Source organism: Peribacillus sp. NPDC056705, assembly GCF_043656335.1.
The window spans coordinates 172450-403135 of sequence record NZ_JBHTYI010000002.1; the positions used below are offsets into that span (position 1 = coordinate 172450).

Sequence of the window (230686 nt, forward strand, 5' to 3'; positions counted from 1 at the left end):
AATTCATTTATTTAATGATGAATAAACCGCCAGGCGTATTGTCGGCAACGGAGGACAACTACCAAGAAACGGTCATCGACATCTTGGAGCCGGAAGATTCAGTTTTCGAGCCATTTCCTGTAGGCCGTCTTGATAAGGACACAGAAGGTTTATTGCTGATCACGAATGACGGAAAGCTCGCCCACCAACTGCTGTCCCCAAAGAAACATGTCCCTAAAACATATTTTGCGGTCATTGATGGTGAAGTGACGGAACGGGATATCGAGGCATTCCGCAACGGCGTGACCTTGGATGATGGATACGAAACGAAGCCAGGTGAATTGAACATTTTAAAATCAGGTCTGACATCCGATATCGAGCTGACGATCATGGAAGGGAAGTTCCATCAGGTGAAGCGGATGTTTGAGGCCGTTGGCAAACGTGTCGTCTATCTTAAGCGTCTATCCATGGGAAGTTTACAGCTTGATGAGGAACTGGAGCTTGGTGAATACCGTGAGTTGACGGCAGAGGAGCTTGAACAGTTAAAGGCGGGCCAACCGGCTGAATGATATGTGGAAATAAAAAATGAGGCGGACAAAAAATTGTCCGCCTCAAAGTTTTTTTACATATCGATCTTGTTCGGGTGGTCGTTCTTTTTACGATGACATCTTCACCTTTTTACTTGTTGTCGTCCAAAGGCCTCGGCTTGGGCTTTGAACAAGGTCATTGTATGCTAAGACATTTAAATCGCGCTGCACAGTTCGAGGAGTGATGCCAAATTCTTCTACAAGCTCTTGAGTAGAAACCGTACCGTTATTACTAATGAACATATAAACGGATTTAATACGGGTTAACATGCGATTTGTTGAAGGTTTCAAAAAATCACTCCTTATTCTTTTCATTGTTATTTTGAACAAATGAAAACAACCGATATGTCGGACAGCATTTCAGCTGTCACTATGTACTTGCTATACCCACCCTATAACTCCTCGGAAACATTTAGAAAAAATAAGATGTCATTAGCTTCATTCTACCCCTTTGCAAAAGCAAATTCTAGGGAAAAATACTAATTGACTAAATATTACATTTATTATATCAAATTTTAACAAAATTATTCTTTATACATATACAAAATTAATAAAGAGTTGTTCCATTTGTTCTTGATCTTATTTTGCCAATACAGGACGTTAAATATGCATTTCGAGATTCGATATGTCACACAACACGAACGTTGACTTTTATGGCATGTACAGGTTACTTTACGTAAAATGATTATAAATCGTAATTATTACGCTTTGTGTATGAATAGGTGCTTGATGGCTTGCGGTTACGATGTCATAATGAGGTATCGGGCCGTATAGATTTTTCATACATATCTAAAAGGATTTAAATATAAACCAATTCGAGGTAGAGCCATATGAACGAAAGATTAATGGAGTTTTTATTGCGCGACGAAGTAACCAGACTTTCTGGCGTCAAAAAACAAGTGTATGAATTCATCGTGAACGAAGAAGATTATCTTGCATCGAAGGCGGATACAGTCGATCAATTCATGAGATTGCTTGTAAAGCATTCACCGCCCAGGCTCGCTGCCCGTCATTTCAATATGCCCTACGGGGAAATCATTCGTTTCATGAATGAAATAGAAGATGAATTGAATGAGAGATTGGAGGAAAGATGCAAGAAAGTAAAATGGATGGACTTCACGGAAAAGGATCAACAGGCATTTGTGGAATATCATAGAAAGTTATATCTATTCGTAAATTAATAGGTTCATGAAAATGCCCCGGTATGAAAGGGCATTTTTTATTTGTTCGGAACCGTTAAATGGGAACCCGCTATGAATGGACCATAAGAGCAAGAATGAGGACGATTTGGAGCCGGATTGATTGTTAAAATGAGAACAAATAAATTTTAGGAGCAAATAGTATGACTAACATAAAGGAATTCAATGAATTACACTTTTCGAACGACCTGTTGATATTGGGGAATGCCTGGGATCTATTATCGGCCTTGATTCTCGAGAAATCAGGATTCAAGGCAATTGGAACGACAAGCAGTGGAATTGCCAACTCCCTTGGTCATCCTGATGGCGAAATTGATTGATTTTGAAAGACATTTAGGTATCATTAAGCTTATTGCGGATCATGTGAAAATTCCCGTCACTGCGGATATTGAAGCAGGCTATGGTGAAACCGCAGAAAAGATTGTCGATAATGTGTTAAGGACGGCAGACGTCGGTGTAGCCGGGATCAATATTGAGGATTCGCTCAAAAAACAAAAAGGGCTAAGAGATATATCCGAACACTGCAGCCTACTAGTAAAAATAAGAGAATCGTTGGATAATAATGGGTATGAAGATTTTTACATCAATGCTAGAACAGATACTTATTTTCAAAAAGAAAATCCTCTTCAGGAAACAATAAAGCGGGCAAAAGCGTATGTGGAGAGTGGAGCAAGCGGAATATTCATCCCTGGATTAACGAACCATGATGAAATAAAGGAAATCACTTTGAATATAGGTGCCCCCCTTAATGTATTATCTTTGCCTGGATTAACGAATGGTAGGAGCTTGAAGAATTAGGCGTGAAACGTCTCAGCTTCGGAAATGCCCTATCCGATAAAGTCATTGCATTGTTAGAAAGAGATACAGCACGAATAGTAGAGCTAAATGACACCTCACATTTATATGGGAACTAAAACCTGAAAGGATGCGGAGTATAATGGCTGATGCTATCAATCTTTCCTTTGAAGAAATGTGGGAGAAAATCATTGCCTGCGACCCTAAATATGACGGATTATTCTTTACGGCTGTAAAGACTACAAAAATATACTGCCGCCCTTCATGCAGGTCAAGGAAGCCGAAAAAAATAAATGTGAAATTCTATCATGATATCGATGAAGTCGAAAAGGCTGGCTTCCGTGCTTGTAAAAGATGCCAACCGGAAGTTGATGATTCCCCGCAGATGCGACTTGTCAGAGATGTCATCGCTTTTCTGGTAAATCAGTATAACCAAAAGGTGAAGTTAAAGGATATTGCCAACCATGTCGGTGTAAGTTCCTATTATCTGGAGCGGCTATTCAAAAAGGAAACATTAGAAACTCCCCGTTCCTATTTGGAAAAAATAAGAGTCGATAAAGCGGCATTTCTTCTAACAAGCACAAGTCTAACGAATCTCGAGATTTCCCTTGAAGTAGGATTTCAAAGCCCTTCGAACTTTTATAAGGTATTTCGCCGTTTGAAACATTGTTCTCCCAGTGAATATCGAAACATGTAGGAAAAGGGGAATTGAAAAAAATGGGGTGGGAGGCAGGCATCCGCTTCCTTCTATCTAGGAGGTCTTTATATGGGTAAATTATATAAATTAGATTATGAATCGCCGATTGGAATAATCGAGATATCAGGAACGAATGAGGTCATCTGTTCCATAATGTTCGCTGAAAGGGATATAAAGATAAATATTATGCAAGATCAAACGCCCAAGGTTTTGGTGGAGTGCTTTCGTCAGCTTGATGAGTATTTCAAAGGTGAACGCAGGGAATTTACATTTCCTTATTTACTTGAAGGGACCATCTTCCAAAAAAACGTGTGGAATGCCTTAACAGGAATTCTGTATGCTAACACGGGTTCGTATAAAGACATCGCCGTTACAATCGGTAATGAAAAAGCCATAAGGGCAGTAGGGAGCGCAAATGGCCGGAATAAGTTAAGCATCGTGATTCCTTGTCATAGGATAATAGGTTCAAATGGGAAATTAACCGGTTATGCGGGTGGCTTATGGAGAAAGGAATGGCTCCTTCAGCATGAAAGGAATCTAAAGTAGGATACTTGGCTCAACTTTATGGGAATCGGCAGGACCCAGTCAGAGTCAAAGCCATGAAATTAGCTTGAGTTTCACTCTCCATTGATGGAGGACGCAGTTTTTTTATTTCAAGTTGCAGTTGATTTGAGAAATTCACTCCCTTTCCGCCGACTGTCTGCCAAGCCTCCTCGACGCAAGCGTCTGTGGGGGCTTGGCTAGCCAGTTATTCGGCAGGAGTGTCGCAAATTTCTTCAATCCAGTGAGTTTACCTGCAGATTTTTTCTAAAAAAACATTCCAGTTGATTGGAACGGAAAACGCGAGACTCCTGCGGGAAAAGCGAGTCCAGGGGGAGACCCCACAGGCGCAAAAGCGCCGAGGAGGCTCCCGGACCGCCCGTGGAAAGCGAGTGCCTGGAGTGGAAATCAACGTTGTGATGAAGGTGAAGCTTTGGGCCAATTGGTCCTTGAACATCATTTATTATGGATTTCCCCGTCATTTGTTAAACCGTTCTTCGTTCCAAATGCATTGGGCATTCGCTGAACCCCTTTTGTCTACAAACTGAAAAACGGGAACTATACGACTGTATAGTTCCCGTTTTTTCTTTCTTTTAAGAAAGAATCAATTGTGTGTCGGTCTCTTTAAACGAAGAGATGAAATCATTATGTAAATGATCGTCAGTGATGATGTAATCGATTTTATCCAGTGGCGATATGCCGATGGTCACGTCTTTTCCGAACTTTGTGCTATCAGCGGCAACATATACTTCTTGAGATAAATCAATGATTTTTTTCCGTGTATTCGCTTCTTCTAAATTATAGTCGGATATGCCTTTTTCAATGGTTATGCCACTCGCGCAAATGAATGCTTTTGAAATATTCAACTCACTAAAGTTGAATAAGTAGTCAAATGCAACAATGGACTGTTCATTTCGCCTGACTTTCCCGCCTATGATCAAGATCTCAATATCGCTATGGATGAGCTCGTTTACAACAGGGATCGAACTGGTTATCACCGTCAGTTTCTTTTTCTGTTTTATATATTTAGCGATTTGATAGGTTGTCGAACCACTATCGATATAAATGCAATCCCCATCGTCGATATACTCACTGCATTTTTGGGCGATGGTTTCCTTTTCTTCTAATTGACTGAACATCCGTTCATCTATTGTCGATTCTCCAAACTTCGATTGAACCAGCTTAACGCCGCCATAGATTTTTTCTATTTTTCCTTGCCTTGTAAGAAGGTTCATATCCCTTCTGATGGTTTCTATGGAAACTTGCAGTTCTTCAGTAAGCTCGGCAATCTTCATAACTTTTCTAATCGTTAATAACTCGATAATCTTCTTTTGCCTTTCAAGAGGAAGCATAAGTTTCACCCGCCTTCTTCATATCTTTCTTTCTGATATTCATTTTAAGTGTACTGTGTACCATGAATATATTCAACAAGTAGATGATAAAAATATCACTAGTTGGTCAAGAGTTAGTATGGAGTTGGTAAAGAAGTGTTCAATATTTACAGAGTATTTACAAAAAACTCAAATTCGTTTTACAAACGGCTTTTATACTAAGGGTGTATCAAAGGAGGTGAACGGTTTGCTAAAATTACAAAATATTAGCAAGCAATTCGATGGAAAATCAGTTTTGGATAATATAAATCTTGAAATTAAAACGGGGGAGATCGTTTCACTATTAGGACCAAGTGGAAGCGGCAAAACTACTTTATTACATATAATTTTGGGCTTGACGGGCATCAATCATGGGAAAATCATTTTCAATGATGCCGATTTGAGTAACGTGCCCATGAAAGACAGGGGATTTAATATCGTTTTTCAGGATTACGCTCTTTTCCCTCATTTAAACGCCTATGAAAATATCGTTTATGGATTGAGGAACAGGAAGGGATCCGTTTCCAAGGAAGAGCTTCAGGAATACATCGATTTCCTGGAATTGACACCGCATTTGAAAAAAAGGATCAGCGAATTATCCGGGGGTCAGAAACAAAGGGTTTCGATTGCAAGGACTCTTGTAATGAAACCGAAGATTCTATTACTTGATGAGCCACTGAGTGCTTTGGATGGTGTGATCAAGGAATCGATAAAGGAACGCATCAAATCCATTGCCCGGGAATATAAGCTGACGACAATCTTAGTGACACATGACCCGGAAGAGGCTTTGACGATGTCCGATAAAATTTTGATCATTAATCAAGGGAATATTTCTCAATTTGGATCACCACAAGAGATCATCAATCAGCCAGCCAATGATTTTGTTAAGCAATTCATTCTTAAGCAACTGGAGATCAAGAGAGAAAATATTTATAACTTATTCGGTGAAAAGTATGCCTGATGTAAAACCGGCAATGAGAGTCATATATATACCTATCTTACTGCTATTTGCCGCTTTTCTTTTCTTGCCGCTTGGCACATTGTTCGTCCGTTCTTTTGAATCGGCTGATGGAATCAATCTCTCGAATTATCTAACAGTGCTTTCAAATGCAGAGCTGATGAAGTCATTTGGAAACAGCGTGAAAGTCTCGGGTCTTACAGCCGTCATTACGACCGTTTTAGCCTTTTTCCTGGCCTATTCCATCCATTGCACACAGGTTTATAGGCCATTAAAAAGTGTAATTAAAACAGGGATCCTAATTCCGATGCTGCTGCCGACAATCACATTCGGGTTTGCGATCATCTACTCTTTCGGCAATCAAGGGATCATAACGAAGATTTTTGGAAGGAATCTATTCGATATATACGGATTTAATGGATTATTGATAGGTTATGTGATTTATACATTGCCATCAGCTTTTCTTCTCATTAATAATTCCTTCAAGTATATGGATAAAAAGTTCATCATCGTTTCAAAATTAATGGGTGACGGAACGATAAGAAGTTTCATGAATACGATCATACGGCCATTGGCGGGAACTTTGGGTGGAGCTTTTGTACTTTCCTTCATCTTGAGCTTTACCGATTTTGGGATACCGGCTTCAGTCGGCGGTACTTACTCCGTTGTTGCGACGCAACTGTATCAAGTCATGCTAGGTTCAATCCCTGATTTCAATAATGGTGCAGTGATTGCCATTCTCATGCTCATTCCGGTAGTATTCAGTGTTTTCCTATTAAACTATCTCGAAAAACTGAACTTTCATTATGATAAGTTCAGCGATATCGAATTGACGCAGCACAAAGGCAGGGATATATGTTTTGGGGGTATCTCGCTGCTGGTCTTAATAGGGATGTTTTCAGTATTTGCGGTCATGTTCATTGCACCATTTTTAACTAGTTTCCCTTACGACCTCTCGTTCACCTTAAAGCACTTTATCGACACATTCCAATCGGGCGATTTAACGGCAGTCTATAGGAACTCCTTATTCGTCGCCTTGATGACGGCCGTACTGGGAACGTTCATCGCCTTTAGCTCGGCTGTTTTGAACGTCCGGACGCCCCTTAAGGGGAAATCGTCAATCGATGTCATTTCGATGTTGACGAATACAGTACCGGGAATGGTGTTAGGTTTATCTTATTTGCTGCTGTTCAACGGCAGCAGCTGGAAGGGGACCTTTGCCATCATCATTCTATGTAACATGGTCCATTTCTTTACGACACCCTATTTAATGGCGAAGAACTCTTTATCCAAAATGAACCCTGCCTGGGAAACCACCGGGAATCTATTGGGGGACAGCTGGATCAGGACAATCTATCGAGTCATCCTGCCTAACTCGGCATCCACTGTCATCGAGATGTTCAGCTACTATTTCATCAATAGTATGGTGACGATCAGCGGAATCATCTTTTTGGTCACCGCCCAAACCACATTGGTGGCCAGTAAAATTAAGGAGCTTCAGCATTTTGCCAAATTCAATGAAATATTCATCCTGTCTTTACTTATCTTTTTTACAAATCTACTCGTGAAGCTGCTTTGTGATCATTATCAAAAACGACAATTCAAACATTAATGAGGGGGATATTATGTTTAAAACGATGAAGATAGCCTTACTGTCTCTAGTAGCTTTAGGTTTGGTATTTGTATTGGTGGGCCGTAACAGCGGCAAAGCGGATGAGGAAAAGGTGGTCATTTATACGAATGGTGATGAAGAAGCCACTTCAGCAATGGAGACTTCCCTGAAAGATGCCGGATACGAAGGGAAATATGTCCTTCAATCATTAGGCACATCTGAATTAGGAGGGAAACTGCTGGCAGAAGGCGCTGAAATCGAGGCTGATGTCGTGACGATGAGTTCCTATTTCATCGATAGTGCACAAGAACAGCACTCCATGTTTAAGGACCTGTCATTCAGTACAAAGGCATTGGAACAACACCCATCCTATTATACGCCAATTTTAGCAAATACCGGTTCCGTTTTTGTGAATACGGAAGTTCTCAAACAAAAAGGCCTGCCGATGCCGACCACGATTAAGGACTTAACAAAGCCGGAATATAAAGGGCTCGTTTCAATTCCTAACATCCTGGACTCTTCAACTGGGTGGCTGTTAGTTCAAGCAATTATCAGTCAATACGGTGACGCAGAAGGGAAAAAGGTTCTCCATGACCTAATAGCAAATAGCGGTCCGCATCTTGAAAGCTCAGGTTCAGGTCCAATCAATAAAGTGCAAGCAGGGGAAGTTGCTGCCGGTTTTGGTTTACGCTACCAGGCTGTGATGGCTAAAGAGTCGGGCTTACCGATCATGTTTGTCGATCCGATTGAGGGGAATTTCTCCTACACGGAATCCGTAGCTGTCGTGAATAAAAATAATGAAGCTAAAACCAACTTAGCGATGAAAATGGCAGAAACGATCAGTAAAGATGCAAGAGATGAACTGTTGAAACATTACCCGGTCGCACTTTATGAAGGTGAAAAGGTGACGGAAAAGAACAAACCGGCCCATCCTAAGAAATTCAAGCAGCCACTAACGGTCGAATTATTAAAACAGCATCAAGAGTTCTTTAAATCAGCACAATGATAAATACAGTGAGGAGTGAAGGAAAATGAATACATATAAACTTTTAACGCCTGGACCGCTGACCACTACTAGTACGGTGAAACAGGAAATGCTTATTGACCGCTGTACATGGGAAAATGATTATAAAGAAATCACGCAAAAAATCAGAGCCCAGCTTCTTGAATTGGCATATGCTGCAAACGGGGAATATTCGGCTGTACTTATGCAGGGAAGCGGATCGTTTGTTGTGGAATCTGTGCTGACGACTGCGCTTTCAAAATCCGATAAAGTGCTGATTATAACGAATGGCGCATATGGAAAAAGGATTGTGAAAATGGCCGAGTGCATCGGACTGAATCATGTGGAATATGGCGTTGAGTACAATGAATTTCCAAAGGAGACTGAAATCCGGAACATTTTACTGGATGATAGTGATATCACACATATTGCAATGGTTCATTGTGAAACGACGACAGGGATTTTAAATCCGATAGAAATGGTTTCGAAGATATCAAAGGAACAAGGGAAAACCTTGATCATTGATGCGATGAGCAGCTTTGGCGGAGTGGACATGAATGTACCTGAACTCGGAATTGATTATTTGATCAGCAGTGCAAATAAATGCATTCAAGGAATCCCTGGTTTTGGTTTCGTCATTGCGAAGCTTGATAAATTGTTGGCATGTGAAGGCAATGCCCGCAGTTTGTCCCTGGATTTATATGATCAGTGGAAAGAGATGGACAAGGATGGGAAATGGCGATTCACATCTCCGACACATGTAGTGGCCGCGTTTGCTAAAGCGTTGGAAGAATTAACGGAAGAAGGCGGCATTCCAGCCAGATTCGCCCGCTATAAAAATAATAATGATAGGCTGAGGGAGCTGATGGGTAAATTGGGCATTCATGCGTATATCTCACCTGATAAACAATCGCCCATCATTACAACCTTCCTTTTTCCTGATGAAACCTTTGATTTTGGGGACTTCTACAATTTCATCAAAGAGAGGGGTTACGTAATATACCCCGGAAAGCTGACTGACATAGATACATTCCGAATCGGCAATATTGGTGAAATCCATGAAGAAGATATCGAGGAACTTGGCAGGATCGTAGAAAAATATATGAAAGTGGTGACAGTATGAATAAGGTAGAGGGAATCATTTTGGATTGGGCTGGAACAGCTGTGGATTTTGGATGTTTTGCACCAGTGAATGTTTTTGTGGATATATTTAAGAATGCTGGACTGGACGTGACGATGGAAGAAGCCAGAGCGCCGATGGGCATGCTGAAAATCGACCATATTCGTGCGATGCTGAACATGCCAAGGATATCTTCGTTATGGGAAGAACAATACGGAAGGCCATTCAATGAGGAAGACGTTAAAAAACTATATGCTGAATTCGAACCGGCACTGATGATGTCATTGGCAGATTATACAGATCCCATTCCAGGGGTTATCGAGACAGTGGAAGCGTTAAGAAATCGTGGCCTGAAGATTGGGTCGACAACGGGTTATACGGATACAATGATGGAGGTCGTCGTACCAAATGCTTTGAAGAAAGGGTATCGGCCGGATTTCCATGTCACCCCGGATGCAACCCACTCGATTGGAAGGCCTTTTCCATACATGATATATCGGAATATGGAAGAATTGAAGTTAACCGCATCATGGAAGGTAGTGAAGGTAGGAGATACCGTTTCCGATATGCAAGAGGGAGTCAATGCTGGGGTATGGTCGGTCGGAATCATTGTCGGAAGCTCCGAGATGGGATTGAGTTTGAATGAGTATACTAGTTTACCAGAACGAGATAAACAAAACCTCATCTCTAAAACGGCAAACACCTTTATGCAAAACGGAGCAGACTTCACCATCAAAACGATCGAGGAACTGCCTGAACTCATAGATCGGATCAACCTTCTTATAACAGAAGGGAAAAGGCCACGTTCAAGCTAACAGTCAGTGCCAGAAAAGTGCAGCATCTTTCATCCTAGAGTAGGAAAGATGCTGCACTTTTTCACTTTTGGACTGAGTGTTATCTTGATTCTTTTTATTTCATTTACAAGGTGAGGAAAGACTTACGACATCAATCTTTTCGTTAGATAACCATTCGATAGATTAATCCAATAATGATCTGTAGGTCTTATACCGACAATAGTTGTGTCTAAATCGTTTTTCATCTTTTTTATAAACATCGTAACTTTATTTTAAATCTACACCATTTCTTCGATTTTTAATTCTGGCGGCTGTTTTTTAAGTCCATTTGTCAGTACGAGTAAATAAATGATGCCTATTATTAACCAACTTACTCCAAGTACTTTTGAGTGAGCATCAAGATTCACAAGCAGTAAAATATCAAGAGCAGCTCCTATAATAGGAACAAATAAATATAAGACGGTTCCTTTTACCGAACGTTCTCTATTTCTAATATAATAATGGGCAATTACGGAAATATTAACACAAGTGTACGCAAGAAACGCCCCGAAATTAATAAATGATGCTACAAGATCTAAACTTAAAAATAAAGCAAGCAAAGAGACAAAACTAATGATCAGTATATTATTTACGGGTGTTCTATATCTCGGATGCAGGGTGCCAAAGAACTTTTCAGGAAACTGTCCGTCTCGCCCCATCGTATAGAGGACTCGTGATGCACTTGCCTGGGACGACATGGCACTACCCAATACAGCTAATGCGTAAAGCGCAAGATATATGGAGTACATCGCCTTTCCACCAACAAGTTTAATAATTTCGTAGGCAGCCGAATCAGGATTATTGAATGTGTTATACTCTGGCCATACAAGATACGAGAAATATGAAACACTTGTAAAGATTAAACCACCACCAAGAGTAATTAAAATAACAGCTCGGGGAATTGTTTTCTTAGGGTTCACTGTTTCTTCCGCAAACGCTGTAACTGATTCAAACCCAAGGAAACAAAAGCATAATAATGCTGCCCCAGCTATTGTATAAGAAAAGGGTTCTTTCGAATTATAGAATGGCTCAAGAGATAAAAGAGTTGCCGTGTTTTCTCCCATAAAAATTTCCTTAATAGAAAAACCTATAAAGATAAGGATAAAAAGAAAAGCAAAAATCGTTATGAATGCGTTTACATTTGTGGCAATCTTCAATCCTTTAATATTAATAAAAGTGACTAGAATCAGCATACCTGCAATCCAGATGTAACTTGGAATTGTAGGAAAGGCAGCTGAGAAAAAGATGCCAAATACTAAATAATTCACCATTGGCATAAATAAATAATCCATTAAGATCACCCATCCGACAAGAAATCCAACAGAGGGATTGAGCGATTTTTGCGTATAAACATAGGCAGAACCGGAAGATGGAAACGCAATTGCCATTTTCCCATAACTGTAAGCAGTAAACATCATTACCACTAGAGCAACTATCATTGCCCCTGGAACAGTGCCGTGGGAAATATTGGCCGCAATACCATACGTAGTAAAAGCTGTAGTTAACCCCATAAATGAAAAACCAAATAATACAACTGGAATGAGTGTCAGTGTTCTATCCGTTTTCCTTAAATTTGACATGTAAAATAATCTCCTCTTTTACCTGACTTAACCTTTTGTAAGAAATAGGGTCAATATTACTTCCAAGGCTTCTTTTATACGTGGGTTTCTAGAAATCATAAAAAAGTCAGAAAAGATGCTAGGGTGCCTACTTTGAATGATCCATGAATTTGTTGTCTTATTTCCCCATTCCTCGTAAGGAATTCCTTCTGCAGAATAACAAAGATAATTCCTGCAAAAATCTTCTCGCTGGCATCTTTACTGACTCCTGGAATTTCTTTAGTAGCGACTTGTTCAATAACGTGTATACTGATTTCTAATCAATAGAAATAAAAAGTAGAATATGAGATAACTCTAAGGAGGCTTTTTTATTTTGACAATAGTAACTCTGTTTTTATATCTGTATAAGGCATGTTATGATTGATCCCAACTTCGTGATGAACAATTTCACCGTTCAAAGTGCTGATACAATTTCTTACTATTACATCATTTTCTACAACCTCTTTCAAACCATTATTCGCAATGTTCATAATATATGGACCGGTTGTCATCAACATCATGTTTGTCGAGGTTTGTGGACATAGAGCCGGCATATTCGGGACACAGTAATGTAGGACTTCTTGTTCGTAGTAAACTGGATCCTCTAAAGTCGTATAACGTGAGGTTTCAATTATACCCGTTCCTGCAATATCAATAATAATGGAATTAGGTTTCATCTTACTGACCATCTCTCGTGTAATGAGAGGCGCGGTTACCCCTGGCATCGGATAAATTGTATTAATTAAAACATCACTTTGAATAAGTTCTTCGAACATCATATCTTTATCCCAACACAAAATGTCCACCTGTGGCAACTGATTGTTCAAATAATCAATGCGTTTCATTGATGCTTCCATGATTGTTACGTTCAATCCAAGACCCACAGCAACTTGCGCAGTATTGAGTCCAGCATTGCCACCACCAAGTATGAGTACATTGCTCGACGGTAAACCGGCCAGTTTCCGGAGAAGTATTCCTTTTCCACCATAACCATATTGAGCATATTTGACTGCTTCAAGCATTGCTAATGTTCCTGCAATTTCACTCATTGGTTTAATCGTAGGTCTTGTCCCATCAGGTAAAACGATTAATTCCATTGATAATGAAATTGCTTTTTTATCTAGTAATGCCCGTGTCATTTCATGATTTACATCTTCCGCCAAATGAAACCATGCCATTATCATTTGGTCTTCTTTTAGAAGGCCGTATTCATAGGGTTGAAGTTCCTTCACTTTAACAACAAATTCTGCCTTCTCATAAATTTCGTCAATCGTGTTTACTATTTTTGCTCCAGCCAAAACATATTTCTCGTCACAAAAACCACTAGCTTCCCCTGCCATGCTCTGTATTAGTACTTCATGACCGTAAGCTGTTAATTTTTTTACCCATGTTGGATTTAATCCCACTCTGGTCTCTGCAGTTTTTAATTCTTTAGGAACTCCTACTATCATTGTTCATTCTCCTTTTTAATCGTATTTAATTTATTGAACATTCTAAAATCTTACAGGGTAATGACAACCCTTTCATTAGACACGAGGTTAAATTTATATTAGTTTTTTTTTAACCAAGCACTTTTGGTCATTTTGATCTTTTATGAATAAGCATTGGCGAAAAAGCGGTAATTTTTCCAGTGTTTATCTAATGTTTTGGTCGTTTTAAGTTTTAGTAATCCATCGTTCATGCCCACATATAACTAATGAAAAATGGCGTAAATGGATACCATCATGAAAGATTTGCAGGTTGATTAAGGTATTTCATCAAAGCACGTAACAGAACGCATTACTTGGGGGTAAACAGGGATGGGGATCCATATTTTGTGGGTTTAGACTTTCTAGTATAGTTATAATAAAATGATACAATTAACAATTATTAAATGAGGAGGTACATATGCTTACAGTACAAGATGTTCTTAAGCGCTCACTCTTTTCAAAGACGGAGGTAGTTGCAGGGGCAAACGGGTTGCACCGTCAAGTCAAATGGACACATGTCCTTGAAATTCCGTTTTTTGATGATACCATCTTTCAGGGAGGGGAACTGATACTCTCCACCGGATTTGGGTTTGAATGGAGAGACTCCTCTAATACATCATTTTTGTTAAATCTTATCGAACGCAACGCTTCATGTTTATGTATAGAACTTGGACACTACTTCGAAAAGGTCCCTAATGAAATGATTGAGATGGCAAATGAGTATAACTTTCCGATTATTATTTTCAAAGAATTCATAAATTTCGTCGAAATAGCACAGGATCTACATTCGTATATCATTAATGCTCATCATGAGAAGTTGGTTACATTAGATTCGATTTCAAGAAAGTTCCATTCATTGTCACTCACTACTCATGGGTTATCAAATATTTTAAAGTTGTTGCAACAGAAGACAGAAGCACCAATTATCTATCTTCCAATAGAAGGAACACCTTTTTCGATTCCAGGATTGAAAAATGAATTCATGGAACAGCTACTTCAAACCATTTATGAAGATAAAGAACACTGGCAAGACCGAATTACAAATGATTCGCCCGTTGAATGGAAGGCATTAAACCATACCATTCTTCTCCAACCGATCGGAGCAATGGATCAAATCTGGGCGCACCTTGTTATGGTTTTAGATCGTGAATCGGATGAATTTGATTTCCTAATCCTTGATCGTGCTTCTCTAGCAATCTCGCAAGACTTATTGCGCAAACATTATTTGGATGAAAAACGATTACGTTTAGAATCTACATGGCTAAATGATCTACTTTATAGACGCATCAATAATGAGGAACAAGCAAGGGGATTTATTTCGTTAAAGTCTAAGCGCGCTTCTATACATTATCGAATTGCAATCGTTGATATCGAAGATGTTCTTCATCCGTCTTCATTAATTTTATCGGATGAAGAAAATGAATCTGCTATTTATCATTATTCTTTAAAAATTCGATCTGGGTTCGCAAAATATTCTTTTACACCCTATATCACATCAGTAAGAAATCAGATTATTGTATTAGCTATTGATCTTGGAACTGTCGATTCCTCTAAGGCACGCTTCTTGAAAGTGATCAATGCCTTGCTATATGTTAAAGAAGGTGAATCTAGCCAAATCCGTATAGGCGTTGGGCGACAATACCAGTTACTTTTGGATGCTCATACTGGTTATCGAGAAGCGCAGTTAGCTTTAAATTATCGTACGTTTTCAACAAGTGCCTTTTACGAAGACCTTGGCATCTTTCGGTTGATACAATTAATTCAGCATGATCAAGATACAGCCCATTTTATTGAAGACTATCTCTCTCCTTTAATATCCTATGATAAGGAATATGGAACGGAATTGCTTATGACTTTAGCAAAATACTTTGAGCTTGATCGCTCAAAGAAGCTTACTGCTCAAAAATTACATGTTGTAAGACAAACACTCTATCATCGGCTGGAAAAAATAAAAAAGATTCTTGATCTTGACTTTGATATGCCGGAGAATAGATTAAACGTTGAAATGGCTTTGAAAGCATATCAACTCATACAGCCAGTGGGAGTACCTACGAAGTAGTTATCAGCCGCCAACCACGGGGCGCATAGGTAACAGTGTGTTCCGCAATATCTCTCCGTCTACTTTCATAGAGGAATGAGACGAATAGAAAAAACTCTATATACACCATTTTTAACCTAATTTTACATTCTGGTGGTAATGTTCCATTTATCATTCATACCTTCTAAATGAATGGTAAGTTTTAGTGATTGAAAATAAAAAACTCTGTTGATTTTTAAAATGAACAGAGTTTTTTAATAAATCCATATTGTAAAAAGTGAAAAAAGAGTGTACCATTAAATGAGAATGATAATCAATAACAATTGGTTACCGGGGAGTGGACGTAAATGGAACAGCAAGATTTATTTGATGTAACGGTTATTGGGGGAGGGCCAGCAGGCCTTTACTCCACTTTTTATAGCGGACTTAGAGAAATGAAAGTTAAACTGATTGAATACCAGCCAAGGCTAGGCGGGAAAATTCATGTCTATCCGGAGAAACTGATTTGGGATGTTGGAGGGCTGACACCCACAACTGGGGAAAAATTGATTGAGCAGCTGGTGGAGCAAGGTTTAACATTCAATCCATCAGTCGTCTTGAATGAAAAAGTGGAATCCATCACACGCAATGAAGAAGGTATCTTCGTTTTACATACGGCTTCAGGTCAAAGGCACTTTTCCAAGACGATCATTGTCGCGGTTGGCGGCGGAATCCTGAATCCGCAAAAGTTGGAAATAGACGGGGCAGAAAGGTTTGAAGTCTCCAATTTAAACTATACTGTTAAGTCTTTCAATCGATTCAAGGATAAGACGGTGATCATTTCAGGCGGCGGGAATTCTGCTATAGACTGGGCAAACGAATTGGAGCCCATCGCCAAAAAGGTGTATTTGACATATAGGAAAGATAGTTTAGCGGGTCATGAATCACAAGCAAGGCAATTGATGGAAAGCTCTGCTGTTTGTTTCTTGAATACGACGATTACAAAACTGATCGCCTGCGCTGATCATGAATCAATTGAACATGTTGAACTGACGAATCACGGAACGGGAGAGGTTTCTTACTTGCCGATCGATGAGGTCATCATCAATCATGGTTATGAGCGTGATACATCGCTGCTTCGAAATAGTAAAGTGGATATAGCCATAGCCGACAATTATTATATTGAAGGTACTTCTGCAAGTGAATCCTCGATGGACGGAATATACGCTGCCGGTGATATTCTAAAGCATGAAGGGAAATTGAACCTGATTGCAGGTACTTTTCAAGATGCTGCAAATGCCGTAAACAAAGCAAAGCAATATATCCAGCCTGACGCTCACGGAGTGGGGATGGTTTCTTCCCATAATGAAATCTTTAAAAAGCGCAACAGGGAATTAATCAAGGAAATGATGAAACCCGCTGGGGTACTTTAAAGAGAAAATAAAAGCTCCAGGGCCTCATGGGCCCTGGAGCTTTTCAGCACCTATAGAGATTCTTTAATGACCTTCTTGTAATGGAAGACGGATAGGATCCCGAAGATCGAATACAATGCCGTGTATAATGCCATAACGATGATCATCGGTGTCCAAACTTCGGTCCCGAATAAGAACCATCCTGATTGGACTGCGAAATAACTATGAAGCAGCCCGACGACTAAAGGAATGCCGAAATTGAAAACTTGTTTTGCTTGGATTCCTCTTAACAAGTCACCTCGCGTGAATCCCAGTTTCCTTAAGATGGTGTAATTGGATTTTTCACCTTCACTTTCATCCATTTGCTTGAAATAGAGGATGCAACCGGATGTGATAAGGAAGGTTAATCCCAAGAAGGCGACAATGAACATGATAAGACCCATATTCTTCTTCTGGGTGTTGAACATTTCAAATTGGGAATCATTCACATGTTCTTCTTTAAAACTCATTTTATTGAATAGATCATTCGCTTTTTCAAGTTCAGCTTCATCCTTCACATCAATGCCGATATTCACCGATGAAACCTTTTGGATTTTCGGGTCGACATCCTTTTTCAAACGGTCGAATATCGTTTGGTCTACAATGGCGACGGGCATTCCGCCACTCGTGAAGTAATAGGACAAGAAGGTATCATCTTTCAATCCCATATATGTTTGCGGAATCACTTCGTGTTTGCCCTTCAATTCAATCTTTCCGGAATCCTTCAAGGACATGACCTTCTCCATCATATTACTGTATCCGCTGAAAAGGGTCTCATCTTCGGCGAGGTTGATTCCGTTAACGGATTCATCACTGATGACGGGAAGGGTCATGATGTCCGGATCGAAGTTCACTCCTTCCAGGCTGGTTTCCATTATTTCCTTTACATTGACATCGACTTGAATGACATCGATCACCTTTTCGTCATAACCAATTTTACTGTCTGATAGTGCTTTTTTGAATGCATCTGCATCTTCCGTATCCGTCATCGAAAAATCGGTGGGGATAGAGCTTTGTGCCATTTTCTCCGCTGAGTAGTAGGAGATATAGCTTAATGATAATAACCCGATCGCCAGAGCGGAAACGGTCGTGATGATCGTCAATAATATCGCATTCGATTTCATCCGGAACATGATGGATGAAAGGGACAATACTTCATTGATGTTCAAATAGCCATTTTTCTTTTTACGGACGATGTTAAAGATGAAGCTTACGGATCCTTTATAGAATAGGTAGGTACCGATGATGACGGTTGCCAAAATGAAGACCATGGCCATAAAAAGCTCGGTCATCTCTGTAAAAGCTCCATCGAATAATTTGGATGAGACGACATAGCCGGCAATGATCAGGATGATTCCGAATACCCCGATGATCATTTCAAACATCGAAACCTTTTTCACTTTTCCTTCCGTCATTGAAGTCACTCTAAATAATGAAAGTATGGTCTGCCTTTTAATGAAGGCATAATTCATCAACATGATGAAAAGATAGATGGCGCTAAAAACGAGAATGGTTTGAATAAGCGGCTGAAAAGAAAATGTAAGGGTCGCGATCGCCTGGACACCCATTATTTTAAATAGGATCATGATGATCAATTTTGATGCGGCAAACCCAACAAAGATTCCCAGGAATACGGAACAGAAATACAAGATCAGGTTTTCCAGACTCAGGATACGGAATATCCTGTTCTTGGTCATGCCTATCAATTGAAATAAGCCAATTTCTTTACTGCGTCTTTTTATGAAAATGCTATTGGCATATAAAAGGAATATGGAAACAATTGCAACAAGCAGGATCGATGCAGCCTTGATGGAGGCGGCCCCTTTCACCGTACCCTCCGCTTTATCCAGCGCTGGGTCATATTGCAAGGTGACAAAGGCAAAGTACAGGGAAGCGCTGAAGACCAGGGCAAACACATATAGATAATAGTTCTTCAGATTCTTCTTCAGATTTCGAAAGATGAGTTGATTAATGCTCATTTTGAACCCCTCCCAATACACCTTGTGTTTTCATGATGTCCTTGAAGAAGGTTTGTCTCGATTGTTCACCCTTATTCAATTGTGTATATATTTGTCCATCTTTAATGAAAATGACTCGGCTGCAATAACTGGCCGCCACTGGATCATGAGTTACCATGATGATGGTCGCTTTGCGCTTTTGATTCATTTCACTCAGTTTGTTCAGTAAATCGGAAGCTGATTTGGAGTCAAGCGCCCCAGTCGGTTCATCTGCAAAAATGATGCTTGGATCATGGATGAAGGCCCGTGCTGCAGACGTACGCTGTTTTTGACCGCCGGAAATTTCATTTGGGTATTTATCTTTCACTTCATATATGCCCAGTTCCTTCGCCACGGCATCAAACTTTTGTGCCGCTTCATTAGGGGGTGTTTTTGTAATGGATAAGGGCAGAAGGATATTTTCTTTAACGGTCAGTGTGTCCAATAAGTTATATTCCTGGAAGATGAAGCCTAGATGGTTCTTCCGAAATTCGGCCAGCTGCTTTTCTTTCATCCCTGAAATCACTTTTCCATCGATTGTAATGGTGCCGTTGCTGATTTTATCGATCGAGGAAAGGACATTAAGCAAAGTCGTTTTTCCTGAACCGGATGCACCCATGATACTTACGAATTCACCTTCTTGTATGCTTATATCAAGGCCCTTTAATACTTCTTGTTTATTGAATTTATTACCATAGCTTTTATGGATTTTTTTAGCTTCTAATATATTCATTTGGATACACTCCTTTTTTTCTATATCCTCATTATAAAAGGCCGTGAATTTCTTTTCCTTCGTTTGGACGAACAAAGAATAAAAGCATGTGACACTTTTGTCACATGCTTGTGATATTCACGAAATCATTTCTTTTTGGGAAGGTCAAGATAAAGGTCGTTCCGGTTCCAAGCTCTGATTTCACGTCAATGGAGATGAATAGGGACTCGGCTGCATTCTTTGTTAAATATAAACCCATGCCAGTTGCCGCAGTGTCACGATGATTTGTCGTGGAAGTGAATCCTTTATCAAATATGCGGGATAAATCCTTTGGGTCGATGCCCCGTCCAGAATCCTTCACTTCAAGAAACGTTTGTCCAGCCTGTTCATGGCTATATATCGCGATATCCGAGTTTTCACTGTATTTAATGGAGTTGGTCAGGAGCTGCCTCATGATGAAGGCCAGCCATTTGGCATCGGTAAGCACTTCGGTTACATCCAATTGTATGTCGAAGCCGATCCCTTTTTGAATGCACCATGATTGCAGCGTTTTAATCTCATCAAAGATTATTGTTTCCAAATCGGTTTTCTCTATATACAAATCATTTTTGATGAAAGGCAAGCGCCCTTGGTGGAGCTGCTGATCAAGAAGCAGGTGAATGCGCAGCCACTCATAAGTCAAATGCGATTTCAGCAATTCATCATCCAAGCGGTCAATCATTAAATGCATCGCCGTCAATGGTGTCTTGACTTCATGAATCCAAGTTAATAATTCATCCTTCTCCTGCTCTAAAGTCATTTGACCGATTGATGCGGACTGCTTCAATATTTCGGTTTGGTTCATGATGCTGTTTTCTATGATTTTTTCGAAAGGGCTTTCTGGTTCGGCTATATTCGTAATATCCAGGTTGTCTTCCCGCGCTTCTAAACTTTTATAAAAATAGGTTTCTTTTTTATAGCGGAATATCAAAAACATAATGAATATGAGCAATGATAAAAAAACAATATACAGTATGGGCTTTAACGGTATCGCCGAATCAAGATAAGCGACAAAGATAATGAATAGATGAAGAAGTATGTAGAATATGATCCAGCTGAGCCTTTCCGCGAGATATTTCCTGATCATGCATTTGCCTCTTCTACGGCGATATAACCCTGTCCAACCTTCGTTTCGATGAAATGTCCTAAACCCAGTTCATCCAATCTCTTTCGTAAACGGTTCACATTCACTGTAAGGGTGTTATCGCTTATGAAACGTTTGTCATCCCATAAGCTGTTGATCAATTCTTCGCGGCTTACGATCTTGTTTTTCTGTTCAATGAGCTTTTTCAAGATGAAAATTTCATTTTTCGTCAATTCGATTGTGCCAGTCCCGGCCGATACCGTGTTCTTCTCGTAATCCACAGTTGCGCCGCACCAGGTTTTCAATTCGACCTTTTCGGTATTGTAATTATAGACACGGCGCAGGGTGGCCTGTATCTTTGCGATGAGTACATCGAAATGAAAAGGCTTCTGGATAAAATCATCAGCTCCAAGCTGCATGGACATCACCATGTCGGTAGGATGATCACGTGAAGATAAAAAGATGATGGGAACATTGGAATGGGACCGGATCATTCTGCACCAATGAAACCCATCGAACTTCGGCAACTGTATATCAATGATGACCAAATCAGGTTTTATTTCCGTGAATTCCTGAACCACTTTACTAAAATCGCCGATTCCGTATATATCATAAGACCATTGCGCCAATCTATCTTTAATTTCATTGAATAACGTCGTATCATCTTCTATCAATAGTAGTTTAAACAAGGGGGTCACCGCACTTTCCAGCTTTTTCTTAAAAGTATATAGTAAAAACTCTATAGGTTCTAGAGGAAGGGAGGAACAGGAGCTGTAATAGACTCCGGTTGTGTGTAAACCATTATTATATTAGAATTGACAATAACGAATGGAGGAAGTGAATTTATGTCTGATTTTCCTAATTGCCCTGCATGTGATTCAGAATATACATACGAAGATGGAAGTTTTTTTGTTTGCCCGGAATGCGCCCATGAGTGGGCGGTGGAAGCGGAAACGGAAAATGGTGATCAAAAGAAGATTATCAAGGATGCTAATGGAAATGCCTTGAACGACGGTGATACCGTTACGGTAATCAAGGACCTTAAAGTGAAAGGGAGCTCATCCGTCTTAAAAATGGGCACTAAAGTCAAAAGCATCCGTCTAGTTGATGGAGATCATGATATTGATTGCAAGATTGATGGTTTTGGTGCAATGAAATTAAAATCCCAATTTGTTAAAAAGATATAATTAGTATAAAAAACGGCCTAATCCATTGATTAGGCCGTTCTTTTTTACGTTTAATGATTCCTTCTTAATAAACTTTGTCACCGTTAAAGATAGAGTTCTTAACGACGACATAATCCACATTCCGGATGGATTCCAACTTGGTTCCGCCGGCATATGAAATGGAAGACTGAAGGTCTTGTTCCATTTCCTTCAACGTATCTTCCAAAGATCCTTTGTGCTCGACATACATCTTTTTACCTTCAACGTTTTTCTTCTCACCTTTTTGGAATTCAGAAGCTGAACCAAAGTATTCTTTAAAGGCCTTTCCATCTTTCTCGATCGTTTGCCCTGGAGATTCTTCATGTCCAGCAAATAGTGAACCGATCATGACCATGGAAGCTCCAAATCTAACTGATTTAGCAATATCACCGTTCGTGCGAATGCCGCCGTCAGCTATGATTGGTTTGCTTGCCGCTTTTGCACACCAGCGAAGTGCAGCTAGCTGCCAGCCGCCCGTTCCAAATCCAGTCTTGATTTTAGTGATGCAAACTTTCCCTGGCCCGATGCCAACCTTTGTAGCATCCGCACCGGCATGTTCCAATTCCCGAACCGCTTCAGGAGTTCCCACATTTCCTGCAATGACAAAACTTTCAGGTAAATGTTTTTTAATATGCTGTATCATCTTTATCACGGCATTGGAATGGCCGTGTGCAATATCTATAGTAATGTATTCAGGTACAATGTTGTCAGCCGATAATTGTTCAATGAATCCGTATTCTTCTTCTTTAACGCCTACACTGATGGAAGCGATCAATTCTCGTGAATGCATATCTTTAATGAAAGTCAGTCGTTTTTCTGGCTCAAAACGATGCATTACATAGAAGTAACCGTTTTCAGCTAAGTAAATGGCAATCTGTTCATCAATGATCGTTTGCATATTGGCAGGTACTACAGGTAACTTGAATGTATGTTTACCCAATGTAACGGATGTATCACACTCAGAACGACTATTTACTACACATTTTGCAGGAATTAATTGAATATCTTCATAATCAAACACGTTTTCCATGTTATGCACCTCTATATACGAATATTTTTATCTTTAATTATTAAAATTGTTCGCCCAATAGGTAATGTACATCATTTTTGACAGTAAGTCAAAATTTTTAATGGTTTTATTTTGATTTTTTTTCAGTTTGATGGAAAATCCGCTACAGGGCAGGAAGCTGAAAAAGACGAACGAACATGATTTCTCTTGCCAACATTTTTTTTGTGGGTTTGTAAAATGGGAACGTTGATTTCCCCTCCAGGCACTCGCTTTCCGCGGGCGGTCCGGGAGCCTCCTCGGCGCTCTTTGCGTCTGTGGGGTCTCCCCTGGACTCGCTTTTCCCGCAGGAGTCTCGAACACCCGCTCCAACCAACTTTGTTTTTGTGTACAAACTAGATAATCATTGTTTGCCAACATTTTTTTTTGTGGGTTTGTAAAATGCGAACGTTGATTTCCTCTCCAGGCACTCGCTTTCCGCGGGCGGTCCGCCCTCGGCGCTTTTGCGCCTGTGGGGTCTCCCCTGGACTCGCTTTTCCCGCAGGAGTCTCGCGCCTTCCGTTCCAATCAACTGGAATGTTTTAAAAAAAATCTGCAGGTGCACTCGCTTTTTCTTTATGTTGTCGACCTAATGGGAAGAGTCTCATCCCGAACCTAGATTAAGACAAGGTTATCCTTCATGTTTTTTATAGTAATCCTTAATGAATTGAAGAAATTTGCGACACTCCTGCCGAATAACTGGCTAGCCGAGACTCCGGAGGCGCTTGCGGCGAGGAGGCTTGGCAGACAGTCGGCGGAAAGGGAGCGGATTTCTGAAATCAACTCGGATGTTTTTAAGAAAGAAAAAACTGAAGGCGGTCTCATCCCGAACCTAGATTAAGACAAGGTTATCCTTCATGTTTTTTACAGTAATCCTTAATGAATGGAAGAAATTTGCGACACTCCTGCCGAATAACTGGCTAGCCGAGACCCCGGAGACGCGTGCGGCGAGAAGGCTTGGCAGACAGTCGGCGGAAAGGGAGCGGATTTCTGAAATCAACTCGGATGTTTTATTTTCTGATGCCTTAAATCCTTAAGTATTTTCACCAAACTGTATGGCTTTTGCACTTTTACGTTTTTTTACATCTTCTTAACGGGACCGACATGGCACTAAGTTAAAATGATGATGGGTAACGAATAAGAATGGGGGGATTGGCATGAAGGTTGAATTACATTGTCATACGAACATTTCAGATGGTTCCAGTTCTTTTGAAGAACTATTGGAGGTTGCAAAAAGGGAGAGCATTGGCCATGTAGCGATTACGAATCACGATACAACGATGAGATTGCATGAGATGGTGGAACGGGGAAAGGAAATAGGAATTGAAATCATCCCTGGTATAGAAGTTTCTGGTTATGACTTTGCAAGAGGAAGGCGTGTACATATTTTGGGCTATTTTGTTGAGCCTGGTCATAAGGCACTTGAGGAGCTATGTAATCCACTGATTCATAAGAGGAATGCAGCTTCTGAAAAAATGGTGGAACGGCTGATTCATGCAGGATATCGAATAACTTGGGATCAGGTTTCTAAATTCAAGGGAGGAACCGGCGTTTATAAACAGCATATTATGCTGGCACTAAGGGAATCGGGGTATACGGATTCTATCTATGGAGATTTGTATAAGAAGATCTTCAGTCGCGGCCAAAATGGAGAAGAGCCAGGCATTGCTTTCATTCCTATGGAGTATGTGGATGCCATCCTTGCTGTGAAGGCGATTCGTGCTGCCGGGGGCGTTCCAGTCCTTGCTCATCCTGGACAATACGGGAGCTTCGAAATGATTCCTGATCTTGTAGAAGCAGGGCTTGAAGGGATTGAGGTTCTTCATCCGCATCATGGTCGTGAAGAAGAGGAAAGAGCGATTTCATATGCAGATCAATATAATCTCATTAAGACAGGAGGTTCGGATTTTCATGGGGATTATGGGGAGAAGCCGATTCGGCTTGGCAGTATGAGCCCTGGAAAGGAATGTGTGGATGCTTTGAAATTAAGGAAAAAAAGCATGTCCATTAATGATGTGGTATTGAAAAATATCGATTTATGAAGCCAGGAAATTTTGCTTTGAAAGCGACCTGATCATATGCTGGATGAGCAATTTGAAAGACTGAACGATCCAGGATGCTGTAAGGAAAAGGTCCATAAAAAAATATTCCCTTTCGTTCTGGTATTTGACCAGGACTTTTTTTTTACAAGAAAATCATGGTAGCTTCATATTTTCTCATTACACTGACATTAACAAGGAAAAATAGGTATTGGGCTGATCTAATATTTAAAGGGGGATTTCTGTTGGCGGAAAAAAACTTTTTAGTGGATCATTTAATATCGGAAATTAAGAGTGGGACCTTTCAATTGGATAAAAAGTTACCTTCGGAGCATATACTCGCTGATCAATTTAATGTTCCAAGAATGGTTGTCAGGAAGGCATACGAGCAGCTTCAAGATTTAGGCTTTATCTATTCGAAGCAAGGTAAGGGAAGTTATGTCCAGGAAAGCAAGAAGCAAATTCCGTTAATTCTATCCGGAGATGTCAGTTTCACCGAGAAAATGAAAGAATTCCAGTTTTCCTTTCAAACGGATACTATTTTTTGCGAAGAAATTTCTTATGATCAGAAGATCTTTCAAAGCCTCGAGGCGGAAAGGGATGACGTGGTCTTTAAAATTGGCAGGCTTAGGTTAATGGAAGGTTTCCCGATTGCTCTTCATACATCTTTTGTAGCAAAATCAACATTTCCTGAAATTGAAAAGGACGGTCCTGACATTACCTCTATGTTTCAATATTATCGGCGGCGTGGCTTCGTGGAATTCGGATCCAGCAGGAGCACACTGAACGTGATTTTTCCTACTCTTTTCGAACGGGATATTTTACAGTGTTCAAGTTTAATTCCACTTTTGCAAGTGGAATCGTTATGCCGGGATAAGCGGAGCAATCAAGTCCTTGAGCACACGGTCATAATCTATCGAAGCGATTGTTTCACATATGTTATATAAAAACTTCCATTCGAGATATCGCTCGAATTCACAAGTAAATGCTCTGAATTCACGAGTAAAAGTACGAAACTCACGAGTAAGTGCTTCGAATTCACGAGTAAAAGTACGAAACCCACGAGTAAAGCTCGAATTCACGAGTAATGGTACGAAATTTTGAATAGTGCAGGTCCGGCTTTAACAAATTCCATACAAAGATTTACTCTTTCTTAACGTACGTTCACTTGGCAACAAGATACATTGAAGATGTAGCGGGAAACTAAAACATTGGAGGCCAATGGAATGAGAAGAAGGGAAAGAACCGAGATTTTGATTCAAGGCTCTGAGGACATCGCGAGGGAATTTGCCAAGGAAATAGCAATGAAATATAAAGTTACCGTTATTCAAAAGCCAGAGAGTGCCCTTGTGTTGCTAAAAACAAGGGAAACGGCAAAAAAGAGCTTGTTTTATCTTGGGGAAATGCTGGTGACTGAATGCACGGTCCAAATCCAGGATTCAATCGGGATTGGAATCGTTATGGGGCATCGGGAAGAGCTGGCACATCGTTTAGCTATCATTGATGCTGCTTATCAGGCTGATCTTGGCGAAACGAAATCATGGTCACATGTTTTGGGAAATGAGAAAGAGAATATACAGAAAAATCTTCAAGAGCTGAATCAATCAATCTTAAGAACCAGGGTTAACTTTGAAACAATGGATGTTCAATAAGGGGGGAAAGCAATGAATTTGGATGTAGTTCATGATATACAAACTGTTTATAGAAAGCTTGTAACGGCGACTTCAAGACCTGGAACTTTAGTGGTTTTCGAGAGGGAAGCCAAGACATTGGATGTTCAAATGGAATGCCTATCTTCTACTATCCTGCTTGCACTTACTGTACTTGACCCTGAAGTGACTTTTAAGGTCATTGCCAAAGAGGGGGAGGCTGTGTCAAGAATGATCAATCAGCTTACTTATTCTAAGCCTGTCGATTTGCCGGAAGCGGATTTTATCTTTATTTTACATGATGCCTCCGAAGAGCAAATGAAAGAAGCGATAAATAAAGCAAAGGTAGGAAATCTGTTGAACCCCCATGAATCGGCCATGATCATTCTAGAAGTGCCGGATGTAACGAAAGGGGACTCAATGATCCTTTCTGGACCGGGAATTCAAGAGGAATCATTCATAAGCCTCCCGAATGTCTCCGCCTGGCTTGGTGTAAGGAACGAAAAAAACATAGAATTCCCTTTAGGAATCGATATGTATTTTGTGGATCGACAAGATCGTTTAATAGCTTTGCCGAGAACGACTGAAATTAAAGAAAACGGGGGTGAGATTATATGGGGTATGTTGCAGTAAAGGGCGGAACAAAGGCGATTGAGGAATCCATCAAACGCTTAAAGTATGAGCGGGTCAAAAAAGGGACGGCTATAGAGCTGCATAAGATAGAAGCTGGGATGAGAGGGCTGATTGACCAGGTTATGTCAGAAAGCAGTTTGTATGATCAATCTCTGGCTGCACTTGCCATTAAACAGGCTGAAGGCAATCCGGAAGAAGCTGTTTTCCTCTTGAGGGCCTATCGATCCACTTTGCCGCGAAAACATGTTTCACGTGTGATCAGTTCTGAAAATATGAAAGTGGAACGGCGGATTTCAGCTAGTTTTAAGGATGTACCTGGCGGACAGATTTTAGGTGCCACGACCGATTATACACATCGGTTACTAGATTCGGAGCTGGAAAATGAATCGGATCTAAGCATTCAAGATTGGTTACGGGCTTTTCAAGAAGAAAATCATTCAACAGAATATCAGAACCAGACGGCTGATTTAAACTCTCTGCCTAAAGTTTTGGACTACTTAAGAAGTGAAGGCTTATTAGCAAACTGTGAAAACAATGATTTACAGCCTGGGGATGTTACAAGGAAGAGTCTGGAGTTTCCTTCAATGCGGAGTGAACGCCTGCAAATTTTAACAAGAGGCCAAACCGGTGCAGTGACATCACTTGCTTATGCAGTCATTCGTGGATATGGTGCACTGCACCCGACAGTAGGGGAGCTGCGCGTAGGTCAGCTGCCAGTCCATCTCGATCACCCGCTGCTGGACGAAGGGCAAGGGGAAGATAGCTATTATATTGGGGACTTTACAGCAACGGAGGTAGAGATGCTCATTCCGCTTACGGTAGAGAAAGAACAAGGCAAAAAAGAAATGGAGTTTGAAATTGGCTATGGCATGTGCATGGGACAAAATGAAACAAAAGCAATCGCAATGGGCATCCTGGATAATTGCCTGGAAAAACCAAACAAGGAGTTTCCAAGTCACAACGAGGAATTCGTCCTTTATCATATAGATTCAGTGGAATCAACGGGCTTCATCTCCCATTTGAAGATGCCTCATTATGTTACGTTCCAATCCAAGCTTGATAGCATTCGGAAGTCAAAAGATAAGACCACAGAGCAGGAGGTTGGATTGGATGAATAAAACCTATAATTTTGCATTCTTTGATGAAGGGTCGAAACGGGAAATTAGAAGGGCGACACTGAAGGCCATTGCCATTCCCGGTTATCAAGTCCCATTCGCTTCAAGGGAAATGCCGATTGGGCGTGGTTGGGGCACGGGCGGCCTGCAGTTGACATTGTCATTGATCGGAAAGGATGACGTCCTTAAGGTAATCGACCAAGGCTCGGATGAATCCGTTAATGCCGTTAATATAAAAAAACTCGTATCTGACACCACTGGGGTAAGGACGACGGAAAGCACAAAAGATGCTTCTTTAATCCAGTCCAGGCACAGGGTGCCGGAAGTGCCGTTGCAACGAGACCAGATTTTAGTTCTTCAAGTTCCATTACCGGAACCTTTAAGGAACTTTGAGCCGAGCGAACATGAAACGAAAAAGCTTCATGCTGAGAGAGAGTATAGCGGTGCATGGCTTATGTTATTTGAACAAATCATGAAATACGGAATAATGGCGACGGATGCAGACCATCCGGTGATGGTACACGACAGGTATGTCATGGCACCGAGTCCAATACCAAGATTCGATAATGCCAAGCTGGACGAAAGTGAAGCGCTCATATTGTTAGGTGCAGGCAGGGAGAAAAAGGTATATGCAGTACCTCCTTATACAAATGTATCTTCATTGGCATTTGATGATTATGAATTTGAAATCGAGTCCTTTACAAATCATGCTTGCATTCTCTGCGGGTCCAATGATGTGTTTTTGGATGAACTTGTTGATGAGGAATCGGGGGAAACGTATTTCCAATGCAATGATACAAGCAATTGCCTTGAAATGGTCAATCAAAAACAATCATTGGGAGTGAATTAAATGTCTGTGCTTGAGGTACCCGTATTATCAGTTAAACAAATGAACAAACAGTACGGTAGCGGATGTTCAATTTGTAAACATATGAAATTGGGAAAAGTGGCGAAAAACTATTGTCATGAATGCGGGACGGTATATGCCTGTAGAGATGTGACGTTTGATTTGTATCACGGTGAAGTTCTCGGAATTGTAGGGGAAAGCGGCAGCGGCAAATCCACTTTGATGAAAAGTTTATATTTTGACGATGAAGTAACAGATGGAGAAATGTATGTGGCTGGTTTTGAGGATGGAGAAAAGAATTTATTCATGGAGTCTGCCCAGAAAAAAAGATTCGTTCGAAACCACCTGATGGGGAAGGTTTATCAAAACCCGATTCTAGGGTTGAAAATGGATTTCTCCTCGATAGGCAATATAGCCGAAAAGTTAATTTCAGCTGGGAACAGACATGTTGGCAGAATGGAAACAAGAGGCGCCGAGCTCCTTGAAGCAGTCAATATTCCCATTCATCGAATGAAAGAAGAACCAAGGAATTTCTCAGGCGGAATGCAGCAACGGGTCCAGATAGCCAAAGCATTGTCCAACAATCCCCCCATACTGCTTTTGGACGAGGTCACCACGGGTTTGGATTTATCCGTTCAAGCAAGTGTATTGGATCTAATTAAAAGTCTCCAAAGAGATTTGAATATCAGCATTGTATTGGTATCCCATGATTTGGGCGTAATCCGGATGCTTGCAGACCGTACGCTCGTCATGCTGGAGGGGAAAGTAATCGAGCAAGGTTTAACAGATCAAATACTCGAAGATCCACAGCATCCTTATACCCAACAATTAGTACACTCACTGCTGTAAAAGAATCTAAAGGAAAATGGGGGAAGAGACATTGTTGCTGATTAAAAATGGGAAAATAATAACGGAAGACACGATCCTGATGGACCATGATCTCTTAATTAAGGATGATAGAATTTGCCGGATTGCACCTGTGGGAGAAATAGAAACAAGTCCTGAGATGGAAGTGCTGGACGCTTTGGGTGGATATGTTTCACCTGGTTTCATTGATCTCCATTCGGATTATATTGAACATATGACTGCGCCGCGGCCGACTTCGTTAATGAATTTTCATATGAGCTTAAGAGAAACGGAAAAGGAACTGATCACGCACGGGATCACGACCATGTTTCATTCCCTGTCGCTCTATAAATCCACTGAATACGCATATAAGCCAATTCGGGAGCCTGAGAATGTAAGGAAGCTCATCGACTTAATTGATCAAACACATACGATGAAGCACCTGGTCCGTCATCGGTTTCATGCCCGGTATGAAATCGATAATTTGGAGGATATTGATAGTTTAAAAGAATATGTTTCCGAAAAGAAAGTGCATCTGGTCTCATTCATGGACCATACTCCAGGACAAGGGCAGTATCGGCATCTTGAGATATATCGAAACACTTTAAGGGGATATAACAATTATAGTGATGAAGCCATTGATGTGATGATCCGGACTCATCAAGTGAAAGAAAAGCTGACGATTGAAAGAATGAGGGAAATTACACTTCTAGCAAGGGAAAATAATATAGCCGTTGCCTCACATGATGATGATTCAATAGAGAAGCTTGAATTGGTTCACAGCTTTGGAACGAGTATAAGTGAATTTCCAATCACACTTGAAATTGCCCGTAAGGCGCATGATATGGGGATGTATACCATAGCCGGTGCACCGAATGTGCTTTTGGGAGGTTCTCACAGCGGGAACTTAAGTGCCTCTGAAGCCATTCAGGATGGAAGCATAGACATATTATGCAGTGATTATTACCCTGCGGCCCTGCTGCATTCAATGTTTGAATTGGTCGAAAACCATGGGATGGATCTTGTCGATATGTTTAAGCTAGTTACGATTAATCCCGCAAGGGCAGTCAAGATGGAGGACGAAATTGGATCGATTCACGAAGGGAAAAAGGCTGACATACTTATCATTGAAAAAATTTCGGGTGATTTCCCTGTAATAACAACTGTGATTGTAGACGGAAAAATGATTCAAAAAACGAATTACAGGATCTGAATTTTAGAAAGCGGGTGGCAAAGTGGAGAACATATTGGAGATCAGTGATTTATCCAAGTCATTTATTTTACATAATCAACGCAAGAATATCCATGCGGTCAGCGACATTACGATCACAGTGAAAAAAGGCGAATTCATTGGCATTACAGGCAAGAGCGGCAGCGGAAAATCTACGATCCTAAAATCGATTTATGGTACCTATCGAGTTCAAAAAGGAGACATCCGGTATGAATCTTCCCACTATGGTGCGATTAATCTGGCAAAAGCTACTGAAAGGGAAATGATATACCTGCGTAAGCATGAGATAGGCTATGTATCCCAATTTTTAAATGTCATGCCAAGAACTACAGCAAGGCAGCTCGTTACCGGTGCCATCCTTGAAATGGGACAAACCAAGGAAATGGCCAATATCGAAACGGAAAAAATCCTCGACCACTTCGAAATAGGAAAAGAGCTATGGGACAGTTATCCTGCTACTTTTTCAGGAGGGGAGAAGCTAAGGTTAAATATAGCAAGAGCAATGGTGAAAAGGCCGCGGCTCCTCTTGTTGGATGAACCGACAGCAAGTTTGGATCACGATTCTAAATTGAAGGTGAAAACCCTGCTCGAACAGCTAATGAAAGAAGGAACGACCATGCTTGGTATTTTTCATGACTTGGAGTTCATGAATCGGTTAGTGAATAAAGAATATAGCATACACAATGGATGTTTCACTCAAGCCACTCAAAAAATTTAACGACGAATTCACACAAATTTTACTGAATATTCAGCCGCCTTAACGGCAGGTTAGCATTGTACCGGTATTGTTATATGGGAAGTGTTGAAATAAGACAAGATCTTTTAAATGGGAGGGAAGATTTAACGTGAAAAAATCGATGATGTCCATATTGATGTTAGTTATTTTGCTGGTGTTCACAGGCTGTTCTTCCACCAGTTCAACAGGTGCAAATGAAGATGATACATTAACCGTGGCATGGCTGCCAAATGAATCCGGGGAAGATTTAGGGGAAGCCCGCGATGAAATCGGGAAGATCTTGGAGGAAGCCACAGGAATGAAAGTCGAACATAAGACAACTACGGATTATAACATTGCAATAGAGGCAATTGCTAATGGAAACGCAGATTTAGCATTCCTGGGAGCGCAAGGATATATTGAAGCAAACAACAAAAACGATAGTGTTCAGCCTCTAGTTGTTCCAAGCGGTGAATCAGGTACGTTGGATGATGCAGTCTATAATAGCTGGCTGGCCGTTCAAAATGCAGATGACTATAAAATCAACGGCGAATACAAGATTGACGGAATTCAAGGGAAAAAGTTCTCTTTCGTATCAAATAGCTCTACGTCTGGCTTCAAAGTTCCTTCCACAGGAATCGTTGATTATTTTTCACAGCAAGATAAGTTTAAGGAATTAAAGGCCGAGGATTTATTGGAAGGCGGGAAAGATAAATTCTTCAGTGAAGTGCTTTATGGCGGTTCACACCAAGGATCGGCTGTTAATCTTTTGACAGGGAAAGCGGAAGTGGCAGCTTTTTGTGACACATGTGTCAATAATTATGTAGAGCTGGCTGATGGGGAAGAGAATAAAGCTGGTGCCGTGTATAAGGTTAAGAAGGATGCAGCTGAACCCTTCAACAAAGTTGTAGATAAAACATTCTCACTCATTTCAGTGACTCCGGTTCTGAATGCACCTTTCGTTGTCAACACCGAATTAGTCAGTGAGGAAACACGTAAAAAAATTCTTGAAACGTTGATGTCCGATGAAATGGCAAATAACGAGAAAGTTTTTGTACCGGAAGATTCTAAGTCATCAGGTCTATTTAAACGGGTGAGCGGAAAAGAAAAAATGGTAGAAGTCGAGGATGGCTGGTTCAATCCAATTCGGGAATTATCGAAATAAAGGCAATAAAATGCAGGAGGTTCATACATGAAAACATTATTGGAAGTGAAAAATGTCTCAAAACATTTTGGAAATGGTACAAAGGCGTTATCCAATATTGACTTCACTGTGAAAGAAGGAGAGTTCGTTTCCATCATAGGGCCATCAGGAGCAGGGAAATCAACTCTCCTTCGGTGCATCAATAGGATGATCGATGCTTCTAGCGGAGAAATCATTTTTGATAATGATCATGTATACAAGGTGAATAAAAGGGAGTTAAAGAAAGTACGCAGGAAAATAGGGATGGTTTTTCAACATTACAATCTTGTAAATAGACTAAGTGTGATTGAAAATACCCTGCATGGACGATTAGGCTATAAATCCACACTGGCTGGAATCCTTGGCCTTTATAGTGAAGAGGAGAAACTTCAGGCTGCTAAAGTTCTCCAAATTCTCGGCCTGGAAGATTTGATCTATAAAAGATCCGATCAGTTGAGCGGAGGCCAGAAACAACGGGTTGGCATTGCGCGGGCGCTTATCCAAAATCCTAAATTGCTATTATGCGATGAACCGATTGCCTCCCTTGACCCGAATTCTTCCAAAGTGATCATGGATCATTTAAGGAATATCTGCACTTCCATGGGAATCACAGTCGTAGTCAACCTGCATCAAGTCGATGTTGCCCTGAAATATTCGGATCGAATCATCGGTGTGAATGGCGGGAAGATTGTTTTCAATGGCACAACTCAAAATATTTCCTCAAATGATATCCATCAGATTTATGGATCAGATGAAGGGAAATTGATTTTTGATTTGGGAGGTTCCCATGTCGGCTGATGTTTTTGCAAAAAAGAGAAGGAATTCACTTGCATTGTTTTTGCTTATAGGGACTGCGACGGCTGTTTCCATTATCATTACAGAATTCAGCATCGCAAAAGGGGTTACTTCGGTTCCTAAGGCCATACAATGGTCGTTATCGAATTTTTATCCAACAAAGGATTCCCTTACCAAACTCCCGGACATTTTGATAAAGCTGAAAGAAACGCTTTTAATATCCATTGCTGCAACCACACTCGCAGGAATATTGGCCTTTGTATTTGCGATATTGGGTTCCAATACGACAAGGGTGAATGCTTTTTTCGGAGGGTTCAGCCGCGGGGTAGCCGTTTTATTTAGAAATATTGATGTCTCAATATGGGCGTTAGTTCTGTTATTTTCATTCGGACAGAGTTCCTTGACCGGCTATTTTGCCTTGTTTTTTGGATCTTTCGGTTTTTTAACACGAGCTTTCATTGAAACGATTGATGAAGTGAGCTGCAGTTCCGTAGAAGCTTTGCAGACTACCGGCGCAAGTTATCTAACCGTCATTTCGCAGTCTGTTATCCCTTCAGCCATTCCGCAAATGATCAGCTGGATACTTTTTATGATTGAAACGAATATCAGGAATGCAACATTGGTCGGACTGCTTACAGGGTCGGGTATTGGTTTTACGTTTAATCTTTATTATAAAAACTTGAGTTATGACATTGCCAGTCTTGTCGTCATAACGATCATCATTTCGATATTATGTATTGAATTGATCTCAAATTATGTGAGGAGGGTGATTTTATAATGCAGGCAGAGGGTCCGATCAAACCATTTCCTTCTCCTACTGGCCAGGATATAGATAGAATGCTACTTGAACGACTATCCAAAAAGCCCTTCTCGAAATCCTCGATCGCCATTAGGTTGAGTGTGCTGGTACTAGCAGTTTTGACCATATACGCTTTTGCCAGTTTTGATTATAAGGATGTAAAACTGTGGGACGCGCTATTATTGACCGTCGATAATTTGAAGACCATGTTTTTTGAGCCGCATTTGAAGCACTTTACCTTCACCCAAGCGCTTTATCAGGTGTCGGTTACATTAGGCTTAGCTTTCTTAACGACAATATTTGGTGCAATCATTGCCATGATGTTGGGACTATTAGCGGCTGGAAATATCTCGTCCAAGTCATTATCGATTGTCATAAAGGGATCGGTGGCCCTGATTAGAGCCGTGCCTACCGTGTTATGGGTCCTCATTTTTGCAGTCGCTGCAGGGTTGGGCAGTGTAGCGGCAGTTATAGGGATGACGTTTCACTCCATAAGTTACCTTGTAAAGGCCTACTCCGAATCCTTTGAGGAAATTGATAAAGGTGCTATAGAAGCCCTGCAAGCAAGCGGTGCGAATTGGTGGCAAATCGTGTTCCAAGTCATCATTCCATCATCGATCACATATATCATTTCATGGACTTTCATGCGCTTTGAAATCAATTTTGCAGTGGCGGTCGCAATGGGAGCAGCGGCAGGCGCAGGAGGAATCGGTTTCGATATGTTCATGGCAAGTGGATTTTACTTTGACTTGAGTGAAATTGGAGCAATCACTTATTTTATCCTGATGATTGCAATCTGTCTTGAAATCTTCGCAACACAAATCAAAAGGAAACTAAAAGTATCATCTTGATGCTAGAATAGGGAAATATGGGTGCTGACACAATCTATCAATTTGGTGCAGCCCCCGACAGTCCGTTCGTTTCATAGAATGCATGAAAGGAGACCACAAAATGAAGTGGTCTCAGTTTGTAGACAAATGGTGTTCTATCTGAATTTTTAAAGAAGTTGATTGGAGCGGAAGGTACGAGACTCCTGCTTAGAAAAGCGAGTGCCTGGAGGAAACGGACAAAATTGTAAAAAGCCTTACATTCTTAGAGCGCAAAATGAAGTTTGGTAATCGACTTACATGTTGTCATTGCCTGAAAGGTTATATAAGGGCGGACTTTATTTCTTGTATCTGCTTGATATGCCTTTGTTCATGCAAGGATAATAATTCAATCCATTGATCCAATGAGAGGTCCCCGAACAGGGGATGCTTGGCTTTCTTTCTATTTAACAAGATATCTGAATCCATATCATAAAGAACCTGTAATAATCGATCCCTTGATTCTCCCAGCAAATCCATAAGGCTCGATAATTGAAATGGGGTTGAAGAGGGTGAAACGATGTCAGGGGCTACGAATTTCTTAGTTCTATTAGTTACCAGGTAAATGTTTTTTTGAATGATATTATTAAAATCCCTTTCCCGAATGCCATTTGCTATAGCTTCTGTAAAAACCTGTTCCGTAAGATATAAATGATGGCAAATTTGGGCGATGCCCCATACTTCAGGTACTGGCTTATGGTGAAGCATTTTTTCATCCAACTCCGTAATTTCCTCTATTAACTGTTTTCTTGATTCGAATAGCAAATCATACTCGATAAAATTCATGAGAACTCCCCTTTTGTGATACCCCCATATGAAAGCATCACTGAATTTTTGATATAGGAAAAAACAAAGGGATATCTGACTGCATAAAGAATGCATAAAAACTACGGAAAAAACACCTGATCTAAAGTGGATTCAAGATGATTGAAGGATTGTGACACTATGTTTTGAAGTTTTCTATTTAATAAAGAGTGTTAAAAGATATCTCTTATAGTACATCGAAAATGTTTCATTTGTATTTATAATTTTGAGGAAGAAATACAGATCTGAAGTCAGGTCTGCATTTCCAGGAGAATCATTTTTTCAGGAGCGTTGATACCCTAATGCCTATGCACATTACTTAAGTTTATGCCTGTAATTGACGCATTACTTGGTTAACGGAAACCTTAATGGGATGGATATCTTTTGAATTCCATAATAAAAGTCCTTGATTAAGTGAAATGAAGTAAATGGCCAGTTCCAATGGGTCACCCTCCACAAAAATTCCATCCTGCTGTCCTTTACTGATAATTCGGGCAATCCCTTTCATGGCTGTAGCATATTTTTGGTTCAATTCTTGTTTAATCTCATTAGAGAGCGTGTCAGAATGTTGAGCTTCAATAACAAGAACACGGCGGTCCAAGGCTTCCTCTGGTGAACCGGAAAAAGTAAGCTCGGTGAACCAAACCAGTTGATCCCAAGGTGTGCCCTTTCTATTTTCCGCTTCATGCACTGTTTCAATAAACAAATCCAGTACGTTCATGATGATGGAAACATAAATATTTTCTTTTGACTTGAAGTAATGATAAAAGAGTCCATGACTTAAGTTCACGGATGATGTAATATCGCTGATTTTTGTTGCAGCAAAGCCCTTGCGTGCGAAAATCTTCAGTGCAGCACTACTGATTTCTTCATAGCGTTGATCTCGAATAATCTTAAATTGTTCATCATTTTTTGGAGCCATCGTTGATTCCTCACTTGCTGAATAATATTTCATCATTGTTGCATATAAACTGATTATAAAAAAAGGCCGGTAGGAAATTTTTCAGTTTATAAACACTCTACCATATAAGTTAAAAGTTTATCATAAAAAATGGTGATGGGGATTTTTAACATTCACACTAACTTATTTCGATGGAAAAGGGAGGTTATCCTTGTTCCTTAGCGAATGATTTTTTTGATTGACTAATCAGTCAACTTTTTGATTGACTTGTAAGTCAACGTTATATATTATTGGTTCATGCTAGTGTGCATATTCACAATGCTGATGTAAAAAGCATGATTGAATGATTTATGCATGGAGAAGCTGTTCTTTGCATTTCAAAAAATACATGTATTAAAAGGGGATAGAAAAATGAGTAGACTTCAAGGGAAAACCGCTATCATCACTGGGGCAGCTGGCGGTATTGGTAAAGGTATGGCCATGGCTTTTGTTAAAGAAGGAGCAAAAGTGGCAATCATCGATTTAAATGAAGAACTTGGGAACCAAACGATAAAAGAATTACAAGAATATCAACCAGAATCCATATTCATCCAAGCTAATCTTGCAGAGCATGAGAAATTGGCTTCAATCGTTAAAGAAGTGGCTGATCAATTCGGGAAAATTGATATCTTGGTAAATAATGCACACGCTTCAAGAATGGCTTCCATTGCTGACACAACACAAAAAGAATTGGATTTATCCTTTAATACTGGATTCTATCCAACCTTCTACTTCATGCAAGCTGCATTGCCTTACTTAAAGGAAACACAGGGCAAAATCATTAACTTTGCATCAGGTGCCGGGATTAATGGTGATGTCAATCAAGGTACGTATGCAGCAGCAAAAGAAGCAATCCGTGGAATTACCCGTGTTGCAGCAAATGAATTCGGTCCATTCGGCATCAATGTAAATATCATTGCCCCGATTGCCAAATCACCTGGCATGCTTCAATGGGCAGAAGAACAACCAGAATATTATCAAAACATGCTAGCTAAAATTCCTCTAAGAAGACTTGGTGAGCTTGAAAGTGACATCGGACGTACAGCTGTATTCTTGGCTAGTGAGGATTCTGATTATATTACTGGTCAAACAATCATGGTGGATGGCGGTTCCATTAAATTACGTTAAGTGGATGATAGCTTGGTGTTTATCGGCCAAGAAATCCGTTATTAAACAATAATAGCCATTAATAACCAGTAGTGTTTCGTTCAAATCGATAACGCTACTGGCTTTACTGAGGAGATGTTGATGCAATTCGCGAACTTAGGGGAAACATCAATGAGTAAGAAGAAAAAAATCCATTTTGCTTGGTGGCTATTAGCTGGATTAGCTATTATGGTCGGTATCGCCAAAGGCGGCATTATGACTGCAGGCGGATTGTTTTTGACACCTATGACAGAGGATTTGGGCATTATGGGAAGCTAATCCCCGTACTTCAGTATTTCATCAATCGTCACCATGATTTTCCTGCCGATTGCAGGCAAAATGATGGCGAAATATGATATTAGATTAATATTAGTGTTAGGAGTTATTTTACAAGCAGGATCATTCGCTTCACAGGTAGCTATACATCCGTACTCTATGCGATTGCTATCATGTTAATCATCAATTTAGCCTTGATCATCCTTGCTTTCAAAGGGAAAAATAAACTCGAGAAAGCTGGGCATTGGAATTGATTTTTTCTGAGGCATGAGCCAAGATATTAAAAAGGGCGGGAGAATTATTTCCCGTCCTTTTTCTCTTGAATAAGGAAACAATAAGAAAAGTTGCTAACGCAATGGGGAGCTTATAAAATGAGGATGGACAACATGAACGAGGATGGTGTATGACAATGGCTAAAACAATAGTAGAAAAACTGAATTTACATAAATATGAAAGTGTGGCAGTCTTGAATCTGCCAGCTGGGGCGGATTATTTAGCAGAGCTGCCGGATTACGATACAGAGCTTACTGAAAATGCCTATGATCTTATATTTGCTTTTGTATTGGATATGGATTCTTTAAAAGGAATCGTGGATAAGGTGATCGAGAAAAATCATTTGAGTAAAAATGGCTATATTTATTTGGCTTACCCAAAGAAAGGTAATAAAGAATATGCTACATATATTCATCGTGATGATCTGATGCAAGGCCTTGGTGCGGATGATGATGGTTATGTTGGCACGAGTGGCCTGAAGTTTGCACGTATGGTCGGGTTGGATGATGTCTTTACGGTAGTCGGACTGAAAGAAGATTCGAAAAATAGGAACCGTCCATCTACTAAAGCAAGCCAATCAGTAGATGATTATATCGAAATGATTTCCGAAATTGAGAAAGATTTGCAGGATTCTCCTGATTTGCTTACGTTCTATCAATCACTTACCCCGGGGTATCGCAAGGATTGGGCCCGTTACGTGTATAGTGCAAAACAAGAGGCTACCCAAGTGAAACGGCGCAAGGAAATGAAAACGATTTTAGGAGAAGGTTACAAGAGCAGGGATCTATATCGTAGAAATAAATGAGGGTGGGGAATGTTCTTCCATTCTCTTTTTTTCATGTTCTGTTCATCCTATCAAAAGCATATACTAGACCGAATCCGAACTTAAATCGTAATAATTTTGATTTGCGAGGTGACAGAATATGCTTTTGAAACGATACACGGGAAATTTGCTGTTAGTGATGCTGCTTTTTTCGATGCTTGCATTCTTTTTCCTAGGCGATGTATTCATTCCCGAAGCGCTTGATTTCTCGGGCTACCCGATGCTTCACTCTGTGTTCGTCGTGTTTTTGGGGTTGTTTTTAGAATCGATTCCTTTCCTGTTCCTGGGGGCCATTGCTTCATCGTTCATCCAGTTGTTCATCAGTGAAGAAATCATTCAGCGGATGATACCAAAAAGACCCCTGACAGCCATTTTTGCTGCGATAGGGGCGGCGCTGGTCATTCCGGTTTGCGAATGTGCAATCATCCCGGTCGTCCGGAGATTGATCCAAAAGGGTGTCCCGGTCCATGCAGGTGTGGTCTTGCTCGTAACTGCCCCAATATTGAATGTCATCGTGTTCGGCTCAACTTATTATGCGTTCCAAAATAATCCGGCCATTCTATATGGAAGAATCATTCTTTGTGTCCTGACGGCCATAATTGCAGGTTTATTCATTCATATATTCAGCACGAAAGATGTGGTGAAAGAGGAGAGGCTGGAACTGGTACACGGGCATGAACATGATCTTCAGTCCAGTAAATGGACAAGCTTTTTGGAACATACTTCACAGGAGTTTTTTATGGTCGGCAGATACTTTATCATCGGGGCCTTGTTTGCCAGTGTATTTCAAGTGTTTATGGATCGGTCCGTAATGGCCGGTATTGGTCAGGCGCCAATAAAAGGCACGGCATTGATGATGGGCATTGCATTTTTGCTTTCACTCTGTTCATCAGCCGATGCATTCGTTGCTGCCTCCTTTTCCCATAGCTTTCTGCCAGGCTCCATACTCGGTTTCCTTGTATTTGGTCCCATGCTGGATTTAAAAAATGTCCTGATCATGATGTCCTGTTTTAAACGGAGCTTCGTCGTCATGTATGTCCTGCTTGTTTTCGCAGTCGTCTTCAGCCTATGCCTGATTGCAAGTGGATTGATCAGTAAGGGGGGCTTCTGATGAAACGTTTATTTATCCAGAGACTTGAAGGATTACTGCTGCTTGGACTGGGTCTCATGATCTTTAAATTGTATGTTTCAGGATATTTAACGAAATTGATTGCACCCAAAATGATTCCATATGCATTGACGGCGCTTTTTGCCTTTTTAGTGATCAGCCTTATCCGAATGAAAAAACAAAAACAAGGTGGACATCATTGTGATTGCGGATCGAATGGAGAGTCTTCCTTTTCCGCACTGGTCCTGAATTATAGTTTGTTCTTCATTCCGATTCTTCTGGGCTTCATCTTGACCGATTTTACATTAAGCGGGGAAGTGCTGGCGAAAAGGGGGCTGGCGAAGCAGCAGACACAGATGGTAAATTCATATGATTCAGGGAAACATGCGAATGGGGAGAAAATCTCGGTAACCGATGATAATTATTTTGAAGTACTGGATGATTTACTGAACAACCTCGATACGATCGAGGGGAAGGAAATAGAGATTTCGGGGTTCATATACCGTGAGGATACATTTAAGAAAAAACAAATGGCCATCTCCCGCCTCTCCATGTCCTGCTGTGTGGTCGATGCCACGTTATATGGATATATGGTCAACGGGAATGTGGAAGGAATGAAGACGAATGATTGGTATACGATTACAGGGACATTAAAAAAAGGAAGGTATAAAGGGGAGCCCGTACCTGTGATCGATTTAAAGGAGTCGAAGAAAATAAAGGCACCCGAAGAAGCTTATTTATATGAAAATGTACAAATCATTAAGTAGAATTGGAAAATCCGGCAAAAGATGCTTTTGACAGTCCGGAAAATCGTGCACTGCGGTCGAAAAAACGGAAACGGCGCCATTTGTTCAGGAGCACGTAACATAGTATAATGACCTTACCATGGATAGGGCGTAAGGGGGGATAATCATGTCTTCAGGTAATCGAAATAATCAAATCGGACCGCCGCGTTTCGCTATTGCCATTCACTCTCTGGTTTGGCTCGCACAAAGCGAAAAGCTCCTGACAAGTTCAGCAATCGCCTTAAAGGTGAAGTCACACGCCACTTTTTTAAGAAGGGTGATGGCCCAGCTTGCAGCTGCGGGGATCGTTGAAACAAAGGAAGGACGGGAAGGCGGATATAGCTTGAAGGTGCCTGCGTCTCAGCTTACTTTGGCGGATGTGTATCAAGCGGTAAGGCCGGAATGCCTTGTTTGTATGGAAACGAGCGAATGCGGTGAAGTCGGGAAGCAGCTGGATACGGCATTGGAGGAAATCATGAACGAAGCCGAAAAGGAAACATTGCGCCTGCTAAAGGGCTATACATTGGAAGAATTCATGAAAAAAGTCGACTTCACCAATTTTGAAAATGAGTGTCTGGGGTAATATCCTTGCAAGAGGATACCCAGGATTATATAATGTGCTTAATGCGATTGCACTTAAAACGAGGAGGTAGTTACATGAAGGTGGAAATTTGGTCGGATTATCAATGTCCGTTCTGTTATATAGGAAAGCGTAGATTCGAAGAGGCGTTAAAGCAGTTTGAAAATAATGATCAGGTAGAGGTCTCATTTCGCAGTTTTGAGTTGAATCCAGAGGCTGAGCGGGATATCAATATGACTCAAAATGAAATGTTGGCCAAGAAATACGGCATGTCCCAAGCGCAGGTGGAAGCGAGCAGCCAAAACCTGACGCAACAGGCTAAAGAATTGGGACTCGATTATCATTTGGACAAAGTGGTCTTAACCAATTCGTTCGATGCTCATCGCTTGATGCACTTTGCTGAATCGAAGGGTAAAGAGAAAGAAATGAATGAACGCCTATTTAAAGCTTACTTTACCGAAGGCAAACATATTGGCGATCACGCTACATTGGCTAGTTTGGCTGAAGAGGCCGGCCTTGAAAAGTCCGAGACGGAGACCATGCTGGCAGGAACGGCTTTCACGGCAGAGGTTAGGGGAAATGAGCAAGAAGGAAGCGTGCTTGGTATTACAGGTGTGCCCTTCTTCGTCATTAACCGCAAGTATGGAATCTCCGGCGCCCAGCCAACGGAAGCATTCCTGGATACGCTAAAAAAAGTATGGGCTGAGGAAAATCCGCTTACAATCGTGAATGATCCAGCAACAGGCGACACCTGTACGGACGGTTCTTGTAACGTGCCTGAAAAATAATGCAGATATGAAGAAGGGGACCCAAAACTGGGTCTCCTTCTTTACTTAAAAAGGAAATGTTATGTACGGCAAAGAATATAGTATATAGGATGGATTTTCGAAAAAGTCCGAAATGAAAGGGAGCTAAGATGTGTATATAATGATTGGAATACTAGTCTTCGTGATTGCCTGTGCAGTAACTGCCAAACTAATTTCCTATAAATATTGGACATGTATCTATACGGCATTCGGGAATGAAAATTATTTTAAAGTGGTTGCGAAATTGGAAAGGGAAGGGATACGATTCAAAACGAAAACGCCTATGAATTTAGGCTCTGATAACTTTCAAGATCGTCATGAAAACACTCAATATGATGTTTTTGTAAAAAAGGAACAGGAGAGTATTGCCCAAAGGGCCGTTCACAAAAGTTAATAAAGTGAAAATTTGGCTGTCCTGGTGGCAGTTTTTTTTACTGTGTTCCAAACTCACGAGTAAAAGCCCGGAAATTACGAGTATTTGCTCGAAACTCACGAGTATTTGCCCCAAACTCACGAGTAAAAGCCCTGAACTCACGAGTATTTGCTCGAAACTCACGAGTATTCGACGTATAAGTAGAAAAATGCTGCCAATCTACTTTTTCATTGAATTTATATAGGATAAAAGAAAGAAAAAGCGTTGATTTTGATATCGAATTCGTTTTTTATAGTTTCAAAGACTGAAAATTTGTATAATGGGTGAGATGGATTTAATTGAATGTACATATAGGAGGGGCAAGGATGAGTAAGCTTAATGGCAGGACCGTTGCTTTATTGGGAGCGAGGAAGACGGAAGAACTTAGTAAAATCGTTCAAAATCTTGGGGGAGTCCCGTTCGTTCGCCCGGCACAGGGGACGGTATTCCTGGATGATTCCCATTTGGAAGAAGATGTCGCCCGGTTGCTGGCAGGGGAGTTCGATTGGATCATCCTGACGACGGGAGTGGGGACGGAATTATTATATAAAACGGCAGTGAAGATGGAAGCGGGAGATCGTTTCATTGAAGCTTTACAGTCCATGAAAATTGCAGCCAGGGGCTATAAAACGGTGAATATGCTGAAAAAGCTTGGCCTGCAGCCGTTAATCCGGGATGATGATGGCAGTACGGCAGGGCTTGTTCGCAATCTGGAAGGCCATCTGCCTGAAGGTGTAAAGGTCGCTTTGCAGCTTCACGGCGATCCGGCGCCTCTTTTGATGAACTGGTTGGATGAACAAAAAGTGGAATATAAAGAAATCCTGCCATATGAACATATACCGCCCGAAAAAGAAACGATGCAACAGCTGATCCAAGAAATCCTTGAAGGCAAAATCGATTCGGTTGTGTTCACAAGTGCACCGCAGCCGCGAAATTTAATGAGTTTTGTCCGTGAACAAGGTGTGGAGGATAAGATAACCGACCTGTTTGCATCAGATGTAATTGCTCTTGCGGTCGGAAAGGTAACGGCGCAGGTGATAATCGATGAAGGGATCGAGCGGGTCATATATCCTGAAGATCAGCGGATGGGCAGTGCAATGGTGGAGCTGGTGAAATATTATCAGGGAATAGCAAGCAGATAGGAGGGAATTCGGCATGACCAAGGGCAAGGTCTATTTTGTGGGTGCTGGTCCGGGTGATGTGGGCCTTATTAGCGTAAAAGGTCAAAAAGCGATTGAAAAAGCGGACATCATTTTATATGACAGATTGCTTAATCCAAAGCTGTTGGAGGCTGCCGCCCTCGATTGTGAATTGATATATTGTGGCAAGACACCTTATACGAATGGCATCAGTCAAGGGGAAATCAATGAGCTGCTTGTTTCCAAAGCAATGGCAGGGCACCGGGTCGTCCGCTTGAAAGGCGGGGATCCTTCCGTTTTTGGAAGAGTAGGGGAGGAAGCCGAATCGTTGAAAGATGTGGGAATCCCATTCGAAGTCATTCCAGGGGTTACGTCCAGCATTGCTGCATCCATGTACGCGGGAGTCCCCGTCACGCATCGGGATTATGGACGTTCCTTTGCGATGGTGACGGGCCATGACCAAACGAAGAAGGATATGGATTGGAACGGGCTTGTGAATAGCATCGATACGGTTGCCTTTTATATGGGTGTGGCCAACCTTCCGTATATCCGTGAAAATTTGATCAATCATGGAAAGCCGGGGAATACACCGGCACTCGTCATACAATGGGGCACTTATGGAAGACAGGAAAGTGTTGAAGGGACTTTGGATGATATCGTTGAAAGGGTGAGTGAAAGGTCGCTTGGCAATCCTGCGATCACCTTGGTCGGGGATATCATTTCACTAAGGGGAAAACTGCAATGGTTCGAAAAGAAGCCACTGTTTGGGCAACGGTTTTTAGTGGCCCGGACCGGGACGGCAAAAAGTTCCTTGGCAGAAACTCTGCATGAACTTGGCGGCGAAGTCATCGAGTTTCCTAAATGGAATGCGGCCAAAGTGAAAATAGATGAAAGTCAGCTGCTCTCTTTACTTTTGTATGATCGGATTCTCTTCACTTCTCCCGGAAGTGTCCATGGATTCTTGGATTCACTCATTGAACATGCTATTGATTTCCGCCGGATTTCTTCTAAACTTTATGTGTTATCAAGGAAATCGAAAAAGGCTTTACAGCAACGGGGACTGATGGCCGAGCTCAAATCCGAGATGTCGGAAGCCGGAACCTTATTGGTTGTTGGTGATCGAAACAGAGATCAAAGAGACCTTGCTCATGGGGACGGAGACTATTTTCAATCAGTCGATAAATCCGTCGATGAAAGATTTCTTGAAATCTTTCCGAGAATGCTGGAAGGGATAGCTGTCGGAACGGTACTATTTTCGAATCGGCATTCAGTTGATATGCTGATGCAATATGGGGAAAAGGCAGACGTGGATGTTGAAGGGCTGCTAAATCAAGCCCTCATCGGGGTAATCGGGGAAAGTACCGGCGATAGACTTAAAGACTATGGATTTACATTGGACATGATGCCGAAAGAACCGTCTGTCGAACAATTGGTGGAGTTGATCTTGAATAGGAATGTTTTTTAGGCTCTGATGAAAACAGAGTCTATTTCCTATGGAGGGGATTGGTGATACATACCCGTAGAAATGTTCTAGGGTGATTTCATGTTTAATATGGGCGATATTTTATGGCAATTATTCTTCATTGCCCTGCTGGTTCCGTTATTCGTAATGATTGTGAAGGCGTCCGTTTATTTATAAAACATATGACAAAGGTGATTAACCTGGAAAGTAAAAGAGATGAATATATGATCGATTGAAAAAAGGGAATGGAGTTGGTCAACTTTACCAAATGGACGTTCATAAGATTTTGGGGAGTAAGGAATAAAAGTCTTTTATTTCTTCACAGATTGGGTATTATATATACGTGACTTTTCCAGGGAGGCGAAGTAAATGAAACGGACATGTGAATTCGTATTAAGTATCTTAGGTGTGGGTATCGCTGTGATTTTTTTAATCATGACGATCATAGCGGCCGTTTATCTCAACAGTATCGATATGAAAGAAATGATGGACTACTCTTTAATGACAGATTCAGAGTTTTCCTCGTCTGAGGTAGATATGTCGATCAAGTTGTTCATGGGCATACTATGGGCTGGAATCATATCGCTGTTCATTGCATTGGCGGGCGGTTTGATCTCTATCTTTCTATTAAAAGGCGGCAAAGCGAAGGGAGCCGGAATCTTATTGATCATTACGGGCATTCTGACGGTCTTTCATGTTTGGCCGCTTTTTTTCTTCATCATACCGGGTATCATGTGCCTTGTAAGGAAGCCGAGGGAAACGGTGGAAGTGATCGTATGATCCGGCACTATACATAGTGTAATTTGAAAACAAAGGAGCTGACCCGAAAATGCGGGTCAGCTCCTTTGTGCTGTGAGGATATTTTAGGGGGATATTCCTATTTGTACCTGAAATCATCAGTCTATCATGTTACTATTATTATAGATTTAAATATAAATAGACTGGAGTTCAATCAATGAGGATACCTTTAATGAAGGTTGGGGCACTGACCTGTTTAACGCTCGGTTTGTTCAATGGACAGGCTTTTGCGGAGTCTGGAATAACCAATGCGTGTTCATCATTCGGTAAGATTCAATCCAATGAAAATCCTTCCCATAGGCAAATTAACTGCTTACTGACGAATGCGGCAATAGAGGCCGAAATCCCCCCTGAAGTGGTAAAAGCGGTGGCTACGCAGGAAAACGGGGATTGGAGGCAGTTTAATGAGGACGGTACACCGAATAAATCCGGCGATGGCGGTATCGGTCTAATGCAGCTTACCAATAAAAGTGGGTATGACCAGAAAAAGCTGGAAAATGATATAGTCTACAATATCGAGGCAGGCGTCGAGGTGTTGAATGGCATGTATTCAAGAAGGGATTTGCCCAAGATCAAAGGTGCAGGACGAAGGGTCATCGAAAATTGGTATTTCCCTGTCATGGCATACAACGGGACAAAACCGGTTAACAGTCCTCTTTACCAAGAAAACGGGAAAATAAATCCGAATGCCTATCAAGAGGAAGTTTTTGCCGAGATAGAAAAACAAAGTTATTTGGATGGCACAAAACTGGCCAAATATCCATTCAAAACAACGGACTTTCAATATGATCGGGAAAGCACCGAAAATATCATCTTTAAAAATCTTGAATACACACTGACAGATCAAACGCATGACTCTGTTTATTGGTTCAAGGCCGGAGACAAAGTTTTGACGACATCCAGTGCGAATATCAGGAAAGAAATAAGCACTACGGCAGGAGCGGTGCTTGTGCCACCCAATACAAGCTTGATCATCAAAGGGAATTTTGACTATCACGAATCTAAAGGAAATAAATTTGTCTTTTACCCCGTACAAACGGAAGACAAGGGTATTAAGGGATATGTTTCATCGGCTTACATATCCAATAGGCCATCAGGTGTCGTGCCCATCAAGGATACGAATAAACCTGTGATTTCAGGAGCAACTGGTAAATCGATACCATTCAACTCAACTTTCAATCCCAAAACCAGCGTAAAGGCGAAGGATGATAAAGATGGTGACTTAACGAGTGCCATACGTGTGAAAGGTAAGGTGGATACCAAGAAAGTGGGCACCTATACTTTAACTTATACGGTAGCGGACAAAGCTGGGAATGTTGCCAAGGTCATAAGGAAAATAACCGTTTATGACAAAGTCAAGCCGGTGATTTCCGGTGCCGGGAATAAAACCATCAAACTTAATTCTTCATTCAATCCAAAAACAAACGTGAGTGCCAAGGATAATGCCGATGGCAGCTTGACTAGTAAAATCAAAGTGACGGGTACAGTGAATACGAAGAAAAAGGGGACCTATACATTGAAGTATACGGTCACCGATTCATCGAAAAATGCAGCGACAGTCACAAGAAAGATCACGATAGACGGCACCAAGCCAGTCATCTCGGGAGCCAATAGTAAAACCGTCGGCTATTATTCGACATTCAACCCTAAATCAGGCGTATCCGCGAAAGATAAACTGGATGGCAACATGACTAGTAAAATAAAGGTGACAGGTACGGTAAATACAAAGAAAAAAGGAACGTATACATTAAAGTATACAGTCACTGATTCATCAAAAAATACTGCGACAGTCACAAGAAAGATTACGGTAGACAGCACCAAGCCGGTCATTTCCGGTGCAAAAAGCAAAACCATTGCCTATAACTCGACATTCAATCCTAAATCAGGTGTATCCGCGAAAGATAATCTTGATGGAAGTTTAACAAGTGAGATCAAAATAACAGGGACTGTGAATACGAAGAAAAAAGGCACCTATACATTGACTTACACAGTTACGGATAAATCGAAGAACAAGGCAGAAGTAAAACGGAAAATCACTGTTAAATAGAAGGGGAAAAGTCAATTTCACAATACATTTTTACCGTGAATTCACACATGAATTCACGTTTTTTATTTCCTTGTTTTACTGCATGCCAATTCCGAATATGGAAATAATTATTGTTCAATGCGAATTTAACGGTGAATATCATGTGATTTTTACTGTGAATTACGAAGGGTTTTATTTATTTTAAGTAGGTTCTGTTATTTTTCGGTGTTGTTTTCTTTTATTAAACTATTCGGAAGTAGTTGTAAATTTAATATTTTAAAGTAAGAGCATTTCTTTGTAATGAGAAATGCTTTTTATTTTTGTCAAAATTAAAAGGGTACTTAAATAACAATAATAATATAATAAAAAACAATACTAATTTATTGTAAAACAATAAATTGTGTAGTAAAGTCAAAACTGACAAAAATAAGTGAGGTGCACTTTATGAACCGAGGAACAACACTCTTTTTGAAGGTGGCTGTTATTCTTATTGGAATCCCAATTCTTACTTTGTGCCTATTTTTAGTGCCTAAGATTGGGGATTTTGCTGGAGAATTGTATCCAAAAATGGATTATATGAAATCTCTCGTTTTAATGGATATGTACGCAGCAGTGATTCCTTTTTACTTTGCTCTGTATCAGGCTTTTAAACTTTTAAGCTATATTGATAAGAACCAAGCGTTCTCGGAATTATCGGTAAAAGCTTTAAAGAATATAAAATACTCTGCCATCACAATCAGTACCTTGTATCTGCTAGGTATGCCGCTCTACTATCTCATGGGGAAGAGAGTTGACCCTCCAAGTTTCATACCAATCGGATTGGTCATTATTTTTGCCTCTATGGTTATCGCCGTTTTTGCTGCTGTCCTCCAACGGCTTCTAAAAGAAGCGATTAACATAAAATCAGAAAATGATTTGACGGTCTGAGGTGGAGGATATGGCAATTATTATTAATATTGATGTGATGTTAGCAAAACGAAAAATGAGCGTAACGGAGCTTTCGGAGAGGGTTGGAATTACAATGGCGAATCTTTCCATTCTGAAAAATGGAAAAGCAAAAGCGGTTCGTTTTTCAACATTAGAAGCGATATGTAAGACTTTGGATTGTCAGCCAGGTGAGATTTTGGAGTATAAAAGCGACGAAGACACTCAATAAACATGGCTGTTTTCGCATACTTTGTTGCTATTCACCAAGTAATGCGGTGCGGGGCGGTGTGGTTGATTTCCCCTCCAATGCTCGCTTTCCGCGGGGCGGGCGGTGAGCCTCCTCGGCGTGAACGCCTGTGGGGTCTCACCTGTCCCGCTGCTCCCGCAGGAGTCTAGCACTTCCGCTCCAATCAACCTTAAAGCGTTTTGTTTTAAAAACAACAATCTTTACGAAAAGAGCTATAAAAATAGATAACAAATTTATTTAATTAAAGGTAGTCGATAGAGAATTTAAGGGATAGCCATTAAGCTATCCCTTCTTTGCGTTTATTGATGGTATTTAATCAGAGAATTTCATTGATATTAGTGAGAAAAAATATGATGCGATTTGCAATGTTTTCACCTCAAAAGGGAACCTGTTACGCAATAGGGGGATCCTTTTTTTTGCTGTCTGAATGTGTTTGGCTGAAAGATATGCATATATAATAGTAGAAAGTGTTCAGCGATTGATTCTCCAGGGTGGAGTGGATATTGATAAAAATGTTATAATTGTAAATACATGTAATGCGAAGTGATCTGAAGGGGGATTGTTTATGGGCAAAGAACACGGGCATGTGAACTGGATGGATCAGATTTTTAAGGAATATGAAAGAGACGGCGGGCTGAAGAATAATCCTGGCTTTGGAAAACCGCTTCCGGAGTCGGCGCTATCGGGAAATATATATGACAACTTCTTGACGAAGGCCAAAGATGCCGGCTACCTTCCGCTTTGGATAAAATGGCAAAAAGAAATTCGGGATGAGCTGTCCGGATTGGTTCTATTGAAAAAAATGAATGGAACTGAGTCTGAATTAATGAAACGAATTGATGAAATAAATGAGAAAGTCCGTACATATAATGCGATTTGTCCAGCTAAGATGCAGTGCAGGGAAATGGAGTGGGAAAGCATCGAAATCCAGCACGAAAAATGGAAGTGATTGACAATGTGTAAAATGTGGGTATTTGTATGACGTGATCATTAAAGGTTTATGATATAATGACATGAATAAAAAACAGAGAGAGGGACTTCGATTGGAAAAAAGAAAAGAAGTTTTTTCATGGATAAAAGCGATATTGATTGCAGTCATTCTAGCTTTTTTAATTCGAACGTATATTTTTGCACCGATTGTCGTGGACGGTGAGTCAATGATGCCGACTCTGCAAGACCACGAAAGAATTGTTCTTACCAAGTTTGGAACGAATATCGATAATATAGACCGGTTTGACATTGTCGTTTTTCATGCAACGGTAGATAAAGATTATATAAAAAGGGTAATTGGTCTGCCAGGTGACCATATTGAATATAAAGATGATACGCTTTATATTAATGGGAAAGCTTATGAAGAACCTTACTTGGACAAATATAAGAATCAGATGGCAGGGGTGCCGCTGACTGAATCCTTCAAGCTAGAAGATATTACAGGCAGCATGACAGTGCCGGAAGGCCAGTTGTTCCTTATGGGTGACAATCGCCAAAATAGTTTGGATAGCCGTGAAATAGGCACGATTTCCGTTGATGAAATTGTCGGCAAGGCGAATCTAGTGTATTGGCCAATCAATGAAATAAAGCTTGTGAATTAAGATGGAGCGGACTCAGGTTAGAGTCCGCTTTATTGTTGCCGTTTTTCATATTCTATTGAATAGCATTACGGTATTTCAACAAAAAACGTGTCCATTCTTTTTTTTTTCTCTTTTTTTTTAGGAAAATCAACTCATTTGGGTTAAATTAGGTTATCCTATTAAAAAAGAGTAATCACGTTACCCAGGCCCGTGTAAGAATATGGATTACTTTAAAAAAGGGTGCTGAGATGGAGTACTTTAGATGGATATAATAAAAGACTTAATATCAAACTATGGTTATTTTGCGATATATGGACTGTTGGCCATTGGGATTATTGGTTTGCCGGTACCTGATGAGTTCATGATGACTTTTGTCGGCTATTTGTCATCCATTTCCGTTTTGAATGTCCAAGGAGCATTCCTTGTCAGTTTCCTTGGATCGATAACCGGGATGCTTGTCAGTTATTTCATCGGAAAAAAGGTGGGGAAACCTTTTTTGAGGAAGCATGGTAAGTGGATCAAAATGACCCCCGCGAGGTTGGAGAGGTTGGAGGAATGGTTCAATAAATACGGTCCTTGGACCATCATCATAGCCTATTTCATCCCAGGAGTCCGTCACTTCGCCAGTTACATTTCCGGTATGAATGGGATGGGGAAACGAAAGTACTTCATCTTTGCAGGAGCAGGTGCTTTCAGCTGGTGTTTGGTATTTACGACTTTTGGTTATTTTATTGGTGTGTTAACGTAACTCATTTCAACTTACCAAATTCCTTCATTGAATCAGAAAATCCCGTTTCTGGATCTTTAGAAACGGGATTTTCCATTTCTGCTTATAATTATTGAGCTGAGTATCCGCCGTCGATGACAAGCTCGGCACCAGTTACGTATGAAGCTTCATCGGATGCTAGATAAAGCACGGCATTTGCAATATCCGCCGGCTGACCCAAACGTTGTAATGGAGTTGCTTTGATCATTTGGTTCACTAACTCTTTTGACTCTTCCAATTTTTGAGTCATTGGTGTTTCGATGATACCAGGGAATACGGCATTGACACGGACGCCCATGCGGCCATATTGCGTTGCGGCAGCCTTGGAAATAGCACGAACGGCCCCTTTTGAAGCTGAGTAAGAGTTCAAGCCCATTCCGATTTGAGCAGTGAAGGAAGAAATATTTACAACTGCGCCTTTACCTTCTTTAGCCATGTGAGGAATAACGTGTTTCATTCCAAGGAATGGTCCAAAACCATTGATGCTTAACATTAGCTGCCAATCGGCCAAAGTCGTATCGTTGATGCCTTTTTCTGTTGAGATACCGGCATTGTTTACCAAAATGTCGATTTTGCCAAATTTAGCGATAACTTCATCCGTCACCTTTTTCCAGCTTTCGTCTGAAGATACATCAAGTACAGTTCCATGGACATTATCCAGTTCATTCACAACAGCTACAGCTTTTTCATTGATATCAGCAGCAATGACTTGTGCTCCTTCTTTTGTGAATAGGTCTACCATTTCCCTGCCCATACCAGATGCTCCGCCGGTGATAATGGCTACTTTATTAGTCAATCTTCCCATCATGATCACTCCTAATTAGTTGTTATAACGATGAATATATGTTCAAACATAGTGCAAAAGTTATATTATCAACGAGCAATACTATAACTCCTTCAAGAATCTGTCAAGCATTTTATTTTCCGGCTTGCGAATATCCTTTTTCTTGCTGGAATAGAAAGTACATGTATGCCTGTGGAAAAATGGACTTCCCATAACTGCTGCGGGTTGAAAGCGGTATCAATCTTTCAAGCTTCTAATATTGAAACCGGAAATTATCAATATCTAAATAGTTTTACCCGTTCTATTTGAAATGATTCACAAGTAATCTTGTAGAGGCATCTCATGCATACCGGGGAGCACCATATATTCAATTCTAGTAATTAAAATCGAATACTGCAATCTTTTTGTACTTTAAATACAATTTTTTATAACGTCATTCCATTTTAACTTTTCGGAATTTTCATGTACATAGGAGGTCATCATTATATGAATAACAGAGCGTATCTTTCCTTGGCCATCCCGCTTACGATTTCGACGATGAGTACGCCCTTGCTCGGTGCGGTCGATACGGCTGTGGTTGGAAAGTTGAGTGATCCAGCTTATATTGGCGGGGTGGCTGTCGGAACCATAATTTTTAATACGATGTATTGGCTTTTTGGTTTTCTACGGGTCAGTACATCTGCCTTCGCTGCACAAGCGGAGGGGGCACGGGATGAAAATCAAAGCCTGATGGCCTTGATTCGGCCTTTTTTCATTGCAGCGATCATCGGCCTGCTTTTTATCGTGATTCAAAAACCCATTTTGAATATCTCGTTAGGCGCAATCGGTCCGGAATCGGACGTTTCCGCCTTTGCCGCAGATTATTTCGGCATCCGGATATGGGGTGCGCCTTTTGCATTATTGAACTATGTCATCTTAGGCTGGTTAATCGGGAAATCCAGGATAAAAACATCTTTGTTCATTCAAGTTTTCATGAACGTGATCAATATTGTCTTATGCCTCGTTTTTGTAAATGGCTTTTCATGGTCTGTATCAGGGGTTGCTGCCGCTTCATTGATATCAGAGATTTCCGCTTTTTTGCTGGGCTTGTGGGTGATCAGGAAAGCGGTTAACGTACCGGATTCGTTTTCATTCCGGGAGGGGTTCGATCGGGGTTCCCTGAAAAAAATGATGGTGGTCAACAGGGATTTATTCATCAGGACCATTTGCCTGATCGCGGTTTTCAATCTTTTTACGGCCAAGGGAGCCACTTTCGGGACAGAGACACTGGCGGCCAATGCCGTACTCATTCAAATCCATTACCTGATGGCCTATTGTTTTGATGGCTTCGCGAACGCGTCGAGTCTTCTGGTCGGGAAGGCGATTGGTTCGAGAGATATAAACCTTTATAAAAAAACACTCTCACTATCGGCGCGGTGGGGCTTGTATGCTTCGGTCATACTTGCCGCATCTTACTATCTGTTCAGTGATAAGGTCATTCTCCTTTTCACGGACATTCCCGGCGTCATCGAACTGGCCCATGAATATGGACTTTGGATAGTCCTATTCCCATTCAGTGCCTTTATCGGCCTCATTTTTTATGGGGTGTTTACCGGTGCGACAGAAGCCGTTCCAGTAAGGAACTCAATGCTCCTTGCATTATTGGCTTTTCTACTTGTCCAATTCACAGCGGTCAGCAATCATGGCAATCATGGATTATGGCTTGCATTCCTGGCTTTCAGTTTAGGACGGTCCGTTTTTTTAGCTCTATACATCCCAAGGTTGAACCGAAAAGTAACAAAGCTTATGGATGCCGATAGTCTAATGAAATCATCTTCTTTTTAATAAAAGCTCTTTTCGTAAAGATTGTTGTTTTTAAAACAAAACGATTTAAGGTTGATTGGAGCGGAAGTGCGAGGCTCACCGCCCGCCCCCGCGGAAAGCGAGCGATGGAGGGGAAATCAACCACACCGCATTACTTGGTGAATAGCAACAAAGTATGCGAAAACAGCCTTAATAAAAGAGGGTGTTTTTTTTGAAAATGCAGGGAATTTTATCGGTAGTTTGATGTTGGCGATAATACGGGAATACGAAGAATAGGTAGCAACGCTTGGCGAATCAGGTAGTAAAAGTGATAAAATGAAAAATATATATAAAAGAGGAGTTGTCGTATTTTGAGTGAATTGAATTGGCGAGAAGAAGTTGAAAAACGGAAAATGGACTTATTACTGGATACACAAAACTTATTGAAAATAAAAAGTGTACTGGATGAAGAACATCCGACAGAGGAGGCCCCATTCGGTAAAGGGGTGAAGGAAGCGCTTGATTTCATGCTTCAATTGGGCGAAAAAGACGGTTTTACTGTTAAAAATGTCGATAATGTCGCCGGCCATATCGAAATGGGTGAAGGCGAGGAGTTAATCGGGATATTATGCCATGTCGACGTGGTACCTGAGGGAGATGGCTGGAGTTCGGATCCGTTCGGCGCTGAAATCCGCAATGGCCGCATATATGCTCGCGGGGCAATCGATGATAAAGGGCCGACGATGGCTGCTTATCATGCGATGAAGCTGGTCCGGGAACTGGGAGAACCTTTGAACAAACGTGTGAGGATGATCATTGGAACCGATGAAGAATCGAACTGGCGCTGCGTTGACCGTTACTTTGAAGTGGAGGAAATGCCCTCGATCGGCTTCGCACCAGATGCTGACTTCCCGATCATCAGTGCGGAAAAAGGAATCTGGGATTTCTCGGTTATACACCCTGCCGATGCAGGAAATGGCACGAATTCTGAAGTGAATGTTATGGAATTTTCTTCAGGTCGAAGGACGAATATGGTACCGGATTTTGCTACAGCCATTGTGGAAGCGGCCAACCCTGCTGAATTGGCGGCAAACTATCAGGATTATTTGCAAAAATACTCATTGGGGGGCCAGGCCGTTCCTCAGAAAAATCAAGTGCTGCTTGAAATGAATGGTGTCTCGGCACACGCGATGGAACCGAAAAATGGAAAGAATGCAGGTCTGCATTTAGCTGTATTTTTAGCTGATCTTACTCTTGATCCGCATGCGAAAGCCTACTTCACTTTCATAAAGGACCGTTTGTTTGAAGATTCCCGCGGAAATAATTTAGGTGTGGCTTATTCGGATGAGCAAACAGGAGAATTGACGGTCAATGCCGGCGTTTTCAATTATTCCAAACAAGGCGATAGCTCGATTGGTTTCAGCATGCGTTATCCTGTGACGTTCGAGTGGGAACAGCAAAAGGAGGCATTGGAAGAAAGACTTGCGGCATATAATTTGAAAGTGAAGACCAATTCGCATTCAACTCCACATTATGTGGACAGTGATAGCTTCTTGATTAAGACGTTGCAGGAAGTTTATGAAGCGGAGACAGGTGATGAAGCTGAACTTCTTTCGATTGGCGGCGGCACATACGCGCGTTCATTGAAAGAAGGCGTTGCATTTGGCCCGCTTTTCCCTGGCAGCGAAGACATTGCGCATCAGAAAGATGAATATATTGATATTGAAGATATGCTTAAGGCTACGTCCATTTATGCACGTGCCATTCAAGAATTGGCTAAATAAGAGGCAAAGAGGGAGTAAGACATGGGGAAAATCATTTTTAACGGCGACCTTAAAAGCAGGTCCGAAGTAAAGCTAGATATTGAAGACAGGGGATATCAATTCGGAGATGGCGTCTATGAAGTCATCCGGGTTTATAATGGCGAATTATTTGCGGGGGATATGCATCTGAACCGGCTGATGGACAGTGCGAAGTTGATACAGATGAAGGTTCCCTTCACTGCAGCGGAAATCAAAGTCCGCATGGAAGAGCTGATTGCTGAAGATCAACTGAGGGACGGTATCGTCTATATGCAGCTGACAAGGGGCGTATCTCCGCGTACACACTCATTTCCGACTGTTGAGGTGGAACCGGTCTTTGTTGCCTATACCAAGGAAATGCCTTATACAGGGAAAATCAAGCCAGGGGTCAAGGCTGTTACCACCGACGATATTCGCTGGATGCGCTGTAATATCAAGAGTTTAAATCTACTGGGTAATATAATGGCTAAACAGCAAGCGGTAGAAGCCGGTTGTGATGAAGCCATCCAGCATCGTGATGGTACGGTGACGGAGGGAAGTTCGTCAAATGTCTCAATCGTGGTGGATGGACTGCTTAAAACGCATCCGGCCACAAACTTGATCCTGAATGGAATTACCCGTCAGGTGATGCTGAAACTTTGCGCTGATCATGGGATTCCATATGTCGAGGAAGCCTTCACCGTCGAGGACATGATGGGAGCCGACGAAGTCCTTTATACAAGCACAAGCGTTGAAGTGACACCAATTATTAATATCGATGGCCAATCGATTGCAGCCGGGGAACCCGGTCCGATAACCAAAAGACTGCAGAAACTGTTTTCCGGGGAAATCGAGAAGCAATGCGGTTCCGTTAAATAAATAAAAACCCCTTTGCCACTAGTGGCAAGGGGGTTTTTACTCTATGTAGCCGGAAGCAGATGGCCATCACCGAATCTCCGTTTACGTTAATTAAATCTTTATGCAATCCTCCCTTTTGACATTTTCAGAAACCAGGAATATACTTGCTAATAACCTAAAAAGTTTACCTGTCGCAACAATTTGAGTTGCGTGTAAAAAGGAGTTGACATAGATATGTCCGATGTGTTGCATCAATCTTCTTCGAGAGGAATAAAAAATCTGCTTCCTTATCTAGGGCCTGCCTTTATAGCGGCTGTGGCCTATATTGATCCAGGGAATTATGCGACCAATATTACAGCCGGATCAAAATATGGCTATACGTTATTATGGGTGATCTTCGCATCCAATTTAATGGCTGTGCTAATCCAATCACTATCAGCTAAATTGGGAATAGCCACTGGAAAGAACCTTCCAGAGCTATGCAGGGAAAAGTTTTCGAAAAAAACATCTTTCTTATTATGGATTCAGGCCGAAGCCGTTATAATGGCAACCGACCTAGCGGAATTCATAGGAGCTGCACTAGGGATTTATTTGCTATTTGACTTACCGCTTATCACATCTGCAATAATTGCAGCAATTGGTTCCTTTGCCATTCTGGAATTCCAGCGCAGAGGCTATCGAACTTTCGAAGCTCTGATCACGGTCATGATATTTGTCGTTGTGATAGCATTTGGCGCTCAAGTATTTTATGCAAAACCTGACACTTCTGCCGTTGTTTTAGGACTCTTCACTCCAAAGTTCGAGGGAGTGGATAGTATTTTGCTATCGGCCGGTATGCTTGGAGCCACCGTTATGCCACATGCGATCTACCTTCATTCTTCTTTGACTCAAAGAAGAATAGTCGGAAAAAACGATTTGGAAAGAAAAAGGATTTATCGTTTTGAGCTAATTGACATTGTCATCGCCATGTTGATTGCAGGCGCGATCAATGCCGCTATGGTCATAGTTTCAGCTGCCCTATTCCATAAGAATGGAATACTTGTAGAGGACTTGGATGTTGCTTATCAACAATTCGGTGCGATACTTGGACCATCAGTCGCGATGCTCTTTGGAATAGGATTATTATTTGCCGGTTTATCCAGCTCATCCGTTGGGGTAATGACAGGTGATGTAGTCATGCAAGGATTCATTAAAAGGCATATACCGATTTATTTAAGAAGGGTCATTACCACCGTTCCGCCCCTGCTCATAATTTTATGGGGAGTGAACCCATCCAAAGCACTTGTGATGAGCCAAATTGTACTTTCGTTTGGCATCGCGTTTGCCTTAGTGCCATTGATCATGTTTACAAGCAATGAAAAAATCATGGGCCGCCTGGTCAACCATAAAATCACCTCGAGCGTCGCTTGGCTTATAGCTGTACTAATCATTGGACTGAACTTGTTCCTGCTTTACGAAACACTGTTCAGCTAAAAGAAGAAATGACAGGGAAGGACCAATTTTTTGGTCCTTTTTTGTTTTTTTTCTGTATTTTTCGTTTTATGCGACCTTTCGTTCATAGTATGTTAGATTGGGGATTTTCCTGATGGAGGGAATATTCAATAGGATGCCCAGGAAAAGGTATATGAATGGGAATTATGGTAAAATTAAAGGGAAAACAGGAAGGAATGTATGTGACCATGAATACTCATTTTTTCTTTGCTTTAGTATTGCCTGATGATATTAAGGCTTATTTAAATGCTGTTACGGAACAACTTAAGCAAGACTTTCCATTTAAGAAATGGCTGCATCCAGCCGATTATCATATTACGATGGCATTTTTGGGCAATGCTCCTGATACATTGAAAAAGGATGCTTTGAGGCGTGTGGAAAACGAGCTTGCCAACGAGGCCTCATTCGGCATGGAACTCGGCGATATCGGCGGTTTTGGCAAGAGTGAGAGCCCAAGGATTCTATGGGCAGGCGTCATGCAGCAAGAACGGCTTTTTGCCATTCAAAGGAAAGTCTATAATTCTTGTATCGAAGCGGGTTTTGAACTTGATAAAAAGCCGTTTAAGCCTCATATTACGCTGGCAAGAAAATTCGAGGGGGATAGTCCCTTTTCGTTGGAGAGCGTTCGCCAGATAGCGAATTTGGAGGATAAGCATTTTGAAGCAGTTCAGGTTGCATTATATCAAACACATCTTGGAGCTTCCCCTTCATATGAAAAGATTTTCACGATAAACCTTCAAAAATAGAGAGAAATGGGTGGTGGTCGAATGGCACAGCTCATAAAGATGCAGGATTATATTTCCCGGTATGAGCAGGATATTTATCATTATCCAACACAATTTGCACGGTTGAAAAAACAGCAATGGGATAAATTGAAGGCTGCTTATAATGCGGGCGAGCTGGATCGGTTGTATAGCGAGCATACTGAAAGTGAAACACAGGTCAAATTCGATCCGCCTCAGGAAGAGTCAAAGGGCATGATTAAAAAGGTGAAAGGCATATTCCACCGGACAGGTAAACAGGAGGCAGAGGCAGAAGAACTGCTAATACCGAACCAGATTGAAGATCCTAATGTTTTTTCATTAAGGTTTCCGTTCCGACCGGCTAGCCTGGATGAATTAAAGCAAAATTTTTTAAATCAATTGCTCCGTTTTCAAATGAAATGGGGGAGTTCGACGCTTCGTGAAAAGTCATTTGTGGACCAATCATTCTTTTTGGATGAAAGGCTCCGCTTTTTTCTGCAGCGTTTTCCGGATACGTTTCTTGTATTATATAAACCTATCTTTCTATTGAAAAATGCGCCTGTTGAAGTCGAAGTCATTTTATTGACCCCTGTTGATGCTTGGTGCATCACTTTTCTGGAAGCGGAAGAAGACGCTGCTTTCATCGGCTCGAGTGAACGGTTCTGGGTCCGAAGGCATCATAAGCATCCAGATAAAAAAGTGCTTAACCCATTGTTGGGTGCAAATCGGATGACGAACATCGTCTCCCAGTTATTTGAGCTATATGAAGTGAACATGCCGATTAAAAAGGTGGTTTTATCCCGGAATGGATATGTCGATTATCCCGAAGCACCCTATGATATTACGTTGTTGGATAAACGGACCTTCCCGGAATGGTTTGAAAGGATGCGGGCTATATCGTCCCCTCTTAAGGCACAGCAGTTAAAAGGGGCACAGGCATTGCTTGAATATTGCCAAACTACATCCAGCCTGCGACCTGAATGGGAAGCCGATTATAGCCAAACAGAAGGAAATGAGCATGCCGCGCCTTAATGAAACGGTATATTTCATTGTCAATCCAGTGGCTGGAAATGAAGAGAGTTTGAAGATTTGGAATACAGCCGAGGGAATATTGAAATCAAAAGCTGTTCCCCATGAGGTGTTCTTTACACGTGAAAAGGGGCATGCGCTAAGATTGACGAAGGAAATTCTATCAGGGACGAATCAGGATACTCGGGTGATTGCTGTCGGGGGGGATGGCACGATTAATGAAATGATAAATGGCGCCATTGATTTCCCTCACGCTATCATCGGCTCCATTGCGGCTGGATCCGGCAATGATTATGTAAGGGGCATTCAAAAAACGGAGAGTGTGGAAGAAGCTCTTTCTTTATTTCAGGGTAATGCCTTCCGTGCCATTGATATTGGGCGGTTCGAGACGAATGGCAAGGCGGGTTATTTCGTGAACAGCCTGGGAATGGGCATTGATGCAGAAATTTCCGATGAAGCAGATCGTTCCGCTCTTAAAAAATGGTTTAATTTTGTCAGGGCGGGTAAATTAATTTATCTGTTCATTTTTATAAAAAAGATATTTACTTATAAGCCCAGCTGCATGGAATTGATCATTGATGGGGACCGGCATCTTTTGAAAAAGGTTTGGTTCATTGTTATTGCGAACCAGCCCTACTTTGGCGGTGGGATGAAAATTTCACCGATGTCGAAGCTGGATGATGACAGGTTGAACGTGATTGCGGTCCATGATATTACTTTGTTGAAATTATTGACCGTCTTCATCACCGTTTTTTGGGGCGGTCACCTAAACATGAAAAATGTTGATTCTTTTTCCGGTAAAATAATAAAAATGAAGAATCAAGGGTCAGTAAAAATCCAGTCTGATGGGGAAATTGTTGGTACGCATGAAGTAGCTGCAGTGGTTCTGAAAGAGAAAATCCGCGTCATGTTCAAGGATGATAACCCATACAAAAATATGAAATGATTTATTTGTTTTTGTTTTATGCGTATAATCGTTTTATAGTACTTGACGAAGAAACCGTTTTTCAACTAAAATTTAATTTATGGCTATTGTTTAATTGCTCAATAGCTATTTTTTTATTTCTCTAAAATGAGGATGTTTTTAATTGCGGGTATCATCCCGATGCAAGTATATATGCAGCTTCGCCAACAGGCGGATTTTTTATAAAACATGGACTCAAAGTAGTGGTAATACATACACTAGGTGAACGTACCCACATTTGTATGATTAAGCGAGGAAATCGAAGGTGAACCAGTTGGAACATTTATTAGGTCAGGAGTGGGATATATCCCCTGCCGGAGGAGCTACGGGGGAAGCCTTTATTGCCGAGAAAGAGGGGCAGAAGCTCTTCCTTAAACGAAATTCATCGCCATTTTTAGCTGTTCTTTCGGCTGAGGGCATTGTTCCAAAGTTAATGTGGACAAAACGCCTGGAAAATGGGGATGTAATTACGGCCCAGCATTGGATGGAAGGCAGGGAGCTATCTCAGCAGGAAATGAACAATATAAGAGTCGCAAAGCTGCTTCAAAAAATTCATCAATCCGATCCTTTGTTAAGCATGCTCAAAAGGCTTGGGAAATCCCCTTTACGACCTGAAAGTATACTTACAGACATAGAAACCGGGTTATCTTCGGATGTTACGGATATTCCGATTATCAAGCAGGCCATCCATTTTTTACAGAATAATCTCCTGTTGATTGAATGCGACGAAAAAGTCGTCTGTCATTGTGATGTGAACCATAATAATTGGCTCATGACCGAAACCGACGGATTGTTCCTGATTGATTGGGATGGAGCGGTCATTGGCGATCCGGCCATTGACCTCGGCATACTCCTGTATTCTTATGTCCCAAGGGAAGAATGGAATCAATGGCTTGCCCGTTATGGCAAGAAGCTTGACGCAGGCCTGGAGATGAGGATGAAATGGCACACGGTTTCACAACTTGTGCTTTCCATCCAATGGCATCATCGAAGAAAGCGTTACGAGGAAAGAAATGAATTACTGCAAAAGCTGGAAGCATTATTGATGGGTGGCTGATCAGAATTGATCGATATCATCCACCCACTGGGACAGGTCGTTCTGGTGGGTTGAAATATGTGCATCTAAATCGGCGGTACCGATGCCTGTTTGACTGTATTTGTAAATCTCCGTCAGTATCGGTTTCACATTGCTGTCAATTTCCATATTGATCATTAGGGATTTGACGAGCCTTTCAACCTGTTCACATTCAGAAACGGATCCGCAGCAGTCTGTTTGATGGTTGGTCAATATATCTTTTAATAGTGACATTTGATGTTCATGGGAAAGCGGCATATAATACCTCTCCTTTCTTAAATATGGTTCAAGGGATTTCCAGGTGGTTCTCGCCTGCCCTTCACTTATTTATGGTGTGTTTTGCTGAAAGTTTTATACATGAAAACTACAGAGACTGTCGCCTGGATGGCCGGCAGTTTTTTTTATTTGTTCAGTGTGTGTTTCCTGAAAAAATCAACTTGCAGGAATCCATGCACTCGTGTTATGGTTTGAACGATTATATTATAAATAGGGGTGTCATCATGCGTTTAAGAAATAAACCTTGGGCTGAAGACCGTTTGAATGATTTTCCACAATATGTAATTCATCAGCCAGTGAGCCATAAAGGTAAATGGCATGAAGTTTTCGGTAACGATAATCCGTTATATATTGAGGTGGGTACGGGAAAAGGCCGTTTCATCACAGAAATGGCAAAAGCCCATCCTGATGTGAATTTCATTGGAATTGAAGTATATGGAAGCGTCATTGTAGCTGCTTTGGATTTGCTGATTGAAGCGGATGTTCCAAATTTAAAGCTGTTGAATGTTGACGCAGCAAACTTAGGGGACTATTTTGCAAAAGGAGACGTGGACCGCGTCTACTTGAATTTCTCTGATCCATGGCCGAAATCACGTCATGCAAAACGTCGGTTAACATATAAGACCTTCCTTGAAGTATATGAAGGCATCCTTCCAGACAAAGGCGAGATCCACTTCAAGACGGATAACCAAGGGTTATTCGAATCTTCCTTGAAAAGTATTTCCGAGTACGGCATGCTTTTGAAATATGTAAGCCTTGATCTTCACAATAGCAGTTTTGAAGGCAACATCATGACTGAATATGAAGAAAAGTTCTCGAGTAAAGGCAACCGGATATACAGATTGGAAGCAATGTTCCAATAATCATCATCAGAAACCAACCAGGTGCACAGCATCTGGTTTTTTTTTGTTCATGCGGTGTATTCCGTTCAGGAGGATGACTTGATTGTTATCGATTTCAATATATGGAGGTGGGTGTTAAAATAAAGGGAGAGGAGGGGTAAAATGGAAACGATGCAAATAGGGGAAATTAAATTAACATGGTTGAATGGCGGTGTGACTCACTTGGATGGCGGTGCGATGTTTGGTGTTGTACCGAAACCGCTTTGGGCCAAGAAGTATCCTGTTAACGAAAATAACCAAATCGAGTTACGCACGGATCCGATTTTGGTGCAGGCCAATGGATTGAACATGCTTATAGATTCCGGTATCGGCAATGGAAAGCTGAATGACAAGCAGAAGCGGAATTTTGGGGTGACGGAGGAATCCAATCTTGTCGAAGATCTTGGCAGACTTGGGATTCAGCCAAATGATATCGATTACATTTTAATGACCCATCTACATTTCGACCATGCCTGCGGTTTGACGAAACGTGAAGGTGAAACTTGGGTGCCTGTTTTCGAGCGGGCAGAAATCATTACGACCCAAACTGAATGGGTGGAAATGAAAAACCCGAATATTCGTTCAAAAAGTACATATTGGGCAGAAAACTGGGAGGCTGTCGCTTCTCTTGTACGTCCTTTTGAAGGTGAGCAGGAAATTACGGACGGCATTAAAATGATCCATACCGGTGGGCATAGTGATGGTCATGCGATCATCATCATTGAGGATGGTGGGGATAGACTGATTCACATGGCAGATATCATGCCGACGCACGCGCATGCGAATGTCCTCTGGGTCCTCGCTTATGACGATTATCCCATGACTTCCATTGAAGCAAAGGAAAAGTGGATGAAATCCGGACTGGAAAATGGGTCCTGGTATAGCTTTTACCATGATGCCCAGTACTGTGCCATCAAATGGGATGTAACGGGTAAGGAAATAATAGCCGAATTGAAAAGGAAGCGATAAGGGGGAAAGCAAAAGGAGGACGTCATTTTGACGGCCCTCCTGTTGTTGTTTCAATCATTTTGCGCATTAAGCTCCAATATCGTTCCTGTTGAGGCATCTGCAACAAATTCGAATTGCTCGCGTTTACCCTCTGTGTTTCTGGTGATCCCGCCTTTGTACACTTCATAATCCAAATCATTTTTTGTATAGCTCTCCGGCTTCATCAAAATCCACGAGCCATATATATTTCCATCCTTTTTGACCGTTTCCTTCACTTGGGCCAAGACTTTATCGGGAGAAGGTTTACTTGATTGATCCAATAGCTGTTTTGTCGCATAGCCAGCAGCAAACCCGGCTGCAGTACCTAATAAAAACGTTTTCCAATTCATTGATTTCTCCTCCATTGCATTTATTAAAATCGCTTCTTCCAGTATACAGAAGAACGCTTTATTTGACTAATAATTTGAAATTTTACCCATTAACTGATAAATTAGAACTTTCTAGTGTATCACGATGCTAAGTTCTGTAAAATAGTAAGAAACAATACATAAGTTAGGGGTAGAAAAATGAATCATGAGACTTTGGAGCTTTTTAAAACATTGACGGAATTACCGGGAGCCTCGGGAAATGAACATGCAGTTCGGAGTTTCATGAAGAGGGAGCTGGAAAAGTATTCGGATGAAATCGTCCAGGATCGCCTTGGCGGAATATTTGGCGTAAAAAGAGGCGATGAGGATGGGCCGACTGTACTAGTTGCCGGACACATGGATGAAGTGGGATTCATGGTCACCTCCGTAACAGAAAACGGGATGATCCGCTTTCAGACTTTGGGAGGCTGGTGGAGTCAAGTGCTATTGGCCCAAAGAGTCGAGATCATAACCGATAACGGTCCGGTCATTGGTGTCATCGGTTCGATTCCGCCCCATTTGCTTGATGAATCGCAACGCTCAAAACCAATGGATATCAAAAATATGCTGATTGATATCGGTGCGGATGATAAGGAAGATGCGAAGAGAATCGGTATAAAGCCAGGGCAGCAGATTGTACCGATTTGTCCATTCACTCCCATGGCCAATGAGAAGAAAATCCTCGCAAAAGCGTGGGATAATCGTTACGGCTGCGGACTTGCGATAGAATTGTTAAAGGATTTAAAAGGTGAAACGTTACCGAATATCTTATATTCCGGGGCAACCGTCCAGGAGGAAGTTGGATTAAGGGGTGCGCAAACTGCAGCACATATGATCAAACCGGATCTTTTCTTCGCTTTGGATGCAAGTCCGGCGAATGATATGTCCGGCAGTAAGAATGAATTTGGCCAGCTAGGAAAAGGGGCACTGCTCCGCATTTTCGATCGTTCGATGGTCACTCATCGCGGCATGAGGGAATTCATCCTTGATACGGCCGAGTCGAATGAGATTCCATATCAATATTTCGTATCCCAAGGCGGCACGGATGCAGGGCAAGTCCATATTGCAAACGAAGGCATTCCAAGCGGGGTGATTGGCATTTGTTCCCGCTATATTCATACACATGCATCCATGATTCATATTGATGATTATGCCGCTGCACGTGAACTGATTGGGAAATTGGTTCGTTCCTGTGATAAAACGACATTCGAGACCTTGATTAATAACGGTTGATGGTGGAAGCTGAAATGGAAAGGGATGCTGTCATGTATCCTTTTCCATCAGCTTTTTTTACATAGAAGGAAGGTAATTATATTGAAAATAGCAGTAGGCAGTAAGAATCCGGCGAAAGTAAGTGCCGTGCTTGGTGTATATGAAGATGCAGAAATCATTTCGCTTCAAGTGGAGAGCGGGGTCCCGGAACAGCCTTTTTCAGACGAGGAAACGATGGAGGGGGCAATGACACGTGCCCGGAACTGCTTGATTCACAGTGATGCCGAAATGGGCATCGGGCTTGAAGGCGGTGTCGTGAAAATGGGACAGGCCCTGTTTTTGTGTAATTGGGGTGCAATGGCAACAAGGGACGGTGAGGTCTTTGTAGCTGCCGGAGCGAGAATCCCAATTCCGGGAATTGTTGCTGAGAAGCTGCTGGACGGTGAAGAGCTGGGCCCGGTGATGGACGCCTTCACAAGGCAAGAGAATATTAGCAAAAAGGAAGGAGCGATCGGCGTATTTACAAATGAGCGAATCACCAGGGGGGACATGTTCCTTCATATCATGAGGATGCTTGCCGGTCAACACGAGTATAAGCTGAAAAAGAAAAAACAGGATTTTTGAATCCCAGTCATGGAAAAGCGGGTTTCGAATGATGGAAACGAATACTGCCAAAACAGAGCAGGAACGGACAGGATTTTATTGAGCGGCCTTGCTAGTATAGTAACAAGGGGGGAACGAAATGGGGTGGGTTGAATCAATCCAAAAGGCCATCGAATATATCGAGGAGCACTTATTGGAGGACCTGACGATCGAGAGCATTTCCAGGCAGGCGAATGCCTCAGCTTTTCATTTTCAACGGACTTTCACCATCTTAACGGATATAACCATTGGTGACTATATCCGTCGTCGAAGACTGACCTTAGCGGCCCAGGAGATTTCATCAACAAATGGCAAGGTCATTGATTTAGCCTACAAGTATGGCTATGACACCCCCGAGGCATTCTCGAAAGCTTTTCGAAGGCAGCATGGGGTATCTCCAAGCGAAGCCCGAAAGTATATGGGGAAACTGAAATTCTATGAACGCCTGGTGATACAGGTGATTCTGAAAGGGGCAAAACCGATGAAATACAATATCCTTGAAAGGGATTCCTTTCAATTGATTGGAATCAAGCAGGAGTTTTCTTTGGTTAATGAAGAGAATTTAATCGGGATTCCAAAGTTGTGGGAGAAAGTGAATGCGGATGGAACAGGTGATAGGTTAGCTAAGCTGAACAATGGCCAAATAGATGGCTTGATTGGTGTATGTGTCGATAAGCGGACTGTGGAAAAAAATGAAACGATGGATTATTGGATAGGAGCAGAGTATGCCGGGAAAGTGCCTGAAGAGTTTTCAACCCTTACGATACCGGCTTCCAAGTGGGTTGCATTCGAAGTTCACGGACCTATGCCTGATGCCATCCAACAAGCTTGGAAACGAATTTTTTCCGAATGGTTCCCTACCAGCGGTTATGAACATGCCGGAACTCCAGAATTGGAAGTATACGCGAATGACGACGCTTCAAACCCTGACTATTACTCTGAAATTTGGATTCCCATAAAAAAGGGATAAGTTAAAAAATTCTTTTCGCTTGCAGGGGAGGCCCTGCAAGCTTTTTTCATTTCTTTATAATGATCAAACATTCATACTTGAGCTGAGCAGTTAAGGGGCAGGGAGTTTTTACAGCCCTTCTTCAAAAATATAAGAAAGCACTTTCATCGCTTGATTAACGGATTCTACCGTGACACTCGCCTTTTCCGATAATTCCTTTAAGGCATGATGATGGGATTCCGGACGAATCAAAATAAGCGGTTTACCCAGGGAAATGGCGGTGCTTGCGTCCATGGCGGTATTCCACTGTTTATATTTCTCGCCAAATAGAGCGACAACAAGATCAGCTTTTTTCATCAAAAGAGCTGTCCGCAAATTATTGATTTGGGAAGCTGCCGCATCCTTCAGGATGGGATTCGGCTGTTCCCCGAGGATATCTTCACCGATATTATCGGAGCGATCATGATTTTCCATCGGGCCTACAAATTCTAAAGGGAGCTTCAGTGCAGCGGCCTTCTCTCTCAGCTCACTTCTCCAATTCGAATGGATCTCCCCAGCAAGATACACGGTTAACTTCATTGTTTTCCTCCTCGGTATTAAAATTGCTTTCATTGTACCATGTTTTTTAGAAAATGGATGAATCCCATAAATAAGGATAATATTATCCATAAGGTAGTAAAAGAGACGGCTGGAGGAATGACGATGGCTTTATCGAATAAGAATATTCTTGTTTTCCTGTTGATAAGCAGTTTGATCGCGGGCTGCTCAGGTATTGAGAGACAAACCGAAAAGGCAATGAAGGCTGCTGAAGTGGCTTTTCGTGACGATGAAAAACAGCCCAATCAAGAGGCGGGGCTAATTCAGGTTTATCTGCCAAAGGATTTTAAAGTAGTGGAAGAACATGATAATAATTTGATTTTACAAAAAGATGATAAGATTTATATATTATTTGTCAATCCAAATGAAAAAGAAGACAGCTCCGTGTTATATTTGGCGATAAAAGAACAAGATGATCAAAATGTAATGCTGCATTCTTTCCAAACCGATGATAAATTCGGCTTTATTTCGGTCAAAGAGATACCGAAAGAAAAGTATGAGCTTGCAGTGGGGATCGGCGGGGTGAAGCTGACAACCGAAACGGATAAAGACCAATTAAAAACCGATGCAAAACAGATGATGGAAATCGTTTCATCCGTGCCCCAGAAATAAGCTTTATCACGGCCGTTCAACCGATCCGTATTAATGGTTGATTTCTGGAGAGTCTGGTATGATGGGATTATAAAAACTATGGTGTCATTTAGAGCAGGAGGAATATTCAAATGGAAAATTTACAAACCGTTGAGCAATATGATGCATTGAAAAATGAAGGCAAACATATCTTTCTTTTTTCAGCGACATGGTGCGGGGATTGCCGTGTAATCGAACCGATCATGCCGGAGATTGAAACGAAATTTCCTGACTTTACATTCATTCATGTGGACCGTGATGAATTCATCGATGTGTGTGCGGCGAATGATGTATTCGGCATACCAAGTTTCATCGCGTATGATAATGGTGTAGAGCTAGGCAGATTCGTGAGCAAGGATCGCAAAACGCAAGAACAAATTGAGGAATTCATTCAATCACTATAATTAATTTCCCCTTCTCGCTGGGGATTTTTCAATGAAGAGGAGGGTCAGTCATGAAAATGGACAGCACGAAGCTGAAAAATATCCTGAAAGAACGTTTAAAAGATGAAAATCGCACATTCAAATTCGATAGCAAGCAAGATACGTTACGGGTGGAAAATGTGAAGACCGGGAAGGGGATCACCATCGAGTTGCCTCCTGTACTTGCTAACTATGAAAACGTACAGGAAAAGGCCATCGATGAAATTATCTATTACGTGGAAGAGGCCCTGAATGTGATGGGGGGAGAACACAGCATGGAAGGCAAGGAGAAATTCATTTTCCCAGTCATCCGCTCGACCTCCTTTCCAATGGAATCGGAAGCAGGAAATCCATTTTTATTCGATGAGCATACGGCTGAAACCCGGATTTTTTATGCCCTTGATTTAGGGAAAACCTACCGTCTTATAGATGAAAAGATGATTCAACGGGAAAATTGGCAGGGTGACAGGATCCGTGAAATTGCCCTTTTCAATGCCCGTTCCCTCTCCACTGAAATGAAGTCGGATATCGTTGCAGGTAATGCATTTTATTTTTTGAACACGAATGATGGGTATGATGCCAGCAGGATCCTGAATGAATCATGGCTTCGGGAAATGAAGGACAAGGTCGAGGGAACCATGGCTGTTGCCATTCCCCATCAGGATGTCATCATCATTGCCGATGTGAAGAATGATACGGGCTATGATATTCTTGCTCAAATGGCGATGAGCTTCTTTGCCAGCGGGCATGTTCCGATAACGGCTCTATCATTTCTTTACGAAGAAAATGAGTTGGAGCCCATCTTCATTATGGGTAAAAACAAAAAGCGTGAACAATGATATATTAAACTTTAAAAGGACCGTGTCAGCATCTGACATCGGTCCTTTTAAAGTTTAATAGAGTTTATGACTCTTAGAGTTGATATTTATTTTTTTATCGGTGATAATTAAATTGTAATATTTTGAAAATACAGAATAAAACGATAGAACGAGCGTATGAACGTTGTGGGAGAGTGCAAAGCATTGAGCCGCCGAGGGAGCAAGTTCCGAAAATATCGCTTGGAGCAAATCTCTCAGGTAAATGGAACCGCAGCTGGACGCAACTCTGGACAGCGCGCAGGAAGTGTGCCGCCAACTGGGAAATCTCCACGACCAAAATGGAGTTGAATTCTCAGGTGAAAGGACAGAGAAGGGAGCGGCAGGTTTGCGCAACCCTTCTCTGTCCTTTTTTAATTGGCTTTATGCATACAAAAGGTTTGCAGCGAACACGGAACTTACTAATATGCCAATCAACTTAAAATAATGGGGGAGAATAATCGTGAATGTGAAAAGCAAATTAATGAACATGCTGGAAGCCCGTAAAGAGGAAATGGTTCAAATCCGCCGTCATTTACACGAGAATCCGGAGCTATCCTTCAAAGAAGAGAAAACGGCAAAATATATCATTGATTTTTATAACGGGAAAGATGTATCGATTCAAACGAATGCAGGAAATGGATTAGGGATCATCGTGACGATCGAAGGCGGGAAACCAGGGAAAACGATAGGTCTCCGTGCCGATTTCGATGCACTGCCGATTACAGAAGAAGCGGAGGTTCCGTTCCGTTCAAAAAATGAAGGTGTCATGCATGCCTGCGGACACGATGGGCATACCGCTTATTTATTGGTACTGGCAGACTGCATCATTGAGCTGAAGGATTCCCTATCAGGTACGATCAAAATAATTCATCAACATGCAGAAGAAACACCTCCTGGTGGAGCAAAGAGCATCATGGAATCAGGGGTTTTGGATGAACTGGACGCTGTCTTCGGAATCCATTTATTCCCTTCGCATCCAGCAGGGGTCGTCGGGTATCGCAGCGGCTATTCGATGGCTGGACGGACCTATTTCAAATTAGCCATAAAGGGTGTAGGCGGCCATGGTTCCTCCCCGCATATGGCTAATGATACCATTGTGGCAGGCGCCCATTTCGTGACAGCCGTACAAACCGTAATCAGCCGCCGCTTGAACCCTTTTGATATGGGCGTAGTCACAATCGGCTCCTTCGATGGAAAGGGAAGCTTTAATGTCATTAAAGATCGTATAGAAATTGAAGGGGATGTCCGTTATATGACGGCAGAGACCCAGCAGCTGATCGATAAGGAAATCCACCGGATCGTTAAAGGGATAGAAACGGAATTTGATGTTCAGTGCGAGCTTACATATGTGCCCGATTATCCTCCGTTATATAATGACCCTGAACTGACTGGATTCGTGAAAAATAGCCTGGAAAGCATGAATGACAAAGATATTAAGAATGTTGTGGAATTTCCGGTTTTCTCAGGTTCGGAAGATTTTTCGTATTATGCAGAAAAGATTCCTGGCTGCTTCTTTTACATTGGCTGTAAACCGAAAGGGGTGGAGAAGGCCTATTTCAATCACCATCCTAAATTCGATATTGATGAAGAGGCCCTTTTGATCGCCTCCAAATCAGTGGCGCAGGTTGTATGCAGTTTTTATGAATGGAAATAGTCTTCTTTGATCTTTGTTTGCAAAAAAAAAACGCAGAAACCCACAAAACACCGTTCGGTATTAACGAACGGTGTTTTATGGGTTGCGGCATGTATTTGAATGCCGCCGGCGGTTTCATGAAGGATGTTGCAATGAATTGGCCAGTCTGCTTCCAAGGCTGCATGAAAACTTAATCTCTTTGTAAACGCGATTTAACAGCGGTGTTTTATTTAAATAGTAGACTAGGGGCTAATGTTAATTCGCAATTGATAGGTTTAAACTCATTCCAGAAGGGGTTTAATAGGGTAGGAGTTCTGCGAACTACGTTAAGTTAGCAGGAATGCGATAAAAAATATAGATGCCAATCCCAATTCAGCTTAAATTTTCTCGATATTTTTAAAATAACTGGTAGAATTAGTTACATAACTACAGATGTAGAAAGAGTGATAGTTTTGAAATGGCTAAATAAGATGAAAAAATGGTTCCAAGCAGAGGAAATTATTGAAATCGAAGAAATTATTATAGATGAGCCGCTTGATGAAGAGACATTAAAGAAAATGGATTTTTCAAAGCTTTCGAAGTCAAAGAAAGAAGAAATAAAAGATTATAATCAAAAAGTGGAAAAAATGTCCCAGACGCCAGACCCGGATACGAAAATCCTGTTTCAATATCCAAAAGGACAGTTCAAGTTTCCGCTCATTCCAGACCGGGAGCAGAATAAAAGAAAGCCTAGGGAAAGGAACAGGGAAGAAAATGAACCCAAACAGGGGAAAAATGTGACCAAAGAAACAACGAAAAGGCCTGTAAGGGATAGTGAACCAAAACGGAGAAGCTTCGACAGGGAGGAAACCTCAAAAATAGTCCCGTCAAATACTCCATTCCGCCCAACGGAAATCCCTTCACCCATTTATGGGTTCCGTCGTCCGGAAAAAAAAATAGTCCCACCTGAAGAAATTGTCGAATATGAATTAGAAAGCAAAATGCCCATCCTAAAAAAAGAAAGAGCCGATATCGAGATTCCGGTATCGATCCCTGAAATTCCAAAAGAAGTGTCACATGAGGAAATGACGATAGAGCCATCCGTTCTTATACCGGAAAATGCGGAAGAAAAAAGGGAAGATTCGGAGATACCCGCTTTCTTTCGCAGGAATTCCATAGAGTCACTGCCCGAAGAAGCAGTAAGCGAGCCTGACATAATTGAGCCTGCGGTGGAAAAAGAGGCTATTGAACAGGACCAGGTCGATTTTGGACGCGAAGTCGCTGTATCCATCATCGAACAGGCCGACGACACACCGCCTGAAGCTATATCGGTTCCGGAGGAGGTTGCTGCACAATCAAATCAACCATCCGTCAGTCAAGGGACACTGCCTGAAGATTCATCAGAGGCAACACCTGAGGGGCAGCCAAAACGTCCGAAAAAACATATCCCATTCAATGTGATGATGCTTAAGCAAGACCGGAAAAAAAACAGCTTCATGGATAAGATGATGCCGGAAAAAAAAAGCCTTAATTCGGAAAGGGCAGTAGCTTCACCTGATAAGCTACCAATGAATGATGCTGCTGAAATGGAGGCAGGACAAGCGAAACCATCCGCCATTCCTGAACGGAAACAGGAGGAGGGCAGAGTTATGCCGAAAGAGGGGACTCCGATCATTAAACCAACCTTTTTGGACACGAAGGCTGGTTCGGAAACCGTCGCCGAGCCTGAAAATACAGTTGAATCCAATATGGGTTCCGGTTCGGTCTCTAGGCCGCTCTTGGAGCAGGAATCCCTTTCTGGAAATGGGTATCAAGAAGCAGTTTATACAGAGGCGGCAGCAGAAAGTGGCCAGGGCGATACCCCGGCAGTTTATGGCTCCGTGGAAGCGGAGGATAATCCATATTATGTGTTTCCGAATATCGAATTGCTGACACCTCCCACTTATGCTGTGCATGATGATGAGTGGCTCGAGGAACAGACTTTATTACTTGATGAGACATTGAAAAATTTCAATGTCCGTGCAAAGGTCGTCAATGTCACTCAAGGACCGGCAGTAACTCGTTTCGAGGTGCATCCGGAACCGGGAGTGAAGGTGAATAAGGTGACGAACCTGATGGATGACATTAAATTAAGCCTTGCTGCTCAGGATATGCGGATGGAAGCGCCCATTCCCGGTAAACATACAATAGGCATCGAGATTCCGAACAGGAAAAGCAAACCGGTATTTTTGCGTGAGGTTTTGGAAAGTACTGAGTTTCAAGAGCATGAATCACCGCTTGCTGTCGCTTTAGGACTCGATATATCAGGTCAGCCGATCATCACGGATTTGAGAAAGATGCCGCATGGATTGATAGCCGGGCAAACGGGATCGGGGAAAAGTGTCTGTATCAACACGATGCTGGTCAGCTTGCTGTATAAAGCGACGCCGCAGGAGTTGAAATTACTCTTGATTGATCCGAAAATGGTCGAGCTCGCCCCTTATAACCGGATCCCGCATTTGGTCAGTCCAGTCATAACCGATGTAAAAGCCGCTACGGCTGCGTTGAAATGGGCTGTAGAAGAGATGGAACGGCGTTATGAATTGTTTGTACATGCTGGTGTGCGTGATATCACCCGCTTTAATGACCAAGCGGAAAAAGCCGGTCAATATTCAAGCAAGCTGCCTTATATCCTGGTGATCATCGATGAGCTTGCGGATCTAATGATGATGTCCCCGGCTGATGTAGAGGAAGCGATTTGCCGGATTGCGCAAAAGGCCCGTGCCTGCGGCATTCATTTGATTGTAGCCACTCAAAGACCTTCAGTCGATGTCATAACGGGATTGATCAAGGCAAATATCCCGACAAGGATCGCTTTTTCAGTTTCTTCACAAGTCGACTCCCGTACAATCATCGATAGCGGCGGTGCAGAAAAATTATTGGGAAGAGGAGATATGTTATTCGCCGAAAACGGCTCATCGAAAACGGTGCGCCTGCAAGGGACTTTTGTGAGTGATGAAGAAATCGATCAAGTCGTCAACCATGTAAAACTTGAACAGCAGCCGAAGTACCTGTTTGAACAGGAAGACTTGCTGAACAGGGCCGAGGTCACGGAAGAAGCGGATGAACTGTTTTTCGAGGCATGTGAATTTGTCGTGAGCCAGCAGGCTGCATCTGCATCGAGTGTCCAAAGGCGCTTCCGTGTCGGCTATAACCGTGCAGCGCGTCTAATAGAAATGATGGAGCAACGGGGTGTCGTTTCCGAATCCAGGGGCTCAAGGCCCAGGGATGTATTGATTACGGAAGAAGAACTGGAATTTTTACATGTTAATTAAGAGAACCTAATAAAAGGAAATTGAATATAATGTGAAAGGGTGAAAACCCTTTTTTATCACCTAAATTGAGGGAAAAACCAATGATTTGATAAATTGGCATCTGCCTGACATGGATGAATGAATAAAAAAGTGATATAATAGTTTTTTGTTGATGAATGATTAAAAATAAGAGCTTGAAAAACCTATTAAGAAATTGCGTTACTAACAAGTCTCGTAATGGAAAAAACAAATAAAAGATGACGTCATATACTGTCATACAGGTAGACGATTGGTGGAGGTTCGCTTTATGACTGCTTACCATTTTGTGGGAATTAAAGGATCGGGTATGAGTGCTCTTGCACAAATACTGCATGATATGAATATTGAAGTGCAGGGTTCCGATTACGAAAAAGAATTTTTTACACAATTGGCATTAGAAAAAGCCGGGATTAAAATCCTTCCTTTTAACGAGGAAAATATTCAACCTGGAATGACAATCATTGCAGGAAATGCGTTTCCGGATAGTCATCCGGAAATCGTGAAGGCAAAAGAACTTGATTTGCCGATTATCCGTTATCACCGCTTCCTAGGTGATTTCATGAAAAATTTCATTAGCGTGGCCGTTACGGGAGCGCATGGTAAAACATCGACGACCGGCTTGCTTGCCCATGTAATGGGGGGCGCTAAACCGACATCCTTCTTAATTGGGGATGGAACGGGTAAAGGAATCGTGAATTCTGATTACTTCGTATTCGAAGCATGTGAATATCGCCGTCATTTCCTTTCCTATTATCCGGATTATGCAATCATGACGAATATCGATTTTGATCATCCTGATTATTACGCCAATGTCGAAGACGTGTTCGAGGCTTTCCAAACGATGGCCCTTCAAGTCAACAAAGGCATCATTGCGTGCGGGGATGATGAGCATTTACCACATATTCAGGCGAAAGTACCGGTTATTTTTTACGGATTTGCAGAAGGAAATGATTTTCAAGCGAAAAATGTTTCCGTCACTCCGGATGGCACGACTTTTGATGTGCATGTAAGGAACAATTACTATGATACATTCACTATTCCTACTTTTGGAAAGCATAATGTATTGAATGCACTTGGTGTCATTGCACTTTGTAAATATGAAAACTTGGATACGGAAGCTGTGAAAGCCCATTTGCGGACTTTTGGCGGAGTTAAACGCCGGTTCTCCGAAAAGGAAATCGGAAGTCAGATCATCATTGATGATTATGCACACCATCCGACCGAGATCTCTGCAACTGTCGACTCGGCTCGTCAGAAATATCCAGAGCGTGAAGTTGTTGCAGTATTCCAGCCACATACTTTCTCGAGAACGCAGGCATTCCTGGATGAATTCGCCGACAGCTTGAATTTGGCCGACAAAGTATACTTATGTGAAATTTTTGGATCTGCTCGTGAACATCAAGGGAAGTTATCGATTGAAGATCTTCAAGATAAGATTCCCGGTGCCGAGCTGATTACGGAGAACACAACATCAAAATTGCAACATCATGAAAACAGTGTCGTGTTATTCATGGGTGCGGGGGACATTCAAAAGTTCCAGGCAGCCTACGAGCATTCACTGCAGGTAAAATAAAAAAAACGACCATCCGTTAGTAGCGGGTCGGTCGTTTTTTTATTGGTTTTTATGTTATTTCAAATTTTCAGGATTTAAATTTTCCAATTCCGGTAAAACGAAGCGGCCGTCCTTACGTATCAAGACGTCATCAAAATGGATTTCCCCGCCGCCATATTCAGGCCGCTGGATATTGACCAGGTCCCAGTGAATGTCTGAATGGTTTCCGTTAAAGGCATCATCATAGCATTGCCCGGGAGTGAAATGAAAACTTCCATCAATTTTTTCATCAAAGAGGATATCTTGCATCGGGTGTAGAATATATGGATTTACACCAATTGCAAATTCACCGACATATCGTGCGCCTTCATCAGTATCAAAAATTTTGTTGATGCGTTCCGTATCATTCGCAACCGCTTCAACGATTTTTCCATCCTTGAATGTCAACTTCACGTTTTCAAAAGTAAAACCCTGATAAGGGGACGGAGTATTATACGAAATCACTCCATTGATGGAATCTTTAACCGGGGCCGTATATACTTCACCGTCAGGAATGTTCAGCTCACCCGCACATTTGATGGCTTTGATGTCTTTGATGGAGAAGGTTAAGTCCGTACCGGGCCCAGTTAAGCGGACCTTATCCGTTTTATCCATCAATTCAACAAGATTGTCCATTGCTCCGCTCATTTTGCCATAGTCGAGGTTGCAGACTTCGAAATAAAAGTCTTCAAATGCTTCTGTACTCATTTTGGCTAATTGGGCCATTGAATTTGTCGGGTAGCGAAGTACGACCCATTTTGTGTTTGGCACGCGGATATTTCTATGTACTTTACCGACTGTCTGTCCATGAATCGCCATCTTCTCTGAAGGGACATCGGATTGTTCATTGATATTATCCCCGGCACGAAGCCCGATATAAGCATCCATCTGTTTCATTACGTTTGCTTCAAACTCACCCATCAACTTGTACTGTTCTTCTTTGGCACCCATCAGCAAGGCACGATCCACTTGGTGATCCTTTAAAAGGACGAATGGGTAACCACCTGCTGCATAGGCTTCATTCACAAGTGCGTTAACAAGTTCACGCTGCAATCCGAAGTTTTCGATCAAGATTCTTTCACCTTTTTGAAGCTTCACGGAATAATTGATTAAGTTTTTGGCCAATGTACCAATTCTGGGATCTTTCATAAAAAATACCTCCATTGTTTAAATTCGACTTATCTTTTCTATCATACCCGATTTCCTGCCATAAGTGTCACCTATGAATTTCACGGAGGAACTGGATGCAGACAACAATATTTCCAGATTAGGGTTTGATAGGGTATATTGAAAAAATAAATAAGTTTATAATAATAGGGAAGGGGTAATTAATATCTAACAGCTATTAAATAAGTCGATTTTTATTTCGGAGGTGTTCCAATGGAGATTATTTTGTACGTAAGTGCTGCAGTTGCAGCGATAGCTTTTTTGGTACTTGTTATTTTTCTAACAAAGGTACTGACATCACTTCAAACTACCCTGGACAGTGTGGCCCGGACGCTGACAGGACTAGAGAGCCAAATGCAGGGCATAACGCTCGAAACTACTCAGTTATTACATAAAACGAATACGTTGGCTGAAGATTTGCAGCAAAAGTCGGAAAACCTGAACACGGTGGTGGATGCAGTGAAGGATGTAGGCACATCCATCTCTAGCTTTAATTCTTCCATCCAAAAGGTTTCCCATAAAGTGCAGGCTGAGATTGATAATAATCAAGAACGAATCTCACAAATTGTACAATGGAGCAATGTAGCCATGGAGATCAGGGACAAGTGGAAGGCCAGAAGCAAACAGGCTGCCCCGACCCCTACTGAAAGGGCGGAGTTAGAAAGGGAAGCGCTTGAAACAGATGACCTGCCTAAAAAAAGGTTTTTACGTTCTAGATCTTAAGATCTAGTTAAATAAAAAAATGAACTGAAAATTGAAAGGGGAATGTATTATGACTCAAAAAGAATTTCCGACAAAAGATTATCAGAAATCATATGAGGACGAACGCGACTCGATCAATTCTAAGGACTTTATGATTGGCGCCTTGATTGGCGGCATGATCGGAGCGGCCACAGCTTTATTCATGGCTCCGAAAACAGGCAAGGAATTAAGGAATGATTTCAATGAACAAGCTAGAAACATTTCAGAGAAAACAGAAAGATTAAGACAAACGGCGATGGAAAAAGGGACAGTCCTTGCTGATACTGCAAAAGAAAAAACGAGCTCTGTCACGGAAATCGTTTCCAATAAATCCTCAAATATCGTCAATAAAGTGAAAAGCCTAAAAACGGGAAAAGAAAACGGGGACGCGGCTGATGATACGACGAATTCCAGCAATAAGGATATAGATGTAACCGGAACTTCCGATGCTCCTATCGTATCCGTCGAAACGAACTTTGCTAACGGAAATGACTCGGAAAATAATCCTGCAGATCCTACAAGCGGAAACAAGAATGCTGCAAAATTAAAACTTGATGAAGCGAAAAAGGCATTTGATGAAACAGAGAATAATCTAAAGAAATAAATTCCTTGGATTCCTTCAAAGGGGATGAAAAGGCATAAAGGGACGAAGAATAAGGCGGTGAAGTGCTTTGATGGCTTCATCGCCTTTTTGATGGTAAGATTTATATGGACAAGGAAAGGAGATCGTTTTATGGTCATGAGTAAAATCGAAACAGAAGAACAATTCAATGAGCTTCTAAAAGAGGATACATTCCTGCTTTTCAAGCATAGTGTAACATGCCCGGTCAGTGCTGAAGCATTTGAACAATATCAGAGGTACATCTTGGAGAACGAACAACTTAAAACGGCCTATTTAGCCGTTCAGGAAGCTCGTCCACTATCTAACTATGTGGCAGAAACATTTGATGTCAAACATCAATCACCTCAGGCCATCCTTTTTAAAGGTGGAAAACCTGCCTGGAATGAATCTCATTGGCGGATTACATATGATTCATTGAGCAAGGCCATTACTGAATGAATGAATGAATGAATGAAGGCCGGATCCCTTTAGTAAGGGGTCCGGCCTTTTATTATTCCATTTGGTGGCCATGGGAATTTTAAACGGTCTCCAGGGGAACCCTTTTCTTTAAAGGCCCTTCCTGTTCAAGTGGAAGACGATTTGATCATGTCCAATTTCTCTTTAAGGTAAAATATCGATTAAATTATAGCTTTCTTGTTCTATTTCCAATATAATTCCTACAATGGATTGTTCCAATATTCAGTCTAATTCGTTTTTCCTGCATGTAACACCTGATTTTATGCATTCATAACTTTAATGCTTAAAAGCGTTTAATTATTAAAGAAAAATATAGTGACATTTATGGACACTTCATTTATAATTGATTTAATCATACATGAAATATTCTAAATTTTTCATTGATAATACAATCGGGTGGACATTCGAGGATCCAGATGGGATTTTTTTAGTTGGAGTCCGCTGAACCGATTTCTATTTTAAAAAACGAAGGGATGGATATGTAATGAGCAACAAAGAGCTTGATGGACTTCGTAATCAACTGGATGATGTGAACCTTCAGTTATTACATCTTATTAATCAACGTGCTGAACTTGTACAGGAAATTGGTCGCGTTAAAGAAAAACAAGGTGTAAACCGTTACGATCCGGTCCGTGAAAGAACAATGCTGGATCTTATCGAAGCCAATAATCAAGGACCGCTTGATCTTGGTTCGATTAAACATATTTTCAAAGAAATCTTTAAATTAGGCTTGGAGCTTCAAAAAGATGATCAGAAGAAAACGCTTCTTGTATCAAGAAAACAAAAGGCTGAAGACACGATCATCGACATTAAAGGTGAATTGGTAGGTAACGGAATCCCTAGCTTCGTTTTCGGACCATGTGCCGTTGAATCTTATGAACAAACAGCTGCGGTGGCGGAAGTCATTAAAGCTAAAGGCCTGAAATTGATGCGCGGCGGTGCATTTAAGCCACGTACATCTCCATATGACTTCCAAGGGCTTGGTTTGGAAGGTTTACAAATACTTAAACGTGTTGCTGATGAATACGGCTTGGCTGTTATCAGTGAAATCGTGAGTGCCAACGATATTGAAGCGGCGATCGATCATATCGATGTCATCCAAATCGGTGCGCGCAACATGCAAAACTTCGACTTGCTTAAAGCTGCAGGTGCTGTAAATAAACCAGTTCTTTTAAAGCGTGGACTGGCGGCAACGATCGAAGAGTTCATTCATGCAGCGGAATACATCATGTCGCAGGGCAATGGCAACATCATCCTTTGTGAACGCGGTATCCGTACTTACGAAAAAGCAACAAGAAATACACTTGATATCTCGGCTGTACCGATTTTAAAACAAGAAACTCATTTACCGGTCATGGTTGATGTGACGCATTCAACTGGACGTCGCGATCTTCTCCTTCCTACGGCTAAAGCGGCTCTTGCAATCGGTGCTGACGGTGTTATGGCTGAAGTGCATCCAGATCCTTCCGTTGCTTTATCTGATTCTGCACAGCAAATGGACTTCAAACAATTTGATGAATTCTACGATGAAATTAAACGTTTGAACTGGGTAACAGTATAAACCAAGAAAGTCTTTAAATGATCTACTTACGGCCCTTACCAACTTGGCAAGGGCTTTTTTTAATGGTAAAATACTAGTTTTTACAGAAAAAGCTTCGAAATAAGCACTATTGGATTGCAGGAAAGATTCTACTATCGTATGATAAATAACAAGAATGAGAACTGTTCGGAAGATTGAGTCATACATAAAGTGATATCTATGTGAATTTTATACTTAAATAGGGTATTGAATATTTGACTGAGAAGAGAGTAGGACTGCATTTTTGTTAGGCAGGTCGTTCCTAAAATAATCTTCCTTATAGAGAAAAACGCATAAAAGATCTTTTTCCGAAATAATTCGGGTCTTTTATGGGGAAAATGAAAGAAATGGAGGAATGGATGAATGAATAATATAACCATTTATGATGTGGCGCGTGAGGCGAATGTTTCCATGGCCACCGTTTCCCGCGTAGTTAACGGGAATCCAAATGTAAAGCCTGCAACAAGGAAGAAAGTTTCCGATGTGATTGAGAAGTTAGGGTATCGCCCCAATGCAGTGGCAAGGGGACTTGCCTCAAAGAAAACGACTACAGTCGGGGTTATCATCCCGGATATCTCGAGCATCTTTTTTGCCGAATTGGCACGGGGCATAGAAGATATAGCCACAATGTATAAATACAATATCATTCTTAGCAGTTCTGATGAGAATATAGATAAGGAATTCCATTTGCTGAATACGATGCTTGGAAAACAAGTGGATGGTATCGTGTTCATGGGCGGCAACATCTCTGATGAGCATGTTAAAGAGTTTAAGAATTCACCGGTTCCAATCGTTCTGGCAGGTTCGGTGGATGAAAGCGGGCAAGTTCCATCGGTTAATATTGATTATGAGGCGGCGGCATTTGACGCAGTGACATTCTTTGCTAATAAAGGCCACAAGCATATCGCTTTTGTAAGCGGAAACCCTTCCGCGCTGATTAATGAAATGAAATTGACTGGTTATAAACGAGGATTGAAAGAAGCGGGACTTTCATTTGATGAAAGTTATATTGTTGAAGGTGATTATACATATGATTCAGGAATTGAATCTTTTGAAAAGTACCTGGAAGTTGAAGACAGACCGACGGCATTCATCGCCGGTGCTGATGAAATGGCTCTTGGAATTGTCCATGCCGCACAGGACAAAGGGTATAATGTACCGGAAGACTTTGAAGTGATCAGCTTCGATAACACAAGATTGACATTGATGGTGCGTCCGCAAATCACCACGATCGTTCAACCTTTATATGACATTGGTGCAGTTGCGATGAGGCTCCTTACAAAGTTGATGAATAAAGAACAAGTGGAGGAAGGTCTTGAAAAAGTGATCCTCCCGCACCGGATTGAAAACCGACAATCAACGAAATAAACTTGTTTGGAGAGTGTCCCGGAGGGCACTCTCTTTTTATTTCCCAACCCGAACAAAAAAGATCGTTTTTCAACGATCTTTTAACTTTGTTCATTGCTTTTCGACGTTTGCTTGGAAGACCTGATGGGATAAAGGGCCTTTTCAAGCGTCAGGGCATTCTTCTCGGTAATTTCAGGCTTCCTGGGAATCGGTTCGTAAATATCCTCCATGTCATCCCATTCATCCGGCAGCGTGACAGGAGACTCAGGCTGCCAGCAATCGAGCCATTCCTTTGATAGGGGACCAGATAGATCATTGTTCGTCATTTCAAGCCAGACCCTCGCCCAAGCCCTCGGGACGACGCGCCATATATCATATCCGCCGCCGCCTACTGCAATCCACCGTCCTTCGCAAAACTTATGGGCCATTTCGTGGGCCAACTTTGGTATTTCCCTATAAATCTTCATGGTGGCAGATAAATGGGTGAGCGGATCGTAATAATGGGAATCCGCCCCGTTTTGCGTTAATATGACATCCGGTTTGAAGAATTCAATGACCTCCTTAAAGGAAGCCCTATAACATTCGAGCCAGGATTCATCTTCAGTGAACGCATCGACCGGGATGTTGAATGAATAGCCGTAGCCTTTTCCCTGACCCCGCTCGTTAATATTGCCGGTGCCGGGAAATAAGTAGCGCCCCGTTTCATGAATGGATAGGGTGCATACATCGGGATCATCATAAAATGACCATTGGACTCCGTCACCATGATGTGCATCGGTATCGACATACAAGACACGTGCCCCATATTTTTTTTGCAGGTATTTAATCGCGACCGAACTATCATTGTAAATGCAAAAGCCTGAGGCCTTCCCCCGGAAACCGTGATGCAGGCCCCCGCCAAGATTAAGTGCGTGCTGGGACTGACCGGTCATGACGGCATCCACAGCCGTCAAGGTACCGCCTACAAGCAAGGCACTCGCTTCGTGCATTTTGGGGAAGATAGGGGTATCCTCTGTTCCCAGTCCATAATTTACTGCCTTTTCAGGGGGGAGCATTCCCTGGCCCGCCAGTTTGACAGCGTTTACATAATGGTGATCATGGATCAGTTCCAATTCTTCAACGGTAGCCATTCTGGGCTTGATAATTTGATCATCATTGATGGCATGGTGTTTTTTTAATAAATCAAGCGTGAGTTTAAGCCGCTTTTGATTGAATGGATGTTCATCGTTGAATTTGTAGGTAAGCAGTTCATCCGAATAGACGAAAAGGGAGGTGTCATTCATGTGAAATCCCCGGTAGGCTAGGCCATAAAACGGTATAGCCTTCTTTCTTCAAATCCTCCACCACCATAAATGGATTCATCGTCTGTACACGAATTACAAGAATTTTATAATCGCTTCCATTTTTTTCAGGATAAACAAGGGTGCTCAGGATATTCGAATTGCGCCTTTTGAAAATATGGGCAATATCATGAAGGGAACCTGCCTTATCCGGGATTCTGATTTCAATTTGGGAACCGGGCTGATTGACTCCAGTCAACTCAACGTATGAATGAAGTAAATCGGAACCGGTTATGATGCCCACTAACTTCCTTCCCGTTACGATTGGTAGGCAGCTGATATTGTTATCACAGAAAACAGCCCCGATTTCTTCCACGAAATCCAGCGGGTGCCCCGTGATTATTTCCGTTTTCATGATGCTTGATAATGGTTTTTGTAAATCATTTTTGTATTCTGCGGTACGGAATATAGAAGGTGCAGCATCCCGAATATCTCGGTCGCTGACTAATCCCACAAGATGATAGCTGTCATCGACAATGGGTATATGGCGAATCCGCTTCTCCTTGATGATCATGACAGCGCTATGGATTGTATCTGTTGGAGTGAGGGTGATAATATCCTCATTCATTATTGTTTCTACAATCATTTTCCTTCCTCCTCTTATTCGCCTCTTTAATACATAAACCGATTCATAAAACGCAATTGGTCGAACTTCTGGATGGATTCAGGCGGGACTCTTTTGCCGATACGGGCCATCAGGCAGTTGGCCGGGTGGGAACTGATTTCAGGATCATCTGTTGCAAAGTAGACCAAGCCACCCGCACTCATCATTTTTTCCATGACTTTGCGATAATCCCAAATATTCAGGCCTGTCCCTTTCAAATCCCAATGCCAATAGTATTCAGTGGTGATGATGATGAAGTCTTCAACCGAATCGTCTTCCATGGAAAGGCGGATCAGGTTCTTCCCGACGGAGGCACCCCGGTATTTAGGGATGACCTCGATTGCGCCAAGCTCAATCAGATCCTCCATCTTAATTTCCGACCAGCGCTCCAAGGGATCGGGATATAAGTAAGTTACATACCCCACGATCGTTTCATTTTCACGGGCGATGAAGATCCTGCCCTCAGGCAAGTCTGCAATCTCTATTAACGCTTTATGCTGCGAAGCAGGCGGGCGAAAGGCGACCAAATCTTCGTGAAACCCATAACAGGACATCTTTTCGCCATTCAACGGACCTTCGATGATGAGCGTCCCGCTCGATGTCTGCAGTTCTTTAGTATAAAAGGTCTTATTATATTCCATTCTTTCACCACCCTTGTTATGTAGTAATCTTACACTCTGGCATTCCGGAGTAAAAGAAGCGTTGCTTTTAAAAACTGGCCGAATGGAAAGCTTAAATAAATTATACATAAAAACAAGGGGCATAATTTAGAAAGTTCAACACATATATGAATCTTTTGTTACAAGTGCTTCCTCTTTCCCAGCCATCAACATGAATTCACCTTAACTCTACCATACTTGTCATTCTCAAAATTCAGCAAGCAGGATTTTCCCTAATATGGAAGCTCTTAATATTTTAAAAATTGAGAAAATTGTCTTTTTATACTATAATAAAAATATAGAGCCGAATGAAGGGGGAGTTTGTCGTATGAATGTGAAAGCGTTGCCAGTAGTGGAAGGTAATTTTAATTTAAAGAATTATGATGAAAAATACAAGAAGTTTGACTGGTCTGAGACGGAAAAGGAATTCTCCTGGTCTGAAACCGGTAAAGTGAATCTTGCATATGAAGCCATTGACCGCCATGCCGAAACATACAAAAAGAATAAGATAGCCCTTTATTACAAAGACGATAAAAGAAATGAAAAGTATACATTCAAGGAAATGAAAGATTATACGAATCAAGCGGCCAATGTGTTCAAGAACATTGCAAATGTGGAAAAAGGTGATCGAGTTTTCATCTTCATGCCTCGCTCCCCGGAGCTTTATTTTGCATTGTTGGGTGCGATTAAAACGGGAGCGGTCGTTGGGCCGTTGTTCGAAGCATTCATGGAAGGCGCAATAAGGGATCGCCTTGAAGATAGTGAGGCAAGTGTGATTGTGACGACACCTGAACTATTGCCGCGCGTCCCAGTGGATGAGCTACCCCATTTAAAGCATATTTTCTTGGTGGGGGAAAATATAAAAGAAGAAGGAAAGTACCATCACTTCAATAAAAAATTAAAAGAAGCCGACAAAGATTTCGATATTGAATGGGTGGATCGGAATGACGGTCTGATTCTTCACTATACCTCCGGTTCCACAGGCAGACCAAAAGGAGTGCTTCATGTCCATAATGCGATGATCCAGCATTATCAAACGGCAAGGTGGGTCCTTGATTTGCAGGATGAGGATGTGTATTGGTGCACAGCGGACCCTGGATGGGTGACAGGGACGTCTTACGGGATTTTTGGACCTTGGCTGACAGGAACCTCGAATGTCATTGTAGGCGGGCGGTTCAAGCCTGAATCCTGGTACAAGACCTTGGAGGACTTTGGTGTCACGGTATGGTATAGTGCCCCGACGGCCTTCAGGATGCTGATGGGCGCAGGTGACGAAATCGTTAAGCGGTTCGATTTAAGCACTCTCCGCCATATCTTAAGTGTCGGTGAACCGTTGAATCCGGAAGTGGTGCGTTGGGGAATGAAGGTATTCAATCATCGTATCCATGATACATGGTGGATGACGGAGACCGGGGCTCAGGTAATCTGCAATTATCCTTGCCTGGAAATCAAACCGGGTTCGATGGGCAAACCGATTCCTGGTGTGAAGGCGGCGATAGTGGATGATCAAGGCAACGAGCTTCCGCCGCATAGAATGGGGAACCTTGCCATCAAGAAAGGTTGGCCATCGATGATGAAGACCGTCTGGAAGAATGAAGCGAAATATGAATCTTACTTTATGCCAGGTGATTGGTATGTTTCGGGAGATTCCGCATATATGGATGAAGATGGTTATTTCTGGTTTCAAGGCCGTGTTGATGATGTCATCATGACGGCAGGGGAGAGAGTCGGACCTTTCGAAGTGGAAAGCAAGTTGGTCGAGCATCCTGCCGTAGCTGAAGCGGGGGTCATCGGTAAGCCGGATCCGGTTCGGGGGGAAATTATCAAAGCGTTTATCGCCCTTCGTGACGGATACGATGCAAACGATGAGTTGATTGAGGAAATTCGTACATTTGTAAAGCGTGGTCTAGCAGCACATGCGGCACCTCGTGAAATTGAATTCAGGGATAAACTTCCTAAAACAAGAAGCGGTAAAATCATGCGCCGTGTCCTGAAAGCTTGGGAACTTGATTTGCCAACTGGTGATTTATCATCGATGGAGGATTGAGAAACTGAGCCGTGCTGATTATTGAAAAGGAAAAGGCATCCATTGTCCCTTTCATGGATGCCTTTTTGGGAGATTATAAGGAAACAGGCTGTCGGGTTCGCCCGACAGCCTGTTTTAGTTCAAGAAAGAGTGTCATTCTTCCTCTTCTTCAGCTTTATCCGTTTCCTTCTCTTTATCATTGACTGTCTCTTGATCTTTGTCGGTCTCTTGAATTTCTTTATCTGTATTTTCCTTGTTTTGATCTTTGTCTTGAGCTGGCTCTTTAACTTTATTCGTTTCTTTTTCTGGTTCTTTATCTTTCTCTTTCTCTTTCTCTTTATCCGAACCGTTCTTTTCTTTTGAGTCCGGTTTTTTATCTTCGTTAGCTACTTTATCTTTTCCGCGATCATCTTTATTTTTTGCGGAATCTTCTTTTGAACGTGTCTTTTTAGCGCCGCTTTCAACACGTTGAGAAGGGGCTGATTCTTTACCGACTATGTCTACGGCCGTTACGTAATAGGAACCGCCTGAGCCGACTTTGTAAACAAGACTCCCGCCAGCATTGATGCTCGCCACTTTTTTGCCGTCTTTATAGACACGATAACCGACGACATCTCCTTCATGATGCAAGCCCCATGTAATCTTATCGTTACTGATCGTTATGGATAGGGGATCTGGTGCTTTGCCATTATCATTCAATTTCGCTTTCGCCCCGACGACATTTCCTGATTTTTCGCCTCCAGGAATCACGGATCCCGGGTCATCGACATATTCCAAACCGATATCTGCATAGGAATCGGGATTCAACATGAACCCGCCGCTTGTGAATTCGCCAGGCGTTTGCGGAAGGGCTGCGTAGCGTTTGCTGCCGACTGATACATATTGTCCATCTATGAAACTATCATCCGCCCTGGATGGAGCATATTTGGCGATGAATAAATCTGATTTTACAAGACCTGCCTTTTGGCATGCACTTGAAGGCAGCAGTCCTGAAACGCCACAGAAGGAACGGCTGACAATTCCGCCCGGCATTTCAAATCGCTTATCGGGGTCGATGAGTTTAGGATCGACCTTGTATGCGGCATTGATCAGATCTGCCCAATAATACATATTACGTTTATTATATTCCAGGCCATTATAGGTCCCTTGCAAGGATTTCGGTGTGTCATATCCAAGCCATGTACCGAATGAAACATTTGGATTGGTAGCGACGAACCAAGCGTCCCAATAGTTTTGGGAAGTTCCGGTCTTACCTGCCCAATCACTTGAGAAAGCGAGTCGGTTCCTGACCGAAGCTGCCGTCCCGCTGTTTACGACATCACGCATCATATCAAGCGTCAGGTATGCGGCTTGCGGAGAAAATACTTCCACTGGCTTCACTTTATGTTCATAAATGACCTTGCCATCTTTCGATACGATTTTATCGATCATATAAGCATCGATGAACTCCCCTGAATTGGCAAATGTGCCAAACGCATTGACGTTTTCTTCAACGGTTACACCTTTGTCCATGGCACCTAATGACATGGCAAGATTGGAGTAATCCCCTTTCGTCACGGTGGAGAATCCCATTTTCTCCAAATAGGAAGCAGGGCTCAGGTTGATTATTTTCTTGTAAAAGAGCGCTGCCGGGATGTTATAGGAATTCTTCAGTGCCTCCCGGGCTGTCGTTACTCCCGTATAGCTTCCGCCGCCATAGTTTCCTGGACGCCACATTTTTCCTGCTGGGATGGAAATGGGTACGTTTGCCGATACGCTTCCAGGTGAGATTTTTCCTAACTCGATCCCTGGGCCATATACGAGCAGCGGCTTCATCGTTGATCCGTTTGATCGCAGTGATGCGGTAGCATGGTTCGTCTGTTCCCGTTTGAAATCACGGCCACCTACGAAACTGATGATTTTTCCTGTTTTATTTTCGATTAGAATGGCCCCGGCTTCAACGGGCTCACTCACCGTTTTCATTTCTTTCGTATCAGGATCGACGACTTGTGCCGTTTTATCGTATCCGTAATTCGGATAGTTTTTCGTTACTTCCTGCATTTTATCATATATCTTTTTATTGACCGTCGTATAGATCTGATAGCCGTTTTGACGCAGCTTACGATCGGCAAGTGCAACATATTGATCTTTTAAATCATCATTCTTTAAATCTTTCTCTTCATATCCATCTTCTTTTGCCAGACTGACAGAAAGGATTTCGATGGAGCGTTTTTCGATTTCATAGGTGAGCCATGGATATTTCTCGGATGGCATCTCCGTTTTGCCGATAAAGTCTTTTGTTATGTCGTATGCGACTGCTTGATCATACTCTTCTTTTTTTATGTATCCGTTACTATACATCCGCTTTAAAACGGTTTTCATCCGGTTTATGCCGGGCTCTTGATTTTCTTTCAGTGTACCTTTCTGGGTATATGGTGTATATCCGAAAGGGCTTTGCGGCAATCCAGCGATAAACGCTGATTGGGGCAGTGTGAGATCTTTGGCCTCCACGCCAAAAATACCTTCAGCGGCGGACTCGACTCCAGCAATGTTACGGCCAGAAGAGTTTCGTCCCAAAGTGGAGACGTTTAAGTAGGTTTCCAAAATCTCTTCTTTTTCAAAGAACTTTTCGACCCGGAGCGCAAGCAGGATTTCTTTTGCTTTCCGTTCAAATGAAACCTCGTTGGTCAGGACCTGGTTTTTAATGAGCTGCTGTGTTAATGTACTTCCTCCCGATTGGACGTTTGCATTCGTAAATTCCTGGTAAATGGCACGCAGGATAGCTTTTGGGACAACCCCGTCATGCTCATAAAAATACTCATCTTCTGTAGCGATGACTGCATTTTTAAGATACTCGGAAACTTTATCGATGGACACTTCTTCACGCTCAAGGTCACTCTTAAGCTTGCCCAAGTATACTTCATCTGCAAAGTATACCTCAGAGGTCTCTTCATAATTGTAAATGTCTTTTTTCAAATCTTCTTTTGAGCGTACTGGCTCATCATTGACGAGGGCAGCGAAATAGCCGGCTCCGACGCCGCCGGCGAATGAGAATCCTAGGATCCCGACAATAATGAGGATCAGCGTTAAATTCCAAATGACTTGGTATGTAACCCGCGCGTTCTTTTGTGTTTTTTCATTTTGAAAAAAACGGGTCAGCTGCTTCCAGACAGTTTGAAATCTATCTTTTTGATTATTATTCATCGTATCATACCCCCTGAAATCACATATATTATAGCATATAACAGGTAGGGGAAAGGGCATCTTTCTTATTTTTCTATAATCTGTAAGGGTGATGTTGACAAGGATTCTTATGTATGATAAAAGTTTATTAACAACAATAAAATGATGAAATGATCGCGATGATAGGACCCAGTAGTCAGACTATCCCTGTTTCAGAGAGCCGGTGGTTAGTGGAAATCGGTACAAATGGTATGATGAATTACTTCCTGGAGCATTTGCTGTGAAATGATTAGTAGCAGGAAACGGTTGACGACCGTTATTCGTCTTGAGCGGAGGGCATATTATGTCCTCAAGTTGGGTGGTACCGCGAATTCATTCGTCCCTTCATATTTATGAAGGGGCGTTTTTGTGTGTTTTTTGCGGTTTTTTTCTAAGATGAAGGAGGAATATTTAATGGAATTGCTTAAAGACCTCGAGTGGAGAGGGATTATTTATCAACAAACGGATGAAGAAGGTTTTAAGGACCTTTTAGAAAAAGAAAAGATTTCTTTATACTGTGGTGTCGATCCAACTGCGGATAGTATGCACATCGGACATTTATTGCCATTCTTGACATTGCGCCGTTTCCAGCAGCACGGTCATCGTCCACTTGTGCTAGTAGGCGGTGCGACTGGACTTATCGGTGATCCAAGCGGTAAAAAAGAGGAACGCCAGCTGCAAACACTGGAAAAAGTGCTTTATAATGCAGACTGCATAAAAGGGCAGCTATCCCACATCTTTGAATTCGACGGTGATAATGGTGCGGTCATGGTCAATAACTATGACTGGATAGGTAAAATCGATATGGTTACATTCTTGCGTGATTACGGGAAATACATCGGCATTAACTACATGCTGGCAAAAGATACGGTTGCTTCCCGCTTGGATACGGGGATTTCCTTTACTGAATTTGCGTACACGATCTTACAAGGAATTGATTTCGGTCATTTATACAGCAATTTCAACTGTAAATTGCAAATTGGCGGCAGTGATCAATGGGGCAACATTACGACCGGTCTTGAAATGATCAGGAAATCCAATGATGAGAATGCTAAAGCATTCGGTATGACGATTCCGCTCGTAACGAAAGCGGATGGAACGAAATTCGGTAAAACGGAAGGCGGAGCGATTTGGCTTGACCCGGAAAAGACGACTCCGTATGAATTTTACCAATTCTGGATCAATACAGCCGATGCTGATGTTGTGAAATACCTGAAATTCTTCACATTCCTATCTCGTGAGGCGATTGAAGAGTTAGAGCAATCCGTACAGACCGAACCGCATTTGCGTAAAGCGCAAAAAGCATTAGGGGAAGAAATGACCCGTTTGATTCATGGTCAGGAAGCTCTAGACCAAGCAATCAAAATCTCTGCCGCCCTATTCAGCGGTGAGGTGAAGAATTTAAGTGCAGCGGAAATCAAATTGGGCTTTAAAGATGTCCCTAGCTTCGAACGTGAAAGCAAAGAAGATATCGGTTTGGTCGATTTAATCGTAGAAGCGAAAATTTCGCCATCCAAGCGTCAAGCCCGTGAGGATATTCAGAATGGGGCAATCTCCATAAATGGGGAGAAAGTGACTGATCTGCAATATGTAGTGACGGAAGCTGCCAAGATTGAAGGGGAGTTCATCCTCGTTCGTCGCGGCAAGAAGAAATACACATTAGTGAAATGATAATTCAAAGCCCGGCTGAATCCCAGCCGGGCTTTGTCATGCAAAGGTGTTTAGGTGCAAAAAAAAGCCCATCCAAGGATGGGCTTTTTTGAAGTTATTAACGAGAGTAGAACTCAACGATAAGAGCTTCGTTAATTTCAGCAGGCAATTCAGAACGTTCTGGTAAACGAGTGAAAGTACCTTCTAATTTCTCAGCATCGAAAGTAAGGAAATCAGGAACGAAGTTAGTTGCTTCAACTGATTCTTTGATGATTGAGAAGTTGCGTGATTTTTCACGAACTGCGATTGTTTGTCCAAGAGACACTTTGTAAGATGGAATGTCTACGCGGCCTCCGTCTACAGTGATGTGACCGTGGTTAACAAGTTGACGTGCTTGACGACGTGTACGAGCTAAACCAAGACGGTAAACTAGGTTGTCAAGACGTGATTCAAGAAGAATCATGAAGTTTTCACCATGAACACCTTTAAGTTTGCCAGCGCGGTCGAACATTGAACGGAATTGACGTTCAGTGATTCCGTACATGTGACGAAGTTTTTGTTTCTCTTGCAGTTGCATTCCGTATTCAGAAATTTTTCTGCGTTGGTTAGGACCATGTTGTCCTGGAGCATAAGGGCGTTTTTCTAATTCTTTACCAGTACCTGTTAGGGAAATTCCTAAACGACGGGATAGTTTCCAGCTTGGGCCAGTATAACGAGCCATAGGATGACTCCTCCTTTAAATGTTTTTATTTTGGTAAAATAAAAACCGTGTGAATGTACGATCATGACCATTTTGTTTTCATGTACCTTCGCCCTAGCAGCAGAGAGTTACGAGATACACCTCTGTATTGAGGAACAAAATGAGAACATAAAGGCTGTCACATAGGCTGCAATATTTTACACAAGGAGTATTGTATAATATTCTGCTCAATGAGTCAAGGACAGTTGTGATTAATTAAGGAATGGATAAAGAGAATCACAGGAGGAAAGACAATATATTAATAAAATGCAATTTATAGAAAGGTCTTTTCCATTGTAAGTGCAATGAGGTAATGAATCCAAAAATTATAGATGGTTTGAGACATTTCTTGGGTGCCTATGCCATGGGCGTGGTTCAATCCTGTTCCTTTGCTGAAAATGTCAAAAGGGTCGCTGATTTCAGGACGGAACGGGTACATGTACAAGTAATGTAAAAGGGAGCAGGCAAGGTTTGCCGCTCCCTTTTACATTATAGATGATTGGAAAGGATTTCAGCGAACTTCTCCAGTCCTTGCTGATCCATTTCGTCAAAACGGTCCGTTATCGGGCTGTCGATATCGAGGACACCGAGCAATTTGCCATCCTTCATGAGCGGTATGACAATTTCAGATCTTGATGCCGCATCGCAGGCGATATGTCCAGGGAATTGATGGACATCCTCTACGCGCGAGGTTGTTTCAGTTGCAGCTGAAGTCCCGCATACGCCCTTGCCCATTGGAATGCGGACACAGGCTGGAAGACCTTGAAAGGGTCCTAGAATTAATTGGCCCTCTTCATATAAATAAAAACCTACCCAGTTAATCTCATCGAGAAACAGATTAAGTAAAGCTGCCGCATTGCTTAAATTTGCTATCCGGTTCGTTTCATCTTCGATTAAGGCAAGTAGTTGTTTTTGGACCAGTTCATAGTTTTTTTCTTTTTTTCCTTGATACATTTCGACATTAAACAAAAGCGTTCACCTGTCTTCCGCATATTTTTACAGCACTATCTAATCATGATGCTTTATTGTTGGGAAATTGTCGAGAAATTACTAAAGGATTCAGGCTCTTCCGTGAAGAAGTAGTCCACAAGACTTGTCTCAAAGAAAGCGAGGGATTGCCTGAATGAATCGCCAGACGCCAACGAAACAAGCCATTGTGGAAGCTGCATTGCATTTATTTCATTTAAAAGGCTATCATGCTACATCAATACGGGATATTGCAAATAAAGCGAAAGTGAACGCTGCAAATATTGCCTACTATTTCAAGAATAAACAGGGGTTGCTGGAATTCTGTTTCATTTCCTATTTAGAAGAGTATATTCTGGTCCTTGAGAAGAACATGACATTGCTCGAACTTAAAGGCCCGCAACATTGCTTGATGAATCTTGTAAAGGATATTCTCGCTTTCCAAAGGGAAAACTTCCTTGCTGCACGGTTCATATATGGGGAATCTTCACTAGATTCCAATTTAAACCGCGAAATTCATTCGACGTATTTTACTAAGGAAAAGTCTTATTTTCAATATATTTTGGAACAAGGAATCAAGAGCAGGAGTTTCCAGCAAGTATCCGTTCCCATGTATATGCTGCAGTTGAAGGGTTTATTGACGGCCCCTGTCCTGCATACCCATTATGCGATGGAGGTGCTTCACGTCTTCCCGCAGGAAGCCTATTACACGAATATTTATGCCAATGAAGTCGGACGTTTTCTGCAAGATACCCTTTTCAATGCCGGAGACTTCCAGCCACTGTTAGCCGGCCGGCCTGAAGTGTATACATGAGTTATCCTTTATACCCTGCAATCAGTGCCTGATGGCCCTGACCCAAATCTTTAGCCTGATGGGCATCGGAACCGTAAATAAGCGGAATGCCGAGATCTATTGCACGTTTTGCAAATCGTTCAGGGGGATAGGGCTCACCGCATAGCGGCTTTACAAGCCCGGCTCCATTATAATCCAGTTCATACTTTTGATCCTTGATCATATCGAGAACCTTGTAAACCCGCTCGTCAAAATTTGATGCCGGCGGATATCGATGCTGGAATTTATGGACAAGTGTAATGTGCCCGATCCGTTTTGGTTTATATATGCCTAAATCAGCTTCTATTGATTTTTCCAATGTATCGTAATATTTGGTATAAACCGATTCCACTGAACCTAGTTCATTGGCAATCTCACTAAACCCATCATCGCTGAAATCGATGCAATGCCAACGGTTTTGATGCTTGATGAAGTGGACGGAAAGTATACTATCATCAAGGAATTCTCCGATTTCGTCGAGGAATGCTTTTGTTTCATTTTCATACCCCTCTATAAAGTCAACCTCCAGGCCTGTTTTGATCAGGATCTTGTCTTTATAGCGTTCTTTTAGTACGCGGAGCTCTTGAAAGTAATCCAGGAGCAGGGCAGCGTCCATGCCGCTGTCTTTTTCAGGCGTAGGATCTTGAAAATTTCTTGGCAATGGAGCATGTTCCGTAAATGTGATTTCCTTTAATCCTAGCTCGATTCCCCGCGTAATATATTCATCGAATTTATCCGTAGAGCCGTGTGGGCAAAACGGAGTGTGCACATGACCGTCAGCTTTCATGGTTCTTCCCTCCCAAAAAACAGGTATTTGTAGCAATTTTCTACAAAAAAATCATTTTTCTCGTCAAAAATTATTGCTAACATGGTATCATAAAAGCATTAAATTTAACATTTTTAAAATTGATATATAAACGAGCAAGACTGTAAGGACTAGAACAGGGGGCTTACCATGGATTACATAATTGGGGTAATTGTATTAATTTTGATTTTCATCATTTGGGGTTATTTTTTCAAAAAGAGATATTTTAAAGAAATCGATCGACTGGAATCCTGGAAAATAAGCATCACGCACCGCCCCGTGCTGGAAGAGCTTTCTAAAGTCAAACAATTGAACATGACAGGTGAAACAGAGGAAATGTTCGAAAACTGGCGAATTGAATGGGACGCCATCATTACGGATCATATGCCCGAAGTCGAAGAGCTTTTATTCGATGCCGAGGAATTCGTCGATAAATACCGTTTCAGCCGATCAAAAGAGGTACAGCGCAAAATTACAGTCAAGCTGAATGAAATCGAGGAAATGATCAAAAAGATCTTATATGAACTGAATGAACTCGTAGGCAGTGAGGAAAAGAATCGATTGGAAATTGAGGATATCAAAGAATCCTACCGTCAATTGAAGAAATCCCTGCTTGCGCACAGGCATAATTATGGGAAAGCGGCTGATAAGCTGGAAAATTCCTTGGATGAAGTATTGCAAATCCTCCAGAAGTATGAAGAAGAGACCGTGAACGGCAATTATTTGAATGCGAGGGAGCTTGTTCTATCCATTAAGGAAAAATTGGCGGTTCTGTCAGTTAAAATGGAAATGCTCCCAAAATTATTGGTGGATAGCCAATCAGAGCTGCATTCCCAGCTTCAGGAATTGAAGGATGGTTATGAGGAGATGTCAGGACAAGGGTATCTGTTGAGCCATATCCAATTCGAGCAGGAAATATCACGGCTTGAGGAAGAACTGGAACTATATAAAACACAATTGGACAATGCAGAAACGGAAGCAGTGGAAAAAGGCATTAAAGAAATGCGCGAAAGCATCGAGGTTCTTTATGACCTTTTGGAAAAAGAAGTACTTTCAAAACAGTATATCTTGAAAAATGATGAAGTTCTTAGAAAAACGTTAAGTGACCTTGAATATGAAAACGATAAACTTAAAGTTGAAACCATACATGTTCAACACACCTATCATTTGACGGAAAATGAGCTTGATGCACAACGGAAAATGGAAAAGCAGATTGCCCAGATTTCGAAACGCCATCAATTGCTTGTCTTGAAAATGGAGGATAATGTGATGGCAAGCTCCCTTATCAGCGAAGAGATGCAGGGACTGGCGGAACAGTTGAAGGAATTACAGGAAAATCAGAAAGACTTTACCCTTAAATTACAGGCTTTACGAAAAGATGAAATGGATGCCAGGGATGCATTGGCCGAATTGAAGCGCAAAATGGTCGATACTGGACGTTTAATTGCAAAAAGCAATATTCCAGGTCTTCCAGAAGAGTATAAAGTGGTGCTTCAGGACGCCAAAGAAAGCATGGACGACGTTCAGGGGAAACTTGAAGAAAAGCCGCTTGACATGGCCGCTGTATATATTTACTTGGAAAAGGCGGTTCAACAGGTGAATAGGGTCCACGAAAAAGCCAATGAATTGATCGAACATATGTATTTGGCCGAAAAGGTGATCCAATTCGGAAATCGCTATCGCAGCAGTCACGATATGGTAGCCGAGAGCCTTAGGGAGGCCGAGGCCAAATTCCGAAGCTACGAATATCAAGCCGCATTGGAAACGGCAGCCACGGCCATAGAAAAGGTCGACCCAGGCAGTTTACGAAAAATCGGGGCGAACATAGAAGAAGTCCTTTCCTAAAAAACCCGCCATGGCGGGTTTTTTCTTTTACAGGAACCTGAAATAGACTAGGCAGGAAGGTAAATCGTTCTGCGGGACTAAAAAGAAGCAGGTCCCCTATCATTTCAGTGGACCAGTGTTTTACATTCTCTTTCAAATTCAATTATGTTAATATTAGAAGTTGCAACAGCAACATTGAAACTTATATTCAGTAGAGTGACCATCATAGATACAATAACATGGAAGGTGAACCCATGATTTATTTTGATAATAGTGCAACAACAAAACCATATCCCGAAGTAATCGAATCATTCATGAAGGTTACTTCGGACTATTTCGGGAACCCCTCTTCGCTTCATGGACTTGGGGTGCAATCCGAAAAACTGCTTTCTGCTGCAAGAAAGCAGGTCGCTGATTTACTAAGGGTGAAGAGTTCGGAAATATATTTCACTTCCGGGGGGACGGAAGGAAATAATCTTGCCATCAAAGGGGCCGCCCAATCTCAGGGAAATCGCGGCAAACACATAATCACGACAGCGGTTGAACATCCTTCTGTAGAAGATGCATGCCAATCATTGACGAAAATGGGCTATGAGATCACGTATCTTCCCGTTAACGAATGTGGGCAAATTGATGTAACGGATCTTAAGGAAGCATTGAGGGAAGATACCATTTTGGTTTCCGTCATGCATGTTAATAATGAAGTTGGCTCGATACAGCCGATTGCTGAAATTGGCAAATTGTTAAAACAATACCCAAACGTGCTCTTTCATGTCGATAATGTACAGGGAACAGGCAAAGTTTCGTTATCATTGCGCGAAGCCAATGTGGATTTATGTACAATTTCCGGCCATAAGGTTCACGGCTTGAAGGGGACGGGCATCCTTTATGTTCGTGAAGGCGTTCGGGTCGATCCGCTTTTCCATGGCGGCAATCAAGAAACGAAAATCAGGAGCGGCACCGAAAATGTTGCAGGAATCGTCGCCCTATCGAAGGCTTTGCGTATTAGTATGAACAATCAATTGCTGTATCATGATAAGCTGCAGCAAATCAAAGCATATTTATATAAAGGTTTGATGGAAATGGACGGGGTAATGGTTAACAGTCCTGAAGAGGGTGCACCCCATATTGTGAATTTTTCCGTTCCGGGGCTTAAATCCGAGGTATTGCTGCATGCACTTGAATCGGAAGGAATATATGTTTCGACGACCAGTGCCTGTTCTTCGAAAAAAAGGACGGTAAGCAAAACGGTGGATGCGATGTTCCATAATTCAGCCCGTTCCGAAAGCGTCATCCGGATCAGTACTACCTTTGGCAATGAAATGGAAGAAGCAAAGCAAGTTCTGGCGGCGATACAGAAAATAGTCGCTAATTTAGAAAAAATAATGAGGGTTGCAAAATGAAATTTGATCATATAATTATCCGTTATGGAGAAATCTCCACGAAAAAAAGAAACCGCAAAGGCTTTGTAGACAAAATGAAGGCACATATCCGCTGGAGTTTAAAAGATATAGAAGGTGTAGTGCTCACTGCCAACCGGGAGCGGATGTACGTTCTCCTGAACGGTGCGGACCATAAGCCTGTCATTGAACGGTTGAAAGGCATTTTTGGAATTCAGTCATTAAGCCCTGCAATAAAAATAGAGCGTGATCTGGAAGTGATGAAAACGGCAGCATTGTATTATCTTAATCATACTCTTGAAGACGTCAACACGTTCAAAATCACGACAAAACGCGCGGATAAGGATTTTCCATATAATACCGATGAAATTAACAGGGCAATCGGCGGGCATTTACTTCGAAATACAGAAGATTTAAAAGTGGATGTAAAGAACCCTGATTTGAACCTGCTAGTGGAAGTGAGACGCGAAGCCGTGTATTTGACAGGTGAAATCATCCAGGGGGCAGGCGGTCTTCCATTCGGTTCAAGCGGGAAGGCGATGCTGATGCTTTCAGGCGGGATTGATAGCCCTGTTGCGGGATTCCTTTCTATGAAACGGGGTTTGGACGTGGAAGCGATCCATTTCTACAGCCCGCCGTTCACAAGCGAACGTTCACGCCAAAAGGTCATTGATTTGGCAGGCAAGCTTGCAGAAATTAATGGAAGCATGAAAGTGCATATCGTTCCATTTACGGAAATCCAATTATTGATTCAAAAACAAATCCCGGAAAACTACTCAATGACTACAACCCGGCGTTTAATGATGCGGGTCGCCGATCGAATCCGTGAAAAGGCAGAAGCCATGGCACTGATTACCGGTGAAAGCCTTGGACAGGTTGCGAGCCAGACGATGAGCAGCATGTTTGCCATCAATGAGGTGACGAATACACCGATCCTGCGACCGCTGATTACCATGGATAAGACAGAAATCATCAAAATTGCGAGAGAGCTCGATACTTTTGAAATATCCAATCTGCCGTACGAGGATTGCTGTACGGTCTTTACGCCGGCAAGCCCAAAAACGAAACCGAAACGTGAAAAAGTCAATTACTATGAAAGCTTCGTCGACTTTGAATCCTTGATTGAAAAAGCGGTCTCCGAAACAGAAATATTAACGGTTAAACCTGGTCAGACTTTCGATAAGGAAGAAGCGATGGAAGACCTATTTTAATATCCTGTAATTACCAATAAAATTGTGCGGATGAAGCCATGTGTTTTAACACACTCTATAATCACAAGGAGGTGAAAAACACATGGCAAACAACAACAGCTCAAACGAATTATTGGTACCTGGAGTGGAACAAGCTCTACAGCAAATGAAATATGAAATCGCTACAGAATTCGGCGTACAACTTGGTGCCGACACAACATCTCGCGCTAACGGTTCAGTTGGTGGAGAAATCACAAAACGCCTTGTTCAAATGGCTGAACAACAATTAGGCGGAGGATTCAACAGATAATTTAATAAATATGGCTACAGAGAGCGGGTTCTAACACCCGCTCTCTTTATTTTTGTTGGTGTGGCGGCCGAATAAAGTGCGGACCATTATTTTAAACAATACTTCATGATTTTTTACTGTTTTATATAAGCTGTTTTCGCATACTTTGTTCTATTTACCAAGTAAAGCGGTATGGTTGACTTCCCCTTCAGATGCTCGCTTTCCGCGGGGCGGGCGGTGAGCCTCCTCGGCGTAAACGCCTGTGGGGTCTCACCTGTCCCGCTGCTCCCGCAGGAGTCTCGCACTTCCGCTCCATCAACCTTAAATTGTTTTGTTTTAAAACAACAATCTTTACGAAAAACAGACAGTCGGTGGATTTCTGAAATCAGCTAGAACGGTTTTTTTAGTGAAAACTGGATGTTCATCGAATTTGACTACAGTCTACAGAGGGCGGGTTCTAACACCCGCTCTATTTATTTAATTGTAAAAATAAATAGAAATATTAGAGAAGTATCTTGTATAATGAGTAGGTACTAAGAGTTCATAATTGGAGGGGAAGAATATGAAGCGTGAAGACTTATTGGCTCCGGAACATTACAACTTAGTTAGTGAAATGGAACGTTTTGCAAAAGATCCAGAAAAAGTTGCCGTCCTCTGGGAGAACGAAAACGGGGATAAAAAACAACTTACATATGAGAACTTATTAAAAAGTGCAAATAAAATCGGAAATGCCTTCAAGAAAAAAGGACTGGGTAAAGGTGATACGGTCCTTATCATAATCCCTCGTTTGGTGGAAGCCTATCAAGTGTATTTAGCCGCATTGAAAATTGGCATGATTGTCATACCTTGTTCCGAAATGCTTCGTGCGAAGGACTTGCAGTATCGAGTCAACCATGGTGATGTCAAAGGAATCATCAGTTACCATGAATATACTCATGAAATGAATGAAATAGAAGGGGCGGAAAGCCTCCTCAAATTTTCAATCGGAAAACGAATCGAAAATTGGCTGGATTTGAATGAGCTTGCCGATGAGGAATCGGATCAGCTGCCCATGGCCGACACGAAGAGTGAGGATATGGCGTTCTTATCGTATACTTCCGGAACGACAGGAAATCCAAAAGGGGTCGTCCATACACATGGATGGGCTTATGCCCATTTGAAAACGTCTGCAGCAAACTGGCTTGGCATCAGCGAAACGGATGTGGTTTGGGCAACGGCAGGCCCAGGGTGGCAAAAGTGGATCTGGAGTCCTTTCCTGGCGGTACTAGGAACGGGAGCGGCCGGTCTTGCCTATCATGGAAAGTTCGAGGCGAAAAAATATCTTCAGCTGCTTCAGGACTATAAAGTGAATGCATTATGCTGCACACCGACCGAGTATCGATTGATGGCAAAGGCGGATAACCTTGATGACTATGATTTATCCCATCTTCATAGTGCTGTATCAGCGGGAGAGCCTTTAAATCAAAAAGTGTTCGAGGTCTTTAAAAACCATTTCCATATTGAAGTGCGTGATGGTTATGGACAGACTGAAAATACCCTATTGGTAGGGGTAACGAAAGGCATGGATATTAAATTGGGCTCCATGGGGAAACCGACTCCGGGCAACCATGTGGAAATCATTGATGATTCAGGCAAACCTTGTTCTCCTGGCGTAGTGGGGGATATTGCCGTACATGTAGATACACCTGCTCTATTTAAAGAATATTTTAAAGATCCGGAGCGGACATCACAGCAGTTCCGCGGGGACTATTATATTACCGGCGACCAAGCGAAAAAGGATGAAGATGGTTATTTCTGGTTTGAGGGTCGTTCTGATGATATCATCATCAGCTCGGGATATACGATTGGACCGTTTGAAGTGGAAGATGCACTCGTGAAGCATCCATTTGTTAAAGAGTGTGCTGTTATAGCAAGCCCTGATGAAATAAGGGGAAATGTGGTCAAGGCATATGTAGTCTTGATGGAGGATATCGATCCGAACAGCCAAGGGTTGATCCAGACGCTCCAAACGCACGTGAAGGAATTGACTGCCCCATATAAATATCCAAGGAAAATCGAATTTTTAGAAGAGCTGCCCAAAACGACATCAGGTAAAATCAAACGGGTTGATTTACGGAAAAGGGAAGAAGCACTCCTTAACAATTGATTGAAAGCATTACCGTCAGCCGTAACGGCTGGCGTTTTTTTATTACAGGTACTTGGATAAAAGCATAAATATGGGAATCCGTGATATGAGATGGTACACTTACTGCATATCTGCACAGTAACAATCATTTAATAAGGAGTGTAAAGCCGGAATGGGAACGTTATGGTTCAATGGGTCGATTTATACGATGATTAAAGAAAACGATCGAGTGGAGGCTGTCTTCACTGAAAAGGGGGTAATTGTTGATACCGGCAGCCAGGACTATTTGAAAAATGAATATGCCGGCAATATTTCCAGGGAAATCGACTTAAATGGACAAACGATGCTGCCGGGGTTAGTGGATAGTCACCTTCATTTGGTCGGGCATGGTGAAAGGCTGCTTCGTTTAGACCTCTCTTTGATGGATAGCAGGGAGGCCATCTTGAAATCCTTGAAGGAAAAATGCTCAAAAACCCCGGCTGGAAAGTGGATTGTTGCCGAAGGATGGAATGAAAATGAATGGCCGAGTCCTGAATTGATATTACGGGATGAGCTTGACGAGATATCGACAGAACATCCCATCGTATTGAAAAGGATTTGCCGTCATGCCTTGGTGGTCAATTCCCGCGCCCTATTGGAAGCGGATATTAAAGAAGATATAAAAGAACCTTCAGGCGGGGTGGTCTGCCGTTATCCTGACGGGCGTTTAAATGGTTTATTTAAAGAAAGTCAAGCGCAGAACTTTATTTTAGACAGCCTTCCCGGGATTGATCAAGAGTATATCGAAAACGCGCTCATAGAGGCCATAGAAGACGCATATAAGCTAGGTTTGACTGGGGGGCATACCGAGGACCTTTATTATTACAATGGCTTCATGCCGACATATCAGGCGTTTAAATCGGTTATCGAGGACCGGGAAATGGCCTTTCGCGCCAATTTGCTCGTCCATCACGAAGCGTTTGAAGACATGCTGGCAGCAGGAGGCGGCTATCAGAAAGGTACGCGATATATCAAATTTGACAGCATGAAGATATTTACCGACGGCTCCTTGGGCGGACGCACAGCTCTGTTGAGCGAGCCTTATGTAGATCAAAAGGATACGAATGGAGTCGCGATATTCACTGAAAACGAGCTTCAGGAATGGGTGAAAAAAGCAAGGGATGCCGGAATGCCGATTGCTGTACATGCGATTGGCGATCTCGCTTTTGAATACGTCCTGAATGCAGTAGAGGCCCTCCCGCCGAAAATGGGGCAGAGGGACCGGCTCATCCATGCTCAGATTGTCCGGCCGGAGCTGTTGGAGCGGGCGGCAAAGCTGCCGGTAATTTTTGATATCCAGCCGGGTTTCGTCCCGTCCGATTTTCCGTGGGTGGAAGAAAAGGTTCCAGCCGATCTACTGGAATCCTCCTATGCCTGGAAAACCTATTTGAAGTTGGGCATCATTTGTGCGGGAGGGTCGGATGCACCCATTGAACCATTAAATCCAATTTTGGGCATTCATGCTGCTGTCACAAGGATGAAAATCAACAGCGAGGACCCGACCGTATATGGCTTGGGCGAAAGGCTTTCCGTGTACGAGGCCTTCTCACTGTATACAAAAGGGAGCGCTGCAGCAATCGGCAAGGAAAAGCACCGAGGTGTGATCAAAGAAGGGTACGATGCCGATTTTACCGTATTTAATCTGGATGTTTTTGCTGTGGCGCCGGATGATCTCCTACAAGCAGAGGCGGTCATGACGGTCATCGATGACAAAATCATGTATGATAAAAAATAACAGTTGCAAAAAAAGAAAATTATTAGATGGAATTAGATAAAGGAATGTAAATGGAAAGAAGGCTTGTTATGAAAGTGGATGAACAAAAAGAAGGGGCAATCTATGCAGCCCTTTCTTACATGATGTGGGGAGTCGTGCCGATTTACTGGAAGTTCCTTCAGGGAGTCGGTGCAACAGAAATTTTAGCTCAGAGGGTATTATGGTCTTTCGTGTTCATGCTGGTTTTATTGATGTTCATGAAAAAATGGCAAGCGTTTCTTGATTATGTCAAAAACATAATGGGAAATCCCAAACTCTTTACGGCATTACTAACGGCGTCACTGCTTGTTACAGCTAATTGGGGAGTGTTCATCTGGGCCGTTAACTCAGGACGGATCCTCGACACGAGCCTTGGATATTATATCAATCCGCTAGTGAGTGTACTATTGGGAGTGATAGTCTTAAAAGAAAAACTGAGCCGGGCCCAAATCATTTCATTCCTGCTTGCAGGAATCGGAGTCTTGATCCTTGGCATTCATTTCGGCACCATCCCGTGGATCTCTCTTGTTTTGGCCATGACGTTCGGATTATACGGTCTGGCAAAAAAAATGATCAAGGCCGAATCGGCGATCGGGCTGACACTTGAAACGATGATGGTAACGCCTCTTGCCCTGGGTTACCTGATATACTTGATGAACCAATCCGAAATGCAATTCTTTACAGAGGGAAGCACAAGCTTGCTGTTGGTGGGCGGCGGGATTGTCACGGCATTGCCTCTTTTATATTTTGCGAAAGGGGCTGAGAAGATCCCGTTATCGATGCTTGGGATTTTTCAGTATATCGCTCCGACCTTATCTTTATTGATCGGGGTATTCGTCTATCATGAAAGTTTTACCAAAGCACATCTTTTAGCCTTTTTGTTCATATGGTCAGCCTTGGCTGTTTATACATTATCCATAACGAAATGGGGTCAGGCAAGTGCCCGCAGGTTCAAAGGCAAGGGGAATATTGGTGCGTGAATAACAAAAAATGCTGGGAGATTTCTCTCCCAGCATTTTTTTATGCCGGTATAGGGGAAAATGCCCGGGTCATGAAAGGTAAAAACTAGAACCTATTTCTGATACAATACAATTGGAAAGGCTGACAGGACTGTGATCGGACTTTGCACGTGGGATATTTTGTTGGAATTGACTATAGAAGGAACTATCCAGGAAAATGATATGATTTGTCAGGAATGCTGATATGGTGGCGAACGGCTTTCTATTGCTATTTAATTCATCGATGATTCCCTGTGAACTGGTAATCCCGATCCCGTGGCCATAAAAGAGGTCTTTTCCTAATAATATGGCATTTTCACCTTGCCATTCAGGAGTTGCCTCGTCGTGATCAGGGTTTTTGAAGTAAACGCAATCACCTGGTGAATAATCCCTTCCTTTATGAATAATGAGTTCCATATTTTGTGGAGGGTCCCAGTCATATAAAACTAGGTTTGAAAAAAGGTCGTCGAAATTCCTAGGGCCGATCAAATCCAAAATGCCCTTTAAAAAAGTGATGACTATTGCAGTCCCGCATTCAAAAGCATAAAGCCTTCCATTTATGAAAATGTCAACGAGTGCAGCATGAGGGAGAACCCCTGGCTGAAGGGTAAAGGTGCCATCCTTTGAAAGGTGCCAATATTGTTTATTGGATTCCGATTCCTCAAGTGTGGAAAATTCTGCATCACTTTTATCCAACGCAATAGCTGCCGCAATGACCCGGTTCCTCAGTTGTATCTCGAAATTAAACATTCTAAAGTTCCGATATTCAAAAACGTTGGAATCCTCCGCCAGCAATTGGACAATTTCAAGTGATTTAGCAGATGCTACTCCTGGTTGGATTTGACTGACATCTAACCGTTTGTGATTAATCTTTATCATGATCATATCCACCTTTTACTTATGAAATGAACGGTTTATAAAACCGGTAAACAAAAATGTTTACATATAATTCTCATTATATGAATGCAAGCTCTAAATTGACTATTTGGAACGTGACAGCCGAGAATGATTGGAATGAAAAGAGGCGGGATTTTTTTGCTTTCATTCCAAAAGATGTTTTGCTAGAATTCCTAGAGTGCAGGAATACCCTTCCGATTAGCGGGAAGAAGCAAATTACTATTCCTTTTTCCCCATGAATTGATATAATGAAAGAGAAAAGTTCATATGTGCGAGAAATGTAGGGGGGCCAGTACTGCTGGCTGAGATTGCATCCTTTAGATGCTGACTCTTTGAACCTGATCTGGATGATGCCAGCGGAGGGAACATATTATTACTGACTTTCTGTTTTGTATGTTAACGTCCGAATCCATCTTCGGGCGTTTTTTGCTTTTCCATCCAGTATTTGAATAAACCCTGGAGCCCCATTATGGTTCCGGCATATGGATCTTATATGATGTGTAGGAGGATAATGACTTGAATAAATTCTTGCCACTGTTAACTTCGTTGTTCCTTTTGGCTGGATGCGGTGCAGGCGGAACTAATGAAAAAGAAGAAGCATCTAAAAATGAAGGAAATGAAAAATTAAAAAAAGTATCGGTCGTGCTCGATTGGACACCGAATACAAATCATACTGGATTGTATGTAGCCAAGGAAAAAGGTTATTTTAAAGAACAAGGTCTTGATGTGGAAATCATCATGCCAGGTGAAGCCGGAGCTGATAAGCTTGTCGCTTCAGGGAAATCTGAATTTGGCGTGAGTTACCAGGAGGGCATAACGCAGGCCCGCGTGCAGGGCGTGCCAATTGTTTCGGTAGCTGCCGTCATCCAGCATAATACCTCGGGATTCGCTTCACCTGAGGCAAAGAACATTAAAACTCCCAAGGATTTTGAAGGGAAAACGTATGGTGGATGGGGGTCTCCGGTTGAGAAGGCCATCATTGATTCACTCATGAAAAAAGAAAATGCCGATGTAAATAAAGTGGATATAGTCAATACAGGAGACACGGATTTTTTCACTTCTGTTAAAAGGGATATAGATTTTGCCTGGATTTATTATGGATGGACAGGCGTTGAGGCTGAATTGCGTAATGAAAAGCTTAATATGGTTTACTTAACCGAATACTCTGATAAGCTTGATTACTATACGCCTGTATTGACTACGAATGAAAAGATGATAAAAGAAGATCCGGAGACTGTTAAAGCATTCGTACATGCAGCTTCGAAAGGGTACCAGTTTGCCATCAAGAATCCAGACGATGCAGCGGACATATTAATCAAATCTGCACCGGATCTTGATGCAAAACTAGTGAAGAAAAGCCAGGAGTGGCTTGCAGACAAGTATCAGGATGATGCTCCGCGATGGGGTGAGCAAAAGCTTGCAATTTGGAAGAATTACAGTGATTGGATGACTGAAAATAAGCTTCTTGAAGGTGATTTCGATCCTGAAAAGGCATTTACCAATGAATTTTTACCAAAATAGGAGGAAATACAATGGCCAACTCATTAATTAGCATACAGATCATTCCTAAAGGGGAAAATGTCATCCCCATGGTCGATGAAGCAATCAAGATCATTGAAGAATCAGGTGTCAAGTATGAGGTTCACCCGCTTGAAACGACAATGGAGGGTGAGCTTTCCGAACTTTTTGCCGTGATAGAAAAAATGAATGTAAGAATGATTGAAATAGGTTCGCCGAATGTCATTTCCCAAGTGAAAATATTATATCAGCCAAGCGGGATTACGATGGATACGTTAACGGAGAAATATCGGGCATGAACGGAAGGGGAATTTGGAAGAAGGGGGCTCCCTTCTTTCTTTTATTATTGTTGCTGATAGTATGGGAGTCAGTGACAGTTTTATTGAAAGTCGAAGAATGGCTGTTACCGGCTCCATCGGCCATTTTCATTGAAGGAATTGAGTCGTCCCGCACTCTTTACGGACACCTTATATCCACAACCGAGCTTGCGTTGTCGGGTTTTTTTATTGGAAGCTGCATCGGCTTATTGATTGCGGCAATCTTACACCTATTTCCAGGTGTGAAGGATGCGGTTTATCCTCTGCTCATACTATCACAAAATATACCCATCATCGTTTTGGCGCCGCTCTTGGTGATCTGGTTTGGCTTTGGCATGCTGCCTAAGTTAATAGTGATATCGCTTGTATGTTTTTTTCCGGTTGCGGTTGCATCATTGGACGGTTTTCGCCAGACACCATACGAACTTAAGCATTACTTCAAGATGATGGGAGCGGGAAAAAACCAGTTATTTTGGAAGCTGGAACTTCCTCACTCAATCCCGTTCATTTTCTCCGGCCTGAAAATTTCGGCGACCTATAGTGTAATGGGGGCGGTTATTTCGGAATGGCTCGGGGCAAAATCGGGGATTGGTGTTTATATGACTCTCGCTTCCTCAGCGTTCAGGACAGATCGAGTGTTTGTTGCCATTTTCATCATCATGGGCATGAGCCTGATCTTTTTTGGAATCATCACTTTCCTGGAGAAATACGTAGTTTCTTGGAAGAGAAAGGAGGGGAAAAGGGATGAATCTGGAAATTAAAGACGTCTCCTATTCTTTCGATGGTAAACAGAATATATTGGAGAATATGAACTTCCATGTGGATGATGGGGAATTTGTCACGATCCTTGGGCCATCAGGCAGCGGTAAAAGTACATTGTTCCACTTGATTGGCGGCATTTTGAAGCCAGATCAGGGAATCATTTCACTGGGTGGCAAAAAGATAAATGGCTTAAAGGGCCATATCAGCTATATGCCTCAGCAGCCTTCCCTTTTACCTTGGAGGACGGTAGTGGAAAATGTTTTGCTTGGAAGTGAACTCGCTGGGGTCAGAGATAAAGAAAAGGCAAAATCCCTTTTGATGAAAGCCGGATTGGAAGAGTACGAGAAAGCATATCCGCATGAATTATCTGGAGGCATGAAGCAAAGGGCCGCATTCATCCGGAGTATCTTAAGTCCACAGGACTTGATGTGCCTCGACGAACCCTTTTCTGCCTTGGATGAACTGACAAGATTGCAAATGCAAAAATGGCTATTGTCGGTTTGGGAAGAAAATCGGAGGTCGGTGCTATTTGTTACACATAGCATAGATGAAGCGGTTTTCCTTTCAGATAGAATCTATGTGTTATCAGCAAAACCGGCTGCTGTCATCAAAGAAGTGGAAATTCCATTTCCAAGGCCAAGAAGTGAAGAACAGCTTCTTAGTGATGAGTTTTTTCATTTGAAGAGAGACTTATATGCAGCACTGAAGCCAACTATTTCTACTTAAGGGAGGCGATTGAACTTGAGGATCATCGACAGTCATATCCATTTGGACCGGTATGACGTTGTTAAGCGGAAGCAGATTCTGACTGACATGGAAAAGGTTCATATGGAATCCTTGCTGACTGTTTCCATGAATTTGGTTTCTTCGATTAACAATTATCAGCTCTCACTGAAGGATTCACGAATAAAGCCTGCCTTTGGTTTTCATCCAGAGCAGCCGCTCCCAGGTGATGAAGAAGTGAACGAACTTTTGAACTGGATGCGGGAACATCATCAAGATATGGTTGCCATAGGTGAGGTTGGGCTGCCCTATTATTTAAGGCAGGAAAATCCCGATATTGATAAGTCAGCGTATATAGCGATACTGGAGAGGTTCCTGACCTTAGCTAAAGAGGTTGAAAAGCCGGTTATCCTTCATGCCGTACATGACGATGCACCCATCGTTTGCGACCTTTTGGATAAGCATCAAATCACAAAGGCACACTTTCATTGGTTTAAAGGCGATATCCGGACAGTCGAAAGAATGGCCGAAAAGGGCTATCGCATTTCGATTACACCTGATGTTTGTTATGAGAGGGAAATACAGGAATTGGTTTCGGAATACCCACTTAAGCTGATGATGATTGAAACGGATGGACCATGGCCGTTTGAAGGGGTTTTTAATGGGAAATGGACCCATCCCGGCATGATGCATGACAGTGTGCGCCAGATTGCTTCGATTAAAGGATTGCCGATTGAGGATGTCTATGAAATCCTTTATCAAAATACGAAAGATTTTTATCATATTTAAAGGTACCGGTTACCATACCCGGTACCTTTTTTAGTTCATAGAAAGGTCCTTTTAACCTTTTCCCAAAAGGAATTGTCTTTTAATTTAACAGTCTTGATGACTTTACCGCTTAACCGGACCTTTACTTTTTCGACATGATTGATGCTTAGTGCTTCATTGTCCATTCCGATGATCGGATAGCTTGGTCCGTTTTCTTCAAGGTGGACGGTCAACGTCTTATCACCGCTTAAAATAAATGAGGAACCTAGGGTCCGATATGTATTATTATTGACGGAAGCAAGCTCGCTCACTTGAAAGCAAGGGAGGAGGGGATCGACAACGGATCCATTGACCGATTTATTATAGGCGGTGCTTCCAGTCGGAGTCGCAATGATGATTCCGTCCCCGCGAAAAGTTTCAAAATGGAGTAGATCGATGAAGATATCCATGATGAACGTTTTGGTGATGGAAGACCGGATACTGAGTTCATTAAGGGCATAAAAGGAGGGTTGATCGTCCAACTGGATAGCGATGGTTGGGTATTTACGGACCTCGATTTGCTCTTTTGTCATGGCATCGATCATTTTATCACTGTCTTCCAAATGGAAATCGCAATACATATTCAAGTTACCTGTGGTGGAAATGCCCGCATATAAACAGTCATCCCTGAAACCGGTTTTCCGGGCTGCCTGCAGGAATGTGCCGTCATCACCGATGCTTACGATGATGTTTGCTTTCGTGAAATCCTGGATGACTTCATACGAATGTTGCTTTGCCAAGTCTGACAAGTATTTTACCTTGCTAATCATCTCTGCATTCGGTGCATGGAAAAAATAAATATTCCTTCGAGTGTTCATCATGTTCCCCCCTAGTATGTATGGTGATGAAAGGGCTTTCTTTATCCTGTTTACGATAAATGCAATTTGTACAAAATGGACCAATGCATTTCCAATTTGAGGATTCTTTGCTACAATTTTATATGTCTTAGTTTATCATGGAATGAAACATTTTCGTCATTAGTTCGTATGGTAAGAAGGATACATATATTTAAGGGGGAAAACAGATGAATGGAAAGCGTTGGGCGGCACTTGGAATCGCAGCCGTTTTATTTTTTGTCTCAATTGCTGTTGGGGCGGCTACGACTCTATTTACAGCGGATACGGAAAATATCATTGATGAATTATTTGCTTCCGAAAGTGCATTTTACGAGGAAGTCATAGAAGGTGATGATTACTCAAATGTAATTGCCGTATTTGATGTAGAGGGCACGATTCAAGATACAGGAGAAGCCTCATTACTTAGTTCAGCAACATATAATCATCGTGCCTTCATGGATAAGCTGAAGATGGCAGAGGAAAATGATGATATCAAAGGAATCATCCTTCGGGTAAATTCTCCAGGCGGCGGTGTCGTCGAAAGTGCAGAGATCTATGACAAGATCCTAGATATCAAGAAAGTGAAAAAACCTGTTTATGTTTCCATGGGATCAATGGCGGCTTCAGGCGGATATTATATTTCTGCACCAGCCGATAAGATTTATGCTAGCCCGGAAACGATGACGGGTTCACTAGGAGTCATCATGCATGGGTATAACTACGAGAAGCTGGCCAAGAAGTATGGTGTCGAGTTCGAAACCATCAAAAGCGGACCACACAAAGATATTATGAGTCCAACCCGGGAAATGACTGGGGAAGAACGAGAAATACTGCAGAATATGATTAATAATTCTTATGATCAATTTGTAAAAGTCATTGCAGACGGACGCGGAATGACAGAGAAGGAAGTAAGGAAAATTGCCGATGGACGCATTTATGATGGGCGTCAGGCTAAAGAAAACCATCTAATCGATGATTTCGGTCATTTGGATGATGTAATTGCCGCAATGAAAACGGATATCGGTAAAAAGGATGCTCAAGTTATCCGTTATACAGATGAGGCAGGTTTCGGTTCATTATTCAGTATGGGTGCGCAAAAAATGTTGGGAAATGATGTGGAAACGGCAGTCTTGACAAAAATCCTTTCCTCTTCAAATTCTCCACGCTTAATGTATTTGTATGCGGAATAGGGGGGCTGAAGGATGACGGAACGAAATGAAAACAATGAACAAATCGCTTCATCCAATCTTATGGCAGATCAAGAGGTTCCCGTTCAGCAGGAATTTACACCAGCCAGTAAGACCGTGGATGATGATGGAGTCAAGAAAGTGCATTTTGCTGGTTTTTGGATGAGGTTTTGGGCCTATTTAGCAGATTTATTGGTTATCGGAAGTTTGAACCGGATTTTGATTCATCCGATCTTCAAGTTTTATGAAGGGACAGATGATCTCTGGTTTTCCGCAGAGGGCTTCTTAACGGGGGTCGTATTCTTCTTATATTTTGTTTTAATGACCAAATTCTTGAACCAGACCCTTGGCAAGATGATTTTTGGACTGAAAGTCGTTGCATTGAAAGAAGAGAAAAAAACCATTTCATGGGGGACGGTATTGTTCAGGGAGCTGATTGGACGCTATATTTCAAAAGTCACTTGGATTGGCTATCTCTTGGCAGGCCTTTTACCGAAGAAGCAGGCTTTGCATGATGTCTTTGCAGACACGGGCGTTGTGTTGATCAGAAGATGATTCTTCCATTCATAAATCTGCAAGAGCGGAATTTTCGCTTTTGCAGGTTTATTTTTTTTGCATATGCCGATAATGATAGGCTGAAGGGGTGTGGGTGCATGAAGTGGCTATTGTTGATTATAGGTATCCTCATTTTGGTGCTGCTGATTGTTGTTTTCACTAAAGTAAGAGTGTACATCGACTACATACGTATCCAAACGAATGACCAAATACATATTAAATTATCAGCCTGGTATGGGCTTTTTCACTATACATTCAAGGTTCCGGTCATCAAAATGGAAGATGACTCTGCAGCTATAGTAGTAAAGGAAGAGCAAGAAATGAACGGAAAAACCAAAAAGGAAGAAAAGAAAAAAATCACAGCCGAAGATTTGCGTGACGGATTCGCAGACAGTCTGGAAATGCTTCAGCATATAATCGGATTTCATGGGATCGTCCGTCAATTCACAGGGAAAGTCCAAGTCAAAGAATTCACCTGGCATAGTATGGTCGGTACTAAAAACGCTGCACACACCGGTGTTTTAACTGGAGCATGCTGGGCACTTAAAGGTTCGATCATCGGGTTGCTGACAACCTATTTCAACTTCCGGATCATGCCCTCCTATTCCATTACACCCGACTTTCAGAGATGGCAGGCAAACACGAAGATTTCCTGCATATTACAATTTAGAATCGGGCAGGCTATGGTGACTGGAATAAAACTGCTTCGTTATTGGAAAGGCGGAAAGCCGCATTTCAAATCCAGGAAATTAGCGAAGCTAGCAGGTGATTCCAATAAACAATCGTTCTAGAGTGGAGGAATTTAAATGTCAGATCATCCGATCCAAGGTTTAATGAAAGAAGCTATGGAAAATCTGAAAGAAATGGTTGATGTGAATACGATCATCGGGGATCCGGTGGAGACTCCGGATGGAAGTGTCATTTTAACCGTATCCAAAGTGGGATTTGGTTTTGCAGCCGGTGGCAGCGAATTTATGATGGATGGGAACCATCAAGGACAGCAAGGTGATTCCAAGCAGCCTTTTGGCGGCGGTAGCGGCGGTGGGGTTTCCATAACACCGATTGCCTTTTTGATTGTCGGTTCCCATGGGGTGAAAATGATTCATCTGGATGAAGGGACGCATCTTCTCGAAAAAATGATGGATTTAGCTCCCCAAGTCGTCGATAAAATTCAGTCCATGCTATCCAAGAAAGACAGTAATCAAAAGCAAGGCAGTAATCAAGGCGGCAGTCAACCAGCTGTAAAGAGGTACCAAGAACCTAAACAGGATATAGATTTCTAACTGTGACTCGGCACCCGCCGAGTTTTCTTTTTGCTGCAGTCTGCCAATACACCATAAAAGGCTTGGATGTCGGACATGTGCAAGCACGACTCACATTTCCCAATTCAATTTATTGCAAAATTCCGGTAAAACAAATATGATTATGCTTGTACATATAGCAGAAAAAGGAGGAATTATTAATGGCTTCAGTTACATTTAAAAACAACCCGATCACTTTAGTGGGACAAGAACTAAAAGTTGGGGACAAAGCACCTGATTTTACAGTATTGGCAAATGACTTATCACCGGTTACATTAAGCGACTCCAAAGGTTCTGTCCGCATTATCAGTGTGGTTCCATCCGTGGATACAGGTGTATGTGATGCACAGACACGTAAATTCAATGAAGAAGCGGCGAAATTGGATAATGTGAAAGTACTGACGATCAGTAACGATCTTCCTTTCGCCCAAAAACGCTGGTGTGCGGCAAGCGGCTTGGACAATGTTCAAGTTCTTTCCGATCACCGTGACCTTTCGTTCGGTGAAGCATATGGTGTCGTCATGCAGGAACTTCGTCTATTGGCCCGCTCTGTATTCGTAGTGAACAGCTCTGATGAAATCACGTATGTAGAATATGTGAGTGAAGGTACGAACCATCCAAATTACGAAGGTGCAATCGAAGCGGCTAAAGCGGCAAAATAAGATGCAATCCTAAGAAACCGGGCGCTAAGTGCCCGGTTTTTTGATTTGGCTTTATTTAACGGATGTTATTTTATATGCTTAGTTTAGTTATGGCTCCAAACTCGGACCATTCAGTGGTAAAACAATTTTGCCAGACCACTCTTGACCATTAGGTGTTCCCACTTTTATGTCAATTTCATTAGGCCACGACGGCATTTGTCTTTGATGAGTTCCTGGAAACCCCGCTTGTTGCCCTGCTCGGTATCCATCCCGATACCCTTGTCGATACCCTTGTCGATATCCTTGTCTGAACGCTTCTTGAAACCCTTGTTGCCCTTGTTGTTGCCTGTTAATTTCATCTTCTGACTGTGTATCATGTTGCTGATTTATCGGATTAACCTGCCCATGATAGTATTGATATTGATTATCCATAATAATCACCACCTCATGTATGTTATTCTGTTTGGGCATTCAGTGAGCTTTTCCAAAATAAAAAATACAGGGCAACAACCCTGTATTTCATTTACTTTTTAATTACTCGTGGTTGAAATTTTGAAAAAGGAGTGCGCGCAGTACGTTAAACAAACGAAGGATGATTAGCAGGACGTACGGCTTGTATCTCTTACTTCTTACCTTTAAAATAGGGACAGAAGCAAACAGGAGGAATTAATAAGTGAAGTCTACCCCAGTTGAACAATTATTTAATGAATTTGATGAAACAGCCCAAATACTGCAAAGCGAACTATCATGTACGTATCTGGATGCCCTGGGTGAAACGGGCGAGAATTTCTTCCAAGGGAAAGTCCTTCAGGAGGAAATCAGTGAAGTATCGAAGAAAAGGTTAGTGAAGCATTATGCAGATTTTTCACCGGAGAAATATGAGAAGGAAGCAATCCGTAAAGCATATCAGCTTGCTATTTTAAAAGGCATGCAGCAGAGCGTTCAGCCGAATCATCATATGACTCCTGATGCAGTCGGCATGTTCGTCAGCTATTTAGTAGGTAAATTCACCAAGGATCAAAAAGAGATAGTCATGCTCGATCCTGCCATTGGAACGGGGAATTTACTATTTGCGATCTTGAATCAACTTACTGATAAAAACATCGCTTCATATGGTGTCGAAATTGATGAAACCTTGATCAGGCTTGCATATGCAGGTGCCAACCTGCAAGAACACCCGCTGGAATTTTTCAACCAGGACAGCTTGGAGCCGCTTTTCATCGATCCTTCAGATGTTGTGGTCAGTGATTTGCCGATAGGTTATTACCCGAATGATGTGCGCGCAGCTGAGTATGAATTGAAGGCCGATAAGGGACATTCGTATGCACATCATTTGTTTATTGAACAAGGTGTTAAACACGCGAAGGATGGCGGACATCTATTCTTCATTGTCCCGAATAACCTGTTCGTCTCGGAGGAAGCTCCGAAACTCAATGATTTCCTGAAGAAACATACACATATCCAAGGGATGGTGCAACTGCCGCTTTCCATGTTTAAGAGTGAAGCGGCTGCGAAAAGCATCCTGATTCTCCAAAAGAAAAAAGAGGGTATCGAAGCACCGAAGAAGGCATTGCTCGTACAACTTCCGAAGTTGTCGGATTTCGAAGCGACCAGGTCCGTCATGCAACAGATGGACGATTGGTTTAAAGAAGAAAAATAGTCAATGAAAGCTGATGCCGCAGGCATTGGCTTTCTTTTTTTCTTGAAAGAGTGATTATTTGCAATTTTTCATTATTGTTTGGTTGGATTCGCTTGCCATGATAAGATTGTACAATACACTGCACGTTTCGTTGCGATGAATATTGAAAGCAACTAGCTTAGAGTAAAGGAGCAGGATGGATGTCAAAAATCATGGCTATTAATGCGGGCAGCTCATCATTGAAGTTTCAGCTTTTTGAGATGCCTTGTGAAAATGTAATTACAAAAGGTCTTGTAGAAAGAATCGGCTTGAAAAATTCCGCATTTACCTTAAGCGTCGTAGGCGAAAAGGTTACTGAAACGATGGATATACCCAATCATGAAATAGCTGTAGGGCTTTTATTGAAAAAGCTGATTGACCATCGCATCATTGACTCCTTTGAAGAGATAGATGGCGTAGGGCATCGGGTGGTGCATGGCGGTGAGATATTCACGGAATCGGTCTTGATTACGGAGGACGTAATAGAGGAAATCGAAAAGCTTTCCGAGTTGGCACCCCTTCATAATCCCGCTAATATCACCGGAATCAAAGCCTTCAGGCGAATACTGGACGATGTGCCAGCGGTTGCGGTATTCGACACTGCCTTCCATCAAACGATGGCGGCAGGTTCCTATTTGTACAGCTTACCTCTAGAATATTATGAAAAGTACGGAATAAGGAAGTATGGATTTCATGGCACTTCACATAAATATGTATCGCAGCGGGCTGCCGAAATGATTGGCCGCCCAATTGAACAGCTTCGGTTGATATCGTGCCATTTGGGGAATGGTGCAAGCATTACGGCCGTAAAGGGCGGCAAATCAATTGATACATCAATGGGATTTACGCCATTGGCCGGTGTTACTATGGGAACGCGTTCAGGGAACATCGACCCTGCACTGATTCCTTATATCATGGAAAAGACGGGAAAGACAGCAGATGAAGTGCTGGATGTCCTGAATAAGAAAAGCGGCATTCTGGCCCTTTCCGGATTTTCCAGCGACCTGCGCGATATTCAAGTTGAAGCCGACAAAGGCAATGAGCGGGCTGAACTCGCACTTAAAGTTTTCGCAGACCGGATTCACAAGTACATAGGCTCCTATTCAGCAAAAATGGGAGGTGTGGACGGCATCATTTTTACAGCGGGCATTGGTGAAAACAGTCAAACCATCAGGGGGCGGATCTTGGAGGGGCTTGAATTCATGGGGGTATATTGGGATAAAGACCTCAATCGCATCTCGGGTAAGGAAGCGTTCATCAATGCACCCTATTCCCCTGTGAAAGTCATGGTCATCCCAACTAATGAAGAAATCATGATTGTCAGGGATACGATGAAAATAGCTTTGAGCGAAACTTGGAAAGCATGACTTCCTGTTTTATGATGATCCCCTTATCTCTCTGGTAAGGGGGCTTTCCCATGAAATCTCAACCTCAAAATCCTCCTTCGCTTGGTTTTATGCCCATGCAATCCAAACCCTTGAACGCTGGATCGCCATCATCTATTCTCTAAAAAAGCATCCCTCTATGTTATACTTAAGGGAGAATCCACCAATTCTGTACATAGGAGGCTTGATGCATGGAATTCACGAACCGGGAAATGAAACTTTTGGATGAAATTAGTGAATGGCAGGAAAAACTTTATCAATATGAGCCAACGGATCTGGCTGCATTGTATGATAAATGGTTGGAGCAGGGGTTTGCCCTGCTTCCGGAAAACGTCCAACAACAGTTTTTTGACAAGCTTGATACTTGGCTTTTTCATTTGCATGCCATGGTTCAGAGCTCACAAGTTCAAATAGATGCAAGAGAGCGGATTTTAGCATCTGCGCGCGTGTTTAATGAAGAAATCGAAACGCTGAGCGATTTGAAACACTTACCGATCGATCAGATGAATTACATAGCCAATCAGCATATCGCTAAGCATCGCTTATATTCATTTGCACAAGGCGGGATGAGCGGATCTGGAGGCCTGCTTCTGCTAGGGAGCGATATTCCGGCCATGACGGTCATCAATGTCAGGACCGTACAGCTGATTGCGATGTCTTATGGTGTTGAGGTGAATACACCGTTTGAAATGATGCTGGCCCTTAAGGTATTCAATGCAGGAGCGATGCCAAAAAGGCTCCAAGGAATAGCTTGGGAAGAATTGATCCGCGAGGTCCAGACTGCAGAAGATGATTATTTTTATTTAGGAATCGAAGAACTGACAAACCCCACCTGGATGGAACAGCCGCTGAAGCAGCTGTTGAAAGCATTGGCCATTACTGTTTTCCGAAAAAAACTGGTTCGGGGCATACCGTTCATCAGCATGGCCATAGGGGCTGGGTCCAATTATCAAATGACCCGGAATGTCAGTGAATTTGCCCAAAAGTTCTATCAATACCGTTATTTACTGGAGAAGAAGGCTGATGAAGAATGAGTGTCAAGAATCATAAAAAAGCCATCACGGAGGCAGTTCGCTGCATGGTGATGACCGTCAGCGATACGCGAAATGAAGAAACGGATAAAAGCGGAGCACTGATGATGGAATTGCTGAAGTCGAATGGGCATGAAGTGACGGATTATGTAATCGTTAAAGATGAACGGAAAGCGATTCAGGATGCGGTCACTTTAGGTAGCCGAAGCAGCACGGTCGATGTCATATTAACAAATGGAGGCACTGGCATCGCCAATAGGGATGTGACGATCGAGGCGGTCAAAGAGTTGATGACCAAGGAAATTCCCGGTTTTGGCGAGATTTTTCGAATGCTCAGCTATCAAGAGGATATCGGTTCTGCCGCCATCCTATCCAGGGCGATCGCCGGAGTCGTGAACAACAAAGCGGTTTTTTCCACCCCAGGCTCTTCAGGGGCGGTTAGGCTCGCAATGAATAAATTGATTCTCCCGGAATTGGGACATGTCGTTGGTGAACTTCGCAAGGATTTATAAGAGGGATGCAAAAAAAAGCCACAGTTTAAAACTGTGGCTTTTTTTTGCATGGAAATGGCCTTAATTATGCATCTTTTCAGTCACGCCTTGATTGGCACGATACCATAGCCATAAATCATTGATGATGGAAGCAAGTTCCGCAATTTCGGAATTGAGCTGGCATGATTTGGCGAAATTACTCTCATCGGAGAGCCGAAACTGCTTTCGGTTAATGGTGGATTCCAGTTCCTTGATGCGGTCCGGGATGCTTCCCCGGATATTCTCCCAATGTACGAGTATTTGCTGTTGCTCGCCTTTTGTATATTCATCCCACTCCAGATTCAAATCGGGAATGGAGATGCCAAGCCGTTCATCATAGATAAATAGTTCTTTCATATGCCCTCCGCTTTTCGATTTATCATACTCCTAGTTTACTATATTCTCGCGGAAGCATCCAATGTGTAAATTCCCTGAAAATATTAGCGGATTATTTAGCGAAATCTTTAAAATACCCCTTGTATTCCTTTAATAAAGATGATAAAGTACTATCATAGATTGAATAAAAATAACAAACGATGAATTTTTATTCACACGAAAGGACGATGGAAATGAAAAATCAAAAAGTTGTTTTAGCATATTCCGGAGGTTTGGATACTTCCGTTGCAATTAAATGGTTACAAGATCAAGGGTACGAAGTTGTGGCATGCTGCTTGGATGTCGGTGAAGGGAAAGATTTGGATTTCATTAAAGAAAAAGCGATCACTGTCGGTGCTGTAAGTTCTTATGTCATTGATGCGAAGGATGAATTCGCTGATGAATTCGCATTGACGGCTCTTCAGGCACATACTTTGTATGAAGGGAAATATCCATTGGTATCTGCATTATCACGTCCGCTGATCGCGAAGAAATTAGTGGAAGTGGCTGAAGCGGAAAACGCGGTAGCCGTTGCGCACGGTTGTACGGGAAAAGGAAATGACCAAGTGCGTTTCGAAGTATCCATCTCCGCCTTGAACCCTAATTTGCAAGTTCTTGCACCTGTTCGTGACTGGAAATGGTCTCGTGAAGAGGAGATTGAATATGCAGCGAAAAATGGCATTCCCGTTCCGATTGGCATGGCGAGTCCATTCTCGATTGACCAAAACCTTTGGGGAAGAAGTAACGAATGCGGAATCCTCGAAGATCCATGGGCAGCTCCGCCGGAAGAGGCATATGATCTGACTGCAAGCCTTGAATGTACGCCAGATACTGCTGATATCATTGAAATTGGTTTTGAACAAGGTGTGCCGGTTACATTGAATGATAAAAACTATAAACTGGCTGACCTGATCGTCGAGTTGAATCAAATTGCCGGCAAGCACGGGGTTGGACGTATCGATCACGTTGAAAATAGATTAGTAGGAATCAAATCGCGTGAAGTCTATGAAGCTCCTGGTGCGATGACATTGATAGCTGCACACAAAGAACTTGAAGATATCACACTTGTAAAAGAATTGGCTCACTTCAAACCGGTGATCGAGAAGAAAATGACTGAATTGATTTATGAAGGACTTTGGTTCTCTCCGCTTCAAAAAGCTTTGGCTGCATTCCTGAAAGAAACACAAGTGAATGTAACGGGTACGGTCCGTGTGAAACTATTCAAAGGCCATGCGATTGTTGAAGGAAGAAAATCCGAGTACTCCCTATATGACGAAAAATTGGCTACTTATACAAAAGCGGACGAATTCGATCATGATGCAGCAGTTGGATTCATCAAGTTATGGGGACTTCCAACGAAAGTGAACAGCATGGTCAATAACAAGAAGGTGACAGTGTGAGCAGCAAGCTTTGGGGAGGAAGGTTCACGAAATCTGCCGAAGAATGGGTAGATGAATTCGGGGCTTCCATTTCCTTTGACCAGGAACTTGTCCTTGAAGATATTCAAGGCAGTTTAGCTCATGTAACCATGTTAAAGAAATGCAGCATTTTACCTGAAGAAGATGCGGATCAAATCATTGCGGGTCTGAAAAGTTTACAGGAAAAAGCTGAGAAGGGTGAATTGACTTTTAAGGTTGAGATGGAAGATATCCATCTTAACCTGGAAAGTATGCTAATAAGCGAAATCGGTCCAGTTGGCGGAAAGCTTCATACAGGAAGAAGCCGTAATGACCAAGTTGCAACCGACCTTCATCTGTATATGCGGAACCAAACGAAAGTGATTCTGGAACTCATCAATGATTTGCAAATGGCGATTTTGGGACAAGCTAAGAAAAATGTGGAAACACTAATTCCAGGTTATACACATTTGCAGCGTGCGCAGCCCATTTCATTTGCCCACCACTTAATGGCTTATTTTTGGATGCTTGAGCGTGATAAGCAACGCTTCACCGAGAGTTTCAAAAGGATCAATATTTCTCCATTGGGAGCCGGGGCATTAGCTGGGACGACCTTCCCGATTGACCGTGCCCTCAGTGCGGAGCTATTGGGGTTTGAGGGAATTTACGAAAACAGCCTTGATGCGGTGAGTGATCGTGATTTTGCCATTGAATTCATGAGCAACAGTGCAACAATGATGATGCATTTATCCCGTTTCAGCGAAGAAATCATTCTCTGGTCAAGCCAGGAATTCCAATTCATTGAATTGGATGATGCGTTTTCCACGGGAAGCAGCATCATGCCGCAAAAGAAAAACCCTGATATGGCGGAATTGATCCGTGGTAAAACAGGACGGGTTTATGGGAACCTAACGGGTTTATTGACTGTTTTGAAAGGACTGCCGCTTGCTTATAACAAAGATATGCAAGAAGATAAAGAAGGCGTTTTTGATACGGTTAAGACCATTGTTGGTTCACTTAAAATATTTGCCGGCATGATTTCAACGATGAAAGTGAAAACGGACGTAATGGAAAAAGCAACAAAAAATGACTTCTCGAATGCGACGGAATTAGCTGATTACCTAGCTTCAAAGGGTATGCCTTTCCGTAAAGCGCACGAAGTGGTCGGGAAGCTTGTATTGTTCTGTGTCCAGAATGGCTGCTATTTAGTGGACCTAAGCATGGAACAATTCCAGGAAGCTTCCGAGTTGTTTGAACAGGATATTTATGATGCATTAAATCCTTATGAAGCAGTTAAACGCCGTAACAGTGCGGGCGGTACAGGTTTTGCCCAAGTTTTGCTGGCGATTGAAAAAGCGGAAAAACTAGTAAGTGAATAACAGGAAAAAGCTCGTTCACCTATTTGGCGAACGAGCTTTTTATATCATTTCTTTATCAATTCGTACGCACGACCATTACATCACAGTTGGAATGGCGAACGATGCCTTCCGACACACTGCCGATAAGGAAACGTTCGACTGCGTTAAGGCCCGTTGCACCGCATACAATTAAATCGATCTTATGCTTTTTCGCTAAATCCCTTGGAATTTGAACTTTAGGAGAACCATATGCAACCACTGTTTGGACCTTTGCAATCCCGGAGGCAATGGCATCCGTTTTATACTTGTCCAATAGCTCGTTGGCAAAGGTTTCAGAGTGATCACGGATAGTCATATCATAAGCTTCGACAGTAGGGAAATTCCTTGTATCCACGATATGTGTCAGCACAAGGGTAGCGTCACTGAGTTTTGCTAAATAGATTGCCTTTTTTAGGGCCCACTCTGCTTCTTCCGAACCGTCCACTGCTACAAGAATATTTTTATAATCTATACTATTCAAGTGAATCTCCTCCTTCTATTATATTCCTATTATACTATGGTTTACCTAATGGATCTGATTTCAATTGTAACAAATTAGCGAATGTTTTAGCCAATTATCTGGAAATCAAATAAGGGAAAATGATTCTAACCTTATTATGTGATGTGAAAAATATAATGAAAGATATCAAAGCATGCAAAAGTACGTTTAAATATTATGCATAGTTTAATATTGGGGCCACATAATAAAAGGAAAATAAAAATTAGGTTTATAATCATTTCAAGCCTTGTCTTTTCTCTTCTATTATAGTGTGGTTTTGTCACGGGTAAGTTGAATGATTCGGATCGATTAGTTGAAATGAATTTTGAATAATAGATACCCCCGTCTTAAATGAAGGCGGGGGTATCCGGGTTTCGATCTATTTAAATGGTTAAAACATCTTCACTTTATGATTTGCAGGCTCTTTGGGAATTTGGTCAAAACTTCACAGCCGGTATCGGTGATCAGTAAATCATCTTCAATCCTGACGCCGGCAACATTTGGAACATATATGCCAGGTTCGATGGTATAAACCATTCCGGATTGAAGTTCGAGGGAATTCGTTTCAGTCAAGGATGGGTACTCATGGACGCTGATCCCTAGTCCGTGGCCGAGCCTGTGCGGGAAGAATTCACCGTATCCTTTATTCCTAATGATGTTTCTGGCAGTCAAGTCTATTTCGGAACAGGATACACCAGGTTTACTGGCTGCAACGGCAGCTTCTTGTGCTCTAAGTACAGTTTCATATATTTCTGCCTGTTTATCATTGATATCCCCGTAAGCAACCGTTCTAGTGATGTCAGAGCAGTACCCTTCATGAACGACGCCCAGGTCAAATAGGACAAGGTCGCCGCGCTGAACCTTCGTATTCCCGGGTGTGCCATGTGGGGAAGCGCCATTTTTACCAGTCAGGACCATCGTGGAAAAAGACATTTGGCTGACTCCGGCCTTTTTCAATTCATATTCTATCGCTGCAAGGATTTCCATTTCCGTTTTACCCTCTTGAATTTCGCTGACGCCCACTTCGATCGCAAAGTCGGCAAGGCGGCATGCTTCACGGATTTTGACCATTTCATCTTCCGATTTGATCATTCGCATCCTTTGAAGTTTCTCTTCTGCGGAAACGAGCTTTGGTGCTCCGAAATATTGTTGGACCTTTTCATAACGTTCTACATTCATATGCTCTTTTTCAATGGCCATTGTATGAATGGTTAACCCGCGATCCTTCACTGCTTGCTTAACTTTTTCCCAAGGATTTTCAATATCGGTGTAACCGATGATATCTCCAGCCCATCCAGCCTGTTTAGCATCCGGGACTTCCATCTGCGGGCAGACAAGGAATGGGTCGGCATTTGCAAAAATGGCAAGTGCTAGCAGTCTTTCATGAGGATCACTATAAAAACCGCTCAAATAGAAGATGCTCTCTGTTGATGTAAGTATAGCGGCTTCAGCCTCATTGGCCTGTAGCCAATTGTGTAGTTCTGTCAAACGTTCATTCATGACGATACCTCCATTAATAAGATATAATTACCTTAGCAATATTTAAAAGTATAGTAAATGGGAAAGGCCTAAGAAAGCTACTTGAAAAAATTAGTGGGTATGGGAAGGGAGCATCAAAAATGAAAGTATCTTTTCATGGACATGCAGTTGTAAAAGTCGAAACGAATGGTAAAACCATTTTAATCGATCCATTCATTACTGGAAACGAATTGACCGATTTGAAGGTTGAAGATGTGAAACCGGATGTGATTATCTTAACACATGGCCATAATGACCATGTCGGTGATACGGTTGAATTGGCCAAAAGGCATGATGCACTTGTCATCGGCATTGCAGAGATTGCGGACTACCTGGGTGCTCAAGGGGTTAGGACCCACGGGATGAGCATCGGCGGAGCTTTCGAGTTCGATTTTGGAAAAGTGAAACTGACGCCAGCCTTCCATGGAACGGGATTCAATAACGGAGAGGGGCAAATCATTTATTTAGGGATGCCTGCTGGCGTATTGCTTATGATAGAAGGGAAAACGATCTATCATGCAGGGGATACAGCGGTATATTCCGATATGAAACTGATCGGGGAGCGTCATCCGATTGACTTGGCATTCTTGCCAATCGGCGACAATTACACCATGGGCCCTGAAGATGCGGCACTTGCTGCGAAATTCCTTCAAGCCAAACAAGTCGTGCCGATTCATTACAACACTTTCCCTGTAATCAAACAGGATCCTGGTAAATTCATCGACTTGCTTGAAGAGGGAAATGGACTGATCATGGAAGCCGGGGATGAAATAGAACTTTAATAGGAGCGGGAGCCTGCATGGGCTTCCGTTTTTTTATGTGTAACGTGTGGGGATGGAAGGCCGGATTGACTGTTCTCCGTGCAGCATTGCCCTTTACGCAGATGGTTCTTGCAATGGAAAATAAAGTCTCGTTCTGCAGCCGAGTCTTTTTTCCTTTTACAGGCATAAAATGAATAGATGAAAAAAAGGGGGGATTGGATGAAACAGAGATTATTGCTGTGTTTGCTCTTATGCGGTGTAATGCTGTATTATGCCGTGCCGCGTTTGTCGTTGGAAAGTGGCGGTCTGGAGAGTCTGTTTGCAGGATCCTGGCTGTTGTTTGCATTGTTGGCGGTAGCTGGAAACTTGACGGGCATACTATATTCTCCTAAGAAACAAAAGGTAAAACGCAAGCTGGAATACAAAAGGTTGCGTCAATACTAGTAGTTGTTTGATAAACTAGGCTCTTTGACCTTATAATGGAGATTAGGAATACCGTGAAAAGGGTGAAGCGCTTGGCTACAAAGCATGAACAAATATTAAAACATATCGATGGGCTCCCTGTTGGCGAAAAGATTTCCGTCCGTCAAATTGCGAAAGCATTGAATGTTAGTGAAGGTACGGCATACCGGGCAATTAAAGAGGCGGAGAATCAGGGCTACGTGAGCTCGATTGAGCGGGTAGGCACGATCCGCATTGAGAAAAAGAAAAAAGAGAATATTGAAAAGCTCACTTTCGCAGAAGTAGTCAATATTGTTGACGGACAAGTTCTTGGTGGAAAAACGGGACTTCATAAGACATTAAATAAATTTGTCATCGGGGCGATGAAGCTGGATGCCATGATGAGATATACAGGGGCAGGAAACCTGCTGATCGTCGGGAACCGTACACAGGCCCACGAGCACGCGTTAAAAGCAGGTGCAGCAGTGCTGATCACCGGGGGATTCGATACGGAAGAGCCCGTTAAAAGGTTAGCTGATGAATTGGAGATGCCAGTCATCTCAACGAGTTACGATACGTTTACCGTCGCAACGATGATCAATCGGGCGATCTATGACCAATTGATCAAAAAGGAAATCTTGCTGGTTGAGGATATTTTGACACCAGTACAGGAAACGACCTTTTTGACTGTGGGTGACCGGGTTCAGACTTGGCATGAATTGAATCAGGAATCCGGGCATAGCCGTTTCCCTGTTGTCGATGACAATATGAAGGTTCAAGGAATGGTCACATCAAAAGATATCATCGGACAGGAAGAACTGACGCTCATTGATAAGGTGATGACGAAAAACCCGATGACCGTAGGCGATAAAATGAGTGTGGCATCTTCTGCACATATGATGGTTTGGGAAGGGATTGAATTGATCCCGGTCGTGAATGACAGTCATATCCTAAAAGGAATCGTGAGCAGGCAGGATGTGCTGAAGGCACTGCAAATGAGTCAAAGGCAGCCACAGGTCGGCGAAACGATCGACGATACGATCACAAGCCAGCTTGTGATGACTTCGAATCGTGGCAAGGGCGAGGAAGTGTATAACTATGGCGTCACTCCGCAGATGACCAATTACCTTGGGACCATTTCAAGCGGTGTGTTTACGACATTGGTCACCGACTCAGCAAACCGTGCACTTCGAAGCTATAAGCGCGGTGATTTAGTCGTGGAAAACATGACGATCTACTTCATCAAGCCAGTCCAGATCGACAGTACGCTTGAAATCCACCCCCGTGTCCTTGATGTAGGACGTAAATTCGGAAAAGTGGATGTCGAGGTGTTTAACCAAGGCAAACTTGTCGGCAAGGCGATGTTGACTTGCCAATTGCTGGACAGATCATGAAAAATAAAAAGGATAATCGAAATTCGATTATCCTTTTTGATTTGCAGCTTCTTCGATTGCATGCGGCAAATAAAATTTATACATTTTATAGCCGCCCCAAACACTGAATAGGCCTACGAAGATGAAAATGGCAGCAATGATATAAGTGATGGTCGTGTGGAACAGAAAAAGCTGATTGATTCCGAATAGTGCGACAAACGCACCAAGGGCGATGGAAGACTTCCCTGAAATCCACTTTTTCTCCATCGGCATCCTGGTTCGGACCGATTTGATTTTATAAAACAGATAGACCCCTAGTGAAAGAACGATCAAGGTGACAAGAATAGGCATCGTTTGAAATTCCCCCAATTTAACATATGTACCTTTTTATTGTAGCGGGAAATGAAAGAGAATGCCACCGTAAACAAGATGAGTCTTCCTATTTCTCCAATTTTTTGATTAAATGAAATATATCATCTTTATAAGGCTCGATAATACATATGTAAAGGGGAGATCTATATGAAAGCTGAAATATTAGCAGATATAAAGCGTTATGATACTATCATTCTCCATCGTCATGTCCGTCCAGATCCGGACGCTTATGGTTCACAGGGGGGATTGGCGGAAATCCTGAAAGCAACTTTCCCCGAAAAGCGAATTTTTACGGTCGGGAAAGAAGAACCGTCAATGAATTATTTAAGAAGGCTCGATGTGATTCCGGATGAAACATATCAAGGTGCTCTGGTCATCGTTTGTGACACCGCAAATACGGACCGGATTTGTGATGCAAGGTACACGACGGGGGATAAACTGATTAAGATCGATCATCATCCTAATGAAGATCCATATGGGGATATGCGCTGGGTCGATACATCGGCAAGTTCAACAAGTGAAATGATTTATGAATTTTACCAGTTCGGTAAAGAACAGGGCTTGAAGATGAGTGATGAAGCGGCACGCCTTCTATATGCAGGCATTGTTGGCGATACCGGCCGCTTCCTATTCCAGAATACGACTGAAAAGACATTTGCCTATGCCAGTGAATTGATTAACTATTCGTTCTCCCGCCCTCAGTTATATCAGGAGATGTATGACGTCGAGGAAAGCATAGTCCGGTTGAATGGCTATGTGCTGCAGCATTTTGAAATCCTCCCATATGGCACAGGGAAAATGATCATCACAAAAGATATACTTGAACGGTTCCAGGCTTCTACATCTGAGGCATCTCAGCTCGTTTCCTCGCTCGGTTCGATTAAAAGTGTTAAGTCATGGGTCTTTTTCATTGAAGAGGATAGAGAAATCAGAGTCCGTTTCCGTTCTAAAGGACCGATCATCAATACGATTGCCCGTAAATATAACGGAGGAGGCCACCCGCTTGCAGCAGGGGCTTCGATTCATTCTTGGGATGAAGTGGATAATATCCTTGCCGACATGGAAGAGTTGAATAAATCGGAATGAAAAAACTTAAAGACCAAATCGGATATGATTTGGTCTTTAAATATAGTGGCATGATTAAGAAGTAGTCCTTTTTAGTTTGATTTCAATATTCATTTTCGTATAGAACATGATTTCAACGACTTCAAGTCGATAGCGCTTTTTATTGATGGTCACGATCTTATTTTCTATGGACTTCTTCAAAAGCCCCTTTCCGTCATAGACACTGGCGACATCTTTGGCAAGAAGAGAGGAAAGGTCGTCCTCGATCACATCCTCGGCTTCTGCAATACTCAGCCGATCCAGACTGTATTTTTCATTCGTAATGGTTACTTCCACTTCCTGAATCGTCAATATCTCCTCGTTTTTCTGGTTCAATTTTTTATAATCCTGCTCCCAAATTGCGATTTTTCCGTTTAAATCCGTGATAAGTTCACTTTGTTCGTGAAGGGTCCGGATCTGCTTCTCCTGCTGGACACCATGCATATAAAAGAAAATCACCCAACTGATCAATCCGCCAAGTGCAGCTCCGGCAAAGAAGCGCTGCCAGGTGGGAGACCGGTGATAGGGGGGAATCCTCATGATGAAATATGCTCCTGCGTGAACCAGTTTATGATCAGTGCTCCTGTCTGTGCTCCGCCAAGTGCAGATAGAATCAATAGGACCTGCTTGACTATATCCTTCGTTTCCCCGTGGAAAATACCGCGTTCGAAATTATAGACCATATCAAAAGTACCGCCGATTGCAGCGACAATCGCCCAAATACGGAGGCTGTCCGACAGCCGGAATACAGTCGTCATCGGGGCTTGTCCAGTAAAAAAAGCTGCGAGGCCCCCGATTATCGAGCCGCCAAGCAATACGCCAAGCGATATGAAAAAGCTGTTGATGAAGGCTGGAACAAAGGCTTCATTCATATATCATCATCCTTTTTTTCTTGATATTCTTCTATTCATTTATATGGGAAGTTCAGAGGTAATATGATAGTCGTCGGAAATCATGAAGTTAAATTGCCCTGGTAATGAGAACATATTTTCTTTTTTTGAAATAAACACTATAATGAAAAGAAACATGCCTTACAAAGGTGGGAGAAAAAACGTGTATACTCATCTCCATATTCAGAGCGGATACAGCCTGCTGACAAGTACGGTGAAGATCACTGAACTTGTGGCCAAAGCGAAAGCGGATGGCTGTACAAGTCTTGCCTTAACCGATCGAAATGTTATGTACGGTTCGGTCTATTTTTATAAAGAATGCAAGAGACAGGGCGTAAAGCCGATCATCGGCATACTTGCGGATGTCCTTGATGAACGGGATTCGCCACATGGACTTCTTTTATTGGCAAAAAGTCTACAAGGATATCAAAACCTGCTTAAAATAAGCAGTGCCATAAAAACGAAATCCCCGTCAGGTATTCCAATGAATTGGCTTAAAGCCTATTCCCGGGGCCTGATAGCAATCACTCCGGGTGCGGAGGGGCAAATAGAAACGCTATTGAGAGAAGAAAATCCACAGGAGGCCAAACAGGCAGCGGAACGATTTCTGCGAATTTTTGGTCATGATAACTTTTATGTATCCATACAGAGACTTTCGATCGGGAATGAGGAAAAAGGCAACGATGCCATAAGTCAGTTGGCGAGAGATTTAGAGATAAAGATTGTCGCGACGAATCCAGTCTATTATTTGAACGAAAGCGATGCACTCGCTCAAGAAGTCCTATTGGCAATTGGAAATGGCGACAAGCTGGCGGATGAGACGCATACGGTACTTGAATCCGATCAATTTTATTTGAAAAGCCGGGCCCAGATGGCAGAACTATTCCATGACAGACCGGATGCACTCGAAAATACACTGCATATTGCCGCGCAATGCAATCTGGAAATTCCATTTCACCGTTCACTGCTTCCTAAGTACCCTACTGAAGATGGTGTCACAGCAGAGGAAATGCTCGAGGCCATCTGTTTCCAAGGGCTGAAGAAAAGATTGCCGGAGCCATCCATTCAATATGAAGAGCGTCTGCGATATGAATTGGATATCATCACCAAGATGAAATTCAGCGATTACTTTTTGATCGTCTGGGACTTCATGAAATTCGCCAAGGACCATCAAATCCTGACAGGTCCTGGAAGGGGGTCGGCCGCCGGATCGATGGTCGCTTATGTGCTGTCGATAACGGATGTCGATCCAATCGAACATTCCTTGCTGTTCGAGCGTTTCCTGAATCCGGAACGTGTCTCGATGCCGGATATCGACATTGACTTCCCGGATAACCGCCGTGAAGAAGTGATAGCCTATGTCGCGAAGAAGTACGGGGAACTTCATGTAGCACAAATCATTACATTCGGAACATTGGCTGCCAAGGCTGCATTAAGGGATACAGGCCGTGTTTTCGGCTTGAATTCAAAGGAACAGGAAGCGGTATCGAAAATGATTCCAGGACGCCTGGGCATAACGCTTCCCGAGGCTTACAAGGAATCTAAAAGGCTCAGGGAATTCGTTAATGAGAGTGACCTGAATCAAAAACTTTTTCAAACCGCTTTATTGCTTGAAGGGCTGCCTCGCCATGCTTCGACACATGCTGCCGGCGTCGTCATCAGCGATCAGGCACTGACCGAGCATATTCCGATCCAGGGGGGGCATGAAGGCATCCATCTGACTCAATACCCAATGGACCTTCTCGAAGAACTGGGACTTCTTAAAATGGATTTTCTTGGACTCCGCAATTTAACGCTCATCGATAATATTTTAAATAACATTAAAAAGGGATCGGGGAAAAAGCTCGACTTGTCCCATATCCCAATGGATGACCCCGACACGCTAGCCCTTTTAGGGAGAGGCGAAACAACCGGAGTGTTTCAATTTGAATCGGATGGCATCCGAAAGGTTTTGATCAAGCTGAAACCGAATCGATTCGAGGATATCGTCGCGGTCAATGCCCTATATCGTCCAGGTCCGATGGAAAATATACCGCTGTTCATCGAGCGAAAACATGGACTGGCTCCGATTGATTACCTGCACGAGGATTTGAAGGATATCCTCGAGCCTACATACGGGGTCATCGTTTATCAAGAACAAATCATGCAAATCGCCTCCCGCTTAGCCGGGTTTTCATTAGGGGAGGCTGACCTGCTCCGTCGTGCCGTTTCGAAGAAGAAGAAGGATGTTCTGGATCAACAGCGGCAGCATTTCGTGAACGGCTCATTGAAACAAGGATACTCGGAAAAAACGGCAGATGAAATTTATTCCTTGATTGTCCGCTTCGCTAACTATGGATTCAACCGAAGCCATGCGGTGGCGTATAGTTTCATCGCTTATCAGCTGGGTTATTTGAAAACCCACTATCCGGAATATTTCATGGCAGCACTCCTGACATCGGTCGTCGGGAATGATGAAAAGATTTCGCAATATATCCGTGAAGCCAAAAAGAAAGGGATAATGGTTCTGACTCCATCGATTAACCGGAGCGGTTACCCGTTTTTACCGGAAAAGGAAGGGATCCGTTATAGCCTTGGAGCCATAAAGGGGATTGGCGGTACGGTCCTAAAAGAAATCTTTGCTGCAAGGAGGCAAAAGAAGTTCGCTGATTTATTCGATTTCTGTTTGCGCGTTTCGGGGAAAATCGTAAATAGAAAAGTATTGGAGGCGCTTGTGCATTCAGGTGCATTTGATGAATTCGGTGAAGACCGGGCAACATTGTTGGCGAGCCTGGACGTAGCGATCAATCATATGGAATTGGTTAATCCGGATGATGACCTATTCGATATGTTTTCGGATGGCGAGTTTTCACTCAAACCGAAATACAACCGAGTCGAGCCTATCCCTATCGAGCACAAACTCTCCTTGGAAAAAAGCGCATTGGGGCTTTATCTATCGAATCATCCGGTGACAAGCTACAGAGAACTTTTTCAGCACTTCGGCTGTTTGACCATAGATGAAGCCACCAATAAAAAGGAATCAAAAGTCTTGCTTGGCGCATACATCACGTCGGTTAAAACCATAAGGACAAAAAAGGGCGATGTGATGGCTTTCTTGAGCGTTAGTGATGAAGAAGGGGATATTGAAGCGGTCGTTTTTCCAAATGTTTATAAAAATCACTCTGCCGACTTGAATCACGGACAACTCGTCATGCTGCAAGGAACATTGGAAGAGCGGGATGGAAAAACACAGCTCCTGATCAGGAACGTATACCCGCTTGAAAAAGTGAAGCAGATGAAAGAGGAAAAAAACGGAACGATATTCCTGAAAATCGAGGCTGGCAAGCAAACGAAGGATACCCTGCAAAAAATAAAAAAAATTTTAATGCAGCATAGCGGTGAAACGAAGGTCATGCTTTTTTACGAGAGGGAAAACCGCTATGTACAGCTATCTTATTGGGATTGGGTCAATCCTACAGATAGACTGATGCAGGCATTATTTGACTTGGTGGGAAAAGGAAATGTGGTTTACAAGAAAGAATAACTGTTTTACAACTTTAATAGTTATGTTATATTGAAAACAGGCCGCTGTGGTCTGACCACTAGATTTCAGCATATAAGATATGGGATACCCAATTTGGTTTAGGAGTGAAACTATGACATTGAGAGAAGAAGCATTACATATGCACCGCTTGAATCAAGGAAAATTAGAAACAGTTTCGAAAGTACCGGTAAGGAATGCAGTAGATTTAAGCCTGGCTTATTCTCCTGGTGTCGCAGAACCGTGTAAAGATATTTACGATAAACCGGATACCGTTTATGACTATACAATGAAGGGGAATACTGTTGCTGTTATTTCCGATGGAACGGCTGTATTGGGACTTGGAAACATCGGTCCGGAAGCTGCCATGCCGGTTATGGAAGGTAAAGCCGTTCTATTTAAAAGTTTCGCTGGAGTGGACGCTTTCCCAATCTGTTTAAAAACGACGGATGTGGACAAAATTGTAGAGACCGTTAAGTTACTCGAACCGACATTCGGTGGAGTGAACTTAGAGGACATAGCCGCACCGAATTGTTTTGAAATTGAAGAACGACTAAAGAAAGAAATGAATATTCCTGTTTTTCATGATGATCAGCACGGTACAGCCATTGTTACTGTTGCCGGTCTTGTGAACGCGTTACGACTAGTGAATAAATCAATGTCAGAAATTAAAGTGGTAGCGAATGGGGCAGGCGCTGCGGGCATTGCCATCATTAAATTGCTTTATAGCTATGGGGTTCGTGACATCATCATGTGTGATACGAAGGGTGCCATTTATGAGGGCCGTTCGACAGGGATGAATGATACGAAAGAACAAGTGGCGAAAGTGACCAATCGAAATAGGGTTTCAGGACCTTTGGAAACTGTAATTCAAAACGCTGATGTATTTATAGGTGTTTCTGCTGCAGGTGCATTGACAAAAGAAATGGTTTCTTCGATGAACCGGGATGCGATCATTTTCGCGATGGCCAATCCAGATCCGGAAATCATGCCTGAAGAAGCAAAAGCGGCAGGTGCCAAGGTTGTTGGAACAGGCCGTTCGGATTTCCCGAATCAGGTCAATAACGTCCTTGCATTCCCAGGGATTTTCCGTGGTGCCCTAGATGCACGTGCGACTCATATCAATGAAAAAATGAAGGTTGCTGCAGTACAAGCCATTGCCGGTTTAATACAGGAACATGAGATAAACGAAGACTACGTCATACCTGCTCCATTTGATGAGAGGGTAGCACCTGCCGTCGCTGCTGCTGTAGCCAAGGCAGCAATGGAAACGGGAGTAGCTAGGATTAATGTAGATCCAGAGGAAATTAAAGAAAAAACAAAGAAATTAGCGATCATTGGAAAAAGTGAGGAATAATTAATTTGTCAGGTCGTACTTCTTCATCCAAAATTTATCTCGATGTCGTTGAGAGCCTACGTACCATGATTGAAGCGGACAGCCTCTTGCCAGGAGATAAAATCCCATCAGAACGGGAGTTATCGGATCGTTTTAATGTTGGCCGTTCCTCTGTCCGTGAAGCATTGCGTGCCTTAGAACTATTAGGGTTAATAGAAACAAGGCGCGGTGAAGGGACGTTTATCAGGGATTTCCAGGAGCATAAGCTAGTCGAGCTTCTGGGAACCTTTTTTTTGCAAGATAAAAAAGTACAAGAAGATTTGTCTGAGACGAAAAGGCTGATTGAAATTGACTGTTTGCGGATCGTCGCTTTTTTCGCTACGGCTGATGAAATCAAAAGATTAATGGTCTGGGTCAAAGCGGATGAGTTTCATGATGATGATTTCTTTTTAAGAATTGCCATTTTGAATCGCAATCGATTGCTGGAAAGAATTTGGCGCATTGTCAACAGCTATGCCAGAACATCAGAGATGGTACAGGGTAATGTGAAAAAAGAAGATTATCTGGCACTTCTTACATATTTGCTCGAACGTGATGAAGAAAAAGCCATCGAAACGTATCTTATTAGAATTAGAAATATGTCGAAGGACGAGTGACACCTTTTTACACAATACTAATTTTATTTCTGATATAGTTTGTACCAAGTATCATAAAATAGATAATTGGTGGTAAAGGGAGGATTAAGCTTGCTTAAAGAGCTATTTGCGAAGTCTAAGAAGAAATATGCAACGGTTCCTTTAGATCGTGAGAAACAAGATGTACCGGAAGGAATCATGACAAAGTGCACCGGCTGTAAAAAAATCATGTATACAAAAGAATTGGTGAAAAACAAGAAAGTCTGTCTGCATTGCGGGTACCATCATCCGATGTCTTCCCATGAGCGCATCGAATTTTTATTCGACGCAGGCACTTTTAATGAATTTGATAAAGAAATGATTTCGGTTAACCCGCTTGAATTTCCAGATTACTTAGAGAAGCTGGAAAAAGATAGAAAGAAAGCCAAGATTAATGAGGCGGTTGTCACGGGAGTGGGAAGCATCAATGGGTACCAAGTTTCCACGGCCATCATGGATTCAAATTTCCGGATGGGAAGCATGGGATCCGTTGTTGGGGAAAAAATCACCCGTGCCATTGAACGTGCAGGTGAATTGAAGATTCCGTTCATCATATTTACGGCATCAGGCGGCGCTCGGATGCAGGAGGGTGTTTTAAGCTTGATGCAGATGGCGAAGACCAGTGCGGCACTGAAGATATTCAGCAATGAAGGCGGACTGATCATATCAATGATGACCCATCCTACCACAGGCGGGGTTTCGGCAAGTTTCGCGTCACTTGGCGATATTAATCTAGCCGAGCCAGGAGCCCTTATTGGATTTGCGGGACGAAGAATCATTGAACAGACGATCCATGAAGAGCTTCCTGAAGATTTCCAAACGGCTGAATTCTTGATGAAGCACGGCCAATTGGATGCGGTCGTCAAACGTACGGAAATGAAGGAAACCTTGACGACGATCCTTAAAATCCATGCCCCGGGCGGTGAATGGTTATGATTTACGAATTAGAATTCGAGCGTCCAATTACGGACCTCAGAAATAAAATTAAAGAACTAAAAGCCATTTCGAAGGACGCTGATGTAGACCTGACAGCCGAAATCGAAACATTGGAAAAGCGTCTAGAGAAGCTGGAAGTGGAAATATATAACCATCTTAAACCGTGGGATCGCGTTCAGATCGCCCGCCATCCAGCCCGTCCGACGACGCTTGATTACATTCCGCTATTATTTAATGACTTCATCGAGTTTCATGGTGATCGTTATTATGGGGATGATGAAGCGATTGTAGCTGGAATTGCAGAATTTGATGGACGTGCCGTGACTGTCATCGGTCATCAGCGAGGTAAAGATACGAAGGAAAACATCCGTCGTAACTTTGGCATGCCTCACCCTGAAGGCTATCGAAAAGCTTTACGTCTGATGAAACAGGCGGAAAAATTCAACCGCCCGATTATTTGTTTCATTGATACGAAGGGAGCTTTCCCTGGTAAAGCTGCTGAAGAGCGCGGGCAAAGTGAAGCCATTGCGAAAAACCTTTTCGAAATGGCGGGGCTGAAGGTGCCTGTCATCAGTATTGTCATCGGTGAAGGCGGTAGCGGCGGTGCATTGGCACTTGGCGTCGGGGACCGAATTTTCATGCTTGAGAACTCAACATATTCGGTGATTTCCCCTGAAGGGGCTGCAGCCTTGCTGTGGAAGGATGCCTCTCAGGCTAAGAGGGCTGCGGAATCGATGAAAATCACTGCTCCCGATTTAAACCGCTTAGGAGTCATCGATGAGATCATTCCTGAAGTGAGGGGCGGCGCCCATCGGGATTCAAATTTACAGGCAGAAGCCATCAAGGATATCCTGAAACGTTCATTCAATGAACTTCTGCCATTAAATAGTGATGATCTTATCAACCAGCGTTATATGAAATTCAAGAAAATCGGTGAATATGAATTTGCAAAACAGCCTGAGGGAGAGCCTAAGGAAGTTGAACAGCATTCATAAACACATTTACAAAAGGGAAAACGTGCTGCCTGGGGCAACACGTTTTTTCATCCTTTCATGGGTATATATGTATTCATTACAGAAACGTGTAAAGAATATGGTTTGTGTGTAGAATGTAAACTTTTGCGCCATTTTACTTCAATTTCTGATGAGAATCGGTTAGGCTTATAACATCAAGTGAGCATAAGTGTAACAGTTACTGCTTATTGAAGCTTGAAAAAGGGTACAATGATATAACGAGGCTAAAAATTGATTAGTGCTGTAGAGAGGTGACATTTATGAAGAGAATAGGTGTATTGACAAGTGGAGGAGATTCTCCTGGCATGAATGCGGCAGTCCGAGCGGTTGTCCGAAAAGCAATTTTTCATGAAATTGAGGTCTTCGGAATTTATCATGGCTATCAGGGACTGATAAATGGAAATATAAAGAAGCTTGAACTTGGGTCGGTCGGGGATATCATTCATCGAGGCGGCACGATGTTACATACGGCTCGCTGTCCGGAATTTAAGACGGAGGAAGGCCAGCTAAAAGCGATTGAACAATTGAATAAACTTGGTATCGAGGGCATTGTCATCATTGGCGGCGATGGTTCATACCGCGGAGCGAAAGCTTTAACGGAAAGGGGCTTCCCATGTATCGGGGTTCCTGGAACGATTGATAATGACATACCGGGTACGGACTTCACGATTGGTTTCGATACGGCCCTTAATACAGTCATCGATGCTATCGATAAAATTCGGGATACGGCCACTTCACATGAAAGGACTTATGTCGTAGAAGTGATGGGAAGAGATGCCGGCGATATTGCGCTTTGGGCTGGATTGGCTGGCGGAGCCGAAACGATTCTTTGTCCTGAATATGAATATGATATAGAAGATCTGATTGGGAAGCTGAACCGCGGACATGACCGTGGGAAAAAGCATAGTATCATCATTGTAGCTGAAGGTGTTGGAAGTGCCGTTGATATCTCTAGGAAAATTGAGGAAAAGGCTGGGTTTGAAACCCGTGTAACAGTCTTGGGCCATGTTCAGCGCGGAGGATCTCCTTCGGCAAATGACCGTGTATTGGCAAGCAGGCTTGGAGCAAAAGCAGTTGAACTGCTTCTTGAAGGAAAAGGAGGCAGGGCTGTCGGGATAGAACAAAATCAACTCGTTGATTATGATATCATCGAAGCTCTTGCTAAACCGCATACTATTGATAAGAAAATGTATGAATTATCTGCTGAGCTATCCATTTAATCATTATGGGTCGGTAGGAATGTTTAAAGAAGACATAATACACTGCGCCCCTGTCAGTGGACAGGCGGCAGTTTTCCTTAAAGGAGGATGAAAACATGCGTAAAACCAAGATTGTTTGTACGATTGGCCCCGCAAGTGAAAGTATAGAAAAGCTGGTTCAATTAATAGAGGCGGGGATGAATGTAGCACGGCTTAACTTTTCTCATGGAAATCATGAAGAACATGCCGCTAGAATACGCAATATTAGAGAAGCGAGCGAAAAGGCGGGTAAACAGGTTGCCATACTGTTGGATACAAAAGGACCTGAAATAAGGACAAATAATATGGAAAATGACTCCATGGAGCTTGTAGCCGGCAATGAAATCATTATTTCCATGAATGAAGTCCTGGGAACACCTGAAAAATTCTCCATTACCTATGAAGGGCTTCTGCATGATGTCCACCCAGGATCTAAAATCCTTTTGGATGATGGATTGATTGGGCTTGAAGTGTTGAAGATAGATAAGGTAAGAAAAGAAATCCATACCAAAATATTGAATAGCGGTACACTTAAGAACAAAAAAGGCGTGAATGTTCCTGGAGTTTCGGTTAACCTGCCTGGCATAACGGAGAAAGATGAACAGGATATCCTTTTTGGGATCGAACAGGGTATTGACTTCATTGCTGCCTCATTTGTACGCAGGGCTTCCGATGTGCTTGAAGTAAGTGAATTATTGCAGCAAAATGGAGCGGAACATATTCAAATCATCCCTAAGATCGAAAATCAAGAGGGCGTGGACCGTCTTGATGAAATCTTGGAAGTTTCAGATGGCTTGATGGTAGCGCGGGGAGATTTAGGAGTGGAAATTCCCGCAGAAGAAGTGCCATTAGTCCAAAAACAGATGATCAAAAAATGTAATAATGCTGGGAAACCAGTCATAACGGCTACACAAATGCTCGATTCGATGCAGCGTAATCCAAGGCCGACCCGTGCAGAAGCAAGTGACGTCGCCAATGCCATATTTGATGGAACGGATGCAATCATGCTTTCTGGCGAAACAGCTGCTGGGACTTATCCTGTGGAAGCGGTGCAAACGATGCATAACATTGCTTCACGTGCTGAAACTGCCCTTGATTATCGGGATATATTATCAATCAGAAGCAAAGTGAACCGCCATAATGTTACTGATGCTATTGGTCAATCCGTTGCCCACACCGCGCTTAATCTTAATGCAGGGGCAATCATCACCCCTACAGAAAGCGGTCATACGGCAAGGATGATTTCCAAATACCGCCCTAAAGCACCGATCATTGCGGTTACATCCAATGATCATGTTTCAAGACGGCTTGCATTGGCTTGGGGAGTCTATCCGCAGATTGGTCCAAAAGCGACAACTACCGATGAAATGCTTCAAACCGCAATAGATGAAAGCTTGCATTCCGGCTTAGTTTCCCACGGGGATTTAGTCGTCATTACAGCCGGTGTGCCTGTAGGTGAAACAGGTACGACTAACTTGATGAAAATTCATGTGTTAGGAGAGGTCCTTTTGAAGGCTCAAGGAATCGGCAGGAAATCAGCGAAAGGTGAAGTGGTTGTAGCTAAGAATGCCAAGGAAGCTTTGGAAAAAGTGACGGAAGGCTCTGTATTGGTTACGATCGGTTCGGACCGTGAAATGATGCCGGCGATAGAAAAGTGTGCGGCATTGATTACGGAAGAAGGCGGTTTGACAAGCCATGCAGCTGTTGTAGGAGTTACATTGGGCATACCGGTCATCGTTGGGGCAGAGGACGCGACCAAGGTTTTCAAGGATGGTCAAAGAATAACAGTCGATGCAGGTCGCGGAGTCATTTACGATGGGCATGCCAACGTTTTGTAAAACGAAATTTTGGCTGATTCCGTGCAAATGAGGTAAGATGGATGTACCGCACCAGAAATGGGCTGTGCAGGAGGAATGTAGATGAAATACTTTTTAATGTTTATCATTGCGATGCCGGTCGTTGAAATTATTGTCCTTTTGCTGTCAGGCAATCTGATTGGTTTTTGGCCAACGCTGTTCCTGATTGTAGCCACAGGTTTGATCGGGGTCTATTTGGCTAAACGGCAAGGGATGGAAACATGGAAAAAGGCACAGGAACAGATTCGTTACGGAATGATGCCAGGAAATGAAATCATTGATGGAATCTGTATCTTTATCGGAGCTGCATTCTTGCTGTCCCCTGGGCTCATCTCGGATATCATGGGATTGATCCTTGTGTTTCCGCCAACCCGGAAACTCCTCAAACCGATTGTTATCCGGTTTATCATGAACAGGATGAATAAAGGGAAAGTTACCATCATTCAGCATAAATAATATAAGGCTGTCTAAGGGCTAAAGCTTTTAGGCAGCCTTTTTTGGTCTGGAAAAAAGGTCGAAAAAAGCATCCAAGTTTTTATAGGATGCTTTTTTTGATTAACAATGAAATGAGAGTTACATGGTTAATCGGATTTTGCCTGTTTCACTATTAAATGATGAATTCCACGAGATTGAAAAAGTGTATAATAACAGGAATTTTAAAGATTAACCCTTTGGAAACATTGGTAAATTAGGCTTTTCCATGCTTAAAAATCTTTTTTTAGATTTTTTCGAAAAAACTGGTGACAAATTTATACAACGTGTTATATAATACAAACAGGAAATAAAACAACTGTATTATAACATAGGTGATTTGGAAAGGATGTGGAGAGGCAACATGATTACGGAAGCAAAAGGCTTACAAATTACAGGCAACATTAAGCCAGGATATGAACAAATACTTACAACGGAAGCTCTTCAATTCATTGAAAGAATTGAACGGCATTTCAGTGGAAGAAGGAAAGAACTTCTAGAACGGCGGAAAAGCGTTCAGGAAGAACTGAATCAAGGCAAGGTTCCTGATTTCCTTGAAGAAACGAAGCATATTCGCGAAAGTGATTGGACGATTGCGCCCCTCCCGAATGATTTGCAGGACCGCAGGGTTGAAATCACTGGACCTGTTGAACGTAAAATGATCATCAATGCCATGAACTCAGGTGCCAATGTATTCATGGCGGACTTTGAAGATGCCAATTCACCCACTTGGGAGAATTGCATTGATGGCCAATTGAATTTGCGGGATGCAATTCGCGGAACCATTTCATTTAAAAATCCAAATGGCAAAGTGTATGAATTAAATGAAAGAACAGCTGTCCTGAAGGTAAGGCCACGCGGCTGGCATTTGGAGGAAAAACATGTCCTATTGGATGGACAGCCTATATCAGCCAGCATTTTTGATTTCGGACTGTACTTTTACCACAACGCAAAAGCATTGGTCGAAAAACAAAGCGGTCCATACTTTTACTTACCAAAAATGGAAAGCCATCTAGAAGCAAGATTATGGAATGACATATTCGTATATGCGCAGAACGATTTGAGAGTTCCGCAAGGAACCATCAAGGCAACGGTCTTGATAGAAACGATTCTTGCTGCATTCGAAATGGACGAAATTCTGTACGAGCTGAAAGAACATTCAGCAGGCCTGAACTGTGGCCGCTGGGATTATATCTTTAGTTTCCTGAAGAAATTCCGTCACTCGGATGATGTCATCTTCCCAGACCGGCAGCAGGTCACGATGACCGTCCCGAACATGAGGGCGTATTCCTTACTGGCAATCAAAACATGCCACACTCGTAATGCTCCTGCAATCGGCGGGATGGCGGCGCAAATTCCTGTGAAAAATGACCCGGTTAAGAACGATGAGGCTTTTGCGAAAGTCAAGGCGGATAAAGAACGCGAAGCAAGAGACGGTCATGATGGAACATGGGTTGCCCATCCAGGTATGGTAAGCACGGCAAAAGAGGTTTTTGACCTGCTCGTCCCAAAACCGAATCAAATTTACCGAAAACGGGAAGATGTCCATGTAACAGCTCAAGAGTTGCTGGCTGTACCGGAAGGAACGATCACAGAGGCAGGATTAAGGACGAATATTAACGTAGGCATCCAATATATCGCCTCCTGGTTAAGCGGCAGAGGTGCGGCACCCATCAATAACTTAATGGAAGATGCTGCCACCGCCGAAATTTCAAGGGCTCAAGTTTGGCAATGGATCCGTCATCCAAAAGGCATTCTCGAAGATGGCAGGAAAATAACCGAGGAATTATTCCATCAAATCAAAGAAGAAGAATTGGCGGTCATTAAATCCGAAGTAGGGGAAGAAACTTTCAAATCAGGAAAGTTTGAAGAGTCTACTAAACTATTTGAACAATTGATTGAAGCGGATGACTTTGCAGATTTCTTAACGAATGCGGCATACGAAAAATTATCTTAATATTCAAAATATAAATGATGAATTAGGAGGAAATAATGATGATGAATGAGAGAGCGCAAAAATTACAACAAAGCTGGGAAAATGACTCACGGTGGACTGGTGTTAAACGTCCTTATACGGCCGAAGAAGTTATTAAACTAAGAGGTTCCATCGATATTGAACAAACATTGGCACGCCGTGGTTCTGAAAAACTATGGAATCTATTGAATACGGAGGATTTCATCAATGCATTAGGGGCGTTGACTGGTAACCAAGCCATGCAGCAGGTGAAAGCTGGTTTAAAAGCAATTTACTTAAGCGGTTGGCAAGTGGCGGCAGATGCTAACATCGCAGGGCAAATGTACCCTGACCAAAGTTTATATCCAGCCAACTCCGTGCCGCAAGTAGTTAAACGCATTAATCAGACGCTTCAGCGTGCAGACCAAATCAGCTTTGCTGAAGGAAAAGATGATATCGATTGGTTCGCTCCAATCGTGGCGGATGCTGAAGCGGGCTTTGGCGGTTCCCTGAACGTCTTCGAATTAATGAAAGGCATGATCGAAGCTGGAGCGGCAGGCGTTCATTTTGAAGACCAGCTTTCTTCCGAGAAAAAATGCGGTCACCTAGGCGGTAAAGTGCTTCTTCCAACCCAAACGGCAGTACGTAATTTAGTTTCCGCCCGATTGGCAGCCGACGTAATGGGTACACCGACTATCTTGATTGCCCGTACCGATGCTGATGCTGCAGATTTGATCACCGATGATATCGATCCGGTCGATGCACCATTCATCACTGGCGAAAGGACTCCAGAAGGATTCTATCGCACGAATGCAGGTCTTGACCAAGCAATTGCAAGAGGCCTGGCTTATGCGCCGTATGCCGACCTTATCTGGTGTGAGACTTCTGAACCTAATCTAGCGGATGCTCGCCGCTTTGCCGAAGCGATCCATGCAGAGTTCCCGGGCAAACTGCTAGCCTACAATTGTTCCCCATCATTTAACTGGAAAGCGAAATTAAGTGATGAAGAGATTGCAAATTATCAGGTGGAATTGGGTAAATTGGGTTATAAATTCCAATTCGTTACACTTGCTGGCTTCCACTCATTGAATCATAGCATGTTCAACCTTGCTCTTGGTTATAAAGACCGCGGCATGGCTGCATACTCAGAACTTCAACAAGCGGAGTTCGCTAGTGAGCCAGACGGCTATACGGCAACACGCCATCAGCGTGAAGTGGGAACTGGTTACTTTGATGAAGTGGCACAAGTCGTTTCTGGTGGAACATCATCCACAACAGCGCTTGCAGGTTCTACTGAAACAGAACAATTCGAGACGTCAAAATAATTTAGCTTAAAACCAAAAATCCGCCTTGTACCCAAGGCGGATTTTTAAATGGAAATGGTGAATGCTAATAGATGTCTGGAGTATCTTAAGTCGTTTTCTTCGTATCGCCGATAATGAAGATCCATATGGCCTTGAAGACATTGGCACGCTGGAGTGTATTGAATATGACAAGTACGACAGGTCCTGCGATCAGACCCAGGAAACCGATCAATTTGAAGCCGATGAACAAGGCGATGAGAGTGGCAAGCGGATCCAAACCAATACTGGAAGAAAGTACTTTTGGCTCTATTAACTGACGCTGGACAACGACGATTATGTAAAGAACGGACAAACCGATTGCAAGACTTGTATTCCCGGCAATGAATTCAAAGATGATCCAAGGAATGAAAACCGTACCTGTACCTAAATAGGGGATGATGTCGACCAGTCCGCATATCAGGGCAATGGTAATCGAATAATTCACCCCCAAAATGAGAAAACCGATTAAAATCGTGACAGTCGTCAATGAAACAAGTGTGAATTGTGCACGGATAAATCCGAACAAAGCTCGTTTTAAGTCCCTGAATAAACGCTTGGCACCTGCAAAAATCTTATCAGGCAATACCTTTCCAGTCATGCGGTTAAAGGTATCCCAATCTTTGCTGATGAAGAAAGTGCCCAGCAGGGTAAAAAGGAGTGCCGTTGCTGTAGTTGGAAACCATCCGATGATTGTGGGGATGTTCTTCAAGAAAGCTTGAATGAAGCCGCTTACTCCGGTAGTGATGGATTCACCGATATTTTGGATATTCTTGAGGACTGTGTCCTGCTGATCGGTATCCAAATTATTGAACATGGCTGCTATTTGATTATAAAAAGGGATGACGGTGGACGCGATGTATGTTTCTATATAATCCACGATGGTTTCAATATGTTTCGGGATGACACCAGCCAGGTAATTGGTCCCTGAAATGATCTCGGTGACAAGTAATGTGATGAGACCCGCAAATAAAAGGAAAATGAGTAAAAGGGAAACGAATACAGCCAACCCCCGTGGCAGCCTTCCTTTCCTTTCGAAAAAAGTGACCAGGGGATTCATCAAGAAAGCGATTATCATGGCAATGATGAATGGATATGTATATTTAGATAAATAAAACAAGGCAATTCCGCCTAAAATTATCCCGCCGATGACCAGTAAAGAGCGAATGAAACGATACATATATACCGGATTCAAGTCATATCCTCCTTCAATCATAAAGTTTGTATTATAATTGTAACGATGATGGAAAAGAAAGGAAAGATTCTTTCATCTTTCGGCTTAAATTTTTTCCGCAGATGCATCGTTCCATAAATCATTTTTCTCCCAGGAAATACGGGAGTTTGTTATGTTAAAATAACAAAAACAGAAGGAAGAAGGTGAAGGGAGAATGATCAACGGTCCTGTCGTATTTTTAATTCTGCTTGCTGCAATCGGTTGGTTTGGGAAAAACACCTCACTGATCATGGCTGCGGGTTTTCTTTTAAGCATGAAACTGATCGGCCTTGACGCTAAAGTGTTTCCATACCTGGAAGCGAAAGGAATCAACCTGGGCGTTACGATCATTACGATTTCGGTACTCATACCCATAGCAAACGGGGCGATAGGTTTCAAGGAACTCGGAGAAGCAATAAAATCTCCTTATGCCTGGATTGCGCTTGCATCTGGAATAGCGGTTGCGCTCATAGCGAAAAATGGGATTACGCTTTTATCACATGATCCGCACATTACCACGGCTCTTGTTTTTGGGACGATTCTTGCAGTCGCATTATTCAAAGGTGTGGCTGTCGGTCCATTAATCGGGGCGGGAATTGCTTATTTATGCATGCAGATCTTCAATTTTTTTAAATGAAGCGAGTGGCAGAGGGGAGAAAAAACCCGTCAGTCGTGGAGATGGAAATTTTCTATTTAATGTTTCGTTTATTCTGCTTTGAGGCGAATTTTCAAAAAAACGTTTTGGATCGCATAAAAAAAAGCAAGAGAATATGTAGCTAATTTTTCTAATAAAATAATAATTTTTTCACATTTTAAGTGCTTTTCATTCCCAAAAAAGTGTTTATTGTTTATAATAATGTTGTAACTGCTCTGATTTATTAAAATTGGGATTCAGAATATCTTTGATATTTTTGAGGAATCTTAAAAAAAGATGTAGTTATTGAGCAAGCGCTCACTAGGAATAGCTACAAGCATTATTTTTAGAAATTCGTTTAAAGGATTATCGTACATTTTACTATTGTTGGGGTCATATTCTGTGAACGCTTCCAATACAAGATGTATGTCTTCTGCTAAAAAATAGATGGTTGTTTACAATAGCTAATTTCTTGGAAGCGCTATATTTATACGCTAATAGCAAGGGCATAGGGGAATATTTAGGAAAAGGAGAGATTTAGTATGACAGCAACAAAAGGTCTTGAAGGTGTGGTAGCAACAACTTCATCAGTAAGCTCCATCATCGATGACACATTAACGTATGTAGGTTATGACATCGATGATTTAGCTTCTAACGCAACATTCGAGGAAGTAATCTATCTTTTATGGCACGGAGCTCTTCCGAACAAAAGCCAATTAGAAGAATTAACTCAACAACTTGCTGAAAATGCTGAAATTCCAGCTGAAGTGGTTAATCACTTCAAAACATACCCAATCGATAAAGTACATCCAATGGGAGCTCTTCGCACTGCAGTATCTCTTCTGGGTCTTTATGATGAAGAAGCAGATGTAATGAGTGAAGATGCTAACTATCGTAAAGCAATCCGCATCCAAGCAAAAATCCCTACATTGGTAACAACTTTCGCTCGCATCCGTCAAGGGAAAGAAGCTGTTGCTCCACGTACGGATTTAAGCTTTGCTGCTAACTTCTTATATATGTTAAGCGGTAACGAACCAACGGCAATCGAAGAAGAAGCATTCAACAAAGCATTGGTTCTTCATGCTGACCATGAATTAAACGCTTCTACATTCACTGCACGCGTTTGTGTGGCTACATTATCTGATATCTATTCTGGCGTAACTTCTGCCATCGGCGCTTTAAAAGGCCCTCTTCACGGCGGAGCTAACGAACAAGTCATGAAAATGCTTACAGAAATTGGTTCAGTTGAAAACGTTGAGCCATATATCAACGAAAAATTAGCCAATAAAGAAAAAATCATGGGCTTTGGCCATCGTGTATACCGTAAAGGTGATCCCCGTGCCAAGCACCTTAAAGAAATGTCACGAAAACTGACTGAACTTACTGGACAACCGCAATATTATGATATGTCCATCAAAATTCATGAAATCGTAACCGGTCAAAAAAATCTTCCGCCGAACGTGGATTTCTATTCTGCTTCCGTATACCACAGTTTAGGTATCGAGCATGACTTATTTACACCAATCTTTGCTGTAAGCCGTGCTTCAGGCTGGATCGCTCACATCCTTGAGCAATATTCAAACAACCGCCTTATCCGTCCGCGTGCAGAGTATGTTGGACCAGGTATGCAAAAATACGTACCGATTGAAAAACGCTAATTAAAAGTTTTTTCGAAAAATCATTTTTTATTTCATCGAATTTGTAGTAAATTAATAGATGTGAGTAAAAAAGGTTAGTGGTTCTGCCCCATTAAATGGCAGTCCATCTAACCTTTGAATTTGAATCGGAGGTAAGAGACATGACACAAAGCCAAAAAATCACAGTTACTAACGGTGCTCTTAACGTACCAAACAATCCAATCGTTCCTTATATTGAGGGAGACGGAATCGGTCCTGATATCTGGGCTGCAGCATCCCGCGTTTTAGACGCAGCAGTTGAAAAAGCTTACAATGGCGAAAAGAAAATCGAATGGAAAGAAGTTTTAGCTGGACAAAAAGCATTTGACCAAACGGGCGAATGGCTTCCGCAAGAAACTCTTGATGTCATTAACGAATATCTAATCGCTATTAAAGGACCTCTTACAACTCCAATCGGTGGCGGTATCCGCTCATTGAACGTTGCATTGCGTCAAGTATTGGACTTATTCGTATGTCTTCGTCCAGTACGTTACTTTGAAGGTGTACCTTCACCAGTTAAACGTCCAGAAGACACTGACATGGTCATCTTCCGTGAAAACACTGAAGATATCTATGCTGGTATCGAATATGCAAAAGGTTCTGACGAAGCTAAAAAATTAATCGAATTCCTGCAAAATGAATTCGGTGTTCAAAATATTCGTTTCCCTGAAACTTCAGGTATCGGAATTAAACCGATTTCCGAAGAAGGTACGAAACGTCTTGTTCGCTCTGCACTTAACTATGCGATCAAAGAAGGCCGTAAGTCATTAACGCTTGTTCATAAAGGTAACATCATGAAATTCACTGAAGGTGCATTCAAAACTTGGGGTTATGAAGTTGCAGAACAAGAATTCGCCGATAAAGTGTTCACATGGAACCAATATGACAAAATTAAAGAAGCTGAAGGCACTGAAGCTGCTAACAAAGCACAATCTGCTGCTGAAGCTGAAGGCAAAATCATCGTTAAAGATTCAATTGCTGATATCTTCTTACAACAAATCCTGACTCGTCCTAAAGAGTTTGATGTTGTTGCAACAATGAACTTGAACGGAGATTACATTTCTGATGCATTAGCTGCACAAGTTGGCGGAATCGGTATCGCTCCAGGAGCAAACATCAACTACGAAACTGGACATGCCATCTTCGAAGCAACTCACGGAACGGCTCCTAAATATGCTGGTCTTGATAAAGTTAACCCATCTTCAGTTCTTCTTTCAGGCGTTCTTTTACTTGAGCACCTTGGCTGGAACGAAGCTGCAGACAGCATCACTAAATCAGTGGAACAAACAATCGCTTCTAAAGTTGTTACATACGACTTTGCCCGCCTAATGGAAGGTGCAACGGAAGTTAAATGTTCTGAGTTCGCAGACGAGCTTATCAAAAACCTTAAATAATTCATTACATGCTTTCTGGAAAAGTGCCTGAATGGGCTCTTTTCCAGGAAGCTTATATTTCATGAGGATGTTAAAAGTATTCCAAAAGTATTCATAATATTTTAAGGAGGAAATAACATGTCTAAACGTAAAAAAATCACAGTTGTAGGTGCTGGATTCACTGGTGCTACAGCAGCATTCTTAGCCGCTCAAAAAGAACTTGGCGATATCGTTTTAGTTGATATCCCGCAAGCTGAAAACCCTACTAAAGGTAAAGCCCTTGATATGGCGGAAGCAGGACCTGTCCTAGGTTTCGATGCTAACATCATCGGTACATCCGACTATGCAGAAACAGCGGATTCCGACGTAGTGATCATCACTGCCGGAATTGCCCGTAAACCCGGCATGAGCCGTGACGACTTAGTTCAAACTAATCAAAAAGTTATGATATCAGTAACAAAAGAAGTCGTTAAATATTCCCCTAACACAACCATCATCGTTTTGACTAACCCTGTAGATGCAATGACTTACACTGTTTACAAAGAATCAGGTTTCCCTAAAGAACGCGTTATCGGACAATCAGGTGTCCTTGATACAGCTCGTTTCCGTACTTTCGTAGCTCAGGAATTAAACTTATCGGTTAAAGATGTAACTGGCTTCGTACTTGGTGGACACGGAGATGATATGGTTCCATTGGTACGTTACTCTTATGCAGGAGGGATTCCTTTGGAAACATTGATCCCCCAAGATCGTTTAGAAGCAATCGTGGCTCGTACCCGCACTGGCGGCGGAGAAATCGTCAACCTTCTTGGAAACGGAAGCGCCTATTATGCACCGGCAGCATCTTTAGTGGAAATGGCTGAAGCGATCCTTAAAGACCAACGTCGCGTTCTTCCGTCCATCGCTTATCTTGAAGGTGAATATGGATTTGAAGGTATCTACCTTGGAGTGCCGACTGTTCTGGGTGCAAAGGGCATTGAACAAATCATCGAACTGGAATTGACTGAAGACGAAAAAGCGTCACTTTCAAAATCAGTTGAATCAGTTAAAGCAGTAATGCAAGTCCTTCAATAAGTGAACAAGATCAGACTGTTCGGATATAGGAAGAAAAGGCCATGGTCTTTTTCCGATTCCGGACAGTTTTTTTCGCTTCAAAAGTCCTGGGAACTTATGAACTCCCTGCTGAAGACAAGGAATAACTTACTTACCGTTTTTTTTATGTGTAAATTTCATATAATATTCTTTATAATGGAATTGGATGAGTAGACCAAGAAATTGGTCTTTTGGGTAATACATAATTCAGGAGGATCTAATGTCAAAGAAAATTCTCGTAGTGGATGATGAACAATCAATAGTTACCTTACTTCAGTACAATTTAGAACAAGCAGGCTATTCGGTGATCACAGCTTTGGATGGAGAACAAGGGCTGGAGGCTGCCGTGGATATACGCCCCGATTTAGTGGTATTGGATTTGATGCTGCCTAAAATGGACGGGCTTGAAGTATGTAAGCAGCTTCGCCAGCAAAAAATCAATATACCGATCTTGATGCTGACAGCTAAGGACGATGAATTTGACAAGGTGCTGGGACTTGAACTAGGGGCGGATGATTATTTGACCAAGCCATTCAGTCCTAGGGAGGTAGTGGCCCGGATTAAAGCCATTTTAAGAAGATCCCAGTTACAAGCTAACGGCATGGATTCAAGTCAGGATCTGGAAGATGGCCTCTTGAAATTAGGGGAATTGAAAGTGTTTCCGGAACGATACGAAGCATTCTTTGATGAACAGCAATTAGAATTGACTCCAAAGGAATTTGAATTACTTTTATATCTGGCGAAGAATAAAGGAAGAGTGCTGACCAGGGATCAACTGCTGAGTGCAGTATGGAATTATGATTTCGCGGGAGACTCACGAATCGTCGATGTCCATATTAGCCATCTTCGAGAAAAAATAGAAAAAGATACAAAAAAACCTTTATATATTAAAACGATAAGGGGCTTGGGGTATAAGCTTGAGGAGCCTAAAAAAGAATGACGACCTATCGTAAAAAGCTCTTATTTACCCTCATCACACTGGTGATGGTCGTCCTGATGGCCGTGGGCTTTTTATTGGGACACTTGTTCAAAAGCTATTATATTAAAACGTTCAATGACCGTATAAAGAACGAAACATTTTTCATTTCTACATATATTCAGGAGCATGGCGGGATTGACTCCTTTTTGGAAAAAGGGAAGACGGCAGAACTGACACCCCTTTTAGATTCGAATTTAACCATTCTATCCACGAATGGGGAAATATTATACGATTCGACAACATCCAATGAAATATTTAAAGGCCATGCCAATGTCCTTCGTAAAATAACTTTGGAAAAAGGGCTTAAGCAAGGGGAAGGGTATGAAGTGGTCGAAGGCGAATCGGACCTCCATTATTATTGGAAGACGATTGAAAAGGATGGAAAGATTGAAGGCTTTGTCGTACATAGCAATGAAATAGAGGCCATCAATCAAGTGAATAAACAAATGTGGCAAATATTGATCATTTGTTTAGGGGTTGCCTTGATCATCATTCTCATGCTTGCGAGCAAAATCACTTCATATTATACGCGTCCGATCGAGGAGGCGACGATGGCGGCCATTGAACTGGCAAAAGGGAATTATGGAACCAGGACATTCGGGCGGCATTCGGATGAAACGGGAATGCTGACAACTTCCTTGAACATATTGGCGAGGAATCTTCAGGAAACAGAGATAGCGAGGGAAATGAATCAGGATCGTTTGGAAACACTTGTTGAAAACATCGGTAGTGGTGTCTTGCTGATAGACAGTAAAGGGTATACTACATTAATCAACCGGGAATTCAAGAAAAGTTTTCGTGTGAACTCCGCTACGTTTTTGTTTCAGGAATATTATTCGGTCATTAAAGATCAGGAAGTCATAGCCATCATCGAAGAAATCTTTCGAACGGAAAAGACGATTAAACGACAGGTGAAAATACCACTTGCCATAGAACGTAAGCATTTTGAGATTTATGGGGCTCCCATTATCGGGAATCACGATGAATGGAAGGGGATCCTCCTCATTTTCCATGATATCACCGAATTGAAAAGGCTCGAGCAGATGCGGAAGGATTTCGTGGCTAATGTGTCCCATGAATTGAGAACCCCGATCACTTCTATAAAAGGCTTTTCTGAAACATTGTTGGATGGCGCCTTAAAGGACGAAAAGACCTTAAAACACTTTTTAACGATTATCCTGAAAGAAAGTGATCGGCTGCAGGAACTCATTCAGGAGCTTCTGAATTTATCCAAAATGGAGCAACAGGAGTTCGTTTTAAACGCAGGGGTCGTGGATATTACGAAAGTGCTTGGTGAAATACAAGAGATGCTTATAGGCAAGCTGAAAGAAAAAGATGTATCCCTTGAAATTAAAACATCACCGGAGCCGGTATTAGTTGAAGGGGAATCTGACAGGATCAAGCAGGTTTTCATCAATTTGATTACGAACGCATTGACCTATACACCAAATGGGGGCAGGGTCACCGTTGATATCATTGAAAATGAGCAGACGGTCGATATAGCAGTGCAAGACAGCGGGATCGGCATCGAAGAAAAAGAACTGCCGAGGATCTTTGAACGATTTTACCGGATCGATAAGGCGAGGAGTCGCGATTCAGGAGGAACGGGCATTGGACTGGCAATCGTCAAGCATATAATAGAAGTCCATAAAGGTAAAATCAATGTGGAAAGCACACCTGGAACCGGGACGACTTTTACAGTCACATTAAATAAAAGCTTAAAAGGAATGTAGCGGGTTTCTTATTTACATGTCCTTTACAATTCCTTAAAACGGACTTCATAATGCAGGGGTACAATGGTTATAACCCCTCATCCAAGGAGTTAAACATTGACAGAGACATAGTCTCTGTCTTTTATTTTTGGCTATATTTCCCGGGAACGATTCCTCTATCCTATTTTCCTGGAAATATATTTGATTTTTATGAAACTTTAGGCCCTTCCTTGCGTAAATAAGATATAACTGCAAAGAAGGGGTGATACATATCGTTAGCTTAAAAAGGATATATACGATCACAGGACTTGTCTTTCTTATTTTAATTTTAGGTGTAGTTGCGATATCGACCTGGTACACGGTTGATGAATCCGATCAAGCTGTCATCATGACGTTTGGTAAAGTGGAGCAAACGATAACGGAACCAGGACTTCACTTTAAACTGCCTTGGCCCATTCAATCCGTCGAGAAATTATCCAAAGAAACATTCAGTCTTAAATTTGGATATAAGGAAGAGGATGGAGAGGTGAAGGATTACCCGAGCGAGACCAAAATGATTACGGGTGATGAAAATATTGTGCTGGCCGACCTGGTGGTCCAGTGGAAAATCACCGACCCTCCAAAATATCTATACAATGCAGAGGATCCAGAAAAAATATTATACGATACGACTTCAGCTGCATTACGGAGCATTATCGGCAGCACGAAAATCGATGATGCCCTTACATCCGGTAAAGCGCAAATCGAAGCGGATGTACGCGATTTATTATCACAGCTAATGGAGAAATATGATGTCGGGATTTCCATATCTGCGGTTAAACTCCAGGACGTGGAGTTACCGAATGAAGAAGTGCGGAAAGCATTTACCAATGTAACGGATGCCCGGGAAACGGCGAATACGAAAATCAACGAAGCGGATAAATATGAAAATAAACGTATGAATGAAGCGGAAGGGGAAAAAGATGCCCTCATTTCACAGGCTAATGGGGATAAAGCTGCCCGTACCGAAGCTGCCCGCGGGGATGTAGCGGTCTTTGAAAAATTACTTAGTGAGTATAAGGGCAATAAGGGGATTACGAAGGACCGCCTTATTATTGAAACCCTTGAGGAAGTAATGCCGAATGCAGAGATTTATATTATGAATGATGATGGAAACACCATGAAGTACTTGCCGCTTCGCTCGCTTGAAAAGGAGGAAACGAAAAAAACTCCTGCCTCCGATGAAGCCGCTATACCTGAAGAAGAAACGAACAAAGCGAATGCATCGGAAGAAAAAGCGACAGGGGAAGGGGGCACTAAACAATGAGCGGAAAAATAATAGATTTCTCTGAGTTGAAAAAAGGGGATTTTCATTGGAGGGGCTATGTGAGAATCGGCATTTTCCTGATTATTTTCATCGCGTTGCTGCTAATCATCCTCACCAATGTCTATATCGTCAAAGAGGGCGAATACAAAGTCGTCCGCCAATTCGGTGAGGTGGTAAGGATCGATAAGACACCGGGATTGAAGGCGAAGGTGCCATTCATACAGAGTATCATGACCTTGCCGAAGTATCAGATGACTTCTGATGTTTCCGAAGCGGAAATCAATACGAAAGATAAAAAGCGGATGCTGATCGATAACTATGCAGTTTGGAGAATAGAAGATCCGAAGAAATTGATTACAAATGCAAGGACACTAGAGAATGCCGAAACGAAAATGGAAGAGTTCATCTATTCGGCAGTTCGTTCTGAGCTTGGCCAGCTGAATTATGACGAGATCATCAATGATGAGAAGTCATCAAGGGGAAGTTTAAACGACCGCATAACCGAAAAAGTCAACGATCTGCTGCAAAAGGACAGTTATGGAATCAGCTTGACGGATGTCCGGATAAAGCGGACTGACTTGCCCTCCGAAAACGAAGCATCCGTCTTCAAGAGGATGATTTCCGAGCGGGAATCGAAAGCGCAAGAATACTTATCCAAAGGTGATGCGAAGAAAAACCGTATCATTGCGGATACTGATCGGAAAGTGAAAGAATTGCTCTCCACTGCAGAGGCTGATGCAGAAGTGATCAGGGCTGAAGGTGAAGGGGAAGCAGCGAAAATCTATAATAAGTCGTTTTCCAAAGACCCCGAATTCTATAAACTATACCGGACTCTTGAATCCTACAAAAAAACGATTGGTGATCAAACGGTCATCGTTCTGCCATCGGATTCCCCTTATGCCAGCCTGTTAATGGGAAATACTAAATAACCTTGATGCCGTCATTTTTCTTTCCGCTTCTACTCATGGTAGAATAGAGAAAGAAAATGAACGGCTTTTTTCGTTTTAATATAGAAGCTACAACTACATAAACCTGTATGACTGGAGGAAGACGGATTTGGATAAAAAGTTAGTACTTATAGATGGAAACAGCATTGCATACCGTGCGTTTTTTGCGCTTCCGCTCTTGAATAATGATAAGGGGGTCCATACGAATTCCGTGTACGGATTCACCATGATGCTCAATCGCATTCTTGAAGAAGAAAAGCCAACGCACATACTTGTGGCATTCGATGCGGGTAAAACGACATTCAGACATGCATCATTTAAAGAATATAAGGGCGGGCGCCAAAAAACGCCTCCGGAACTATCGGAGCAATTCCCTTTCATTCGCGAACTGCTTGATTGTTTTCAAATAAAAAGGTATGAACTGGAGAACTACGAAGCCGATGATATTATCGGTACGCTGTCTTTACAAGCGGAAAAAGATGGTTTTGAAGTGAAGGTCATTTCAGGTGATAAGGATTTAACACAATTATCCTCCCCTAGTACGACGGTTTCCATCACGAAAAAGGGGATTACTGAAATTGAGGAATACACTCCAAAGCATATACATGAAAAATACGGCCTATCCCCTTTGCAAATCATTGATTTAAAAGGGTTGATGGGCGATGCTTCCGACAATATTCCCGGTATTCCGGGTGTAGGTGAAAAGACTGCCCTTAAATTATTGCATCAATTCGAAACGGTTGAAAACCTTCTGCAGTCGATTGATGAGGTAAGCGGACAAAAATTGAAAGAGAAAATAGAAGAACATAGAGACCTGGCCCTATTGAGCAAAGAGCTGGCTACGATAACGAGGGAAGCGCCGCTTGAAGTTTCCGTAAACGAGACCGAGTACACTGGCATGGATCAGGATCGAGTCATCTCATTCTATAAGGAGCTTGGGTTTTCGACTTTGCTCGATAAATTGGATGTAACGGAAAGTGCACCGCTTGAACAGGAGAAGATAGAAGTGCACACGTCCGAAATGACAGAAGCAATGTTTGCGGATGAAAGTGCCTTATATGTTGAGATTTTAGAAGATAATTATCATCATGCCGAAATTAGGGGAATCGCCATCAGTAATGAACAAGGTAATTTTTACTTCAATGGGGATGATGCTCTGAGTTCCGGGGCATTTAAATCCTGGGCGGAGGATGAAACAAAAAAGAAAACGGTTTTCGATGCGAAGCGTACGGTTGTGGCACTGCGTCATCGGGGAGTCCAAATAAAAGGCATCGATTTTGATGTATTTTTGGCATCCTATATCCTGAATCCCGCAGAGTCAGTGGACGAAGTGGCTGAAATCACGAAAACTCAAGGTACGACCCGTCTTGAAACAGATGATGTTTTTTATGGAAAAGGTGCAAAACGCAAAATACCTGAGGAAGCGGAATTGAGGGAGCATATCGCCAGAAAATCGAAGGCGATCCTTTCTCTGAAAGAACCGATGATCGATAAGCTGCAAGAGTTCGAGCAATTTCACCTGTTTACGGAACTGGAGCTGCCACTGTCGATCATTCTGGCCAATATGGAATGGCAGGGAATCAAGGTGGATATAGGCAGATTGAAAAACATGGGACAGGAGTTAGCCGTTCGCTTAAGAAACATCGAAGCCCGAATTTTTGATTTGGCTGGAGAGGCGTTCAATATCAATTCACCTAAACAGCTCGGGGCCATCCTGTTTGAAAAGTTGGAGCTTCCAGTCATGAAGAAAACCAAAACTGGTTATTCGACTTCAGCCGATGTGCTGGAAAAACTGGAGAGCAAGCATGATATCGTTAAGGAGATATTGCTATATCGCCAGCTTGGTAAGTTGCAATCAACTTATATTGAAGGGTTGCTTAAAGTGGTCAATGGCAAAACGGACAAGGTGCACACCCGGTTCAACCAAGCATTGACCCAGACCGGCCGGTTAAGTTCTACAGATCCCAATCTGCAGAATATCCCGATCAGACTGGAAGAAGGCAGGAAAATCAGGCAGGCCTTCATTCCTTCCGAAAAGGATTGGATCATTTTTGCTGCCGATTACTCACAGATCGAGTTACGCGTCCTGGCGCATATCGCCAATGACAGCGGATTGGTGGAAGCATTCCAGGCCGGGATGGACATCCATACAAGGACAGCCATGGATGTATTCCACGTACCGGCAGACCAAGTCACGGCGAACATGAGGCGCCATGCCAAAGCGGTCAACTTCGGAATCGTTTATGGTATAAGTGACTACGGGCTATCGCAAAGTCTCGGCATCACGAGAAAAGAAGCGGGAGAGTTCATCGAGAAGTATTTAAGAAGCTTTCCTGGTGTTCAGGAATATATGGAAGAAAGCATACATGAGGCCCGTCAAAAAGGATATAGCACGACTCTGATGCAAAGAAGGCGCTATATACCTGAGATAACAAGCAGGAATTTCAACATCAGGAGCTTTGCCGAACGGACAGCGATGAATACGCCGATTCAAGGCAGTGCCGCGGATATCATCAAGCTAGCCATGATAAACATGAGTAAGCGCCTGAAACGGGAAGGTCTTAAAACGAGAATGCTTCTGCAGGTGCATGATGAATTGATTTTTGAAACGCCTCCCGAGGAACTCGAAATCCTTAAAGTGATCGTTCCGGAGGAAATGGAAAATGCCATTGAACTGAACGTGCCCCTTAAAGTGGATTATGCTTTTGGGCCAACATGGTTTGATGCCAAATAATAAAAGATAGGTGATTGCAATGCCAGAACTTCCAGAAGTGGAAACAGTCAGAAGAACGTTAGAGCAGCTCGTGCTCGGAAAAGAAATCAAGGAAGTGTCAGTCTTCTGGCCAAAGATCATAAAAGCGCCTGAACCTGTCGAACAGTTTCAGGATGCTTTAAGGGGACAGACGATTACGGGAATAGGTCGTCGGGGCAAGTTCCTCATTTTCACCTTGGATGATTATTCATTGGTTTCGCATTTAAGAATGGAAGGGAAATACGGCGTGCATCCAAAAGAAGAGCCGTATGATAAGCATACCCATGTGATCTTCACTTTCACGGATGGCAGTGAACTCAGGTACAGGGATGTCCGGAAATTCGGAACGATGCATCTATTTGCCAAAGGGGAAGAACTCGAGCGGCTGCCACTGTTGCATTTAGGGCCTGAACCGTTGTCTGAAGATTTTACTGTCGAGGGGCTAAGTGGCAAGTTGGCAAGAACCAACAGGAAAATCAAGCCCGTTCTCCTTGATCAAACGGTTGTCGTCGGGATTGGGAATATATATGTAGACGAGTCGTTATTCCGTTCCGGTATCCATCCGGAGAGAATCGCTTCTTCACTCTCGTTGCAGGAAATCAAAACGTTGCATGCAGAAATCATCGCGACGTTAGGTGAAGCTGTGGAAAAAGGCGGGAGTACGATTCGATCATACATTAATTCCCAAGGGCAAATCGGCATGTTTCAGTTGGAACTTAATGTTTATGGACGAAAAGGCGAGAACTGCAAAACATGCGGCACGCCACTTGAAAAACTGGTCGTTGCAGGACGCGGCACACATATTTGCCCGTCATGCCAGCCGTTAAAATAGGTAATGTTTTTTCAAACACATCGGATGGGCTCCATCCATATACTAGGGTAGCAACGAGTAGGGAAGGAGTATTATTCCGATGTGGCTACAAATTATTTTTCTCGCTTTTGCAGTTAGTATTGACGGATTTGGCGTAGGTATGACATTCGGTATGCGGAAGATGAAAATCCCCTTAAGGTCAATAGCGGTCATCTCGTTTTGTTCTGCCTTGAGTTTAGGTATTGCGATGGTCATCGGACAATTCATCAGTCAGCTCATATCGGTCGGGGCGGCTGAAAAAACGGGTGGCATCATCCTCATTTTCCTTGGTGCCTGGATGGTATACCAGTATTTTAAGCCTGAAAAAGATTTGAAAGATGATAGATATCATGAAAAGATCATCTTTAATTTTGAAATTAAATCACTTGGGGTAGTCATTAATATTTTACAAAAACCATTGAATGCCGATTTTGATAAATCAGGTACGATTACGGGTGTTGAAGCGCTTGTTCTGGGATTTGCACTTTCGCTGGATGCGTTCGGGGCCGGAGTTGGCGCGGCTATGATCGGCATTTCACCGATTATCCTTGCAGGGTGCATCGCTGTTATGAGTTCAATTTTCATTTGGAGCGGGCTTCAAAGCGGGAAATTGCTTTCAAATAATAAAGTTGTCCAGCGATTGACCTTTCTACCAGGTGTACTGTTGATTATCATCGGTATATTCAAGTTATGATACATGGTTAAAAGGGGGAGCTTATGGGACAAATCATTGGAATCACGGGGGGCATCGCCAGTGGGAAAAGCACCGTCAGCCTTTATTTACAGGAACTCGGATTCACGATTGTCGATGCAGATCTGGCTTCCCGTGCCGTCGTTGAGCCGGGTGAAGAAGCCTATCATCAAGTTGTGAAGGCATTTGGTGAAGATATCTTATTGCCGGATGGGAATATAGATCGCGTAAAGCTCGGGTCGATCATATTTAATGATCAGGAAAAGAGATTGCTATTGAATGGCATCGTGCATCCAGCCGTCAGGAAATGGATGCGCCTCAAAACGGAAGAGGCACTATCATCAGGGGAAGAAACGGTGTTCATGGATATTCCGCTCCTATTCGAAAGTAAGCTGACATTCATGGTGGAAAAGACGCTTTTGATCTATGTGGATGAGCAAGTTCAATTGCAGCGATTAATGAACAGGAATGGTCTTTCGGAGACGGAGGCACTAGCCAGGATCAATTCGCAAATGCCTTTGGCCGATAAAAAGGCTTTAGCGGATGCCATTGTCGACAATAATGGGGACATTAATGAAACCAAGAGGCAAGTGAAGTCCATACTTCGCGATTGGCATGTCATATAATTATGATAAAAAAGAAGAAACCACCCGGTTTCTTCTTTTTGTGTTGAAAAAATAAACACAATCCGCATTTTTATTAGCACAATTCCTTTGAATTATGTTATACTAATTACATGTGGAAGGTAATAAGTATAACACTAATATTTTCTGGAGGGTCCGAACAATGAATTCAAGAATAGCGATTAACGGGTTTGGGAGAATTGGAAGAATGGTTTTCCGAAAGGCCATATTAGATGAGGGTTTGGACATTGTTGCCATTAATGCAAGCTATCCAGCTGAAACTTTAGCACACTTACTAAAATATGATACGATACATGGTAAATTCGACGGTATCATTATAGCGGAAGATGATTCACTAGTAGTGAATGGCCGCCGGGTAAAATTAATAAATAACCGCGATCCAAAGCTATTGCCTTGGAAAGAGTTGGACATAGATATTGTAATTGAAGCTACGGGCAAATTCAATGATCGTTCTAAAGCGGCTCTTCATTTAGATGCAGGAGCAAAAAGAGTTATTTTATCAGCGCCGGGTAAAAATGAAGACGTTACCATTGTAATGGGTGTAAATGAGGAAGTGCTGGAAATTGACAAGCATTTCGTCATATCCAATGCTTCTTGTACAACCAACTGTCTTGGACCGGTTGCAAAAGTGCTTGATGAAAAATTCGGCATAAACAACGGTTTAATGACGACGATACATTCTTATACAAATGATCAAAATAATATCGATAACCCGCATAAAGACTTAAGACGTGCCCGTGCCGCTGCGGAAAGCATGATTCCTACGACTACAGGAGCTGCAAAAGCCATCTCGCTAGTGTTGCCGCAATTAAAAGGCAAGCTTCATGGAATGGCGATTCGCGTACCGACACCTAACGTATCTCTAGTCGATCTTGTTGTGGATTTAAACCGTGATGTCACGATTGATGAAGTGAACCAAGCCTTCATCGATGCTTCAGAAAATGAACTCAAAGGAATTATGGAATTCACGATGGAACCTTTAGTTTCCAGTGATTTCAAAACGAATCCTCACTCTGCAATCATCGATGGTTTGACGACAATGATGATTGGGGACAGGAAAGTGAAAGTCCTTGCATGGTATGATAATGAGTGGGGTTACTCCAACCGGGTAGTGGACCTTGTGAAATTGGTGGGATCCGAGTTGAAAAAAACTTCCCAAGTCGAACTATCAGTAAAATAAAGAAAAGAAATCGAGCCTGCTAAAATTTTTTAGCGGGCTATTTTTAATGCAGTGACCCATCAATTCCTGGCTATTTTAAGGCGCTGAATAAATCCGGAAAACAGAATTTCCCTTACATTGGAACCTTCGCTATAGCCCTATTGCATATAAAGTTATCTTTCCAAAATTTTAATTTGGAGTTGCAAAAAAAATTCAAACAATATATACTATGAATCGTGAACTTCTTCAAAAGCGGTTTGCATGATGGCTACTTAAAGGGTTAGGACCTCTTTGGACTAACTTTCCCCCGTGGTAGTTATCAGAACTTATTTTTAAATCATGGTAAGGGGGAAGCTTAATATGGAAACAGCTTACACTATGGAAACAATGGGCAGACATGTCATTTCTGAACTTTGGGGTTGTGACTTTGAAAAACTGAACAATATCGATTTAATTGAAAAGATTTTTGTTGATGCTGCTTTGAAATCAGGTGCAGAGGTACGAGAAGTTGCCTTTCACAAATTTGCTCCACAAGGAGTCAGCGGGGTTGTCATCATTTCTGAATCACACTTAACGATTCACAGTTTTCCAGAACACGGCTATGCGAGCATCGATGTCTATACATGCGGTAACTTGGATCCGAATATTGCGGCAGATTATATTGCAGAAGCTTTGAATGCGCAAACACGTGAAAACATAGAATTACCACGTGGTTTAGGTCCTGTACAAATGAAAAAAGCCAATATAAGTGCCCTATAAAAAACACGTATACACAGAGATGCCATGGGTGCATCTCTTTTTTAATGCAATGAATCGGCAGCCTGCTTCACATTATAGCTATGGATTGCCTTATAGCACAAGACCTTGACAAAGGTGCTCCAAGGGCGGAACAAAAGTGCCTGCTGCTGGAAGTTACACTTTTTACTTGTACTGGCCGTTCCTTTTAATATAAGATTAAGATAGAGAAGTAAATCCTTGGGGAACATTTAGATAGGGGAGTCCTACATAAAATACGGAGCTGATAATGATGAAATGCCCATCATGTCAATATAACGGAACAAGAGTGCTCGATTCCAGGCCAGTCGATGAAAGTAAATCGATTCGACGACGCCGTGAATGCGAGGCATGTGGTTTTCGATTCACGACATTTGAAAAGGTGGAGGAAACACCGCTTATTGTAGTGAAAAAGGGCGGGACACGGGAAGAGTTCAGTCGTGATAAAATCCTGCGTGGCTTAATCAGGGCTTGCGAAAAACGCCCGGTTCCCTTGAAGGAACTAGAGCAAATTACCAGTTATGTAGAAAAAGAACTGCGCAACCAGGGCATATCGGAAGTGAAAAGCGACAATGTCGGCGAAATGGTAATGGACAAGCTGGCGGAAGTCGATGAGGTTGCCTATGTAAGGTTCGCATCCGTCTATCGACAATTTAAAGATATCAATGTCTTTATCGATGAATTGAAAGATTTAATAAATAAAGAAAGAAAGTAGAGCTGAAGATTCACTTTGGCTCTTTTTTCACTACATCTTTTGAAAGGTTTGAATGGAGATGTCAATGCATTGGCAAGAATTGCTCCCAGCGGATTCATATTTGGTCTCATCTGCGGGGCTGCTTCATGATTATGATCGGAAAATACTTACCCGACTATATCAACCTCTTATTGGACCTATTTGCATTAGCCTATATATGACGTTATGGAGTGAGCTGGAGGAAAACAGGCTATGGTCGGAAATCTCCTCACATTATCAATTAATGAATACCATCGGCCTTAAGTTAGGTGATATTTACGAAGCACGCCTTTTACTTGAAGGAATTGGTCTGTTGAATGTATATAAGAAATCGAAAAATGAAACGAAGGAATTCATCTATGAGTTAAACCCGCCGCTTTCGCCCCAGCAGTTTTTCACGGATGGAATGCTGAATATTTACTTATACAAAAAAATCGGCAAAGCGCAATTCAACCGGTTAAAGAGATTCTTTTGTGATGATCATATCTTAACCGATCAATATGAAGGTGTGACTAAATCTTTTGCGGAAGTATTCTCATCAGATCATCTGGACTCTTTATATGTAACCGATGAAGCGAAAAACGAATGGAAACCGATGCCTGAGCAGCAATTCATCGATCGGACGGAAGGCGTCGAGCCATCGGGGTTTGACGACTTATTTGATTTTGACCTTTTATTTGCCGGGATGAAATCCTCGATCGTACCGAAAAAGGCCTTTACTCCGAAAATAAAAAGTACGATTGCCAAACTTGCTTTTTTATATGGCATTGATCCGCTGGAAATGCAAAAACTAGTAATGGATGCCGTTTCATTGGATGATGAGATCGATGAGGAAGTGCTCAGAAAGGCGGCAAGGGACTGGTATCAGATCGAACGGCAGGCAGATATGCCTTCCCTAGTCAATCGGGTGCAGCCGATTCGTGAACGGACACAAAAAGAAGAACCGAAAACACAGGAACAAGAGTTAATCCGTCATTTGGAGACGATTTCCCCGAGGGAGCGGCTGATGCAATTGTCTGGCGGTGCAGAGCCATCAAGCGGTGATCTGAAAGTGGTTGAGGGAGTGATGATCAATCAAAAGCTGAATCCGGGTGTCGTCAATGTCTTGATTGAATACGTCATGCTCAAAACGGATATGAAGTTCACGAAGGGCTATGTGGAAAAGCTGGCAGGCCATTGGGCACGACTGAAGGTCTCTACGGTCGTGGAGGCGATGGAACTGGCTAAAAATGAACATAGGAAATATCAGGACTGGGCTCAAGGAAGCAGGAATGCTGCGAAGGGCGGCCGGAAAAAGGCGATACGGGAAGAAGTGGTTCCGGAGTGGCTTGAGAAGAAAGAAGAAGCACAGCAGGAGCAGAATGCAGATCACCCTGAATTGAATGCCCAGAAACGCGAGCTTCAGGAGAAATGGAAGCAGTGGAAAGCAGGAGGTGAAATGAACGATGGAAAAGATTAATAGATCCCTTAATAAATTGGCCAATACAAACCAATTTCAACAGCGTTATGAAAAGCTGAAGCAGGAGATTTTTGAAGACGAACAAGTGCGGTTATTTTTGAATGCCAACAGTTCGACGGTCACGAAGGAAATGATTGATAAAAATTTGGGGAAGCTTTATGAGTTCACTTCACAAAGCAATAAATGTGATAAATGTCCAAGCTTGAATGGCTGCATCAATATGATGCAAGGGTATTATCCCAAATTGGTGGTTCAAGGGAAGGCCCTGAACCTGAATTATGAAATCTGCCCGCGGAAATTGGCAGAGGATGAAAAGCGGAAACGGGAAAAATTGATCCGCAGCCTGTATGTACCGAAGGATATTTTAAAGGCGACCATTGAGGACTTTACCCAAACGGATAATGAAAACAAACGCTTGGGTGTTTTAAGTAAGGCGATGTCGTTCATTATGGAATATGAGCCAGGTAAAATGCAAAAAGGCTTATATATATATGGGAAATTCGGTGTTGGGAAAACGTACTTATTAGGTGCGATTGCCAATGAACTTGCAGAAAGGCAAATTTCCTCCCTTATTGTCTATGTCCCTGACTACTTGCGGGAACTTAAGGGATCGATAGGTGATAATACGGTCAATGAAAAAATTGAGATGGTGAAAACGGCCCCTGTCCTCATGCTGGATGATATTGGGGCGGAGTCCATGACGAGCTGGGGACGCGATGAGGTTTTTGGTCCGATTTTGCAATTTAGGATGCTGGAAAACCTGCCGACGTTTTTCACTTCGAATTTTGACCTGAATGGCCTGGAGAACCACCTAACCTTTTCACAGCGCGGTGAGAAGGAAGAAGTGAAGGCGGCCAGGATAATGGAAAGAATTCAATATTTAGCGGAGCCGGTCAAGCTGGATGGCGTGAATCGGAGAAGGTGAAGGAAAGTGGTCTCTTAATGGAGGTCACTTTTTTCTTTTACAAGGCTCATCCTACTTCTAAACACGTCCCCATCCCCATATACATGAACAAAGAGGCAAGGGGGAAGGGGGGATGTCGTAGTGCAAATTTCGTTTCAAAACGATTCAGAGGCAATGAAATTACTGAATTTCGTTTCTGTCCATCCACTGGGGGCAGAATTTCAAGCATACATTCGATTTCTTCCGCAACAAGGCATGCATATGGATATGACGAAGTCTTCAGGTGATAAATGGCTAATTCTGCTTCGTGATGCATTTCATTCTTTTTTATTGGAAGAAAAGACGATTCCTGTTCTGGAGCAAATAATAGTCGGTAAATTTTTTTATAGGGAACGGGAAGAAATTGAAGCCATCATTGAAATTGCATCATCGATCATCGAGGCGGAAAGAGCCAGGGATCAAGATGGAGCATTCAGTACGGAGAAACGATCGATTGAGGAAGGACTTCAAAGCATCTTGGCTGGAAAGGTATCTTTTTCATTCGATTCTTTTACGACCTTCCGTTTAAAATCATTTCAGCACACTTTGGAAAAGTATGTCGTTAAGGCGATTGATGAATACAAGCTGGAGCAGGACTATCAAAATTTCATTGCCACGCTCCGTGATTGCCTGCATGGACAGGAGTCGAAATTAAGAAAGCTCCACCTGGTCAACCGGGATGGTTTTCATTTCTATGATCAGAAATTCAGCAAGCTCGACCGTCCAAAAATCAATAGTATGATCGACAGGAGGCTTCTTGCCAAAAGTTCACTTTTTCTCGATACGGTGATACTTGCCCCGCTTTTATCGATTGCTCCTGAAAACTTGTGCATCTATACCGATGATAAGGAAGAAGGGCTGATCCAGACCATTTCAAGGATTTTCGAAGAACGGGCGACCATCTTGCCACTTTCGTCATTTTCGATGCATTTGAATGATCTTTCGTGGAAAAAAGAAAATTAACCTTGATTTTCACCGTATAACAAATTATAATTTCCTACATACTATTAAAAAACTAAAAGTTATGATGAGGACAAGGGTATTCTAGTCGCCGATTATCAGAGAGGGGAGCCAACAGGCTGTAAGCTTCCTATTCGCATGGAACACTTACCACCTTTAAACTTCGGCTCGGAAAGCAGGCATTCTGCGAATATGAGCTGACGGGAAGCTGCCGTTACCAAGTTACAAGTGCCATTTTGCCGTGAAAAGCAAGCTGGAACGAGGGTGGAACCGCGGGTTGATGATATTTATTACTAAGCTCGTCCCTGTTTTATACAGGGGCGGGCTTTTTTGTGTTGTAATGGAATCAAAAACCTGTAATTTGTCCGAACAATAAGAAGGAGTGAAACTGAATGTCAGAATTACTGAAAATATCTTTTCCTGACGGAGCGGTTAAGGAGTTTGCCAAAGGCACAACAACTGAAGACATCGCTGCATCCATCAGTCCTGGTTTAAGGAAAAAATCCATTGCCGGAAAATTCAATGGTGAATTATATGATTTGAAACGTCCGATTGAACAAGATGGTACAATCGAAATCGTCACACAGGACGCAGCGGATGCTCTTGAAGTATTGCGTCACAGTACAGCACACTTGATGGCACAAGCGATCAAACGTTTGTACAAAAACGCTAAATTCGGAGTGGGTCCAGTCATCGAGGGCGGCTTTTACTATGATATGGATCTAGAGGAATCATTGACTCCTGAAGACCTTCCATTGATTGAAAAAGAAATGAAGAAAATCGTCAACGAAAACTTGGAGATTTCCCGCATCGAAGTGAGTCGTGATGAAGCGATTTCCCGTTTTAAAGAAATCGGCGACGAATATAAGTTGGAGTTGATCGATGCGATTCCTGCCGATCAGCAGGTAACGCTTTATGAGCAGGGTGAATTCTTTGACCTTTGTCGTGGAATTCATGTTCCATCAACGGGGAAAATCAAAGAGTTCAAGCTATTGAGCATCGCTGGAGCATACTGGAGAGGCGATAGCAAAAATAAAATGCTTCAACGTATTTACGGTACGGCTTTCTATAAAAAAGAAGATTTGGCCGAACACCTGCGTTTCCTTGAAGAAGCCAAAGAACGTGACCATCGTAAAATCGGCAAAGAATTGAACTTGTTCATGAGCTCACAAAAAGTGGGACAAGGGTTGCCGATGTGGTTGCCAAAAGGTGCGACCATCCGTCGGACGATCGAAAGATACATCGTGGACAAGGAAGAACGTTTGGGCTATGACCATGTCTACACACCTGTAATGGGAAGCGTGGACCTTTATAAAACATCTGGACACTGGGATCATTACCAGGACGGCATGTTCCCTGCCATGGAGATGGAAAACGAACAGCTTGTCCTGCGTCCGATGAACTGTCCGCATCACATGATGGTCTATAAAAACAGTATCCACAGCTATCGCGAACTGCCAATTCGGATTGCCGAGCTAGGCTTGATGCACCGCTATGAAATGTCAGGTGCCCTTTCAGGCCTTCAGCGTGTACGTGGAATGACATTGAATGATGCGCACATTTTCGTCCGTCCCGACCAAATCAAAGAAGAGTTCAAGCGCGTTGTGAACCTGGTTCTGGAAGTATATAAAGATTTCGATATCAAGGATTATTCATTCAGACTGTCTTATCGCGATCCTCAGGATACAGAAAAATACTTCGATGATGATGACATGTGGGAAAAAGCACAAGGCATGTTAAAAGTCGCCATGGATGAACTTGGCCTGGATTACTTTGAAGCGGAAGGTGAAGCGGCATTCTATGGTCCTAAGCTTGATGTTCAGGTACGTACTGCCTTAGGGAAAGATGAAACGCTTTCCACTGTTCAGCTTGATTTCTTGCTTCCTGAACGTTTTGATCTTAATTACGTCGGTGAGGACGGCAAGCAGCACCGTCCGGTCGTTATCCACCGTGGCGTCGTTTCCACAATGGAACGTTTTGTCGCTTACTTGATCGAAGAATATAAGGGGGCATTCCCGACTTGGCTTGCACCTATCCAAGCACAAGTGATCCCGGTCTCACCTGAGGTGCACTTGGATTATGCGAAAGAAGTACAGGAGAAACTTAAAGCGCAAGGCATTCGTGTCGACCTGGATACACGTGACGAGAAAATCGGTTATAAAATCCGTGAAGCGCAAATGCAAAAAATCCCGTACATGCTTGTTGTTGGTGACAATGAAGTCAAAGAAGGCAGTGTGAATGTACGTAAATACGGTGAACAAAAATCCGAAACGATCGCTTTTGAAGATTTCGTTTCAGCGATTAAGGCGGAAGTGAGCCGTTAAAAGCACAAAGAGGGGCACATATAGTTGTGTCCCTCTTTATAATTATGGCATGATAAAATGATACCATCATGTGAAAATATGTACAGCAATGAAAAGGAGGGTCAGCATGAAAAAGAAATTTTCTTATCTATTCGGACCGACATTCCTTGTCATCATCATCTTATTGTTATTGGATGATTATCGACAATATGCCATTGTCCCGGTCCTGCTTTTTTGGATAGTCCTATTTTCCTGGGACACCATCGAGAAAAAGAAAAAGGCGAAAGAAAACTCCTAGCATTTGCTGGCTTCGATCAGTATGGACTGTAACCAAAGGGGGTTGGGGATAAATGGAGATAAGAAAGGCTTCAAGGAAAGACGCGGGTAACTTGGCTGCTTTGTTCAATCATGTTGAAGATTCCGGGTATATGCTGTTCAACCCTGGGGAAAGAAAAGCGACGGGGGAACAAATGGAAAAGCAAATGGAGCAAATCGAAAAAAATCCCCTTTCCGTTTTCCTCGTTGCTGGAAGCGGCCATGAGTTGATGGGTTACCTAATCTTATTGGGCAATCAAATGGGCCGAACGAGGCACTCAGCCAAAATCGTCATCGGCATCAATGAACAGGACAGAGGAAAAGGCATCGGTACGAAGCTATTTCAGAAAATGGAGGAGCATGCACGGACAAAAGAAATACGGCGCTTGGAATTGTCCGTGATCGCAAACAATGCCCCTGCGCTTTCCTTATATCGAAAGATGGGTTTTGAAAAGGAAGGAATAAAGCGGGAATCACTTTTTTTTGATGGAAAGTATCATGATGAATATTTTTTGTCCAAATTACTTTAAAAAACGTATTGTCAAATAACTGAATGTCTGATAATATTAATTTTGTTGTGAAAAACGAATAAATTAGCATTTGACAAGTCATCAGTGTTTATGATATATTTCTAAAGTGAATTGAATACGTGTTTGAGGAAAAGAAGAAGCACCCGCTTCTCACCTGGTTGACGCAAACAATGCAGTTAACAGGTCATGATTTGATTATTTGGATCTTTCTGAATGAGTCTATCAGTGTGGGTGCAGCATGCATCCACACTTTTTTATTATGATTATATCCTGTAAGCGAGTTGTGAGCGTGACCGAATTGATTCAAATATTCGTATTCGCCAATATCTTTGGAGGTGGCTAACTATTAGTAAAGACGCGATGGTAAACGAGGGCATCCGAGCCCGTGAAGTTCGTCTTATTGACCAAAACGGAGAACAACTTGGAATTAAAACGAAATTCGAAGCATTGGAAATTGCCGCTCGTGTAAATCTTGATCTAGTTTTAGTTGCTGCAAATGCAAAGCCTCCGGTAGCCCGGATCATGGACTACGGAAAACACCGCTTCGAGCAGCAAAAGAAAGACAAGGAAGCACGTAAAAATCAAAAAGTCATCAGTCTGAAAGAGGTTCGTTTGAGCCCGACGATTGAAGAACATGATTTCAATACGAAGCTTCGCAACGGTATTAAATTCCTTGAAAAAGGCGATAAAGTAAAAGCTTCTATCCGATTCAAAGGACGTGCCATTACGCATAAGGAAATTGGTCAACGTGTACTCGTTCGTTTTTCTGAAGCATGTAAAGAAGTGGCTACAATCGAGCAGCACCCAAAAATGGACGGACGCAGCATGTTCATTATCTTAGCACCGAAAAACGAAAAGTAATTGTAAAGTAATTTGTAATGAGGAGGAATACCTTATGCCTAAAATGAAAACTCACCGCGGATCTGCTAAACGTTTCAAAAAGACTGGATCCGGCAAACTTAAGCGTTCTAACGCTTACACAAGCCATTTATTTGCTAACAAATCTACTAAGCAAAAGCGTAAGCTTCGCAAAGCTAGCCTTGTAAGCAAAGGTGACTTCAAACGTATTCGTCATATGCTAGACAACATTAAATAAGTTCGATTTATCGAGTTAAATAGGAGGGAAATAACATGCCACGTGTAAAAGGCGGTACTGTTACTCGCAAACGTCGTAAAAAGGTAATAAAATTAGCTAAAGGTTACTATGGCGCGAAACATATTCTTTTCAAAGTAGCTAACCAACAAGTAATGAAGTCAGGAAACTATGCTTTCCGTGACCGTCGTCAAAAGAAACGTGATTTCCGCAAACTTTGGATCACTCGTATCAACGCTGCAGCACGCATCAACGGTCTTTCTTACAGCCGTTTAATGCATGGTCTAAAGCTTGCTGGTATCGAAGTGAACCGCAAAATGCTTGCTGATCTTGCTGTTGCTGACGAACAAGCATTTGCTCAATTAGCAACTGCTGCTAAACAACAATTAGACAAATAAGTCTGACTGATACAGCCACTCTCTTTTCAAGAGGGTGGCTTTTTACATATTTAAAGGAGGAAATGGGAATGCAGGGAGTATGGTTCATTGCTGCTTATATGATCATCACGAACATCATCGGATTTGCCTTAATGGGAATCGACAAAAGGAAAGCGCGTAATGGGGAGTACCGGATCAGCGAAAGGACACTTTGGTTTTGGGCGGTCATAGGCGGAGGGACCGGGGCCTATTTGGGGATGAAGCAATTCCGCCATAAGACGAAGCATGCCGCTTTTAAGTGGGGCCTGCCCATACTGATGATTCTTCAGATGGCCTTATTGATCAAGATATTCATTCAATTGTAATATGTAGCCCGTATATTGTATATGCTTGTAGAAGCAGCAAAGAGTAGCTGGAGGGAGAGCATGAATGATAAACTGACACTTGTGATGAGCTACGTTCAATCTGGAAGCGTGTTTGCACCGTTGATTTTTATCACTTTTCATTTATTAAGGCAATTTTTATTCATTCCCGTCATTGTGGTTTGCATGTCTGGCGGAGTATTATTCGGGGCAGCCTTTGGAACCATCTATTCGGTAATCGGTTTGACGTTGTCCAGTATGGCCTTTTATTTCGTGATAGGCAAATTTCCGAAAACAAAGGATAGGCTGCTGCGGCTTAAGAATAAGCTGTTTGGAAATAGAAAGCTGAATAGTCGGCAAATTGCAGTACTGAGGCTAATCCCGTTCATACACTTTTACTTACTGTCGCTTTGCTTATTGGAATCCAATAAAGGGCTGAAAAATTATTTTTATCTGTCCTTCATGACCAATCTCCCTGTAGCATTCGTATACACGGTTTTTGGCCACTATATTGCAGATTTCAGTCCAACGCTGATCGTCATCATTTTATTATCCTTAACCTTATTGATATATTTATTGAGGGAGAAGCAAACGGTCGTCCCTTGGAAGGAATTTTTTCGTTCAGATGATTAAAGTAGAGCCTTGAGTCCATTTTTCTCAAGGCTCTTCATTACGTTTGGTTTTTTTCATTCCTGCAAAAATTCCTTAACCGGGCTCTTCCAATCAATAACGGCATCCGGATATTGTTTTTTTATGGCTGCCTCGATTTTCAAGAAATCATTTCGCTTCAAGCCTTTCAGTCCTGCCACTTTTTTAGGCCATATGAAGATGGAGATGACCTCGAAGGAGCGATCCGTCGTCCCTAAATACTTTTCCCCTTCAAACATCACCCCGTTGTACGTCAATAAAAAATTCTTTCGTATATTGGCTGTATCGTCGAGCAGAAAGAACTTTTTCTGTTCATGTGCCAGTTCTAATTTTCTTTTCGGATTAAATAGGTATTTGATGACTGTATATATTAAGAAAATGATGAGGGCCAAAAGAATGAACCGCATGATCAATACCATGGAGCTGCCTCCTTAAACAGAGTGATACCCTTCATTTACGTATGGGTTTTTAATAAGTTTCATTTATTTGATATAATTTAGGGGAAGTCGATAGAAAGAAGTGATGAAATTGAACATAGGTAAATTAATGGAAATGCAGGCAGCTTTGGATGAGCATATACAATCAAAGCATGATTTGGGTGCTGAAGATTTAGTGGAACGGAAGATACTTGCTCTTTTGGTGGAGCTTGGAGAGCTTGCCAATGAAACAAGATGTTTTAAATTCTGGAGTCTTAAAGGCCCTTCTGATAAAGAAACGATTTTGGCTGAATACGTGGATGGCATTCATTTCATTTTGTCTCTAGGAATCGAACGGGGGTTTGTACCGGAAGTTCCATCCGCCTTCAAGGTGGATCAGGAGGATTTGACGGTTCAATTTACAGCTATTTACGGCTACATCAGTGAATTTCGCACACAGTTGACAGAGTCATCTTTCCAAAAGGTTTTTGCTGCGTATTTACATTTAGGGGAGTTGCTTGGATTTTCAGCAGTGGATGTGGAAAAAGCATATGTAAGCAAAAATGAAGTGAATTACGAGAGGCAAAAGCAAGGCTACTGATTGTTTATGCAATCGGTTTTCTGTATAATTATTCTTGTAATGTAAGTTATAGGGAGGTATAGGAATGGCTAAATTGGATGAAACGTTAAGGATGCTTGCTGACTTAACGGATGCTAAAGGCATCGCAGGAAATGAAAGTGAAGTAAGAAAAGTGATGGCCGAATACATAACACCATTTGCGGATGAAATATCGACAGATGGCCTGGGAAGTTTGATTGCCAAGAAAACGGGTGATGAAAACGGACCGAAAATCATCGTTACCGGGCATATGGACGAGGTCGGTTTCATGATCACCCAAATTGATGATAAAGGATTTTTGCGTTTTCAGCCGGTAGGGGGCTGGTGGTCACAAGTAATGCTGGCCCAGCGCGTGACGATCGTAACAAGTAAAGGTGATCTAACTGGAATTATCGGTTCCAAGCCGCCGCACATCCTGTCAGCGGAGGCGCGGAAGAAGCCGGTTGATATTAAGGATATGTTTATTGATATCGGTGCATCCAGCAAAGAAGAGGTTAGGGAATGGGGCGTCAAGCCAGGGGATATGGTCGTGCCATATTTTGAATTCACGGTCATGAATAATGAAAAGATGCTGCTCGCCAAAGCCTGGGACAATCGAATTGGCTGTGCAATCGCCATTGATGTGCTTAAACAGCTGAAAGACAGCACCCATCCTAATGTAGTTTATGGAATCGGCGCTGTGCAAGAAGAGGTCGGCCTGCGTGGCTCCAAAACATCCACATTCAAAATTCAGCCGGATATCGGTTTTGCCGTCGATGTCGGCATTGCTGGGGATACACCGGGGGTTTCCGAAAAAGAAGCGATGAGTAAGATGGGGGAAGGCCCGCAAATCGTCATCTATGATTCATCGATGGTGGCACATAAGGGATTACGTGATTTCGTCACCGACACGGCTGATGAAATGAATATTCCTTATCAATATGAATCGATTCCTGGCGGCGGGACGGATGCCGGCTCCATCCATTTAACGGCAAATGGAGTTCCTGCACTGGCTATCACGATTGCCACACGCTACATTCATTCACACGCAGCAATGCTTCACCGGGATGATTATGAGAATGCAGTTAAGCTCATTGTCGAAGTGATCAAACGCCTCGATCGTGAAGCGGTTGATCGGATCATTTACGAGTAATATAGAAAGTTAAAAATGGAGAGGCCTAATCAGGTCCTCTCCATTTTCTTTTCTTTATTTCTATTTATCTTCGACGATTATATAGACCGCTTTGATGGGACCATGGACGCCGACGACAAGGTCCATTTCGATATCAGCCGAATTGCTCGGCCCCGTTATGAAGTTGATGCAGGAAGGAACGACTTCGCCGCGGGTAACTTTTGAACGGATGGCCGCTGCAGCCTGTGTCATTCGTGGAACGATGGTGCTTTTTGGAATGATGGAAACATGGCAGGAAGGAAGGAAACTGATGGACCGGCCATGGTCCTTGTCGCTGAACAGGACGACGGTAGCTGATTCTGCTAGTGTCATCTCACTGAATGTGATTCCGATGTTAGCACTTTCCGCTTTTTCGATATTTTCTTTCCCGGCTTGGTGATCCCATATATGGACATCTTTTTCCTGTAAGATACCCTCCAATCCATAGTCGGAAAATCGATCGTCCTTAGGGATGATCAAGGATCCGTTTCCAAGTTCCTCGATCACCTGTTTTAAACAATGCATCACTTGCTTGGAGTCGGTAACGTGAAACTGAGTATGCACCCGTTTACATTGCTCCTTCAATTCCGCGACAAGGTCATTTGGTGTCGCATGTTTCAAAACTTCTTTTTGGGGTGCGTGCTTCCATTCCGGAACGGAGATGCCTTCCGTAATCGGAGCCCTTCCAAGGTTTTTGGCTATATTGTTTAAAAATGTCCCTTCATTATGGATGGTTCCAATCATGATGATTTCCCTCCTTTTTCCCGATTTTTGAACCAGTCCCGAAAGCTCTCTTTCCCTGGAGCAGGGAACTCGCGGCTTTCTGTCCAAGTTTTGAGTGGTCCCGGACCTTTCGAGATGATATCCCCCGTTTTAAAAGGAGACATCGCGGATGGGGCCATTTTGGAGCCGAACTTATAAAGCATAGGCGAGGCTGCACCGATTCCGAAGGCTTTCATGGCCATCTTTTCTGAAAATGGCGCCATTTTTTCCTTTTCAACGATGACCTCACGATGCTTCCTCAGTAAGTCATGGAGAGGAATCTTAACCGGGCAGGCATCTGTACAGGCTGCGCAAAGAGTGGAGGCATATGGCAGCTCCTTGAAATCATCATATCCCCCGAGTAAGGGTGATAGCACAGCACCGATTGGTCCCGGATATATTGAACCATATGAATGACCGCCGACCTGGCGGTAAACCGGGCAGACATTTATACAGGCAGCACATCGGATGCATTGAAGAACGGATTGAAACTCAGTTCCTAAAATTGAGGAGCGTCCATTGTCTACGATCACAAGGTGAAATTCCTCGGGTCCGTCTACATCGCCTTCATCACGCGGCCCGGTAAGTGCGGTGATGTAGCTGGTCAACCTTTGGCCGACAGCGCTTCTTGTCAATAAGCTGACAAGGATTTCGAATTCATCGAATGTAGGCACAAGCCGTTCCATTCCCATCACGGTGATTTGCGTTTTCGGTAGGGCAGTGACCAAATCGGCATTTCCTTCATTCGTCACCAAACCGATCGAGCCCGTTTCCGCAATGGCAAAATTACAGCCGGTAATGCCCACATCGGCGCTTAAGAAATCTTTCCGCAGAATGCCCCGCACATGGGCGGTAAGCTCTTCCGGTTTTTCGGTTTGCGTATATGCAAGCTTTTCTTTAAAAACATCCCTAATCTGCTCCTTATTTTTATGGAGAGCAGGTGCGACGATATGGGAAGGTGGGTCATGATCATCCACTTGTAAAATATATTCACCAAGGTCCGTTTCAACGACATCGAGTCCAACTGCTTCAAGAGTTGCATTCAAATTGATCTCTTCCGTGACCATCGATTTGGATTTCACGACCTTTTTGGCGTTCTTTTTTACAATGACATCCTTAATGTAGCCGCTTGCTTCTTCAGCGGTTTCAGCGAAAAAGACATGACCGCCCCTTTTCGAAACGTTTTCTGCAAGCTGGTGCAAATAGAAATCAAGGTTGCTAAGCACATGCTGCCGGATTTCTTCACCAAGGGAACGCCAATCCTCCCAGCTTCCCAATTCATCAACGGCAGTCAGTCGCCGTCCGTGTAATCGTTCTTGGGCACTCGATACGGCCAATCGCATAAAATCATTATGTATTCCTTCATCCACCCGGTCTTTAAACTTGGCAGAGCTGGTTTTCATAGCCATTAGTTTTTCCCTCCTCGCTTTTTTTAAATACTATTCAGGACTTCCGCAATATGAAGCACTTTCACCGGTTGCCCCTTCCTTTGGATCCGTCCGCCGATATTCATCAAACATCCGGCATCCCCGCCAATTAAGAAATCTGCTTCGGTAGCTTCAATATTGCAGACTTTCTCCTCGACCATTTGTCCGGAAATGTCCCCCATCTTAACCGAAAAGGTCCCCCCGAACCCGCAGCAGTTTTGGGCATCTGGAAGTGGTGTCATTTCCAGCCCCCTGACATGGCTTAACAAAATGGCAGGTGCTTCCTTCACCTTAAGCAGCCGTGTCATATGGCATGAAGTATGATAAGTGGCCTTTCCCTTAAAGGTCGCCCCGACATCGGTCACTTTTAGGACATCCACGATGAATTGGGTCAATTCATATGTTTTGGCCGCTAATGATTCAGCACTCTTTTCCCATTCGGCATCGCCTTTGAATAGGACCGGATATTCTTTGAACATCGCTGCGCAGGAACCGGAAGGGGTTACGATGTATTCAGCATCCGCGAACGTTTTAATCATCTTTTTCATGGCTTCCTTCGATTCCTTCGTATACCCGCTATTATATGCGGGCTGTCCGCAGCATATCTGGGACTCCGGGAAATCGATTTCACAGCCTAATCTCTCGAGTAGCTCCACTGTCGCTTTGCCGACATTGGATTGAAACAAATCCACTAAACATGTTGCAAAGAGAGTAACTTTCAATATGAACTCCTCCTTTTTCAAATAGGTTAACAGGTCATCTGATGACTAGAAAATGGAAAAAGGAAATGGTTTAAGAGAATATACCAATTTCCAAGATTTTTTAAATGGAGTAATCGTTTTCAAAATAATATATCAATTTAATCCTTTTTTGTATAGGGCATTTTTGAAATTTAAAGGAAAATCAACTATGCGTTTGCTGATTTTTTTGGATGACCCGATCCAATGATTCTTCGACGCTTTGAAGGTGAAACAGCATGGCACTGCGGGCTTCGTCTTCATCCTGTGCCACGATTGCATCATGGATCCTGGCATGCTGCTGGTAAAGCCGCTTAATTGTCATCTCTTCGGAATAAAGCGCTATCCGGCGGATATCACGCATCTTTTCCGTCATTAATTCTGAAACGTGGTTCATCAATGTAATCAGCAGCTCATTTTGTGATGCGTTTGCCACAGCAACATGGAAGGCGATATCTGCTTTATCACTGAGTTCTTCATCGTCGGATACCTTTTCCATATTAAAAAGACTTTCCTTGAGTTCGATCAGGTTCTCTTCCGTTCTCATCTTCGCTGCCACTTCTGCCGTACCGGACTCAAGTATTTTCCGGACTTCCAGTAAATGCTTGATATTGTCTTGATCCATCAAAAGGGCGGCAGACAAGGGATGGTTCATGATGGTGGGGTCGAAGGTTTTGACGAAAGTTCCTTCACCTTGTTTTATTTCAATAAGACCCATTGAACTCAATGCACTTAATGCTTCGCGGATGGCAGGGCGCCCGACTTGGAAATTTTCCGCAAGCTGCTGAATGGAATCCAATTGCTCACCTGGTTTCAGGCTGCCTGACCGAATCATTTCATAAAGTTCATCGCTGACTTCTTCATAAATTTTTTTCGGCTTTATTTTTTTATATACCAAGTAGTAGCACCTCTATTTTCTATGAGTTTCTCTGGTTAATATTATATAACACAAATGTTCTTTGACACTTCCAGAAGGTTAAAAAAATCAACAAAAAATAAAAAAAATCTTGATTTTATATTTTTAATCATTTAATTTTAATGAGTACTCATCAAGTCATCTGATGACTTAGAATTTTCAAATATGTAAGGGGTTTCAATTAGCGGTCGAATTCTGAATTTTTTAAAAAATTATAGAAAATGGAGTCGAAATGAATGACATGGACACAAAACTTTACGCCTATCACCGATAATTTAGTTTTATCATCTCTTGCCGCACTCATTCCAATTATTTACTTTTTCTGGGCGCTTACCATCAAACGTATGAAAGGTTACATGGCAGGTATAACCACGTTGCTTGTAGCTCTTGCAGTGGCTGTATTGATATATGGAATGCCTGCAGGAAAAGCAGTGATGTCCGCTTCACAAGGAGCCGTATATGGGCTGCTGCCAATCGGATGGATAATCATCACTTCCGTATTTTTGTACAAAATGACTGTTAAAAGCGGACAATTCAATATCATTCGTTCTTCGGTGCTTTCGCTTACGGAAGACCGCCGCCTCCAGGCATTATTGGTGGCATTTTCTTTCGGGGCCTTTTTAGAAGGTGCCGCGGGATTTGGGGCACCGGTTGCCATTTCTGCCGCGCTTTTGGTCGGTCTTGGATTTAACCCGCTATATGCAGCCGGGATTTGTTTGATCGCGAATACCGCTCCGGTAGCATTCGGGGCGGTTGGCATACCGATCATCGCCATGGAAGGCCCAACTGGCATAGCCGCCATGGAGATTTCAAAAATGGTCGGCCGCCAATTGCCATTCCTTTCGGCTTTCATTCCGCTATATCTCATTTTAATAATGACTGGGTGGAAAAGGTCGCTTGAAGTCTTGCCGGCAATATTGGTTTCCGGATTTTCCTTTGCCATCACACAGTACTTAAGTTCAAATTTTCTTGGGCCGGAATTACCGGACATCCTTTCCGCGTTAGTGTCACTATTTGCATTGGCGATTTTCCTGAAATTCTGGAAACCTAAAACGATCTTTCGTTTTGCATCCGAGGAAACGGCAGCAGCTGTCGAACCTTTATCTACAGCAGAAGCGGAAATAAAATACACGAAATGGCAGATTTTCCATGCTTGGTCACCATTCCTTCTGTTAACGCTTTTCATAACAATCTGGGGGATGAACCCAATTAAGCCGGCGCTCTCCGGACATTATGAAGGCAACAATGCGTTGCTTGGCGGAATCAATGAAATCGGGAAACTATTAACCTTCCAAATCGAAGTCCCAGGTCTGCATAATGCGATAATCGGAAGCGATGGATTGCCGATTGCGGCTTTCTATAAAATAGAACTGCTCGGAGCGGCCGGGACTGCGATATTACTGGCTGCCATCGTAACGAAGTTCATCGCACACATGTCTGCAAAAGACGTTTATAGCACCTTTGTTGAGGCGATGAAAGAGTTGGCAAAACCAATCTTGATGATTTCGGCCGTGGTGGCTTTTGCCTATGTAACGAATGCTTCAGGCATGTCGACCACATTAGGGATGACCCTTGCAAAATCGGGTGATTTATTTCCGTTCTTCGCACCGGTTCTCGGCTGGCTGGGTGTGTTCATTACCGGCTCGGATACATCAGCCAACCTCTTATTTGGCAGTCTGCAAAAAGTGACCGCACTTAAAGTGGGGATGGAGCCGGTCTTGGCACTTGGGGCCAACTCTTCCGGAGGGGTCACCGGAAAGATGATTTCCCCCCAATCGATAGCGATTGCATGTGCTGCCGTTGGATTGGCGGGCAGGGAATCGGAATTATTGAGATTCACGCTCAAACATAGTTTGTTTTTATTGCTGCTTGTTTGTGTAATTACCTTCTTGCAAAATGGCGTCCTTTCCTGGATGATTCCATAAGTAGAATGAGGCTCCCCTTTCATAGGGGAGCCTCGAAATATTTTCAAGGCCAATCAAAAAAGGAGGACATATCATGCAATTGACAGCTGTGGCAGGGAAATTGGTTCATGAGGTTCGGAAACTGATCGATGAGGAAATCATCATTATTGATCATGCTGGAACGATTATCGCCAGCACCGATAATAGCCGTATTGGAGCTTATCATGAAGGAGCTATCCACGCTTTCAAAAATCGTGAGAAATTGATCATCAATAAACAGGATGAACGAAGTTGGAAAGGAGTGAAGGCAGGTATAAATCTACCTATTTTCTTCAACCAGGAAGCAGTTTGTGTGATTGGCATTACAGGCGATCCCAAACATGTTTCCCCCTATGCGGAACTTTTAAAAAAGATGACGGAGATGTTCATTCAGGAAAGCTATCATATCGAACAAGCAGAATCCCAATCACGTCTGATGGAATTCTTTGTATTTGAATGGCATCACCTGCAGACGTTCAATGAGCTTTTCCTTCAGAAGGCCAAGTTGCTTGGGGTCGATGTTCATGCAGACCGGATCATCACCCTTGGTGAATTTAAGACTGAGGAAATCATTGAACCTCATGTGTGGAGAACGCTTCAGATATACATAGGACAGCAGCACCCCAATGACATTGCAGTCCGATGGGGGAGGAATCAATTCATCATTCTTTCTATAGCCGATTTCATCGGTTCAAAAATCCAGCAATTAAAGAAATTAAGTAAACTCCAAAAAAAGCTGGAAGAGAGCTCGGGTTATAAAGTGTGTGCAGGAGTTAGTTCGCGTGCATCTGGATCCGCTTTCAGGTCAGCGTTTTTTAAAGCGGAACGTTCTTTGAAAATCGCGCTTCCTTCATCGGGGATCATATTTGACGAGGACTTGAAGCTTGAGGTCCTGCTTGATGAAGTTACCGCTGAAACAAGACAGGAATATTTATCCCGGACGATTCAGGAGTTGCTTCCTAATGAGGAGCTGCTTAAAACCCTTTCCATGTATTTTGCATGTGATTTATCCTTAAAGGAGACCGCCAGAGTCCTGCATATCCATATCAATACCCTCCATTACAGGCTCAAGCGCATAGAAGATTTGACCCGCCTGAATCCCAGGAAGCTAGACAATTTAGTCACTATGTATCTAGCATTAAGTATATTGGATAAACATACAAATTAATTCTATGGAAACCTCTAAATTCTATATGTTCATACATAGATGATTGAGTGTTTTCTTTCTTATACTTACATCATATAAAAAACTCGAATTTCGTATGTTTATATGAGGAGGATGTGTACATGTTAACAAAACAGGTTAAGCAGCTACTTCTTGCCATCGTCGGTCAGGAGAATTTCGATGACTCGAAAGTGGAATGTCTAGTCTATTCATATGATGCAACACCAGGGTTCCAAGCAATGCCTGATGCTGTCATTAAACCGGGCTGCACAGCTGAAGTCGCGGCCATCGTCAAAGTTTGCAAAGAATACCATGTTCCGATCGTTCCACGTGGGTCTGGGACGAATTTAAGCGGAGGCACTTGCCCGACAGAGGGGGGACTTGTCCTTTTATTCAATCGAATGAATTCATTACTTGAAATAGATGAGGAGAACTTGACGGCGACCGTACAGCCTGGGCTTATCACATTGGACTTGATTTCAGCAGTTGAAGAGAAGGGGTTGTTTTATCCGCCGGATCCCAGTTCGATGAAAATCTCCACTATTGGCGGAAACATTAATGAGAACTCTGGTGGACTGCGAGGATTAAAGTACGGAGTCACCCGTGATTATGTCATCGGGCTAGAACTGGTCCTTCCGAATGGGGACATCATTCGAACAGGGGGCAAGCTTGCCAAAGATGTAGCCGGATATGATTTAACCAAACTTTTTGTCGGGTCAGAAGGGACCTTGGGCATCGTTACGGAAGCGATCTTAAAGCTGATCCCAATGCCTGAAACGACAAAGACGATGCTTGCCTTATATCAAGATCTCGATGCCGCAGCCCAGTCAGTGGCCAAAATCATTTCAAATAAAATCATTCCTGTTACATTGGAATTTCTGGATCGGCCGACGTTGATCGTGGTTGAGGACTTCGCGAAAATCGGTTTGCCCACCAATGTGGAAGCCGTCCTGCTGATTGAACAAGATGGTCCGAGTGAAGTGGTGGAACGCGATATGAAAAGGATGGCCGATATCTGTCTGCAGGAACAGGCGGTTTCCGTGGAAATTGCCGAAACGGAATCTGACGCTGCCGCCTTGAAAACCGCAAGACGGACAGCCCTCTCTGCACTGGCACGCCTCAAGCCGACGACCATTTTGGAAGATGCCACCGTTCCACGGTCGGAAATTGCCAAAATGGTTAAAGCGATTAATGAGATCGCTGTCAAGCATAACGTGGACATTTGCACTTTCGGCCATGCTGGGGATGGGAACCTGCATCCAACGTGCATTACCGACGCTCGTGATCATGAGGAAATGGAGAGAGTGGAGCTCGCTTTTGCCGACATTTTTGCTGCGGCTATCGACCTTGGCGGGACGATTACCGGTGAACATGGTGTAGGGGCGATGAAGGCCCCTTATCTTGAATGGAAGCTGAAGAAAGAAGGGATTGATGCCATGAGAGCGATTAAACAAGCTTTCGATCCCAATAACATCATGAATCCCGGCAAAGTATTTGCCAAGGAAACCAGGAAAAGGGTGGTGGTTTCTTCATGACGACAGTTCAGGAAAGGGAAACCATCGCCATGCAATTCGCTGAAAAAATGAACGAAGATGAATTGTTGAATTGTATGCGCTGCGGCTTTTGCTTACCCCACTGCCCGACATACATGGAATCGGGGCAGAAGGAATCCCATTCACCAAGAGGCCGGATTGCACTTATGAAAGCCGTGGCGGATGGTGTGATTGAGCCTGATGAGGATGTAGAACGTTCATTGAGCCTTTGCCTCGGCTGCAGGGCTTGTGAACCTGTGTGTCCTTCAGGTGTGAAATATGGGCATCTTCTTGAAGAAGCAAGGGATATCATCCATCAGAATAAAAAGCATAGTTACCCTGTGAAAACGATCCGTAATGCCGTTTTTAGTGGATTATTCCCGCATCAGGAGCGAATGCAGGCCATGACGAGTTTGCTTGGCTTCTATCAGAGATCAGGTCTGCAATACATGGCCCGAAAAACGGGAGTGCTCAACATGCTTCCAAATAATTTGGCAACCATGGAAAAGGTGCTGCCGAAAGTCCCGAAAAAATCAGAAATGAAAAATAGGCCAACCGGGCTGCCTGCAATCGGAACGCCGCTCAAAAAGGTGGCTTTTTTTTCCGGCTGCTTGATGGATACGATGTTTTTGGAAACGAACAAGGCCACACTAAAGCTTCTTCAGCTGGCCGGATGTGAAATCGTGATTCCGAAATCCCAGGCATGTTGCGGGGCGCTGCATGGGCACAGTGGTGAAAAAGCAGGTGCAAAGCAACTGGCCAAGCGCAATATAGAAGCTTTTGAAGCGGAGGAAGTTGATTATATCATTACGAATGCCGGCGGCTGTGGAGCTTTTCTCATAGATTATGACCATTTGCTCCAAGGTGAACCGGAATGGCATGACCGTACAATCGCATTTAAAAATAAGTTGAAAGATATAAGTCAGATTCTTGTTGATTTGCGTTTTCAGGAAAAAGTTCGCTTGAAACTGCCGGCTCAATCGGTAACTTTTCAGGATTCCTGTCATTTACGGAATGTGATGAACACCTCCCTGGCCCCGCGAATTCTCCTTCAATCGATAGAAGGGATTGATTTCAGGGAAATGAAGGATGCCGATCGATGCTGTGGCTCCGCTGGGATTTATAATATTGTTGAATCAGAGATGTCCATGAATATTCTCGACTCCAAAATGGAACACACGAAATTGACACAGGCCGATATCGTTGTCACGGCAAACCCGGGCTGTCTATTACAAATGCAATTGGGGATTGAGAGGGAAAACTTGGGGGAATGTACGAAAGCGGTGCATATTGCAGACCTGCTAATAAAGGCTGTGGCTTTATAATAGAAGAAAAACGAAATGACATTATTTGGTTAAACATTACATTTTTATAAATGGGGTAACCCTTGAAAAGGCTGGATTTCAATTGAAAAAGCGTTCTGTGCTGAGAACGAATTGTAATGATATAACAAAAATGAAATATTGATTCCTCGTTTACTTAGGTTCATAGCGGGTAGAGTTTATACATAGCATCCACTAAACGAAACAACAAAACCTAAGGAGGAATGTAAAATGAATAAAACAGTATATGGAGTATATGAATCAAATGCAGAAGTTATCCAGGCAATAAATGCACTTAAGGCAAAGGGGTTTGAAGGCGACGATATCACGGTCGTCGCAGATAAGGAAGAAACATTGGATTTCACGAACACTCAACGCGAAACGGATGTTCATACAATGACGAATGTTCCTAACGACGAATCATTTATGGACAAGGTGGCCCGCTTCTTCATGCCGGATGATACGGCAGACCTTTCAACAAGATTGGCGAATGCAGGCCTCTCGAATAGTGAAGCGGCTGAACATGTTTTTGATGTGGAAAATGGAAAAGTCCTGGTTCTGGTAGAAGAAGGTGAAGGCCATCTTGGAACGGCAAGAGATAAATTCACGACCGGAAATATGGATACTGCCGCTACACGGCTTGATACGAACTCCACCAACCAACTATATAATGGCACTGAAAAAACAGATGCATTAAATAAAGAAGATGTTTATGGAGTCAACGGACAAGGCCGTGAATTGCCAGAGGATGAAAGGACGCTTAAACTTCGGGAAGAACAGCTGAACATTGATAAAGAAAGAGTACAGACAGGTGAAGTCGTCATTAACAAAGAAGTCAATGAACAGCATAAAACGATTAATGTTCCTGTTGAACACGAAGAAGTGACAGTCGAGCATAGATCTGTTTCAGGACGTGAATCGGATCTGGAAACCGGAAACATTGATGATGGGGAAACATTACGGATTCCAGTTGTTGAAGAAAAATTGGAAGTTTCCAAAAAACCAGTCGTCACAGATGAAATTGTCATCAAGAAACATGCTGTACAAGAAACGGAACAAGTTCAGGATACTCTTAAAAAGGAAGATATCCAGCTTGATAGTACAGATGATTCGATCATAAATGAGAAACAGGCAGCTGAACGTCGAACCGACCGCTTCTAAGAGTGAAGGGAAAGTGGCCTGCAGTTTTTATAACTGCAGGCCACTTTTGGGTTTTAAAGACTCTAGGCAAGGCAAACCTTTTTGTTTAATTGGCACCCATCAGGGTATAAATACACATAAGAAGAAATTTCGGAATAATAGGAGGAGGAAGATGCATGGGGAAAACATTATATGGTGTTTTTAATACGGAAAGAGAAATAATCCAAGCTATTCAATCCCTCAAGGAAAAGGGGGTTCGTGAAGGAGAAATAACGGTAATGGCTGATAGGAAAGAAGATTTGGATTTCGTCAATCAAAAGCGTGATCCGGATGTGGACGTCGTTACTAACTCTAATGAGGATTCCTTCATTGATAAGATGAAACACTTTTTCCTTAATGAGGGTTCTGAAGATATAAGGAACCGGCTAGGTGAGTTAGGGCTTGCCGATAGTGAAGCCACCGCTTATATAAATGAAGTGGAGGCAGGAAAATTCCTGATTCTTTTAGATGAAATGGAAACCGTATCAGCAAGTGAGAGCATAGCTTCCAATCGCATGGAGGATACGGACGAACCTTTAGAGAATCCGCTTAAAACAGGGGTGGTGAACAATCCGGATCCGAACCTTTTTCCTGAAACAACAGCGAATGCCTATCAAACAGGGGAAGTGGAAGCACAGCCAGGAAGAAGCGAAGAACTTCATGGGAATTCTGCGAACATCTTTGAAAATGAAGAGCTGGATACAAAGCGAGCTCAACAAAGGGAAATCCGGGGGAACTCCACAGAAAAATTCAAGAAGAAAAAAACAGGGAATCATGAAGGGCAACTTGCAAGCGCCCCATATCCAAACCCGTTTTCTGCCGATACTGATAATGCCCTTGATGCTCAAGGATCACTGGATCGGACCATGAGCCCGAATGCCAGCAGGCAGCAAGAGGAAGTCTTGCAGGATGAATACATCAAAAATCGAATCAATACCGACAATCTGTAATACGCAAAATAACTGCCTGCACAAGGCTGTTCAGACTGTAGACAAACTAGATGAAAATCGAGTTTGTCTGCAGTTTCTTTATGGCCTGTAAAATTGGGATGTTGATTTTCAGGCACTCGCTTTCCGCCTGGGGGTCTCCCTTTGATAGAAACCACACATGATGAGTTGAAGATATTGCTTTGGTTCAGTTGGTTCGTTTGATGAAGGATATATTTTCCCAACCCTTTTATCTGCAAACTGAACCAGGCTGTTTTTTTTAAAAAAACCTTTAGGCAAAGGGTTACTCAGGAATTCTCAATGGACTATTTGCTTGTTTATTGTTAAAGCTGCAAGGTATAATGACAAAGGTATTTTATTTTAAGTAGAGTAACAAGGAGGGGGAGAAACATGGAAAAAAACGTATATGGTGTTTTTGACTCTAATCCGGAACTACTTGCTGCAATTCAAGACTTAAAAGCTAAAGGCGTATCTGGCAACCAAATGACAGTAGCAGCTAATATAAAAAATCATGTGCAGCTTGGAAATGAACATACGGATATCCTGATCATCGCCAATCAGGATAAGGAGGATACTCTTTTTTTAAGAATCTTCCACTACTTCACAGATGAAGGATCTGGAGATTTACGCAGCTTTTTCACGAAATACGGCTACTCTTATGATGAGACAAAAACGATGCTTGAAGAAGTGAGGGCAAAAAAATTCATTCTGATGCTTGATGAAGAAGTCTCCATGGAAGAACTGGAGGCTTGCGAAGCGAAATCAAAAAAATAACAGCCTCTGAAGGCTGTTATTTTTTTAATCCTGATTCGAGGGCAGTGATCATTTCCTGTTTTTCCTGCTCAGATGAATTTTGCCAGATGACCTCGAATAATACTCCCAATCCAGGAAGCATTTTTTCCTCGCCATTTTGTATGGCATCGACAATCGTGTCTTCCAGCTGCTCTTGCGAATTTCCTGATACATTTTGGATGATCGCATTACGTAAGTTTAAATTCATGATTATTCCTCCTCTATCACATAATGACTGACATACATAGCATTTCACAAACTCACATGCAATATGTATGTGAATTGCGTTATAATAGGAAAATCAGTGTGAAGTTAAAGGAGCGTTTACCCTTGAAATATATTGAATCCGTAAAAAACCCGCAAGTTAAGCAATGGAAAAAACTTTTGACGAAAAAAGAACGAGATAAAACAGGTAAATATTTAGTCGAGGGTTTTCACCTAGTTGAAGAAGCCTTAAAAGAAGAAATCGTCTTGGAAGTGATCATCAATGAAGAAACTGAAATGCCTGCCCATTTTAAGGTGGAAGGCACAGAACTCATTTATGTGAAAAATGATATTATGAAGGCGATTTGTGATACCGAAGCTCCTCAGGGAATTGCTGCGGTTTGTGAACAGAAATCAACGAGCATGGCGTCCATCAATCCGGATAAATTATTGTTGATCGATGCAGTACAAGATCCGGGGAATATTGGAACGATGATCAGGACAGCGGATGCAGCTGGAATCGATGCGGTCATACTTGGCGAAGGGTGTGCTGACTTGTATAATCCAAAAGTGGTCCGTTCGACGCAAGGGAGCCTCTTCCATATGCCTGTCATTAAAGGGAACCTTTCCGAAATCATCGATGAGCTGAAGGAAAGCGGCATACCGGTATATGGCACGGCATTAGAAGGCGCATCGCCATTTGAAGAAGTGGAAAAGTCTTCCCGATTTGCCCTGCTCGTCGGTAATGAAGGCCAAGGAGTATCGAAGGAATTACTGGAGAAAACGACTAAAAACCTTTATATTCCCATCTACGGAAAAAGCGAATCATTGAATGTGGGAATCGCTGCGGGGATTTTAATGTACTATTTACGAAAATCGATTTGAAACGGCCGAAGAATTATAATATAATAAAACAGAATTTTATAATGAAAACAACGATGACAAAGAGTAGTAGCTTAAGTTAACCATATCCAGGGAAAAAATGCCTTGACTGAAAGCATTTTTATGGCACTGCTTAAGGGAATTCACCTTTCGAGTTGGCATTGGGAAGACATGATGTCTGAAAAATGTTCCGGTGAAGAGCCGTTATTTTTTAATGAAGTGAGTGCAGAAGTTTTTTTGTTCGTGCACTAATAAGGGTGGTACCGCGATACATAAACCTCGTCCCTTTAGGGATTGGGGTTTTTTTGTGTTCATTTTTACAAAAGGAAAATAAAGGAGGAAGACATGATGCAGGAACGTTTACTAGAACTGCAGGAAGAAGCGTTGCAAAAAGTTGCCGCCGCTTCCGAATTAAAAGAACTGAATGAAGTCCGAGTTGCTTATTTAGGGAAAAAAGGGCCAATCACTGAGGTATTGCGCGGCATGGGTAAATTATCTGCCGAAGAACGGCCGAAAATCGGGGCACTGGCCAATGATGTAAGGGAAGCGATCGCAACAAAGATCGAGGAGAAACAAAAAGCACTTGAAACTGCGGCAGTCAATGCAAAGCTGGCAACTGAAACGATTGACGTCACACTTCCTGGACGTCCGGTTAACAAGGGGAATCTACATCCATTAACACGTGTCGTGGAAGAAATCGAAGACTTATTCATCGGTATGGGCTATACCGTTGCGGAAGGTCCTGAAGTCGAAAGCGACTACTACAACTTCGAGGCACTTAACTTGCCGAAAAGCCATCCGGCACGTGATATGCAGGATTCCTTCTACATAACGGACGAAATCCTGATGCGTACGCACACTTCACCTGTTCAAGCCAGAACGATGGAAAAACATAAAGGTCAAGGACCTGTTAAAATCATTTGCCCAGGAAAAGTATATCGCCGTGATAACGATGATGCTACACACTCCCATCAATTCCAGCAAATTGAGGGCTTGGTCATCGATGAGAACATCAGCATGAGCGACCTGAAAGGAACGCTGGACGTATTTGCGAAAAAAGTATTCGGGCAAGACCGTGAGATTCGTCTTCGTCCAAGTTTCTTCCCATTTACGGAGCCTTCCGTCGAAGTGGATATTTCTTGTAAAATCTGTGGTGGTAAAGGCTGCAGCGTATGTAAACAAACAGGCTGGATCGAAGTGCTTGGCGGCGGGATCGTTCATCCGAACGTCCTTGAAATGGCTGGCTTCGATTCCAAGAAATACTCTGGATTCGCATTTGGAATCGGCGTGGAACGGATTGCCATGTTGAAGTACGGTGTGGATGATATCCGTCATTTCTATACGAATGATGTTCGATTCTTAAAACAATTCAACCATCATGAAGCATAAATTTTTATTTTAAAAAGGAGGACCTACCATGTTTGTGTCATATAAATGGTTACAAGATTATGTTGACCTTTCAGGCATCAATGCGACGGAGCTAGCTGACAAAATCACGAAAAGCGGCATTGAGGTTGAAGGGGTGGAAAAGAAAAGTGAAGGGCTAAAAGGGGTCGTCATCGGGCATGTCATTGAACGTGAACAGCATCCAAATGCGGATAAATTGAATAAATGCCAAGTTGATATCGGGGCCGAAAATCCTGTTCAGATCATCTGTGGAGCACCGAATGTCGATAAAGGCCAAAAAGTCGCAGTCGCTACTGTTGGCGCAGTCCTTCCAGGTAATTTCAAAATTAAGAAAGCGAAACTTCGTGGAGAGGAATCGCACGGGATGATCTGCTCGCTTCAGGAATTGGGCTTCGAATCCAAGCTCGTTTCCAAGGATTATGCTACAGGTATCTTCGTCTTCCCTAATGATGTGGAAGTGGGGAAAGATGCATTGGAGGAACTTGGTTTAAGTGATGAAGTGCTGGAACTTGGGCTGACTCCGAACCGTTCCGATGCATTGAGCATGCTTGGTGTTGCATACGAAGTGGCAGCCATTCTAGGCCGGGAAGTGAAATGGCCGGTTGTCGAGAAAGAAGAGGCAGCTGAAAAAGCTACTGATTATATCAGTGTCAAAGTTGAAGCGAAAGAAGATAACCCGATATACATCGCTAAAATCATCAAGGATGTCAAGGTCGGACCTTCACCGCTTTGGATGCAGACTAGGTTGATGTCTGCAGGTATCCGACCTCATAATAATGTGGTGGATATCACGAACTACATTTTACTTGAATACGGCCAACCGCTCCATGCCTTTGATTATGACCGCTTTGGTTCAAAGGAAATCGTCATCCGCAGAGCGAAGGATGCTGAAAAAATCGTAACATTGGATGAAGCGGAACGCACTTTGACACCTGACCATTTAGTGATCACAAATGGCAGCGAGCCTGTAGCGATAGCTGGTGTGATGGGCGGAGCGGATTCCGAAGTGAAAAATGATACGACGAACATCATCATTGAAAGTGCATATTTTGCAGGTACAGTGGTTCGTAAAGCTTCAAAGGACCATGGATTACGCAGTGAAGCTAGTGCCCGCTTTGAAAAAGGTGTCGACCCGGCCCGTGTACGTGAAGCTGGAGAACGTGCTGCACAATTGATTGCACAATATGCAGGCGGAACAGTCCTACAAGGAGCAGCAGAAGTTGATGAATTGACAATGGAACCTGCGGTCATTAGCATCACTCTTGATAAAATCAACACACTTCTTGGAACAAGCATGACCGCATCAGTTGTGGAATCAATCTTCAAGCGTCTGCAATTTGGCGTGGAACTTGACAATGAAACATTCACAATCACCGTTCCGACGCGCCGTGGCGATATTACGATTGAAGCTGATTTAGTCGAAGAGGCTGCACGTCTATATGGATATGATAATATTCCCGCTACACTGCCGATCGGTGCTGCTGTCCCAGGCCAATTGACTGATTATCAAATTAAACGGCGGAAAGCACGCCGTACACTTGAAGGCGCAGGCCTTTATCAAGCAGTAACCTATTCACTGACAAGCCAGGAAAAAGCGTCCCAATTCGCCTTGGAAGCAAGAGAATCCATTCGATTAGCAATGCCAATGAGTGAAGAAAGAAGCCAGCTGCGTTTAAGCATCGTGCCTCAATTGCTTGAAATCGTGAAATATAACAATGCCCGCCAAATCGATTCACTGGCACTGTATGAAATCGGTTCGGTATTCTTTAAGCGTGACGAACAAGAACTGCCTGAAGAAAAAGAACATATTGCTGGAGCGATCACCGGCCTATGGGAGTCACATCTATGGCAAGGTGAAAAGAAACCAGTGGATTTCTTTGTAGCCAAAGGCGTGATCGAAGCATTATTCGACACACTTGGATTAGCTGATCAAATCAGTTATCGCCAAGCGGAAATTAACGACATGCATCCAGGACGGACAGCGGAAGTACTATTGAATGGTGAAGTGATTGGCTTTATCGGCCAAGTGCACCCAACTGTCCAAAAAGACTTGGATATTAAAGAAACATACATTTTCGAACTTTCCTTAAAAGCGTTGGCCGAAGCCGAAGTCGCTCCGATTGCGTACCAAACCATTCCGCGCTATCCATCAACCACGCGCGATATCGCGCTCGTTGTGGATCAAGCTACGAAAGCCGGGGACATTCAGGATATTATTGAAGAAGCCGGTGGCAAACTGCTGAAAGAAGTAAGCATCTTCGACTTATACGAAGGTGAAAGAATGGAGGAAGGCAAGAAGTCCATTGCCTACTCACTGAAATACTTCGACCCGGAACGTACTCTAACGGACGAGGACATTACAAAAGCACATGATAAAGTTCTTGAAGCCGTTAAACAAAAAGCTGGCGCAGAACTAAGAGGATAAACCAAAAAGACAGCTCCCTGAAACATGGGGAGCTGTCTATTTTGATTTTACGAGTAAAAGGGGCAAACTCACGAGTAAACAGCGAGAACTCACGAGTAAAAGGCGCAAACTCACGAGTAAACAGCGTAAACTCACGAGTAAATGGCGCAAACTCACGAGTAAAAGGCACAAACTCACGAGTAAAAGGCGCAAACTCACGAGTAAACAGCGCAAACTCACGAGTAAAAGGCACAAACTCACGAGTAAATGGCGCAAACACGAGTAAAAGGCGGCTGTTCCGGAAGGTCAGCCGCTTTCTTCTATTTATGATATTTCTGTTGAAATAGTCGCTTCGCTTTTTCTGTGTTGGCGAAGTGGGTTTTCGTGAATTCGTGTAATGAATCGATTCCTTTTTCATGAATCAATCTTGCGGCTGCTTCATCGACTGCAAATCCGGCACCTTTAGGGATTTTGAATCCGGCTTTTTCACTCAGCAAGTCAAAGCGTTTGACGAATGCATATCGGGCAATGATGGATGCGGCTGCTACTCCAAGATGAATGCCTTCCGCTTTTGTGCATAGATAGGTGGCATTAGCCTGGAATAGTTCTTGGCCTTTGAGGTAATTGAAAAATACCTCTGGTTGAGCGAATTGATCAATAAGGACCGCTTCCGCTTGTTCCGGCTGGATTTTTTGCATGAGATGCTTGATTGCTTGGTTATGGAGGAGTGCTTTCATTTTACCTTGTGACATTCCCTTGGCCTGCAGCGCATTATATTTTGGGTTGTCGCATGTGAGCAGGCTGAAGGGCACTACATCCTTAATCTGTTTGGCAATTTCGATGATCTGTGGATCTTTCAGATTTTTGGAATCCTGGACACCAAGCTCCTTCAATAGTGAGAGTTGCTCCTTTTTTGCATATACGGCTACGACGGTGATCGGGCCGAAATAGTCTCCTGTTCCGACCTCATCGGAACCGATCACTGACATGGTTCCGATATTTGCAGGCGGCGAATATCGATGGGCCTTGACCGATGCAGAGGATGCCGTTTTTTTCTTTGGAGCCGCAGCAGTGGTGCCCTTTTGCCATTTTCCCGCTTCTAGTTCGGCATTCTTACCTTGAAAAAGGACCTTACCGGATTTATAGGCCGTAACCGTACATAGCGGCGGTTTTGCGGAAAAGATGCTCCCCGGGGGCAGCTTGGCGGCCAAGGATGAAGAATAATGGGCCTTCATCGCTTTGATTTGTTCAGGACTGATAAGTAAAACAACATGGGACATAATGGGTTAGCTCCTAACTTCATTTTGTTTATTAGGTGATCTTCTTCCTAAATCCGCTTTCGTTTGACAAATTATTGAAATTTTTATGCGAGAAATGACGATGTACTCTCTTTCGTGACGAAAAACTTCATGATATGATAGAATTAGGATTGTTTAGATTGGGGGCATCATTTTGTCAGACGATAAACGAAATAAAACAACAGTTGATATATACGGACAACCATATACAATCGTCGGCACAGAAAGCGCAAGTCATATGCGCCTGGTCGCTTCGATGGTTGACGAAAAAATGAGAGAGATCAGGATGAAAAATCCATACTTGGATACAAGCAAGCTAGCGGTGCTAACGGCCGTGAATACGATCCACGAATATATTAAATTAAAAGATGAATTAGACCAGCTTCAACTGGAATTAAAGAGAGAGAAGGACTGAGTACATGCTTGATTTAGCAATTCTGGCCATTCTTTTAATCGGTTTATTAATCGGTTTAAAGCGTGGCTTCATTTTACAAGCGGTTCATATGACAGGGTTCATTGTAGCCTTCATCGTCGCTTATGTATTTTACGGAGATCTTGCTCCCAATTTGAAATTGTGGATCCCGTTCCCAACGATGGGTGATTCCTCGGCCCTTAATATGTTTTTCGATACAGTCGGGCTTGATACGGCATATTACAATGCAATTGCCTTTGCAATCATTTTCTTTGCTGCCAAGATCCTTTGGCAAATGATAGGATCCATGCTCAATTTCATCACCCACCTACCGATATTAAAGCAGCTGAATCGCTGGGGTGGAGGGATATTGGGTTTTCTCGAAGTCTATCTTATCATGTTTATTATATTATATATAGCTGCCATGCTGCCAATAGATTCCATCCAGAAACCATTAACTGGCTCATTTCTGGCAGAATCGATCGTGAAACATACGCCGTTCCTTTCCGAGCAAGTGAAGGAACTTTGGTTTCAGGGTGTAAAACAATCTTAATGTCAGTATAAGAGGGCCTGTCTCCCTTTCTCAAAGTCCTGGATTCCCATACTTTGAACGGGGGAGGCCCCTTTTTATGTGGCAGGATGTAACTCCCCCCTATTTGATTCGAAAGTTAAGAACCTGACTGCTTGTACTTTACCTCCAAGAAAGGTATCTTTAAGAAAGTGAACAATGGACACCCTACTAATTTTTTGGGCGGTGGATTAAATGACAATTAATAAAAAAGATATCATTAAACTATTAGAAAAGATTGCAATATATATGGAACTAAAAGGAGAGAACCCGTTCAAGGTTTCAGCTTTCCGGAAGGCAGCGGGCGCCTTGGAAACGGATGACCGGAGCCTTTCGGCCATCGAGGACTTTACCGCTTTAAATGGAATCGGGAAAGGAACGGCCTCCGTCATCGAAGAGTATATGAATGAGGGGAAATCGACCGTACTTGAAGAGCTGCAGGAGCAGGTGCCAAAAGGATTGATTCTGCTTCTGCAGCTTCAAGGTCTGGGCGGGAAGAAAATTGCCAAGCTTCATAAAGAGCTGCATGTCAATGATGTGAATGATCTTAAAATCGCCTGTGAAGAAGGCAGGGTCGCGGCGCTTGCCGGTTTCGGCAAAAAGACGGAAGAGAAGATCCTGTCTGCAATTGCCGAAGCGGGTTCAAGGCCCGACCGGCTGCCCCTTGCCTTCATGAGGCCGATTGCGGATGATATTGAAACGGCCCTTGCTAACATGGAATACATCATCCGTTCTTCCAGGGCCGGCAGCATCCGGCGTATGAGGGAAACCATCAAGGACCTCGATTTCATCATCTCGACAGATCATCCCGAAGAAGTTAAGGATCAACTGCTTGCATTAACGGGAATAAAGCAGGTGATTGCAGCAGGTGATACAAAAGTATCGGTCGTGCTTGATTATGAATATGATATTTCTGTCGATTTCCGAATCGTGAAGGATCAGGAATTCATCACGACACTCCATCATTTTACAGGTTCGAAGGATCACAATGTGCGGATGCGCCAGCTTGCTAAAGATCGCGGCGAGAAAATCAGCGAATATGGGGTGGAAGTGGCTGAAACCGGTGATATATTGACGTTTGAAACGGAAGAACAATTTTATAACCATTTTGGTCTTCCTTTCATTCCGCCAGAACTGCGTGAAGACGGAACGGAAGTGGAGCATTATGATGCTAATGAACCTCTCATATCTTTAGAATCCATAAAAGGTGACCTGCATATGCATACCACATGGAGTGATGGTGCCCATACGATTGAAGAAATGATAGAAGCATGCCGTGCAAAAGGGTACCGGTATATGGCCATCACTGATCATTCGCAATATCTGAAAGTGGCGAACGGCTTGACCGCGGAACGATTGCGTGAACAAAAACGTATCATCCATGAGCTAAATGAAAAATACGCTGACTTTACCGTTCTTTCAGGGATTGAAATGGATATACTTCCTGATGGGACCCTTGATTATGACGATGAGCTGCTTGCAGAGATTGATTTGGTGATCGCATCGATTCACTCTAGCTTTTCACAGCCTCGGGAAACGATCATGGAGCGCTTAAAAACGGCTTTGAATAATCCGCATGTAGATATCATTGCCCATCCAACGGGAAGGATCATCGGCAGACGAACCGGATATGATGTTGATATAGAGATGCTGATCGAACTGGCCCGTGAAACGAATACTGCCTTGGAATTGAATGCGAACCCGAACCGATTGGATTTGGCACCTCCCCATCTGCGCAAGGCACAGGAAGCAGGCGTTCCGATCGTGATCAATACGGATGCCCACAGCATCGACATGCTTGAACATATGCCTGTTGGGGTTTCATCAGCCAAAAAAGGCTGGATTAAAGAATCAACGGTTCTTAATGCAAGGGATACGGACGGATTATTGGCGTTTTTAAAGAGAAATGATTAACTATTTGCCCATAAATAAGGAGGAGCTTTAACTCCATGCATAATAAAGCTTTAAAGACATTGGAATTTCATAAAATAAAAGAACAATTAATTTCACACGCATCCTCATCCATAGGAAAAGAGAAGGCAGAGCAATTGATGCCTTCCACGGATTTTGAAGAGGTGTCGAGATGGCAGGAAGAAACGGATGAGTCAGCCAAAATCGTCCGGTTGAAAGGTAACTTGCCATTGGGCGGGATTTTTGATATCCGTCCGCATGCAAAAAGGGCACAGATTGGCGGAATGCTCTCACCGATGGAATTGATGGAACTTGCGAGTACGATTCGTGCCGGCAGGATCCTTAGCCGTTTCTTTGAAGAACTTGCAGAGCAGGAAATTGATGTTCCGCTTTTGGCTGAATATATTGATTCCCTTCATCCATTGATAGATTTGCAGCAGGAAATTACGTATGCAATAAGCGAACATGGCGAAGTGATGGATTCTGCCAGCGACAAGCTTCGCACCCTAAGAAACCAAATTCGGACGAACGAAAGCCGCGTCAGGGAAAAACTAGAAAGCATGATCCGTTCTTCCAATGCATCAACAATGTTATCCGATGCCATCATCACCATCCGGAATGACCGATTCGTCATCCCGGTAAAACAGGAATACCGGAGTGTGTATGGCGGGATCATCCATGATCAATCCTCATCAGGGCAGACGTTGTTCATTGAACCGCAAGCAATCGTTCAGCTGAATAATGTCCTGCAGGAAACCCGAGTGAAGGAAACGCAGGAAATAGAACGGATATTGGTCGAACTATCGGAAAAAGTCGGTGCTTACACTCCTGAATTGCTTCATAATGTCAAAGTGCTTGCCCAAATCGATTTCCTTGTCGCCAAGGCTAAGTATGCAAAAGCGATAAAAGGATCCAAGCCGATTCTGAATGATGAGGGGCGCGTGAAATTATTCAAAGCGAAACACCCGCTCATTCCGAGTGATGTTGTCGTGGCCAATGATATTTTTCTTGGTGATGAATTTACGACAATCGTCATCACCGGTCCGAATACAGGTGGTAAGACGGTTACCCTGAAAACGATTGGCCTCTGTACGTTAATGGCCCAGTCCGGTCTGCAAATCCCTGCGCTGGATGGTTCCGAAACGGCTGTGTTTTCCTCCGTTTATGCCGATATTGGCGATGAGCAGTCGATTGAACAAAGCTTAAGTACATTCTCCTCGCATATGGTCAATATTGTCGATATCCTTAAGCATGTCGATTATGACAGCCTTGTTTTATTCGATGAGCTTGGAGCGGGAACTGATCCACAGGAAGGTGCTGCTTTGGCCATTTCCATTTTGGATGAAGTGTATAAACGCGGAGCACGTGTGATCGCAACGACACATTACCCGGAATTAAAAGCGTATGGATATGATCGGGAAGGCGTCATTAATGCAAGCGTCGAATTTAATGTGGAAACCTTGAGTCCCACCTATAAACTTTTGATCGGTGTACCAGGTAGGAGTAATGCGTTTGAAATTTCCAAACGGCTTGGTTTGGAAGAAAGCGTGATAAGCAGCGCCCGCAGCCATATTGGTGAGGATACGAATAAAGTTGAGAATATGATAGCGTCCCTTGAAGACAGCCGTAAAAAGGCCGAAGAAGAAGAACAGGAAGCCAAGAATCACCTGGAACAAGCGGAAATTCTTCATAAAGACCTTCAAAGGCAAATTGGTGAATACCATGAAGAACGGGATGCGATGGTTGAAAAGGCAGCAAAAGAGGCAGCGGCAATCGTTGAAAATGCACAAAAGGAAGCGGAAGCGATTATTGCCGACTTACGTAAACTGCGACTTGAAAAGCATGCCGATGTTAAAGAGCATGAACTGATCGATGCCAAAAAGCGGCTTGAAGAAGCAGCGCCAAAAGTGAAAAAAACATCAAATAAAGCTGCAAGGCCGCTGGATAAAAGCTTGAAACCTGGAGATGAAGTAAAGGTCGTAAGCTTCGGTCAAAAAGGTCACTTGATCGAGAAGGTCTCAAATAATGAATGGCAGGTTCAGATCGGCATCATGAAAATGAAGGTGAAGGAGTCTGACCTGGAATTCATCAAGACCACAAAAGTAAAAGAAACAAAGCCCCTCACCACGATCAAAGGCCGCGATTATCACGTTAGCGTCGAACTTGACCTCCGTGGAGAACGCTTTGAAAATGCAATATCAAGAGTGGAAAAGTACATTGATGATGCTCTTTTGGCCGGTTATTCGAGTGTCTCCATCATTCATGGTAAAGGAACGGGTGCTCTTCGGTCCGGGGTCCAGGAATACTTGAAAAATCACCGCTCTGTCAAAAGGATTCGCTTCGGCGAAGCCGGTGAAGGCGGAACAGGTGTTACGGTGGTGGAATTTAAATAAAGGAAAGCGGTCACTCCGGCCATTCAGTCAAGCCGGGTGGCTAGTTACCATTCGGGAGTTGGACCATGGTGAACATGTGGGAAAATGAATATGTATATATAGCTGCTCGTTACAGTGTCGTTATTCTGTGCATGATTGTTTTTTTAGCCATTTTTGAACTTGTCACAAAGTACAAGAACTGGGAGGAAATCAAACAAGGAAACCTTTCCGTCGCGTTGGCAACAGGTGGTAAAATATTTGGGATCGCTTATGTATTCCAACAGTCCATTCTCCATCAGAATTCGCTTATTACCATGATTGGCTGGGGCGTATACGGATTTGTCCTGCTATTGATCGGTTATTTCATTTTTGAATTTATGACTCCTGGATTTAAAATAGATGAAGAGATACAAAAAGATAATCGGGCAGTTGGATTCCTATCGATGATCATATCAATCGCATTATCTTTTGTCATCGGCGCAGGGATTTCTTAATGCCCTTCATGAGAGGGAGTAAGCTGTGGAGAAACTAGCAAAAGTCCTAATTGTTTGTTGCGGAATCTTTTTTCTGTTTGGAATCATTTATATGACATTCTTCAACTGAAGCGGCCATTATGCCGCTTCTTTTATTTGAGTTCAATTAAAAAGAGTGGGTGGTGGCATGTATAATAATAATGGTCAAATAGACTTTTCTAAAATAGGAGGAGGATTATGGATCAGCCCAAATTGATACAAAAGATAGAAGAATTATCGCTGAATGCTTTACCGGCCATGCAAACCCAAATCTATGACGGATGGGTTATCCGATTTGCGGATGGATATATGAAACGGGCGAATTCTATCGCCCCCATCTATTTATCGTATGAAAATGTGAAAAAGAAAGTATTGAATTGTGAACAATTATATTTTGCTAGGAATGGTAAGGCGATATACAAAATGACTCCACAGTCAAAGCCCCACAACTTGGATAGTGTATTGGAGGAGTCTGGGTATGTCCTGGAGGGAACAACGAGTGTCCAAGTATTGAATTTGGCAGAAACAGAATCACTGAATGAAATCAATGTCATAAAGTATGATCATTTACATGATCACTGGTTTCATGATTTCTGCCTACTAAGTAAAATGAATGATCATGATCAACCCATTCTGAAAAAGATGTTAGGGAATATCATCCAAAAAAAATGCTTTATGTTGTTGACTGATGAGGGTGGAACCGTGACAGCATGTGGACTGGGCGTTTTGGAAGACGAATACATAGGCCTGTACAATATCATAACCCATGAAAATTTTCGAAACCAAGGCATTGGTGCCATCCTCATGCGTAATTTATTGCATTGGGGTAAAGAAAATGGAGCAAAAAATGCTTATCTTCAGGTGATAAAAACAAACGCGCCCGCTCTAAGCTTGTACGGAAAGTTAGGGTTTGAAGAAAAATATAAGTATTGGTATAGAATTAAAACTAAGGAGTAGAACCACTCCTTTTTTTGTTCACCTTTTTAAGTGTTGCATCCAATATTCCCTGTGGTCGGTATAGGACATATTTCTCATCATGGGGTCTTTGTACACTGAAATTCTGCAATTGTAAGAAAATCCCGATTGTATTATAATGAAAAGAGTATTGAGAATATTCAGAAGGAGGGGGCAAATGAGCAATAAGCCATGGCAAGCTATTTATCCGGAACAGATACCCGCTGCTTTGTCTTACGAAGATAAACCTCTTTATTCTTTTTTAAAGGAATCAGCCGAAGAATTCCCCGATAAAGTATCGATTCATTTCCAGGGAAAAGAATTAACTTTCCGGGAAGTGCATGAATCTGCTTTAAAGTTTGCAGCCTATTTAAAAAGTATCGGTCTTCAAAAAGGTGAACGCGTTGCCGTCATGCTTCCTAACTGCCCGCAGGGTGTCATAGGCTTTTTTGGGATATTGATGGCCGGCGGAGTCGTGGTTCAAACGAATCCAACCTATACTGAACGTGAATTAGAATATCAAATGAAAGATTCCGGAGCGAAAATAATTTTGGCGATGGATATTTTATTTCCCCGTGTTGCAGCAGTGGCATCAAGAACGGATATAGAACATATAATTGTAACCGCTATCAAGGAATATTTACCTTTTCCGAAAAATCTCATCTATCCTTTTATTCAAAAAAAGCAATACGGCATTGTCATCAATGTGGAGCATGAAGGGAATCATCATTTATTTTCCGAAATCATGAAACGAAAGATGACCGAAGAAGTCACTGTGCCGATCGATGTGGATAATGACCTTGCCCTTTTGCAATATACTGGTGGGACAACAGGCTTTCCCAAAGGGGTCATGCTTACCCATAAGAATATGCTTGCGAATACGAAAATGTGCAATGCATGGCTTTATAAAAATAAGCGCGGTGAGGAAAGGATCCTTGCGATTCTGCCTTTCTTCCATGTGTACGGTATGACTACAGTCTTGGTTCTTTCCGTCATGGAAGGAAACACCATGATCATCATGCCAAAGTTCGATGTCTTAGCGACGCTTAAAACCATCCAAAAACAGAAACCGACCATGTTTCCAGGAGCGCCCACGATGTATATCGGCCTCTTGAACCATCCGGATATCGCTAAATATGACCTTTCTTCCATCAATGCCTGTATAAGCGGTTCTGCATCATTGCCCATAGAGGTTCAAGAACAGTTTGAGAAAATTACCGGCGGGAAACTTGTTGAAGGCTATGGACTTTCCGAAACCTCACCGGTGACCCATGCTAATTTCATCTGGGATCAGCCGCGTGTAAAAGGAAGCATTGGGCTGCCGTGGCCAGATACTGACTCTGTGATTCTGTCCCTGGAAACCTTTGAAGAGCTTCCCCCGAATGAGATAGGCGAAATTGCCATAAAAGGACCACAGGTAATGAAAGGATATTGGAACCGTCCGGATGAAACGGAAAACACCTTTAGAAATGGCTGGCTGCTTACAGGAGATCTGGGCTACATGGATGAGCAGGGGTTCTTTTATGTGGTCGAGAGGAAAAAGGATACAATCATTGCAGGCGGTTTCAATATATATCCACGAGAGGTGGAGGAGGTGCTATACGAGCATGAGGCCATACAGGAAGTGGTTGTGGCAGGTATCCCTGACCCCTATCGCGGTGAGACCGTTAAGGCCTATGTCGTACTGAAAAAAAATGCCATTGCCACTGAAGAGGAATTGAATGAATTTGCCAGAAAGAACCTGGCTTCCTATAAGGTGCCGCGCAGCTATGAATTCAGGGATGAACTTCCTAAAACGACGATTGGAAAGATCCTGAGAAGAGTCCTTGTTGAGGAAGAAAAGAAAAAAATATCCGAGGAAAGAAAAGAAGCTTAAACTAGCACCCCTTTTAACGGAGCAGCGGAAGAAAGCTCCGTGTTTTGCAGAACGGCTGGACAACCTATGGATGGGGGCTGTACAATGAACTGAAGTGAATGTCAGGACCCCTAGAAGTTTTTGCTTGACAGTAAAGGGTCGTCATTTTATGATAGAAATATGAATGATGATTCATTCATTTTCTGAAAGGGGACATCCAGTGAAAAGCAACAGACCAAAGTATAATCAAATTATTGAAGCGGCCGTTATCGTCATTGCCCAAAACGGTTACTATCAAGCCCAAGTATCCAAAATCGCCAAGCAGGCAGGCGTAGCGGATGGCACCATATATTTATATTTTAAAAATAAAGAAGATATCCTGATATCATTATTCCATGAAAAGATGGGCTCATTCGTGGAACAGATCGAAGAAGAAATAACAGGGAAGACCACTGCTTCGGATAAACTGAGTGTGCTCATCCAAAAACATTTTAGAAACCTTTCAGAAGACGTGAATTTAGCAATTGTCACTCAGTTGGAATTGAGACAGTCGAATAAAGAATTGCGCCTTAGAATTAATGATGTGTTAAGAGGGTATTTAAATTTAATCGATCAGATCATTATTGAAGGAAAAGAGAACGGCGAATTCCTGCCTGATTTAAATAATTTACTTGCCAGGCAGATGATTTTTGGAACGATTGACGAAACGGTGACGACTTGGGTCATGAATGAGCAAAAGTACTCTCTTCCTGACCTTGCACCAGACGTTCACCGCCTGCTAATTGGCGGCTGTGGCCTGAAAAGTTAACGATTTAAATAGAGGATGGCTAGCCATCCTCGAAAGAATCGATTAATTCTGCTCCCCTTTATCGGGAAGTGGTACATATTGAATTTTCAAAAAAGTTCGACTAGCATGCCTGGAGGGATTGATATGGAATATCTTAAGCTTTCTGTCGAAGATCATGTGGCTTTTATAACGATTGATCATGCACCTGCAAATGCGCTTTCTTCTGCTATCATCGGAGAGCTTTCACAGGCCTTCGATCAAATTGAGAAAGACGAGGCCGTACGGGTTGTCCTTCTTCATGGTGAAGGAAGATTTTTTTCTGCAGGAGCAGACATTAAAGAGTTTACGGAAGTGGAGAACGGGAAAGCTTTCGAGAAGCTGACCAAGAATGGTCAATCTGTATTTGAGAAAATCGAATCTTTTCCAAAACCGGTCATTGCAGCCATCCATGGAGCGGCGCTTGGCGGAGGATTGGAGCTGGCAATGGCCTGTCACATCCGATTGGTCACTGAAAGGGCTAAACTTGGTTTGCCTGAGCTGCAGTTGGGCTTAATCCCTGGATTTGCCGGGACCCAACGTCTTCCTCGTTATGTAGGCATGGCAAAGGCTGCTGAAATGCTTTTTACAAGTGAACCGATATCGGGTACGCAAGCTGTGCAATGCGGATTGGCGAATCATGCCTTCACGGATGAAGAACTGATTCCAAAAGCAAAGGAACTAGCCAATAAAATTGCCAAGAAAAGCCCGCTGGCTTTAAAGTCGGCCATTGAGTTATTAAATTATTCTAAGCATGATTCCTATCATAAAGGTGTGGAAAGGGAAGCTGCCCTCTTTGGCCAGGCTTTCGATACCGCTGATGCACAAGAAGGAATCAGCGCTTTCATTGAAAAAAGGGAAGCTGTATTCAAAGGGAAATGATGATTTTGGTATAAATAACTATTTTTATATATTATGCAGGATTTTGATGAAATCTGTAGAAAATACTATATATCAATAAAATTCATAATCTTCAAAACTCAAATCATTCGGGAGGTATTATCGTGAACATTTATGTACTGCTGAAAAGAACATTTGATACAGAAGAAAAAATTACACTATCCAATGGGAAAATTAATGAGGATGGAGCAGAATTCATCATTAATCCATACGATGAGTATGCGGTTGAAGAAGCAATCCAGGTACGTGATGCACAAGGCGGAGAAGTAACGGTTATTTCTGTCGGAACCGAAGAGGCTGAAAAGCAATTACGTACAGCGCTGGCAATGGGTGCTGACAAAGCCGTATTGATAAATATAGAAGACGACATAGAAAATGGCGACCAATTCACGACTGCCAAAATTATAGGTGAATACTTAAAAGGTAAAAATGCCGATTTAATCATTGCAGGAAACGTAGCAATCGATGGAGGTTCTGGTCAAGTGGGGCCACGCGTTGCCGAAATTTTAGAAATTCCTTATATTACAACCATTACTAAACTGGACATAGCAAATGGAAATGTAAGCGTTATCCGTGATGTCGAAGGGGATTCTGAAACGATCGAAGCATCCCTTCCATTGTTGGTGACAGCTCAACAAGGGCTTAATGAGCCGCGTTACCCTTCATTGCCAGGAATCATGAAAGCGAAGAAAAAACCTCTTGAAGAATTGGAATTGGATGACCTGGACTTGGAAGAAGAAGATGTTGAGGCAAAAACAAAAACGATTGAAATTTACCTTCCTGCTAAAAAAGAAGCTGGAAAAGTATTGGACGGAGAAATCAGTGATCAAGTTAGCAAACTTGTTCAATTATTACGCAGTGAAGCAAAAGTAATTTGATCTTAAACGGTACTTTTCAAAACAACACACACGACAAAAAAGAAAAATAGAGCACAGGAGGTTTTTATAAATGGCTAGAAAGTTTCTTGTATTGGGCGAAGTTCGTGACGGTTCACTAAGAAATGTATCATTTGAAGCTATCGGTGCGGCTAAACTTGCTGCAGATGGCGGGGAAATCGTAGGTGTTTTAGTTGGTGACAGTGTTCAAAACTTCGGGAATGAATTGATCCAGTATGGCGCGGACCGGGTTGTGGCAGTGGAAAATGACCAATTGAAACAATATACTTCAGATGGATATGCACAAAGCTTGCTTGCCGTCATTGAGCAGGAAAAGCCAGAAGGAATTTTCTTTGGACATACGGCCCTAGGAAAAGACCTTGCACCTAAATTGGCTGGAAAGCTTGAATCAGGTTTGATCTCGGACGTTACATTTATTGAAGAAGAAGGCGGAAATATCGTTTTCACCCGCCCGATATATTCTGGTAAAGCATTTGAAAAGAAAATTGTTACGGATGGCGTGATATTCGCGACAATCCGTCCGAACAATATCGAACCATTAGCTAAAGATGAGTCCCGCTCTGGTGATGTTTCTACATTAAGTGTGGACATTAAGGATTTACGTACAATCATTAAAGATGTTGTCAGAAAAGCTAGTGAAGGGGTCGACCTTTCAGAAGCGAAAGTAATCATCGCAGGTGGACGGGGCGTGAAAAGTGAAGATGGTTTTGAACCGTTAAAGGAACTTGCACAAGTTCTTGGCGGAGCGGTAGGAGCTTCACGCGGAGCATGTGATGCGGACTATTGCGATTACTCTTTGCAAATCGGGCAAACGGGTAAAGTCGTAACACCTGACCTTTATATCGCCTGCGGAATTTCCGGTGCGATCCAGCATTTAGCGGGGATGTCCAACTCCAAGGTTATCGTTGCCATCAATAAAGATCCGGAAGCTAACATATTCAATGTAGCTGATTACGGAATTGTCGGAGACCTTTTCGAAGTCGTTCCATTACTTACGGAAGAATTCAAAAAACTAAAAGTTAACGCTTAAAATAATACAAATTAGGGGGCAAGACATTTGGCATAAGCCGACACATGTCTTGCCCCTTTATTTGGGCTAAGAGGCAAGGACTTCGGCCTGCATATTTATTCTTTTTTTGGACATCCTACCACTGAAGCAAAATATTAGCATCGATTCGAGCAACAATGGTATACTGTCTTTAGTTATTTGAGTAAATTTGAGGAGGAAATATATATGGCTATTGTAAATGCAACTGACCAAACTTTCACAACAGATACTAGCGAAGGTGTTGTTCTTGTAGATTTTTGGGCTCCATGGTGCGGACCTTGTAAAATGATCGCTCCAGTTCTTCAAGAACTTGATACTGAAATTGGCGATACAGCAAAAATCGTAAAAGTGGATGTAGATGAAAACCAAGAAACAGCAGGAAAATTCGGTGTAATGAGCATCCCGACATTAATCGTCCTTAAAGACGGTGAAGTGGTTGATAAGGTTGTTGGTTTCCAACCTAAAGAAGCACTTGCTGAACTTATTGCAAAACACGCGTAATAGTAAGTTAGCTAAAAAAAGCTTCAAGTCTGCGGACTTGAAGCTTTTTTCGCTATCTTGATATATAATGATTGTAAAAATGGGAGAACAGGAGGCTGAATCATGAATCAACAAATAAAGAATAAACTTGCCCTTCTTCCCGATCAACCTGGTTGTTATTTAATGAAGGATCGTCAGGGAACGATCATATATGTAGGCAAAGCGAAGGTGTTGAAAAATCGTGTCCGATCTTATTTTACGGGATCTCATGATGGAAAAACATTTCGGCTCGTGAATGAGATTGAGGATTTCGAATACATCGTCACCTCTTCCAATATCGAGGCTCTTATTTTAGAGCTGAACTTAATCAAAAAACATGACCCAAAATATAATGTCATGCTAAAGGATGATAAGACGTATCCTTTCATCAAGCTGACTGCGGAACGCCACCCGCGTCTAATCATTACGCGAAAAGTCAAAAAAGACAAAGGGAAATATTTCGGTCCTTATCCGAATGCATTTGCAGCTAACGAAACGAAAAAATTGCTCGACCGCATCTATCCCCTAAGAAAATGCAATACTTTACCAGATCGCGTTTGTCTCTATTATCATCTTGGCCAGTGCCTGGCCCCATGTGTATATGAAGTAGAGGAACAGGAATATAAAAAAATGGTGGATGATATCAACCGGTTCTTGAACGGCGGTCATACTGAAATAAAAAAAGAACTGACTGAAAAAATGCTAGTGGCATCTGAAGAGCTCGATTTCGAGAGGGCCAAGGAGTTCCGTGACAAGATTGCCCACATTGATATTACGATGGAGAAGCAAAAAATGATGACGACCGATTTCGTCGACAGGGATGTATTTGGCTTTGCCTATGATAAAGGGTGGATGTGTGTTCAGGTATTTTTTGTCCGGCAGGGTAAATTAATAGAAAGGGATGTTTCACTTTTTCCGGTCTATGATGAACCCGAACAGGAACTACTTACATTCCTGGGACAGTTTTACGAGATTACGAACCATTTTAAACCAAAGGAAATCTTGCTCCCTGAATCAGTGGATGCCGAAATGGCCGAAGGGCTGCTTGGGGTCAAAACGATTCACCCCAAAAGGGGGGCGAAAAAAGACATGCTTAAATTGGCGAATAAAAATGCCTCCATCGCCCTTCAGGAAAAATTCTCTTTGATTGAAAGGGATGAAGAAAGAACGATCAATGCGGTGGAAAACCTCGGGAACCAACTGGGCATCTACACCCCGCATCGAATTGAAGCTTTCGATAACTCCAATATCCAGGGAAGTGACCCTGTTTCCGCTTTAGTCGTGTTCATTGATGGGAAGCCGGAAAAAAGAGAGTACCGAAAATATAAAATCAAAACAGTCCAGGGACCTGATGATTATGAATCGATGCGTGAAGTGATCAGAAGAAGGTATTCACGAGTATTGAAAGAAGGGCTGCCGCTACCGGACTTGATCATCATTGATGGCGGAAAGGGACATGTCGAAGCCGTACGGGATATTCTGGAGAATGAATTGGGCCTTGAGATTCCGCTTTCAGGTCTCATTAAGGATGAAAAGCATAGGACATCGCAATTGATGATCGGAAATCCTCTTGAAATCGTACCTCTTGATTCTCGGAGCCAGGAATTTTACCTATTGCAAAGAATTCAGGATGAAGTGCATCGGTTCGCGATTACTTTTCATCGCCAGCTACGCGGGAAAAATGCGGTTCACTCCCAGCTTGATGATATTCCAGGAGTCGGGGAAAAACGAAGGAAGCAATTATTAAGGCATTTTGGATCATTGAAGAAGATCAAAGAGGCAACAGTCGAGGAAATCATGGAAGCTGGAATGCCAAAAGGGGTAGCCGAGGGAATCGTTAGAAAATTACAAGAATAATCTTGCTACCGATAAATCACTATGCTATGATTAAAAGGAATTTTTAACTAGACAACTTAAAAGTGCTGATAGAGGTGCGGAATTCAAGAGTAAAGACCTGGAGAAGTATGAGCTTCCATGAAAGGTTTTGAAAGGGGATGACGCCGAAGGAAGACAAGACTCATACCTTGTTTTCCTGGTCCGACATTTAATAAATGGCGGATTGTCAGGGTTTATACCCTGGAGAGCTATCTCACTGTGTTTACAGTATTGGATATGTGATCACAGCAATGAGATATTTCTCATTGCTTTTTTTATTGCCTAAAAAGTAGAGAGGGTGCATGAGGATGGCATTAATCGTTCAAAAATTCGGCGGAACATCCGTCGGTAGCGTAGAAAAAATCAAAAATGTTGCCAATCGGGTAATCGAGGAAGCGGAGAATGGAAATGAGGTAGTCGTCGTTGTTTCAGCCATGGGGAAAACAACGGACCAATTGGTTTCCATGGCCCGTGATATTTCCGGAACCCCGAGCAAAAGGGAAATGGATATGCTATTGACCACTGGGGAACAGGTAACGATTTCCCTGTTAACGATGGCATTGATTGAAGAAGGGCATGAAGCCATTTCGTATACTGGCTGGCAGGCTGGCATGCAAACGGAATCCGTTCATGGGAATGCCCGGATTTTAAACATTGATGCTTCAAGGATCCAAGCTCAGCTTCAACAGAAGAAAATAGTGGTCGTGGCCGGTTTCCAGGGGAACGATGTAAATGGGGAAATCACTACATTGGGGCGAGGCGGTTCAGATACGACGGCGGTTGCCATCGCTGCAGCTCTGAATGCGGATAGATGCGATATTTATACGGATGTAACAGGTGTTTTCACAACGGATCCACGCTACATAAAAGGCGCGCGAAAACTCCAATCCATTTCTTACGATGAAATGCTGGAACTTGCCAACCTAGGGGCGGGCGTCCTCCATCCAAGGGCTGTCGAATATGCAAAAAATTATCAAATTCCGCTTGAAGTCCGTTCAAGCATGGAGAGAGAATCAGGAACGATCATTGAGGAGGAAGCAACTATGGAAGAAAACTTAATTGTACGCGGCATTGCTTTTGAAGACAGTATTACGAGGGTCACAATTTATGGTTTGCCCCAATCACTTGGGGCATTATCCACAATCTTCACGACACTTGCGAAAAACCGGATCAATGTGGACATCATCATTCAAAGCATGACAGCCGAGGATACGACCAATCTATCTTTTTCCACAAAAAGTGGAGATACGGAAGCGGCCTTGATCGTGCTGGAAAATAATAAAGAACGATTGGGATTCGACCGGGTCGAAACGGAGAGCGGGTTGGCCAAAGTGTCCATCGTCGGTTCTGGTATGGTATCCAACCCCGGTGTGGCTGCCGAGATGTTTGAAGTGATGGCCAATACAGGCATCCAGGTGAAAATGGTCAGCACATCGGAAATTAAAGTTTCGACTGTCGTCAATGAAAAGGAAATGGTGAAGGCGGTTGAATCCCTTCATGAAGCATTTAAACTTGGTCAGCATGCAAATGTGCTAGCTTAAGTGCAGGAGTCCAATAAAAAACAGACTTCCGGTAAAAAGGGTAAGTCTGTTTTAAGGGCTAATTAGATTGGATCTCTGGGATCCCATTGGATGGTGAATATCACTTTTTTTGCGCGGCGTTTGATTTCTTCCGTTGATTCGCTGAGGAATTTTTTTTGCAGTGAAAACTGCTCGGCAAGGAAACCGGCTTCAAGCTGGAAGTGACAATCAGGGTGTAAGTCCAAGCGGCGGCTGATTATTTCACCCGTCAGGGATAATTCCATCTCGTGTTTCGTATACTTCATGATTTCAAGATTGCCCCATCCGGCGCTTTGGAAAAATTCAATAACTTCCTGATCGCCATTCAACGGGAATTTTCTTGCTAATTGTTTACCTGCCCAATAGAGGATTTGATTAGAGTCTTTTCCGAGAACATCGTTCAATAGAACTTCTCTGATTAATTCGTACCCGAAAGCTGGAACTTTGAATTCCTCAGCTTGAATTTCTTCAGTTTGAATCTCTTCTTCTATCGCAGCAGCAATATTTTTTTTCATAATTTATCGCCTCTTTCTGTAAATCTATTATAAACGTATTTCTTTTGCAAATTATACTGTTTTTTATTTATTTAAATAGCAAATGGAAAAAAATGAGAAATTATAGCGGGATATTAATAGATTAATTTGTAATTTCTCCAAAATATATACTTGATAGATTAAAAATTGACAATTTAATCCAATAAAATCTATTCTGAAAAAGAGATTTCTTGTATCCGTTTTCTTGACGCACATTGAAGTCAGGAGTAAAATGGACATGTCACATAATTGTAAAGGAAGTATAGAGGAGTTTTTTTGACTCTATACTATATTTTCACGCGGAGATAAAAGGTAGCCACCAGATTATCTTTGCATGATTTTTCACAAATTAAGGGGGGGCACTTAGTGGCAAAGAATCGTGAGTTTGGGAATCGCAGGCTTCATTCACTTCTAGGAGTAATTCCAATTGGTCTATTCCTAATTTTTCATTTATCGGTAAACTTTATGGCAACAAAAGGAGAAGAGACTTTTAATGGGGCAGTTCATTTGATTGAATTTACGCCCGTAAAGCTTTTGGTTGAATGGGTCGTCATCTATCTACCAATCCTTTTCCATGCTGTATACGGAATTTATATTGCCTTTACAGCAAAAAACAATTTGGGGAGATTTAGCTTCTTCCGTAACTGGATGTTCATGCTGCAACGCTTGACTGGAATCATAACTTTGATCTTCCTTGTTTGGCACATTTGGGAAACTAGAGTCCAAGCAGCTCTAGGGGCAACAGTTGATTTCGATATGATGGCGGAAATTTTCTCTAATCCATTCATGATCGGGTTCTATATTGTCGGTATTATCTCAGCAATTTTCCACTTTGCTAATGGATTATGGTCATTTGCAGTGAGCTGGGGTCTGACAGTTTCACCAAGATCGCAAAGAATCATGACATACTTTACATTGATCGTTTTCGTTCTTCTTTCTTATATCGGAGTTAGTGCAATTTTCGCTTTCGTATAAGAAGATAGAGTTCATTTATAAGTATTAGGAAAAACATAGCTTGGCTAATGGAAATAAGGGAGTGACAGAATTGGGTAAAGGTAAAATAGTTATCGTTGGTGGAGGTCTAGCTGGATTAATGGCTACGATCAAAGCAGCAGAGCTGGGACAACAGGTTGATTTATTTTCTTTAGTGCCTGTTAAACGCTCTCACTCAGTTTGTGCCCAAGGCGGAATTAACGGGGCAGTAAATACAAAAGGTGAAGGGGATTCTCCATACATCCACTTCGACGATACAGTTTATGGCGGAGATTTCTTGGCTAACCAACCGCCGGTTAAAGCGATGTGCGAAGCAGCACCATCGATCATCCACATGTTTGACCGTATGGGTGTAATGTTCAACCGTACTCCGGAAGGTCTTCTTGATTTCCGTCGTTTCGGTGGTACTCAACATAGCCGTACAGCATTCGCTGGTGCAACAACTGGTCAGCAATTACTTTACGCATTGGACGAGCAGGTTCGCCGTTATGAAGTTGAAGGCCTTGTAACGAAATATGAAGGCTGGGAATTCCTTGGAGCTGTTATCGATGATGAGCAAACAGCACGCGGTATCGTAGCTCAAAACCTGACTTCAATGGAAATCAAATCATTCCCTGGCGACGCAGTCATCATGGCGAGCGGCGGCCCTGGAATCATTTTCGGTAAATCAACTAACTCAATGATCAATACAGGATCAGCAGCATCCATCGTTTATCAACAAGGTGTAAATTATGCAAATGGTGAGTTCATTCAAATTCACCCGACAGCAATCCCTGGAGATGATAAGCTTCGTCTAATGAGTGAATCCGCTCGTGGTGAAGGTGGACGTATCTGGACATATAAAGACGGAAAACCTTGGTATTTCCTTGAAGAAAAATATCCTGCTTATGGTAACCTTGTACCTCGTGATATCGCTACACGTGAAATCTTCGACGTATGTATGAACATGAAGCTTGGTATTAACGGAGAAAACATGGTTTACCTGGATCTTTCTCATAAAGACCCTAAAGAACTTGATATCAAACTTGGCGGAATCATTGAAATTTACGAGAAATTCATGGGTGAAGATCCTCGTAAAGTTCCAATGAAAATTTTCCCTGCCGTTCACTATTCTATGGGCGGACTTTGGGTGGATTATGACCAAATGACTAACATCAAAGGTTTATTCGCTGCAGGTGAGTGTGATTACTCACAACATGGCGGTAACCGTCTTGGTGCGAACTCACTTCTTTCTGCAATCTACGGTGGTTCAGTCGCTGGACCGAATGCCGTTAAATATATTGAAGGCCTTGATAAAACTTCAGAATCCATTCCTTCTTCATTGTATGAAGGGTACGAAAAACAAGAACAGGAGAAATGGAATGAAGTCATGTCTCTTGATGGTAATGAAAACGCGTATATTCTACACAAAGAACTTGGTGAGTGGATGACACAGCATGTTACTGTAGTTCGTTACAATGACAAGCTGAAAGAAACGGATAACAAGATTCTTGAGCTGATGGAACGTTACAAGAAAATTAACATCAACGACACGGCAAAATGGAGCAACCAAGGAGCTGCCTTCACTAGACAGCTTCAAAACATGATGCAATTAGCTCGTGTAATCACAATTGGTGCTTTAAACCGTGACGAAAGCCGCGGAGCTCATTACAAACCTGATTTCCCAGAACGTAATGATGATAAATTCATGAAAACTACAATGGCGACATTCAAAGGCTTAAATCAAGCACCTGAATTCCATTACGAAGATATTGATGTATCACTTATCGCACCGCGTAAACGTGACTACACAACGAAACACTAAAGAGGGGGAGCAAAAAAATGGTTGAAACTAAATCTGAGACTAAAACAGTCCGTTTTATAATCACTCGTCAAGATACACCGGATTCAGCTCCTTATGATGAGGAATTCGAATTAGCGTACCGCCCGAATATGAACGTAATTTCCGCTCTAATGGAAATTCGTCGTAATCCAGTAACTGTACAAGGCAAGCACACTACAGCAATCGCATGGGACATGAACTGTCTTGAAGAGGTATGTGGTGCTTGTTCAATGGTTATCAATGGTAAACCAAGACAATCATGTACAGCTCTTATCGATCAATTGGAGCAGCCAGTTCGTCTAGCTCCAATGCGTACATTCCCTGTTGTTCGTGACCTGCAAGTCGATCGCAGCCGTATGTTCGACTCATTGAAAAAGGTAAAAGCATGGATTCCTATCGATGGAACTTACAATCTTGGACCAGGACCTCGTATGCCAGAAAAGAAACGCCAATGGGCTTACGAATTATCTAAATGTATGACTTGCGGTGTTTGTTTGGAAGCTTGTCCGAACGTAAACAGCAATTCAGACTTCATTGGGCCACAACCATTATCCCAAGTTCGTTTATTCAATGCACATCCAACAGGTGCAATGAACAAAGCTGAACGTTTAAATACGATCATGGGTGATGGAGGGCTTGCAAACTGCGGTAACTCGCAAAACTGTGTGCAGTCTTGTCCGAAAGGCATTCCATTGACGACTTCAATTGCCGCGTTGAACCGTGATACTACGATCCAACAATTCCGTAACTTCTTCGGCAGTGATGAAGTTTAATAAGTAACATGAAAGAACCTGTATCTTATGATATGGGTTCTTTTTTTTATTGTTTTACGCACGTTGACTTGGTTGGGAATCGATTGCAAAATATAAACGATCGATAACTGGAATTAAAGTGTAATTGCGGCCCAAGCCAACGGTGAAGGATTTGATTAATGAAGTGAGCTTGATAAAATTAACCTGCTTCAATAGAAAATCCTTTTCATTATCGTTGTTTTCTTATAAAATGAGTGAATAGTCATTCAATTCAGAAAGGGTGTGCACAAGTTGGGCAGAATATCATATATCGATAATATAACGGAGTGGATCAATGATTTTTCTTTTAAACATGAGATTAAGGTCCGCTTTTCGGAAACTGATATGTTTGGGCACTTGAATAACACGATTCCTTTTACTTATTTTGAGGAAGCTCGGATTGAGTATTTCAACAGTATGGGGTTCATGAAGGATTGGGCCTCGGCTGAATGCGGTGAGATGCCGGTTGTTGCAAATTTACAGTGTGATTACCTGAAGCAGGTGTTTTTCAATGATCAGTTGACAATCCATGTGAAAGCTGACCATATCGGAAATTCTTCAGTGGACTTACATTATATGGGGGCCAAACAAGATGGCTCAATTTGTTTAACGGGCAGGGGGACGATTGTGCAAGTCTCAAAGGACACCGGAAAGCCCGTACCTTGGACGGAAGAGATGAAACGATCGATGTGGCATACAGAGCTGAACAATCCTAAAAATATTTCCATTTAGACAAGTAAAAGAGTCACTCCATTGCCCTAGCCGACATACTATATCTTGACTAAATAGACACCCACTCCGGGTTTTATGCTGGTGAAGGCAAGGAGGGTAACATTACTTGAAGGAGAACGAATTCACTCATAAGCCACTACTCACCAAAAGAGAAAAAGAAGTATTTGAGTTACTAGTACAAGACAAAACAACAAAAGAAATCGCAGGTGAATTGTTTATTAGCGAAAAAACAGTTCGAAACCATATTTCGAATGCGATGCAGAAGCTTGGAGTTAAAGGACGTTCGCAGGCAGTCATAGAACTCCTTCGTATGGGAGAACTTAAGCTTTAATGTGTTAACTCTTAATACGTAAGCCTTAAAAATAATTTCTCTCCCGTTTATTGGCAGCATATAAGGAAGGGCAAAGCAACCTGGTTGTTTTGACTTCTTTGGATGCTGCTTATTTTTATGTATGGGGTTTCATAATGCTTCCAGGCAATCAATCTTGAAAATCATTTCACTTTCATCCAAAATGGTAGTATGATAAGTTTCATGAAGTGGGGAGCTGTGTATATGGATGAAGAGAAGCAGGCGGCATATGTAGCCGATATCGAGAGGGAATTGCGCTATGTATCGACGTGGCTTAAACAAAGGGGAAGAGAAATTCTCCATGATTATAAAATTACCATTCCTCAATTCGTGGCTTTGCAATGGCTTTTTGAATCAGGCGATATGACGATTGGCGAATTGTCCACGAAGATGTTTCTCGCCTTCAGCACAACGACGGATCTGATTGACCGCATGGAGAAACATCAGCTTGTTCAGCGTGTCAGGGATGAAAAGGACCGGCGTGTGGTTCGAATTCACCTTCTTGAAGAAGGTGAACGGATTATCGAAGAAGTAATTAATAAACGGCAGCAGTACTTGAGTGGCGTGTTAGTCAATTTTAACGAATCTGACATCAGGTCCCTCAAAGGGATTCTAGCAAAACTACATCTAGAAATGAAAGAAAAATGAGGCGAGTTTTTTGAAACAACCGATAGGCATCATTGATTCAGGGGTAGGCGGCTTGACAGTAGCTAAAGAAGTCATGCGTCAGCTTCCAAATGAAAATATAATTTACTTAGGTGATACAGCAAGATGCCCTTATGGGCCGAGGACTAAAAAAGATGTCCAGACCTTCACATGGCAGATGACGAGGTTCTTGATGAAGAAGGATATAAAAATGCTGATCATCGCTTGCAATACGGCGACTGCAGCTGTATTGGACGAGATCAGGGCAATACTTCCGATTCCTGTGTTGGGTGTCATTCATCCAGGGGCAAGGGCGGCATTGAAAGTTTCTGAGTCCTTGAATATTGGCGTAATTGGTACGGAAGGCACGGTAAAAAGCAAAGCTTATGACGACGCGCTTGCTTCCATCAATTCCGATGTGAAAGTAGATAGTTTAGCATGCCCGAAATTTGTCCCGATCGTGGAAAGCGGGGAGTTTCAAGGGGGTATCGTCAATAGGGTCGTGGCACAAACCTTGAACCCGTTAAAGAAAACGAAGATAGACACATTGATCCTTGGCTGTACCCATTATCCACTGCTGGGGCCTGTAATCTCTTCCTATATGGGGGACGAAGTGCAAGTCATTTCCTCTGGTGAAGAGACGGCCCGTGAGGCAAGTGTCATTTTGGATTACTATAAATTAATCAATAAAAGCAAGCTCCGTCCAGTTCATCGCTTTTACACGACTGGTTCAAGAGATATGTTTGGTTCCATCGCGTCGAGCTGGCTCGGTATTCATGTCAATGACATCGAAACAATTAAAATTGATCACTTATAAGACTTCCATTTGGAAGTCTTTTTTTTCGGAAGGGGCAAAAATATATTGTTATGTAAATAGCTGCAAGCCAGGATGGATATATCGCTAGAGAAGATGAAGCCTAGATGGGCTTTAATTTAAGGGATAGAAAGGGAAAGGGGATTCGGGTGTTCCAATCAGGATTTCCTGAAATCCCAATGAAGCTGACAAAAATGCAGCAGTACGGGCAAGTTGCCCAGCTCCATTTCAGAGAGAAAAATAATTGGTCTATTTTCCCCCAGGGCTCGTATAAATAGGAGTACAAACTGTCCTAGGAGTGATTTTATGTCCAATAAATCAAAAGTAACAATGGTTGTGACCATTCTGGCATCTTCTTTTTGGCTCTCGGGCTGCGGATTATTTGGCGGTGAAGAGAAAAAGGAAATTGATCCACCAAAGGATGTTACATTAGTCGAGGATGAATCTTCATTGAAAGAAAAAGAAACGAATGGTGAGGAAAAGCCAGCGGCTGATGGAGAAGAAGGCGCTGTTGAATCGAAAACGGTGAAGACGGAGTTATATTTAATTGATAAAAGCGGGTATGTGGTTCCACAGACATTGGAACTTCCTAAATCGGAGGCTGTAGCTAAACAGGCCCTTGATTACCTTGTCAGTAACGGGCCAGTCACGGATAAACTTCCAAATGGGTTCAGGGCCGTCATTCCTGCCGATACCCAAATAAGCGTGAACATTAAAGACGGAGTGGCTGTGGCGGACTTTTCGCCGGAGTTCAAAAACTATCAGAAAGAGGATGAACTTAAAATCCTTCAAGCCATTACATGGACCCTGACACAATTCGACTCGGTCGATAAAATCCAAATGAGAATCAATGGGGAAGATATTTCCGAAATGCCGGTCAATGGCACACCGATAGATGAAAATATCTCAAGGTCGTCAGGAATCAATATCGATACGAGTGACGTAGTCGACATTTCCAATACAAAAGCACTGACCGTTTATTATGTAGGCGGTGACGAGGAGTACACTTATTATGTTCCGGTGACGCGCAGGATCAGTGAAACGGTGTCTGATAATGTAACAGCCGTCATTAAGGAATTAACGAAGAGTCCTTCGGGTTCCAGCCTGCAAACAGGGTTCATGAGTGATGTAGCTTTACTTGACGAGCCTAAAGTGGCAGAAGGTAAGGTCAGCCTCAACTTTAATGAAAATATCCTTGGAAGCTTTAAAGAGAAAAAGGTATCACAAGAAGTCCTTGATGCCTTGGTTCTTTCTTTAACGGAACAGAAAGGAATTGAAAGCGTTGAAGTACAAGTGCAGGGCAGCGCTGATGTTCTTAATGAAGAAGGAAAGAAATTATCCGAACCGGTGGTACGTCCAGAGAAAGTCAACACTGGCAGTTTTTAAAGAACGGAATAATATTAGAAATAGCGCAATGAGGCAGCCTGAAGCTGTCTCTTATTTTTTTGCCTCCAGAATTGAATTACCACCCTTTTAGAGCCCCTGTCGTATAAAACTTAATTATTGCTTTAGATGAGAACTAATACCCCTGTCAGGCAATTTCCCGTATCGTGAGAAAGTTTTTACATAAATAAATTTTTAAAAGGGGAAATTACTTTTAATAATGCGATAAATGGGGGGATATTCTGGATCTAAAGGTAATTCAGGCTGTACACATGTATGTTTTAATCATTATGAATACAGGATTCACGGTACATGTACTGCTCCTTCCCAATATCTTGACCGCATCTCAACGCGATGCTTGGCATAAGGAGTGTTGTTCCCTGTATCGTTTGGACCCTATTTATTTTTTATATTTATAAAAAACTAGATAAAGAAGATATAAACGCTTTTCTAAAAAATGGTCTACACCTTTAAGTGTTAAAAAATCATGGACCCCACTGCAAAAATCATCGTGTTGGAACAGGAAAAGAAACCTTTATATGATTTAGAAGTTAGAGCAGTATAGATAACAATGATATGGAAAAAATCGAAAAAAGGTAGAAATAAAAGTTAAGGAAGATATTTTGAAGACATTGGAGACAGGGGGGAATCAATACAGACCTTTTTAACATCAGTGAAAAGGCATACAGATACCATGTGAATAAGTGGGATAATAAAATTATTAATTCCTTTGATAAGACTTCAATAAATAACATAAAAGTTAATATCCATAATAGTGAAAATTACAAACGTTAGATTACAAGTTTCGGCTTATTGCAGATGAGGGAGTTGTGTTAGACTTAAGTTATCTGGATGATGCAGCGGCCTTTTTTATCGTGAAAGGGAGCGCTGAATTCTTCCGTTTGGCACTGGAGAAGAAGTGGCTTTTACATATAACGAGTTACAGCGGATTCTTTCTTAGCCGCCAAAAGCTTCATGCCGATAAAATAAAAAAGGGTGAAATGAAAAATGAAGACAGTAATCATTGCAACGAAAAATAAAGGGAAAGCCAATGAGTTCGAAAGCTTATTCTCTGCAAAAGGATATGAAGTCAAAACACTTCTCGATGTACCGGGTGCTCCGGATGTTGAGGAAACTGGCACGACTTTTGAAGAAAACGCGATCCTGAAGGCAGAGGCCATTGCCCATCAGCTGGGCCACTTTGTCATTGCTGATGACTCCGGATTGATTGTAGATGCATTGGAGGGCCGTCCTGGCGTATATTCTGCGCGCTATGCTGGAGAGTCCAAGAGTGATGTAGCAAACACGGAAAAAGTCCTCCGGGAGCTGAAAGGCGTACCAAAAGAGGATAGAACGGCGAGATTTTATTGCGCATTGGCACTTGCGTCACCCAACCAGGAAACGATTACGGTATCAGGAACGATGGAAGGCTTGATTACAGAACATCCTTCTGGAACAAATGGATTCGGTTATGATCCAATCTTTTTTGTTGAGGAACAGGGCAAAACAAACGCCGAATTGACAAAAGGGGAAAAAAACAAAATCAGCCACCGTGCCAACGCATTGAGGGCTCTAGATGAAAAACTTGATCTATTTCTAAAAAGGGAAGAAGGAATATGACGATGAAAGTGCTAATAATGAGTGACAGTCATGGCTTAACTCATGAAATCAGCATGATTGCCGACCGTCATAAACAAGAGGTTGCTGCCATGATCCATTGCGGTGATTCAGAGTTGGATAGAAATGACCCTCACATGTCGGAATTCTTAGCCGTTCGTGGGAATTGTGACTATGATTCAACATATCCGAATGATATTGTGGAGAGTATCGCAGGCAAACGTTTCTTCCTTACGCATGGACACCTCTATAATATAAAAATGACCTTGATGAACCTTTCATATAAAAGTGAAGAGACAGGGGCGGATATTATTTGCTTTGGCCATTCCCATGCTGCAGGCTCAGAATTGATTGACGGCAAGCTCTTCATCAACCCGGGAAGCATTAGGCAGCCGCGAGGACGAAAAGAGAAAACCTATGCCATTTTGGATATCGGAAATGACCAACTTGAAATCATCTTTTATGACCTTGAAGGAAAAATCGTTGAGGGACTAAGAAATGCTTATCAAATGGAATGACTTCATGTATAATGAACAGGAAGCGTTTTTCCCCGCTTCCTGGTTCATAAAAAAAGAAAAAACTTTTTTTGAAAAACCGTTGACTTTCTTTTGATATCCTAATATAATAAGAAGTGTCCTAAGGGAACAGTTAAGGTATTACATAAGTTTTACCGCAACTCATATCATAAACGTCTCAGTAGCTCAGCTGGATAGAGCAACGCCCTTCTAAGGCGTCGGTCGGGAGTTCGAATCTCTCCTGGGACACTAACTAAAAAAGCCAAAACCTTCCAAGGTTTTGGCTTTTTTTACTTTTTTGGCTGTATAAAATAACGAGGGTAATTTCGATTCGCATCCTTTTATAATGTTCGTATAACGATAAGAAGTTTTTTATTTCATATTTATCGCAGGTGGATGATCCTTTTATGTCGAATTTGTTATAAATAAGGAGATGTTTAAATGAATAAAGATAGATTATTCAAGTTCATTCAAACTTCCACTCGGGGCAATTTTTTCTCAGTCGAAATAACCGAAGATGGAACTGAAGTGGTCCAATTAGCCAAGGAGTTAGAAAAAGAAGGAAGAATCAAGTTGAGGGAATGCACACGTAAAGAACAAGGTGTTTATCTGGAAGGAATACTTAAGTTTGTGCCTAGCTAATACTTAATGAGCTCTGACGAAGGACAAATACTATGCTCCATAGAAAAAGGCATCCATGATCGGGTGCCTTTTTTCTATTTCCAATCAATGTATTTTTTTATGATTTCACGGTTGCTGGAATTATAAAAAAATCAGGAAAAACATTGACAAAAAGCAAACAAATTAATATTATGTTTATTATATTATAAACTTTATAGGGAAGTGTTTGTTTTATGAAGGACGCTGAAATATTTTGGAGCGCGACTCAGGATGAGCTTAAACAAGGGTATATAGAAGGTGAGAATAAATATATTTGTTTGCTGTGCGGAAATGCAATTGAAAAGGGGATCGTATACCCGGAAGATGGAGTTCTTTATGAAGCGAAGAGGTATATGGGAATTCATATTGAACATGCACACCGCTCCGTTTTCGATTACTTGATTGATCTCGATAAAAAACTTACAGGTCTCACGGACCATCAAAATCGCCTTCTTCGCCTTTTTTACCAAGGGAAGAATGATGCTGAGGTTCAGGAGGAAATGGGGATTGGGAGTCCTTCCACCATTCGGAACCATCGCTTTGTGTTGAAGGAGAAAGAGCGTCAGGCTAAGTTGTTTTTAGCCCTGATGGAACTTTTGAAAGATAAAGATGAACATGCGCCGGCATTTATCCCGCTTCATCAAAAAGCAAGGATGGTCGATGATCGTTATAACGTTACCGAGGATGAAAAGGTGACTGTACTGAAAAAATACTTCCCTAAAGGCAGTCAGGATGCATTAAAGTCTTTCCCGCCAAAGGAAAAACAAAGGCTGATCATTCTCCAAGAAATTATTATGAACCGTTTTGAAAAAGAGCGGAAATACGAAGAAAAAGAAATCAATCAAATATTGGGTGCCGTTTATCCTGATCATGTTCTATTGAGAAGATATTTAATAGAATATGGATTCTTGGATAGAAAGCCTGATGGAAGCCAATATTGGCTGAAGAAATGATGACTGGAGGCATGAAATATGGATCGTAAAAAAGAATTGAAGCAATTATATAAAGAAACGAAAGTAGAAGCAGGTGTATACCAAATAAGAAATAAGGTAAATAATAAAGTCTTTATCGGAAGCACCAGGAATTTAAAGACGTTGAAGGGGAAACAATTTGAATTGGAAGTCGGAACAAACACGAATAAAGTGCTGCAAGGTGAGTGGAACGAATATGGGAAAGAGGCTTTTTCTTTTGAGGTACTGCAGGTAATGAAACCGAAAGAAACAGGTTTTTTTGATGCTAAACGGGAATTGAAAAAACTTGAAGAAGAGTGGCTTGAAAAAATACAGCCATACGAAGAACGGGGATACAATAGAATGAAATCAAACTGACTTGTATGCAGCCTTTAGAGATTCTGAATGATTCCCGGCTCCTGTGATTGGTGTCCTTTTACACGAATTATTAAACTTGCACAAAGGAACTTCGGGTCTGGGTGGGAAGAAAAAAATAAAAGAATACATGGATAAGGATAATAAAAACGGCTGAATTTGGGCGTGTTCAAACAGGGAGTCATTTATGGCTCCTTTTTTGCGTGAAGATATTAAGGGATCTACTTGTTGTTAGTTTTTAAATGGTTTAAGCTAGTAATGAGGGAACTTTTTAAAATAAGGGGAAACCCGTGGGGGACCTTCACTAAATAATTAATTTTAGGAGTTGCGAATGAAAAAAATAGGATGGACGATAACGGGGATAGGGACAATCGTTGCGCTGGGGGCCTTTCTTTATCCTTTGAATGTTATTGATAAAACACTATGTATATATTTATTACTTGGCGGTGCAGGGCTAATGTTTGTCGGGTCTATGATCAGGGCTTTTCGGCTGCTGAAAAGGTGATTGATTTTTAAGGTTGAATAAAATTGTGCGATTAAGGTGATGACATGGAGAAAGACCAATTGAAATATGCGCAGCAGCATCTGGCTAATGAGCGCACCTTCTTAGCGTGGATAAGAACGGTGATTGCGATAGTGGGGGTTGGTTTTCTTGCGACAAGCCTGCATTTTACGATCGGTGTGCATCGGGATGCCCGGATTGATCTGATCAGTATCGTGCTGGGGATGTTTGCATGTGCATTGGGCTTTGTGATTACAGTTCTGGCGACATTCGGATATCTTCAGAAGAAGCGGCAAATCAATGAAGGAACGTTCCGGCCTTCAAGTGCGCATGTAATTCTAATCGCTGTTTTTATGGTCATATTGTTATCGATGATCATTTTATATTTTGTGTTCATAAAATTTTAAAAACTGCCCTAACCTAAATAGGGCAGTTTTTTTAGTACATCTATTATATGCTTATTCTTACATCACCACGGGAAGATTTATACCATTAAGTAAATGCTATCAAAAAACGAAAGCTTGAAAAACACTGTATTTCAATTTGGGTTTGAAAATAATAAAAACCTTTTAAAAGAATTTCATTCAGTATTTTACACGTCAGCCATGGGAAAGCTTAGTTTTCACCGGAAGGGAATATCAGCTGCAAGGAAAAGGTCGATCAAGTAATGTCTTTTGCCTTCCTTGAAAAAATATGAACAGCCATCATCAGTTTGTGAATAAACTTAACATGGTCAACGCTAGCTTTAAAGCTTTTGGAGGAACTTTACTTTATTCAATTTCGATTACGTTTTAATATTTGTTTAATTTCCGTTTTGTGAGATATGATAAAGAGGAACTATAAGGAGGTCATCAAGATGGTGGATATCAAAAAAGGTGAAAGTTCTTTTTTTGTCGAAGAATCTGGTGAGAAACTAGCGGAAATCACATTCTTTAAATCAGGTGATGATGAAATCACGGTGGATCATACTGTTGTTTCTGACAAGCTTCGCGGGCAAAAGGTAGGAAATGCCCTAGTTGAAAAGGTAATAGGGTTCGCACGGGAGGAAAAACTGAAAATTGTTCCGGTATGTTCTTTCGTTCAAAAACAATTTGAAAAAAATGCAGAATACGAGGATGTATTGGCTAAATGAACTAGAGGGCTGACCAGGGGATGAGTAATATCACCTGTGTTCAGCCCTCTGTCATTTTTTTAGATGATCTTCACCCCCGCTATTTGGGAAAATCATTACCGGTGACTGGCATCATGTGGGTAGTGCGAGGATATTTCGGTGGGGAAGTTAAATTTAGTGGGATGGTTGATATTTTAAAAATTAAAAATTGAAAAAACTTTTTTTGTAGAATGTGGTCATGATAGGTATGTAAGCGTATACAACAAATCTTTCAATTTGGAATTATCAAAAAATTTCAAAAAACCTGTTGACTACTACCTTAAATACACGTAAGATAATCACAAATACAAGACATCAAACATAAGCGTTTTGAAAAATGTGAATAATGCGAAAAGCATTGAAGAGGATAAGTAGTCTTTTAAAAAGGCAGTCACAGAGAGCCGGGTAGCTGAGAGCCGGTATTGTCCCGAAAGATGAACTCACCTTGGAGTTTCAGCTTGAACGTCAGACTAGTAGGGCTGAACGGGTGCGTACCAGTACCCGTTACCAAAACAGAGAATAGTGTAGGCTATTCAAAGTGCGCATGGATGTTCATGCGAAAAAGGGTGGTACCGTGGAGTGGCTCATCAAGCCTTTTCACCCCTTTAACTTGCCGAGTGCAAGTACATTTGGGGTGAAAAGGCTTTTTTGTATGCTTAAAAAGCTGAAAATTCTGAATCTTAGGAAAACGTTTAGTGGAAAAGTGAAGGAGGTTTTTACGAAATGACACAAAAGTCAGTTGTTGCTGATCGGAAGAGTGGAAAGACACATTATAGTGGAGCCGAATTTCTGCTGGATGCATTGGAAAAGGAAAATGTTGAAGTCATCTTTGGTTATCCGGGTGGATCTGTATTGCCGATTTATGACAAGCTTTACAGTTCAGAACTTTTTCATATTTTGACAAGGCACGAACAAGGTGCGATTCATGCAGCGGAAGGATACGCCAGGATTACCGGCAAGCCGGGGGTGGTCATAGTCACATCCGGTCCAGGGGCAACGAACATTGTCACCGGTTTGGCCGATGCGATGATTGACTCTTTACCGCTTGTGGTAATTTCGGGTCAGGTTGCTACCAGTGTAATTGGTTCGGATGCTTTCCAGGAAGCTGATGTACTGGGGATTACTACCCCGATCACAAAACATAACTATCAGGTGAGGAAGCCGGAAGACCTTCCGCGCATTATAAAAGAAGCTTTTTATATCGCTTCAAGCGGCCGCCCCGGTCCAGTATTAATCGATATACCTAAGGATATGGCCATTATACAAGGTGAATCGACTGATAAGGAGCCAGAAATGGATCTCCCTGGCTATCAGCCGACGACCAAGCCTAATTACTTACAGATCAGAAAGCTTGTTGAAGCCGTAAGCGGAGCGAAAAGACCGGTCATTCTTGCAGGGGCAGGAGTCCTGCATGCAAAGGCCTCCCATCTATTAAAGGAATATGTCGAGCAGCAAGGCATTCCCGTCGTCCATACTTTATTGGGTCTTGGAGGCTTTCCGGCGGAACATCCTCTCTTTATCGGAATGGGTGGTATGCATGGCTGCTATGCAGCAAACATGGCGTTATCGAAATGTGACCTATTAATCAATATCGGTGCCAGGTTCGATGATCGATTGACTGGGAATCTGGCGAAATTCGCACAGCATGCAACAGTGGCCCATATCGATATTGATCCAGCGGAAATCGGTAAAAATGTGCAGACAAAAATTCCGGTCGTCGGAAGTGCCAAGGAAGCACTGGCGGAGCTGATTGCGCAAAATGGAAAGAAACCGGAAATTGATGTATGGACAACGCAGCTGACGGCATGGAATGAAGAGTTTCCATTGCGTTATACACATGAAGAAGGCGTACTGAAACCTCAGCGTGTCATCCAGATGCTTCATGAAAAAACGAATGGGGAGGCCATTGTTACGACGGATGTTGGACAGCATCAAATGTGGGCAGCACAATACTATCCGTTTAACAAACCGAATTCATGGGTCACTTCCGGTGGATTGGGGACGATGGGCTTTGGCTTACCTTCGGCTCTTGGAGCTCAATTGGCGAATCCGAAAGCGACGGTGCTTTCCATTTCGGGGGATGGTGGATTCCAGATGTGCCTGCAGGAACTTTCGGTCATTGCCGAAATGAATTTGCCGATCAAGATCATCATCGTCAACAACGGGGCACTCGGGATGGTAAGACAGTGGCAGGAACTCTTTCATGATAACCGATTCTCACACAGTATTTTTCAATCGCATCCGGATTTCGTGAAATTGGCCGATGCTTATGGTATACCAGGATACAAAGTGACGACGGAGGAAGAGGCTAGCAACTGTCTGGATGCAGCGTTAAAGACTGATGGTCCAGTGTTGATTGATTTCCGTGTAAAACAAAACGAAAATGTCTTCCCGATGGTAGCACAAGGAAAAGGGCTTGATGAAATGGAAGGAGTTTAATCAATGAAGGGAATTCTTAGCCTAACCGTGAACAACCGGCCAGGTGTCCTGAATCGGATTACGAACCTGTTCACGAAAAGAAATTATAACATTGAAAGCATGACTGTCGGACCCTCCGAACAGAATGGCATTTCAAGGATGACCTTCGTGGTCGATGTTGATGATGAAGCTGTCATTGAACAGATCACCAAGCAATTGAATAAGCAGGTCGATGTTTTGAAAGTATTTGATATTACGAATCAATCGATTGTGGCGAGGGAACTGGCACTCATTAAAATATTGGTGACCACACAAACCCGAGCCGAGATTTATTCAGTCATCGAACCCTTCCGAGCGTCAGTTATAGATGTCAGTAAAGATAGCCTGACAGTTCAAATCACTGGGGAATCGGATAAAATCGAAGCCTTCATTGAACTGATCAAGCCATATGGCATCAAGGAATTGGCAAGGACAGGGACAGCCGCCATCCCGCGTGGAATGCAAATTGCACACGCTAAGAGTGCAACAATCGTATAAACCAAAACAAAAAAACAAAACAAAAACAATGATGAAAAGGGAGATGTAATTATTATGGCAAAAGTATATTATAACGCAGAAGCAAACGAGAATTTTTTCAACAATAAAAAGGTAGCGGTAATCGGATATGGTTCACAAGGACATGCACACGCACAAAACCTACGTGACAGCGGTGTAGATGTAATCATCGGAATCAGGAAAGGTAAATCATTCGATAAAGCGGTGGAAGACGGCTTTAATGTTTACACAGTGAAAGAAGCAGCTGAACAGGCAGACGTAATCATGAACCTATTACCGGATGAAACTCAGCCGAAAGTATACCAAGAAGAAATCAAACCGGTATTGCGTGCAGGGCAAGCGTTAATGTTCGCACACGGATTCAACGTCCATTTCAATCAAATCGTTCCCCCGGCAGACGTGGATGTATTATTAGTCGCTCCAAAAGGTCCGGGACATCTTGTTCGCCGTACATATGAACAAGGTGCAGGGGTGCCGGCATTATTCGCCATCTATCAAAATGTAACGGGTGAAGCAAGGGAATTGGCGCTTGCGTACGCTCGGGGAATCGGTTCATTAAGAGCTGGCGGTTTGGAAACCACTTTCCAGGAAGAAACGGAAACGGATCTATTTGGAGAGCAGGCAGTACTTTGCGGCGGATTGACTGCCCTTGTGAAAGCTGGATTCGAAACCTTGACAGAAGCTGGATATCAACCGGAAGTAGCATATTTCGAGTGTTTACATGAACTTAAATTAATCATCGACCTTATGTATGAAGGAGGAATGGAAAACATGCGCTATTCCATTTCTGACACAGCTCAATGGGGAGATTTCGTTTCTGGACCACGCGTTGTGACGGAAACTACGAAAGAGTCAATGAAAGCGATCTTGAAAGACATCCAAGATGGTGAGTTCGCTAAGGGATGGATCTTGGAGAACCAAGCGAATCGTCCAGTCTTCAATGCGATCAATAATCGTGAAAACCAACATCAAATCGAAGTGGTTGGCCGTGAGTTAAGAAAAATGATGCCATTCGTGAAACCTCAACAACAAGAGAAAGAAGTGGTTGCCGTTGCGAAAAATTAATATATTTGAAACTACACTTCGAGATGGGGAGCAATCAGCCGGTGTAAATTTGAATTTTACCGAAAAACTTGAAATTGCTTATCAGCTTGAAAGATTGGGTGTTGATATTATCGAAGCCGGTTTTCCGGCAGCATCCAAAGGGGATTTCAACTCAGTACAGGAAATCGCGCGCAAAATCAAAAACAGCTCTGTCACAGGGCTGGCGCGTGCTGTAAAGGGTGATATTGATGCAGCTTGGGATTCATTAAGGGGCGGCGCAGAACCAAGATTGCATACGTTCATCGCCACTTCGCCCATTCATCGTGAATATAAGTTGAAAATGTCGAAGCAGCAAGTGATTGAAAAGGCGGTAGAAATGGTTAAGTACGGGGCAGCGCGTTTTCCGATCGTGCAATGGTCTGCAGAAGATGCAAGCCGTACAGAACTTGACTATTTGGCTGAAATCGTTGAAGAGGTCATTCAAGCTGGTGCCAAGGTCATTAACATCCCGGATACTGTAGGGTATGCAGCTCCAATCGAATACGGAAACATTTTCAGGTACCTTCGTGAACATGTTCCTTCTATTGATAAAGTTAGTTTATCCGCACACTGCCACGACGATCTTGGAATGGCGACAGCCAATTCGTTGGCTGCCATCGAAGGAGGGGCTACGCAAGTCGAAGGGACAATCAACGGAATCGGAGAACGTGCCGGAAATGTGGCCCTTGAAGAAGTGGCGATGGCACTCTACATCCGTAAAGATTTCTATCAAGCGGGAACGGATCTTGTACTGAATGAAATTAAAAGGACCAGTGACTTGGTCAGCCGCCTTACGGGAATGCAAGTTCCAGCTAATAAAGCCATTATTGGTGCCAATGCATACGCGCATGAATCTGGCATTCACCAGGATGGCGTGTTAAAAGAAAAAACGACGTACGAAATCATATCACCTGAACTCGTCGGTGTTTCGTCCAATTCACTCGTTTTAGGAAAGCATTCAGGACGCCATGCTTTCAAAGAAAGATTACAAGAGTTGAATTTTACGGTAACGGATGAGGAAATGAACTCGTTATTCGTCCAATTCAAGGAATTGGCCGATAATAAAAAGACGATGACGGATGAAGATATCGTTGCACTGGTGCTTGAAGAGAAAGCGACGGATATCAGTTTTTATGACATGGTTGCCTTACAGATTTCCCACGGTACCCATCAGACGGCGACTGCGACGGTCACGCTGAAAAAAGGCGATAATGAAGAGATTCAGGAAGCGGCTACAGGTGCGGGAAGTGTAGAAGCCCTATATAACACGCTTGAAAGATGTTTGGGCAGCGAGATCAGCTTGCTGGACTATCGAATTCAATCGGTTGGCGGCGGAATGGATGCCCTTGCCCAGGTTTTTGTGAAAATTGATTATAACGGAGTGGAAACAAGCGGCCGCGGTCTTGATCAGGACGTCTTGGAAGCATCCGCCAAAGCATATTTGAATGCTGTGAACCGTGTGATCATCATGAAGGAACTAGAAGAAAAAGCAGTATTACTATAGGAAGGGGAGATTTCGATGAAAAGGAATATTGCGGTGCTTCAAGGAGATGGCATCGGGAAAGAAGTAACAAGAGGCGCTGTAGAAATCCTCGAAGCCGTTGCCCAAAGATATGGACACGATTTTGAATTTCAATATGGTGAGATTGGCGGCGGGGCCATCGATAACACAGGTTCACCCCTGCCGGATGAAACAGTGGAGATTTGTAAAAACAGCGATGCGGTATTATTAGGGGCCGTTGGAGGGCCTAAGTGGGATGACCAGCCTGCGCACCTAAGACCGGAACGAGGTTTGCTGAAAATCCGAAAAGATTTGAATCTTTATGCCAACATCCGTCCAATCAGCTATTATTCCAGCTTGTCGGGATCTTCTCCTCTTAAAAAGGAATTCATTGAAGATGTGGATTTCGTGATTGTCAGGGAACTAACTGGCGGCCTTTATTTCGGAAAGCCAAGTGAGCGCGTTGAAAAAGAGGGGAAAGAGGCAGTCGTCGATACCCTTTTCTATCAGAAAAGCGAAATGAAGCGCATCATTGAACTTGCTTTTGCATTAGCATCGGATCGCAAGAAAAAAGTAACATCCGTGGATAAAGCGAATGTTCTTGAATCCAGCAGGATGTGGCGTGAGACGGCTGAAGAAATTGCCAAGGACTATCCGGATGTAACCCTTGAACATATGCTTGTTGATAATGCAGCCATGCAATTGATCAAAAACCCGAAACAATTTGATATTATCGTGACGGAGAATATGTTCGGCGATATTTTAAGCGATGAAGCTTCGGTATTGACTGGCTCGCTTGGAATGCTTCCTTCCGCCTCCATTTCAACAAAAGGGCCAAATCTATATGAACCGATTCATGGCTCTGCCCCGGATATCGCGGGAAAAAATCTGGCCAATCCGATTGGGACGATTTTATCGGCGGCTTCCATGCTGCGTCTATCCTTTGGTTTGGAAGATGAAGCGAAAGCCGTTGAGCAGGCGGTGGAAAGGGTCCTTGAATATGGCTTGAGAACAGGCGATATCGCAAATGGCCAACCGAATATTACGTCCACTTCAGAAATGATTGCAGAAATTAAAGCAAATCTTTTAGACCAGGAAGCCATTTCCAACATCATGGGAGCTTACGCATAAACTTCTTTCACGGCCTAACATTAGGCCGTGTTTTTTAAAAAAAATACAAGATTGATCGAGGTGGGATAGTGATGGGAAAGTCGATTATAGAGAAAATATGGAATCGCCATATTGTAAATGAAGAGGAGAATAAACCGGATCTAATTTATATTGACCTTCAATATATTCATGAAGTGACCTCCCCGCAAGCATTTGAAGGTTTGAGATTAAAAGGACGCTCAGTCAGGAGACCAGACCGCACTTTCGCGACAATGGATCATAATGTGCCAACCGTTAATCGCTATTTCATCGAGGATGATATTGCAAGGAAACAATTAGAGGCGCTTGAGCAAAACTGTAAGGAGTTCGGTATCCGTCTTGCTGATTTAGACAGCCCGGATCAAGGTATCGTTCACGTTATCGGGCCGGAATTAGGCCTTACACAGCCAGGGATGACGATTGTCTGCGGTGACAGTCATACTTCCACACATGGTGCGTTTGGCTCGATTGCGTTTGGAATCGGTACGAGTGAGGTCGAGCATGTTTTGGCCACACAAACCCTATGGCAAACAAAACCCAAAACATTAAAGCT

The 230686-nt window shown here is 42.5% G+C and carries 227 protein-coding genes, 1 tRNA gene, 1 pseudogene, 3 riboswitches and 4 other annotated features (2 of these 236 running past the window's edge); of the genes and pseudogenes, 187 read left to right on the plus strand and 42 right to left on the minus strand.

Annotation, left to right across the window (positions count from 1 at the left end; genetic code table 11):
- On the plus strand, positions 1 to 548 hold the 3' portion of the coding sequence (locus ACFRAK_RS03255) for a pseudouridine synthase (RefSeq protein ID WP_387706047.1). It extends 175 nt beyond the left edge of the window; the window shows 548 of its 723 coding nt (coding positions 176–723); its start codon lies beyond the left edge, outside the window; its stop codon occupies positions 546 to 548.
- An 87-nt stretch (positions 549 to 635) separates the two neighbouring features.
- On the opposite strand, the gene ACFRAK_RS03260 is transcribed toward ACFRAK_RS03255, so the two are convergent.
- Complete coding sequence (locus tag ACFRAK_RS03260; protein ID WP_034309346.1) at positions 636 to 857, minus strand: DeoR family transcriptional regulator; 222 nt, start codon at positions 855 to 857, stop codon at positions 636 to 638.
- 539 nt (positions 858 to 1396) lie between these two features.
- Here ACFRAK_RS03260 and ACFRAK_RS03265 point away from each other — a divergent pair.
- The 4 genes and pseudogenes from ACFRAK_RS03265 to ACFRAK_RS03280 all read left to right on the plus strand — a co-directional run bounded on the left by ACFRAK_RS03265 (position 1397) and on the right by ACFRAK_RS03280 (position 3803).
- The gene (locus tag ACFRAK_RS03265) at positions 1397 to 1747 is read left to right on the plus strand and encodes a hypothetical protein (protein ID WP_192206148.1); all 351 of its coding nucleotides are present in this window, start codon (positions 1397 to 1399) and stop codon (positions 1745 to 1747) included.
- 161 nt (positions 1748 to 1908) lie between these two features.
- Positions 1909 to 2679, plus strand: a pseudogene (locus ACFRAK_RS03270) (isocitrate lyase/PEP mutase family protein).
- 23 nt (positions 2680 to 2702) lie between these two features.
- Positions 2703 to 3257, plus strand: coding sequence for a bifunctional transcriptional activator/DNA repair enzyme AdaA (locus tag ACFRAK_RS03275; protein ID WP_394571291.1), 555 nt, complete (start codon positions 2703 to 2705; stop codon positions 3255 to 3257).
- A gap of 69 nt (positions 3258 to 3326) precedes the next feature.
- A complete protein-coding gene (locus ACFRAK_RS03280) occupies positions 3327 to 3803 on the plus strand; it encodes a methylated-DNA--[protein]-cysteine S-methyltransferase (RefSeq protein WP_387602157.1) in 477 nt (158 codons plus the stop codon).
- A 587-nt stretch (positions 3804 to 4390) separates the two neighbouring features.
- Here ACFRAK_RS03280 and ACFRAK_RS03285 read toward each other — a convergent pair.
- On the minus strand, positions 4391 to 5149 hold the full coding sequence (locus tag ACFRAK_RS03285; protein ID WP_387602620.1) for a DeoR/GlpR family DNA-binding transcription regulator: 759 nt from the start codon (positions 5147 to 5149) through the stop codon (positions 4391 to 4393).
- Positions 5150 to 5375: 226 nt separating this feature from the next.
- Between ACFRAK_RS03285 and ACFRAK_RS03290 the strand changes: the two genes are divergently transcribed.
- Genes ACFRAK_RS03290 through phnX form a run of 5 tightly spaced genes read left to right on the plus strand, consistent with a single transcriptional unit; the run spans position 5376 to position 10675 of the window.
- Positions 5376 to 6128 carry an ABC transporter ATP-binding protein gene (locus tag ACFRAK_RS03290; RefSeq protein WP_387602160.1) on the plus strand — a complete coding sequence of 251 codons (753 nt, stop codon included), beginning with the start codon at positions 5376 to 5378 and terminating at the stop codon, positions 6126 to 6128.
- Positions 6121 to 7737 (plus strand): ABC transporter permease subunit, encoded by a 1617-nt coding sequence (locus ACFRAK_RS03295; protein WP_394571292.1) that lies wholly within the window; start codon positions 6121 to 6123, stop codon positions 7735 to 7737. The genes ACFRAK_RS03290 and ACFRAK_RS03295 overlap by 8 nt, the downstream gene beginning before the upstream one ends.
- A gap of 13 nt (positions 7738 to 7750) precedes the next feature.
- Positions 7751 to 8743, plus strand: coding sequence for an extracellular solute-binding protein (locus ACFRAK_RS03300; RefSeq protein ID WP_394571293.1), 993 nt, complete (start codon positions 7751 to 7753; stop codon positions 8741 to 8743).
- A 25-nt stretch (positions 8744 to 8768) separates the two neighbouring features.
- Positions 8769 to 9863: a 2-aminoethylphosphonate--pyruvate transaminase gene (gene phnW, locus ACFRAK_RS03305; protein WP_394571294.1), complete on the plus strand. Its 1095-nt coding sequence runs from the start codon at positions 8769 to 8771 to the stop codon at positions 9861 to 9863.
- The gene (phnX, locus tag ACFRAK_RS03310; protein ID WP_387602172.1) at positions 9860 to 10675 is read left to right on the plus strand and encodes a phosphonoacetaldehyde hydrolase; all 816 of its coding nucleotides are present in this window, start codon (positions 9860 to 9862) and stop codon (positions 10673 to 10675) included. Before phnW ends, phnX begins: the two co-directional genes overlap by 4 nt.
- Before the next feature lie 257 nt (positions 10676 to 10932).
- Here the strand turns inward: phnX and ACFRAK_RS03315 are convergent, their stop codons facing one another.
- Entirely contained in the window at positions 10933 to 12273 is a 1341-nt protein-coding gene (locus ACFRAK_RS03315; protein WP_387602175.1) for an APC family permease, read from the minus strand.
- Between the two features lie 347 nt (positions 12274 to 12620).
- Positions 12621 to 13742: an alanine dehydrogenase gene (locus tag ACFRAK_RS03320; RefSeq protein ID WP_394571295.1), complete on the minus strand. Its 1122-nt coding sequence runs from the start codon at positions 13740 to 13742 to the stop codon at positions 12621 to 12623.
- A gap of 436 nt (positions 13743 to 14178) precedes the next feature.
- Between ACFRAK_RS03320 and ACFRAK_RS03325 the strand changes: the two genes are divergently transcribed.
- Together ACFRAK_RS03325 and ACFRAK_RS03330 are read left to right on the plus strand one after the other, a co-directional pair.
- Positions 14179 to 15819: a PucR family transcriptional regulator gene (locus ACFRAK_RS03325; RefSeq protein ID WP_387706067.1), complete on the plus strand. Its 1641-nt coding sequence runs from the start codon at positions 14179 to 14181 to the stop codon at positions 15817 to 15819.
- Between the two features lie 326 nt (positions 15820 to 16145).
- On the plus strand, positions 16146 to 17210 hold the full coding sequence (locus ACFRAK_RS03330; protein WP_394571296.1) for an NAD(P)/FAD-dependent oxidoreductase: 1065 nt from the start codon (positions 16146 to 16148) through the stop codon (positions 17208 to 17210).
- 50 nt (positions 17211 to 17260) lie between these two features.
- Here ACFRAK_RS03330 and ACFRAK_RS03335 read toward each other — a convergent pair whose 3' ends face one another.
- The 4 genes from ACFRAK_RS03335 to ACFRAK_RS03350 all read right to left on the minus strand — a co-directional run bounded on the left by ACFRAK_RS03335 (position 17261) and on the right by ACFRAK_RS03350 (position 21749).
- A complete protein-coding gene (locus ACFRAK_RS03335; RefSeq protein WP_387602185.1) occupies positions 17261 to 19207 on the minus strand; it encodes an FtsX-like permease family protein in 1947 nt (648 codons plus the stop codon).
- Complete coding sequence (locus ACFRAK_RS03340; protein ID WP_260285496.1) at positions 19197 to 19958, minus strand: ABC transporter ATP-binding protein; 762 nt, start codon at positions 19956 to 19958, stop codon at positions 19197 to 19199. The genes ACFRAK_RS03335 and ACFRAK_RS03340 overlap by 11 nt, the downstream gene beginning before the upstream one ends.
- A 100-nt stretch (positions 19959 to 20058) precedes the next feature.
- Positions 20059 to 21063 (minus strand): sensor histidine kinase, encoded by a 1005-nt coding sequence (locus tag ACFRAK_RS03345; RefSeq protein WP_394571297.1) that lies wholly within the window; start codon positions 21061 to 21063, stop codon positions 20059 to 20061.
- Entirely contained in the window at positions 21060 to 21749 is a 690-nt protein-coding gene (locus ACFRAK_RS03350; protein ID WP_260285494.1) for a response regulator transcription factor, read from the minus strand. Before ACFRAK_RS03350 ends, ACFRAK_RS03345 begins: the two co-directional genes overlap by 4 nt.
- 156 nt (positions 21750 to 21905) lie before the next feature.
- On the opposite strand from ACFRAK_RS03350, the gene ACFRAK_RS03355 reads away from it, so the two are divergent.
- Positions 21906 to 22247 carry a zinc ribbon domain-containing protein YjdM gene (locus tag ACFRAK_RS03355; protein WP_394571298.1) on the plus strand — a complete coding sequence of 114 codons (342 nt, stop codon included), beginning with the start codon at positions 21906 to 21908 and terminating at the stop codon, positions 22245 to 22247.
- A 64-nt stretch (positions 22248 to 22311) separates the two neighbouring features.
- Here the strand turns inward: ACFRAK_RS03355 and guaC are convergent, their stop codons facing one another.
- On the minus strand, positions 22312 to 23295 hold the full coding sequence (gene guaC, locus ACFRAK_RS03360) for a GMP reductase (protein ID WP_394571299.1): 984 nt from the start codon (positions 23293 to 23295) through the stop codon (positions 22312 to 22314).
- A gap of 655 nt (positions 23296 to 23950) precedes the next feature.
- Here guaC and ACFRAK_RS03365 point away from each other — a divergent pair.
- The 15 genes from ACFRAK_RS03365 (at position 23951) to ACFRAK_RS03435 (ending at position 36013) form a co-directional block, all read left to right on the plus strand.
- Complete coding sequence (locus tag ACFRAK_RS03365; protein ID WP_394571300.1) at positions 23951 to 24151, plus strand: hypothetical protein; 201 nt, start codon at positions 23951 to 23953, stop codon at positions 24149 to 24151.
- 16 nt (positions 24152 to 24167) lie between these two features.
- Positions 24168 to 24347 (plus strand): hypothetical protein, encoded by a 180-nt coding sequence (locus ACFRAK_RS03370; RefSeq protein ID WP_394571301.1) that lies wholly within the window; start codon positions 24168 to 24170, stop codon positions 24345 to 24347.
- Between the two features lie 120 nt (positions 24348 to 24467).
- Positions 24468 to 25352, plus strand: coding sequence for a PHP domain-containing protein (locus ACFRAK_RS03375; protein ID WP_387706520.1), 885 nt, complete (start codon positions 24468 to 24470; stop codon positions 25350 to 25352).
- 242 nt (positions 25353 to 25594) lie between these two features.
- Positions 25595 to 26296 carry a GntR family transcriptional regulator gene (locus ACFRAK_RS03380; RefSeq protein WP_394571302.1) on the plus strand — a complete coding sequence of 234 codons (702 nt, stop codon included), beginning with the start codon at positions 25595 to 25597 and terminating at the stop codon, positions 26294 to 26296.
- A 279-nt stretch (positions 26297 to 26575) separates the two neighbouring features.
- Positions 26576 to 27001: a phosphonate C-P lyase system protein PhnG gene (gene phnG / locus ACFRAK_RS03385; RefSeq protein WP_394571303.1), complete on the plus strand. Its 426-nt coding sequence runs from the start codon at positions 26576 to 26578 to the stop codon at positions 26999 to 27001.
- Positions 27002 to 27013: 12 nt separating this feature from the next.
- Positions 27014 to 27631 (plus strand): phosphonate C-P lyase system protein PhnH, encoded by a 618-nt coding sequence (gene phnH / locus ACFRAK_RS03390; RefSeq protein WP_387602205.1) that lies wholly within the window; start codon positions 27014 to 27016, stop codon positions 27629 to 27631.
- Positions 27613 to 28749: a carbon-phosphorus lyase complex subunit PhnI gene (locus ACFRAK_RS03395; protein WP_387602208.1), complete on the plus strand. Its 1137-nt coding sequence runs from the start codon at positions 27613 to 27615 to the stop codon at positions 28747 to 28749. Before phnH ends, ACFRAK_RS03395 begins: the two co-directional genes overlap by 19 nt.
- Positions 28742 to 29596 (plus strand): alpha-D-ribose 1-methylphosphonate 5-phosphate C-P-lyase PhnJ, encoded by an 855-nt coding sequence (locus ACFRAK_RS03400; protein ID WP_387706526.1) that lies wholly within the window; start codon positions 28742 to 28744, stop codon positions 29594 to 29596. The genes ACFRAK_RS03395 and ACFRAK_RS03400 overlap by 8 nt, the downstream gene beginning before the upstream one ends.
- Positions 29597 to 30442 carry an ATP-binding cassette domain-containing protein gene (locus tag ACFRAK_RS03405; RefSeq protein ID WP_394571304.1) on the plus strand — a complete coding sequence of 282 codons (846 nt, stop codon included), beginning with the start codon at positions 29597 to 29599 and terminating at the stop codon, positions 30440 to 30442.
- Between the two features lie 31 nt (positions 30443 to 30473).
- On the plus strand, positions 30474 to 31652 hold the full coding sequence (gene phnM, locus ACFRAK_RS03410) for a phosphonate metabolism protein PhnM (protein WP_394571305.1): 1179 nt from the start codon (positions 30474 to 30476) through the stop codon (positions 31650 to 31652).
- 22 nt (positions 31653 to 31674) lie between these two features.
- A complete protein-coding gene (locus ACFRAK_RS03415) occupies positions 31675 to 32388 on the plus strand; it encodes a phosphonate C-P lyase system protein PhnL (protein WP_394571306.1) in 714 nt (237 codons plus the stop codon).
- A gap of 127 nt (positions 32389 to 32515) precedes the next feature.
- Positions 32516 to 33550, plus strand: a complete 1035-nt coding sequence (gene phnD, locus ACFRAK_RS03420; protein WP_394571307.1) for a phosphate/phosphite/phosphonate ABC transporter substrate-binding protein — start codon at positions 32516 to 32518, stop codon at positions 33548 to 33550.
- A 27-nt stretch (positions 33551 to 33577) separates the two neighbouring features.
- On the plus strand, positions 33578 to 34366 hold the full coding sequence (phnC, locus tag ACFRAK_RS03425) for a phosphonate ABC transporter ATP-binding protein (protein WP_349727796.1): 789 nt from the start codon (positions 33578 to 33580) through the stop codon (positions 34364 to 34366).
- A complete protein-coding gene (locus ACFRAK_RS03430) occupies positions 34356 to 35141 on the plus strand; it encodes a PhnE/PtxC family ABC transporter permease (RefSeq protein WP_387706530.1) in 786 nt (261 codons plus the stop codon). Before phnC ends, ACFRAK_RS03430 begins: the two co-directional genes overlap by 11 nt.
- A gap of 59 nt (positions 35142 to 35200) precedes the next feature.
- Complete coding sequence (locus ACFRAK_RS03435; RefSeq protein WP_394571366.1) at positions 35201 to 36013, plus strand: PhnE/PtxC family ABC transporter permease; 813 nt, start codon at positions 35201 to 35203, stop codon at positions 36011 to 36013.
- 297 nt (positions 36014 to 36310) lie between these two features.
- Here the strand turns inward: ACFRAK_RS03435 and ACFRAK_RS03440 are convergent, their stop codons facing one another.
- Both ACFRAK_RS03440 and ACFRAK_RS03445 read right to left on the minus strand, forming a co-directional pair.
- Positions 36311 to 36814, minus strand: coding sequence for a DinB family protein (locus tag ACFRAK_RS03440; RefSeq protein ID WP_387706532.1), 504 nt, complete (start codon positions 36812 to 36814; stop codon positions 36311 to 36313).
- 343 nt (positions 36815 to 37157) lie between these two features.
- A complete protein-coding gene (locus ACFRAK_RS03445) occupies positions 37158 to 37754 on the minus strand; it encodes a TetR/AcrR family transcriptional regulator (protein ID WP_394571308.1) in 597 nt (198 codons plus the stop codon).
- Positions 37755 to 38144: 390 nt separating this feature from the next.
- On the opposite strand from ACFRAK_RS03445, the gene ACFRAK_RS03450 reads away from it, so the two are divergent.
- From ACFRAK_RS03450 to ACFRAK_RS03530, 17 genes are all read left to right on the plus strand, one after another.
- On the plus strand, positions 38145 to 38900 hold the full coding sequence (locus ACFRAK_RS03450) for an SDR family NAD(P)-dependent oxidoreductase (RefSeq protein WP_387706536.1): 756 nt from the start codon (positions 38145 to 38147) through the stop codon (positions 38898 to 38900).
- Between the two features lie 150 nt (positions 38901 to 39050).
- Complete coding sequence (locus tag ACFRAK_RS03455; protein WP_394571309.1) at positions 39051 to 39197, plus strand: hypothetical protein; 147 nt, start codon at positions 39051 to 39053, stop codon at positions 39195 to 39197.
- A gap of 406 nt (positions 39198 to 39603) precedes the next feature.
- Positions 39604 to 40272 carry a YdeI/OmpD-associated family protein gene (locus ACFRAK_RS03460; RefSeq protein WP_387602241.1) on the plus strand — a complete coding sequence of 223 codons (669 nt, stop codon included), beginning with the start codon at positions 39604 to 39606 and terminating at the stop codon, positions 40270 to 40272.
- A gap of 118 nt (positions 40273 to 40390) precedes the next feature.
- Positions 40391 to 41401, plus strand: coding sequence for a permease (locus tag ACFRAK_RS03465; RefSeq protein WP_387602244.1), 1011 nt, complete (start codon positions 40391 to 40393; stop codon positions 41399 to 41401).
- The gene (locus tag ACFRAK_RS03470; RefSeq protein WP_394571310.1) at positions 41401 to 42165 is read left to right on the plus strand and encodes a TIGR03943 family putative permease subunit; all 765 of its coding nucleotides are present in this window, start codon (positions 41401 to 41403) and stop codon (positions 42163 to 42165) included. Before ACFRAK_RS03465 ends, ACFRAK_RS03470 begins: the two co-directional genes overlap by 1 nt.
- Before the next feature lie 145 nt (positions 42166 to 42310).
- The gene (locus ACFRAK_RS03475; RefSeq protein WP_063232644.1) at positions 42311 to 42766 is read left to right on the plus strand and encodes an RrF2 family transcriptional regulator; all 456 of its coding nucleotides are present in this window, start codon (positions 42311 to 42313) and stop codon (positions 42764 to 42766) included.
- A gap of 74 nt (positions 42767 to 42840) precedes the next feature.
- Positions 42841 to 43551, plus strand: coding sequence for a DsbA family oxidoreductase (locus tag ACFRAK_RS03480; protein ID WP_394571311.1), 711 nt, complete (start codon positions 42841 to 42843; stop codon positions 43549 to 43551).
- 130 nt (positions 43552 to 43681) lie between these two features.
- Positions 43682 to 43963, plus strand: a complete 282-nt coding sequence (locus tag ACFRAK_RS03485; protein WP_394571312.1) for a hypothetical protein — start codon at positions 43682 to 43684, stop codon at positions 43961 to 43963.
- Between the two features lie 344 nt (positions 43964 to 44307).
- Complete coding sequence (locus ACFRAK_RS03490; RefSeq protein WP_394571313.1) at positions 44308 to 45123, plus strand: uroporphyrinogen-III synthase; 816 nt, start codon at positions 44308 to 44310, stop codon at positions 45121 to 45123.
- 13 nt (positions 45124 to 45136) lie between these two features.
- Positions 45137 to 46585, plus strand: a complete 1449-nt coding sequence (gene cobA / locus ACFRAK_RS03495) for a uroporphyrinogen-III C-methyltransferase (RefSeq protein WP_394571314.1) — start codon at positions 45137 to 45139, stop codon at positions 46583 to 46585.
- A gap of 366 nt (positions 46586 to 46951) precedes the next feature.
- A complete protein-coding gene (locus ACFRAK_RS03500) occupies positions 46952 to 47362 on the plus strand; it encodes a DUF4064 domain-containing protein (protein WP_394571315.1) in 411 nt (136 codons plus the stop codon).
- Between the two features lie 175 nt (positions 47363 to 47537).
- Positions 47538 to 49427, plus strand: a complete 1890-nt coding sequence (locus ACFRAK_RS03505) for an immunoglobulin-like domain-containing protein (protein WP_394571316.1) — start codon at positions 47538 to 47540, stop codon at positions 49425 to 49427.
- A 423-nt stretch (positions 49428 to 49850) separates the two neighbouring features.
- Positions 49851 to 50333, plus strand: coding sequence for a DUF2975 domain-containing protein (locus ACFRAK_RS03510; protein WP_394571317.1), 483 nt, complete (start codon positions 49851 to 49853; stop codon positions 50331 to 50333).
- A 10-nt stretch (positions 50334 to 50343) separates the two neighbouring features.
- A complete protein-coding gene (locus ACFRAK_RS03515; RefSeq protein ID WP_283915419.1) occupies positions 50344 to 50562 on the plus strand; it encodes a helix-turn-helix domain-containing protein in 219 nt (72 codons plus the stop codon).
- A 583-nt stretch (positions 50563 to 51145) separates the two neighbouring features.
- Entirely contained in the window at positions 51146 to 51529 is a 384-nt protein-coding gene (locus tag ACFRAK_RS03520; protein WP_394571318.1) for a DnaJ family domain-containing protein, read from the plus strand.
- 94 nt (positions 51530 to 51623) lie between these two features.
- Positions 51624 to 52172, plus strand: coding sequence for a signal peptidase I (lepB, locus tag ACFRAK_RS03525; protein WP_192206107.1), 549 nt, complete (start codon positions 51624 to 51626; stop codon positions 52170 to 52172).
- A 241-nt stretch (positions 52173 to 52413) separates the two neighbouring features.
- Positions 52414 to 52899, plus strand: coding sequence for a DedA family protein (locus tag ACFRAK_RS03530; RefSeq protein ID WP_192206106.1), 486 nt, complete (start codon positions 52414 to 52416; stop codon positions 52897 to 52899).
- Positions 52900 to 52987: 88 nt separating this feature from the next.
- Here the strand turns inward: ACFRAK_RS03530 and ACFRAK_RS03535 are convergent, their stop codons facing one another.
- Positions 52988 to 53722, minus strand: coding sequence for an SDR family NAD(P)-dependent oxidoreductase (locus tag ACFRAK_RS03535; RefSeq protein WP_387707084.1), 735 nt, complete (start codon positions 53720 to 53722; stop codon positions 52988 to 52990).
- Between the two features lie 465 nt (positions 53723 to 54187).
- Here ACFRAK_RS03535 and ACFRAK_RS03540 point away from each other — a divergent pair, with 465 nt between their 5' ends.
- The 8 genes from ACFRAK_RS03540 to ACFRAK_RS03575 all read left to right on the plus strand — a co-directional run bounded on the left by ACFRAK_RS03540 (position 54188) and on the right by ACFRAK_RS03575 (position 63406).
- Complete coding sequence (locus ACFRAK_RS03540; protein WP_394571319.1) at positions 54188 to 55525, plus strand: MATE family efflux transporter; 1338 nt, start codon at positions 54188 to 54190, stop codon at positions 55523 to 55525.
- A gap of 329 nt (positions 55526 to 55854) precedes the next feature.
- On the plus strand, positions 55855 to 57267 hold the full coding sequence (gene pepV / locus ACFRAK_RS03545) for a dipeptidase PepV (protein WP_394571320.1): 1413 nt from the start codon (positions 55855 to 55857) through the stop codon (positions 57265 to 57267).
- A gap of 21 nt (positions 57268 to 57288) precedes the next feature.
- Positions 57289 to 58143: a D-amino-acid transaminase gene (dat, locus tag ACFRAK_RS03550; protein WP_394571321.1), complete on the plus strand. Its 855-nt coding sequence runs from the start codon at positions 57289 to 57291 to the stop codon at positions 58141 to 58143.
- A 213-nt stretch (positions 58144 to 58356) separates the two neighbouring features.
- On the plus strand, positions 58357 to 59595 hold the full coding sequence (locus ACFRAK_RS03555; protein WP_192206101.1) for an Nramp family divalent metal transporter: 1239 nt from the start codon (positions 58357 to 58359) through the stop codon (positions 59593 to 59595).
- A 155-nt stretch (positions 59596 to 59750) separates the two neighbouring features.
- Entirely contained in the window at positions 59751 to 60359 is a 609-nt protein-coding gene (gene thpR / locus ACFRAK_RS03560) for an RNA 2',3'-cyclic phosphodiesterase (protein ID WP_394571322.1), read from the plus strand.
- Positions 60360 to 60380: 21 nt separating this feature from the next.
- On the plus strand, positions 60381 to 61388 hold the full coding sequence (locus ACFRAK_RS03565; protein WP_387602288.1) for an NERD domain-containing protein: 1008 nt from the start codon (positions 60381 to 60383) through the stop codon (positions 61386 to 61388).
- Positions 61300 to 62331: a diacylglycerol/lipid kinase family protein gene (locus ACFRAK_RS03570; RefSeq protein ID WP_394571323.1), complete on the plus strand. Its 1032-nt coding sequence runs from the start codon at positions 61300 to 61302 to the stop codon at positions 62329 to 62331. Before ACFRAK_RS03565 ends, ACFRAK_RS03570 begins: the two co-directional genes overlap by 89 nt.
- Before the next feature lie 292 nt (positions 62332 to 62623).
- Positions 62624 to 63406 carry a phosphotransferase gene (locus ACFRAK_RS03575; protein ID WP_387602626.1) on the plus strand — a complete coding sequence of 261 codons (783 nt, stop codon included), beginning with the start codon at positions 62624 to 62626 and terminating at the stop codon, positions 63404 to 63406.
- On the opposite strand, the gene ACFRAK_RS03580 is transcribed toward ACFRAK_RS03575, so the two are convergent.
- Positions 63407 to 63682: a YtzH-like family protein gene (locus tag ACFRAK_RS03580; RefSeq protein WP_387602296.1), complete on the minus strand. Its 276-nt coding sequence runs from the start codon at positions 63680 to 63682 to the stop codon at positions 63407 to 63409.
- Between the two features lie 242 nt (positions 63683 to 63924).
- On the opposite strand from ACFRAK_RS03580, the gene trmB reads away from it, so the two are divergent.
- Together trmB and ACFRAK_RS03590 are read left to right on the plus strand one after the other, a co-directional pair.
- Positions 63925 to 64563, plus strand: coding sequence for a tRNA (guanosine(46)-N7)-methyltransferase TrmB (trmB, locus tag ACFRAK_RS03585; RefSeq protein WP_192206097.1), 639 nt, complete (start codon positions 63925 to 63927; stop codon positions 64561 to 64563).
- A gap of 141 nt (positions 64564 to 64704) precedes the next feature.
- Positions 64705 to 65550 (plus strand): YtnP family quorum-quenching lactonase, encoded by an 846-nt coding sequence (locus tag ACFRAK_RS03590; protein ID WP_098369919.1) that lies wholly within the window; start codon positions 64705 to 64707, stop codon positions 65548 to 65550.
- A 50-nt stretch (positions 65551 to 65600) separates the two neighbouring features.
- Here ACFRAK_RS03590 and ACFRAK_RS03595 read toward each other — a convergent pair whose 3' ends face one another.
- Positions 65601 to 65918 carry a hypothetical protein gene (locus ACFRAK_RS03595; protein ID WP_387602300.1) on the minus strand — a complete coding sequence of 106 codons (318 nt, stop codon included), beginning with the start codon at positions 65916 to 65918 and terminating at the stop codon, positions 65601 to 65603.
- A 177-nt stretch (positions 65919 to 66095) separates the two neighbouring features.
- Here ACFRAK_RS03595 and ACFRAK_RS03600 point away from each other — a divergent pair, with 177 nt between their 5' ends.
- The 3 genes from ACFRAK_RS03600 (at position 66096) to ACFRAK_RS03610 (ending at position 68760) form a co-directional block, all read left to right on the plus strand.
- Positions 66096 to 67169, plus strand: a complete 1074-nt coding sequence (locus ACFRAK_RS03600; protein ID WP_387602302.1) for a M42 family metallopeptidase — start codon at positions 66096 to 66098, stop codon at positions 67167 to 67169.
- A gap of 81 nt (positions 67170 to 67250) precedes the next feature.
- A complete protein-coding gene (locus tag ACFRAK_RS03605; RefSeq protein ID WP_387602305.1) occupies positions 67251 to 67772 on the plus strand; it encodes a DUF84 family protein in 522 nt (173 codons plus the stop codon).
- 118 nt (positions 67773 to 67890) lie between these two features.
- Positions 67891 to 68760 carry a GyrI-like domain-containing protein gene (locus tag ACFRAK_RS03610; protein WP_387602307.1) on the plus strand — a complete coding sequence of 290 codons (870 nt, stop codon included), beginning with the start codon at positions 67891 to 67893 and terminating at the stop codon, positions 68758 to 68760.
- Between the two features lie 108 nt (positions 68761 to 68868).
- Here the strand turns inward: ACFRAK_RS03610 and ACFRAK_RS03615 are convergent, their stop codons facing one another.
- A complete protein-coding gene (locus ACFRAK_RS03615; RefSeq protein ID WP_387602310.1) occupies positions 68869 to 69318 on the minus strand; it encodes a YtoQ family protein in 450 nt (149 codons plus the stop codon).
- 123 nt (positions 69319 to 69441) lie between these two features.
- On the opposite strand from ACFRAK_RS03615, the gene ACFRAK_RS03620 reads away from it, so the two are divergent.
- The 6 genes from ACFRAK_RS03620 to murC all read left to right on the plus strand — a co-directional run bounded on the left by ACFRAK_RS03620 (position 69442) and on the right by murC (position 77762).
- Positions 69442 to 69948: a hypothetical protein gene (locus tag ACFRAK_RS03620; protein ID WP_342614295.1), complete on the plus strand. Its 507-nt coding sequence runs from the start codon at positions 69442 to 69444 to the stop codon at positions 69946 to 69948.
- 110 nt (positions 69949 to 70058) lie between these two features.
- Complete coding sequence (locus ACFRAK_RS03625) at positions 70059 to 70370, plus strand: thioredoxin family protein (protein WP_260285461.1); 312 nt, start codon at positions 70059 to 70061, stop codon at positions 70368 to 70370.
- 50 nt (positions 70371 to 70420) lie between these two features.
- Entirely contained in the window at positions 70421 to 71227 is an 807-nt protein-coding gene (locus tag ACFRAK_RS03630) for a DUF1444 domain-containing protein (RefSeq protein WP_387602316.1), read from the plus strand.
- Between the two features lie 156 nt (positions 71228 to 71383).
- Positions 71384 to 71487, plus strand: a riboswitch (glycine riboswitch).
- A 224-nt stretch (positions 71488 to 71711) separates the two neighbouring features.
- On the plus strand, positions 71712 to 72899 hold the full coding sequence (locus ACFRAK_RS03635; RefSeq protein ID WP_387602628.1) for an amidohydrolase: 1188 nt from the start codon (positions 71712 to 71714) through the stop codon (positions 72897 to 72899).
- A gap of 431 nt (positions 72900 to 73330) precedes the next feature.
- On the plus strand, positions 73331 to 76171 hold the full coding sequence (locus tag ACFRAK_RS03640) for a DNA translocase FtsK (protein WP_483878280.1): 2841 nt from the start codon (positions 73331 to 73333) through the stop codon (positions 76169 to 76171).
- 286 nt (positions 76172 to 76457) lie between these two features.
- Positions 76458 to 77762: a UDP-N-acetylmuramate--L-alanine ligase gene (gene murC / locus ACFRAK_RS03645; protein WP_387602319.1), complete on the plus strand. Its 1305-nt coding sequence runs from the start codon at positions 76458 to 76460 to the stop codon at positions 77760 to 77762.
- Between the two features lie 54 nt (positions 77763 to 77816).
- Here murC and ACFRAK_RS03650 read toward each other — a convergent pair whose 3' ends face one another.
- Complete coding sequence (locus ACFRAK_RS03650; RefSeq protein ID WP_394571324.1) at positions 77817 to 78929, minus strand: aminopeptidase; 1113 nt, start codon at positions 78927 to 78929, stop codon at positions 77817 to 77819.
- Between the two features lie 231 nt (positions 78930 to 79160).
- On the opposite strand from ACFRAK_RS03650, the gene ACFRAK_RS03655 reads away from it, so the two are divergent.
- The 5 genes from ACFRAK_RS03655 to ccpA all read left to right on the plus strand — a co-directional run bounded on the left by ACFRAK_RS03655 (position 79161) and on the right by ccpA (position 83713).
- Positions 79161 to 79670: a DUF948 domain-containing protein gene (locus tag ACFRAK_RS03655; protein ID WP_260285456.1), complete on the plus strand. Its 510-nt coding sequence runs from the start codon at positions 79161 to 79163 to the stop codon at positions 79668 to 79670.
- A 49-nt stretch (positions 79671 to 79719) separates the two neighbouring features.
- Complete coding sequence (locus tag ACFRAK_RS03660) at positions 79720 to 80292, plus strand: YtxH domain-containing protein (RefSeq protein WP_260285455.1); 573 nt, start codon at positions 79720 to 79722, stop codon at positions 80290 to 80292.
- Between the two features lie 129 nt (positions 80293 to 80421).
- The gene (gene ytxJ, locus ACFRAK_RS03665; RefSeq protein WP_260285454.1) at positions 80422 to 80748 is read left to right on the plus strand and encodes a bacillithiol system redox-active protein YtxJ; all 327 of its coding nucleotides are present in this window, start codon (positions 80422 to 80424) and stop codon (positions 80746 to 80748) included.
- Between the two features lie 502 nt (positions 80749 to 81250).
- Positions 81251 to 82327, plus strand: coding sequence for a bifunctional 3-deoxy-7-phosphoheptulonate synthase/chorismate mutase (locus ACFRAK_RS03670; RefSeq protein WP_034309244.1), 1077 nt, complete (start codon positions 81251 to 81253; stop codon positions 82325 to 82327).
- Between the two features lie 381 nt (positions 82328 to 82708).
- Positions 82709 to 83713: a catabolite control protein A gene (gene ccpA / locus ACFRAK_RS03675; protein ID WP_192206083.1), complete on the plus strand. Its 1005-nt coding sequence runs from the start codon at positions 82709 to 82711 to the stop codon at positions 83711 to 83713.
- An 80-nt stretch (positions 83714 to 83793) separates the two neighbouring features.
- Here ccpA and ACFRAK_RS03680 read toward each other — a convergent pair whose 3' ends face one another.
- The 3 genes from ACFRAK_RS03680 to ACFRAK_RS03690 are packed head-to-tail and all read right to left on the minus strand — an operon-like array spanning position 83794 to position 86277.
- Entirely contained in the window at positions 83794 to 84975 is a 1182-nt protein-coding gene (locus ACFRAK_RS03680; protein WP_387705710.1) for an acetoin utilization protein AcuC, read from the minus strand.
- The gene (locus ACFRAK_RS03685; RefSeq protein ID WP_260285451.1) at positions 84968 to 85618 is read right to left on the minus strand and encodes an acetoin utilization AcuB family protein; all 651 of its coding nucleotides are present in this window, start codon (positions 85616 to 85618) and stop codon (positions 84968 to 84970) included. Before ACFRAK_RS03685 ends, ACFRAK_RS03680 begins: the two co-directional genes overlap by 8 nt.
- 26 nt (positions 85619 to 85644) lie before the next feature.
- Entirely contained in the window at positions 85645 to 86277 is a 633-nt protein-coding gene (locus ACFRAK_RS03690) for a GNAT family N-acetyltransferase (RefSeq protein ID WP_387602332.1), read from the minus strand.
- Positions 86278 to 86623: 346 nt separating this feature from the next.
- Between ACFRAK_RS03690 and acsA the strand changes: the two genes are divergently transcribed.
- On the plus strand, positions 86624 to 88342 hold the full coding sequence (gene acsA / locus ACFRAK_RS03695; RefSeq protein WP_387602335.1) for an acetate--CoA ligase: 1719 nt from the start codon (positions 86624 to 86626) through the stop codon (positions 88340 to 88342).
- 132 nt (positions 88343 to 88474) lie between these two features.
- Here acsA and ACFRAK_RS03700 read toward each other — a convergent pair whose 3' ends face one another.
- Positions 88475 to 91504 (minus strand): transglycosylase domain-containing protein, encoded by a 3030-nt coding sequence (locus ACFRAK_RS03700; protein ID WP_387602338.1) that lies wholly within the window; start codon positions 91502 to 91504, stop codon positions 88475 to 88477.
- A gap of 149 nt (positions 91505 to 91653) precedes the next feature.
- Positions 91654 to 91870: a binding site (T-box leader), on the plus strand.
- A gap of 66 nt (positions 91871 to 91936) precedes the next feature.
- On the opposite strand from ACFRAK_RS03700, the gene tyrS reads away from it, so the two are divergent.
- Entirely contained in the window at positions 91937 to 93193 is a 1257-nt protein-coding gene (gene tyrS, locus ACFRAK_RS03705) for a tyrosine--tRNA ligase (protein ID WP_192206077.1), read from the plus strand.
- 97 nt (positions 93194 to 93290) lie between these two features.
- Here tyrS and rpsD read toward each other — a convergent pair whose 3' ends face one another.
- Positions 93291 to 93893 carry a 30S ribosomal protein S4 gene (gene rpsD, locus ACFRAK_RS03710; protein ID WP_260285447.1) on the minus strand — a complete coding sequence of 201 codons (603 nt, stop codon included), beginning with the start codon at positions 93891 to 93893 and terminating at the stop codon, positions 93291 to 93293.
- A 331-nt stretch (positions 93894 to 94224) separates the two neighbouring features.
- On the opposite strand from rpsD, the gene ACFRAK_RS03715 reads away from it, so the two are divergent.
- Positions 94225 to 94365 (plus strand): hypothetical protein, encoded by a 141-nt coding sequence (locus ACFRAK_RS03715; protein ID WP_387602343.1) that lies wholly within the window; start codon positions 94225 to 94227, stop codon positions 94363 to 94365.
- Positions 94366 to 94400: 35 nt separating this feature from the next.
- On the opposite strand, the gene ACFRAK_RS03720 is transcribed toward ACFRAK_RS03715, so the two are convergent.
- On the minus strand, positions 94401 to 94880 hold the full coding sequence (locus ACFRAK_RS03720; RefSeq protein ID WP_394571325.1) for a GAF domain-containing protein: 480 nt from the start codon (positions 94878 to 94880) through the stop codon (positions 94401 to 94403).
- A gap of 154 nt (positions 94881 to 95034) precedes the next feature.
- Here ACFRAK_RS03720 and refZ point away from each other — a divergent pair, with 154 nt between their 5' ends.
- Positions 95035 to 95691 (plus strand): forespore capture DNA-binding protein RefZ, encoded by a 657-nt coding sequence (refZ, locus tag ACFRAK_RS03725; protein ID WP_387705718.1) that lies wholly within the window; start codon positions 95035 to 95037, stop codon positions 95689 to 95691.
- Between the two features lies 1 nt (position 95692).
- Here the strand turns inward: refZ and hisJ are convergent, their stop codons facing one another.
- On the minus strand, positions 95693 to 96496 hold the full coding sequence (hisJ, locus tag ACFRAK_RS03730; RefSeq protein ID WP_387602351.1) for a histidinol-phosphatase HisJ: 804 nt from the start codon (positions 96494 to 96496) through the stop codon (positions 95693 to 95695).
- Between the two features lie 168 nt (positions 96497 to 96664).
- Between hisJ and ezrA the strand changes: the two genes are divergently transcribed.
- The 7 genes from ezrA (at position 96665) to rarD (ending at position 106114) form a co-directional block, all read left to right on the plus strand.
- Entirely contained in the window at positions 96665 to 98359 is a 1695-nt protein-coding gene (gene ezrA / locus ACFRAK_RS03735; RefSeq protein ID WP_387602353.1) for a septation ring formation regulator EzrA, read from the plus strand.
- Positions 98360 to 98592: 233 nt separating this feature from the next.
- Positions 98593 to 99741 (plus strand): cysteine desulfurase family protein, encoded by a 1149-nt coding sequence (locus ACFRAK_RS03740; protein ID WP_387602356.1) that lies wholly within the window; start codon positions 98593 to 98595, stop codon positions 99739 to 99741.
- Positions 99738 to 100949, plus strand: a complete 1212-nt coding sequence (gene thiI, locus ACFRAK_RS03745; protein WP_387602359.1) for a tRNA uracil 4-sulfurtransferase ThiI — start codon at positions 99738 to 99740, stop codon at positions 100947 to 100949. Before ACFRAK_RS03740 ends, thiI begins: the two co-directional genes overlap by 4 nt.
- Positions 100950 to 101031: 82 nt before the next feature.
- Positions 101032 to 101238: an alpha/beta-type small acid-soluble spore protein gene (locus ACFRAK_RS03750; protein ID WP_034309203.1), complete on the plus strand. Its 207-nt coding sequence runs from the start codon at positions 101032 to 101034 to the stop codon at positions 101236 to 101238.
- A gap of 541 nt (positions 101239 to 101779) precedes the next feature.
- On the plus strand, positions 101780 to 103363 hold the full coding sequence (gene mbcS / locus ACFRAK_RS03755) for an acyl-CoA synthetase MbcS (RefSeq protein ID WP_387602362.1): 1584 nt from the start codon (positions 101780 to 101782) through the stop codon (positions 103361 to 103363).
- 151 nt (positions 103364 to 103514) lie between these two features.
- A complete protein-coding gene (locus ACFRAK_RS03760) occupies positions 103515 to 105116 on the plus strand; it encodes an amidohydrolase (protein ID WP_387707532.1) in 1602 nt (533 codons plus the stop codon).
- Between the two features lie 68 nt (positions 105117 to 105184).
- On the plus strand, positions 105185 to 106114 hold the full coding sequence (gene rarD / locus ACFRAK_RS03765; RefSeq protein WP_342614285.1) for an EamA family transporter RarD: 930 nt from the start codon (positions 105185 to 105187) through the stop codon (positions 106112 to 106114).
- A gap of 69 nt (positions 106115 to 106183) precedes the next feature.
- Here the strand turns inward: rarD and ACFRAK_RS03770 are convergent, their stop codons facing one another.
- Positions 106184 to 107011 carry a protein-glutamine gamma-glutamyltransferase gene (locus ACFRAK_RS03770; protein ID WP_394571326.1) on the minus strand — a complete coding sequence of 276 codons (828 nt, stop codon included), beginning with the start codon at positions 107009 to 107011 and terminating at the stop codon, positions 106184 to 106186.
- A gap of 290 nt (positions 107012 to 107301) precedes the next feature.
- Positions 107302 to 107411: riboswitch (TPP riboswitch) on the plus strand.
- 134 nt (positions 107412 to 107545) lie between these two features.
- Between ACFRAK_RS03770 and ACFRAK_RS03775 the strand changes: the two genes are divergently transcribed.
- The 5 genes from ACFRAK_RS03775 to ACFRAK_RS03795 are packed head-to-tail and all read left to right on the plus strand — an operon-like array spanning position 107546 to position 111138.
- On the plus strand, positions 107546 to 108550 hold the full coding sequence (locus ACFRAK_RS03775) for an ABC transporter substrate-binding protein (protein WP_387706573.1): 1005 nt from the start codon (positions 107546 to 107548) through the stop codon (positions 108548 to 108550).
- Between the two features lie 11 nt (positions 108551 to 108561).
- On the plus strand, positions 108562 to 108846 hold the full coding sequence (locus ACFRAK_RS03780; RefSeq protein ID WP_034309193.1) for a thiamine-binding protein: 285 nt from the start codon (positions 108562 to 108564) through the stop codon (positions 108844 to 108846).
- Complete coding sequence (locus ACFRAK_RS03785; RefSeq protein WP_387706571.1) at positions 108843 to 109625, plus strand: ABC transporter permease; 783 nt, start codon at positions 108843 to 108845, stop codon at positions 109623 to 109625. The genes ACFRAK_RS03780 and ACFRAK_RS03785 overlap by 4 nt, the downstream gene beginning before the upstream one ends.
- Positions 109609 to 110352, plus strand: a complete 744-nt coding sequence (locus ACFRAK_RS03790) for an ABC transporter ATP-binding protein (protein ID WP_387602377.1) — start codon at positions 109609 to 109611, stop codon at positions 110350 to 110352. The genes ACFRAK_RS03785 and ACFRAK_RS03790 overlap by 17 nt, the downstream gene beginning before the upstream one ends.
- A 15-nt stretch (positions 110353 to 110367) precedes the next feature.
- Entirely contained in the window at positions 110368 to 111138 is a 771-nt protein-coding gene (locus ACFRAK_RS03795; RefSeq protein WP_394571327.1) for a TatD family hydrolase, read from the plus strand.
- A gap of 35 nt (positions 111139 to 111173) precedes the next feature.
- Here ACFRAK_RS03795 and ACFRAK_RS03800 read toward each other — a convergent pair whose 3' ends face one another.
- The gene (locus tag ACFRAK_RS03800; protein ID WP_394571368.1) at positions 111174 to 111974 is read right to left on the minus strand and encodes an NAD kinase; all 801 of its coding nucleotides are present in this window, start codon (positions 111972 to 111974) and stop codon (positions 111174 to 111176) included.
- A 206-nt stretch (positions 111975 to 112180) separates the two neighbouring features.
- On the opposite strand from ACFRAK_RS03800, the gene sppA reads away from it, so the two are divergent.
- The 5 genes from sppA (at position 112181) to tpx (ending at position 115697) form a co-directional block, all read left to right on the plus strand.
- A complete protein-coding gene (gene sppA / locus ACFRAK_RS03805) occupies positions 112181 to 113182 on the plus strand; it encodes a signal peptide peptidase SppA (protein ID WP_387602383.1) in 1002 nt (333 codons plus the stop codon).
- Between the two features lie 12 nt (positions 113183 to 113194).
- Positions 113195 to 113734, plus strand: coding sequence for an RDD family protein (locus tag ACFRAK_RS03810; RefSeq protein ID WP_260285425.1), 540 nt, complete (start codon positions 113195 to 113197; stop codon positions 113732 to 113734).
- Positions 113735 to 113832: 98 nt separating this feature from the next.
- Complete coding sequence (locus ACFRAK_RS03815; RefSeq protein ID WP_387602386.1) at positions 113833 to 114525, plus strand: DUF2953 domain-containing protein; 693 nt, start codon at positions 113833 to 113835, stop codon at positions 114523 to 114525.
- A gap of 15 nt (positions 114526 to 114540) precedes the next feature.
- The gene (gene ytfJ / locus ACFRAK_RS03820; protein WP_260285423.1) at positions 114541 to 115017 is read left to right on the plus strand and encodes a GerW family sporulation protein; all 477 of its coding nucleotides are present in this window, start codon (positions 114541 to 114543) and stop codon (positions 115015 to 115017) included.
- Between the two features lie 179 nt (positions 115018 to 115196).
- Positions 115197 to 115697: a thiol peroxidase gene (tpx, locus tag ACFRAK_RS03825; RefSeq protein WP_034309176.1), complete on the plus strand. Its 501-nt coding sequence runs from the start codon at positions 115197 to 115199 to the stop codon at positions 115695 to 115697.
- An 87-nt stretch (positions 115698 to 115784) separates the two neighbouring features.
- Here tpx and ACFRAK_RS03830 read toward each other — a convergent pair whose 3' ends face one another.
- Positions 115785 to 116108 (minus strand): hypothetical protein, encoded by a 324-nt coding sequence (locus ACFRAK_RS03830; protein ID WP_387602391.1) that lies wholly within the window; start codon positions 116106 to 116108, stop codon positions 115785 to 115787.
- A gap of 241 nt (positions 116109 to 116349) precedes the next feature.
- Here ACFRAK_RS03830 and ACFRAK_RS03835 point away from each other — a divergent pair, with 241 nt between their 5' ends.
- The 4 genes from ACFRAK_RS03835 to ACFRAK_RS03850 all read left to right on the plus strand — a co-directional run bounded on the left by ACFRAK_RS03835 (position 116350) and on the right by ACFRAK_RS03850 (position 120282).
- Positions 116350 to 117336, plus strand: a complete 987-nt coding sequence (locus ACFRAK_RS03835; protein WP_260285421.1) for a class I SAM-dependent methyltransferase — start codon at positions 116350 to 116352, stop codon at positions 117334 to 117336.
- Positions 117337 to 117515: 179 nt separating this feature from the next.
- The gene (locus ACFRAK_RS03840; protein ID WP_387602394.1) at positions 117516 to 118721 is read left to right on the plus strand and encodes an acetate kinase; all 1206 of its coding nucleotides are present in this window, start codon (positions 117516 to 117518) and stop codon (positions 118719 to 118721) included.
- 209 nt (positions 118722 to 118930) lie between these two features.
- A complete protein-coding gene (locus ACFRAK_RS03845; protein WP_387602397.1) occupies positions 118931 to 119773 on the plus strand; it encodes an EcsC family protein in 843 nt (280 codons plus the stop codon).
- A complete protein-coding gene (locus ACFRAK_RS03850; protein ID WP_394571328.1) occupies positions 119770 to 120282 on the plus strand; it encodes a MogA/MoaB family molybdenum cofactor biosynthesis protein in 513 nt (170 codons plus the stop codon). The genes ACFRAK_RS03845 and ACFRAK_RS03850 overlap by 4 nt, the downstream gene beginning before the upstream one ends.
- 60 nt (positions 120283 to 120342) lie before the next feature.
- Here ACFRAK_RS03850 and ACFRAK_RS03855 read toward each other — a convergent pair whose 3' ends face one another.
- Positions 120343 to 120657, minus strand: a complete 315-nt coding sequence (locus ACFRAK_RS03855) for a hypothetical protein (RefSeq protein WP_076364723.1) — start codon at positions 120655 to 120657, stop codon at positions 120343 to 120345.
- 212 nt (positions 120658 to 120869) lie between these two features.
- Here ACFRAK_RS03855 and ACFRAK_RS03860 point away from each other — a divergent pair, with 212 nt between their 5' ends.
- Both ACFRAK_RS03860 and argH read left to right on the plus strand, forming a co-directional pair.
- Positions 120870 to 122075: an argininosuccinate synthase gene (locus ACFRAK_RS03860; RefSeq protein WP_260285417.1), complete on the plus strand. Its 1206-nt coding sequence runs from the start codon at positions 120870 to 120872 to the stop codon at positions 122073 to 122075.
- Positions 122072 to 123451 carry an argininosuccinate lyase gene (gene argH / locus ACFRAK_RS03865; protein ID WP_387602402.1) on the plus strand — a complete coding sequence of 460 codons (1380 nt, stop codon included), beginning with the start codon at positions 122072 to 122074 and terminating at the stop codon, positions 123449 to 123451. The genes ACFRAK_RS03860 and argH overlap by 4 nt, the downstream gene beginning before the upstream one ends.
- A 55-nt stretch (positions 123452 to 123506) precedes the next feature.
- Here argH and ACFRAK_RS03870 read toward each other — a convergent pair whose 3' ends face one another.
- Together ACFRAK_RS03870 and ACFRAK_RS03875 are read right to left on the minus strand one after the other, a co-directional pair.
- Positions 123507 to 123941 carry a universal stress protein gene (locus tag ACFRAK_RS03870; protein WP_387602635.1) on the minus strand — a complete coding sequence of 145 codons (435 nt, stop codon included), beginning with the start codon at positions 123939 to 123941 and terminating at the stop codon, positions 123507 to 123509.
- 429 nt (positions 123942 to 124370) lie between these two features.
- Complete coding sequence (locus ACFRAK_RS03875; RefSeq protein ID WP_387706559.1) at positions 124371 to 125468, minus strand: M24 family metallopeptidase; 1098 nt, start codon at positions 125466 to 125468, stop codon at positions 124371 to 124373.
- A gap of 119 nt (positions 125469 to 125587) precedes the next feature.
- On the opposite strand from ACFRAK_RS03875, the gene ACFRAK_RS03880 reads away from it, so the two are divergent.
- The 3 genes from ACFRAK_RS03880 to ACFRAK_RS03890 all read left to right on the plus strand — a co-directional run bounded on the left by ACFRAK_RS03880 (position 125588) and on the right by ACFRAK_RS03890 (position 128082).
- Complete coding sequence (locus ACFRAK_RS03880) at positions 125588 to 126268, plus strand: metal-dependent hydrolase (protein WP_387706557.1); 681 nt, start codon at positions 125588 to 125590, stop codon at positions 126266 to 126268.
- Positions 126269 to 126466: 198 nt separating this feature from the next.
- Positions 126467 to 126691: a hypothetical protein gene (locus ACFRAK_RS03885; RefSeq protein ID WP_098369970.1), complete on the plus strand. Its 225-nt coding sequence runs from the start codon at positions 126467 to 126469 to the stop codon at positions 126689 to 126691.
- A 71-nt stretch (positions 126692 to 126762) separates the two neighbouring features.
- Positions 126763 to 128082, plus strand: coding sequence for a DRTGG domain-containing protein (locus tag ACFRAK_RS03890; RefSeq protein ID WP_137018167.1), 1320 nt, complete (start codon positions 126763 to 126765; stop codon positions 128080 to 128082).
- A gap of 27 nt (positions 128083 to 128109) precedes the next feature.
- Here ACFRAK_RS03890 and ACFRAK_RS03895 read toward each other — a convergent pair whose 3' ends face one another.
- Positions 128110 to 128412, minus strand: coding sequence for a YtpI family protein (locus ACFRAK_RS03895; RefSeq protein ID WP_192206051.1), 303 nt, complete (start codon positions 128410 to 128412; stop codon positions 128110 to 128112).
- 168 nt (positions 128413 to 128580) lie between these two features.
- Between ACFRAK_RS03895 and ACFRAK_RS03900 the strand changes: the two genes are divergently transcribed.
- Positions 128581 to 129519: a DHH family phosphoesterase gene (locus ACFRAK_RS03900; RefSeq protein WP_387705188.1), complete on the plus strand. Its 939-nt coding sequence runs from the start codon at positions 128581 to 128583 to the stop codon at positions 129517 to 129519.
- Positions 129520 to 129573: 54 nt separating this feature from the next.
- Here ACFRAK_RS03900 and ytrI read toward each other — a convergent pair whose 3' ends face one another.
- Both ytrI and ytrH read right to left on the minus strand, forming a co-directional pair.
- Positions 129574 to 130077, minus strand: coding sequence for a sporulation membrane protein YtrI (gene ytrI, locus ACFRAK_RS03905; protein ID WP_260285411.1), 504 nt, complete (start codon positions 130075 to 130077; stop codon positions 129574 to 129576).
- Positions 130074 to 130409, minus strand: a complete 336-nt coding sequence (ytrH, locus tag ACFRAK_RS03910) for a sporulation membrane protein YtrH (protein WP_098369973.1) — start codon at positions 130407 to 130409, stop codon at positions 130074 to 130076. Before ytrH ends, ytrI begins: the two co-directional genes overlap by 4 nt.
- Before the next feature lie 181 nt (positions 130410 to 130590).
- On the opposite strand from ytrH, the gene dnaE reads away from it, so the two are divergent.
- From dnaE to aceA, 10 genes are all read left to right on the plus strand, one after another.
- Positions 130591 to 133950, plus strand: coding sequence for a DNA polymerase III subunit alpha (gene dnaE / locus ACFRAK_RS03915; RefSeq protein WP_394571330.1), 3360 nt, complete (start codon positions 130591 to 130593; stop codon positions 133948 to 133950).
- Between the two features lie 112 nt (positions 133951 to 134062).
- Positions 134063 to 135304 carry an NADP-dependent malic enzyme gene (ystJ, locus tag ACFRAK_RS03920; RefSeq protein ID WP_192206047.1) on the plus strand — a complete coding sequence of 414 codons (1242 nt, stop codon included), beginning with the start codon at positions 134063 to 134065 and terminating at the stop codon, positions 135302 to 135304.
- 5 nt (positions 135305 to 135309) lie between these two features.
- Positions 135310 to 135939 (plus strand): FadR/GntR family transcriptional regulator, encoded by a 630-nt coding sequence (locus ACFRAK_RS03925; RefSeq protein ID WP_260285407.1) that lies wholly within the window; start codon positions 135310 to 135312, stop codon positions 135937 to 135939.
- Positions 135940 to 136029: 90 nt separating this feature from the next.
- The gene (gene accD / locus ACFRAK_RS03930) at positions 136030 to 136893 is read left to right on the plus strand and encodes an acetyl-CoA carboxylase, carboxyltransferase subunit beta (protein ID WP_260285406.1); all 864 of its coding nucleotides are present in this window, start codon (positions 136030 to 136032) and stop codon (positions 136891 to 136893) included.
- Entirely contained in the window at positions 136890 to 137888 is a 999-nt protein-coding gene (gene accA, locus ACFRAK_RS03935; protein ID WP_394571332.1) for an acetyl-CoA carboxylase carboxyl transferase subunit alpha, read from the plus strand. The genes accD and accA overlap by 4 nt, the downstream gene beginning before the upstream one ends.
- A gap of 278 nt (positions 137889 to 138166) precedes the next feature.
- Entirely contained in the window at positions 138167 to 139126 is a 960-nt protein-coding gene (gene pfkA / locus ACFRAK_RS03940) for a 6-phosphofructokinase (RefSeq protein ID WP_076364752.1), read from the plus strand.
- A 95-nt stretch (positions 139127 to 139221) separates the two neighbouring features.
- Positions 139222 to 140982 (plus strand): pyruvate kinase, encoded by a 1761-nt coding sequence (pyk, locus tag ACFRAK_RS03945; RefSeq protein ID WP_192206043.1) that lies wholly within the window; start codon positions 139222 to 139224, stop codon positions 140980 to 140982.
- 81 nt (positions 140983 to 141063) lie between these two features.
- Positions 141064 to 141456 carry an FxsA family protein gene (locus tag ACFRAK_RS03950; protein WP_387602423.1) on the plus strand — a complete coding sequence of 131 codons (393 nt, stop codon included), beginning with the start codon at positions 141064 to 141066 and terminating at the stop codon, positions 141454 to 141456.
- 379 nt (positions 141457 to 141835) lie between these two features.
- Positions 141836 to 143428: a malate synthase A gene (gene aceB / locus ACFRAK_RS03955; protein WP_387705194.1), complete on the plus strand. Its 1593-nt coding sequence runs from the start codon at positions 141836 to 141838 to the stop codon at positions 143426 to 143428.
- A 38-nt stretch (positions 143429 to 143466) separates the two neighbouring features.
- Complete coding sequence (gene aceA, locus ACFRAK_RS03960) at positions 143467 to 144750, plus strand: isocitrate lyase (protein WP_192206040.1); 1284 nt, start codon at positions 143467 to 143469, stop codon at positions 144748 to 144750.
- 85 nt (positions 144751 to 144835) lie between these two features.
- On the opposite strand, the gene ytvI is transcribed toward aceA, so the two are convergent.
- Positions 144836 to 145960, minus strand: coding sequence for a sporulation integral membrane protein YtvI (gene ytvI / locus ACFRAK_RS03965; RefSeq protein WP_260285398.1), 1125 nt, complete (start codon positions 145958 to 145960; stop codon positions 144836 to 144838).
- Between the two features lie 193 nt (positions 145961 to 146153).
- Between ytvI and ACFRAK_RS03970 the strand changes: the two genes are divergently transcribed.
- The 26 genes from ACFRAK_RS03970 to ACFRAK_RS04095 all read left to right on the plus strand — a co-directional run bounded on the left by ACFRAK_RS03970 (position 146154) and on the right by ACFRAK_RS04095 (position 172275).
- Positions 146154 to 146615 carry a DUF441 domain-containing protein gene (locus ACFRAK_RS03970; RefSeq protein WP_387705198.1) on the plus strand — a complete coding sequence of 154 codons (462 nt, stop codon included), beginning with the start codon at positions 146154 to 146156 and terminating at the stop codon, positions 146613 to 146615.
- 539 nt (positions 146616 to 147154) lie between these two features.
- Positions 147155 to 148270, plus strand: a complete 1116-nt coding sequence (gene citZ / locus ACFRAK_RS03975; RefSeq protein ID WP_260285397.1) for a citrate synthase — start codon at positions 147155 to 147157, stop codon at positions 148268 to 148270.
- Between the two features lie 95 nt (positions 148271 to 148365).
- Positions 148366 to 149682 (plus strand): NADP-dependent isocitrate dehydrogenase, encoded by a 1317-nt coding sequence (gene icd, locus ACFRAK_RS03980; RefSeq protein ID WP_394571333.1) that lies wholly within the window; start codon positions 148366 to 148368, stop codon positions 149680 to 149682.
- 117 nt (positions 149683 to 149799) lie between these two features.
- Entirely contained in the window at positions 149800 to 150735 is a 936-nt protein-coding gene (mdh, locus tag ACFRAK_RS03985; RefSeq protein ID WP_260285395.1) for a malate dehydrogenase, read from the plus strand.
- 238 nt (positions 150736 to 150973) lie between these two features.
- Complete coding sequence (locus ACFRAK_RS03990) at positions 150974 to 151693, plus strand: response regulator transcription factor (protein ID WP_394571334.1); 720 nt, start codon at positions 150974 to 150976, stop codon at positions 151691 to 151693.
- A complete protein-coding gene (gene pnpS / locus ACFRAK_RS03995) occupies positions 151690 to 153465 on the plus strand; it encodes a two-component system histidine kinase PnpS (RefSeq protein ID WP_394571335.1) in 1776 nt (591 codons plus the stop codon). Before ACFRAK_RS03990 ends, pnpS begins: the two co-directional genes overlap by 4 nt.
- Before the next feature lie 250 nt (positions 153466 to 153715).
- Positions 153716 to 154750, plus strand: coding sequence for an FtsH protease activity modulator HflK (hflK, locus tag ACFRAK_RS04000; protein ID WP_192207993.1), 1035 nt, complete (start codon positions 153716 to 153718; stop codon positions 154748 to 154750).
- Positions 154747 to 155679, plus strand: coding sequence for a protease modulator HflC (gene hflC, locus ACFRAK_RS04005; protein ID WP_076364772.1), 933 nt, complete (start codon positions 154747 to 154749; stop codon positions 155677 to 155679). Before hflK ends, hflC begins: the two co-directional genes overlap by 4 nt.
- A gap of 127 nt (positions 155680 to 155806) precedes the next feature.
- A complete protein-coding gene (polA, locus tag ACFRAK_RS04010; RefSeq protein WP_387602439.1) occupies positions 155807 to 158431 on the plus strand; it encodes a DNA polymerase I in 2625 nt (874 codons plus the stop codon).
- A 19-nt stretch (positions 158432 to 158450) separates the two neighbouring features.
- Complete coding sequence (gene mutM / locus ACFRAK_RS04015; RefSeq protein WP_260285391.1) at positions 158451 to 159281, plus strand: DNA-formamidopyrimidine glycosylase; 831 nt, start codon at positions 158451 to 158453, stop codon at positions 159279 to 159281.
- A 79-nt stretch (positions 159282 to 159360) separates the two neighbouring features.
- Positions 159361 to 159993: a sporulation membrane protein YtaF gene (ytaF, locus tag ACFRAK_RS04020; protein ID WP_260285389.1), complete on the plus strand. Its 633-nt coding sequence runs from the start codon at positions 159361 to 159363 to the stop codon at positions 159991 to 159993.
- A gap of 23 nt (positions 159994 to 160016) precedes the next feature.
- The gene (gene coaE, locus ACFRAK_RS04025; protein WP_387602443.1) at positions 160017 to 160616 is read left to right on the plus strand and encodes a dephospho-CoA kinase; all 600 of its coding nucleotides are present in this window, start codon (positions 160017 to 160019) and stop codon (positions 160614 to 160616) included.
- Positions 160617 to 160776: 160 nt separating this feature from the next.
- Entirely contained in the window at positions 160777 to 161814 is a 1038-nt protein-coding gene (locus ACFRAK_RS04030; RefSeq protein WP_387602446.1) for a glyceraldehyde-3-phosphate dehydrogenase, read from the plus strand.
- 357 nt (positions 161815 to 162171) lie between these two features.
- Positions 162172 to 162552, plus strand: coding sequence for an adenosylmethionine decarboxylase (gene speD / locus ACFRAK_RS04035; protein WP_034311443.1), 381 nt, complete (start codon positions 162172 to 162174; stop codon positions 162550 to 162552).
- A 268-nt stretch (positions 162553 to 162820) separates the two neighbouring features.
- Positions 162821 to 163282: a transcriptional regulator NrdR gene (nrdR, locus tag ACFRAK_RS04040; RefSeq protein WP_057911467.1), complete on the plus strand. Its 462-nt coding sequence runs from the start codon at positions 162821 to 162823 to the stop codon at positions 163280 to 163282.
- A gap of 64 nt (positions 163283 to 163346) precedes the next feature.
- On the plus strand, positions 163347 to 164759 hold the full coding sequence (locus tag ACFRAK_RS04045) for a replication initiation and membrane attachment family protein (RefSeq protein ID WP_387602449.1): 1413 nt from the start codon (positions 163347 to 163349) through the stop codon (positions 164757 to 164759).
- Positions 164746 to 165684, plus strand: coding sequence for a primosomal protein DnaI (gene dnaI / locus ACFRAK_RS04050; RefSeq protein WP_260285386.1), 939 nt, complete (start codon positions 164746 to 164748; stop codon positions 165682 to 165684). The genes ACFRAK_RS04045 and dnaI overlap by 14 nt, the downstream gene beginning before the upstream one ends.
- A gap of 120 nt (positions 165685 to 165804) precedes the next feature.
- A complete protein-coding gene (gene ytxC, locus ACFRAK_RS04055) occupies positions 165805 to 166665 on the plus strand; it encodes a sporulation protein YtxC (protein ID WP_387602452.1) in 861 nt (286 codons plus the stop codon).
- A gap of 389 nt (positions 166666 to 167054) precedes the next feature.
- Positions 167055 to 168986, plus strand: coding sequence for a threonine--tRNA ligase (gene thrS / locus ACFRAK_RS04060; protein ID WP_387705204.1), 1932 nt, complete (start codon positions 167055 to 167057; stop codon positions 168984 to 168986).
- A 106-nt stretch (positions 168987 to 169092) separates the two neighbouring features.
- A complete protein-coding gene (locus ACFRAK_RS04065; protein WP_179085987.1) occupies positions 169093 to 169263 on the plus strand; it encodes a hypothetical protein in 171 nt (56 codons plus the stop codon).
- 52 nt (positions 169264 to 169315) lie between these two features.
- Positions 169316 to 169810, plus strand: a complete 495-nt coding sequence (locus ACFRAK_RS04070; RefSeq protein WP_260285383.1) for a GNAT family N-acetyltransferase — start codon at positions 169316 to 169318, stop codon at positions 169808 to 169810.
- A gap of 125 nt (positions 169811 to 169935) precedes the next feature.
- Positions 169936 to 170072 (plus strand) — a sequence feature (ribosomal protein L20 leader region).
- A gap of 98 nt (positions 170073 to 170170) precedes the next feature.
- Positions 170171 to 170671: a translation initiation factor IF-3 gene (gene infC, locus ACFRAK_RS04075; RefSeq protein WP_034309072.1), complete on the plus strand. Its 501-nt coding sequence runs from the start codon at positions 170171 to 170173 to the stop codon at positions 170669 to 170671.
- A 34-nt stretch (positions 170672 to 170705) separates the two neighbouring features.
- Positions 170706 to 170906 (plus strand): 50S ribosomal protein L35, encoded by a 201-nt coding sequence (gene rpmI, locus ACFRAK_RS04080; RefSeq protein WP_034309070.1) that lies wholly within the window; start codon positions 170706 to 170708, stop codon positions 170904 to 170906.
- A 35-nt stretch (positions 170907 to 170941) separates the two neighbouring features.
- Entirely contained in the window at positions 170942 to 171301 is a 360-nt protein-coding gene (gene rplT / locus ACFRAK_RS04085; protein ID WP_034309067.1) for a 50S ribosomal protein L20, read from the plus strand.
- 68 nt (positions 171302 to 171369) lie between these two features.
- Positions 171370 to 171645 carry a DUF1294 domain-containing protein gene (locus ACFRAK_RS04090; RefSeq protein WP_387705208.1) on the plus strand — a complete coding sequence of 92 codons (276 nt, stop codon included), beginning with the start codon at positions 171370 to 171372 and terminating at the stop codon, positions 171643 to 171645.
- A gap of 60 nt (positions 171646 to 171705) precedes the next feature.
- On the plus strand, positions 171706 to 172275 hold the full coding sequence (locus ACFRAK_RS04095; RefSeq protein WP_034309063.1) for a TVP38/TMEM64 family protein: 570 nt from the start codon (positions 171706 to 171708) through the stop codon (positions 172273 to 172275).
- A gap of 53 nt (positions 172276 to 172328) precedes the next feature.
- On the opposite strand, the gene ACFRAK_RS04100 is transcribed toward ACFRAK_RS04095, so the two are convergent.
- Positions 172329 to 172709, minus strand: a complete 381-nt coding sequence (locus ACFRAK_RS04100; RefSeq protein ID WP_387602464.1) for a sigma-w pathway protein ysdB — start codon at positions 172707 to 172709, stop codon at positions 172329 to 172331.
- Positions 172710 to 172812: 103 nt separating this feature from the next.
- Between ACFRAK_RS04100 and ACFRAK_RS04105 the strand changes: the two genes are divergently transcribed.
- Together ACFRAK_RS04105 and ACFRAK_RS04110 are read left to right on the plus strand one after the other, a co-directional pair.
- Positions 172813 to 173307: a dUTP diphosphatase gene (locus ACFRAK_RS04105; RefSeq protein WP_387602467.1), complete on the plus strand. Its 495-nt coding sequence runs from the start codon at positions 172813 to 172815 to the stop codon at positions 173305 to 173307.
- A 64-nt stretch (positions 173308 to 173371) separates the two neighbouring features.
- Positions 173372 to 174457, plus strand: coding sequence for a M42 family metallopeptidase (locus ACFRAK_RS04110; RefSeq protein ID WP_394571336.1), 1086 nt, complete (start codon positions 173372 to 173374; stop codon positions 174455 to 174457).
- 60 nt (positions 174458 to 174517) lie between these two features.
- Here ACFRAK_RS04110 and ACFRAK_RS04115 read toward each other — a convergent pair whose 3' ends face one another.
- The 4 genes from ACFRAK_RS04115 to ACFRAK_RS04130 all read right to left on the minus strand — a co-directional run bounded on the left by ACFRAK_RS04115 (position 174518) and on the right by ACFRAK_RS04130 (position 178299).
- Positions 174518 to 175222 carry a LutC/YkgG family protein gene (locus tag ACFRAK_RS04115; RefSeq protein WP_387602637.1) on the minus strand — a complete coding sequence of 235 codons (705 nt, stop codon included), beginning with the start codon at positions 175220 to 175222 and terminating at the stop codon, positions 174518 to 174520.
- The gene (locus ACFRAK_RS04120; RefSeq protein ID WP_394571337.1) at positions 175216 to 176646 is read right to left on the minus strand and encodes a LutB/LldF family L-lactate oxidation iron-sulfur protein; all 1431 of its coding nucleotides are present in this window, start codon (positions 176644 to 176646) and stop codon (positions 175216 to 175218) included. The genes ACFRAK_RS04115 and ACFRAK_RS04120 overlap by 7 nt, the downstream gene beginning before the upstream one ends.
- Before the next feature lie 23 nt (positions 176647 to 176669).
- On the minus strand, positions 176670 to 177386 hold the full coding sequence (locus ACFRAK_RS04125) for a (Fe-S)-binding protein (protein ID WP_387706624.1): 717 nt from the start codon (positions 177384 to 177386) through the stop codon (positions 176670 to 176672).
- A 181-nt stretch (positions 177387 to 177567) separates the two neighbouring features.
- On the minus strand, positions 177568 to 178299 hold the full coding sequence (locus ACFRAK_RS04130) for a FadR/GntR family transcriptional regulator (protein WP_394571338.1): 732 nt from the start codon (positions 178297 to 178299) through the stop codon (positions 177568 to 177570).
- Between the two features lie 254 nt (positions 178300 to 178553).
- Here ACFRAK_RS04130 and ACFRAK_RS04135 point away from each other — a divergent pair, with 254 nt between their 5' ends.
- From ACFRAK_RS04135 to ACFRAK_RS04165, 7 genes are all read left to right on the plus strand, one after another.
- Positions 178554 to 180242, plus strand: coding sequence for an L-lactate permease (locus ACFRAK_RS04135; RefSeq protein WP_387706620.1), 1689 nt, complete (start codon positions 178554 to 178556; stop codon positions 180240 to 180242).
- A 73-nt stretch (positions 180243 to 180315) separates the two neighbouring features.
- On the plus strand, positions 180316 to 181428 hold the full coding sequence (locus tag ACFRAK_RS04140; RefSeq protein WP_394571339.1) for a PucR family transcriptional regulator: 1113 nt from the start codon (positions 180316 to 180318) through the stop codon (positions 181426 to 181428).
- Between the two features lie 119 nt (positions 181429 to 181547).
- Positions 181548 to 182960, plus strand: a complete 1413-nt coding sequence (gene glcD / locus ACFRAK_RS04145) for a glycolate oxidase subunit GlcD (protein ID WP_394571340.1) — start codon at positions 181548 to 181550, stop codon at positions 182958 to 182960.
- Positions 182957 to 184282 carry a (Fe-S)-binding protein gene (locus ACFRAK_RS04150; RefSeq protein WP_387602489.1) on the plus strand — a complete coding sequence of 442 codons (1326 nt, stop codon included), beginning with the start codon at positions 182957 to 182959 and terminating at the stop codon, positions 184280 to 184282. The genes glcD and ACFRAK_RS04150 overlap by 4 nt, the downstream gene beginning before the upstream one ends.
- 228 nt (positions 184283 to 184510) lie before the next feature.
- Positions 184511 to 185440, plus strand: a complete 930-nt coding sequence (locus tag ACFRAK_RS04155; RefSeq protein WP_387602492.1) for a YsnF/AvaK domain-containing protein — start codon at positions 184511 to 184513, stop codon at positions 185438 to 185440.
- 155 nt (positions 185441 to 185595) lie between these two features.
- Positions 185596 to 186408 (plus strand): general stress protein, encoded by an 813-nt coding sequence (locus tag ACFRAK_RS04160; protein WP_387602495.1) that lies wholly within the window; start codon positions 185596 to 185598, stop codon positions 186406 to 186408.
- Between the two features lie 387 nt (positions 186409 to 186795).
- Entirely contained in the window at positions 186796 to 187179 is a 384-nt protein-coding gene (locus ACFRAK_RS04165; RefSeq protein ID WP_387602498.1) for a general stress protein, read from the plus strand.
- Positions 187180 to 187195: 16 nt separating this feature from the next.
- On the opposite strand, the gene sspI is transcribed toward ACFRAK_RS04165, so the two are convergent.
- On the minus strand, positions 187196 to 187405 hold the full coding sequence (sspI, locus tag ACFRAK_RS04170; protein WP_076364828.1) for a small acid-soluble spore protein SspI: 210 nt from the start codon (positions 187403 to 187405) through the stop codon (positions 187196 to 187198).
- A 122-nt stretch (positions 187406 to 187527) separates the two neighbouring features.
- Between sspI and ACFRAK_RS04175 the strand changes: the two genes are divergently transcribed.
- The 3 genes from ACFRAK_RS04175 to pheT all read left to right on the plus strand — a co-directional run bounded on the left by ACFRAK_RS04175 (position 187528) and on the right by pheT (position 192115).
- Complete coding sequence (locus tag ACFRAK_RS04175; RefSeq protein ID WP_387602501.1) at positions 187528 to 188286, plus strand: TrmH family RNA methyltransferase; 759 nt, start codon at positions 187528 to 187530, stop codon at positions 188284 to 188286.
- A 44-nt stretch (positions 188287 to 188330) separates the two neighbouring features.
- Positions 188331 to 188573: a binding site (T-box leader), on the plus strand.
- 58 nt (positions 188574 to 188631) lie between these two features.
- Complete coding sequence (gene pheS / locus ACFRAK_RS04180) at positions 188632 to 189672, plus strand: phenylalanine--tRNA ligase subunit alpha (protein WP_098370018.1); 1041 nt, start codon at positions 188632 to 188634, stop codon at positions 189670 to 189672.
- Positions 189673 to 189700: 28 nt separating this feature from the next.
- On the plus strand, positions 189701 to 192115 hold the full coding sequence (pheT, locus tag ACFRAK_RS04185) for a phenylalanine--tRNA ligase subunit beta (RefSeq protein WP_394571341.1): 2415 nt from the start codon (positions 189701 to 189703) through the stop codon (positions 192113 to 192115).
- On the opposite strand, the gene ACFRAK_RS04190 is transcribed toward pheT, so the two are convergent.
- Positions 192081 to 192374: a hypothetical protein gene (locus tag ACFRAK_RS04190; RefSeq protein ID WP_394571342.1), complete on the minus strand. Its 294-nt coding sequence runs from the start codon at positions 192372 to 192374 to the stop codon at positions 192081 to 192083. The genes pheT and ACFRAK_RS04190 overlap by 35 nt on opposite strands.
- A 40-nt stretch (positions 192375 to 192414) precedes the next feature.
- A complete protein-coding gene (gene rnhC / locus ACFRAK_RS04195; protein ID WP_260285365.1) occupies positions 192415 to 193374 on the minus strand; it encodes a ribonuclease HIII in 960 nt (319 codons plus the stop codon).
- 172 nt (positions 193375 to 193546) lie between these two features.
- Between rnhC and zapA the strand changes: the two genes are divergently transcribed.
- From zapA to ACFRAK_RS04265, 14 genes are all read left to right on the plus strand, one after another.
- Positions 193547 to 193807, plus strand: coding sequence for a cell division protein ZapA (gene zapA / locus ACFRAK_RS04200; protein ID WP_048678967.1), 261 nt, complete (start codon positions 193547 to 193549; stop codon positions 193805 to 193807).
- Positions 193808 to 193811: 4 nt separating this feature from the next.
- On the plus strand, positions 193812 to 194357 hold the full coding sequence (locus ACFRAK_RS04205; RefSeq protein WP_260285364.1) for a CvpA family protein: 546 nt from the start codon (positions 193812 to 193814) through the stop codon (positions 194355 to 194357).
- Positions 194358 to 194567: 210 nt separating this feature from the next.
- Entirely contained in the window at positions 194568 to 196286 is a 1719-nt protein-coding gene (gene polX / locus ACFRAK_RS04210; RefSeq protein ID WP_394571343.1) for a DNA polymerase/3'-5' exonuclease PolX, read from the plus strand.
- A 35-nt stretch (positions 196287 to 196321) separates the two neighbouring features.
- Complete coding sequence (locus ACFRAK_RS04215; RefSeq protein WP_387602518.1) at positions 196322 to 198676, plus strand: endonuclease MutS2; 2355 nt, start codon at positions 196322 to 196324, stop codon at positions 198674 to 198676.
- A 65-nt stretch (positions 198677 to 198741) separates the two neighbouring features.
- Positions 198742 to 199149 (plus strand): DUF350 domain-containing protein, encoded by a 408-nt coding sequence (locus tag ACFRAK_RS04220; RefSeq protein ID WP_098370024.1) that lies wholly within the window; start codon positions 198742 to 198744, stop codon positions 199147 to 199149.
- Between the two features lie 216 nt (positions 199150 to 199365).
- Entirely contained in the window at positions 199366 to 200124 is a 759-nt protein-coding gene (locus tag ACFRAK_RS04225; RefSeq protein ID WP_394571344.1) for a GNAT family N-acetyltransferase, read from the plus strand.
- 175 nt (positions 200125 to 200299) lie between these two features.
- On the plus strand, positions 200300 to 201997 hold the full coding sequence (locus ACFRAK_RS04230) for an AMP-binding protein (RefSeq protein ID WP_394571345.1): 1698 nt from the start codon (positions 200300 to 200302) through the stop codon (positions 201995 to 201997).
- 199 nt (positions 201998 to 202196) lie between these two features.
- Positions 202197 to 202784 (plus strand): fatty acid metabolism transcriptional regulator FadR, encoded by a 588-nt coding sequence (locus tag ACFRAK_RS04235; RefSeq protein WP_260285357.1) that lies wholly within the window; start codon positions 202197 to 202199, stop codon positions 202782 to 202784.
- Between the two features lie 123 nt (positions 202785 to 202907).
- Positions 202908 to 203681 (plus strand): enoyl-CoA hydratase, encoded by a 774-nt coding sequence (locus ACFRAK_RS04240; RefSeq protein WP_353872305.1) that lies wholly within the window; start codon positions 202908 to 202910, stop codon positions 203679 to 203681.
- Between the two features lie 122 nt (positions 203682 to 203803).
- Positions 203804 to 204577, plus strand: a complete 774-nt coding sequence (locus ACFRAK_RS04245) for an electron transfer flavoprotein subunit beta/FixA family protein (protein WP_394571346.1) — start codon at positions 203804 to 203806, stop codon at positions 204575 to 204577.
- 70 nt (positions 204578 to 204647) lie between these two features.
- Positions 204648 to 205625, plus strand: coding sequence for an electron transfer flavoprotein subunit alpha/FixB family protein (locus tag ACFRAK_RS04250; RefSeq protein ID WP_192205998.1), 978 nt, complete (start codon positions 204648 to 204650; stop codon positions 205623 to 205625).
- A gap of 198 nt (positions 205626 to 205823) precedes the next feature.
- Positions 205824 to 206144, plus strand: coding sequence for a thioredoxin (gene trxA, locus ACFRAK_RS04255; RefSeq protein WP_328113193.1), 321 nt, complete (start codon positions 205824 to 205826; stop codon positions 206142 to 206144).
- A 102-nt stretch (positions 206145 to 206246) separates the two neighbouring features.
- A complete protein-coding gene (gene uvrC, locus ACFRAK_RS04260; protein WP_387705105.1) occupies positions 206247 to 208019 on the plus strand; it encodes an excinuclease ABC subunit UvrC in 1773 nt (590 codons plus the stop codon).
- A gap of 61 nt (positions 208020 to 208080) precedes the next feature.
- Positions 208081 to 208257, plus strand: a riboswitch (Lysine riboswitch).
- A gap of 88 nt (positions 208258 to 208345) precedes the next feature.
- Positions 208346 to 209578, plus strand: a complete 1233-nt coding sequence (locus tag ACFRAK_RS04265; protein ID WP_387602539.1) for an aspartate kinase — start codon at positions 208346 to 208348, stop codon at positions 209576 to 209578.
- 62 nt (positions 209579 to 209640) lie between these two features.
- Here ACFRAK_RS04265 and ACFRAK_RS04270 read toward each other — a convergent pair whose 3' ends face one another.
- Positions 209641 to 210111: a YslB family protein gene (locus tag ACFRAK_RS04270; RefSeq protein WP_387602541.1), complete on the minus strand. Its 471-nt coding sequence runs from the start codon at positions 210109 to 210111 to the stop codon at positions 209641 to 209643.
- Positions 210112 to 210495: 384 nt separating this feature from the next.
- On the opposite strand from ACFRAK_RS04270, the gene ACFRAK_RS04275 reads away from it, so the two are divergent.
- The 25 genes from ACFRAK_RS04275 to leuC form a co-directional block, all read left to right on the plus strand.
- Positions 210496 to 211104: a succinate dehydrogenase cytochrome b558 subunit gene (locus tag ACFRAK_RS04275; protein ID WP_387602544.1), complete on the plus strand. Its 609-nt coding sequence runs from the start codon at positions 210496 to 210498 to the stop codon at positions 211102 to 211104.
- A gap of 70 nt (positions 211105 to 211174) precedes the next feature.
- The gene (sdhA, locus tag ACFRAK_RS04280; RefSeq protein WP_387602639.1) at positions 211175 to 212926 is read left to right on the plus strand and encodes a succinate dehydrogenase flavoprotein subunit; all 1752 of its coding nucleotides are present in this window, start codon (positions 211175 to 211177) and stop codon (positions 212924 to 212926) included.
- Between the two features lie 17 nt (positions 212927 to 212943).
- Positions 212944 to 213717 (plus strand): succinate dehydrogenase iron-sulfur subunit, encoded by a 774-nt coding sequence (gene sdhB, locus ACFRAK_RS04285; protein ID WP_034308984.1) that lies wholly within the window; start codon positions 212944 to 212946, stop codon positions 213715 to 213717.
- Between the two features lie 270 nt (positions 213718 to 213987).
- On the plus strand, positions 213988 to 214467 hold the full coding sequence (locus tag ACFRAK_RS04290; protein WP_387602547.1) for an acyl-CoA thioesterase: 480 nt from the start codon (positions 213988 to 213990) through the stop codon (positions 214465 to 214467).
- Between the two features lie 106 nt (positions 214468 to 214573).
- Positions 214574 to 214798, plus strand: coding sequence for a helix-turn-helix domain-containing protein (locus ACFRAK_RS04295; protein ID WP_028392149.1), 225 nt, complete (start codon positions 214574 to 214576; stop codon positions 214796 to 214798).
- A 222-nt stretch (positions 214799 to 215020) separates the two neighbouring features.
- Positions 215021 to 215464, plus strand: a complete 444-nt coding sequence (locus ACFRAK_RS04300) for a MarR family winged helix-turn-helix transcriptional regulator (protein ID WP_098370109.1) — start codon at positions 215021 to 215023, stop codon at positions 215462 to 215464.
- 10 nt (positions 215465 to 215474) lie between these two features.
- Entirely contained in the window at positions 215475 to 216278 is an 804-nt protein-coding gene (racE, locus tag ACFRAK_RS04305; protein WP_387602551.1) for a glutamate racemase, read from the plus strand.
- Between the two features lie 303 nt (positions 216279 to 216581).
- The gene (locus ACFRAK_RS04310) at positions 216582 to 217661 is read left to right on the plus strand and encodes a GerMN domain-containing protein (protein ID WP_260285349.1); all 1080 of its coding nucleotides are present in this window, start codon (positions 216582 to 216584) and stop codon (positions 217659 to 217661) included.
- Between the two features lie 827 nt (positions 217662 to 218488).
- On the plus strand, positions 218489 to 218698 hold the full coding sequence (locus tag ACFRAK_RS04315; protein ID WP_387602553.1) for a hypothetical protein: 210 nt from the start codon (positions 218489 to 218491) through the stop codon (positions 218696 to 218698).
- On the plus strand, positions 218667 to 219278 hold the full coding sequence (locus tag ACFRAK_RS04320) for an XTP/dITP diphosphatase (RefSeq protein WP_387705102.1): 612 nt from the start codon (positions 218667 to 218669) through the stop codon (positions 219276 to 219278). The genes ACFRAK_RS04315 and ACFRAK_RS04320 overlap by 32 nt, the downstream gene beginning before the upstream one ends.
- 2 nt (positions 219279 to 219280) lie before the next feature.
- Positions 219281 to 219793 (plus strand): metallophosphoesterase, encoded by a 513-nt coding sequence (locus tag ACFRAK_RS04325; protein WP_387602558.1) that lies wholly within the window; start codon positions 219281 to 219283, stop codon positions 219791 to 219793.
- A 172-nt stretch (positions 219794 to 219965) separates the two neighbouring features.
- Positions 219966 to 220039 (plus strand) — tRNA-Arg (locus tag ACFRAK_RS04330).
- Positions 220040 to 220231: 192 nt separating this feature from the next.
- Positions 220232 to 220432 carry a hypothetical protein gene (locus ACFRAK_RS04335; RefSeq protein WP_048688856.1) on the plus strand — a complete coding sequence of 67 codons (201 nt, stop codon included), beginning with the start codon at positions 220232 to 220234 and terminating at the stop codon, positions 220430 to 220432.
- Positions 220433 to 220644: 212 nt separating this feature from the next.
- Positions 220645 to 221403, plus strand: coding sequence for a DUF2087 domain-containing protein (locus ACFRAK_RS04340; protein WP_387602561.1), 759 nt, complete (start codon positions 220645 to 220647; stop codon positions 221401 to 221403).
- An 18-nt stretch (positions 221404 to 221421) separates the two neighbouring features.
- Positions 221422 to 221778 carry a GIY-YIG nuclease family protein gene (locus ACFRAK_RS04345; protein WP_260285343.1) on the plus strand — a complete coding sequence of 119 codons (357 nt, stop codon included), beginning with the start codon at positions 221422 to 221424 and terminating at the stop codon, positions 221776 to 221778.
- A 328-nt stretch (positions 221779 to 222106) separates the two neighbouring features.
- Positions 222107 to 222280: a hypothetical protein gene (locus tag ACFRAK_RS04350; RefSeq protein WP_192205984.1), complete on the plus strand. Its 174-nt coding sequence runs from the start codon at positions 222107 to 222109 to the stop codon at positions 222278 to 222280.
- A 44-nt stretch (positions 222281 to 222324) separates the two neighbouring features.
- Entirely contained in the window at positions 222325 to 222684 is a 360-nt protein-coding gene (locus tag ACFRAK_RS04355; RefSeq protein ID WP_260285342.1) for a YidH family protein, read from the plus strand.
- A gap of 449 nt (positions 222685 to 223133) precedes the next feature.
- Positions 223134 to 223409, plus strand: a complete 276-nt coding sequence (locus ACFRAK_RS04360; protein ID WP_081395481.1) for a GNAT family N-acetyltransferase — start codon at positions 223134 to 223136, stop codon at positions 223407 to 223409.
- A gap of 20 nt (positions 223410 to 223429) precedes the next feature.
- On the plus strand, positions 223430 to 223600 hold the full coding sequence (locus ACFRAK_RS04365) for a hypothetical protein (protein WP_387602565.1): 171 nt from the start codon (positions 223430 to 223432) through the stop codon (positions 223598 to 223600).
- Positions 223601 to 223776: 176 nt separating this feature from the next.
- Positions 223777 to 224035: a binding site (T-box leader), on the plus strand.
- A 115-nt stretch (positions 224036 to 224150) separates the two neighbouring features.
- A complete protein-coding gene (ilvB, locus tag ACFRAK_RS04370; RefSeq protein WP_387602568.1) occupies positions 224151 to 225866 on the plus strand; it encodes an acetolactate synthase large subunit in 1716 nt (571 codons plus the stop codon).
- Between the two features lie 3 nt (positions 225867 to 225869).
- On the plus strand, positions 225870 to 226382 hold the full coding sequence (gene ilvN / locus ACFRAK_RS04375) for an acetolactate synthase small subunit (protein WP_260285339.1): 513 nt from the start codon (positions 225870 to 225872) through the stop codon (positions 226380 to 226382).
- 54 nt (positions 226383 to 226436) lie between these two features.
- Positions 226437 to 227465 carry a ketol-acid reductoisomerase gene (gene ilvC / locus ACFRAK_RS04380; protein WP_192205980.1) on the plus strand — a complete coding sequence of 343 codons (1029 nt, stop codon included), beginning with the start codon at positions 226437 to 226439 and terminating at the stop codon, positions 227463 to 227465.
- Positions 227452 to 228987, plus strand: coding sequence for a 2-isopropylmalate synthase (locus ACFRAK_RS04385; RefSeq protein WP_394571347.1), 1536 nt, complete (start codon positions 227452 to 227454; stop codon positions 228985 to 228987). Before ilvC ends, ACFRAK_RS04385 begins: the two co-directional genes overlap by 14 nt.
- A 15-nt stretch (positions 228988 to 229002) precedes the next feature.
- Positions 229003 to 230115: a 3-isopropylmalate dehydrogenase gene (gene leuB / locus ACFRAK_RS04390; RefSeq protein ID WP_192205978.1), complete on the plus strand. Its 1113-nt coding sequence runs from the start codon at positions 229003 to 229005 to the stop codon at positions 230113 to 230115.
- Between the two features lie 71 nt (positions 230116 to 230186).
- Positions 230187 to 230686 carry the start of a 3-isopropylmalate dehydratase large subunit gene (leuC, locus tag ACFRAK_RS04395; RefSeq protein WP_394571348.1) on the plus strand. The gene runs 910 nt beyond the window's last position, so 500 of the gene's 1410 nt are visible here — the first part of the coding sequence; the start codon lies at positions 230187 to 230189; its stop codon lies beyond the right edge, outside the window.

Excerpts from the sequence above, each read along its gene's own strand:
- ACFRAK_RS03265 (WP_192206148.1), top strand. The coding sequence starts at position 1,397 with ATGAACGAAAGATTAATGGAGTTTTTATTGCGCGACGAAGTAACCAGA.
- ACFRAK_RS03275 (WP_394571291.1), top strand. The coding sequence starts at position 2,703 with ATGGCTGATGCTATCAATCTTTCCTTTGAAGAAATGTGGGAGAAAATC.
- ACFRAK_RS03280 (WP_387602157.1), top strand. The coding sequence starts at position 3,327 with ATGGGTAAATTATATAAATTAGATTATGAATCGCCGATTGGAATAATC.
- ACFRAK_RS03285 (WP_387602620.1), bottom strand. The coding sequence starts at position 5,149 with ATGCTTCCTCTTGAAAGGCAAAAGAAGATTATCGAGTTATTAACGATT.
- ACFRAK_RS03295 (WP_394571292.1), top strand. The coding sequence starts at position 6,121 with ATGCCTGATGTAAAACCGGCAATGAGAGTCATATATATACCTATCTTA.
- ACFRAK_RS03300 (WP_394571293.1), top strand. The coding sequence starts at position 7,751 with ATGTTTAAAACGATGAAGATAGCCTTACTGTCTCTAGTAGCTTTAGGT.
- phnW (WP_394571294.1), top strand. The coding sequence starts at position 8,769 with ATGAATACATATAAACTTTTAACGCCTGGACCGCTGACCACTACTAGT.
- phnX (WP_387602172.1), top strand. The coding sequence starts at position 9,860 with ATGAATAAGGTAGAGGGAATCATTTTGGATTGGGCTGGAACAGCTGTG.
- ACFRAK_RS03315 (WP_387602175.1), bottom strand. The coding sequence starts at position 12,273 with ATGTCAAATTTAAGGAAAACGGATAGAACACTGACACTCATTCCAGTT.
- ACFRAK_RS03320 (WP_394571295.1), bottom strand. The coding sequence starts at position 13,742 with ATGATAGTAGGAGTTCCTAAAGAATTAAAAACTGCAGAGACCAGAGTG.
- ACFRAK_RS03325 (WP_387706067.1), top strand. The coding sequence starts at position 14,179 with ATGCTTACAGTACAAGATGTTCTTAAGCGCTCACTCTTTTCAAAGACG.
- ACFRAK_RS03330 (WP_394571296.1), top strand. The coding sequence starts at position 16,146 with ATGGAACAGCAAGATTTATTTGATGTAACGGTTATTGGGGGAGGGCCA.
- ACFRAK_RS03335 (WP_387602185.1), bottom strand. The coding sequence starts at position 19,207 with ATGAGCATTAATCAACTCATCTTTCGAAATCTGAAGAAGAATCTGAAG.
- ACFRAK_RS03340 (WP_260285496.1), bottom strand. The coding sequence starts at position 19,958 with ATGAATATATTAGAAGCTAAAAAAATCCATAAAAGCTATGGTAATAAA.
- ACFRAK_RS03345 (WP_394571297.1), bottom strand. The coding sequence starts at position 21,063 with ATGATCAGGAAATATCTCGCGGAAAGGCTCAGCTGGATCATATTCTAC.
- ACFRAK_RS03355 (WP_394571298.1), top strand. The coding sequence starts at position 21,906 with ATGTCTGATTTTCCTAATTGCCCTGCATGTGATTCAGAATATACATAC.
- guaC (WP_394571299.1), bottom strand. The coding sequence starts at position 23,295 with ATGGAAAACGTGTTTGATTATGAAGATATTCAATTAATTCCTGCAAAA.
- ACFRAK_RS03365 (WP_394571300.1), top strand. The coding sequence starts at position 23,951 with ATGTTTTTTATAGTAATCCTTAATGAATTGAAGAAATTTGCGACACTC.
- ACFRAK_RS03370 (WP_394571301.1), top strand. The coding sequence starts at position 24,168 with ATGTTTTTTACAGTAATCCTTAATGAATGGAAGAAATTTGCGACACTC.
- ACFRAK_RS03375 (WP_387706520.1), top strand. The coding sequence starts at position 24,468 with ATGAAGGTTGAATTACATTGTCATACGAACATTTCAGATGGTTCCAGT.
- phnG (WP_394571303.1), top strand. The coding sequence starts at position 26,576 with ATGAGAAGAAGGGAAAGAACCGAGATTTTGATTCAAGGCTCTGAGGAC.
- phnH (WP_387602205.1), top strand. The coding sequence starts at position 27,014 with ATGAATTTGGATGTAGTTCATGATATACAAACTGTTTATAGAAAGCTT.
- ACFRAK_RS03395 (WP_387602208.1), top strand. The coding sequence starts at position 27,613 with ATGGGGTATGTTGCAGTAAAGGGCGGAACAAAGGCGATTGAGGAATCC.
- ACFRAK_RS03400 (WP_387706526.1), top strand. The coding sequence starts at position 28,742 with ATGAATAAAACCTATAATTTTGCATTCTTTGATGAAGGGTCGAAACGG.
- ACFRAK_RS03405 (WP_394571304.1), top strand. The coding sequence starts at position 29,597 with ATGTCTGTGCTTGAGGTACCCGTATTATCAGTTAAACAAATGAACAAA.
- phnC (WP_349727796.1), top strand. The coding sequence starts at position 33,578 with ATGAAAACATTATTGGAAGTGAAAAATGTCTCAAAACATTTTGGAAAT.
- ACFRAK_RS03430 (WP_387706530.1), top strand. The coding sequence starts at position 34,356 with ATGTCGGCTGATGTTTTTGCAAAAAAGAGAAGGAATTCACTTGCATTG.
- ACFRAK_RS03435 (WP_394571366.1), top strand. The coding sequence starts at position 35,201 with ATGCTACTTGAACGACTATCCAAAAAGCCCTTCTCGAAATCCTCGATC.
- ACFRAK_RS03440 (WP_387706532.1), bottom strand. The coding sequence starts at position 36,814 with ATGAATTTTATCGAGTATGATTTGCTATTCGAATCAAGAAAACAGTTA.
- ACFRAK_RS03445 (WP_394571308.1), bottom strand. The coding sequence starts at position 37,754 with ATGGCTCCAAAAAATGATGAACAATTTAAGATTATTCGAGATCAACGC.
- ACFRAK_RS03450 (WP_387706536.1), top strand. The coding sequence starts at position 38,145 with ATGAGTAGACTTCAAGGGAAAACCGCTATCATCACTGGGGCAGCTGGC.
- ACFRAK_RS03455 (WP_394571309.1), top strand. The coding sequence starts at position 39,051 with ATGAGTAAGAAGAAAAAAATCCATTTTGCTTGGTGGCTATTAGCTGGA.
- ACFRAK_RS03460 (WP_387602241.1), top strand. The coding sequence starts at position 39,604 with ATGGCTAAAACAATAGTAGAAAAACTGAATTTACATAAATATGAAAGT.
- ACFRAK_RS03465 (WP_387602244.1), top strand. The coding sequence starts at position 40,391 with ATGCTTTTGAAACGATACACGGGAAATTTGCTGTTAGTGATGCTGCTT.
- ACFRAK_RS03470 (WP_394571310.1), top strand. The coding sequence starts at position 41,401 with ATGAAACGTTTATTTATCCAGAGACTTGAAGGATTACTGCTGCTTGGA.
- ACFRAK_RS03475 (WP_063232644.1), top strand. The coding sequence starts at position 42,311 with ATGTCTTCAGGTAATCGAAATAATCAAATCGGACCGCCGCGTTTCGCT.
- ACFRAK_RS03480 (WP_394571311.1), top strand. The coding sequence starts at position 42,841 with ATGAAGGTGGAAATTTGGTCGGATTATCAATGTCCGTTCTGTTATATA.
- ACFRAK_RS03490 (WP_394571313.1), top strand. The coding sequence starts at position 44,308 with ATGAGTAAGCTTAATGGCAGGACCGTTGCTTTATTGGGAGCGAGGAAG.
- cobA (WP_394571314.1), top strand. The coding sequence starts at position 45,137 with ATGACCAAGGGCAAGGTCTATTTTGTGGGTGCTGGTCCGGGTGATGTG.
- ACFRAK_RS03500 (WP_394571315.1), top strand. The coding sequence starts at position 46,952 with ATGAAACGGACATGTGAATTCGTATTAAGTATCTTAGGTGTGGGTATC.
- ACFRAK_RS03505 (WP_394571316.1), top strand. The coding sequence starts at position 47,538 with ATGAGGATACCTTTAATGAAGGTTGGGGCACTGACCTGTTTAACGCTC.
- ACFRAK_RS03510 (WP_394571317.1), top strand. The coding sequence starts at position 49,851 with ATGAACCGAGGAACAACACTCTTTTTGAAGGTGGCTGTTATTCTTATT.
- ACFRAK_RS03515 (WP_283915419.1), top strand. The coding sequence starts at position 50,344 with ATGGCAATTATTATTAATATTGATGTGATGTTAGCAAAACGAAAAATG.
- ACFRAK_RS03520 (WP_394571318.1), top strand. The coding sequence starts at position 51,146 with ATGGGCAAAGAACACGGGCATGTGAACTGGATGGATCAGATTTTTAAG.
- ACFRAK_RS03530 (WP_192206106.1), top strand. The coding sequence starts at position 52,414 with ATGGATATAATAAAAGACTTAATATCAAACTATGGTTATTTTGCGATA.
- ACFRAK_RS03535 (WP_387707084.1), bottom strand. The coding sequence starts at position 53,722 with ATGGGAAGATTGACTAATAAAGTAGCCATTATCACCGGCGGAGCATCT.
- ACFRAK_RS03540 (WP_394571319.1), top strand. The coding sequence starts at position 54,188 with ATGAATAACAGAGCGTATCTTTCCTTGGCCATCCCGCTTACGATTTCG.
- dat (WP_394571321.1), top strand. The coding sequence starts at position 57,289 with ATGGGGAAAATCATTTTTAACGGCGACCTTAAAAGCAGGTCCGAAGTA.
- ACFRAK_RS03555 (WP_192206101.1), top strand. The coding sequence starts at position 58,357 with ATGTCCGATGTGTTGCATCAATCTTCTTCGAGAGGAATAAAAAATCTG.
- thpR (WP_394571322.1), top strand. The coding sequence starts at position 59,751 with ATGGGAATTATGGTAAAATTAAAGGGAAAACAGGAAGGAATGTATGTG.
- ACFRAK_RS03565 (WP_387602288.1), top strand. The coding sequence starts at position 60,381 with ATGGCACAGCTCATAAAGATGCAGGATTATATTTCCCGGTATGAGCAG.
- ACFRAK_RS03580 (WP_387602296.1), bottom strand. The coding sequence starts at position 63,682 with ATGCCGCTTTCCCATGAACATCAAATGTCACTATTAAAAGATATATTG.
- trmB (WP_192206097.1), top strand. The coding sequence starts at position 63,925 with ATGCGTTTAAGAAATAAACCTTGGGCTGAAGACCGTTTGAATGATTTT.
- ACFRAK_RS03590 (WP_098369919.1), top strand. The coding sequence starts at position 64,705 with ATGGAAACGATGCAAATAGGGGAAATTAAATTAACATGGTTGAATGGC.
- ACFRAK_RS03595 (WP_387602300.1), bottom strand. The coding sequence starts at position 65,918 with ATGAATTGGAAAACGTTTTTATTAGGTACTGCAGCCGGGTTTGCTGCT.
- ACFRAK_RS03600 (WP_387602302.1), top strand. The coding sequence starts at position 66,096 with ATGAATCATGAGACTTTGGAGCTTTTTAAAACATTGACGGAATTACCG.
- ACFRAK_RS03610 (WP_387602307.1), top strand. The coding sequence starts at position 67,891 with ATGGGGTGGGTTGAATCAATCCAAAAGGCCATCGAATATATCGAGGAG.
- ACFRAK_RS03615 (WP_387602310.1), bottom strand. The coding sequence starts at position 69,318 with ATGAAGTTAACCGTGTATCTTGCTGGGGAGATCCATTCGAATTGGAGA.
- ACFRAK_RS03620 (WP_342614295.1), top strand. The coding sequence starts at position 69,442 with ATGGCTTTATCGAATAAGAATATTCTTGTTTTCCTGTTGATAAGCAGT.
- ACFRAK_RS03625 (WP_260285461.1), top strand. The coding sequence starts at position 70,059 with ATGGAAAATTTACAAACCGTTGAGCAATATGATGCATTGAAAAATGAA.
- ACFRAK_RS03630 (WP_387602316.1), top strand. The coding sequence starts at position 70,421 with ATGAAAATGGACAGCACGAAGCTGAAAAATATCCTGAAAGAACGTTTA.
- murC (WP_387602319.1), top strand. The coding sequence starts at position 76,458 with ATGACTGCTTACCATTTTGTGGGAATTAAAGGATCGGGTATGAGTGCT.
- ACFRAK_RS03650 (WP_394571324.1), bottom strand. The coding sequence starts at position 78,929 with ATGAAAGATCCCAGAATTGGTACATTGGCCAAAAACTTAATCAATTAT.
- ACFRAK_RS03655 (WP_260285456.1), top strand. The coding sequence starts at position 79,161 with ATGGAGATTATTTTGTACGTAAGTGCTGCAGTTGCAGCGATAGCTTTT.
- ACFRAK_RS03660 (WP_260285455.1), top strand. The coding sequence starts at position 79,720 with ATGACTCAAAAAGAATTTCCGACAAAAGATTATCAGAAATCATATGAG.
- ytxJ (WP_260285454.1), top strand. The coding sequence starts at position 80,422 with ATGGTCATGAGTAAAATCGAAACAGAAGAACAATTCAATGAGCTTCTA.
- ACFRAK_RS03670 (WP_034309244.1), top strand. The coding sequence starts at position 81,251 with ATGAGCAACAAAGAGCTTGATGGACTTCGTAATCAACTGGATGATGTG.
- ccpA (WP_192206083.1), top strand. The coding sequence starts at position 82,709 with ATGAATAATATAACCATTTATGATGTGGCGCGTGAGGCGAATGTTTCC.
- ACFRAK_RS03680 (WP_387705710.1), bottom strand. The coding sequence starts at position 84,975 with ATGAATGACACCTCCCTTTTCGTCTATTCGGATGAACTGCTTACCTAC.
- ACFRAK_RS03685 (WP_260285451.1), bottom strand. The coding sequence starts at position 85,618 with ATGATTGTAGAAACAATAATGAATGAGGATATTATCACCCTCACTCCA.
- ACFRAK_RS03690 (WP_387602332.1), bottom strand. The coding sequence starts at position 86,277 with ATGGAATATAATAAGACCTTTTATACTAAAGAACTGCAGACATCGAGC.
- acsA (WP_387602335.1), top strand. The coding sequence starts at position 86,624 with ATGAATGTGAAAGCGTTGCCAGTAGTGGAAGGTAATTTTAATTTAAAG.
- ACFRAK_RS03700 (WP_387602338.1), bottom strand. The coding sequence starts at position 91,504 with ATGAATAATAATCAAAAAGATAGATTTCAAACTGTCTGGAAGCAGCTG.
- tyrS (WP_192206077.1), top strand. The coding sequence starts at position 91,937 with ATGGAATTGCTTAAAGACCTCGAGTGGAGAGGGATTATTTATCAACAA.
- rpsD (WP_260285447.1), bottom strand. The coding sequence starts at position 93,893 with ATGGCTCGTTATACTGGCCCAAGCTGGAAACTATCCCGTCGTTTAGGA.
- ACFRAK_RS03715 (WP_387602343.1), top strand. The coding sequence starts at position 94,225 with ATGAATCCAAAAATTATAGATGGTTTGAGACATTTCTTGGGTGCCTAT.
- refZ (WP_387705718.1), top strand. The coding sequence starts at position 95,035 with ATGAATCGCCAGACGCCAACGAAACAAGCCATTGTGGAAGCTGCATTG.
- hisJ (WP_387602351.1), bottom strand. The coding sequence starts at position 96,496 with ATGAAAGCTGACGGTCATGTGCACACTCCGTTTTGCCCACACGGCTCT.
- ezrA (WP_387602353.1), top strand. The coding sequence starts at position 96,665 with ATGGATTACATAATTGGGGTAATTGTATTAATTTTGATTTTCATCATT.
- ACFRAK_RS03740 (WP_387602356.1), top strand. The coding sequence starts at position 98,593 with ATGATTTATTTTGATAATAGTGCAACAACAAAACCATATCCCGAAGTA.
- thiI (WP_387602359.1), top strand. The coding sequence starts at position 99,738 with ATGAAATTTGATCATATAATTATCCGTTATGGAGAAATCTCCACGAAA.
- ACFRAK_RS03750 (WP_034309203.1), top strand. The coding sequence starts at position 101,032 with ATGGCAAACAACAACAGCTCAAACGAATTATTGGTACCTGGAGTGGAA.
- mbcS (WP_387602362.1), top strand. The coding sequence starts at position 101,780 with ATGAAGCGTGAAGACTTATTGGCTCCGGAACATTACAACTTAGTTAGT.
- ACFRAK_RS03760 (WP_387707532.1), top strand. The coding sequence starts at position 103,515 with ATGGGAACGTTATGGTTCAATGGGTCGATTTATACGATGATTAAAGAA.
- rarD (WP_342614285.1), top strand. The coding sequence starts at position 105,185 with ATGAAAGTGGATGAACAAAAAGAAGGGGCAATCTATGCAGCCCTTTCT.
- ACFRAK_RS03770 (WP_394571326.1), bottom strand. The coding sequence starts at position 107,011 with ATGATAAAGATTAATCACAAACGGTTAGATGTCAGTCAAATCCAACCA.
- ACFRAK_RS03780 (WP_034309193.1), top strand. The coding sequence starts at position 108,562 with ATGGCCAACTCATTAATTAGCATACAGATCATTCCTAAAGGGGAAAAT.
- ACFRAK_RS03785 (WP_387706571.1), top strand. The coding sequence starts at position 108,843 with ATGAACGGAAGGGGAATTTGGAAGAAGGGGGCTCCCTTCTTTCTTTTA.
- ACFRAK_RS03790 (WP_387602377.1), top strand. The coding sequence starts at position 109,609 with ATGAATCTGGAAATTAAAGACGTCTCCTATTCTTTCGATGGTAAACAG.
- ACFRAK_RS03800 (WP_394571368.1), bottom strand. The coding sequence starts at position 111,974 with ATGAACACTCGAAGGAATATTTATTTTTTCCATGCACCGAATGCAGAG.
- sppA (WP_387602383.1), top strand. The coding sequence starts at position 112,181 with ATGAATGGAAAGCGTTGGGCGGCACTTGGAATCGCAGCCGTTTTATTT.
- ACFRAK_RS03810 (WP_260285425.1), top strand. The coding sequence starts at position 113,195 with ATGACGGAACGAAATGAAAACAATGAACAAATCGCTTCATCCAATCTT.
- ACFRAK_RS03815 (WP_387602386.1), top strand. The coding sequence starts at position 113,833 with ATGAAGTGGCTATTGTTGATTATAGGTATCCTCATTTTGGTGCTGCTG.
- ytfJ (WP_260285423.1), top strand. The coding sequence starts at position 114,541 with ATGTCAGATCATCCGATCCAAGGTTTAATGAAAGAAGCTATGGAAAAT.
- tpx (WP_034309176.1), top strand. The coding sequence starts at position 115,197 with ATGGCTTCAGTTACATTTAAAAACAACCCGATCACTTTAGTGGGACAA.
- ACFRAK_RS03830 (WP_387602391.1), bottom strand. The coding sequence starts at position 116,108 with ATGGATAATCAATATCAATACTATCATGGGCAGGTTAATCCGATAAAT.
- ACFRAK_RS03840 (WP_387602394.1), top strand. The coding sequence starts at position 117,516 with ATGTCAAAAATCATGGCTATTAATGCGGGCAGCTCATCATTGAAGTTT.
- ACFRAK_RS03845 (WP_387602397.1), top strand. The coding sequence starts at position 118,931 with ATGGAATTCACGAACCGGGAAATGAAACTTTTGGATGAAATTAGTGAA.
- ACFRAK_RS03850 (WP_394571328.1), top strand. The coding sequence starts at position 119,770 with ATGAGTGTCAAGAATCATAAAAAAGCCATCACGGAGGCAGTTCGCTGC.
- ACFRAK_RS03855 (WP_076364723.1), bottom strand. The coding sequence starts at position 120,657 with ATGAAAGAACTATTTATCTATGATGAACGGCTTGGCATCTCCATTCCC.
- ACFRAK_RS03860 (WP_260285417.1), top strand. The coding sequence starts at position 120,870 with ATGAAAAATCAAAAAGTTGTTTTAGCATATTCCGGAGGTTTGGATACT.
- ACFRAK_RS03875 (WP_387706559.1), bottom strand. The coding sequence starts at position 125,468 with ATGAATGAACGTTTGACAGAACTACACAATTGGCTACAGGCCAATGAG.
- ACFRAK_RS03880 (WP_387706557.1), top strand. The coding sequence starts at position 125,588 with ATGAAAGTATCTTTTCATGGACATGCAGTTGTAAAAGTCGAAACGAAT.
- ACFRAK_RS03885 (WP_098369970.1), top strand. The coding sequence starts at position 126,467 with ATGAAACAGAGATTATTGCTGTGTTTGCTCTTATGCGGTGTAATGCTG.
- ACFRAK_RS03895 (WP_192206051.1), bottom strand. The coding sequence starts at position 128,412 with ATGCCTATTCTTGTCACCTTGATCGTTCTTTCACTAGGGGTCTATCTG.
- ACFRAK_RS03900 (WP_387705188.1), top strand. The coding sequence starts at position 128,581 with ATGAAAGCTGAAATATTAGCAGATATAAAGCGTTATGATACTATCATT.
- ytrI (WP_260285411.1), bottom strand. The coding sequence starts at position 130,077 with ATGAGGATTCCCCCCTATCACCGGTCTCCCACCTGGCAGCGCTTCTTT.
- ytrH (WP_098369973.1), bottom strand. The coding sequence starts at position 130,409 with ATGAATGAAGCCTTTGTTCCAGCCTTCATCAACAGCTTTTTCATATCG.
- ystJ (WP_192206047.1), top strand. The coding sequence starts at position 134,063 with ATGACATTGAGAGAAGAAGCATTACATATGCACCGCTTGAATCAAGGA.
- accA (WP_394571332.1), top strand. The coding sequence starts at position 136,890 with ATGATTTACGAATTAGAATTCGAGCGTCCAATTACGGACCTCAGAAAT.
- pfkA (WP_076364752.1), top strand. The coding sequence starts at position 138,167 with ATGAAGAGAATAGGTGTATTGACAAGTGGAGGAGATTCTCCTGGCATG.
- pyk (WP_192206043.1), top strand. The coding sequence starts at position 139,222 with ATGCGTAAAACCAAGATTGTTTGTACGATTGGCCCCGCAAGTGAAAGT.
- ACFRAK_RS03950 (WP_387602423.1), top strand. The coding sequence starts at position 141,064 with ATGAAATACTTTTTAATGTTTATCATTGCGATGCCGGTCGTTGAAATT.
- aceB (WP_387705194.1), top strand. The coding sequence starts at position 141,836 with ATGATTACGGAAGCAAAAGGCTTACAAATTACAGGCAACATTAAGCCA.
- aceA (WP_192206040.1), top strand. The coding sequence starts at position 143,467 with ATGATGAATGAGAGAGCGCAAAAATTACAACAAAGCTGGGAAAATGAC.
- ACFRAK_RS03970 (WP_387705198.1), top strand. The coding sequence starts at position 146,154 with ATGATCAACGGTCCTGTCGTATTTTTAATTCTGCTTGCTGCAATCGGT.
- citZ (WP_260285397.1), top strand. The coding sequence starts at position 147,155 with ATGACAGCAACAAAAGGTCTTGAAGGTGTGGTAGCAACAACTTCATCA.
- icd (WP_394571333.1), top strand. The coding sequence starts at position 148,366 with ATGGCAGTCCATCTAACCTTTGAATTTGAATCGGAGGTAAGAGACATG.
- mdh (WP_260285395.1), top strand. The coding sequence starts at position 149,800 with ATGTCTAAACGTAAAAAAATCACAGTTGTAGGTGCTGGATTCACTGGT.
- ACFRAK_RS03990 (WP_394571334.1), top strand. The coding sequence starts at position 150,974 with ATGTCAAAGAAAATTCTCGTAGTGGATGATGAACAATCAATAGTTACC.
- pnpS (WP_394571335.1), top strand. The coding sequence starts at position 151,690 with ATGACGACCTATCGTAAAAAGCTCTTATTTACCCTCATCACACTGGTG.
- hflC (WP_076364772.1), top strand. The coding sequence starts at position 154,747 with ATGAGCGGAAAAATAATAGATTTCTCTGAGTTGAAAAAAGGGGATTTT.
- mutM (WP_260285391.1), top strand. The coding sequence starts at position 158,451 with ATGCCAGAACTTCCAGAAGTGGAAACAGTCAGAAGAACGTTAGAGCAG.
- ytaF (WP_260285389.1), top strand. The coding sequence starts at position 159,361 with ATGTGGCTACAAATTATTTTTCTCGCTTTTGCAGTTAGTATTGACGGA.
- coaE (WP_387602443.1), top strand. The coding sequence starts at position 160,017 with ATGGGACAAATCATTGGAATCACGGGGGGCATCGCCAGTGGGAAAAGC.
- ACFRAK_RS04030 (WP_387602446.1), top strand. The coding sequence starts at position 160,777 with ATGAATTCAAGAATAGCGATTAACGGGTTTGGGAGAATTGGAAGAATG.
- speD (WP_034311443.1), top strand. The coding sequence starts at position 162,172 with ATGGAAACAATGGGCAGACATGTCATTTCTGAACTTTGGGGTTGTGAC.
- nrdR (WP_057911467.1), top strand. The coding sequence starts at position 162,821 with ATGAAATGCCCATCATGTCAATATAACGGAACAAGAGTGCTCGATTCC.
- ACFRAK_RS04045 (WP_387602449.1), top strand. The coding sequence starts at position 163,347 with ATGCATTGGCAAGAATTGCTCCCAGCGGATTCATATTTGGTCTCATCT.
- dnaI (WP_260285386.1), top strand. The coding sequence starts at position 164,746 with ATGGAAAAGATTAATAGATCCCTTAATAAATTGGCCAATACAAACCAA.
- thrS (WP_387705204.1), top strand. The coding sequence starts at position 167,055 with ATGTCAGAATTACTGAAAATATCTTTTCCTGACGGAGCGGTTAAGGAG.
- ACFRAK_RS04065 (WP_179085987.1), top strand. The coding sequence starts at position 169,093 with ATGAAAAAGAAATTTTCTTATCTATTCGGACCGACATTCCTTGTCATC.
- ACFRAK_RS04070 (WP_260285383.1), top strand. The coding sequence starts at position 169,316 with ATGGAGATAAGAAAGGCTTCAAGGAAAGACGCGGGTAACTTGGCTGCT.
- infC (WP_034309072.1), top strand. The coding sequence starts at position 170,171 with ATGGTAAACGAGGGCATCCGAGCCCGTGAAGTTCGTCTTATTGACCAA.
- rpmI (WP_034309070.1), top strand. The coding sequence starts at position 170,706 with ATGCCTAAAATGAAAACTCACCGCGGATCTGCTAAACGTTTCAAAAAG.
- rplT (WP_034309067.1), top strand. The coding sequence starts at position 170,942 with ATGCCACGTGTAAAAGGCGGTACTGTTACTCGCAAACGTCGTAAAAAG.
- ACFRAK_RS04090 (WP_387705208.1), top strand. The coding sequence starts at position 171,370 with ATGCAGGGAGTATGGTTCATTGCTGCTTATATGATCATCACGAACATC.
- ACFRAK_RS04095 (WP_034309063.1), top strand. The coding sequence starts at position 171,706 with ATGAATGATAAACTGACACTTGTGATGAGCTACGTTCAATCTGGAAGC.
- ACFRAK_RS04100 (WP_387602464.1), bottom strand. The coding sequence starts at position 172,709 with ATGGTATTGATCATGCGGTTCATTCTTTTGGCCCTCATCATTTTCTTA.
- ACFRAK_RS04105 (WP_387602467.1), top strand. The coding sequence starts at position 172,813 with ATGAAATTGAACATAGGTAAATTAATGGAAATGCAGGCAGCTTTGGAT.
- ACFRAK_RS04110 (WP_394571336.1), top strand. The coding sequence starts at position 173,372 with ATGGCTAAATTGGATGAAACGTTAAGGATGCTTGCTGACTTAACGGAT.
- ACFRAK_RS04120 (WP_394571337.1), bottom strand. The coding sequence starts at position 176,646 with ATGGCTATGAAAACCAGCTCTGCCAAGTTTAAAGACCGGGTGGATGAA.
- ACFRAK_RS04135 (WP_387706620.1), top strand. The coding sequence starts at position 178,554 with ATGACATGGACACAAAACTTTACGCCTATCACCGATAATTTAGTTTTA.
- ACFRAK_RS04140 (WP_394571339.1), top strand. The coding sequence starts at position 180,316 with ATGCAATTGACAGCTGTGGCAGGGAAATTGGTTCATGAGGTTCGGAAA.
- glcD (WP_394571340.1), top strand. The coding sequence starts at position 181,548 with ATGTTAACAAAACAGGTTAAGCAGCTACTTCTTGCCATCGTCGGTCAG.
- ACFRAK_RS04150 (WP_387602489.1), top strand. The coding sequence starts at position 182,957 with ATGACGACAGTTCAGGAAAGGGAAACCATCGCCATGCAATTCGCTGAA.
- ACFRAK_RS04155 (WP_387602492.1), top strand. The coding sequence starts at position 184,511 with ATGAATAAAACAGTATATGGAGTATATGAATCAAATGCAGAAGTTATC.
- ACFRAK_RS04160 (WP_387602495.1), top strand. The coding sequence starts at position 185,596 with ATGGGGAAAACATTATATGGTGTTTTTAATACGGAAAGAGAAATAATC.
- ACFRAK_RS04165 (WP_387602498.1), top strand. The coding sequence starts at position 186,796 with ATGGAAAAAAACGTATATGGTGTTTTTGACTCTAATCCGGAACTACTT.
- sspI (WP_076364828.1), bottom strand. The coding sequence starts at position 187,405 with ATGAATTTAAACTTACGTAATGCGATCATCCAAAATGTATCAGGAAAT.
- pheS (WP_098370018.1), top strand. The coding sequence starts at position 188,632 with ATGCAGGAACGTTTACTAGAACTGCAGGAAGAAGCGTTGCAAAAAGTT.
- pheT (WP_394571341.1), top strand. The coding sequence starts at position 189,701 with ATGTTTGTGTCATATAAATGGTTACAAGATTATGTTGACCTTTCAGGC.
- rnhC (WP_260285365.1), bottom strand. The coding sequence starts at position 193,374 with ATGTCCCATGTTGTTTTACTTATCAGTCCTGAACAAATCAAAGCGATG.
- ACFRAK_RS04205 (WP_260285364.1), top strand. The coding sequence starts at position 193,812 with ATGCTTGATTTAGCAATTCTGGCCATTCTTTTAATCGGTTTATTAATC.
- polX (WP_394571343.1), top strand. The coding sequence starts at position 194,568 with ATGACAATTAATAAAAAAGATATCATTAAACTATTAGAAAAGATTGCA.
- ACFRAK_RS04215 (WP_387602518.1), top strand. The coding sequence starts at position 196,322 with ATGCATAATAAAGCTTTAAAGACATTGGAATTTCATAAAATAAAAGAA.
- ACFRAK_RS04220 (WP_098370024.1), top strand. The coding sequence starts at position 198,742 with ATGGTGAACATGTGGGAAAATGAATATGTATATATAGCTGCTCGTTAC.
- ACFRAK_RS04225 (WP_394571344.1), top strand. The coding sequence starts at position 199,366 with ATGGATCAGCCCAAATTGATACAAAAGATAGAAGAATTATCGCTGAAT.
- ACFRAK_RS04230 (WP_394571345.1), top strand. The coding sequence starts at position 200,300 with ATGAGCAATAAGCCATGGCAAGCTATTTATCCGGAACAGATACCCGCT.
- ACFRAK_RS04240 (WP_353872305.1), top strand. The coding sequence starts at position 202,908 with ATGGAATATCTTAAGCTTTCTGTCGAAGATCATGTGGCTTTTATAACG.
- ACFRAK_RS04250 (WP_192205998.1), top strand. The coding sequence starts at position 204,648 with ATGGCTAGAAAGTTTCTTGTATTGGGCGAAGTTCGTGACGGTTCACTA.
- uvrC (WP_387705105.1), top strand. The coding sequence starts at position 206,247 with ATGAATCAACAAATAAAGAATAAACTTGCCCTTCTTCCCGATCAACCT.
- ACFRAK_RS04265 (WP_387602539.1), top strand. The coding sequence starts at position 208,346 with ATGGCATTAATCGTTCAAAAATTCGGCGGAACATCCGTCGGTAGCGTA.
- ACFRAK_RS04270 (WP_387602541.1), bottom strand. The coding sequence starts at position 210,111 with ATGAAAAAAAATATTGCTGCTGCGATAGAAGAAGAGATTCAAACTGAA.
- sdhB (WP_034308984.1), top strand. The coding sequence starts at position 212,944 with ATGGTTGAAACTAAATCTGAGACTAAAACAGTCCGTTTTATAATCACT.
- ACFRAK_RS04300 (WP_098370109.1), top strand. The coding sequence starts at position 215,021 with ATGGATGAAGAGAAGCAGGCGGCATATGTAGCCGATATCGAGAGGGAA.
- ACFRAK_RS04310 (WP_260285349.1), top strand. The coding sequence starts at position 216,582 with ATGTCCAATAAATCAAAAGTAACAATGGTTGTGACCATTCTGGCATCT.
- ACFRAK_RS04320 (WP_387705102.1), top strand. The coding sequence starts at position 218,667 with ATGAAGACAGTAATCATTGCAACGAAAAATAAAGGGAAAGCCAATGAG.
- ACFRAK_RS04325 (WP_387602558.1), top strand. The coding sequence starts at position 219,281 with ATGAAAGTGCTAATAATGAGTGACAGTCATGGCTTAACTCATGAAATC.
- ACFRAK_RS04335 (WP_048688856.1), top strand. The coding sequence starts at position 220,232 with ATGAATAAAGATAGATTATTCAAGTTCATTCAAACTTCCACTCGGGGC.
- ACFRAK_RS04340 (WP_387602561.1), top strand. The coding sequence starts at position 220,645 with ATGAAGGACGCTGAAATATTTTGGAGCGCGACTCAGGATGAGCTTAAA.
- ACFRAK_RS04345 (WP_260285343.1), top strand. The coding sequence starts at position 221,422 with ATGGATCGTAAAAAAGAATTGAAGCAATTATATAAAGAAACGAAAGTA.
- ACFRAK_RS04350 (WP_192205984.1), top strand. The coding sequence starts at position 222,107 with ATGAAAAAAATAGGATGGACGATAACGGGGATAGGGACAATCGTTGCG.
- ACFRAK_RS04355 (WP_260285342.1), top strand. The coding sequence starts at position 222,325 with ATGGAGAAAGACCAATTGAAATATGCGCAGCAGCATCTGGCTAATGAG.
- ACFRAK_RS04360 (WP_081395481.1), top strand. The coding sequence starts at position 223,134 with ATGGTGGATATCAAAAAAGGTGAAAGTTCTTTTTTTGTCGAAGAATCT.
- ACFRAK_RS04365 (WP_387602565.1), top strand. The coding sequence starts at position 223,430 with ATGAGTAATATCACCTGTGTTCAGCCCTCTGTCATTTTTTTAGATGAT.
- ilvB (WP_387602568.1), top strand. The coding sequence starts at position 224,151 with ATGACACAAAAGTCAGTTGTTGCTGATCGGAAGAGTGGAAAGACACAT.
- ilvN (WP_260285339.1), top strand. The coding sequence starts at position 225,870 with ATGAAGGGAATTCTTAGCCTAACCGTGAACAACCGGCCAGGTGTCCTG.
- ilvC (WP_192205980.1), top strand. The coding sequence starts at position 226,437 with ATGGCAAAAGTATATTATAACGCAGAAGCAAACGAGAATTTTTTCAAC.
- leuB (WP_192205978.1), top strand. The coding sequence starts at position 229,003 with ATGAAAAGGAATATTGCGGTGCTTCAAGGAGATGGCATCGGGAAAGAA.